General features: G+C 53.0%; 148 protein-coding genes, 1 pseudogene and 1 riboswitch. Of the genes and pseudogenes, 43 read left to right on the top strand and 106 right to left on the bottom strand.

The features are described from left to right. Nucleotides 1-156 precede the first annotated feature (156 nt). Nucleotides 157-480, top strand: a complete 324-nt coding sequence (locus M4I36_RS13885) for a hypothetical protein (RefSeq protein ID WP_258112346.1) — start codon at nt 157-159, stop codon at nt 478-480. Here M4I36_RS13885 and M4I36_RS13880 read toward each other — a convergent pair. After that, on the bottom strand, nt 472-1,485 hold the full coding sequence (locus M4I36_RS13880) for a metal-dependent hydrolase (RefSeq protein ID WP_258112345.1): 1,014 nt from the start codon (nt 1,483-1,485) through the stop codon (nt 472-474). The genes M4I36_RS13885 and M4I36_RS13880 overlap by 9 nt on opposite strands. 171 nt (nt 1,486-1,656) lie before the next feature. Here M4I36_RS13880 and proS point away from each other — a divergent pair, with 171 nt between their 5' ends. Next, nucleotides 1,657-3,108 (top strand): proline--tRNA ligase, encoded by a 1,452-nt coding sequence (proS, locus tag M4I36_RS13875; protein ID WP_258112344.1) that lies wholly within the window; start codon nt 1,657-1,659, stop codon nt 3,106-3,108. Here the strand turns inward: proS and M4I36_RS13870 are convergent. The 9 genes from M4I36_RS13870 to M4I36_RS13830 form a co-directional block, all read right to left on the bottom strand. Next, the gene (locus tag M4I36_RS13870; protein WP_258112343.1) at nt 3,105-4,190 is read right to left on the bottom strand and encodes an aromatic ring-hydroxylating oxygenase subunit alpha; all 1,086 of its coding nucleotides are present in this window, start codon (nt 4,188-4,190) and stop codon (nt 3,105-3,107) included. The two genes, proS and M4I36_RS13870, sit on opposite strands and share 4 nt — an antisense overlap. 208 nt (nt 4,191-4,398) lie before the next feature. Beyond that, the gene (locus tag M4I36_RS13865; RefSeq protein WP_258112342.1) at nt 4,399-4,662 is read right to left on the bottom strand and encodes a hypothetical protein; all 264 of its coding nucleotides are present in this window, start codon (nt 4,660-4,662) and stop codon (nt 4,399-4,401) included. Nucleotides 4,663-4,803: 141 nt separating this feature from the next. Continuing rightward, nucleotides 4,804-6,483 carry an ABC1 kinase family protein gene (locus M4I36_RS13860; protein WP_258112341.1) on the bottom strand — a complete coding sequence of 560 codons (1,680 nt, stop codon included), beginning with the start codon at nt 6,481-6,483 and terminating at the stop codon, nt 4,804-4,806. Nucleotides 6,484-6,534: 51 nt separating this feature from the next. After that, nucleotides 6,535-7,545 (bottom strand): NADP-dependent oxidoreductase, encoded by a 1,011-nt coding sequence (locus M4I36_RS13855; protein ID WP_258112340.1) that lies wholly within the window; start codon nt 7,543-7,545, stop codon nt 6,535-6,537. A 208-nt stretch (nt 7,546-7,753) separates the two neighbouring features. Continuing rightward, entirely contained in the window at nt 7,754-9,151 is a 1,398-nt protein-coding gene (locus tag M4I36_RS13850; protein WP_258112339.1) for an MFS transporter, read from the bottom strand. Between the two features lie 429 nt (nt 9,152-9,580). Then, nucleotides 9,581-10,897, bottom strand: a complete 1,317-nt coding sequence (locus M4I36_RS13845) for an MFS transporter (protein ID WP_258112338.1) — start codon at nt 10,895-10,897, stop codon at nt 9,581-9,583. 195 nt (nt 10,898-11,092) lie between these two features. Next, a complete protein-coding gene (locus tag M4I36_RS13840; RefSeq protein WP_258112354.1) occupies nt 11,093-12,127 on the bottom strand; it encodes a glycosyltransferase family 2 protein in 1,035 nt (344 codons plus the stop codon). 132 nt (nt 12,128-12,259) lie between these two features. Beyond that, complete coding sequence (locus M4I36_RS13835) at nt 12,260-13,840, bottom strand: GtrA family protein (RefSeq protein ID WP_258112337.1); 1,581 nt, start codon at nt 13,838-13,840, stop codon at nt 12,260-12,262. Nucleotides 13,841-14,045: 205 nt separating this feature from the next. Next, nucleotides 14,046-15,719 carry a sodium:solute symporter family protein gene (locus tag M4I36_RS13830; protein WP_258112336.1) on the bottom strand — a complete coding sequence of 558 codons (1,674 nt, stop codon included), beginning with the start codon at nt 15,717-15,719 and terminating at the stop codon, nt 14,046-14,048. Nucleotides 15,720-15,838: 119 nt separating this feature from the next. Here M4I36_RS13830 and M4I36_RS13825 point away from each other — a divergent pair, with 119 nt between their 5' ends. After that, nucleotides 15,839-16,060, top strand: coding sequence for a hypothetical protein (locus M4I36_RS13825; RefSeq protein ID WP_258112335.1), 222 nt, complete (start codon nt 15,839-15,841; stop codon nt 16,058-16,060). Between the two features lie 55 nt (nt 16,061-16,115). Here the strand turns inward: M4I36_RS13825 and M4I36_RS13820 are convergent, their stop codons facing one another. The 7 genes from M4I36_RS13820 to M4I36_RS13790 form a co-directional block, all read right to left on the bottom strand. Beyond that, the gene (locus M4I36_RS13820) at nt 16,116-17,324 is read right to left on the bottom strand and encodes a Ger(x)C family spore germination protein (RefSeq protein WP_258112334.1); all 1,209 of its coding nucleotides are present in this window, start codon (nt 17,322-17,324) and stop codon (nt 16,116-16,118) included. Next, complete coding sequence (locus M4I36_RS13815; RefSeq protein ID WP_258112333.1) at nt 17,321-18,454, bottom strand: GerAB/ArcD/ProY family transporter; 1,134 nt, start codon at nt 18,452-18,454, stop codon at nt 17,321-17,323. The genes M4I36_RS13820 and M4I36_RS13815 overlap by 4 nt, the downstream gene beginning before the upstream one ends. Before the next feature lie 11 nt (nt 18,455-18,465). Continuing rightward, nucleotides 18,466-20,133 (bottom strand): spore germination protein, encoded by a 1,668-nt coding sequence (locus M4I36_RS13810; protein WP_258112332.1) that lies wholly within the window; start codon nt 20,131-20,133, stop codon nt 18,466-18,468. A 637-nt stretch (nt 20,134-20,770) separates the two neighbouring features. Next, nucleotides 20,771-21,433 (bottom strand): peroxiredoxin, encoded by a 663-nt coding sequence (locus M4I36_RS13805; protein WP_258112331.1) that lies wholly within the window; start codon nt 21,431-21,433, stop codon nt 20,771-20,773. Between the two features lie 102 nt (nt 21,434-21,535). Further along, nucleotides 21,536-21,868: a thioredoxin family protein gene (locus tag M4I36_RS13800; protein WP_258112330.1), complete on the bottom strand. Its 333-nt coding sequence runs from the start codon at nt 21,866-21,868 to the stop codon at nt 21,536-21,538. A 127-nt stretch (nt 21,869-21,995) separates the two neighbouring features. Further along, nucleotides 21,996-22,892 (bottom strand): aldo/keto reductase, encoded by an 897-nt coding sequence (locus M4I36_RS13795; RefSeq protein WP_258112353.1) that lies wholly within the window; start codon nt 22,890-22,892, stop codon nt 21,996-21,998. A 365-nt stretch (nt 22,893-23,257) separates the two neighbouring features. Continuing rightward, nucleotides 23,258-24,544 carry an adenosylhomocysteinase gene (locus M4I36_RS13790; RefSeq protein WP_258112329.1) on the bottom strand — a complete coding sequence of 429 codons (1,287 nt, stop codon included), beginning with the start codon at nt 24,542-24,544 and terminating at the stop codon, nt 23,258-23,260. A 259-nt stretch (nt 24,545-24,803) separates the two neighbouring features. Here M4I36_RS13790 and M4I36_RS13785 point away from each other — a divergent pair, with 259 nt between their 5' ends. Beyond that, a complete protein-coding gene (locus tag M4I36_RS13785) occupies nt 24,804-28,232 on the top strand; it encodes a pyruvate carboxylase (RefSeq protein WP_258112328.1) in 3,429 nt (1,142 codons plus the stop codon). A 211-nt stretch (nt 28,233-28,443) separates the two neighbouring features. On the opposite strand, the gene M4I36_RS13780 is transcribed toward M4I36_RS13785, so the two are convergent. The 3 genes from M4I36_RS13780 to alr form a co-directional block, all read right to left on the bottom strand. Continuing rightward, complete coding sequence (locus M4I36_RS13780) at nt 28,444-28,794, bottom strand: type II toxin-antitoxin system PemK/MazF family toxin (protein ID WP_258112327.1); 351 nt, start codon at nt 28,792-28,794, stop codon at nt 28,444-28,446. A gap of 4 nt (nt 28,795-28,798) precedes the next feature. Continuing rightward, complete coding sequence (locus M4I36_RS13775; RefSeq protein ID WP_258112352.1) at nt 28,799-29,053, bottom strand: CopG family ribbon-helix-helix protein; 255 nt, start codon at nt 29,051-29,053, stop codon at nt 28,799-28,801. 124 nt (nt 29,054-29,177) lie between these two features. Next, a complete protein-coding gene (gene alr, locus M4I36_RS13770; RefSeq protein WP_258112326.1) occupies nt 29,178-30,410 on the bottom strand; it encodes an alanine racemase in 1,233 nt (410 codons plus the stop codon). A gap of 258 nt (nt 30,411-30,668) precedes the next feature. Here alr and M4I36_RS13765 point away from each other — a divergent pair, with 258 nt between their 5' ends. Further along, nucleotides 30,669-31,115 carry a TlpA family protein disulfide reductase gene (locus M4I36_RS13765; protein WP_258112325.1) on the top strand — a complete coding sequence of 149 codons (447 nt, stop codon included), beginning with the start codon at nt 30,669-30,671 and terminating at the stop codon, nt 31,113-31,115. Nucleotides 31,116-31,133: 18 nt separating this feature from the next. Here the strand turns inward: M4I36_RS13765 and M4I36_RS13760 are convergent, their stop codons facing one another. Continuing rightward, nucleotides 31,134-31,781 (bottom strand): response regulator transcription factor, encoded by a 648-nt coding sequence (locus tag M4I36_RS13760; protein ID WP_258112324.1) that lies wholly within the window; start codon nt 31,779-31,781, stop codon nt 31,134-31,136. Further along, nucleotides 31,756-33,216, bottom strand: coding sequence for a GAF domain-containing sensor histidine kinase (locus tag M4I36_RS13755; protein ID WP_258112323.1), 1,461 nt, complete (start codon nt 33,214-33,216; stop codon nt 31,756-31,758). The genes M4I36_RS13760 and M4I36_RS13755 overlap by 26 nt, the downstream gene beginning before the upstream one ends. A gap of 1,009 nt (nt 33,217-34,225) precedes the next feature. Between M4I36_RS13755 and M4I36_RS13750 the strand changes: the two genes are divergently transcribed. Both M4I36_RS13750 and M4I36_RS13745 read left to right on the top strand, forming a co-directional pair. Next, nucleotides 34,226-35,596 (top strand): Mu transposase C-terminal domain-containing protein, encoded by a 1,371-nt coding sequence (locus M4I36_RS13750; RefSeq protein WP_258112322.1) that lies wholly within the window; start codon nt 34,226-34,228, stop codon nt 35,594-35,596. Further along, a complete protein-coding gene (locus tag M4I36_RS13745; RefSeq protein WP_258112321.1) occupies nt 35,593-36,411 on the top strand; it encodes an ExeA family protein in 819 nt (272 codons plus the stop codon). Before M4I36_RS13750 ends, M4I36_RS13745 begins: the two co-directional genes overlap by 4 nt. Before the next feature lie 43 nt (nt 36,412-36,454). Here the strand turns inward: M4I36_RS13745 and M4I36_RS13740 are convergent, their stop codons facing one another. After that, nucleotides 36,455-36,775, bottom strand: a complete 321-nt coding sequence (locus M4I36_RS13740) for a hypothetical protein (protein WP_258112320.1) — start codon at nt 36,773-36,775, stop codon at nt 36,455-36,457. 224 nt (nt 36,776-36,999) lie between these two features. On the opposite strand from M4I36_RS13740, the gene M4I36_RS13735 reads away from it, so the two are divergent. Both M4I36_RS13735 and M4I36_RS13730 read left to right on the top strand, forming a co-directional pair. Further along, nucleotides 37,000-38,484, top strand: a complete 1,485-nt coding sequence (locus M4I36_RS13735) for an ATP-binding protein (protein WP_258112319.1) — start codon at nt 37,000-37,002, stop codon at nt 38,482-38,484. Between the two features lie 25 nt (nt 38,485-38,509). Beyond that, nucleotides 38,510-39,313, top strand: coding sequence for a glycosyltransferase family 2 protein (locus tag M4I36_RS13730; protein WP_258112318.1), 804 nt, complete (start codon nt 38,510-38,512; stop codon nt 39,311-39,313). On the opposite strand, the gene M4I36_RS13725 is transcribed toward M4I36_RS13730, so the two are convergent. From M4I36_RS13725 to acpS, 8 genes are all read right to left on the bottom strand, one after another. Then, entirely contained in the window at nt 39,292-39,489 is a 198-nt protein-coding gene (locus M4I36_RS13725; protein ID WP_258112317.1) for a hypothetical protein, read from the bottom strand. The two genes, M4I36_RS13730 and M4I36_RS13725, sit on opposite strands and share 22 nt — an antisense overlap. Before the next feature lie 20 nt (nt 39,490-39,509). Beyond that, nucleotides 39,510-39,917 carry a hypothetical protein gene (locus M4I36_RS13720; RefSeq protein ID WP_258112316.1) on the bottom strand — a complete coding sequence of 136 codons (408 nt, stop codon included), beginning with the start codon at nt 39,915-39,917 and terminating at the stop codon, nt 39,510-39,512. A 281-nt stretch (nt 39,918-40,198) separates the two neighbouring features. Continuing rightward, entirely contained in the window at nt 40,199-40,921 is a 723-nt protein-coding gene (locus M4I36_RS13715; protein WP_258112315.1) for a glycosyltransferase, read from the bottom strand. Beyond that, nucleotides 40,860-41,723 (bottom strand): glycosyltransferase family 2 protein, encoded by an 864-nt coding sequence (locus tag M4I36_RS13710; protein ID WP_258112314.1) that lies wholly within the window; start codon nt 41,721-41,723, stop codon nt 40,860-40,862. The genes M4I36_RS13715 and M4I36_RS13710 overlap by 62 nt, the downstream gene beginning before the upstream one ends. A 310-nt stretch (nt 41,724-42,033) precedes the next feature. Beyond that, nucleotides 42,034-42,243 carry a hypothetical protein gene (locus tag M4I36_RS13705; protein WP_258112313.1) on the bottom strand — a complete coding sequence of 70 codons (210 nt, stop codon included), beginning with the start codon at nt 42,241-42,243 and terminating at the stop codon, nt 42,034-42,036. Nucleotides 42,244-42,560: 317 nt separating this feature from the next. Then, entirely contained in the window at nt 42,561-43,586 is a 1,026-nt protein-coding gene (locus tag M4I36_RS13700) for an outer membrane lipoprotein-sorting protein (protein WP_258112312.1), read from the bottom strand. Nucleotides 43,587-43,632: 46 nt separating this feature from the next. Then, entirely contained in the window at nt 43,633-45,135 is a 1,503-nt protein-coding gene (locus tag M4I36_RS13695) for an NAD(P)H-hydrate dehydratase (RefSeq protein ID WP_258112311.1), read from the bottom strand. Nucleotides 45,136-45,169: 34 nt separating this feature from the next. Further along, a complete protein-coding gene (gene acpS / locus M4I36_RS13690) occupies nt 45,170-45,583 on the bottom strand; it encodes a holo-ACP synthase (protein WP_258112310.1) in 414 nt (137 codons plus the stop codon). A gap of 122 nt (nt 45,584-45,705) precedes the next feature. Here acpS and M4I36_RS13685 point away from each other — a divergent pair, with 122 nt between their 5' ends. After that, nucleotides 45,706-45,906: a hypothetical protein gene (locus M4I36_RS13685; protein ID WP_258112309.1), complete on the top strand. Its 201-nt coding sequence runs from the start codon at nt 45,706-45,708 to the stop codon at nt 45,904-45,906. Between the two features lie 89 nt (nt 45,907-45,995). Here M4I36_RS13685 and M4I36_RS13680 read toward each other — a convergent pair whose 3' ends face one another. Further along, nucleotides 45,996-46,214: a hypothetical protein gene (locus M4I36_RS13680; RefSeq protein WP_258112308.1), complete on the bottom strand. Its 219-nt coding sequence runs from the start codon at nt 46,212-46,214 to the stop codon at nt 45,996-45,998. Between the two features lie 85 nt (nt 46,215-46,299). Here M4I36_RS13680 and kynU point away from each other — a divergent pair, with 85 nt between their 5' ends. Then, nucleotides 46,300-47,580, top strand: coding sequence for a kynureninase (gene kynU, locus M4I36_RS13675; RefSeq protein WP_258112307.1), 1,281 nt, complete (start codon nt 46,300-46,302; stop codon nt 47,578-47,580). A 122-nt stretch (nt 47,581-47,702) separates the two neighbouring features. Here the strand turns inward: kynU and M4I36_RS13670 are convergent, their stop codons facing one another. Next, nucleotides 47,703-49,850 carry a prenyltransferase/squalene oxidase repeat-containing protein gene (locus M4I36_RS13670; protein ID WP_258112306.1) on the bottom strand — a complete coding sequence of 716 codons (2,148 nt, stop codon included), beginning with the start codon at nt 49,848-49,850 and terminating at the stop codon, nt 47,703-47,705. A gap of 144 nt (nt 49,851-49,994) precedes the next feature. Between M4I36_RS13670 and M4I36_RS13665 the strand changes: the two genes are divergently transcribed. The 3 genes from M4I36_RS13665 to M4I36_RS13655 all read left to right on the top strand — a co-directional run bounded on the left by M4I36_RS13665 (nt 49,995) and on the right by M4I36_RS13655 (nt 53,290). Continuing rightward, nucleotides 49,995-50,621, top strand: a complete 627-nt coding sequence (locus M4I36_RS13665; protein ID WP_258112351.1) for a PadR family transcriptional regulator — start codon at nt 49,995-49,997, stop codon at nt 50,619-50,621. 100 nt (nt 50,622-50,721) lie between these two features. Then, nucleotides 50,722-52,329 carry an MFS transporter gene (locus M4I36_RS13660; RefSeq protein WP_258112305.1) on the top strand — a complete coding sequence of 536 codons (1,608 nt, stop codon included), beginning with the start codon at nt 50,722-50,724 and terminating at the stop codon, nt 52,327-52,329. Nucleotides 52,330-52,345: 16 nt separating this feature from the next. Continuing rightward, complete coding sequence (locus tag M4I36_RS13655; RefSeq protein ID WP_258112304.1) at nt 52,346-53,290, top strand: fumarylacetoacetate hydrolase family protein; 945 nt, start codon at nt 52,346-52,348, stop codon at nt 53,288-53,290. A gap of 12 nt (nt 53,291-53,302) precedes the next feature. Here M4I36_RS13655 and M4I36_RS13650 read toward each other — a convergent pair whose 3' ends face one another. Then, nucleotides 53,303-54,067 (bottom strand): cyclase family protein, encoded by a 765-nt coding sequence (locus M4I36_RS13650; protein WP_258112303.1) that lies wholly within the window; start codon nt 54,065-54,067, stop codon nt 53,303-53,305. A gap of 217 nt (nt 54,068-54,284) precedes the next feature. On the opposite strand from M4I36_RS13650, the gene map reads away from it, so the two are divergent. After that, a complete protein-coding gene (gene map, locus M4I36_RS13645) occupies nt 54,285-55,034 on the top strand; it encodes a type I methionyl aminopeptidase (RefSeq protein ID WP_258112302.1) in 750 nt (249 codons plus the stop codon). 191 nt (nt 55,035-55,225) lie between these two features. Here map and M4I36_RS13640 read toward each other — a convergent pair whose 3' ends face one another. From M4I36_RS13640 to M4I36_RS13630, 3 genes are all read right to left on the bottom strand, one after another. Beyond that, nucleotides 55,226-56,356 carry a VIT1/CCC1 transporter family protein gene (locus tag M4I36_RS13640; protein ID WP_258112301.1) on the bottom strand — a complete coding sequence of 377 codons (1,131 nt, stop codon included), beginning with the start codon at nt 56,354-56,356 and terminating at the stop codon, nt 55,226-55,228. Between the two features lie 190 nt (nt 56,357-56,546). Continuing rightward, nucleotides 56,547-56,747, bottom strand: a complete 201-nt coding sequence (locus M4I36_RS13635; protein ID WP_258112300.1) for a CDGSH iron-sulfur domain-containing protein — start codon at nt 56,745-56,747, stop codon at nt 56,547-56,549. 81 nt (nt 56,748-56,828) lie between these two features. Beyond that, on the bottom strand, nt 56,829-57,206 hold the full coding sequence (locus M4I36_RS13630; RefSeq protein WP_258112299.1) for a toprim domain-containing protein: 378 nt from the start codon (nt 57,204-57,206) through the stop codon (nt 56,829-56,831). Between the two features lie 247 nt (nt 57,207-57,453). Here M4I36_RS13630 and M4I36_RS13625 point away from each other — a divergent pair, with 247 nt between their 5' ends. The 4 genes from M4I36_RS13625 to panC all read left to right on the top strand — a co-directional run bounded on the left by M4I36_RS13625 (nt 57,454) and on the right by panC (nt 60,971). Continuing rightward, nucleotides 57,454-57,951, top strand: coding sequence for a hypothetical protein (locus tag M4I36_RS13625; RefSeq protein ID WP_258112298.1), 498 nt, complete (start codon nt 57,454-57,456; stop codon nt 57,949-57,951). A 363-nt stretch (nt 57,952-58,314) separates the two neighbouring features. Next, on the top strand, nt 58,315-59,187 hold the full coding sequence (locus tag M4I36_RS13620; RefSeq protein WP_258112297.1) for a DUF2520 domain-containing protein: 873 nt from the start codon (nt 58,315-58,317) through the stop codon (nt 59,185-59,187). A 36-nt stretch (nt 59,188-59,223) separates the two neighbouring features. Beyond that, nucleotides 59,224-60,123, top strand: a complete 900-nt coding sequence (panB, locus tag M4I36_RS13615; protein ID WP_258112296.1) for a 3-methyl-2-oxobutanoate hydroxymethyltransferase — start codon at nt 59,224-59,226, stop codon at nt 60,121-60,123. After that, nucleotides 60,120-60,971 (top strand): pantoate--beta-alanine ligase, encoded by an 852-nt coding sequence (gene panC, locus M4I36_RS13610; RefSeq protein ID WP_258112295.1) that lies wholly within the window; start codon nt 60,120-60,122, stop codon nt 60,969-60,971. Before panB ends, panC begins: the two co-directional genes overlap by 4 nt. 128 nt (nt 60,972-61,099) lie before the next feature. On the opposite strand, the gene M4I36_RS13605 is transcribed toward panC, so the two are convergent. Beyond that, nucleotides 61,100-61,648 (bottom strand): hypothetical protein, encoded by a 549-nt coding sequence (locus M4I36_RS13605; RefSeq protein ID WP_258112294.1) that lies wholly within the window; start codon nt 61,646-61,648, stop codon nt 61,100-61,102. Nucleotides 61,649-61,731: 83 nt separating this feature from the next. Continuing rightward, nucleotides 61,732-62,478 (bottom strand): nuclease-related domain-containing protein, encoded by a 747-nt coding sequence (locus tag M4I36_RS13600; protein ID WP_258112293.1) that lies wholly within the window; start codon nt 62,476-62,478, stop codon nt 61,732-61,734. Between the two features lie 237 nt (nt 62,479-62,715). Between M4I36_RS13600 and M4I36_RS13595 the strand changes: the two genes are divergently transcribed. After that, nucleotides 62,716-63,741, top strand: coding sequence for a BMP family lipoprotein (locus tag M4I36_RS13595; protein ID WP_258112292.1), 1,026 nt, complete (start codon nt 62,716-62,718; stop codon nt 63,739-63,741). 40 nt (nt 63,742-63,781) lie between these two features. Here the strand turns inward: M4I36_RS13595 and M4I36_RS13590 are convergent, their stop codons facing one another. The 14 genes from M4I36_RS13590 to M4I36_RS13525 form a co-directional block, all read right to left on the bottom strand. Next, on the bottom strand, nt 63,782-63,988 hold the full coding sequence (locus M4I36_RS13590; RefSeq protein ID WP_258112291.1) for a hypothetical protein: 207 nt from the start codon (nt 63,986-63,988) through the stop codon (nt 63,782-63,784). After that, nucleotides 63,985-64,755 carry a COG4280 domain-containing protein gene (locus M4I36_RS13585; protein ID WP_258112290.1) on the bottom strand — a complete coding sequence of 257 codons (771 nt, stop codon included), beginning with the start codon at nt 64,753-64,755 and terminating at the stop codon, nt 63,985-63,987. The genes M4I36_RS13590 and M4I36_RS13585 overlap by 4 nt, the downstream gene beginning before the upstream one ends. Nucleotides 64,756-64,768: 13 nt before the next feature. Then, nucleotides 64,769-65,881: an ABC transporter ATP-binding protein gene (locus M4I36_RS13580; protein WP_258112289.1), complete on the bottom strand. Its 1,113-nt coding sequence runs from the start codon at nt 65,879-65,881 to the stop codon at nt 64,769-64,771. Between the two features lie 46 nt (nt 65,882-65,927). Continuing rightward, nucleotides 65,928-67,562 carry an ABC transporter permease gene (locus M4I36_RS13575; protein ID WP_258112288.1) on the bottom strand — a complete coding sequence of 545 codons (1,635 nt, stop codon included), beginning with the start codon at nt 67,560-67,562 and terminating at the stop codon, nt 65,928-65,930. A gap of 130 nt (nt 67,563-67,692) precedes the next feature. Continuing rightward, on the bottom strand, nt 67,693-68,781 hold the full coding sequence (locus M4I36_RS13570; RefSeq protein WP_258112350.1) for an ABC transporter substrate-binding protein: 1,089 nt from the start codon (nt 68,779-68,781) through the stop codon (nt 67,693-67,695). 185 nt (nt 68,782-68,966) lie between these two features. Then, entirely contained in the window at nt 68,967-70,355 is a 1,389-nt protein-coding gene (locus tag M4I36_RS13565) for a sugar phosphate nucleotidyltransferase (RefSeq protein WP_258112287.1), read from the bottom strand. Between the two features lie 179 nt (nt 70,356-70,534). Beyond that, nucleotides 70,535-72,079 (bottom strand): hypothetical protein, encoded by a 1,545-nt coding sequence (locus tag M4I36_RS13560; protein WP_258112286.1) that lies wholly within the window; start codon nt 72,077-72,079, stop codon nt 70,535-70,537. A gap of 108 nt (nt 72,080-72,187) precedes the next feature. Beyond that, nucleotides 72,188-73,318 carry a class D sortase gene (locus tag M4I36_RS13555; RefSeq protein WP_258112285.1) on the bottom strand — a complete coding sequence of 377 codons (1,131 nt, stop codon included), beginning with the start codon at nt 73,316-73,318 and terminating at the stop codon, nt 72,188-72,190. Nucleotides 73,319-73,320: 2 nt separating this feature from the next. After that, a complete protein-coding gene (locus M4I36_RS13550; RefSeq protein ID WP_258112284.1) occupies nt 73,321-74,679 on the bottom strand; it encodes a GDSL-type esterase/lipase family protein in 1,359 nt (452 codons plus the stop codon). A gap of 251 nt (nt 74,680-74,930) precedes the next feature. Then, the gene (locus M4I36_RS13545) at nt 74,931-75,920 is read right to left on the bottom strand and encodes a hypothetical protein (RefSeq protein ID WP_258112283.1); all 990 of its coding nucleotides are present in this window, start codon (nt 75,918-75,920) and stop codon (nt 74,931-74,933) included. A 29-nt stretch (nt 75,921-75,949) separates the two neighbouring features. Further along, complete coding sequence (locus M4I36_RS13540; RefSeq protein ID WP_258112282.1) at nt 75,950-77,839, bottom strand: MFS transporter; 1,890 nt, start codon at nt 77,837-77,839, stop codon at nt 75,950-75,952. A 6-nt stretch (nt 77,840-77,845) separates the two neighbouring features. Beyond that, nucleotides 77,846-78,310 carry a helix-turn-helix domain-containing protein gene (locus M4I36_RS13535; protein WP_258112281.1) on the bottom strand — a complete coding sequence of 155 codons (465 nt, stop codon included), beginning with the start codon at nt 78,308-78,310 and terminating at the stop codon, nt 77,846-77,848. Nucleotides 78,311-78,648: 338 nt separating this feature from the next. Continuing rightward, nucleotides 78,649-81,357 carry a transglycosylase domain-containing protein gene (locus M4I36_RS13530; RefSeq protein ID WP_258112280.1) on the bottom strand — a complete coding sequence of 903 codons (2,709 nt, stop codon included), beginning with the start codon at nt 81,355-81,357 and terminating at the stop codon, nt 78,649-78,651. Between the two features lie 247 nt (nt 81,358-81,604). Beyond that, nucleotides 81,605-82,804 carry a D-alanyl-D-alanine carboxypeptidase family protein gene (locus M4I36_RS13525; protein ID WP_258112279.1) on the bottom strand — a complete coding sequence of 400 codons (1,200 nt, stop codon included), beginning with the start codon at nt 82,802-82,804 and terminating at the stop codon, nt 81,605-81,607. 456 nt (nt 82,805-83,260) lie between these two features. Here M4I36_RS13525 and M4I36_RS13520 point away from each other — a divergent pair, with 456 nt between their 5' ends. After that, the gene (locus M4I36_RS13520; RefSeq protein WP_258112278.1) at nt 83,261-86,281 is read left to right on the top strand and encodes an MMPL family transporter; all 3,021 of its coding nucleotides are present in this window, start codon (nt 83,261-83,263) and stop codon (nt 86,279-86,281) included. Between the two features lie 125 nt (nt 86,282-86,406). On the opposite strand, the gene M4I36_RS13515 is transcribed toward M4I36_RS13520, so the two are convergent. Together M4I36_RS13515 and M4I36_RS13510 are read right to left on the bottom strand one after the other, a co-directional pair. Beyond that, nucleotides 86,407-88,035, bottom strand: coding sequence for a hypothetical protein (locus M4I36_RS13515; RefSeq protein ID WP_258112277.1), 1,629 nt, complete (start codon nt 88,033-88,035; stop codon nt 86,407-86,409). Continuing rightward, nucleotides 88,032-89,840 carry a DUF4855 domain-containing protein gene (locus M4I36_RS13510; protein ID WP_258112276.1) on the bottom strand — a complete coding sequence of 603 codons (1,809 nt, stop codon included), beginning with the start codon at nt 89,838-89,840 and terminating at the stop codon, nt 88,032-88,034. The genes M4I36_RS13515 and M4I36_RS13510 overlap by 4 nt, the downstream gene beginning before the upstream one ends. A 266-nt stretch (nt 89,841-90,106) precedes the next feature. On the opposite strand from M4I36_RS13510, the gene sleB reads away from it, so the two are divergent. After that, the gene (gene sleB / locus M4I36_RS13505; RefSeq protein WP_258112275.1) at nt 90,107-90,943 is read left to right on the top strand and encodes a spore cortex-lytic enzyme; all 837 of its coding nucleotides are present in this window, start codon (nt 90,107-90,109) and stop codon (nt 90,941-90,943) included. A 145-nt stretch (nt 90,944-91,088) separates the two neighbouring features. Beyond that, entirely contained in the window at nt 91,089-91,511 is a 423-nt protein-coding gene (mntR, locus tag M4I36_RS13500) for a transcriptional regulator MntR (protein ID WP_258112274.1), read from the top strand. Nucleotides 91,512-91,653: 142 nt separating this feature from the next. Here mntR and M4I36_RS13495 read toward each other — a convergent pair whose 3' ends face one another. Beyond that, nucleotides 91,654-93,042, bottom strand: coding sequence for a transglutaminase domain-containing protein (locus M4I36_RS13495; protein ID WP_258112273.1), 1,389 nt, complete (start codon nt 93,040-93,042; stop codon nt 91,654-91,656). 192 nt (nt 93,043-93,234) lie between these two features. After that, nucleotides 93,235-93,319, bottom strand: a riboswitch (cyclic di-GMP riboswitch). 282 nt (nt 93,320-93,601) lie between these two features. Between M4I36_RS13495 and M4I36_RS13490 the strand changes: the two genes are divergently transcribed. Next, complete coding sequence (locus M4I36_RS13490) at nt 93,602-94,441, top strand: hypothetical protein (protein ID WP_258112272.1); 840 nt, start codon at nt 93,602-93,604, stop codon at nt 94,439-94,441. Between the two features lie 54 nt (nt 94,442-94,495). On the opposite strand, the gene M4I36_RS13485 is transcribed toward M4I36_RS13490, so the two are convergent. The 4 genes from M4I36_RS13485 to M4I36_RS13470 all read right to left on the bottom strand — a co-directional run bounded on the left by M4I36_RS13485 (nt 94,496) and on the right by M4I36_RS13470 (nt 99,045). After that, nucleotides 94,496-95,539 carry a type I phosphomannose isomerase catalytic subunit gene (locus tag M4I36_RS13485; protein ID WP_258112271.1) on the bottom strand — a complete coding sequence of 348 codons (1,044 nt, stop codon included), beginning with the start codon at nt 95,537-95,539 and terminating at the stop codon, nt 94,496-94,498. An 81-nt stretch (nt 95,540-95,620) separates the two neighbouring features. After that, nucleotides 95,621-96,442, bottom strand: a complete 822-nt coding sequence (locus M4I36_RS13480) for a carbohydrate ABC transporter permease (protein WP_258112270.1) — start codon at nt 96,440-96,442, stop codon at nt 95,621-95,623. Next, the gene (locus M4I36_RS13475; protein WP_258112349.1) at nt 96,442-97,398 is read right to left on the bottom strand and encodes a carbohydrate ABC transporter permease; all 957 of its coding nucleotides are present in this window, start codon (nt 97,396-97,398) and stop codon (nt 96,442-96,444) included. The genes M4I36_RS13480 and M4I36_RS13475 overlap by 1 nt, the downstream gene beginning before the upstream one ends. Before the next feature lie 300 nt (nt 97,399-97,698). Then, the gene (locus tag M4I36_RS13470; RefSeq protein ID WP_258112269.1) at nt 97,699-99,045 is read right to left on the bottom strand and encodes an ABC transporter substrate-binding protein; all 1,347 of its coding nucleotides are present in this window, start codon (nt 99,043-99,045) and stop codon (nt 97,699-97,701) included. A gap of 296 nt (nt 99,046-99,341) precedes the next feature. On the opposite strand from M4I36_RS13470, the gene M4I36_RS13465 reads away from it, so the two are divergent. Then, on the top strand, nt 99,342-100,544 hold the full coding sequence (locus M4I36_RS13465; protein WP_258112268.1) for an ROK family protein: 1,203 nt from the start codon (nt 99,342-99,344) through the stop codon (nt 100,542-100,544). Here M4I36_RS13465 and M4I36_RS13460 read toward each other — a convergent pair. The 8 genes from M4I36_RS13460 to rfbC all read right to left on the bottom strand — a co-directional run bounded on the left by M4I36_RS13460 (nt 100,491) and on the right by rfbC (nt 109,104). Next, nucleotides 100,491-102,329 carry an ATP-binding protein gene (locus M4I36_RS13460; RefSeq protein ID WP_258112267.1) on the bottom strand — a complete coding sequence of 613 codons (1,839 nt, stop codon included), beginning with the start codon at nt 102,327-102,329 and terminating at the stop codon, nt 100,491-100,493. The genes M4I36_RS13465 and M4I36_RS13460 overlap by 54 nt on opposite strands. Nucleotides 102,330-102,604: 275 nt before the next feature. Beyond that, nucleotides 102,605-103,702 (bottom strand): transaldolase, encoded by a 1,098-nt coding sequence (tal, locus tag M4I36_RS13455; protein ID WP_258112266.1) that lies wholly within the window; start codon nt 103,700-103,702, stop codon nt 102,605-102,607. A gap of 55 nt (nt 103,703-103,757) precedes the next feature. Continuing rightward, entirely contained in the window at nt 103,758-104,702 is a 945-nt protein-coding gene (locus M4I36_RS13450) for an ABC transporter permease (RefSeq protein WP_258112265.1), read from the bottom strand. Continuing rightward, nucleotides 104,680-105,597 carry an ABC transporter ATP-binding protein gene (locus tag M4I36_RS13445; protein WP_374986307.1) on the bottom strand — a complete coding sequence of 306 codons (918 nt, stop codon included), beginning with the start codon at nt 105,595-105,597 and terminating at the stop codon, nt 104,680-104,682. The genes M4I36_RS13450 and M4I36_RS13445 overlap by 23 nt, the downstream gene beginning before the upstream one ends. A gap of 140 nt (nt 105,598-105,737) precedes the next feature. After that, nucleotides 105,738-106,211: a hypothetical protein gene (locus M4I36_RS13440; RefSeq protein ID WP_258112263.1), complete on the bottom strand. Its 474-nt coding sequence runs from the start codon at nt 106,209-106,211 to the stop codon at nt 105,738-105,740. Between the two features lie 241 nt (nt 106,212-106,452). Beyond that, complete coding sequence (locus M4I36_RS13435) at nt 106,453-106,926, bottom strand: glutathione peroxidase (RefSeq protein ID WP_258112262.1); 474 nt, start codon at nt 106,924-106,926, stop codon at nt 106,453-106,455. Nucleotides 106,927-107,006: 80 nt separating this feature from the next. Continuing rightward, nucleotides 107,007-108,356: a hypothetical protein gene (locus M4I36_RS13430; protein ID WP_258112261.1), complete on the bottom strand. Its 1,350-nt coding sequence runs from the start codon at nt 108,354-108,356 to the stop codon at nt 107,007-107,009. A 208-nt stretch (nt 108,357-108,564) separates the two neighbouring features. After that, a complete protein-coding gene (gene rfbC, locus M4I36_RS13425; RefSeq protein WP_258112260.1) occupies nt 108,565-109,104 on the bottom strand; it encodes a dTDP-4-dehydrorhamnose 3,5-epimerase in 540 nt (179 codons plus the stop codon). 152 nt (nt 109,105-109,256) lie between these two features. Between rfbC and M4I36_RS13420 the strand changes: the two genes are divergently transcribed. Next, on the top strand, nt 109,257-111,356 hold the full coding sequence (locus M4I36_RS13420; RefSeq protein ID WP_258112259.1) for a S9 family peptidase: 2,100 nt from the start codon (nt 109,257-109,259) through the stop codon (nt 111,354-111,356). Here the strand turns inward: M4I36_RS13420 and rfbD are convergent. From rfbD to M4I36_RS13405, 3 genes are all read right to left on the bottom strand, one after another. Beyond that, nucleotides 111,334-112,296 (bottom strand): dTDP-4-dehydrorhamnose reductase, encoded by a 963-nt coding sequence (gene rfbD / locus M4I36_RS13415; RefSeq protein ID WP_308661274.1) that lies wholly within the window; start codon nt 112,294-112,296, stop codon nt 111,334-111,336. The genes M4I36_RS13420 and rfbD overlap by 23 nt on opposite strands. Beyond that, complete coding sequence (rfbB, locus tag M4I36_RS13410) at nt 112,293-113,309, bottom strand: dTDP-glucose 4,6-dehydratase (protein ID WP_258112258.1); 1,017 nt, start codon at nt 113,307-113,309, stop codon at nt 112,293-112,295. The genes rfbD and rfbB overlap by 4 nt, the downstream gene beginning before the upstream one ends. A gap of 130 nt (nt 113,310-113,439) precedes the next feature. Next, nucleotides 113,440-114,804 carry a hypothetical protein gene (locus tag M4I36_RS13405; protein ID WP_258112257.1) on the bottom strand — a complete coding sequence of 455 codons (1,365 nt, stop codon included), beginning with the start codon at nt 114,802-114,804 and terminating at the stop codon, nt 113,440-113,442. 579 nt (nt 114,805-115,383) lie between these two features. Between M4I36_RS13405 and M4I36_RS13400 the strand changes: the two genes are divergently transcribed. The 3 genes from M4I36_RS13400 (at nt 115,384) to M4I36_RS13390 (ending at nt 118,709) form a co-directional block, all read left to right on the top strand. Next, nucleotides 115,384-115,575, top strand: a complete 192-nt coding sequence (locus M4I36_RS13400) for a hypothetical protein (protein ID WP_258112256.1) — start codon at nt 115,384-115,386, stop codon at nt 115,573-115,575. Nucleotides 115,576-115,832: 257 nt separating this feature from the next. After that, nucleotides 115,833-116,933 carry a hypothetical protein gene (locus M4I36_RS13395; protein ID WP_258112255.1) on the top strand — a complete coding sequence of 367 codons (1,101 nt, stop codon included), beginning with the start codon at nt 115,833-115,835 and terminating at the stop codon, nt 116,931-116,933. A 123-nt stretch (nt 116,934-117,056) separates the two neighbouring features. Beyond that, the gene (locus tag M4I36_RS13390; protein ID WP_258112254.1) at nt 117,057-118,709 is read left to right on the top strand and encodes an SMP-30/gluconolactonase/LRE family protein; all 1,653 of its coding nucleotides are present in this window, start codon (nt 117,057-117,059) and stop codon (nt 118,707-118,709) included. Between the two features lie 164 nt (nt 118,710-118,873). On the opposite strand, the gene M4I36_RS13385 is transcribed toward M4I36_RS13390, so the two are convergent. Then, nucleotides 118,874-120,661 (bottom strand): CalY family protein, encoded by a 1,788-nt coding sequence (locus M4I36_RS13385; protein WP_258112253.1) that lies wholly within the window; start codon nt 120,659-120,661, stop codon nt 118,874-118,876. 312 nt (nt 120,662-120,973) lie between these two features. Here M4I36_RS13385 and M4I36_RS13380 point away from each other — a divergent pair, with 312 nt between their 5' ends. Further along, nucleotides 120,974-121,885, top strand: a complete 912-nt coding sequence (locus tag M4I36_RS13380; RefSeq protein WP_258112252.1) for a gamma-glutamyl-gamma-aminobutyrate hydrolase family protein — start codon at nt 120,974-120,976, stop codon at nt 121,883-121,885. A gap of 199 nt (nt 121,886-122,084) precedes the next feature. Here the strand turns inward: M4I36_RS13380 and M4I36_RS13375 are convergent, their stop codons facing one another. From M4I36_RS13375 to M4I36_RS13345, 7 genes are all read right to left on the bottom strand, one after another. Then, entirely contained in the window at nt 122,085-122,228 is a 144-nt protein-coding gene (locus M4I36_RS13375) for a hypothetical protein (protein ID WP_258112251.1), read from the bottom strand. Nucleotides 122,229-122,451: 223 nt separating this feature from the next. Continuing rightward, on the bottom strand, nt 122,452-122,700 hold the full coding sequence (locus tag M4I36_RS13370; RefSeq protein ID WP_258112250.1) for a hypothetical protein: 249 nt from the start codon (nt 122,698-122,700) through the stop codon (nt 122,452-122,454). A gap of 42 nt (nt 122,701-122,742) precedes the next feature. Beyond that, nucleotides 122,743-123,246, bottom strand: a complete 504-nt coding sequence (locus M4I36_RS13365) for a hypothetical protein (protein WP_258112249.1) — start codon at nt 123,244-123,246, stop codon at nt 122,743-122,745. After that, a complete protein-coding gene (locus M4I36_RS13360; RefSeq protein WP_258112248.1) occupies nt 123,243-123,491 on the bottom strand; it encodes a hypothetical protein in 249 nt (82 codons plus the stop codon). Before M4I36_RS13360 ends, M4I36_RS13365 begins: the two co-directional genes overlap by 4 nt. A 179-nt stretch (nt 123,492-123,670) precedes the next feature. After that, entirely contained in the window at nt 123,671-124,867 is a 1,197-nt protein-coding gene (locus M4I36_RS13355; RefSeq protein WP_258112247.1) for a glucose-1-phosphate thymidylyltransferase, read from the bottom strand. A gap of 330 nt (nt 124,868-125,197) precedes the next feature. Next, nucleotides 125,198-125,776, bottom strand: coding sequence for a hypothetical protein (locus M4I36_RS13350; protein WP_258112246.1), 579 nt, complete (start codon nt 125,774-125,776; stop codon nt 125,198-125,200). 103 nt (nt 125,777-125,879) lie between these two features. Next, the gene (locus M4I36_RS13345) at nt 125,880-127,949 is read right to left on the bottom strand and encodes a hypothetical protein (protein ID WP_258112245.1); all 2,070 of its coding nucleotides are present in this window, start codon (nt 127,947-127,949) and stop codon (nt 125,880-125,882) included. Between the two features lie 281 nt (nt 127,950-128,230). Here M4I36_RS13345 and M4I36_RS13340 point away from each other — a divergent pair, with 281 nt between their 5' ends. Then, nucleotides 128,231-128,413 (top strand): hypothetical protein, encoded by a 183-nt coding sequence (locus M4I36_RS13340; RefSeq protein WP_258112244.1) that lies wholly within the window; start codon nt 128,231-128,233, stop codon nt 128,411-128,413. A 251-nt stretch (nt 128,414-128,664) separates the two neighbouring features. Here M4I36_RS13340 and M4I36_RS13335 read toward each other — a convergent pair whose 3' ends face one another. After that, nucleotides 128,665-129,855 (bottom strand): MFS transporter, encoded by a 1,191-nt coding sequence (locus tag M4I36_RS13335; RefSeq protein ID WP_258112243.1) that lies wholly within the window; start codon nt 129,853-129,855, stop codon nt 128,665-128,667. A 211-nt stretch (nt 129,856-130,066) separates the two neighbouring features. On the opposite strand from M4I36_RS13335, the gene M4I36_RS13330 reads away from it, so the two are divergent. Beyond that, complete coding sequence (locus M4I36_RS13330) at nt 130,067-130,222, top strand: hypothetical protein (protein WP_258112242.1); 156 nt, start codon at nt 130,067-130,069, stop codon at nt 130,220-130,222. A gap of 96 nt (nt 130,223-130,318) precedes the next feature. On the opposite strand, the gene M4I36_RS13325 is transcribed toward M4I36_RS13330, so the two are convergent. The 4 genes from M4I36_RS13325 to M4I36_RS13310 all read right to left on the bottom strand — a co-directional run bounded on the left by M4I36_RS13325 (nt 130,319) and on the right by M4I36_RS13310 (nt 134,129). Next, on the bottom strand, nt 130,319-131,662 hold the full coding sequence (locus tag M4I36_RS13325) for a glutamate-5-semialdehyde dehydrogenase (protein WP_258112241.1): 1,344 nt from the start codon (nt 131,660-131,662) through the stop codon (nt 130,319-130,321). A 123-nt stretch (nt 131,663-131,785) separates the two neighbouring features. Beyond that, a complete protein-coding gene (gene proB, locus M4I36_RS13320) occupies nt 131,786-132,943 on the bottom strand; it encodes a glutamate 5-kinase (RefSeq protein ID WP_258112240.1) in 1,158 nt (385 codons plus the stop codon). Between the two features lie 101 nt (nt 132,944-133,044). Continuing rightward, the gene (locus tag M4I36_RS13315) at nt 133,045-133,521 is read right to left on the bottom strand and encodes a flavin reductase family protein (RefSeq protein WP_308661283.1); all 477 of its coding nucleotides are present in this window, start codon (nt 133,519-133,521) and stop codon (nt 133,045-133,047) included. A gap of 29 nt (nt 133,522-133,550) precedes the next feature. Then, nucleotides 133,551-134,129 carry a thioredoxin family protein gene (locus M4I36_RS13310; protein ID WP_258112238.1) on the bottom strand — a complete coding sequence of 193 codons (579 nt, stop codon included), beginning with the start codon at nt 134,127-134,129 and terminating at the stop codon, nt 133,551-133,553. 339 nt (nt 134,130-134,468) lie between these two features. Here M4I36_RS13310 and M4I36_RS13305 point away from each other — a divergent pair, with 339 nt between their 5' ends. Beyond that, entirely contained in the window at nt 134,469-135,086 is a 618-nt protein-coding gene (locus M4I36_RS13305) for a nitroreductase family protein (RefSeq protein ID WP_258112237.1), read from the top strand. 137 nt (nt 135,087-135,223) lie between these two features. Here M4I36_RS13305 and rhaI read toward each other — a convergent pair whose 3' ends face one another. The 4 genes from rhaI to M4I36_RS13285 form a co-directional block, all read right to left on the bottom strand. Further along, complete coding sequence (gene rhaI, locus M4I36_RS13300; protein ID WP_258112236.1) at nt 135,224-136,453, bottom strand: L-rhamnose isomerase; 1,230 nt, start codon at nt 136,451-136,453, stop codon at nt 135,224-135,226. A 57-nt stretch (nt 136,454-136,510) separates the two neighbouring features. Continuing rightward, a complete protein-coding gene (locus M4I36_RS13295) occupies nt 136,511-138,562 on the bottom strand; it encodes a bifunctional aldolase/short-chain dehydrogenase (RefSeq protein ID WP_258112235.1) in 2,052 nt (683 codons plus the stop codon). Between the two features lie 22 nt (nt 138,563-138,584). Next, nucleotides 138,585-140,078 carry a rhamnulokinase gene (locus M4I36_RS13290; RefSeq protein ID WP_258112234.1) on the bottom strand — a complete coding sequence of 498 codons (1,494 nt, stop codon included), beginning with the start codon at nt 140,076-140,078 and terminating at the stop codon, nt 138,585-138,587. 125 nt (nt 140,079-140,203) lie between these two features. After that, entirely contained in the window at nt 140,204-141,703 is a 1,500-nt protein-coding gene (locus M4I36_RS13285) for an L-fucose/L-arabinose isomerase family protein (protein WP_258112233.1), read from the bottom strand. Between the two features lie 309 nt (nt 141,704-142,012). Here M4I36_RS13285 and M4I36_RS13280 point away from each other — a divergent pair, with 309 nt between their 5' ends. From M4I36_RS13280 to M4I36_RS13255, 6 genes are all read left to right on the top strand, one after another. Further along, nucleotides 142,013-143,350, top strand: coding sequence for an MFS transporter (locus M4I36_RS13280; RefSeq protein WP_258112232.1), 1,338 nt, complete (start codon nt 142,013-142,015; stop codon nt 143,348-143,350). A 12-nt stretch (nt 143,351-143,362) separates the two neighbouring features. Further along, nucleotides 143,363-143,686, top strand: coding sequence for an L-rhamnose mutarotase (locus M4I36_RS13275; RefSeq protein WP_258112231.1), 324 nt, complete (start codon nt 143,363-143,365; stop codon nt 143,684-143,686). Nucleotides 143,687-143,829: 143 nt separating this feature from the next. Then, the gene (locus M4I36_RS13270) at nt 143,830-144,588 is read left to right on the top strand and encodes a DeoR/GlpR family DNA-binding transcription regulator (RefSeq protein WP_258112230.1); all 759 of its coding nucleotides are present in this window, start codon (nt 143,830-143,832) and stop codon (nt 144,586-144,588) included. An 88-nt stretch (nt 144,589-144,676) separates the two neighbouring features. After that, nucleotides 144,677-145,393 carry a (Fe-S)-binding protein gene (locus tag M4I36_RS13265; RefSeq protein ID WP_258112229.1) on the top strand — a complete coding sequence of 239 codons (717 nt, stop codon included), beginning with the start codon at nt 144,677-144,679 and terminating at the stop codon, nt 145,391-145,393. A 14-nt stretch (nt 145,394-145,407) separates the two neighbouring features. Continuing rightward, nucleotides 145,408-146,835: a LutB/LldF family L-lactate oxidation iron-sulfur protein gene (locus M4I36_RS13260; RefSeq protein WP_258112228.1), complete on the top strand. Its 1,428-nt coding sequence runs from the start codon at nt 145,408-145,410 to the stop codon at nt 146,833-146,835. Continuing rightward, nucleotides 146,832-147,551: a LutC/YkgG family protein gene (locus tag M4I36_RS13255; protein ID WP_258112227.1), complete on the top strand. Its 720-nt coding sequence runs from the start codon at nt 146,832-146,834 to the stop codon at nt 147,549-147,551. The genes M4I36_RS13260 and M4I36_RS13255 overlap by 4 nt, the downstream gene beginning before the upstream one ends. 117 nt (nt 147,552-147,668) lie before the next feature. On the opposite strand, the gene M4I36_RS13250 is transcribed toward M4I36_RS13255, so the two are convergent. From M4I36_RS13250 to M4I36_RS13215, 8 genes are all read right to left on the bottom strand, one after another. Continuing rightward, a complete protein-coding gene (locus M4I36_RS13250; protein WP_258112226.1) occupies nt 147,669-148,442 on the bottom strand; it encodes a glucose 1-dehydrogenase in 774 nt (257 codons plus the stop codon). Nucleotides 148,443-149,137: 695 nt separating this feature from the next. Continuing rightward, complete coding sequence (locus M4I36_RS13245) at nt 149,138-152,593, bottom strand: glycosyltransferase family 2 protein (protein WP_258112347.1); 3,456 nt, start codon at nt 152,591-152,593, stop codon at nt 149,138-149,140. Between the two features lie 169 nt (nt 152,594-152,762). Further along, nucleotides 152,763-154,004 carry an ABC transporter ATP-binding protein gene (locus M4I36_RS13240; RefSeq protein WP_258112225.1) on the bottom strand — a complete coding sequence of 414 codons (1,242 nt, stop codon included), beginning with the start codon at nt 154,002-154,004 and terminating at the stop codon, nt 152,763-152,765. A 2-nt stretch (nt 154,005-154,006) separates the two neighbouring features. Then, complete coding sequence (locus M4I36_RS13235) at nt 154,007-154,783, bottom strand: ABC transporter permease (RefSeq protein ID WP_258112224.1); 777 nt, start codon at nt 154,781-154,783, stop codon at nt 154,007-154,009. 17 nt (nt 154,784-154,800) lie between these two features. Continuing rightward, nucleotides 154,801-155,862 carry a glucose-1-phosphate thymidylyltransferase gene (locus M4I36_RS13230; protein ID WP_258112223.1) on the bottom strand — a complete coding sequence of 354 codons (1,062 nt, stop codon included), beginning with the start codon at nt 155,860-155,862 and terminating at the stop codon, nt 154,801-154,803. A gap of 27 nt (nt 155,863-155,889) precedes the next feature. Beyond that, the gene (locus tag M4I36_RS13225; RefSeq protein WP_258112222.1) at nt 155,890-156,792 is read right to left on the bottom strand and encodes a glycosyltransferase family 2 protein; all 903 of its coding nucleotides are present in this window, start codon (nt 156,790-156,792) and stop codon (nt 155,890-155,892) included. A gap of 1 nt (nt 156,793) precedes the next feature. Further along, nucleotides 156,794-157,798, bottom strand: a complete 1,005-nt coding sequence (locus tag M4I36_RS13220; RefSeq protein WP_258112221.1) for a glycosyltransferase family 2 protein — start codon at nt 157,796-157,798, stop codon at nt 156,794-156,796. After that, nucleotides 157,782-159,281 (bottom strand): sugar transferase, encoded by a 1,500-nt coding sequence (locus M4I36_RS13215; protein WP_258112220.1) that lies wholly within the window; start codon nt 159,279-159,281, stop codon nt 157,782-157,784. The genes M4I36_RS13220 and M4I36_RS13215 overlap by 17 nt, the downstream gene beginning before the upstream one ends. A gap of 273 nt (nt 159,282-159,554) precedes the next feature. Here M4I36_RS13215 and M4I36_RS13210 point away from each other — a divergent pair, with 273 nt between their 5' ends. Continuing rightward, nucleotides 159,555-159,701 carry a hypothetical protein gene (locus M4I36_RS13210; RefSeq protein WP_258112219.1) on the top strand — a complete coding sequence of 49 codons (147 nt, stop codon included), beginning with the start codon at nt 159,555-159,557 and terminating at the stop codon, nt 159,699-159,701. Nucleotides 159,702-159,778: 77 nt separating this feature from the next. Next, complete coding sequence (locus M4I36_RS13205) at nt 159,779-160,378, top strand: PAS domain-containing protein (protein WP_258112218.1); 600 nt, start codon at nt 159,779-159,781, stop codon at nt 160,376-160,378. A 124-nt stretch (nt 160,379-160,502) separates the two neighbouring features. On the opposite strand, the gene M4I36_RS13200 is transcribed toward M4I36_RS13205, so the two are convergent. From M4I36_RS13200 to M4I36_RS13160, 9 genes are all read right to left on the bottom strand, one after another. Next, nucleotides 160,503-160,970, bottom strand: coding sequence for a hypothetical protein (locus tag M4I36_RS13200; RefSeq protein ID WP_258112217.1), 468 nt, complete (start codon nt 160,968-160,970; stop codon nt 160,503-160,505). Between the two features lie 153 nt (nt 160,971-161,123). Then, entirely contained in the window at nt 161,124-161,666 is a 543-nt protein-coding gene (locus M4I36_RS13195) for a chromate transporter (RefSeq protein ID WP_258112216.1), read from the bottom strand. Continuing rightward, complete coding sequence (chrB, locus tag M4I36_RS13190; RefSeq protein ID WP_374986268.1) at nt 161,663-162,400, bottom strand: chromate efflux transporter ChrB; 738 nt, start codon at nt 162,398-162,400, stop codon at nt 161,663-161,665. The genes M4I36_RS13195 and chrB overlap by 4 nt, the downstream gene beginning before the upstream one ends. Beyond that, nucleotides 162,394-164,139, bottom strand: coding sequence for a gamma-glutamyltransferase family protein (locus M4I36_RS13185; RefSeq protein WP_258112215.1), 1,746 nt, complete (start codon nt 164,137-164,139; stop codon nt 162,394-162,396). The genes chrB and M4I36_RS13185 overlap by 7 nt, the downstream gene beginning before the upstream one ends. A 32-nt stretch (nt 164,140-164,171) precedes the next feature. Next, entirely contained in the window at nt 164,172-165,062 is an 891-nt protein-coding gene (locus M4I36_RS13180) for an ABC transporter permease (RefSeq protein ID WP_258112214.1), read from the bottom strand. Continuing rightward, complete coding sequence (locus tag M4I36_RS13175; RefSeq protein WP_258112213.1) at nt 165,059-166,012, bottom strand: ABC transporter permease; 954 nt, start codon at nt 166,010-166,012, stop codon at nt 165,059-165,061. Before M4I36_RS13175 ends, M4I36_RS13180 begins: the two co-directional genes overlap by 4 nt. A gap of 23 nt (nt 166,013-166,035) precedes the next feature. Next, nucleotides 166,036-167,652: an ABC transporter substrate-binding protein gene (locus tag M4I36_RS13170; protein WP_258112212.1), complete on the bottom strand. Its 1,617-nt coding sequence runs from the start codon at nt 167,650-167,652 to the stop codon at nt 166,036-166,038. Between the two features lie 51 nt (nt 167,653-167,703). Continuing rightward, nucleotides 167,704-168,363: a GntR family transcriptional regulator gene (locus M4I36_RS13165; protein WP_258112211.1), complete on the bottom strand. Its 660-nt coding sequence runs from the start codon at nt 168,361-168,363 to the stop codon at nt 167,704-167,706. 245 nt (nt 168,364-168,608) lie between these two features. Next, nucleotides 168,609-169,076: a DUF488 domain-containing protein gene (locus tag M4I36_RS13160; RefSeq protein WP_258112210.1), complete on the bottom strand. Its 468-nt coding sequence runs from the start codon at nt 169,074-169,076 to the stop codon at nt 168,609-168,611. Between the two features lie 245 nt (nt 169,077-169,321). On the opposite strand from M4I36_RS13160, the gene M4I36_RS13155 reads away from it, so the two are divergent. Next, nucleotides 169,322-170,092 carry a class I SAM-dependent methyltransferase gene (locus M4I36_RS13155; RefSeq protein WP_258112209.1) on the top strand — a complete coding sequence of 257 codons (771 nt, stop codon included), beginning with the start codon at nt 169,322-169,324 and terminating at the stop codon, nt 170,090-170,092. 183 nt (nt 170,093-170,275) lie between these two features. Further along, nucleotides 170,276-170,740, top strand: coding sequence for a phage tail protein (locus M4I36_RS13150; protein ID WP_258112208.1), 465 nt, complete (start codon nt 170,276-170,278; stop codon nt 170,738-170,740). Between the two features lie 174 nt (nt 170,741-170,914). Here the strand turns inward: M4I36_RS13150 and M4I36_RS16735 are convergent. Beyond that, a pseudogene (locus M4I36_RS16735) lies at nt 170,915-171,181 on the bottom strand (RpnC/YadD family protein); the annotation flags it as partial.

Below are 171,181 nucleotides of genomic sequence, written 5' to 3'. Positions count from 1 at the left end.
CGCATACTACCAGAAGTCTAACGCCAAGGCTTTTCGCTCTCACCAGAAACGGCGTCTTCAAGGTTCTGCTTGATGCGATTACCTAACTGCGTTGTAGTGTTAAGCGCTATCGAAAAAGGGACGAGACCCAATCCGTCGTTTGACATGATGTGTCGCTTGGCTCGTACGTACGGTCTGTCTTTAGACTACTTCGCAGAAGACACAGCCCCTCGCACGGACCAAAAACAGGGCGAATCGACATCTCTTCATGATGTCATCGACAATGCAGAGAACAGTACCATCCAACCGGACATTCGCGCATTCTTAGTTGCCGATAACTCTGGGCCCTACCTAGCCTTAGCCAGACATCTCGCCAAGCGCCGGGCGCTCGAGAACACGACCGTTTTGTTGGAGTCTATCGCAGAGTTCTTGACGGACAGGCAATCTCAATACGCGGCATTCCCGACCTCAAACGGTCCCAATTCGCAGGCTTCAGAGTAACCGTTTCTGTATTTCCTCCAGACTGAAACCAGGATGTAGAGGCGTAGACACAGCGTGGTAACTGAGCCCATCCTCGACCAGTTGCAAATTCCCCTCATCCTCCTGCTCGCAGGTTCGGACAGTTGCCCAGATGTAAAATGGAAGTTTGAATCCAGTGCGAAAAACGCCATCGGCCAGGCACAGGCGAACACCTGTCCGAGTAGGCTCTGACCATGCCACGGGGACACGACAAAGTTGCAGAAAGGAGCGGCCTAAGTCGCTTCTCGTCAAGATGTCCATTCCGTCCGTCTGGGGTTGTGTTCGAAACGTCGCGAAAACTCGCGGCGGTGACCACCAGGACACCTCTCCGAATTGCAGGTCCTTGTTCTCCAATAGGAGGACGAATGGCTGACGCCAAGGCGCAAGCGCTGGTGGACACGCAAGCAGATGCTTGCCTAGACGAGCGTGGCGGCGAAAGTGATGCCTGACCTTCCATCGGTTTGCCACTCGTACCGCCAACCATAGTAGCGTACAAAGCGTGGCGATGTGCACATCGCTTTTAAGCGATTCACCACTCATCCACAGCAGAAGTCCGAGTGCGGTGCTACATAAAAAAATCGGATCGTACACAAACAGCACATCGAGCGCAAATCTTCGCTTGACAAAGGGCCACAGACACGCCGTGCCGTATGGCGTAAGGACATCTGTCAAGACATGGACACCCGCATTTACAAGCGCGATTGTGAACAGCAGGCCATCGTGTCCAGAGTCTGCGAATCGCCAGACCCAGGTGAGGAATACAGCCATAAGAGCGATTCCCGCCATGGAATGCGTGGCGGTTCTGTGCGTTCGAAGAAAAAGCGTGCGACTCACGAGCCTCGTGACCACATCCACATCCGGACATTCCGACGCCATCAGACTCACCCCAAGCACGGCGTGCTGCAACGATAGGGGAGCATTCTGGTCGGCGCTTAACCATATCGCATACACGCCGAACCCCAGTGCAGCGTGAGTGACATTGTCCATAATACGCCCCTTTCCAGACGGAGACCTGCACACAAAGTGGCCTCTTTTGTGACCGACAGACTTTCCATCAAGCAGTATTCCAAGTTGTCGGTATCTCACGCACAGAATGCCTGCAACTTGACTTTCATTTCCTATCGGCGCCGTGTAAGATGTCAGCAAGGAGGACGAACGATGGCAAAGGGCAACAAGGAATTCGTGAAAGAAATCACCCCTCAAGATGAGGACTTCTCTCGTTGGTACATTGATGTTATTCGCAAAGCGGACCTGATGGACTATGCACCAGTCCGTGGCTGTATTGTATTTAAGCCAGACGGCTATGAACTGTGGGAAGCGTGCCAAGAAGAACTGAATCGTCGCTTCAAAGCCACTGGCCACAGGAATGCATATTTCCCGCTATTTATTCCGGAATCGTTTTTTCAGAAAGAGAAGGAACATATCGAAGGATTTAATCCGGAACTTCCTTGGGTTACAGAAGCTGGGGGCGAAAAACTCGAAGAACGCTTGGCGGTACGTCCTACGAGTGAGACCATCATTGGTCACATGTATTCCCAATGGATTCAATCGTACCGCGATTTGCCGCTGCTGATTAACCAATGGGCCAACGTGGTACGTTGGGAAAAGAGAACTTTGCCATTTCTTCGTACGAGCGAGTTTCTCTGGCAGGAAGGGCATACGGCACACGCTACGGCCGAGGAAGCTGACGCCGAAACGAAGCGCATGCTCGATATCTACATCGACTTTGTGGAGAACTTTTTGGCAATCCCCGTCTTTCAAGGTCAAAAAACGCCGCTCGAGAAATTCGCTGGCGCCGTCAGTACTTTTTCCATTGAAGCCATGATGCGAGACGGCAAAGCACTGCAAGCGGCAACATCTCACAATTTGGGGCAAAATTTCGCCAAAGGATTCGACATTCAGTTCACAGACAAAGACAATACTCTTCAGTACGCCTATACCACGTCATGGGGACTATCCACCCGTATTCTCGGTGCCATCATCATGGTCCATGGAGACAATCGCGGTCTCGCATTGCCGCCCAAAATTGCTCCGACGCAAGTCATCATCGTTCCCATTGGGCCTCAGAAGGAGCGCGAACGCGTGGTGCAACACGCGACAGAACTGTTTGAACGGTTGCAAAAGGCGGGAATTCGCACGCGGATGGATGCTCGGGACGATGTCAGTCCGGGCTGGAAATTTAATGAATACGAGATGCGCGGCGTACCCATTCGCCTAGAAATTGGACCGCGCGACCTCGATGCAAACCAAGTGGTGTTAGCCCGCCGTGACACAGGCACTAAAGAGCCTGTCTCCATGGACACCCTGGAAGCCACGATTCCGCTCTGGCTCAATGATATTCAGAAACACATGTTCGAGACAGCAAAAAAATTCAAAGAAGACAATTCACACATTGCCGGATCCCTTCCGGAGTTAGCGGACATCATCAACAATCAGCGCGGTTTTGTGCTCGCTGGATGGTGCGGAAACGACGCTTGTGAACTCTCCATCAAGGAGCAGACTGGAGCCACAAGTCGCAACATCCCATTTCACCCACCGAGCACACAAGAATTGTGCGTGGTCTGCGGCAAACCAGCCCGCCATAGCGTTTGGTACGCAAAGTCTTATTAACTCAGGGTGTGCGAACTGGGGGCATGCGGTTCCCCTACGACTTGACCGCCCGTCTTCTCTGGCTGAGAAGAGCCGGGATGTAAGATGATTCTCGGCTCTTCGCTGGCCAGAAACTGAAACCAGCGCTGGCGAAATCGAACTTGCGGTCCATCCGCAGGCACATGCGCTTCCATCCGCAATGCTTCGGGAATGGGGCGAGGATGTTGGCTCTCCACCACGGCCTTGTCCTCCGTCAGCACCTTCAAGCTATACCGCCGAAAGATGGGATTCATAAACGGCATCTTGCGCAGAAAAGTCCTGCCAGCGTATCCGAAGATGATGGTCGTATCCGAGTCGACGGGACAAAAGGTCACATAGTTAATGAACTGACTCTTACTTGGAGTCGATGGCCGCAGTATCCACTGCTGAGGAAACTGATATTCCAGAAGGCCTCCCCCGTTGCGAATGACAATTTGATTTTGTTCCTGCACGTCAAAATCAACCAACTTAATTTCTTCGGAAAGACGCTTACCAATCGTGGACTTGTGGACAAACGCGAGATGGGCTACATCCAGGACACTTTCCACAACGCGAGTCAAGTGCGCTTTCCAAGTCTGCTCATAGGGAACCAAAACTAACTCTGGTTGCTCTAACTCCGAAAAGAGTTTGAGGTCTGGAGGCACATCAAGATCGTCCGGGTAAATCCAAATTAATCCAGCTCTCTCCTGAACAGGATAGGCACGTATCTTTGCAAACTCAGGTATTGGTCGATTGGGATGGGCTGGGATTTTCGTGCAGTGACCCTCCGCATTGAACTGCCAGCCATGATAAGCGCACTGAATGCCATCCGCTACGCACTTGCCCAATGACAAATCTGCTCCACGATGGGCACAGTACGCTTCCAACGCGTGAATCTGGCCTTTGCTGTCGCGATAGACGACCACATCTCTGCCGACGACCCGGCGCTTGACAGGTTTGTCTTTGAGTTGACTTGCCCAAGCGATTGGATACCAGCTGATGGGAAAAACAGTGTCGTCACTCGGAAACTTTTCTCTATGCGGAAACAGCGCGGAAACCGATGATGTTGGTGACAGAATAGACATCTTCAAGACTCCTCTCACACGTTTTTCAGACGAAGTGGCGTGACTTCGCCATTTTGCAGCATACCTACCTCTTAATTATACTACATAGTCAATAAAAAGTGCGCAAAAAAAAGGCATCCTCGCGAATGCCCAGACACAGGTTCCTATTGCTTTAGAATGCTGCATCACCGAGTGCTGGTCCTGTAGACAACTCAAACTGGACGGTCGTTCAAGCAGACTTTTTAAAGGATGAACGACCATTATAGCGGTCCCAAAAACGCAACATCCATCGAAATGGGAACGGGACCCAAAAGCCAGCTCGGTCCAACTGCTGCAGAAACGCGATGAACGACCCTGCCACACGGCGCTGAACTTTTAACTTTTCGGAGTTGCCGCGAAACGTCACGCGATACCCATCTTCTAACCCTTCTAGCTTCCATTCGAAGGGACCGACAGACTGTTCCGCCTGCTTCAACACACGCTCTTCTGTCATGTCAAATCGCCTCCCTCTTGACATGTTCCCTAGCTTCGAGACACTTCATACAGTGCGTACCCCGCCGAATGCACTTTGCCACGTGCCGCAATCTTTAATTCACAGACAGGGTTTGATAACGCCACTCGCGGCTTACCTGAGTTACAATCCGTTTCTGCCATAACGCAATCGTCGGCGGTCAGACAGCGTCCGCAAAAAGCGACGATGCTGCACGTGCGTAAACGCAACCATGATGAAGGCCACGAAAGCTAGTCCAGCACTGATGTATTCCGCCAAAGTGTTATGCAACCACAGACTTATCATGAACAATACCACAGAGACAAGGAAAAACATCACGCAGTATAGGCGATTTCGTGACAAATATATGCCATGGACCGTTTCTTCGTGCTGCATCTCTTCAAATGCGAGCCGTTTGACGGGTACCTCGAGAGCATCCTCGATTAATTTCGGATAGCGCAGAAGAGGAGCCCCGTATGTCAGCGCCAGCCGCCACCATGGCGTGCCGTCTGTCGAAGATGTCTGCTCATCAATCCACCCCTTCACCAAGGGCTTGCCAAGGGCCACAATATCCACGCCGGGCGAGACGATGTGCAATACACCGACAAACGTCGATAAAGCGCGACCGAGAAAAGCAAATTCCGTCGGTAATTGGATGGGTTGTCGTTTGATGACCGATTGAATGTCGATAAGAATTTCTTCGACCACGGTCTCGTCGTACTTGCCAATGCTCTGCTTTTGATACAAGTCCATTAGGTCTCGAATGGCTCTGGACAATGCCTCTCTATCCGCATGAGGCAAAAGAAAGCGCAACGCCTGCAGACTGTCGAGAATTTTGTTCATGTCGCTGAACATAATTCCTTCAATGAGGTTGCGTATGTTCTTCGCGTCATCACTGCGAAGTGAGCTAATCATCCCAAAGTCGAGGAAGACAATGGACCCATCCGGCTGCACCAAGATATTCCCTGGATGCGGGTCGGCATGAAACTTACCGCCGTAAAATATCTGCTCGGCAAACGCATGGAACAACCTTGCCGCCAAATCTTCACGGGAAATATGGTGCTTTTCCAGATAAGCGAGATCCGACACTTTATTGCCGTCCATCCACTCCATCACAAGGACGCTTCGAGTCGTGTACTCCGAAAAGTAGCGGGGAACTTTCACCATCGGATTGTCTGCATATTTCTTAAAAAAATACTCGCCGTTTTCCATTTCTTTGAGAAAATTCAACTCGTCTCGAAGAACGACGACCATCTCTCGATAAAGTGCAGACCAATCGGCCACTTGGCGAACTTTACGAAAGCGTTTCGCCAGAAAAATGACAATTCGAGTAGCCCGAAAATCGGCACGAATGATACGGTCAATTCCCGGACGCCGGACCTTGACGGCAACCTCTGTGCCATCGTGCAGCACGCCGCGATAGACCACCCCGATGGAGGCAGACGCCACCGCCTCGACAGAAATCTTGTGGAGAATTTCCCCGTAGGGAACTCGCCACTCCTTCGCCAGCACATGCTCTACTTGCTCCCAGGGAACTGGGGGGACTTGGTCTACCAAGTTATCGAGTTCATGCAAGAAGGCATCCGGCAGAAGGTCCGCTCGCGTGCTTAAAAACTGGCCAACTTTAATCAGCAAGCCTTCTAACTTCAGTGCCACACGGCGATATTCTCGAGCCTGCTTGACGAGTAGACGCTCCCACTCTTCGAGAGCAGCCGCATCGCGCGGTTCCGGATATCGCTTCGTAAACCAGTATATCTGCAGAAAAAACTTGATACTCATGGTTACAATGAGCCAGATTCGATACGCAGGAAACCGTGTCAGCATCGGTCCACATCACCGCCTTTCGGGATGTCAGGCTACGCCCATGACCGACATTCACTCCGGCATAGCAACGCGCACCAACTGCTTCCCAATGTTGTCGCCCCGGAACAGACCAAGAAAAGCTTGGGGTGCATGCTCAAGCCCATCCACAATGGTCTCTTTGTACTTCAACTTGCCTTCCTTTAGCCATCCTGCCATCTCGACTGCGGCTTTGCCGTAATCCGCATGGTAGTCGCTGACAATGAAACCTTTAAGAAGCACTCGATGAATCAGCAACTGTGACAGTAGCCTCGGACCCATTTCCACTTTCTCCGCATTGTACCCAGCAATCTGTCCGCACAAAGCGACTCTGGAGAAGTCGTTCAAGTGAAGAAACACTGCATCTGTGATGTCGCCACCCACATTGTCAAAATAGACATCGACGCCTTCCGGGCAAGCTGCAGCGACTGCCTTGCGAAGTGAATCCACCGTCTTGTAGTTGATCGTTGCGTCGAAACCCAATTCCGACTCAAGATAGCGATTTTTATCGTCCGATCCCGCTATACCAACCACTCGACAGCCTTTCAACTTGGCAATCTGCCCAACAAGACTCCCGACCGCACCCGCCGCACCGGAAACCACCACGGTCTCCCCCGCTTTGGGTCGACCGATGTCCAGCAGTCCAAAATAAGCAGTCATTCCAGGCATCCCCAAGACCCCTAAGTACGCGGTCAGCGGAGCTAGGTCTGCATTGAGCTTCGTGAGTCGTCCGGAACTAAGATTGTAATGTTGCCAACCCAACTCCCCGAGCACAAATTCACCGACATGAAACTTGTCGTTGTGCGACTCCACAACCTGCCCAACCACACCGCCCGTCAACACATCTCCAACGACAAACGGAGGGACGTACGATTTCGCGTCGCTCATTCTGCCACGCATGTACGGATCTACGGAAAGATAGAGAGTCTTGACCAACACTTCGCCCGGTCCTGGTGTTGGTACTTGCGCTTCCACCACAGAAAATGTTTCTTCGGTCGGCATACCTTTCGGGCGACTGGCAAGTCTTATCTGGACGTTGTTTGGCATGAAACGATCACTCCCTTTGACGTACTCTTATTTTACCTCTGTTCTCTAGGAGCACCAAACTGACGACGCACGGCGAGAAACTCTCATGCTATCTAAAAGAAGAAGCCCTCTTAGAGCAGAGGGCTTCTTCTGAGTCGATGTGTTGTCGAAGACTTTTAGGAAGCACTTGTACCGCACAGGTGCAGACGTAGACTTCTTGTTATTCGTCTTACGCTCCGGGTGAAATCGTCTTAGCAACGGGCGCAGTCTCAGACTGGTGGGAGATACTCTCCATCGACTTACCTGCAGGCTCCGGCAAGACAAGCGTCAACAAGACACCAGCGAGCGCGAAGACGAACGTAATGTCGAGCGTCCCTTTCAGACCCAGCGCACCGCTCAGGACCGGGAAGAGGAAGACTCCGATAAAGGCACCGATTTTGGCAAATCCTGCGGACATACCATGACCGGTCGTTCGCATCGATACCGGATAAACCTCTGCGGCCATGACGAAGGTCGTCGTATTCGGCCCAAACTCCGCGAAGAAGTAGCTGATACCGTAAAGGATGATGAAGGGAGCCAAGGAACTGGCCACGCCAGGCACGACACCAATCAACAAGAACATCAATCCCATGACGAAGAACCCTATCAGTTGAAGTCGCTTGTGTCCTATTCTATCCATGGACACAAAGGCGAGAATGTATCCCGGAACAGCCGCAATGGCAAAGATAAGAAGTGACAGGGACTCCGATTGAATCAGTGACATGTGCGGGGAGACAAGCTTCAGGATGGCATTTGTCGATATCGTGTTGCCATAGTACGCATAGTCGAACACAAACCAAGAACCAGCTGTACCCAGCAACAGGAGAAGATATCGTGGATTGCTGATAAACTGCCCAAAGGTCATGCGCTCCACGCGAGCGGAACCGACGGATGGATTGACCGCACCGTTGGAATAGTCACGAATGCTCTTGACCGCTTCTGACTCACGTCCACGCACTTGTGCTTCGTAACGCGGAGACTCTGGCAAGGTGCGGCGCAGATAGATGACGAACAAAGCAGGAATCGCTCCCAGACCCAGCATCCAGCGCCACGCCAAGTCATGTGGGACACCGGCTCCAATGAGAGCGATAGCCACCATCGGTCCTACAACCGTACCGATAGCTTGCATCGAGAATACCATACCGACCGTCTTACCACGGTCTTTTGTGTTCGAGAACTCAGACATAATGACCACACTGACCGGATAGTCTCCGCCAATACCCAGGCCCATGACCACGCGAAAGATAATCAGCCAGATGACGTTTGGGGCAAATGCGCAGAGAATCGCTCCAATTCCCATAATCAACGCTTCTAATCCATATAACTTCTTACGACCATACACATCGGCCAAACGGCCAAACACGAAAGCTCCAACAAACGTCGCGATGAGCGTCGCACTACCAACCCAACCTATTTCCGTACTTGTCAGATGCCACTGCGTCTTAATAAGTGCGAGTGCTGCGCCAATAATGAATAAGTCATACGCGTCTGTGAAAAAACCTAATCCTGCTGTAATAACTGCTCGCAAATGAAAGAGTCCGAGCGGCGCATCATTCAGCGCATCTACCACATTCCCGCTTTGGGCCATTCTTCTACCGATTCACCACGGACGAACACGCCCGCGTGAATCATCCACCTCCCCTGTCTGGTCCATACGAATGCATTTTGCAGAGTACCCTCGGCATAGCTGATATAAGGAAGCAATGATGATGAAGATCCTGACACTGCGTATCATAATGGGGAAATGTAAAGATAGCGTGAAGCTAAAGTAAATGTTTTGTGCGATTTTTAAGCACGGCGACATCCAGTTAGCTTCTCCTAATTGCGACGCTCAACAGGCTCACCGTATTAATACGAGAGATTAGAACGCATACAAAAATCGCCCCTGCTTGGGGGCGATTCTCGATAGGAATAAGGGCGACTGACTATCGATGACTTTGCACAGCGATGCAGTCGTGTACAACTCCGAGCCGTTAACAAAGGTGGATGCATCAAACAGAAAACACAGCTTTTACCGTCAATTCTCAAGGGATGCTTCTTCAATTGACACGCCTTTGCCAGTCTCAATTCCTTTTGCCAACCAGACCAAGGCTCCAATCAGGCCAATGGCCCATATGCCGATGTTTAAAATCATGTTACCTTTGAGACTTGCCGCACCGGAAATGTAGATGACCGGAATGTAGAACCCGATGGAAATGAAGCGAACGATGGCTGTGTATGTGCCTCTTCGAGCCGTCGGCCAGACTTCCCCTTTGAGCGCGTCTTCGGTGAGATATCCAATGTTGACGAAAACGTTCAACACGACCAGCAAAATCATGAAAAATGCAATGCTCTTGCTCCACGTCCCGACCGTGAAATAGATGAGCACAGTCACCAAGAATGTCCCGAGATACCCAGTCAGAAGAAGATTTTTGCGACTGAGACGGTCCGCCCAGAGTCCGAAGAATCCGGAAATGAACCCTGTTCCACCCGCGATTAAGATGATGAGTGACGTCAACTTAGGAAAGAAGTTGGGGCCAAGCGTGTACGTCATGAGACCAAAACCAGCAGAACCAGCAAACGCTGTCGTCAAAGTCACCAAAAAACGAATGGATAGAGAAACCCGCTTGCGATTGGATTGGGGTGCCGTGACCACCCGCTCCTGCACTGGCGTCAGCCGAATCATTCCTTGTTCTTCGCCATAGTATCGCACCGCCTCCGCGTGTGCTCTTTCCGTCTGTCCGCGACGGACCAACCACCTCAGCGATTCTGGTGTCCGCGTACGAGCCAAGAAGAGGACGAACAAGACAATCAAAATGGCAACGCCTACGGTTCCCTTCTGGAAAGCGTGTGACGAACTCCACGCCGATGAAACAACTCCGAGAATACCCACCAAGAAAGCTCCCAGATTGATGAAGTTAAGTTCCATCATCATGGTCTTGCCGCGATGCATCGCTGGCATCATCTCGTGTGAGGCAACCATGATGGTGTTCATCTCGCCACCAGAAGCTAGCAACAACAGTGCGAGTGAGATGAGAAGCACAAGGTAGGTCGTCGAAAAAATTAAGATGATTCCGCCGACTGCGTATAGACCCATCGTCAGGTAAAAAGTCGATTTCCGTCCGTACCGGTCTGCTATCGGGCCAAAAATGATAATTCCAATAATGAGCCAAATGGGCGCCCATGACAGCAGCAAAGAGTCAAGATACTTCGGAACATGAACCCAACCGGTAGCAATCGGAGCTATCGAAAAAATATAGTTTTCGAGCAACATTCCCAGCCCGAAAGACCAAAAGAGCCAGCCGTCCGTCCCTGTCCACTTCTCACCCTGATGGCCAACTACACCCGATGCCATACAAAAATCTCCCCTTCCCATACCCCCTATAGTTTCACAAAGCAGCTCTCACCATTCGCGCCGGTCTCTATAGACTCCAGCGTTCGGCGGGACAACCGCCCGCGAATACTGTGTATCTTATCAGACATGTGACAAAATTGGACACAAATCATGACCGTTTTGCAAACTATTTTTCTTCACAGACTAAGGGTGCATTCATAGGTCGCGTCGCCATTCCCGTACGACGTGCGTATCGGCTTGTCCTGCCAGACCTGAGCTCATCGTCGTCTCAGACGTATCCGCCTCAAAATTTTTCGTCTGCCGCACGATGTACATAGGTCGACCACGAACCTCATCGTAGATTCGCCCGATGTATTCACCTAAGATGCCCAGCATCAGCAGTTGAATACCTCCGAGAAAGAGGACCACGACCATTAAAGATGCCCAGCCGGTAATGGTATCGTGGGTAAAGAGCTTCTCAAAGAGGACGAAAAAGATACCGAGAAATCCGCAAACCGCGACCACCAAACCAGCTTGCGTCGCAAATTGTAAGGGGCGGAAAGAAAACGACGTGATGCCGTCTACCGAGAATTTGATCATCTTGCGCAGTGGATATTTTGAGTCTCCTGCGAAGCGCTCCGCGCGCTGATACGGAATACCCACTTGGCGATAGCCAATCCACGAAATCATGCCTCTCAAAAAGCGATGCCGCTCGCGAATGCGCGACAACGTCGTCGCAACGTCTCGACTCATCAAGCGAAAGTCACCTGTGTCGAGCGGGATGTCAATGTCCGTCATGCTCCTCAAGACACGATAGAACCAATGGGCTGTGACTCGCTTGAACCAGGTCTCACCTTCGCGGCGTTGGCGGATGGCATAGACCACATCATAGCCTTCCCGCCACTTATCCAAAAATTCGGCGATTAACTCAGGGGGATCTTGAAGGTCTGCATCAATCAGCACGACCACATCTCCGCGAGCATGGTCAATCCCCGCGGTCACCGCAATTTGATGCCCAAAGTTGCGGGAAAAATCGACAATTTTCACACAAGGATCGGCAGTGGCCGCTCGCTCCAAAAGGTCGAGCGTGTTGTCTGTCGACCCATCATTCACAAAGATAAGTTCATAGCGCACTTCTAAACCCGTTAGAACGTCCGTCAAACGGCGATACGTCGCTTCTATCGAACCTTCTTCGTTGAATGCCGGAACAACGACGGAAACGTAAGGATGGCGATGAGCATTGGCAGACATGGCAGACGATTCGTAGTTCGAAGCGATGGGCGAATTGGCCATCCGATTCATCGTGCTCTTGCTCCTCTCACAAAGCTTCTTTCTCGGACTTCGCAATGGTGATAGTCCCCTCGCGAAGACAGTGGGCACCTATCAGGCAATCCATATCCCTCGATAAAACACTCCACTTTTCCAGAATAAGACGACAGCGAACAACAAAGCAATGAATGCGCAGAGAGTGACCGAACGGAGAACCTTGCCGACAATTCCGAAAGCAGGAAACAACATCAAGACGTAACGCGGCAAGGAAACCAGATAATCCGGAATATTTACAGAGGGTTCACTCGAAGTGATAAATCCTACGGACAGAACATAGAGAAACCATCCGATATACGCAGCCTGGCGACGCCACAGCATGTAACCTAGAGTAAATCCGACTAGGACCACCACCGCGACAAAGGCGGCTACTTCAAACTGAATGTACTCCTGAGACATGATGGTCGTCTTCGGATGAATGAGAAATTGAACCGTCCGCTCAATGCATATCCACGGAGCAAGATAGTGGCGGTGCCAGTGATGATGTTCCGCATAGAGAAATGGAGTCCACATGCCAAACTGGCGCTTCAATCGATAGCAATATACCACCAGCGTAGCCGCAGGAATTAAAAAATAGACGGCTCGCCAGCTCAACTTTCGCCACCACGTTCTCGTCCAAAATTTCCATCCTAGTTGTTTCTTCTGCACGTAATCAAAAAAGAGTATAAAGCCCAATAGACCCCCGGTATTTCTCGTCAATGTGGCCAAAGCGGTCCAGACGTTTGCCCAAAATAAATGGCCGCGCCGTGATGTATAAACCGCCAATATGGCGAATAGTGTGAAGAGGGATTCCGTGTAAGCCGCATCAAAATAAAATGACGTAGGGTAAAACACGAATAGAAGTCCGCCAGAAATCGCAGCCTTTGCTCCGAGGGATTCGTCTATCCAGAGCAGGAAAAACCAGATGGCCAGAAAAAACGAGATAGCCGAGAGCACGATGGCAGACACGTCGTATCCAATGCCCGTTCCCTCGTGAAACCAACGAATAAACCAAGGATAGAGAGGCCAGAAAGCGGTCTCAGTCAATCGCACATAACCATGCCGAGCAATCTCTAGATACCAGCCTGCGTCCCAATGAATCATGTCAATGACGAAGACGCGGTACCAAGTCCACGCATATTTCGTGTGACTTGCACCGTGAATTTCCCCAGCAGCCACAATGACCCTCTGAGCGACAACCATGGCCAGCGCAATGAAGGCGTAGCGAACCACACGACGCCAATCCGATGGAGATGCGTCGTCAGCAGTGCGCTTTGTAAAAACGTATTTTCGATTCACATAAAAACCGACCAGCGTCGTCGGAATCAGATTCAGCGCTTGAGCCAAGTAAGGAGAGGCTATCACGTGGTGAGAAATCAAGCGCAGACAGCCCTCACTAAAAATGAGTACCCCTACGTTGATCCCGATGAATTTGACCAACTGCCAAGTGTGTTTAGCAGATGTCTGAAAAGTCCATCTGGCATTGAGGACATAGGAAGTTGCCATACCGCAAACATAGCCTGCCGCCAACGCCGCGGCAGAACCCACTCCCAAAAACACCAAAAAACTGAATACCACGTAGGACACTCCGGTATTTAAGACACCGGTGACGCAGTACTTCAGGAAGCGCCGAACACTCGTCGACCACGATTCGGTCACGCCTTACTCGCTCCTTTACCGCAAAGGAATGGGAAATACGCTTACGAGAAGCTAGTATACCGATTGTCCTACCAATTGTCGACGACAGAGTGCGACATAATCTCTCACCAGATGCAGAAGATGCCACGGTTTCCCATGGCATCTTGGGTTGAGGACCGATGGATGGTGGACATGATGCACGAAGCTGCTGCTCCGAGTCACTCGGTCATGCCAGTTGCTCTTCATCCTTACGCGCTGTGCCCGATGGCACGACCGGATCGACCATAGCCTCGACCGTCACATCGCTCATCAGTTGCATTGGGCTGCGCACATCGACAAAGGCCATCGTTGTAAAAAATGCACTGAGCGTCGCCATAAAAGCATCTGCTCCGACCAACGACGACAGCGTGGAATGGAGCAGAATGGGCACAAACCCGAGGAAGACCAGCGTCATGGCGAGCGCAAACCACCCCAACGAACGGCGCTTGCCCATTACGCTGATACATAGATTTCTCCGCTCGACTAGGAGCGTTCCTGCCATCAGTACCATCAGCGACAGTCCCGTTCCGACCCACATGGGATTCAATCCAAAGACGAACTTCGTTGCCGAGAAATCCGTCAGTGCGTTCCAGAGCAGTCCACTGCCAGCACCAGTCACCATGGATGCTACGACAACGCGCGGCCGGACCACTGGCCACAGCAGAAACGTGATGGTCGGGCCGACAATCACCGCATTGCGAAACGTCAGACCAAAAACGTGCCACCAGGCAATTTCCTCTGGTCGGAGCAATGCATAAATGACCATGAGCAGACCCTGGAGAATCAGTGAAAAGCGTGTCAACGTGCGGATCCGCTGCGCAGGCCGAGGTCGTTTCGCGGACGTTAAAAAGTCTAATCCAAACGAAGAAGCGCCAGAGAACATCAGGGGGGCACACCAGATGAGGGCCGATGCAAAGAATCCAAGCGCAACTAAGACGACCGCCCAGTCCGGCGCGATTTCCCGCAAATAAAGAGGGAAGGCCAAGAGTCCACCTTTCATGTGCGGTAAGTAGCCGCGCGCCGCCGTTCCAAACAACGTGGGGATAACCGCAAAAGGAATCAGAACCAGTGCAGACCAGTAGACCGCCTTTTGACCTACGCGAGCTTCGCGCACGGACGCAATGGTTTGAAATTCCGCCTGAGCCGAAACAGAGTTGAGCAAACTCATGACAAACCAGAGAACAATCGTGGCGGATCCGATTCCAAAAATCCCCGAGAAATGTGCAACATGCGCCACGTGCTGGGGGAGAACGGGATGGCCATTCCAACCTGCACGAAAGACAAAAAAAGTCGCCACCAGAAGTCCCACAACAAGAAGCACCAAATTCGCAATTTGGGTATAGGCAAGCGACCAGATGCCGCCAGCCCAGACGTACACAATGACGAGCACAGTCGTGGCAATCAAGACAACAGGCAAGCTCCAGCCCAATGTGGCGTGGAGAAAAGATGCAGCAGACAGTACATTTCCCATGGCGAAGATGGGAAATGTAAGTCCAATGACCAATGCCGAGACATCCCGAGCTCGCTCCCCGTACTGTCGGCCAATCAGATTGGAATTCGTCAGATATCCAATTTTGCGAAAAGGCTTTAAGAGAAAAACGGCGACGAAAACGGACATTGCAATCGTGGATGCTCCAAACCAGACGGCCGACAGTCCGTTCAGATAACCACTGTCAATCTCGACGACGAACATACTCGACCCCCACATGGCGGTCATCAGCAAAAATACGTGCCAAAAGCCGAAGCGACGGCCACCATCCAAATATTGCGACGCACTGCCCGTCTTGCGCCGAGAAATCCGTCCGAGAATTAGCAACAGACCCGTGTAGAGCGTGAGAATCCCGACCATCGCAACTCCCATTCAATAACCACCTTTTCCGATGTTAATTGTTTGTTTTATGAGTATAGACGAAATGAGGTCGCTCATCCAGTACTTTTGCACCCATTCCCTAAAACTTTTGAGAGGACGAACAGGCACTGATGGACTGGACATTGCGTCTCCTCATCTTGACTCACCTTCGAACCGATATTTTGACCTTCATCTTTACAGGGATTTTGATTCACGTCATCGACACACGGAGATACAAAGTAGTTCCGGAATATCGGAGAGAGTTTTTGCTGACAAGAATCATTGCCCGCATCTATATCATCGGCGGTAGCTGTCTGTATGCTTTCTTTCAGTTCTTGCTCTGGTTCACCTGAATCCGAGTGGGACAACCAACGTGTTATGGCCCATGGTCTGCACCCCGCAGGGCGCTCAGGTGATGCTCATCCCAGCACGGCGAATGTACAGTTGACAGTGTACGTGAATCGGAATGGTCGAGAAGACGTCATCCCATTGCTTGTGTTTGGCCACAATGCAGGTATTCCAATAATGCGGTGCATATCCGCGAACATACTCACCATATCCAAAGACGTCGGCGTGCAGAGTCTGCATCTTGTGCGCCAATTTTTCCTGATTTTCTTCGAGGTCTTTAGAAATTTCTCGCTCTACCCCGGGGATAACAGTCGTCAGCGGCTGATGCCCGGTCAATTCTTCAATGTTTCCTTCGACGTAAGAATACACGTCAATCGTTGGTTTGCCGTGAACAAAATGCAATTTGACGACAGCTTTACGGTCTACACCGCGGACAATAGCACTGCGATTTGCCTGCCCCGGCAACGGTACAGAAACGCCAAACCCGGCTTTTCGTTCGCCGGTCATCTCCATGAAGGCGGCTGTCTCGAGTGTATTCAGGGTGCCGACCATCTTTTCTCGACGAAAGATGGCGAGCCCTTTTAAGTCCAACCTCTCCTTGTCTTTGACCGCAACAAACGGCAGTACAGCGTCCTCTCCTTTCGAGGAGGAAGCTGACCAGTAGTTCCCGAGGAACATATTCGGTAGCTTTCCTAATTGCACAGCATGGTCCATCGTTCCAACCAAATACAGCGTTGGCACGCGCTCCAATTTCGACTGCAATTGCATGACCTCTTCGGCCCGGCCGTCAGAAATCATCAACCAAGCCAATCGCCGAATTTCGGCATTGCGACGAAAGAAATCCTGGATGTCATGCACTCCCGGAGACTCAGCTAAATCGCGACTGATGACGATGGCACGCAAATGTCCGAAAAATATACGGTCCGCCAATTTTTGCTGCAACACATTCACCGCATCGTCCACGGTTCGCCCGACCGCGTGAACAACCCAGATGGGTTGATCTTTGCCACCGCCTGACGTTCCTTCTCCCGGTCCAAGAGGAATTCGCCCAGGTATCGCCACTTGAGCAGCAATGTCATATCCATCGACTTCGCTCTTCGCTGCCTTCCCCGTGATAGCAGACGTGACGGGTTCTTTGGCCCGGTCGATCGACATTCCCAAAATCGTCCCTCGGTCTTCAATCTCCAATCGGTCCCAACAGCCCGTCAACTGAGGAAACACCGCACAACATACGACCGCAAAAATCCACCGCTGAAGTTTTGACTTCATGTCGACTTGGCCCTCCTTCGCTTAGAAGACGGCGCGGGATGAGCCCTGCGCAACACATGAAGGACTGCTAAGAGAAATGGATAGCCAAGACTTAAGACCAGACCAGACAAACCGACCGTTTTGATAATGCGGTAGAGATCTACAATGTTGCTCGGCTGTGCAGCAAGTTCGAAGATAATCGGAAACACAGCCAAACTGAGTGCTCGGTGGTCTTGCAGCCGAAAGACATGGCTGAGTGCGTTGATGGCAATGAAGTAGGCCGCGAAAATGGCGCAAAAGACAGCAGTCACCCAGACCGCTAGAAAGATCGGATCGAGCCGTTCAATAAATGCAGCAGGGAGTGCCGCCGTTTTTGCCAGTTCTAGCGTGGGCCAGGTGAGATTTTTGATTTCTTCGAAGCCAAAAACGGATAGCACGGCGAACATGATGATGATGTAGATAGCACCCGCAGAAAACATGCCAATGAGCGTGCTTTTCCACGCGGACTGAATTCGGTACATAAATGGTAACAGCAGACCGACTACCAAATAGTTTTGATACAGTGCCGCAACAATCAACACAGCAATCACGGCATCCCATCCACTCCCTCTGTGAAACATGCCGAGGACTGGCATGATGTTCACTAGCCGTGCGCTTTTCAAGCTGAGCACGACAATGACCAGAGCCGGAAAATAGACCAACGGCATGTAGAACGACAAAATTCTCGCGAACGATCCGATGTCATTACGAGTCGAGACCGTGGCCAACAAAACCATCACCATGATGGTGACGGTGATCGGCGTGTGCTGAAGGACGGAAGTGATGACGACCTCTCCGAACTCTCGACTCGCGAGCGCTGTAAGTTCGAGGAAATAAACACCGAGCACTGCCAGCACGATTCGATTGAAGGTGCGTCCCAGCAGATTGTCCGCATACTCAAAGAGCGTTTGTTCCGGATAGGCATTCCCGAGGTAACACAACACCAAACTGCCGAATGCCATTAGGGCAATGGCAAAGAACGCCGCCATCGGAGCACCCGTATCGACGTACTCCACGACAATCCGTGGAAACGCCAAGATGCCCACGCCAATGATGGCCGTCCCTGTGGTCAAGGTCAGTTGCAAAGAAGTGACAGACTTCGGCTTTTGCATCTACGTTTCTCCTAAGATTTTGAACGATTTTTGGAAGCCGAAACAATGCGGGCCGATGAGGAGGTGGAAGACAGCGCTCGACCTTTTTGGGTCTGAGCCGGATTTTGGTCATTCATTCGCTTCTGGTTTGCCGTATGCAGTTGGCGCGGCCGTTTCCACATCATCCAGACAGGGGCACGAAGCACCGCATCGCGCAGTCCATAACCATCCCCAGGCATGACGGGACTTAGATACGGAACCCCGAAGGATTCGAGCGAGCAGAGGTGATTCGTGATGAGGATGAGTCCTACCATCACCCCGTAAAGACCAAACAAACCAGCCAAAATCATCAGCGGAAAGCGCAGCATGCGGAGTGCGACAGCAGCATTGTAGGCGGGCGTGGCGAACGACCCAATCGTGGTCAATGCGACAATCACGACGGTGATAGGACTGACGAAACCAGCCTGCACGGCTGCTTGGCCAATGACGAGAACGCCCACAATAGACAGTGCCCCACCAATCTGCTGCGGGAGGCGGATGGTCGCCTCCCGCAAGATTTCCATAATCATCTCCAGCCCGAAAATTTCAGCGATGGCCGGAAACGGTACCCCAGCTCGTCCTCCCGCCACCGCGACTGCAAATTTTGTCGGAATCATTTCCGGGTTGAACGAGATGAGGGACACATACAAAGACGGAAAAATCAGCGAAAACAACAGCGCCAGGACGCGAATGCCGCGAATCATGCTGGCCATAAAAAACCTGGTATCATAGTCCTCCGTGGTTTGGTAAAACTGTGTGAACACTGCCGGAACAATGAGGGCAAATGGAGTACCGTCAACAAGAATGACCACTCGGCCCTCCAGCATGGCTGCCACTGCTTTGTCTGGACGCTCTGTGTTCTGTACCTGTGGAAACGGTGAGAATGGGACGTCTTCAATGAACTGTTCAAGATATCCTGCCCCGTAAAGTGCATCGACATCGACCCGTTCCAATCGCTCCTTGACCTCTTTCACCAGGTTCTCATTAGCGATTCCTTTCATGTAGCAATAGACCACATTCGTTGCGGTGACTCTGCCGATTTGAATCAGTTGCAAAGACAAATCACTCGACCTCAGTCGCTTGCGCAAAAGCGACATATTGGTACCAACGGACTCAATGAAACCTTCGCGCGAACCTTGAATGACCTGCTCTGTCTCAGGTTGAGCGATGGTTCGCTCCTTAAATGCTTGTGTACTGAGGCCGATGGCACTGTTCAAACCATCGATGAAGAGCAGAGAGTTCCCCGAGAGTAACCAGTTGGAAGCATCTAAGAAATTCTTTTTCAGCGCAATGTCCGCATACGGAATGCACTGCTGCACGACGATGTCGAGGAGACTGTCGCGACTCTGCTTGCTGCTGTCCATATCCAACATGAGCGCGTGAAGAATTTCATTCATGTCCGCTTTAGAGGACGATCCGTCCAGATAAACTAGCCCACAATGATGCTTTTGACGGCGGACTTGGATGAGGAAGCGACGCACTAGGAGGTCGGCATTGGTGCCAAGAATGCTTTCAAATGCGCCCAAATTCGTTTCTAAGTGATGGGAGAGAACACTCTTTTGTAATTGCATGGATGGAATTTTTTCTTGAAGAGCTTGCCGATTTTTGTTGGAAAGCGCCTCCCGCGGCTTTCGATACTTCAATCGCGAAAAAACATTCATAGCTGTACCACCTATTGGAATTTAATGCTAAATAGTTTTCCCAGCCATGGTCGATGTATACCTTCGCCAGGCTTTGTAAGCACTCCATTTGAAATAGAGGCGCTGCCACTGATATGCACCTACACAATTCAGGGGGCAAAAATCATCTTATAGGAGTGTTAAAGGGGGTGACATCCATGGGAGCATTTGGAGGGTATACTCGTTGGGCGGTCGTGTTCTTGATTATTTTCGTCCTGTTCTTCCTGCTCGTCCCCGCATACCAACAGGTATGCAAAGAAGTTCCTGTCTATTAATCGGACTTGACACCAGTGTTTTGTCCATCAAGGAGGTGTGTCTAGTATGAACGGCGTCTTTGGCGGATACACACAGTGGGCCGTAGTGTTCCTGATTATCTTCGTCTTGTTCTTCCTCTTTGTCCCATACGGAGCCAACTATTGAGCACCGATGGATTGACCGTGAAAAAAAACATCGAGTCGAGGGACCTGTCGTCTCCCGACTCGATGAAATTCGCGGAACTGTGCTGCTACGGTGCGAAATGCATGGACATCGACGCAGCATCCTGAACACCCGTCTCGCGCTCGCGCCTTCCGCGTAGAGACTCTTTCATTCAAATAGCAGGACGCTCTCGCGAGATTTTTCAAATTGTCTTCGTTCGCAAATACCAGCGCTTGTAATCGTATCCCTTAGCTTCTGCTTCTTCCTTGGTCTCCAGAGCAGATGCGGTGGCAGGCGGAGCGACAACCACTGGCTGTCCGGGGGTCCAGTCTGCCGGAGTGGACACTCCGTGTTTGTCAGAAGTCTGAAGCGCATCAACCACTCGCAAAATCTCACTGATATTGCGACCAACGTTCATCGGGTAATAGACCATGGCCCGCAAAATCCCTTTGTCATCGATGATGAAAACGGCTCTAACCGCAGACGTGGTCGACGCCCCGGGCTGAATCATGCCATACATGGACGAGACCTTCATATCCAAATCGGCGATGACCGGGAAGGAGATTTTCTGACCAAATACCGATTCTATGTCGTGAATCCATGCCAAGTGCGCTTGAACACCATCCACGGACAGACCGATGAGTTGCACATTTCTATCGGCGAACTCTGCTTGACGAGAGGCAAATGAACCAAACTCAGTCGAACAAACCGGAGTAAAATCGGCTGGGTGCGAGAATAGCACGACCCATTTTCCAAGAAAGTCCGTGAGCTTGATTTTACCGTGTGTAGTGATAGCTTCGAACACCGGTGCAGGTTCATTCAAACGAGCCAATGACACGGTTGGCGACTGAAGTTCCATGGACATCGTGAATCCCTCCATAACAAAGTTATACCACTGGAATAGTATATATTATTTTTCCCAAAAGTTCCTCCGTTGCACCTTCGTAAGAAAAAATCCGCCTCCGCCTTATACACCAATCTCTGTAAAAACAGCGTCTAGGAAAGTTTCAACTTGCGCCTTGCTTTTCGCATCTCTGCTAAACAAACGTGTTACGAGTTCGCCGTTTTCAAATGCCAAAAATGTAGGGATGCCGCGCACCTCATAGCGCTCAGCAATCTCGGGAACTTCTTCACAGTTCATTCTTGCCAGTTCGAATTTATCGCCGTAGCGCTTCTCCCACTCCGGAAAATACGGCTCTACACGACGGCAGTCCGGACACCATGTAGTATAACATTCGACCACCGTTCGACCCTTCTTTAGAAATTCTACAAACTCGGATTCCGTCTTGATTTCCATCATTCGTTACACAACTCCCCATTTTTTGAATGACGCAGAACTTATACCAACGTCTTGAAAGCGCCAAGTGGATGTTCCCCTAGCGTTTGAAGCACGCTCGATAACTTTTTCAGTTCTCGGGGAAAGTCTCTTAGGTCTGACCTACCCAGTCCGGCTTCGCCACAGCCAGGTACTGTTCACGAATCGCCCGATATTCCTGTTCCGACAGATTTCGTTCGTTCAGCAGCAGTGCATTTTGCTTCCAACGCCCGGGGTTAGAGGTGCCAACAATGGCCACAGACACTCCCGGACAGGACAAAGTGAAACTGAGGGCAGTCGCTACACCCTCCTCCAAATTTCCGTGGAGAAAGTCGTAATCAATTTCGCGCAGGCGTTGCCAGTATACGTGATGATAAGAATTGCTCGGGAGCTCCTTGCTCTTCCATGCCGCATTGGCGATGGGGCGCTTTGCGATAACGCCCATTTGCCGCTCTACTGCCGCTGGCAGCACGTCCTCCAAAACACGCTGGTCAGCGATATTGATGGACGTCTGCAAGGCGTCAAACACACCCATTTCTACGGCTTGCAAGGCGGTATCATGATCACCACTGTATCCAATGAAACGCACCTTGCCTGCCTCTTTCGCCCGGATTAACTCTTCTACCACAGACCCGTCTGCCAAAACTTGCGAAGAGCAGGTATGGAGTTGCATTAAATCAATGTAATCCGTCCGCAGTCTGTGCAGACTACGGTCAATGCTGTCACGAATGGTTTCGCGTGTCCAATCCGCTGAAGGCAGGCCGCTGGCATGGCCACATTTGCTGAACAGATACAACTGTGAGCGGTGGTGTCTTACGGCAGCTCCAATCTTCTCCTCACTGTCCACGTAGCAGGCCGCAGTGTCAACCACGTTGAGGCCTTCATCCATAGCTGCACCGAGCAGTTTATCAACGGTCGCCGAAGACGTGTGCTCGTAACCAATTTCGCTACCACCAAAACCTAAGACCGAGACTTCCATGCCTGTCTTGCCAAACAGTCGGCGCTCCATCATCCGTCCACTCCTCCCGCTTACTGGCACTTCGGCAAGTAAGCCAAAACACAGCATTACAGCACGCACTCAGCTAAGGCCAAGAACGAACGGAGCATCGCAGTGTGCCTGAGCCGTCCTTCTACCAGTCCAAGCAACCAACCAGAGCTTGCTTCGTCCCCATGTTCCGTTACTCCGGTCATGAACCGCCAAGCTCACTCCACCTCCCATTATATAATTAGAGTAACTATCATTCAATAAGAGTTGCATGGAAGTTCATCACGGCATGTCCTATGGCATCTGTACAAGCACTGCGCGAGGCTCGCTAACCATGCCTCATCACGACATTCACAGACCGATGACCAACTCGCTGGTGCGAATCCACATTATTCCCAGCTGGCTTGATAGAGCTTCTGTTCGGGAGTCAACGTATCGATAGCAGTTCCCCACGCAGCTAAACGCATGCTTGCCACCCGGGTATCCAGGTCTAGCGGAATGCTGTGCAGGCCTGGAGCGGGACGATTCGTGATGACGTGGTGAAGTCCGAGCAACTGAAGCGAAAACGTCATGTCCATGACTTCCACTGGATGCCCGTCCGCACAGATGAGATTGACCAAACGCCCTTCTGCCAACAAATATAACGTTCTGCCGTCTCGTAACCGATATGCCTCTACATTCGGGCGAACAATTTCTACGCGCTCCGCTAATTTCGCAAGATCGGGCTTACAAATCTCCACATCGAAGTGACCTGCATTCGCGAGCACTGCTCCGTCTTTCATCACCTCGAAAGCTTCCCCAGCAATGACATCCCGATTTCCTGTAACGGTTATGAAAAAGTCTCCAAGTCGTGCTGCCTCGACGATAGGCATCACCTCAAAGCCGTCCATGATGGCTTCAATCGCTCGAATCGGCTGAACTTCTGTAACAATGACGCGTGCACCCAGGCCTTTAGCTCGCATCGCAACTCCTTTCCCGACAAAACCATAGCCAACCACCACGGCGACACTGCCTGCAATGGACAGGTTGGTCGCGCGAATCACACCTTCCCAAGCCGACTGTCCGGTGCCATAGCGGTTATCAAACAAATGTTTGCAGTAGGCGTCATTGACGGCCATCATCGGGTATGCCAAAGTCCCTTCAGACACCATCGCCTTCAAGCGCACAATCCCCGTGGTCGTCTCTTCACAACCACCCACTATCTCGGCCAACTGCTCCGGATAATGGCGATGCAACACCGTCGTCAAATCCGCGCCATCGTCAATGATGGCCTGTGGATGCTTGGCTATCAAGCGATGCAAATGGTCCGTAAACTCTGCAGGCGTGACTCCTCTTTCAGCAAAGGCGGTAATTCCGCGCTCGACCAAAGCGGCTACCACATCATCCTGTGTCGAAAGCGGATTGCTTGCGACGATGGTAACCTCGGCACCGCCAGCCTGCACCGCGAGCGCAAGGCATGCGGTCTTTGCTTCAATGTGCAGGCAAACACCAATGCGCATGCCTTGAAACGGCAAGTCACGCTCCATGTCTGACATGAGTTGACGAAGAATTGGCATGTGCAAAAACGCCCATTCAATCTTCTGATGGCCGAGCGGTGCCAACCCTATGTCGCGAATGCGCGACTCGCCGAGTGCGTTAGTCAACGTACTAAGTTCTTCTGCGTCCTTGGAATTCATCAAAAAACCTCCACCTATATGATGTGACCGACAACACCACACCCCGCCTCAGTCGAAGCAGGGCGACAAACGGTTTCCAGCGAAAGTACCGAACGTCCCCAACAACACTCGGAAACTAACTGTGTTATAGTATAACTTGCAATCACTCAACACCTGTATCACTGATAGATTCTGACATTTTCATCAGCCTGCGCTCAGACTATTCGCTCACTCCCTCTCAAATGGACATTGGAGGACGAGCAACCCCGGGGTGACCAGCATGCATGCGTTCAAAAAAGTCCTGGTTGCGAACCGCAGCGAAATCGCGATTCGCATCTGTAGAGCCTGCACCGAACTCGGAATTCACACGGTCGCCGTGTATACCGAGGAAGACCAACTCTCTCTGCACCGCTACAAAGCTGATGAAGCTTATCTCATCGGCCAAGGAAAGGGTCCCGTCGAAGCATACTTAGATGTTGACAGCCTCATTCGCGTGGCTCTGGACACGGACTGCGACGCCATTCATCCAGGCTACGGCTTTCTCTCCGAAAGCGAGGACTTAGCACGCGCCTGTGTCCAGTCCGGACTGACTTTCATCGGTCCAAAAGCGCACCATCTGCAGATGTTTGGCGACAAAGTCGCAGCACGTCAGGTCGCCACCGCAGCTGGCGTACCCGTTGTGCCCGGTACTTCGCATCCGGTCGATCTCGCTGAAGCAGAAATCTTCTGTCGAGACATTGGCTATCCGGTGATGTTGAAGGCTGTCAGTGGCGGAGGTGGTCGCGGCATGCGCCTCGTCCACAACCCTGAGGAACTCACCGAAGCCTACGCCCGCGCAGCATCCGAAGCAAAAAGCGCATTCGGGTCTTCAGACGTCTACGTTGAGAAGTACGTGGAAAACCCGAAACACATTGAGGTACAGATTCTCGCCGACCAGCATGGTAACCTCGTCCACCTCTACGAGCGTGACTGCTCCATCCAGCGGCGCCACCAAAAGGTTGTTGAAATTGCTCCTGCCCGCCTTTCCCGAGACGTGTCCGATGCCATCTGCAACGCTGCCGTTCAGTTGATGACACATGCCCAATACCAAAATGCAGGTACCGTCGAGTTTTTGTTACAACCAGATGGCACTTTCTATTTTATCGAAGTTAACCCGAGAATTCAGGTCGAACATACCATAACAGAACTTATTACAGGAATCGATCTCGTTCAAGCCCAAATCCGCATCGCCGAGGGTCATCCGCTCAACTCGCCGGAAATCGGCATTTCGGGCCAAGACAGCATTCAGATTCGCGGCGCGGCCATCCAGTGTCGAGTCACCACAGAAGACCCGTTGAACGGTTTTTTGCCGGACACTGGACGCATAGCGACCTATCGGTCCGCAGCTGGATTTGGCATCCGTTTGGATACGGGCAACGGCTATACTGGCGCCCGGGTACTTCCTCATTATGATTCTCTGCTCGTCAAAGTCTCGGCATTTGCACTCACCTTTGAACAGGCCGCACGAAAAATGTTTCGTGCCCTTCAAGAGTTTCGCATTCGCGGCGTCAAGACCAACATTCCATTTCTCGCGAACGTCGTGCGTCACCCCGTCTTTCTTGCCGGCGAGTGCAGCGTGCATTTCATCGACAGCCATGCCGAACTGTTCTCCTTTCCGCTTCGCCAAGACCGCGCCACTAAGATGCTCTCATACATTTCCGAGGTCACAGTCAATGGCCCCGATGGCGTCGGACCAGAGGCGAAGCCAGACATGGACAGTGCGGAGATTCCGAGCGTGCAGGACCGGAACGATATGACCAGCGGATCGCGCTATGAATGGCAACGACTTGGTACCGAGGCATTTCTTTCGAGCATTCAGGCAGACGGTCGCCTGTGGTTGACCGACACGACGTTTCGAGATGCCCATCAGTCTCTGCTCGCGACACGAGTCCGCACACGCGACTTGCTGACAATTGCCCCATCGACTCGGGACATCGGTCGAAACCTTTTCTCGATGGAAGTCTGGGGCGGCGCGACTTTTGATGCGAGTATGCGGTTTTTGAAGGAAGATCCGTGGGAGCGACTGGCCGCCCTGCGCGAAGCCATTCCGAACATACTGTTTCAGATGCTGTTGCGCGGAGCCAATGCCGTCGGTTACAAAAACTATCCAGACAATGCGGTGCGGGCGTTCACCCGCCAAGCGGCAGAGCTTGGGATGGACGTCTTTCGCATTTTTGACAGCTTGAACTGGCTGCCGAACATGGTCGTCGCGCTCGACGAAGTCCGTCAATGTGGCAAAATTGCCGAAGCTGCCATCTGCTATACGGGAGACATTCTCGACACGGCGCGAACGAAGTACAATCTGACGTATTACGTCGAATTGGCGAAAGAACTGGAACGCGCGGGCGCCCATCTACTCGCCATCAAAGATATGGCTGGATTGCTCAAGCCGATGGCGGCAGTGCGACTTGTGCATGCACTCAAAGAAGCCGTGTCTCTGCCGATTCACCTGCACACACACGACACGAGTGGTAACGGTATTGCCACTTTGCTGATGGCAGCGGAGGCGGGCGTTGACATCGTGGATGTGGCCATCTCCTCGGTTGCCGGAAACACATCCCAGCCGAGTTGGAATGCCTTGGTGGCGGCGCTTAGCGGATCGACCAGAGGGGTTCTCGACTCGCTGGAGGAATTGCAACAATTGTCCAACTACTGGGAAGGCGTTCGGCGATATTACCACAAATATGAGTCCGGATTAATCACGCCCTCGGCGGAGGTTTACGAGCACGAGATGCCGGGTGGACAATATACAAACTTGCGCGAGCAAGCGACGGCGCTTGGGCTGCGAAGCCGGTTTGCGGAGGTCAAAGCGGCCTACCGGGCGGTGAATCGTCTCTTAGGAGACATCGTCAAAGTGACTCCTTCTTCAAAAATGGTGGGCGACTTCGCTATCTTCATGGTACAAAACGGACTCGATGAGAACAATTTAATGGAACGCGCCGAATCCCTTGACTTCCCAGCGTCTGTAGTCGACTTTTTTGAAGGTAAAATGGGGCAGCCCTATGGCGGTTTTCCAAACGACCTGCAGCAAGCTGTCTTACGCGGCCGGGCGCCTCTGACGGGCCGTCCTGGGGAAAGTCTGGACAGCGTGGACTTTGCCCAGGAAGCCAAGACATTGAAAGAGCACATTGGACGCGCGCCGAGCGAATGCGAGGTGCTCTCCTATGTGATGTATCCGCAGGTGACGCTCGACTTCCTCAGACATCGTGGCCAATTTGGAGATTTGTCTACGCTCGATACGTTGACTTTCTTTTACGGGATGAAACCTGGCGAAGAGATACATGTCTCCATAGAGCAGGGGAAGACGCTCATTGTGAAACTATTGTCCGTGGGTGAAATGGATGCGTCCGGATACCGAACCGTCTTTTATGAGTTAAATGGCCAGCCGCGCGACATCCGCGTTCTCGACCGCACGGTACCAGAAAGCGCACAGGCTCGACTGAAGGTGAGCGGATTGCCGGGAGAAGTTGGCGCAAGCATGCCGGGCACTGTGGTCTCTGTCCTCGTCCAGCCAGGCGATGTGGTGGAGCGCGGACAAATTGTGTTGATTACGGAAGCGATGAAGATGGAAGTGCAACTAGGAGCGACGAAGTCCGGCACGGTGGCCGAGTTGCACTGCAAAGCCGGAGACACGGTGGAACCTCAGGACTTATTGTTGACCATCGTTTGATAGTCTCACTTCCCTAGAAGGGGATTCGACGGACCGCTCACCCATGCTTTTCAGCAAGGAACAAGAAGACTCAAAGAAGGAGCCCACCCTGAGACGTGAGGCTCCTTCTGCACATAGACCCGTGGATAAGTGGCGATGGTAATCCATGGTCACACTTTCAACATGTCACGCAACTCCGCTACGCACTGACTGCGGTGTCGGCTCAGAAGCTTTAAAAATCCACCAGTCCGAGAGATATTAAAAGACCTTCATGAACGCGTTTCATCATCTTTTCGTCTAAATGAGTAATTCGGTCGGTAAGCCGCTGCTTGTCAATCGTGCGAACCTGCTCTAAGAGGATGACCGAATCTCTGTCGAGACCATATGGCTCGGCTGGCAACTCTACGTGCGTAGGCAGTTTTGCTTTCTGAATTTGCGCCGTGATGGCAGCGACAATGACGGTGGGACTAAACCGATTGCCGATATCATTTTGAATTATTAAAACCGGTCGGAAACCGCCTTGCTCAGACCCGACGACCGGCGACAAATCGGCAAAAAAAATGTCCCCTCGCTTCACATTCACGCTGTCACACCCCGCTAACCAGACGCTCCACTGTTCCTCCCGCCTCCTGCTCCAACGGGAACGCTTCTGACGCAATACGCAAGTTCAATCGCGCCATCTCCTGATACCCTTGCTGCATCATTGTACGTATTTCGAGCTTGTGCTGTTCCTGAACATAAAAATTTAGTGCTTCGCGGACTACTTCACTCCGGCTTTCCCGCTCCCGTTCTGCCACACCGTCCACTTCCTCCAAAAGTTGCTCTGGAACATAGACTACCATGCGCTTCTTGTCGGACACGCGCGGCACCTCCACAACACTCCCTGACCAAGTATGCCTCCCCCATTATAACGATTGTAGAGGTTCATTACCAACTACAAAATGGCCATAACGAGTCTGTACTTCCCTATGAGAAACGGCGCTCCGGAGTCAGAGGCACGTAAAAACGCACCACTCGGGGAGATACGGCACAGAGAAGTTCGTAGGAAATAGTGCCCGCCAGTTTGGCCACGCGGTCCAAGGACACCTCTCCAATCCGATCCGTTCTGCAAAACGTCTGCACAATCCACTCGGCGCGCTGTGCTTCTTTGCACTTGGCAATGTTGCCGCCGTCCCATGAAGACGGCGAGTACCTTCCAAACAGCGTCACGACGTCTCCCACCTCTACCCCTTCAACATCTGTGACGTCGATCATCAGTTGGTCCATGCACACCCGGCCGACGACGGGCACCTCTACGCCTTTGACGGCGGTAATGCCCGAGTTCGAGAGAGAGCGAAAATATCCATCCGCGTAGCCAATCGGCACAGTGGCCACACGCATCCTGCGCGGTGCGACAAACGTGGCACCGTAGCTCACCGTTTCTCCAGCATCCAATGTGGCAACGCGCGTAATGACGCTGTACAAATGCATCACCGGGCGAAGCGGCAATTGGAGTGGCCACTCTGAGTTGGGGGAATAGCCGTAGGCGCCAATTCCAATTCGCACCATTTGGTATCGCCAGTCGGAATGATAGAGCGCTCCGGCCGTATTGCTCGCATGGACAATGGGCACCTGGATGCCAGCTTCCGTCAACGACGCCAAGGCGTGCTCAAAGCGCGCAATTTGACCCTGCGCGTGGCGACCATCCGGGTCATCCGCAGATGCCAAGTGAGTGTACACCCCGACCAATCGAAGGTCCGGTCGAGCGACGACCGCCTTTGCGGTTGCAATCAACTCTTCGGCCGTGCGCAGGCCAAGGCGCCCCATTCCTGTGTCTAACTTGAGATGCACGACGAGAGGCTTCGGCATGGTTGGAAGGTTTTCTATTTCTTCTGGCGAACCACTCAGGGTGACAGCGATGTCGGCCATGGAAGCTGCTACCGCACCATCGGCGTTGATAGCTCCGAGAACCAACAGGGAAAGAGGCGACTTGGCGCGGCGGATTTCCAACGCCTCCTCTACAGATGCCAAGCCAAGAGCTTCTGCACCTCCATGCACAACAGCGCGGGCCACTGGCACAGCTCCATGGCCGTAGCCATTGGCTTTCGCCGCTACCAAAACCGCTACATCGGGACCCAGTGCATCGCGAATGGTGGCCACGTTGCTTGCAAGCCTTGGCAAATCGACGACTGCAAACGTATAGCGATACAGTTTGATCACCCCTTCGACTCGTTCGAACTGTCGAAAGTATAATATGAATAAGCCTGCTTCGACACCAGGGTTGTTTCGATTCTACAGGAGGTGTGCGTTACGAAAAAGTCTAACCTTGCGAAATTCGCCGCGCTGACCGTTGCCACTCTCTGCTTATGGGTGACAGGGTGCGGAACGTCCACCCCAACGCCAAATCCAGTCTCCCCCAGCCACATTGCGAAAACAGCCCATTTCGTGAGTCTCTTGACAGAGGATAAAGTTCACCCCATGTCTGCCTTCAACGCTGGTCCCGTGACCCATCCCAACGCCGAGGAACACATTCGCGTAGAAACGACCGCCGGAACATGGGTGACTCTCAATGCAAAAAATCATCCCGTTTTGTTTGCCGCCTATTGGTGCCCACATTGCCAGCGGACATTGGTCCTTCTTCAGAAGCACATAGCCGACACACCCGGCTGGCCTACCGTCGTCTACGTGGGCTATCCAGATGGATTCCCTCTGAAAACAGCGGTACGCATTGAGCATGAGGAAAAGAAAGCGTTCCACTTGACCTACACCCATGTTTATTATTTGATTGGATCCGCTGACCAAACCTACATCCACGGCTTCCCTTATCTCGTCTTCAACCGTCGAGGAACACTGCTTTCTCTGTTCGGCGAACACACTTTTCCTGTGTGGAAAAAAGCCCTGGACGACGCGGCGAAAAATCGATGAAAAAGTCACTCAATTTTCTTAACGCGCGTTGTCTGTGGACTCTGGAACCAATCCCAAACGAATTGCCGAAAGAATGGCCTGCGACCGGCTGCGGACGTTGAGTTTGCGAAAAATATTGCTGACGTGAAGTTTCACGGTTGTTTCAGAAATATAGAGCAGGGAAGCAATCTCGCGATTCGAAAGTCCTTCGATGAGACGGGACAAGACTTCTAATTCTCTGTGAGACAATCGTTCGGGAGCAGGTGCCCTCTGTGCCTCGCAAAATTTTTCCGACAAATTAGCATGCAAAACGGTACTTCCGCCCACTGCCACATCGCGAATGGCCGCAACGACTTGCGTCACTGGAGCATCCTTCAAGAGATACCCCCGAGCACCGGCGCGAATAGCGCGAAACAAATATTCATCTTCGTGATACATCGTCAACATCAAGACGTTGACTGTCGGACAGAGTTCGGTAATTCGCTGGGTCACTTCTATCCCATTCATCCCCGGAACATTGATGTCCATGAGGACCACGTCCGGTTGCTCGCGAAGCACCATTTCAAGCGCACTGAGCCCATCGCCACATTCACCAACCACCTCCAGCTCGCTGTCTGCCTGCAGTAAAGCAGAGAGTCCCTGGCGTAAAATAGCGTGATCGTCACAGAGAAGCAACCGTATCGTCATATCTGTTGTCCTCCTTTATCCACGGTAATTCTGCCAAGATGGTGGTTCCCTGACCAACCTTGGTGAGAAATTCAAGAGTTCCTCCAAGAGACGCAGCAATAGTGTGGACATTCTCTATGCCGAATGATTTATCCGACGCCGAGCGCAACGCCATTTGTCCAAATTCGAATCCTACTCCGTCGTCTCGAATGGACAATGACAAGCCCTCTTCCGTCTGAGTCAGTTCTACGATGAGCATGGAAGCCTGCGCGTGCTTGACGACGTTACGCACACCCTCTAATACGATTTCGTAGACTGCTCGAGCAACTTGCGGGTCACATTCTTGATCGATTTTCGCATAGAAAGAGACATTCAAATTTGAACCAACTGTCACATCATCCATCAGAGCCTCCAACGCGCGAACTAGCCCTACTTCTTCATACGGATGAGGGCGCAAGGAGTAGATGGACTCTCTGACGGTCGTCGTGATGCTGGCCAAAGTGTTGCGTAAATTTTGAAGAGATTGCTGCAGCGGGGTGTCCGCCAGCCGCTTCATCATCTCGACCTGCAAAATGGCAGCAGCTAAATCTTGGGCGAGACCGTCATGAATCTCTCGTGCCATGCGATTGCGCTCCTCTAGAAGCAATCTTCTGTCGCGCTCTTGACGAAATAAGGCATTTTTCATCGCGGCACCAGCATGGGAAGTGAAAATCGACATGAGCCTTTCATCTTGATGATGAAACCCCCATGTATTGGTCTTACCAAGTGACAACACCCCGACAACTTGCGTGTCTACAATAATGGGCGATACAAATAGAGAAGCAACCTCCGCATTCACCTCTAAAGGGCAAAAACGGTCATCGCGATGGACATCGTGAGAAATTATGCAACGTTGCTCTTCGACAGCTACATTCACCAAACCTTTACCAGGCGGCAAAACTACCCGTCGACCCTCTCTAAACCCCTCTAGTTTCCCGCCATCGATACACTGATAGATGGTGCCCCATGGACTGTGAAACAGCCGCTTAGCCGCCGTGACTATCTGCTCTAGAACCATATCGAGTTCCTGCATCTGATTGAGCGTCTGAGAGACGGCGAAAACGGACTCAAGCCCGGATTTGGCTTGCATAAGACGGACGATGAGACTGGAAACGATAGAGATTGCAGGCAACGGGAGAAAGAAAAAGAATGTCCCTAAACTTCCGGAACTCGTGTTGTTCGGATTGCGCGCCAGCCAAAGCATCGTCCCGTCATAGATTAGGGCAATCAAGACATCGACACCCATAGCGCGAAAACTTGCCATCAGGCTCTTTGTCCATCGCGCACTAGGTCTCCAAATCGCCAGAATGACAAAGTTTAAAAACGATGAATACACCACCAGAGAAACAAGCAATTCCACAAATAATTGTTCAAAAGGACGGTTCGACCAAATCAAGCTTTGGCGAACTGATATCATCGACCACCCCGCCAGATATATGGCAATACATCGTGTGGACACATTATAGAGAACGGTTTCATAAGGTTTGCGACGAACCAGTTGCACCGCTAGTAAGAAGAGGACATCGCATACTGTAGCTGCTCACACTGTTTGTCGGTGGATGGGCGGTTTTTTATTATCCGTTTTGACGAAGGATTTTGTCAATGATTGTCGTATGCAGATCATAGTTGAAACGACAACCATATGCGGGAGGGTTACGGCATAAAAGAAGAGAGACCTCAAGGTTTGCCGCCTAGTCTCTCTTCTTCCCACAAGGTCGTGCTTACGCACGCCTTAATATGCCTACATAATACATGGAACTGTTCCCAAATGTCCATTCCTACCTGGAGTTTTGTGAGCATCCGGATCTATCAAAAATACGTCCACAGGCGTGTACAGGTTGTGGGAGGCCGCATCCCTTAAGCAAGCACGACCGGTTCGAACGGGATGTATGCTGTGGCCAGCATAGATACCACATTACCTTGTTCCGGTTCAGGTGTGAAGCCTGCGGTAAAACCGTCACCGTATATCCACCTTTCATTGGGCGTTACCAGCGCTGTATATGGGATCTGCAAGAAGATGTATTGCTTGAACATGAAAATGGGAAATCGTTGGAGCAGGCGGGAGAAGCTGTCCCCTACCCCTCTGGGCCTGTTTCCTCCAAAACCGTTTGGCGATGGTATAAACGGTGGAAGGCGTGGATGGATTCGATGGAGTCCGGATTCTGGCAGTGTGTCCTCGTCGCCAAACCCACCTTGGAGATACCGCGTGGAAGAGACCGTCCTGCGAAGCCGATCGCGCTTTGGAAACACATCTGGCGCGAATCCTTGCCAATGGGAGTGAGCGTTGGACTATTTCAGGGTCTATTCCGTCTACGTCACTCAAGCGAACATTTTGCAAACTGAAATTCCCCACAAAATGTGTCTATGGAGCCTTCCCCCGATTCCTATGAAAATGGGTTCATAGCCCAAAAAAGAGGAGGAGCCCGATGACACAGGGGTCAAGAGAACAAATCGCCAGCTTTCGGTACAGCCTTATCGCTCCCGTGGTGAGTCGGCAGACACCGCTGACGCCAGGAGAGCTTGGGGCATTTCTGCGTGAGGTGAGCTCACGGGAGTACGATATTCCTGGCAGCACAAGCCGGCGTGTAAGTGTACGAAGTCTGGAGCGTTATCTCGCACAGTACCGAAAGGGTGGCTACGAGGCATTAATACCCAAGGTACGTCATGACACGGGCAACATGCGTTTACCCGAAACAGTCTTTTTGAGGGCTGCAGAACTACGGGCTGAGCGCCCAGAACGTAGCGTTGAGCAGATCATCCTGCTGCTCGAAGCGGAAGGTGTGGCTGAACCCGAAACTGTTGCGGTGAGCACGCTGGCTAGGCATCTTCGTCAGGCCGGACTGAGTCGCCGAGAGTTATTGATTACACCACAGAACAAAGGGACATTTCGCCGATTTGAAGCCGAGGACGTGCACGTGATGTGGCAGGCGGATTTTCAGCACACGCTATACTTACCCGACCCAGACAACCTTGGTAAACGGAAAAAGGCGATTCTATTCGCAATTTTGGATGATCATAGCCGCTTGATTGTCCACGGACAGTTCTACTGGGATGAGAAGATGCCTCGGATGGAGGACAGTCTCAAGAAGGCAATCCTACGCCACGGTCTTCCCGAGCAGCTGTATGTGGACAATGGTGCTGTTTTTGCCTCTGACCACCTGAAACGTATTTGTGGCCGTGTGGGGATTCATCTGTCCCACAGTACCGTTCGTCGACCGGCTGGACGTGGGAAAATTGAGAGGCTATTTCGTTTCATTGACACGAGTTTTGTTCCTGAAGCGTACCAAGCCATTGATTCAGGCTATATAGAGACTTTGGACGACCTAAACGATGCCTTCCAGACCTGGGTCAACGGTTATTACCATGAACGCAAGCATGGCAGCACTGGAATGTCTCCTAAGCAACGGGCCACACAAACCGCACGCAGGCCACGGAGAATATCCGAACAAGAGTTGCATGAAATCTTCTACTGGCAGGAGGAGCGAAAAGCCGATAAGGCAGGATGCGTTTCGCTTCAGGGGAATCTGTTTCAGGTGGACGACGAGCTGGCCAACAAGAAGATACAGCTGCGTTATGATCCATTTGACCTTACCACAATACAGGTCTGGTACAGCGAGACACGGTACGCGGATGCCACGCCCGTAGATCTCACCCGTCGCTATGACCGCCGGGTACAACATGAGACAGAGACTAGTGCACCACCGGCACCAGGAATCTCAATGTTTGAAGCGCTCAAGCAGAAACAAAAGGCCAAGGCTGAAGGACTCAGTTTTGCCGAAAGTGGTGACGTACAATGACACCAATGGAGCGATGGAATTGGCAGTCCATCCCGTTCCGACGGGATGCCACGGGCGAAGCACTCTATGATTCTGCAGCACACCGGGAAGCGATCGCTCGTCTCATGTACGTTGTGGAAAACCAGGCCTTTGGGCTGCTGACTGGTGAGGTAGGCAGTGGCAAAACGACGCTCATTCGCAGGCTCATCACTGGACTGGATGAAATGAAATACTTGCCGATTTACCTGTGCCAGTTGGGACTGAAACCCAAAGACTTCTACGGTGAATTACTGAGCCATCTCGGTGAAACGATGCCGTTTGGATTAAGCAAGGCAAGAAAGTTGTGGAGTGACCGCCTCCAAAGCCAAGGCGAACCGTCTGGGCGACGGTGGGTTGTGGTGATTGATGAAGCGCAAGACATGGCTGAGGAAATGATTCAGGAGCTTCGATTCGTGCGCAACCAGCACATGGACTCAACCTCTCCGTTTCCGCTGATTCTAGTTGGACAACCGGAGATTCGGAGAAACCTACGCTTGAAGAAATATGAGGCCATTTCTCAGCGGATTGACATGGCCTACCACTTGACAGGCATGACTCGAGAGGAAACAGCTCAGTACATTCGACACCAAATGAAGCAAACTGGGACCAACATACCCGTTTTCACGGATGGAGCCATCCAGATGATTTACACTGCCAGCCGAGGTACCCCGCGTGTGGTAAACCAAATGTGTACACAGGCGTTGTATGATGCGGCGGCTCGAGACAGCGAAGCGATTGATGAGGGGCACGCTCAGAGGGTTCTCACAGACCAAGAGTGGCAACGCGGGACAGCTTAACATTGATTGACGGACGAACAACCCGTACCATGGCAGATTGACGTTACAGCCGCTCCGCCACTGGCGGTGAACCAATCACCGACAAACAGTGTGAGCGGCTACAGCATACGACAGTCACTTGAAAACCAAAAACCAGAAAGAACCCAAACAAGAGGGGAAAGGCCAACGAATAATGGACTCGACCAAAATTTATCGTGAAGTACTCCAGAGCGACTAGAAGAATGGACAGCAGGACCAACGACTTGACATGAGAAAGGCTCGCCCCGCGTAAGGCCAAGATAAAGCACATCAGGCCGAGCAACCCAAACCCATGAGTCATCCAGTTTCGGGCCTGAAAGTTCTGAATTCCCCGCAACCAACTCACCCATCTTCCCTCGCTGTTCCAATTAAAGTATCAGCTCAATCTAAAAAAAATTTTCACTTCCAAGGCAATATTTTTAATAGCGCAGGTGATTCATTGTCTATATTTTATCAAAGTTGCACAGTAGAGATGACATATTTCAATATTTACTTATAATTAACTTTGGACAATCCGCCAAGATACGACAAATTTCAGCAAAGACCATGCCACACAAGACAAGCTCAGATATGACACAATGGCGAGGACGCGTGATTTCGTTGGCCGATGACACCTGGAACTACCGAGATGAACATTTCATCAAATTGTTGATTGAGCAAAACCCTGACGGCATCTGTTCCATCGATTCCACAGGTCTGCTCATTCGTACCAATCCTGCACTGTGCACGTTGACCGGGCGAACACAGCAGGAACTCATAGGCACGCATTGCTTTAGCTTCATTGCCCCAGAGAATTTACGCAATGTCTGGAAGGCGATTGAGGACGTGATGGACGGACAAAAGACGACCACCGTGTCGACTTTTGTCCGTCACAAGTCCGGGAGTAAATTCAAAGCGACCGTGTCTATCTCGCCTCTCTGTTCGCAAAGTGGCGTTATTGGCTGCTATTTAGTCATGAAAGACTGTTCAAAAGAACAAGACACCGAAGAACTGCTACAGACAACGCAAAAAATCCTCGTCTATGCGCAACAAATCGCCCATCTGGGCAGTTGGGAACTGAATCCGCGAACACAGATCGCCATTTGTTCAGAGGAGATCTTCCGGATTTTTGGGCTTCCCTACACTGGATATCTGCCGATTATAAAAATTTTAGATCATATACATCCCGATGACCGCGAGCCAATGGAGCAACAGATGATCGACCTGTTGCACGGCCAGCCGTACGACGTAGAGTGTCGCATTGTTCGTCCGAGTGGAGAAATACGGCACATTCACGCCAGGCGCCAGACGATGAGCGAAGGAAAACACAAACGGATTGTCGGCACCATTCAGGACATGACGGACAACAAGCGCGTTCAGGAAGCCTTGATGCAAAGTGAAAAGCTGGCCCTGGTCGGACAATTGGCGGCAGGCATCGCTCACGAGATTCGCAATCCACTGACCTCGTTAAAAGGATTCCTGAATTTTATGGCGAAAGGTCATTTTGAAGACCATTACATGGACATCATGCAGAGCGAGTTGACGCGCATTGAGGCGGTCACGAGTGAACTACTCGTGCTCGCACGTCCACATCCTGTGCAGTTTCAAACGATTGACCTATACGAGCACTTGAGCAAAGTCGTAGAACTGCTGCAGCCGCAATCCATGATGAGAGATGTCTCCGTCGTGTTGCAGGAATGCGACCAGCAGGTCCACGTAGAATGCGACCCTTCGCAGTTGCAGCAAGTACTCATCAATGTGGTCAAGAATGCCATAGAAGCTTCCGCGTCTGGGTACCAAGTGCGGCTGTCGATAGACACTTCCCACACAGAGCACGTATCGGTACGCATTGCAGATACCGGGCAAGGTATTCCAGCGGAGCATTTGAACAAGCTGGGTACCCCATTTTTCACCACGAAGGACAAAGGAACTGGTCTGGGACTGATGGTGAGCAAGAAAATCATTCAAAGTCACGGAGGTGACTTGACCGTGGCGAGCGAACTGAATAAAGGTACGGTAGTCACCCTGACGCTGCCGCGACGGCAGCACAGTCCAGGCCCGCGAAGCGTAGAATAACTCATCCCTGTGGAGAGCGGGGAGGATGGCGAGACACAGATGTCCTGAAGAGCGGGAGATGTCGCGAACCATGGCGAAGACAACGGTGACCATCGCTCTTTGTGTGCACAACGAGGCTTCTCGCATACAAACAGCATTGACTTCCCTTGTGCGCCAAACCGACGAAAATTGGGAGTGTGTGGTGGTCGATGACGGATCGACCGACGGCACATCAAACCTCGTCGACCAACTGAAGGAACCGAGAATTCGAGTCGAACGGTGGTCGACGAATGTGGGCAAGGCGTTCGCACTCCAACGCGCGGCGGAACTAGCCCGAGGTGACTATTTTTTGGAATTGGATGGGGACGACTGGCTGGCAGAGAATGCGGTCGAAGAATTTCGCCAAGCCGGAAGCGACCTTCATGAGGAGGTAGGATTGCTGACCTCGCGCTACCACCTCTGGCGACTGTCTCGCCGCGGACATCTCAATTATCGCGGAGTCCATGAGCACACGCCCATTCACTTGGATGAAGACTTTGCTCGCGTGCCCATGCCGCGCTGTTTTCGCATCTCAGCCATTCGCTGCCTGGGAGGCTGGCATTGGCCAGGAGAACCCCCGTCGGCCAAGCCTCTCTTTGAAGATGTGACCATGACTGCACGACTGCTCCGCCACTACCAAATTGCTATGCTCCCGACCGCACTCTACCATCGCGTACTCCGAGCCGACAGCGTCAGTCAATCTCACCGCCACCGATACTCGGAGTGGTTTCGGGCAGCGCAATCCAGTGCTTCCGAAGATCTCTGCGTGCCCGCTTACGAACCACTGCCTTACGCCGGGATGCGCACGTAGTCTATGCTGGAGTCCTGAATGTCGACGAAGACGTTTGGTCCGTACGTCACAGGCGGTTCTTCTACTCGAAGCGCTAAATCCGTCACGTGGACGAGTGTCCCTTCATACGTTGTAGAGCCAACGACGACTTCCACTGTGTCGCCGAGAAAACTTTTTAAAAATGTGGTGAAATCCAAGGTATTTTCCCCTTTCTCGTTCAGTTGGTCTGCACGGACTGAATTTTGCTGTACGGAATGACCAGTATATCGCCACTCGACTCGGTCAACTCGACGGCATTCGTCCCGACCGCAGTCACGGTCCCCGTCAAACTCCCAGCCGCTGTGGTCACGGTCACGCTCGTTCCTGCGCGTGCTCCGAAGTAGGCTTGCAGTCCTTTGTTGTTTGGCATTCCAGAGGAAATCTCGACTTGCAATTTGTTCACCCGTAGGAGCAACAGACTGATTTGTACTCCGAGAACTCGGAAGTCCTTTCGAACTTCCTCCCCAAGCTCATGCGTTCGCATCTCCAACGTGTGAAGTCTCTGCGATTGACTGTGCAGCTCATGGCTCAGCGCATGCACTTGCTTTCGAAGTCGATGAATTTTGTCAAGGAGTCTTCCCCGCACCACAACGCAGTGGTGTCCTTTCGAATGGCGCCGTAGCGGTCGACACGAGCGGTGTTTCACTCCCCGTATTGATCTTTCTTCCAGAGTTACGATGGTCATCTTCGAGACGAACCCCTCTCTCCCTAAGAATGAAAATCCATTCCAACTTATGAGAGCGGCGTTCTAAAAAATCGGGTATTCATCTATCTTCATCAATAAATAGTGCAATCACCCAATTGTCTGTATTTTTCCTGATTGTCGTCGACGGAGGGACCGGAAACACGATTCTGATGCGTGCCATGTCACTCTTGCCAACACTCCAATTGCGGATTTTGGTCCAACATCGAATCGTAGTGATGACGCGGACAAAATTCCGAATCAGGGTCCCGAGTAATGTAGAATTGGTACTTTGCCAACGTTTCTTCAGAACTCCCCGCGTAGCCATAGTGTTTGATGCGAAGGTCAGAAGTTCGGCCCGGAAAATCTGAAACGAGATTGTTGGGCAAGCTCCCTCCATGCAATGCCTGGTCGTTCCAGCGGTACACGGCTCCCCTCATGTATCGAAAGAGACGAGGACCATATTGCGTAGGAGCCCACAGCTTGTCGATTCGATAGTGCGTCTGTGAGTGCCAGAAATGGTAGAATCGAAACGCGTACCAATCCCACTGAGTCTGATTGATAAGCGAACGGACTTCCTGTTTAAATCGTCTTTCAAACATTTCATCTGCATCCAACGCCAAAATCCAATCTGGTTCTGTTGCCACGGTCGCCGCAAAAAGGCGCTGCTTGAGCGCTCCTTCGTGTACGCCGTATAACGAGTCTTCCGCACGTTGCAACGACACGACTTTTGGATAGGTTGAGACAAGGTCGTAGGTGTCGTCGGTCGAAGCGTCATCGAGCACGACCAATTCATCCACGTATTCGGACAAGTCGTTTAGCACACTCTGCAAATAGCGGTTTGCTTCATTTCTCACTTGCATCATGGCTGTGAGCTTGTTCCCGTGGGCCTTTCGAACGAGTGCCATGCCCTTCCTCTCCTCTGCTGAAATTAGGGAATTCGGCGGACAAGCGGTGGTTTCCATTCGTTCCGTCCCTGCCCTCCAACCACTTAGAGCGAAAATATCTCTGACTCTCTTCAAACCACGCCCGCAGTTGCGAGTGATTTTGAGAACTTCCACCGCCGATGTGGATGAGAATACTGTCTGGGCAGTAGACCACTCGATATCCTTTCTGCCAGGCGCGAACGGAGTAGTCTGTTTCCTCAAAGTAGAAAAAATAATTTTCGTCAAAGTAACCGATATCATCGAGCAGCGCCCGACGGATGAGATACGCCGCGCCACAAACCGACAGACAGTCCTCCGGTTTGTCGTATTTGCCAGGCATATTCGGTTCCAGCCAACCTCTTGGTTCGTGCGATTCCAGCGTTCCGACAATACCTGCCCCGTTGATGCGTCCATGCCCGTCAATCAACTTTGGTCCAACCACGGCGATGCGCTTGTCGCTCTCCATACAGGCGATGAGTGGCTCCAGCCAATGTCGCGTCACTCGCACATCGCTGTTGAGGAGCAGGATGAACGGCGAAGAGGAAGCGCGAATCCCCTGATTGCAAGCCGCCGCATAGCCACAATTGTGCGCATTGACGAGAACATCGAGGTGGGGCCAGCACAGACTGCGCACGGCGCTCACAGACGCGTCCTGACTCCCGTTATCGACCACAACAATGCGGTGAGCTATCGGCGTATAACGGTGAATGCGTTTGAGGCAATCCAGCAGGAGCCGACAGGTGTTGAAACTGACGACCACGATGTCAACGCATGTTTCACCCAACTTGTTTTCTTCCCCCTGTCATTCGTCTCTTGTCATCGAAGGTTCGCGAAGCGGCACTGTCAAATTTTACGCAGGCGCTCTCAAGAGCGCACCCGACAAGTGCGGCATGACGACACCCTATCTTGAAAAATAGGCATGACGACAGACACTGCGCGGATAGGTTGGAAGAGACAAACCGAATCTTAAAAAATTGGCTCCCAACGGCAGCGGCAGATACATTTAAATTGAAGATTCGGACATATTAAAGCTCAATAAAAAGCACCCCCATGCCTTTGATGAATCAGCACGGAGGTGAGTTGTTTGCAAGCCATTAGTGCCCGTACGAATGCATCGGCCCTGAGCCACTTGCGCGCTTGCTAGAGGAAGCTGTGTGAGCTGTGTGTGCCTCCAAAAAGCTCTCCGCCCGCTCATCCTCATGCTTCTCATACGACGAAACTTGCCGAATGAGGCGGTCGAAATTGAACGTTATCATAATGACGGCAACTGCCAAACCGATATACCAAGCGATGTAAATATACATCGTAATGACCTCCTTTAGGATGCGAAGAGCGTTATGCTCCGACGCTGACTATGAATGATTCTTTATACGAATATTGTACGGCGCACTTCGCTTCAAGGGAGGCCTTTCGGACGCTCAGGCATGAGCAAACGGTGAAGGATAAAAGAACGTTCTGTGACCGTTATCCAAGCATACGAAGATTTCTGAAAGGTTCCATTTGGCAGAACAAAAGTGAGCAGAACAAAAGCCGCTCCTTTGGGAGCGGCTTTTGCAGCGCTACGCTGAGTCGAATGATAAAAGGCGGCTGACTAGGTGCTAGCATAGGAACTCTGCACCCACTATTTGCCCACTTGATAGAATGTCGACATGGCCACATCCTCCATCTCATCCATGGACAAAGTACTGGAGGTCAGCGAAAACTCAACCCCATCTTTGGTCCAAAGTAGTTGATGGGCCGTTCCACCATCCACATACACCGCAGGAACTCCATAAAGATTCAACAGTTCTCCGTCCGGAATGCCAGAGACCCCAGACGTCGGACGCCATTCTTCGAGCGTAAACGGATGATTCCCGGTGAATCTCAAAATGGTGTCCGTTTCGCTCGTCTGCCACATGTCCGCCAATTTGTCCCCAAACTCTGCCGTCGGTTCAATATAGCCAAAGGGGCTGGTGGATGCGAGCGAATCTGGATTACCTTCAGCCATCGTAGTCTTCACAGTGCCATTATTCGCGACAATCGACTGCGGATTAAAGTCACTTGTAGAAAATTTGACACCTGTCTGAAACGACGTGTACTTCAAGGTGACAACTGGTTTTAACTGCTTATCTAACAAAGTGACCATCTGCGGCTTGAGTGTCTTCGCCTCCAGTTGGATGCGCTCACGGGCGACGACATCGCTCGCCGGCGTTACCGGAAGTTCAAAGTTATACTGCCCAGAAGAGCGGCTAAATTGCACGTCTTTCCCATCAATAATCTGCTGCAGCAACTGGTTGTACAGATAAATGTGTCCTTGGTTCTGAGCCCATGACCCATTGAACCGAAAAACTTTTCCCAAGGACGGGGAGACGATGAACATGCCTTGGTCATTGTGCACAATGATTTGATGCACCTGTTTATTTGCGTCGCCCAAGGCGATGCGATACACATCCGGTGACTCATACCACGTTTCCACCGTATAGGTTTGCGATCCGTTATCCATCTGCACCGTCATGGTCGCGGTACTCTTGTAGTTTGACTGGTCGAGCGTTTTCACATGAGTCTCCAGCTTGTTGGCCACGCTCTTCTCGCCCATGGGCGTCCCACAGCCTACCACCAAACCTCCCATGACGAGTATTGCGCTGACCGCCACTATCCACTTTCGCATGTGCCACCTCGCCTTTCCCTGACAAGCACACGCTTTTCAACACACTCTATTTCCCGAATGGGTCTGACGAACTCCCGGAAACATCCGTCGTGGCTTCGCGGAGCGCTGCAGGCAATCGCTGAATGACGTCAGAGGCCATGACCGCCGCTTGACCATACGCATGTCCGGCCAATTCTCCAGCACGTCCATGCATCCAGACTCCCATTTGCGCCGCCTCATACCCATCCAACCCCTGCGCCATCAACCCAGCCACAACTCCCGCCAAGACATCGCCAGTGCCTGCCACCGCAAGCGATGCATCTCCCGTCTCGCAGACCGACAGTCTCCCGTCGGGGTGCGCCACGAGGCTCCGATAGCCTTTCAGAATGACGGTGCACTCGGTGGCCTCTGCAAGTCGCCGCACAGCCGTTGGTCGATCTCGCTGAATGTCCGCGACCGTCTTTCCCAACAATCGGCCGCATTCCTTCGGATGCGGCGTGAGCACCACGTCCGGAGACAAGCGGACAGACGCACCAACATCCGTCCGAATCGCTCGGAGTCCGTCCGCATCAACCACGCCGCGACCCGTGCGCGTGAGAACCTGGTTCAGAGATTCGGCAGGAAACCCGCCTCCGAGGCCCGGTCCGAGCACAGGCACCGCGAATTCGTGCCAAGCAGACAAGAAGTCGGACGCCTGCACCGTGACGGCCAGAAAGTCTGGCGGAATGAGACGCTGCATAGGTACAGTCGACACGAGTGTGACCCGCCCAGCTCCGCTACGAGCAGCCCCGCCCGCCGCCAGCAAGGCAGCTCCCTCCATCTCGCCAACCGCAATCTGCACACTCCCAGAATGGCCTTTGTGTGCATCGCGTCGGCGGTCGACCGCCTGGCGCCAAGATTCTCCCGGACGAATCCAGTGGGCAACGGGGCCGTGCGCCAAGGAGTGTGCAGGCACCGGAATGCCAATATCGGCCACCACGACTTGCCCTGCAAACAAGGCGCCAGGCGTCACTGCGGTGCCGATTTTTTCCGCCCCCACGGCCACCGTCCAGTCTGCGCGAACGGCAAGTTCATCTGCGTCACCTGTGGTCGGATGCACACCTGTCGGGACATCGACCGATACCACCGTGCCGGAGGCTTCACGGAGCGCGCCCAAGAGGTCGGCGAAACGTCCTGTGGCAGGCCGAGACAGCCCCGTGCCGAGCAGCGCATCGACGTAGACATCTGCATCTGGCAGCGGCTGCCCCTCACGATAGACGTCGCACCGGACGCCCCTCGCCAGCGCTTCAAGGGCAGCGTGCTTGGCGCCTTTTTGCAACTCTTCGACTGGCACCAGAGCGAAAACGTGGACCGCATAACCATAGTGCGCCAACCACTTTGCCGCCGCATACCCGTCTCCACCATTGTTTCCCTTCCCCGCCAAGACGACCACAGACTGTGGTTGGAGCGAGCGGACGAGGTCTGCGACCGATTTTCCAGCGTGATCCAACAAAACTATTTCGGGTGTTTCGAGTGTGTTCATTGCGTGCGTGTCGAACTCTCTCATTTGTTCGCTCGTGACCAGATACACCAGGTACCCTCCTCGAGGATTAGTTCATAGATATTCAGCCCGTCCATGCATTATTCGATGGTGGCTCAGACAGGCGTGGACGCTCGACCAATGCAAACGCAATAGCCATGCCTTCCGCGTGCGAAATCGTCACATGAACCGTATCATGTGGCTCCAAATGCGCTGGAGGTCTGCCTAGAAACCGAACCGAGAGACCCGCAGCACCCACCTGAATATCGACCGACGCTGGTTGAAGCCGGGCTAAGCCGCAGCCAATCGCTTTCGCCACTGCCTCCTTAGCCGCGAATCGACCGGCCAAAAATTCCGCTTGCCGAGCCGAGGACATAGTGACGAACAACTGAAACTCGTTTGGCGACAACAGACGGCGCGAAATCGCCTCGCCACGACGCTCGAGAACGCCTGCTATTCTCGTCACCCCGGCCAGGTCTACGCCAACTCCAACGACCATGCTTCGCCCACCTCCGTTTTCATGGCTTTTCTATCTGCGACCGTTTACAATGGATGGAGGCCTGTTCGAAGCGACATCGGCATAAAAAAAGAACCTGCACAACGAAAGGACGAAGCACCTTCATGCACACGCTTCTTCATGATGGAATCGAACTCATCTTTTCAGTCGTCATTGCAGTACTGTTCATCATCGCAGTGGAAATTCGCCCAGGTGGACACAAGCTCTCCACCCGCAAACGCATTGGGCTTTTCATCGTGGGCCTAGTCATCGCTGCAGTGTTTATTTCCACCCAAAAATACTACGAGGTACCGACGGCGTTGTAATCGACGGCATTGTCTCGCAATGTGCACACAATGCCGTCCAGAGCTTGGACGGGCTATCGTCAACCGTTCATGGCGTGGCACATCGCCGACTAGTCGTCCCAATCGTCCTCGCGCTCTCTTTCTTGATAGAACCAAAACTGCGTATAGTGTTCCATAATGTACTTCTGTCGATTCTTGGGGTCCGTGATGGGATTATTCCGCTCATTGGGTGGGGATACATACCCACAGCTCGGGCATGTCCAAGACGCGTCATACGGCAACGCCGACAGTTCCGAAAAATTGCATTTTGGACAAATTTCCTTGGACATGGACTGGCCCCCTGCACACTGCTGTATCGTGACATTACCATTACTCGTAATGTAGCATAGTTGAGAGCCAAATGGAGAGATGACTGTGACAACTTTTTCTTATACAGCGGAAGAAGCGCACCAGTTAGACGCAGCGGATCCGCTTGCAAACTTTGTCGACCGCTTCTATCGCCGCGAAAACATACAGTACATGGACGGAAATTCGCTCGGACTCCTGTCCAAAGATGCGGAGGCCGCAACGATTGAAGCGCTTGAGCAGTGGAAGCACTATGCCGTCGATGGGTGGGGGCACCCGGACACGGACTGGCTACACATGCCCGAGCGACTCGGGGCCATGACGGCTGAGCTCATCGGGGCAAAGCCCGAAGAATGCGTCGTCACTGGCCAAACCACGGTCAACTTGCACGCCCTCTTAGCCACCTTCTATCCGCGCGAAGGTCGTCCCCGCCTTTTGGCAGATACAGCAAATTTCCCGTCCGACTTGTACGCATTGGCGAATCACGTCACTTTACACTCTGCCAATCCCGATGGTCTGAGTCTGATTTCACCGAGATCGGACGGATGGATCTATGAGGAAGACGTGATGGAGCGACTGAGCGAAGACGTCAGCCTACTGTTGTTGCCTTCCGTCTGGTATCAGTCCGGTCAACTCGCAAGCATCCCGCGCCTCACGGAGGCCGCTCACGCCAAGGGCATTCTCGTGTGTTTTGATTTAGCTCACTCCATCGGCGTGGTGCCTCATCATCTGCACGAGGACGGCGTGGATTTGGCTGTTTGGTGCAATTATAAATATCTCAACGGAGGGCCAGGAACCATCGGCGGGCTGTTCGTGCACGAGCGGCATCACGGAACCGCCCCTTTGCTTTCAGGTTGGTTTGGCAGCGACAAGGCGCGTCAGTTTGAGATGTCCATCCCCATGGTTCCAGCCCATTCTGCGAGTGCGTGGCAGATTTCCACACCATCCATCATCGCAGCGGCCGCTGTACAGGCAGGGCTCTCGTTGACCTTGGAGGCGGGGTTGTCGCAACTGCGTGCCAAATCACTGCAACTCACGGACTACCTGATGACACTGCTCGACGAGAAAATCATTCGCACGACTGGTGAAGGGCAGTTGGGTACCCCCCGCCAACCCAGTCGCCGCGGGGGCCATGTGGCCTTCTATCACCCCGAAGCCGCCGCACTGTCCCGCGCTTTGCGGGCAAACCAAGTCATTCCAGACTATCGTCCACCGAACACACTCCGCTTTGCGCCAGTCCCTATGTACACCCGCTTTATCGATGTCTGGAAAACCGTTGACACACTCTATCGACTCCTGTCCACCCGGGCTTATGAGTCCTTTCGGGACAGCAACGACCTCGTCTCGTAGCTCGTTCCCTTGGAACAGAGGCAGTGGGGGCGGACAACTCCGCCCCATTCCCCCCACTAAGCCGCTCTCAACCTCCGTAGACGTACTGCCACATTCTCATTTGATGCGCCGGGCTGTGCGGATTAATCCGCTGCGCCACAAGCCACTGCACGGCTCCGTCCCGCTCCGCAGGCGTGATCGGCACGTTCAATGCGTAGCTCATGTGGTCGACAAGTGCTGCAGCTCCCTCTGGCGTGGCCAAGTCGGCCTGCGAGTAGCAGCGAAGAATCCGATGGGTTCTGCGCCAGTACATGGGATTGGCAATCCTTGAGCGAAAGGCTGCAAATAAGCGCGGATGCACCATGTTGTTCACCTCCCTTCACAGAACCTGCATGACCACTCTCCACCATTTCCGCGAATCTCGACAGAGCGATTAGCGGCCATACTTCGCGGTAGATGTGATAGCGAATGTGAAGAGCGCCTGCGAAGGCCGATCCGGTTGGATAATCTTCCTCCCACTGCCCATGGTGCTCATGCTTCAACAGCCATAACACACAGCGCTCGGCCGAGCGCTGCGCAGCCCGCCGCAGTGCCTCATCCAAATCCCCTGTGGCGAGTGCCACCAACGTGTCGAGCGCCCAAGCGGTCTGCGTCGGCAAACTGTGGCCGAGCGGCACGTAATGACCGAGACATTCGCTGGCAGCAGACTCGCCAAATCCACCGTCCTCACGCTGGACAGACATCAGCCAATCCAAAGCAACCTGCAAAGACGCTCGCACGCCTGCCTGATGCGTCTGACTTACCAACGCCCGGACGGCGCACCACGTGCCGTACACATAAGCGGTCCCCCAGCGCCCATACCAGCTGCCGTCCGCCTCCTGATGCCGCAACAACCATCGGCACCCGCGCGCCACCACCGGATGTGCAGATGGCAAACTCTGCGACCGCGCGAGAAATTCTAAGACTCGACCCGTGACGTCTGCAGTCGACGGATCGGCCATAGCCCGTTTCATGTCATTGGCAGGAATCCACTCCAAATAACTCTTTCCGGCGTTCTTGACAAAAGCAGACCACCCACCGTCCTTGTTTTGCCGGTCCAGCAAAAACTGGACGCCTCTGCTCCAGGCCGCAGCATGTGATGTGCGCACGGGCATCAGGGCCGTCAGTGCGGCGACCGTGTCATCCGTGTCCGGATGGCGCGTGTTGTTGCTCGAAAAAGCCCATCCGCCGCCGTATTCCATTCGGTGCTGATGCGTCAGCAGATAAGCGACTCCGCGGTCAATGGCTCGTGCATGGGTCTTCTCGTGTGCCCACAGACTCTTTTCCTGAAGTGCTTGCAGCGCGAGTGACGTGTTCCAGACATGCGCATTGCACGTCTGCTGATGCTTTCCGAATTCACCTGCAATGAACAGGCAGTTTTTGCGAATGCTGCATAGTTCCTGCGACACATCACAGGTGTCTGGATGGACCCATGCCCGTTTCGCCAACAACCAAAGAAACGTCGACGAGTGATAGCCGGCAAGCGTTCCATCGTCTTCCTGATGTTGCTGAATCATCTGGCGGCAACGTTCGCTCGCTCGCCGTCGAACGAGTAAGCGTCGAGCATTCGTGGTTCTCGCATCCTTGTCCCCGGTCCATGATGAGCCACGTCGACTGATTCGTGAATGCATGTCTAGGTTAGTCAACACGGGTGCCTTCGCATAGGGAGACACGTAGCGTAGGTGACCGAGAAGAAGCATCGGCACGATGTGCAACTGCGTAAAGATGGTCAACTGCTCCAGACGAATGGGAGACCCGCGCCGGAGCAACATGCTGTACCAACGAGCAGAAGGTAGTTCTCTCCAAAGTATTTCGCCACCGACTGCGAGCCAGGTCTTGGTTAAATTGCGACACTTGCGAAGTCCGCCCCGCTCTCGAATGAACTTCTCGGCACGGCACTTGGCAAGTTCCGAACCGACTGGCCATGCCCGCCAAAGAGTCAAGGCGTAGTAGCACTCCACGGTGGTGGACAAGTCCCCACCGTCGCCCGGATAGACGCTCCAGCCCCCATGTTCTTCTTGCATGGCTTGGAGGCGGACCAAAAGAGGTCGCACCCAATCCCATGCCTGTTCCCCGAGCAGATAAAGTCCAATCGCAGTTTGCGCATCCGGCATGACACCCGTATCGAATGCGTGTTGCCAACTTCCATCCTGTGCTTGACTAGCAACCAGCCGTTCTAGGCCATCCTCTAAGACACCACCAAGGCTCTCGAACGCCTCCCCACCACTCCCTACGTTGTTGTTCCAATCCATCTTGGTCCACACCTCGCTGGCTTGGAATGCCCTGCAATTCTCTACCAGAGTATTCAAGAGACCGAGTCTGCCCTGTCGGCGGTTGTCACGTCATGACACCTCGCACCCACAAAAAAGCGGCAGTCACGAGTTGTCCATCCCTTGATGCCACCGCACGCTTTTGATACATTTGTATCGCATCGCTATATCGAATCGATATACACAATAGCTTTTGACAAGGGAGGAACCACTCTGTACGAACTGTTTGTCTTAGGGGAATTGATGGATAGGCCTATGCACGGATACATGCTGAGCGAAATACTCACGCATTCCTTAGGACCTCTGCGCTCGGTGAGCTATGGCACGCTCTACCCAATGATGCGCCGGATGGAATTGGATGGGCTGATTGCCCCGTATACGTCAGATGTCGAAGACGACAGCTTGCGAAAGAAAAAGCAATACACCATTACGGCCAAAGGGCGGGCGGATTTTTTACGCCGAATGCTCCAACCGCTCCCCACGTCTTCCGAGGCCTTGGCCCTCTTTCACTTCAAACTCGTCAACTTGCACCACTTGAAAGAGACAGACATCCGAACCATATGGCTCGATTACCAGCGCCATTTGCTCGAACAAATTCGCGAATACGGAGACAACATCGAGCGCATTCAACAACACGAGCATTTAAGTACCATCGAGCAACAGGACATTCTGCGCGCTATCGATCACACGCTGCATCTTCTTCAATCCGACTTGGTATGGGTTAATATTCAACTAAAAGATATTCCTGGATGAAACAGGCGCGAAGCGCCCACACATCAAGAACATCGACACGAGAAGTCCCTGTGTGAAGGCTCCGCAGGTTGGATGTCCACAACGTAAAGGAGGCTCTTTCATGGCCACGGCACTGTCCCAAGGTCGACAACCCCACAAATGGTGGGCACTTCTTGCAGTCAGTTTTGGACTGTTCATGTCTCTGCTCGACGTCACCATTGTCAATGTGGCGTTACCCACCATTCGCCTCGACACTCACGCCAATTTTTCCGACTTAGAGTGGGTGATTAATGGATACGCTCTCGTCTTTGCCGTTGTTCTCGTCACTGCGGGACGACTTGGAGACATTTTTGGACGCAAGAAAGTGTTCATCGCCGGGTTAGCCGTGTTTTCGACCGGATCGCTCTTATCGTCGCTGTCCCCACAAATTGCCCATATCGGCTTAGCCCCCATTCTCGTGCTCAACTTGGCGCGCGGCATTCAGGGACTTGGTGCTTCCGCCATGACTCCTCTGTCGGCGGCCATCATTGCAGTCATTTTTCACGGACGGGAACGGGGAACCGCATTTGGCATCTGGGGAGCCGTCGCTGGCCTGGCAACGGCCATCGGTCCCCTCGTCGGCGGAGTTCTCGTAGAGAAGGTAAGTTGGCAATCGATTTTTTACCTCAATGTCCCCATTGGCGTGGCTGCGATTCTCATCACCCTCTGGGCTGTGCCCGAATCGCGCGACGAACATTCCTCGCGGCGCATTGACATTTACGGTCTGGTCACACTGACCGTCACGATGTTTTGCTTGGTGCTCGCACTCATCCAAGGCAGCAGCAAGGGATTTGGCTCCACGTACATTCTCGTGCTCTTCGGCATCGCAGCGGTGGGCCTCCTCGCTTTCATCTTCGGCGAACTGCGTCTTAAAGACCCGATGGTAGACTTGCGACTCTTCGCCATCCGAAGTTTTACTGGAGCGACGGTCGCGGCTTTCTGTCTCAGCGCAGGTCTCTATTCGCTGTTTTTCTACCTATCACTGTATCTGCAGAACTACATGGGTTATAGTGCTCTCTCGGCTGGACTTCGCTTTATGCCGCTCAGTGCCATGGTGCTCGTGGGCGCTCCCATTGCCGGCCGTTTTAGCGATCGCGTTGGGCCAAAGTGGATACTTGCCGTGGGTATGCTGCTCGTGACCGTCGGCGTACTCTTGATGGCCCGTGTCAGTGGTGTCCATGTCAATCCGTACTGGGCGATTCTATTCCCGGCGGCCATCGTGGCCGGCATTGGCAACGGCATGGTCAACCCCCCGCTCACCAGTGTAGCTCTCGGAGCCGTCGAGCCGCGGAGGTCTGGCATGGCTTCTGGGGTCAACAACGTCTGCCGCCAAATTGGCACAGCCTTCGGCATTGCGTTTCTCGGGGCCGTCCTCGACAACCGTTACCTGCATCAGTTGCAGGCAAAAATCCTGTCCATCCGCATCCCTCACGTCACGCAGTCAGTACTGCATCAAGTCTCGCGAGGCGTCAGCAAAGCTGGTATCATTGCTGGTAGTGAAGGATTTCGCGGCTCTGGAGAAGCGGCTAAGTACGGTCACTCTGCGTTGCTCACCGACGTTTCTCAGTATGCGCGTGCCTCGTTTTTACACGCATTTGGAATTTCCATATGGGTTGCCGGAGCCCTACTAGCCATCGGATTTCTGTGCACCCTCTTCTTCGTGAACAACGACCGACCTCGGTCTGCCTGACGAAAGGAGCACTCCTATGAAATTTGTCACATTTCAAACCCCGACTGCTGGCGAGCGGTCGGGGTGGATCAATGGTTCGTTGGTGATGGACATGGCGGCCATCTCGGGCGGTAAGTTGCCAAACAACCTGTTGGATTTTCTCGAAGATTCCCACAAACATCTGGACTTGGCGCGCCAGTTGGACGAATCGCTCACCGTTGAAAGTTTGATTGGTGCGAAGGGGATATATGCCTTGTCAGACGTACAACTGCTTGCTCCCTTGCCGCGTCCAAAGAGCTTCCGCGACTTCTTTGCCTTTGAAAAACACGTGTTGGATGCTAGGCGGCGGGCCGGACTAGACATGGTCCCACAGTGGTACGACCTACCTGCATTTTATTTCTCCAATCACCAATCCATCGTGGGCCCCGATGCAACCATCACCAAACCTCGACATGCCAACTGGCTGGACTATGAGTTGGAACTGGCTGCCGTCGTCGGTCGGAAGGTGCAAAACATCTCTGCCCGTGAGGCAGAAGGCTCTATCTTCGGCTACGTGATATTAAATGACTGGAGTGCTCGAGACCTGCAACTAGCCGAGAGCCCGATTGGACTCGGACCCGCCAAAGGCAAAGATTTCGCGACTTCGATGGGACCGTACATTGCCACTCCAGATGAATTAGACGCCTACCGCGATGGCGACCGATACCACTTGGAGATGACCGCCACCGTGAATGGGCGACTACTTTCCCACGGTAATGCGCACGACATGCACTACACGTTCGGCGAGATGCTGGAGCGTGCGGCGGACGAAGTCACGGTCTATCCAGGCGACTTGATTGGGTCTGGAACGGTTGGCACTGGCTGCCTACTTGAACTCGGTCCCGAAGTGCATCGTTGGCTGGAACCCGGCGATGTGGTGGAACTGGAAATCACCGGCCTTGGGAAACTCCGCAATTCGATTGTCGCATCCAGTGCGATGTGACCGCATCAATCCTCAGTCTTCTTCAACAATGGCAACTGGTCTCACCCAAGAGGCGCTGGCTCGGGCAAGCTTCACTGGAAATGCAACCACAGTAAAGCCTGTGGGTGACGGAATTTTGTCCAAGTTGGCCAGCTTCTCTATTTGACAGTACTCAAGTTCTTTACCCACATAGTGGGCTGCCCAGATGACATCTGGATTGCCTGTGGCGCGAAACTGTTCGCCCTGCACATGAAAAGGGACATCCCATCCATACGCATCCGTTCCCATCACCTTAATTCCGCATTCAATCAAATAGCGCGTTGCGTCCGCACTCATCCCCGGGTGCGCATCCATAAACCCTGGCTCAAACAAGAGTTTGTCACAGCCCGTGCGAACGAGGACGATTTCTCCCGGGTGTAACGTGTGAGAAATCCGGGCGAGCGCAGTCTCGACTTCGTCCCGGGAGATTTCCTCGCCAGCACGCTTATGGGTAAAATCAAGCAGCACGCCCGGCCCATAAAACCATTCCAGCGGCAATTCATCGACCGTTTTGGCGGGTTTGCCCGCCGTCGTGTCCCAGTAATGGTAGGGTGCATCGACATGTGTTCCGGTATGGGTCGTAAGAGTCACTTCTTCTGCCGCCCACGCTTTGCCATCAGGCCAATCCGACTCCTGAATGCCAAACGCCCGCGCAGCCAGTGGCAAACTGTCGCGATGATTCTGATACTCGATATGCGGCGGAAAGGGTTCCTTGGCATCGTTGTCGAGCGGGACACTCAAATCGATGAAACGTCGCATGCAATCTCCTCCTCGTATCCTACCGGTCCATGGCACCCAGGCCTCGGTCTCTCCCACTCAGTCTATCGGACCACAAGCATTCCTGACAAATGGTACACCTCGCAAAACGGCCATCGTTTGCGCCGAACTACTAGAATATCTCTGGCCCATCCCGTTGTTGAACCAACGCGACTTTATGCTAAAGTAAGAAAGACAGAGATTGTGGGAGGATTTGTGATTGATTATCGCGAAAAGTCGTCATGAAATTCAATTGATGCGAGAAGCGGGGCAGGTTGTTGCCAGCTGTCATGAGGCACTGCGTAGCTTTATCCGCGAAGGCGTTACGACCATGCAAATCGACCGATTTGTGGAAGACTTCTTGACGAAGCATGGCATGATTCCGGCACAGAAGGGATACAAAGGCTATCCCTATGCAGCGTGCACGTCCGTGAACGATGTGGTCTGTCATGGCTTCCCCAGTGATTACCGGCTGCGCTCAGGGGACATCATCACCGTCGACATGGTCGCCCTCCATAAAGGACTTCATGCGGATTCTGCCTGGAGTTATGGCATTGGTGAACTGAGCGAGACCGCTTCGCGACTCATGCAGGTGACCGAACAGTCGCTCTACATCGGCATTGAACAGGCCGTCCTGGACAACCACATTTCGGACATCGGCCATGCCATCCAGACTTTTGTCGAAGGGCAAGGCTTTTCGGTAGTGCGCGACTTTATCGGTCATGGTATCGGCCGCCAAATGCATGAGAGTCCCGAAGTATTGCATTTTGGACCGCCACACAAAGGACCGAAAATCAAAAAAGGAATGGCGTTTACGATTGAGCCGATGGTCAATACCGGATCGTACGAGTGCACCGTGGACGACGACGGCTGGACCGCAAGAACGGCGGATGGCGGACTATCCATTCAATACGAGCACACGCTCGTGGTCACCGAGAATGGGCCGGACATTCTGACAAAGCTGGCCTAGGTCGCACGCTCGTGCTGGGGCACTACGGGCGAATGCGGAGGAACAGGCCGCACTTGGGCTCAGACTGCAGGGCACCTCTGCCCAAGATGCATAAAAACTTGCCTGCATGGAATGCAGGCAAGTCACCAACGCGTGTGGGTACCATCCCTTTCAGGGCCAAGGGATGCGTCGAAGTTGGGTCACACAGCACATCAATGCACGAGAAGAATCCTTCCGATTTCACCTAAAGCATAGGACACGCCACCGACGATAACGCCGACCAAGGTCATTTCTAAGCCACTCACCCACCAGGAACGCACCGTGATGCGACTCTTTAAGGCGCCTACCACGAAATGTGCCAAGATGGAGATGGCGGCCGCCACAATCAAGGCGATGGCGCCTTGCATGAAGAAAAACGGAATGAGCGGAATGACCGCGCCAACGAGCGTCGATGCCGCGCCAAAGATAGCCGACTGCCAGGGATTCGATGCGCTCGTCTCATGGATGCCCAGTTCCTCTTGGGCCATGGTCTTCATGAACACGTCCGGATCGCTCGAAATTTGACTGGCAATGCGTTCGGCTTCCGCTGCCTCAAAGCCTTTTAACTCGTACAACAACGCCAGTTCTTCTCGCTCATGGTCTGGATTTTCGAGAATCTCGCGACGCTCGGAAGCCAGTTCAGACTCCATCAGTTCATTTTCTGACTTTGCGGCCAAATATGCGCCAGCTCCCATGGACAAAGTGGACGCCAGAGCACCAAACATGCCAGAAATGAGAATTTCCGTATTTTGATTTGTGTATCCAGCCACACCTGCGATGATTCCGAAAATGGCTCCGAGACCGTCATTGACCCCATAAATGGCGTCCCCGACCCAGCCCCCGCTCTCCCTTTTGTGCCAGCGCTCGTCGCCCCAGATGCGTTTCAGTTTTTTCCCTGGTGACGCAGGCGCCTGAAATAAGTCGTCGAGTGAGTGGTGTTGTTTCTCATCCTCGTCAATGATGTCGAGGATACTGAGAATATCCGGTTGGTCCAATACATTTCTCTGCGACTGGTACCACGCATCATTTCCTTGTTCCACTGCTTCAATTTGTTGCATCAACTCGACCACGTCTCCGGTCGGAGCCGCAGGCATGGGGACGCTCTCCGGCTGTACCTCAACACCATACTCCGCCAGCTTGTCCACCCACAATTGTGCATGCTTGTATTCCACTTCGGCAAGACGCTTTAATATCTCTTTCCGTCGTGCGTCCTTCTCTTTTTCCGCAGACACTTGATAGAGATGCGCAGCCTTCATTTCCCGACGCCAGTTCTCCATCAGGGTCTTCTGCAGATACTTGTCCAAGAAGACACCTCCCTAATTCGAGCAACAGTGTACCACATGGGAGGCAGTCCAAACATCGATTTCTCGACTTTTGTGCCGCAAATACAGACAAAAAAGGCACTCCACCGAGGAGTGCCGATGTCGTGCTCAGAGGAGTCGATACGACGCTGTTCACAAGGCACGCGCCGCTGTGAACGTCTATCTGCAAAATTTAAGCTCGAGAGACATCTTGAAAGCCAATTTCGCGATGCGTGCCGTCACAAAATGGCTTGTTCTTCGAATGGCCGCAGCGGCACAGTGAAAAGGATTCCTTCACCTCGAAATGATTGCCTTCAGCATCCTCGAGAATGACAGGACCCTTGACACGGAGCGACCCGTTATCATTGACTTTGATGATAGTTGGCTCTGACATGACAAACCTCCTCACTTCAACTAGGAACCTATGCACTCGACATGTTGCACCCGGTTCATTCGACGCGAGTAGGAAACTCCGTCAAATGTCCCGACGAAAGCATACACCATCGGGTTCTGCCACTGCAAAGTGAGCTTCAGCGAGAATTTTTAGCAAATATTCGAGCGGCGTGCGCGCGACTTCTCGATACATTCTGCGCGTATACAGATGGCGGGCATTCGGCAATTCCCGCCGCAGTTGCTGACGCAACTTGTCGCCGGGGGCATCGGCATCGACTAAGATATAGACATCCTCCTGTTGTAGCGGGACAATCTCCTCCTCTAATTTTTCGTAGGACAGGGTTCCTCGTGTACAGAGAATCCGCACGCGCTCCCGGAGAAGCTGTTGAATGCGTTGGCAGTCCGTCTTTCCTTCGACGATAATGACCTTTTCTCCGACAGGTGCGCTTGGTCGAGTCATTCCAGCATCCACCTTTCCTACATCGGGACGTGCTTAAAGCCCACTTTGCTCCGGACCACAGCGCGTGTCCGTCCATATATAGTATGCCACGATGTTTTGTATCTGTAGAGTCGCTTGTACGCGTCTCTGGCCACCCAATGGTCAAAAACTACCGTTTCTCCTCATCGCATGGGCCATCACCTCTTCATCTGCGCTGAAGAAGCCGTGACACCGACAACATAGAGTATGGAGAAAGGAGGCGAACTCAGTGGCTTCTTCGAAAAGTCATCGGCAACCAACAGGTACACACGCTCGGTCTACCAAGCGCGTCGCTCCAAAGTCCACACGGAGCGGGCCCGTTCGTGGGAAATCGCGAGTAAACGCTGGAGCATCGACTCAGCCCGTCGATGCAGAGCTTTGCTTTCTGCCCCTCTTTTTGCTGCCCATGCTCGGCGCATGGGGCGGGACTCGCGGGGCAAAGCGCATGATGGGCGGAAACACGGGACGTGGATTTGGAGGATTGGGCGGCTTCGGAGGATTTGGCGGAGGGAATCGACAGCCATCCGGGACTGGAAATGCTAACTCATTCCCTTTTGGAGGCGGATTTCCGTTTGGAGGCGGCTCTCCTTTCGGCGGTGGATTCCCGTTTGGGAACATGGGGCAGCAGCAACAGGCAAGAGGCGGATCGAACAGAGGTTTTGGCGGATTTTGGTCACCCAAAGCATGGACTGGCGGTGGAATGGGGGGCTTCCCTTTTTGGTTTTGAGAGCATTCCATGGTCCGTCTCGCTCGGTCACTCCTCCCCACGAAAAAGAGAGCGACGCATTCGTCGCTCTCTTTTCTTCTGCTGTCTGGACTCAGGCAACTGGCGTGGTCGTGCAGGTGGTGGTATAACCCGGGACGAGCAGGAAGAAGAGCACGAAGATGATGAGAAACACCACTGCCCAGCGAGTATATCCGCCGAATACTCCGTACATATGCAATCCCTCCTAGATGAGATATTGGTGCGGGGCACGTTGTAATAAATGCAATGGAGCCTGCGATTGGCAAGGATAGGCGTCTAGATTTGCCCAATTTGGTACACTGATTTCAAGCATGCTGACATGCCAACAGAGAGGGGGACATTGCTGTGCGATGGCTGATGATGGGTTGCGGAAAGGCGTCCACTGCGCTGTCACAACTTCTCCTCGCGGTCAATGAAGACATTGTAGGGGCGGTGACGCCTCGGCCCCACGCGAACGCTGGACAGAGATATCGCCAGCGGTTTCAGACTCCGGTGATGGATTTGGACGAAGCTCGTCAGAGCTCCCTCTGGGGGCACATCGACATCATCGCCGTCTGCACACCAGACGATAGAATTGCACAGACAGCGCATCTGCTCAGTCAATGCCAATCTTCGGCCACGATGGCTATTCATCTGTCGGGAAGTCTCGACCATCATGCACTCGATGCCTTGAGAGACGTGGGTGTGTCGACAGCTAGTATGCACCCGCTCGCGGCCCTCACCGAGTCTTTGCCGGACGACTGGGCCAAAGGAATTTATTTTGGCTTGGAAGGCGACGAGAGGGCCGTAGCAACCTGCTGCGAATTCGTGCGGCGATGGAATGGAGAGGTATTACTTCTGAACGCGAGTGACAAGGCGAAGTACCACGCTGCCGCAGTGCTCGCCTCGAACGCGCTGGTTGCTCTGGCGGACGTAGCGGCCCGACTCATGCCTGGCGACGCCGGCATCCACCCCCTGTTGCCCCTGATGCAAACCTCTCTCGACAACATAGCGCGACTCGGCATTAACAAAGCGTTGACCGGACCCGTGAGTCGGGGTGACACAGCCACGATTTCGAGACACTTAGATGCTCTTGCTTTTGATCCCGTTTTGCTGCAACTATACCGGGATTTGACAACCGTCATGGCACAAGTAGCAGACTCGGTCGATGGCGAGCATCCGGCGCGACGGCAGCAAATTGCGGAACTGTTTGCAACTCGAGGGTGGACAACCTCATAATAAGGCTATTTACGGCACAGAAAGGGGGCTCCAGAGATGAGCCAAATCACCACGAAGACGTTGCTGCAGATGAAGGCGCGCGGTCAAAAAATCGCCATGGTCACCGCCTACGATTACCCAACCGCAGAGAGAATGGATGCGGCTGGTATGCATGTATTGCTCATCGGGGACTCCCTCGGAATGGTCGTACAAGGTCATAGCACGACCATTCCAGTCACGGTCGACGACATGATTTACCACACAAAAATGGTTGCTCGCGCAGCCAAACAGAGTATGGTCGTTACGGATATGCCATTTTTGACACAGAGCATCAGTCCGGAAGATGCTCTCCGTCATGCTGGTCGCATTCTTCAGGAGGGTGGCGCACAGGCGGTCAAACTCGAAGGCGGCCGAGAGGTCGCGAAGACTGTGGCCCGCTTGGTCTCCGCGGGCATTCCTGTGATGGGTCACATCGGTCTCACTCCACAGTCTGTGCATGCCTTTGGAGGATTTCACGTTCAGGGAAGGACGAAACAAGAAGCGCTGCGCTTGCTGGACGACGCTTTGGCGCTGGAAGCTGCAGGAGCATTCTCGGTCGTCCTAGAAGTAGTTCCGGGTGAAGTCGCGAAAGTCGTCAGCGACAGCTTGAGCATACCTACCATCGGCATTGGCGCTGGCGCCGACTGTGACGGTCAGGTGCTCGTCTTTCACGATATGGTGGGATACACGGCTGGCTACATTCCAAAACACAACAAGCGCTACGCACAGGTCGGTCGTACTATCGAAGAAGCGGCCAAAACATATATCGAAGAAGTGCAGTCTGGGCTGTTTCCGGGCACGGAGCAGACGATTCATCTCCGGGAGGACGAGCGCGAGATACTCCTCAGTTTAGAGGCAGCACGGCTCGGGCGAATCCGTCAGAATGAACCAGACACCGTGGAGGAACCGAAGAAATGAACATTGTATCGACCATTGCAGAGGTGCGGGCCGAAGTAACTCAACAACGAGCACTAGGTCAGCGAATTGGGTTCATTCCCACGATGGGTTACTTACATGAAGGCCACCAGAGTCTGGTCAAGGCAGCGAAACGTGCGAATACGTTTGCGGTCTGCAGCATTTTTGTCAACCCTACGCAGTTTGCTCCCGGCGAAGACTTTGACAGCTATCCGAGAGATGCAGCGCGCGACCAGGAACTGCTCGAATCCGCTGGCTGTGACCTACTGTTTCGGCCTACAGTGGAAGAGATGTACCCCCGACCCACGGTGACTTATGTAACGCTAGACACACTGTCCACGCGGCTCTGTGGCAAGAGTCGACCCACGCACTTCCGGGGGGTTGCGACCGTCGTCGCAAAACTGCTTCACATCGTGCAGCCCGATGAGGTCTTTTTTGGTCAAAAGGATGGACAACAGCTACTCGTTATTCGGCGGATGGTAGACGATTTGAATTTCCCTGTCCAAGTCACGAGCGTTCCAACGTTTCGTGAAGCCGATGGACTTGCGAAAAGCTCCCGAAATATTTACTTAACCCCGGATGAGCGCCAACGCGCCTCCATTCTCTATCGCGCCTTGACCGCCGCAAAGCAAGTCGTAGATGCTGGTGAGCGAGATGGGCAACGCGTGCGCCAACATCTGCTCGCCACGCTGTCGTCCGAGCCGGACTTCTGCGTAGATTACGCAGAAGTGGTTGACGCGTCAACTTTGGAACCCCTCGAAACGATTCGTGGCGATGTGATGATGGCCGTCGCGGTCTACGTAGGTAAGGCAAGATTGATTGACAACTTTCAATTTCATGTGTCTGGATAATCTGCCATTGACATCGATGCCTTGTCGTTTCATCGAAGTGCACCACAGGCATGTCGAGTTCGGATGCCATGGCCCAAAACGTGGCCAACCCATCGAGAACGTGTGCAAAGGAGTACCGAGTTTAAACTTCAGGAGATTGGCTTCAAGCTCTGGACAAACGAACGAATATCGGACAGCGACCAAGGAGACGATGTTTCGCGCGGTATGACCATTAAGTACATGCCATTTTGCAGAAGGATGGTCAACGCGTGACGAGCAGGCGCATTTTTCTGCTGAAATGTATCCCACCGCACATCTGACGCCACGGCCTGAAGTCCTGCGAGTGGCAAAGACTCCTCACTATTGGGGTCCTCCAGCACCAAGGCGTGTCGCGACTCGTACAGCACCTGCTTTTCGTACTCGAGAATTAACACGCCGCCCTTGTCCGCACGCACCGACTCCAACTCGGTCAGCCCAGGCAAGCCATTTGGCACATACGCTTCTGTCAGTCCCGCGCGAGTCAAAGCACTCTGAACCGCCGTTCCAGTCGTGGCGCGCACCGTTGGCGCCACTGCGACGGCTAAGGCAACGAGCATGAATGGCCCGATGGCTACCCGCACCCACCCATCTCGCCTTGGCATGCGACTTACAGAACGGCCACCGACCGCACAGGACCGAGTCGTTCGCTGAAAAACCACTGTTCACCGCATCCTTTCAACGTCGAGCATTTTCGCAAGGATGCCCCACCTGTCGGCCGTTTATGCACAGCGCTTCGGGTGAGCTACATCAGACAGTCAGACAGCACCTCCCCAATTCTTTCACGTATCTCCTTGGAGAGCGGTCTGCGATTCGATGCTAGGATGAAGTCCATCAATTTTTCTGTTCCCTCGTCTCCGGCAGAAAAAACCGGGATTTTTGAGAAGCCGGTCATTTCAACGTCCGTATCGGGATGGACAAAGTAAACAATGCCTTGAACCCAAACGTGAATCTGCTCTTCTTTCAAGCGCTCGGCGAGACGATACACGTGCGTCCCTACCTGCTTCACTGGAGAATACATCTGCTTTTCATACACATGACCACTTTCGGTCGTCTTAAACTGCGTCCAATCCGCATCATCTGCGTTTCCCACAACTCGCCCGTAGACATTTTTCGTTTCAACGACGAAAACACCGGTTGGACCGACGACAACGTGATCGACTTGGCTTATCTTTCCATCCGACTCAATTTCCAAATCAGAGTATATAACATACTCTCCGGGGAGATTGGAGAAAGCCTCCTCCGCTTCTTTCTCTCCCGCCAGCCCCACGCCGAGTACTTCCAGCTCACGACTCGTGCGCCTCATGACCATTGCCGAGACACTGACGATCAATAAGCCGAACAGCGAATACATCGGCTTCGTGAACGCTGGTCCAGCGAGAAACAGTAAAATCCCTCCAACCATCCACCAACGGGCAGACCGCTTCCGTCGCCGCCACCGCTCGAGATGGACTTCCAGATGATTCTTTTCCCCAGTGACCACTTCCGCCATACGAATTCTCCTCAACCTGTTGGTTTGTCTGATAGATAGTGTTGCCCAATAGGCATCGACCTACACCAAATACTCGCGATTTTCTCTCCCATACCATTCATGTGACTGAGACGACCACGCATGAGACAGCGGTCTTCGTGGCATCTTAGCAAAAACGCGGGGAGTTCTCCACGCAATAAAAAGTGGCACGCAATAAAAAGTGGACTGAGGAAATTCGCCAAGTCGGGGGAATGCGATATGAGGAACGTCTGGTCTGTCACCGGGACGGTGGCCATCGTCTGTGCAAGTGTGACTGGCTGTACCGTTCCACGCCAAGATCAGCGCGATGGAACCGCCATGTGGTCGAACACCGAGGCGAGCTACGCCATTCCGTTTCAAGTAGGGGTTGTCACGGATACACGCGGCTTAAACGACATCGGCACGCACGACGACTCAGTCGCTGGATTGCAGCGGTCAGAGCTCGCCTTTGACTGCACCGGCGGAGTGATTCAATCGCATACAACGGCCGATTATGTGCCTAATGTCAACGCCTATGCTAAACAAGGATATCAGTTAATTGTGGCAGACGGCAAATCCCTGCAGCCAGCTGTGGCAACCATCAGTCGCAAGCATCCGCGAACCAATTTCTTAATTCTTGGAGCGGAAGCAACGGCGAGCAAAAACGTTGCAGGTGCTGTCTTCAAAACCGAAGAAGGGGCTTATGCGCTGGGATATTTGGCGGGACTGCTCGAGCGCGAGAAGGCGCTTCCTGGACTTAGAGACAAGTCTGGTCGTTCGGTGGTTCTCTTGGAAGACATCCATAGCCCCAACGAAATGCGCGAAGTTCGGGCATTTGCAACCGGACTACATGCCTCTGATGCAGCACTGAAGGCGCGCGTGATTTCGTTGCCGCCCATGTTCGGGACGGCAACGATTGAAAAAGCCAGTCTCGGCGCGATTCAGACTGGAGCCGACATACTCTACGGTCCGAGTAGCAGCGAGACCATGCCCATGATAGACGCCGCCAAAGGGCACCAAGTTTATCTCATGACCGGGAGTCGAGATTCCCTTAAATTAGACCCAAAACAGGTCCTTGGTAGTGCTATGCCAGCAACGGGAGTCGCCGTCTACAATACCGTAAAAGCTGTCGATGCCAACGAATTTCGCCACACGACCACCGTTTACACACTTAAGAATCACGGAATCGATCTGCACATCAGTTCCATCTGTCCACTCGCCGCGAGGTTACAGATGGATCACCTGATTGCCGACATGAGTCGCTGACCAAGATGCCTATACCGCCGACCGATGTCTGCGTTGTTTGTCATTTAGTCTTGTTCCGCTTCAGTCTCCACTGGTGGGCGACAGATACCCACAGTGCAACAATCAATCCGAGCCAAATGACGCCCGCCCCCAACAGGTGGAGATGGGCAGAACTAACGATGGCCGCGACAATCAGAGCCACCAGCAGAATGGACGCCAAGCGGCCATCATCAACGAGGAGCCCCCATAGGGTACGAAGCACTTTCATCGTCCATGCACCTCCACGGAGTGATCGTCAATGTTAGCCTGAGAAGACGCCACCACGCGCTTCGCACGCGCAACCAACAGCAAGGAAACAAGGACCAAAGTGGCCACGAGATAGACAACAGACAATTCTCCTTGTGGCCAGGTAACGCGAAAACTCTCCCCTAACCAGAAAGACCCAAACGCAGTGAGCATTACACCCACAACAAATTTCATCGTGTTTTCTGGAATCGTGGAAAGTGGGCGACGAGCTGCCACCCCCAACAAAACGACCACCACCGTGGCAATCAAGGCACCGAGAATGGCAGAAGACATCGAGTGTGACGAGAGTCCAAACGTCAAAACAATGAAAATAGCCTCCAGGCCTTCCAAGAACGTTCCGCCAAACGTGGTTGCAAACGCAAATCGGTCGAACGATCCGCCGGATTTCCCCGCAGCTTTCTGCCGTTCTAACTCCTTCTGATAGCTCTCTGCTTCGTTGTGCAATGCTTTCAAACCTGCGTAGCGGAGAATCGCTTTGCGCAACCATCGAATTCCAAACAGAAGCATGAATAGGCCGATGATCATTTGCAGCCAAAGAATGTGCATAACGGATACCAGGGGTGCACCTATGATACCAACCAACACAGCCAGCAGAACAACTGCTGCCAACGCTCCCAAGAGAGCGCTCTTAAAGCCTCGAACCGCACCGACTGCTAAAACAATCGTCAGCGCCTCAATAAACTCGACTCCTGTCCCAAGTAACGTCGATCCCAATGCAAATCCATTCATATTTTTCCCTGACTCACCCACCTAAGTGCGTAAGTTTCGCGGTTTCGCCTCCTTCTACGAGTCTTCCGCTTTCAGCCGGAACGTGTAAAAATAACTGAGTTCCAATGGCAAATTCATCGGCGCTCCACACCTCCACGGTCTGCGGAAGCTGCCTCGTCGCGTCTTTCACCTGAACCCGATATTGCCAAGTGAACCCATGATACGCCCTCGCTTGTATGATGCACGGCAAGGATGAGTGCAAAGAGGAAGGTGTCGCTTCGTAGGACAAACGCAATGATGACGGGCGAAACAGAACCATGGGTTGTTGCATGTGAGCAGGACTCCCGTGAACGCGAAGAGTGGCACCGCTCCATTGTATCATACTGAAATTCTCCGCACTTTCGCGAAATTCCGCCTCAATGACGTTGGCTGCTCCCATAAAATGCGCAGCAAACACCGTTTGTGGATTGTCAAACAGCTCTTGTGGAGTTCCCACTTGTTCGACGATTCCATCGTGAAGGAGAACGATTTGGTCCGCCATACTCAGAGCTTCCATCTGATCATGCGTGACGTAAACCGTCGTAATCTTGGCTGATTTAATAATGCTGAGCAAGTCCCAACGCATTTGCTCTCGCAGTTTCGCGTCCAGAGACGATAAGGGTTCATCCATCAGCAACACGCTTGGATTCGGCGCCAAAGCGCGGGCAATCGCAATGCGCTGTTTTTGCCCACCCGACAACTGATGTGGATATGCATTCACATAGCCTTCCATCTGCACCGTTGCAAGCACTTCCTGAACTCGAACAGCAATCTCTGGCGCTCGTCGGCGCTTGACTTTTAGCCCAAATGCCACATTCTCATAGACTGTCAAATGAGGCCATAACGCGAAATCTTGGAACACCATTCCGACATTTCGTTTTTCCGGAGCCAACGTCACGCCTTCGTCCGACCACGTCTGGCCACCCACGACAATTTCCCCTCCATCAATATCGAGGAAGCCCGCTAAAGCGTTCAGCAGAGTCGTTTTTCCACATCCTGAGGGTCCCAGAAGGGCGGTGAATTGACCTTTTGGAATGGACAAGTCAATGCCCTGTAAGACTTTTTTCCCGTTAAACTCTTTGCAAACATCTTTCAATTCAATCTCCACGATAACACCTCCGAAACCGCACTAAGGCGTAAGCATGACGTCAACTTCACGGAGTTGGAGAAGTGACCGCCTTCACTTCGCTCGGTGCCTTTTGTCTTCGTCGCCGAGAAGCCGTCTGAAGTTCTCCGCCGACTAATCGCGATTCCAACAGACGACCGAGACCATAAAGCACAAACACAATGACCATGCCGATGACTGTCAATGCTGAACCTCGCGCGTACTCAAATGCATTGAAAGTCTTTTGAATCGTCTCCGGAAATGGCGGATATCCAGCCGGATAGAGCAACGAGGATGCCGGTAACTCAAACATCGTACCTGTGAGCGTCATGAAAAACGTCGCGACCGCTGTAGCGCGCACGAGCGGCAACACGACTCGCCGCAAAACTGTCCATTGCTTCGCTCCCAGACTGGCAGCCGCCGTAAGCAAGTTTGGTGACATTTGATTCATTGCCCCAAGTTGGAGTCGAATTGCGTACGGTAGCGACCCTGCCAAATAGGCCATTCCGAGACAGATGGGCGTGCCGTAGATGACTAAGTGCAGCGGAATGAGCCAAACCGCATTGTAAGCAAAGATGAATCCCGCAGCCAGCACAATGCCCGGCACAGCGATGGTCGCAATCATGATATTGTTGACCAGACGCGTGGCCACGGTTTTTTTGAAAATCATAGTAAACGCCAGGTACAAGCCAAAAACCATGGTCAACGAAGCGGAAATAGCGGCGTAAATCATGGTTCTGCGCAGAGACCCGAGTCCGCCGCTGCTCAGTTCCAAGGCTTGATGATAGTGATGCAACGTAAAGTTGTGGAACGCTAGACTGGATGCGGAATCCTTCAGTAGAGACTCGAGGACCGTAGACCCGAGAGGCAGTATCAGTGCAAAAAAGAGAATGACCAAAGACACAGCAGTAGCACTCGTGAATCGATGAGACCCATGCGTAGCCGCAGCTCTGGAGTGAGTCGAAATGGTCGAATAGGACCGACCTCTCATCCACCTCATTTGTAACCAAAACGCAATGGCCATGACCACAATGAGGATGAGTGACAGTCCCGCTGCAGAAGGATAATCTACAGGAGCTTCATTTAAAGACGCATAAATTTGATAGGTGATGAGCGGAATATGCGTCTGCGGAGTGATAGCCGCAGCAAATCCAAAGTCTCCAAACCCTTCAGCAAATGCGATGGAAGCTCCCGCCAAAAGAGCGGGCGTCATCAACGGCAAGGTAATTTTACGAAACAAATAAGTTCGCTTGGCCCCGAGCAGTCGTCCTGCTTGCTCAAACTCTTTGCCAATGTTGCGAATCGACTGCGACATCGCGAAATAGACAAACGGAATGTATCGAAGCGACATCACGATAACCAAACCAACTCTTGAGAAGAACCAATGAGACCAACCATTTGGGAGATGAAACAGCTCGGCGGCAATGCCACCGTCTTGCATGAGACTGACCCAACCTTGGGCAATGACATAAGATGGAGCAAAGAAGACAATCCAGACTCCAGTGTCAATGGTCAGGCGCCACCCTCGATGCGCGCGCACGGCACCGAAGGCACAAACTGTGCCGAGCGCGGTTGCAAAAATTGCCGAGACGAGACCTAACACAAGCGAATTCAAGACCGCTTCGAGATTAAGCGGATTGGCGAAAACTTGCCTCAGCGGACTAAGAGATGGAATCAAGCTCATATGGACCCCAAACAAATTTGGAAGAACTGTCTGAGCCAATAGGGTCAAGAGTGGGTAAAGAATCAGAATAAAGAAAAGGAGAAGGCTGGGGGCCGCACCCAGCCAATCTCGAATGTGTCGTACCGAATGTTTACTGTGTGATATTGTCATGGAACCACTGTTGAATAGACGCTTCGTTGTTTGCGGCCTTTATGTCATTCACGCGGACCCAGTTAATCCCAGACTGCTGACGCGCAGGATTTGGGGTTTCGCCTTGGATGACAGGATTAAAGTAGCTATCCCCACCGCCATTTTTCGGATTTAGCATAACCTTTTGTCCCGCCGGAGAGAGCACAAATTCAATAAATTTTTTGGCATTTGCCATGTCCGGCGCGTTTTTGTCAATCGACAGAACGTCAGGAAGGGTAAATACGCCACCCGACGGATAAACAATCTGAATCGGTTCACCCTTCGCTTTGGCCGAAATCATCGCCGAGTCTTGAATCATGATGGCTTTGACCTGTCCTTTGAGCAGGGCCTTTAAAGTGACTCCATTTGTCGGAAACACGTGCAAGCCATTCTTCTTTAAATTTGTAAAGTACTGTTCAGCACCGTTGGTGCCCTTGAGCTGCATCATTCCTGCGACAAAAGGAAAAGTTGGGCCTGAAATAGCGGGGTCGTTCATCGCAATGGCGTTTTTCCAATAGGGCTTCAACAAATCGCTCCAATGGGTCGGATAGTCCGCCGCTGGAACTAATTTTGTGTTGACGCCGATAGCAGCGGCGGCCGTTACACCACCTGGGTAGTACGATTTATCGGCCGGAATAAGCGACTGTCCGAGTGTATCGTAATTGCTCACGTCGTCAGGCGTCCAATTTTGCAACAGCATGCCTTGATTATCCAATGCTTGCATCGTCGATGCACCATCAAACCACGCCACATCCCAATGAGGATTCGACTTTTCTGCCTCCATCTTGGCCACGATGGTACCAGTCGAGTTGTTGACTAACTTGACTTGAATTCCGGTCGCCGCCTGGAACGCTTTTGCGACAGCGGCATCATATCCTTGAGCGGAGTAAAGCACGAGTTGACCCTTATTGCCGCCGGTCGCAGTGCTTGCCGGTTTGGAACCGGTACCCGCCGCGTTCGCGGAGGACGCGTTGTTCCCAGTGCCACAGCCCGCAACGGCACCAATACACAGGCACGCCAAGCTCCCAGCCAATGCCGATTTTCTCCACATCTTCTTCAAAATAAACACTCCCCTGCGATGGTCAACTGAGCATGTTTGCCAAAGCGTTACGGCACATTTGCGTCAAAAGAAGACTAGCACGGAAGTGTAAAGCAACTGTAAACATACGGTGTAAAATCCGTAAACATTTCAATAAGAAACATGAAAAAATCTTATATTTCACTAAATCGATGGAATTAGTGTTGCCACACTGCGCTTCGCTGTCGACCCAAAGAGCATGCGTTTTCGACTTCTTCCCAGGTAGAGTATCGCCTCAAAATGTCTTCTTCTATTAACTCGCTACCACGCTGCACTTCAACCAGCTTCAGCTCTTGAAACGCACGAATCGCATGCCACTGTTCCGCATAAATGCGCACGACATCTCCAGCCGCAATGGGAAAGATACGCGTGTCCAGCGCAACTTCTCCAACACCCGCCAAAATCGTCCAAGTCTCCGTGCGCTTAAAGTGCTTTTGATAGGAGATGTTGCTTCCGGGCTTGATTTCAATCCACTTTGTCAACACTTCTGCATCTTCCAACTTTTGATAGTCCAGCACACGATACGAGCCCCATCTTCTTTCTTCGTACATGGGGCGATTGGCGAACGGTTTGATGGCATCTTTGAGATGTGCGGACATCTCTTTATCCGTAACCAAAATCCCGTCTGGTGTGGCTACGACGACAGCTCGCTGCAAGCCAATCGCCACCACCGGGATGCCGAGTTCATTGATGACATGCGTTCCGTCGCAGGCGGTGGCGTTCCCGAGCCCCGCAACGGTATGGCCCATCTCTTCCGTCAGCGTCGACCATGTGCCGAGGTCTTTCCATGTGCCAGTATAGGGGATGACGACGACTGAAGCCGCACTCTCGACCACTTCATAGTCAAACGAGCGCATGGGCAATGTCTCGAAGCCATCGCGAAATTCCGCAAAAGTGGACGGCAGACCGCGCAGTTCTAAAAGCGACCGCAAATAACCGGCGCGAAAAGCGAAGACACCACAGTTCCAAAGCGCACCCTCCCGAATCAACTCCGCTGCGAGCGATTCTGGCGGCTTTTCTACGAATCGATGGACTTGGTGCCACCGCACACCGTCTGAACTCGGGTGCACTGAAATATACCCAAACTTGCTGGTCGGTTCCGATGGCGTCACGCCCATCAAAGCCAAATTTGCTCCCGATTCAGAGAGTACACCTTCGAGCTTGGCGATGGTCTCAAAATAGTGGTCATCGACGAAGTGGTCAACTGGCACAACCGCAACCACCTCACTCGTCGATACAGTCTCTACGTCCAACAGATACAGTGTTGCGAGAGCGATGGCGGGGAACGTGTCCCTGCGCATCGGCTCCTCAATGAATGGAACTTCGCCAATTTGATGCAACACGGTCTCCCATTGTGGTTTAGACGCACAGACATAGGCCGAACCGTCGAGTCCCACGTCTTGCAATTGCCCCCACACTCTTTGCAACATCGATATATTCGTATCCTGCGGTCCGCGCAGAACCTTTAAAAATTGCTTGGAACGTGCATCATTCGACATGGGCCACAACCGCTTACCTGAGCCGCCCGACAGCAAAATCAATTTCACCGACTGGAACCACCCTTCTCCTCGACACTTGCATAGGCTATACCTTCCGTCAAGACCTGCAGCGGATGCCACCTTACTTTGCTCACCATTTGATCTGAGTTCTCATCAAAGTTCACGCACCTATGCGAATTCGCCAGTGAGAAATGAATATCCTGCCGAGCCCCGCAGGAAGTGAAGGGTCATGGAACTCTCGGCAAAGTCCTTGAAGCATCTTTGACATATGGACGATACCAGCGCACACCTATACTAGGAGATATTCCGTCGGATGGATTTCGAACAATCATCTGCGGCAAAATCGTGCGCCCGTTACAGAGAATTGAAGTTCGGTCGGGATGGGCAGTGTAAAATGTGAGTCCACGCAGATCCGTGAGACAGGGAACGTGTTTGCCGAAGACCGGATCGTCCAGGCTATCGATGTTGATGGTCGTCTGTCCGGCCTGCTCTGTGACCGTGTATCGTATGGACTGGTGCGCTCTGTTGTAGGCGAGCAACCGACTGGTACGGGCAACGAGAATTTTTCCCTGCGCCTGCCAATTGGCGAGCGTGCGCAAGCTCTGGACAGCATCCGGAGGAAGACACGGCTTTGCGGAGTCTGAGGCGAGATGCTGCGCGACAACCACGTACCCGTTCATTTGAACGAGGTGGCGCAAATGGGGTATCGACAACTGAGCATCCAAATCTTTGACAGACCAGAGCCAATGAACTGCGCCATCTTTGGTCACACCATCATTCGTGTACCGCGAAAATCCGTACATTTTTTGCCCGTCTGGAAGGGTCACGACCGAGAGGACACTTTTTGCTCCAAACTGCTGGCTGTGAAAATCGGACCACATGTAACGGACTCCGAATTCGCGGGTAATGTCCGTGTGATAATACGGGGAATTCGTCACTGCTCCCTGTTGATAATGAAAAAAAGGCCGCAAGTGACGGGAACCGAAATTATCCACATTCGCCGTGTTCCCATGGTCAATCCACACTGAAACGAACGGCGCATGCCGCGACTGCCAGACGTTGTGCGCCACCTTTGCAAAACGGCGGTGAAAGCGCGTATCGTGACCGGACTGCGTAGAAAAGTCTCCATAGGAATGCATACTGTCCATCCAACCTACTCGTAAAAAATGGTCAATCGCGTCGGCGGCATACGGCGTTCCTGTGGTACCACGAAAATAGGCAAGTTGCTGAGTCAGCGGGATGTTGCCGACATCAATGACGGATCGGTCGTTGGATCCGTTGTAGAAAAAAAAGGAATCCGCCACATCCAGGCCAAGTCCGTGTCCATACGGCGTATTGGCCGTCGTATTGAGAAAGCGGTGTATTTCGTTGAATTTGCGAAGGGTTTGATGGTCTGCATCCGAACAGATAGCCAACATCGCACGATACGGATAAGGGAAGGGCCGAAGTTGAACGGGCACTGCGGGCGACAGGCGAAGACCGTATGTCACAGCGGACTTATGCGCCACAGCGGGTTTCTGCGCCGGGAAAGACTCGCGTTCCACAGCGTCGCGCTCACCGTTCGGCTGGCCCGTGGAGGAACCGATAGAACCGAGAGCACACGTGACAGGTCTGGAGATCCACGAAGAAGGATAATCCGTCGTTGGCATCGAGCAAAGCCACACAGACATGGCACCGCTAGATACAAGCAAGACCCGCATGGCCTGCGGGGGCAGGCGCCTTCGTTGTCCGCGCCGTCCTGGACTCCCTGCTCTCCCTCGTCGCGAAAACATCGCTCTCACCTCCACAGAATGGCACCGCCACGCGGCCACGGCAACAACCTTTTGCAGTGGGCGTGGCGGTTTCATGGCTAGTGGAAGTGTCCCCGGACACGTTGCTGTTCATTCTGGAAGAAATGTGCACTTCGTGATGTCTAAGTAGCGCCCATCCAGCACATGGGCGACGATGCGAATTTCTGTTTTGGACGATCCCGATTGAACAACGGCCACTCCTTCTGCCGATTTTAGAGTATTTCCATCGACGTGTAAGACGATGTCGTAACTGGAAGCATAAGATACGCTGGACAGCGATTTTCCATAGAGTGGATTGTGAGCTATCTCAAACTGCTCCCATGTCCATTTGCTGGAGTGGACAGTCCCTTTCAAAATGGCGTACAAATCGGAGAGGTTGGTCCGCGCCGATGTGTGAACGACCGCCAAAAACAGCTCCGTCATGGCATTGACAGCCGACAGCGGCGCATTGCTCTCTTGAAACGACTCGTTGGGATGTCCGCTATACGTCAACGTTCCCATGGGTAACGGATTGTTTTGCAACAAAACTGGCCCGTGGAGCAGAGACTTAGGAAGTTCGGCCTGATAAGTTGCGCCTCCGCTGGCTACCAATGGCTCGGTGTGGTCGACGGTATCGACTAACTTCGCAAAGACAAGATACCGAGTTGGCGTCAAATAAAGAGCATTGAGTGGATAGCACGCCTCTAAAATCAAACTGGGCCGAAGCGTGTTTGGCACCGTCTGACCCACGTGTACGACTTCACTTCGCTCGACATGATAGGTATAAGACGCCTTCGGAGTTTCGACGATGACCGTCTGCCCTTTCGTCAACTCATTAATGTGCCGAAACCAAGTCGCATTGTGCGCTGCAATGACGGTCGCCCCTGGCTGCCCTGGCATGGCGCTGGTCTTTAAATGTCCAGCGCCCACATTCAACACTGTGGACGACGTCCCCTGCAAAATCGGCGCTTTGACGTGCAGACTGGGGATATCAATCATTCCGAGTAGAGGTGCGTCCGGCGTACCGCCGAGGGCCTCTGTCAGCGCGGTGGCCACCGATTGAATCGGTGCCAACGCTTGCCGACCAGGTCCTCCGCCGTTCACCTCTCGCTCTGCGCGCTTGAGCAACGTTTCTCCTACGACATGAGACCGCATGTAAAAAAGCGGGATACGCACACCAACGGCAATGCCTGCTGCCAGCAAGACGACTCCTGTGCCGACCAGCCAAAAACGAGACTTCATGGTTACACTCGCCGTTTACGAGCGAGACCGAGGAACGTTGCGCCAAGAGCCAGCAGCAGTAACGCAAGACCGCCTTCCATGAAGATAGGTTTTCCGGTCACAGGCTTGGTGGCACCAGGAACTGCAGCAACCGTCGGGCCAACCACGACGTAATCGCCAGGCATACTGGAAACAATCGTTGCCTTGCCAGTCGTCACCGACGCATTCACCTTAGTTGCCCCAGAAGCACTCAGAACATACACTTCGTCGCCTGGTTGTATGGACGAGTTTTCTAAGGTCAACTGATAAGGTTTTGTCAGTTTGACACTCGCCTCAAAGTTGACAGCGAAGTCGCTGACTATCTTCGTCTGCTTAGGGGCCACACTCGCTAAAGCAGACGGAATTTCACTCGAAAACAGGAAAGTGCTCGATTTTGTGAGGTCATGACTGGGGAAAGACATCGAATAGCCGACCGATGTGCGAGCCGCACCGAGAATCCCACTCATCGTACCGCCAGCCTGTCCTACATATCCCACTTCCGTCGCCTGTGCTACATCGTGAGACTTTGGCAACGGCTGCTTGTCCGCCGCAAGTGCCGCCTCGCCAACACTCGCCAATACTTGCTGACCGAGAACCGTTGGATGAATATCGTCACGATAGAGGTCTACGTAGGTCTCTTGGTGAGAGGCGAACGCTGAGTGCGCATGAGCGATATAGACATTGGGGAAGGCCTTGCCAACCGATTCAATAACCCCGTCCACTACCGTCTGAATTTGATTGGTGACATCGTGTACACCAATGCCGCTCGGGAATGGATTGTAGAGCGTATACAGAACAATTGGCGCAGAGGTCTCTTTGCGCAACGTTTCCAAGGTCACGACTAAATTGTCTTTAAACCTAGCAATGACAGCTGCCAATGCCTGCTCATCGGCGGACGTCAAAGTGACTCCATAAGTACTTTCGATGGTGGTTGGATTCAATAGGCCTAAGTGGCTCGCGAAATGCAGCAAGTCATTGCTTCCAATGTCCAGCGTGATGAGGCTGGCACCGGAGACCGCCCGTTCGAAGTTCGGAGTTGTGACGTTTGCCACCAAGTCCGTCGAGGTCCAACCCGGACTCCCAAAATTCGTGACAGACAGGTGATATTTCTTGCCCATCAAGGCTGGGAATGCATCAGCCGATGGAATCGTGTTCTGATGCGTGTCGCTCAAATTAAACCCAAATGTAATCGAGTCACCCAAAGCAACCAACTGACCGTTCGTTTTCACAGCCGAAACCGGCATTGTAGCTGCACGTGCTGGCGGCGCTGCTGCCACGGCAAGCATCCCAGTGGCACATGCAGCACCCACCAAACCGCCTATCTTCTTTTTCAATCCGCCCATACCATCGTCCCTTCCCCTCAAATCCGCGAGTGCGATTACACATTGTCCTGAGTATTCACGATACACGGATTACCAAGTTCTGAGTCTCATCATATACCAAAACAGAATCAGGAGGGAAGGTAGAAGTCACGGCGATAGAAACATTTACGCAGAAAGGCGCCGCCGATACGATGGTCGACGGCACCCGTCAGACAAGAGCCATAGCTTCGCTTGCTTCCACGTTGACGACGCAACGATCCACGGCAACTAGGTTAGCGGCTATGCACGGCAGCCTCCATACGCGAGACGGAAAGCGACTCGCGTAACCAGTCGGCCGACTCCTCTTCCAAATCCGCAAACACGGCCAAGGTAACTCCGTCTTCCATCGGATAAAAGCGAATTTGCCCCTGCTCGCTGTAGACAAACGACTTGTGAATATGCATTCCACCAATTTGCGTGCGCAGTTCCTCAAGAACTTGTTGATAAGCCCGCAGAGAAGCCAGTAGTTGAGTGTCGTAATCGCGGTCCGACGCAATATCTGCGTCTCCTTGAAACGCTATCCACCCTAAGACGCGCGAGTCCTCTGTGAGTTGATGAAAGCGGCGAATCCACAAATCTGACAGGGCAACGCCTGACGACGGCGAGACGACTCGAAACGGATAGCGGCTGGTACTGACACGTTTCATCGATGGATTCCCCGAAAACGACTTAGGCTCGCTGGAAGAAGTGGTGGTTTGGGCCGATGCCGTTTCGGTTTCCTTTTCCACGGCCACGTCACTACTGTCAGACTCCGACTGGACGTCCGCAAGCAAGAGTTGAAGAAGTCCGCGAAACTCCTCCTCTTCTGAGTCCACCGCTCCCTCCGCCGTTTTTGCCGGTGGTCGATAGGTCAATAAGTCGGATAACACGGCTTCCGTCTTCTCCCGCAACGTGGGCTCACGGTGCTGAGTCTCCACTGGACTTGGCGCAGTTTCGACTTCCGCAACGGATTGACCGAGCATCTGCCGCAGAACTCGCTCCATCGCAACGTCTAAGGTCTCCGGAGCAGGTTTCTTTGTGGTCGATATAGGTGCAGAAGCCGCTGCTTTGGCAGAAGGGGACTGCGATTTCTGCGCATTTTTCTCATCAACAGAAACGGCACTGGCACTCGCACGCACGGGCCCCTCGCTTTTTTGACCAACCTGCTTCTGCCCATTCGTTGTTTCTTCTGTTGCGTCCCCCAAGTCTTTTAACACGTCTTTCAGAAGTTCTTCTAGTTCCATTCTGATGTCCCCTCTCCGCAGCGCGTCGTTTAAGTGTCCAGTGTGGCGGAACGTCTCGTTTCCGCAACTGCCTCCAGCAATTGCAAAGCTCTCCTTGCTTTCTCTTGTTCTTCTGGCGTTGCATTGGCACGAAGTCCGTTGCGCGCCTTGTATAGAGCAGCCACGCCGAGTTTTTCAATCCGTTTCAAGTCAATCGAGCTACCCGTGCTCGCAGCTTCCTTCATGTCTTCATAGACATAGTTTTTACCGCGGAAGAGTGATGCAATCGCAGCCAAGACTGCTAAGCCAGCAGAAATCCAAAATGCGAGCGCCAAACCGTGATGGAACGGACCGCCAATCAAATTCGGGAAGAAATGCTCGCTGACGATAGTGGTCCGATTGGCGACCGACAAATGTTGCAAGACGGACGCTGGCAACAAGCTCTGCAGCGGATTATACCCTAGCAAAGCGGCGAACAGAGACGATGTCGGCGGTAGCTTAGAAATTTGTTGCGCGAACGCAAGAGGTACGCCGTGGCTGGTCAAGCCTTTGAGATACGCATTCGGGAGACGGCTTGCCAAACCTGCAATAACGATACTGAAAAACAGCCCCATGCTCATCAACTGTCCGGCATTCATAAACGTCGCTCGCATACCGGAAGCTACACCACGATACTTTGGCGCTACCGAGTTCATAATGGCTGCACTGTTCGGCGACGAGAAGATACCCATACCAACACCGATGATGAACAGGTATGTGGCAAACGACCAATAGTGAAAATCAAAACTGAGCGTGTTCATGAGCGCAAAGCCAACTGCCGTGATGCCCATGCCTCCAAATGTGTACCATCTCGCTCCACCTTTGTCGGATAAAAATCCGCTCAATGGCCCGGCGACTAAAAATCCAACCATTTGGGGCAACGTGTCGATGCCTGCTCGCAATGGTGTGTTTGCAAACGACACATTGTGTAGAGGTAGCCAAATGCCCTGCAACCAAATGATAATCATGAAGGACAGTCCACCGCGTGCTAGAGCGCCGAAAAGAGACGCGATGTTTCCAAGTGTAAACGGTCGACTTTTAAACAACTGCAAATGAAAGAGCGGCTGCTCTACGTTCATTTCCACGAAGACAAAGACCACGAGGCAAACCACGCCGAGTCCAAGCGCCGTGATAACCCACGGATTTTCCCAGCCCATGGAGTGAGTCTGATAAGGCATAATACCGTACGTCAAGCCCAACATAATGCCTAGAATGCCCGCTCCCAGGAAGATGTTGCCCCAAACATCGAGTTTGGCCTTGACTTTTACTCCTACCTCTTTTAGCGCAATGTAAGCCCAAATGGTTCCAAACAGACCCACAGGAACGTTGACCAAGAAAATCCAGCGCCATTCACCCGTACTGGCAATCAGACCGCCGACCACCAGACCAATAACGCCTCCGCCAATAGCGGCAATTTGGTTCAATCCTAGCGCCAAACCACGTTGATTGTGCGGAAAGGCATCTGTCAAAATGGCCGCACTGTTGGCGAACAAGAAAGCACCACCGATACCTTGCACCAATCGAAATATAATCAATTCAATCTCCGCATCCAAACCTTTGCTCCACGTGATGGCACAAAGCACAGAACCAACCGTGAAAATGAGGAAGCCGAGATTGTACAGACGCACTCGCCCGAACATGTCTGATAATCGTCCGAAGGTCACAAGAAACACGGTTGTCGCTACGTTAAAGCCGAGAAGTACCCAGAGTAAGAGTGACGTTTGATTCCCAACCAGTGGATTGACGTGAATGCCTTTGAAAATGACGGGTAATGCGATGATCAAAATGGTGCCGTTGATGGCAGCCATCAAAATGCCTAGCGTCGTGTTGGACAGCGCGATCCACTTATATGCATCGCTGCGTCCAGACTTCGATGCTGGCTGTACGGCGTTCGATGCCATACATTGTCACTTCCCTTCGTTTGTCGTAACAGCCTGTGACTCCAGTCGTTCGAGCAGAGTCTCAGTTCGGTTCAATCTCTCTTGATAGCGCTGCTGCATCGACTTCAAGTTCTCCAGCTTGCCGTCAATCTGACTCAGCAATCCTTGCAGCGACCGTTTTGCGTCCTCTAACTGACGCAGACGCACGTCGACCGATACGTCGCGATTATTCAGCGAAGCACGAATCCCGTCTAGTGACGTCTCGACATCGAGCAAATGGCGGATTTCACTGAGCGAATAGCCCAAGTTTTCCTTGAGGCGCATGATGTGTTCCAATTTGCGTACGACTTTCTCATCGTACAGTCGATGGCCGCCCGCAGTTCGGCACGTGGGCTCAATGAGGCCCATCTCCTCGTAGTAATGGAGGGTTCGAGCCGTGATGCCCAGGTGCTGAGCGACCGCTTCCACGGTTAACTCCTCGTTTGGAATCATCACTTCATCTCCCTCGCCGTCATCCACAGTCTCACCATAAGCGTGTCCTAATCACTTGAGGTCCATCAATCTTCAACAGACAATGCCCTCCTTTCGGCAGATTCAAGCGCCGAATATTTCGGTTGACGTACTATATAATAACCACTCATAAACCTAACGTCAACGTAAGGAAGCGTTTGCGATGTTGAAAATCGACAAATTTATGTCGGACTGCGACTTCAGACATAAATCAGCTCCGACTGGCGGCTGATAGCACGAGAAGAGGGGTTCACCCGCCGAGTGCGGATGAACCCCTCTTTTTGTTTTAAATCCGCCGTGGAACGGTATGCCGTCACGAACTACGGATTGGCGGAAGGACTTTGCGGAGCTCCTGCTGGAGGATTTTGTGGATCTCCCGCCGGCGGAGCCGGATTCCCGGAACCACTGCTCTGACCACCGCCTGTCGGATTTGCCGCGCCCGAAGGCGCCGTACCTGCAGAATTGCCAGACCCACCGGATGCCGCACTAGTACCACTGCTGCCCCCTGTTGCCCCTGCAGGGTTACCGGACGCACCAGAACCAGTCGTTCCGCCGGCACCAGAGTTTGGCAGAGTACTGAGAGGAATCGTAATGGTGACTGTCAGCGGTTGACCGACTGCCAGTTGAGAACTCGTATCCACTGCCTGGACCTCATAAGTGTACGTTGCGCCTGGTTGCGTGACCGGATCGGCAAAAGTGGTACTCGACGTTTTTCCGATAAACTGAAATCCACTTGAAGCATTGGCTCCGGCCGTGACGTTCCCAGTGCCGCCATTCGTTGCACCAGCAGAAGAGGATGTGGTTTGATTGCTCCCTCCATTGCCAGCCGTATTGCTTCCGCTGCCGCCGTTCGCTGCACCAGCAGTTCCAGTGGCGCCATCGGAGCTACCACCAGGACTCGCCGCAGGAAGCGAGACCAGCTCGCGAGAAATCTGATAGTCCACCGTGCCCGCAGCTTTCGACTTCCAATTCAATTCCACTTGATGCGTTGCCATATTCCACGATGCCTGCAAATTAGAAATGGGCTGCGTCAACACTTGCGCTGCCGACCCTAAGCCATTGGCGTATGGATAAGGGCCCACACTAAACTGCTCAGGCGTCTGGTTGGCCACAGCATTTGCGACCACGTCACGCCACAATTCTGCCGCGTTACCCGATGGGTCGAGCGTCACCCAAGACATGTGGTGCTCTGGCGTGGTGACATCGTAGCCGATGTAAATGGAACCCACCATCGTCGGCGTATAGGCGTCAAACCACCCTGTACGCACCCAGTTTGGATGATTGCCAACCAATCCCGGCGAATACTGGACCGTACCGGTCTTACCCGCCACACCCCACCCGTCGATGCGCGCCAGCTGACCTGTGCCAAACTCGACCACATCCTCCATCAGGCGCGTCATGTCTCGTGCTGTCTTCTGCGTCATAATCTGCTTCGCCGCAACCGGGTCCCGGTAGATGACTTGCCCTTTTGCATTGACGATCTCGTTGATGAGATGTGCCTGCATCTGCACTCCGTTATCGTCAAACGGCTCGTACGCTTGCGCCATAATCATCGGGCTGACATCGAGATTTCCGCCAATGGCGATGCCCAACTGGTGTTGTGCCGTAGGTGAAATGGGGATGCCGTCCGATTCCGCAAACTGGACTCCATTTTGAATCCCCAGTTGTTGCAACAACCACACCGATGCGACGTTTTGTGACCACTGCAACCCGTATTGCAAAGTAATCTTTCCAGGCGCCGTGGGGTCCCATCCTTCAGGTTCATATCCACCCCCGAAGTTATGGGGCGTATTGTCGAGGATGGACGTGTAAGTCCACTTGCCGCTCTGCAAGGCAGGTGCATACTCCATGATGGGTTTTATAGAAGAACCCGGTGATGATGTCGAATAGACCCGGTCAATTCCGAGCTTCGTATAGTCTTGCTTACGGCTTCCAGCCGCACCGAGAATCCCACCCGTTTTTGGGTCGAGAAAGAGAGCTCCCCCCTCAACCACAGTCCCTTTGGTCGGTCCAGGCCAGTCGCTGTCGTATTGGCTTGTGAAAAAAACTTTGTGCAACGCCGACTGCACGCTCGGATCTACCGTCGTATAGACCTTGAGCCCACCTTGCATTAATTCGGCGGGAGAAATCCCATGACGTGTAGCCCAATCCAGCAAAAAATTCGTGAACAGTGGGTGAGCACCAAAGGCATTCTCGCCCATAGAATGAGCGGATACTCCGAGCGGCTTCTTCATCAACTGCAGCGCCTCAGATTGCGGGATATATCCGTAGGTGGCCAAGTTCTGCAGGACGACATTTCGGCGTAAGAGCGCAGCATGCGGATGCAGCAGTGGGTCGTAAGCCGAAGGAGCTTGTGGCAGTCCCGCCAAAAGCGCCGCCTGGTCCCAAGACAAATGTGGGTGCTTGCGCAGGTCGATGCCAAAGTATAGCTTTGCAGCCTGCTCAACCCCAGTGGCGTTGGACCCGAGATACACTCGGTTAAAATACATGTCGAGAATTTCTTGCTTCGTATAGTGACGGGACAACTGCACTCCGAGCACAACTTGTTTTACTTTATAAGTGACGGTTTTGTTGTCCGTCAAATAGACCATTTTCGCGACCTGTTCCTGAATGGTACTCGCGCCTTGCGTCGCATTGCCGGTCCACAAGTCGATAAACGCCGCCCGCAAGATGGAACGAAAATCAATGCTTGACGGAGAAGTCCAAAACGTGTGGTCTTCCGTCGCGACGAGCGCATCCGACAGTTGAACCGGAATGTCCGAGTATGGAATGGAAGAAGAGCCCCCTCCAAGAGTGAGGTACTTCTGATTGTCGCCGTCATACACGACGGTAGGGCTATTGAAATCGTTGATTTTCGTCTGATTGAACGGGGTGAATTGCACCAGTAGAAAGAAACCAACGGTAAAGAGAATGACGACGACCAACAGTAAAATGAGCAATCCAACCACAGATTTCCCCACTGAAAATCCGCGCTTCTTCGCCTTAACCGAACTTTTCCCAGATGACGAAGCAGGGGTCTTAGAACGCAAACGGCACCCTCCTCTTTCTTGCGGCCAACGAGTCGAGTCTACCTATGGTCGTGGTCCGCTGAAGCACAGTCTATCAGAAGTTGAGACAATGCAACATACACAAAAGGAGCGAAAACACAACACTTGTCAAACAAATAGTACGGAATGCGGGACCCTGTTGCGACCGTGCACTCGAAATAAACGCGACAATGAAAAAAAGTCCGCGCAACATCCATGCGCGGACCATTCTCTGACGAACCGACACGCTTTAGACCCGCTTCAATCTCCACAAGTACGTCGGACCAGGAATCTTCGCCGAAGAAACGAGTGGTAGCGTCTTTTTTTGGTCTCCCAACTGTACGGTCAACGTTCCTACCTCCGTGCCATTCGCCAAACGACTTCCTGAAATTTTTTCAAGTTTGACGGTTCTCTGCACTTGTAATCCAGGCCAACCAATCATGTGGACCGACTTCGGCGTATCGACTGTCAAAGGAGTCGACTGCCACGGAGCTGAGACTTTCACCGCTGGTACACCGGAAGACAAGACTTTAACATTCCGCAAAATTCCCTGAGCCTGCTCAGAAAGAGAAATACCTTCATCCAAAGCCGTGGTTATGGGTGAAATCCCTTCTTGACCTAAGACAGCTCCAATCAAATAAATTTTCTTGCCGTCAATGTGCTTCTCCGAAGCAAACACAAAGCAACCGCCTGCCTGCGTGGTGCTGCCCGTCTTACCGGCGATAATGCCGCCTTGACCAATCTTCCAATTGACGTTGTAAATCGTACCAGCCACCGGCACAGTGGCTTGAGCCTTACTGGTGATGTCGCGGAATGTCCGAATTTTGACCACTTTCGCGAACAGCTTCAACAGGTCCACTGCTGTGCTGGCACTGCCAGGGTTATAACCACTAGCGTCCACGTAGTGCGTATGCTTCATGCCAAGCTTGACCGCTTCAGCGTTCATTTCGCGAACAAATGCTGCTTGACTGCCTGCATCCCAATGTGCGAGAAGATTGGCGAGATTGTTCCCCGATGGCAACAAGAGTCCTTCAAGCACCTGTCGTTCTGTAATTTTTTCACCGACGGCAACCTTCACAACCGACTCCCCGAGCGAGACATCTTTCTCATACACCGCCACATCGTGCGGAGTAATCGTAAACGTCGGACCCGGCTCGCCCACTCCCAAAGGATGCTTTTTCAGCGTCAAGTAAGCCGTCATCAACTTGGTGACACTGGCAATCGGCAACGGTGTATTGGAACCATAATGGCCAATATTGCCAATTCCCACTGCAGCCAAGGCTGCTTCTCCTTGTGCGGGCCAATGAATGACTGGCTTTGGTCCAGGGACCGTTGCGGTTGGCGCAAGGACAGACTCTGCCTTCAATTTCGGTATGGGGCGGACAAATTGTATAACTGGGATGGCAATTACGATAATAACGATGAGCAACACAATCCAACGAGTACGCACAGTGTACCTCCTAAAATATGAATATCAAGAATGGCCTTGCTTTGCCAATGGTTTCGGACGGCGGCAGCCCAAAACCACAGCACTTCTGGAAAGGTAGGTACCGACAGAGTTTGACAAAATACGCTCATGCCTGTAGCAACTTGCCTTTCAATCTTTTACTTCAATCGTCGACTGCACAGGTCCCAGTCAGTCTTCCATGTCCACCACTGTTCCTCATTATACTGGAGATAGCCCAACGTGCCAGAACCAAATTTATGACGATTAGTCGACAAGATTGACGACTCGTCATTTGAGCGCTTTAATCTACTTGTTAGTCTAATTTCATCTTGGTACGATTTCTTGGCCAAGAAACACAGAATTGGTATCTCTCTTACGCCGATGAACCGCGAATTCTCCAGAGCACGAAGGCTATGGACACAGCGACAGTATGGCGCAACGCGAAAAGGAGGTTTCTGCATGGGTTCCCATTACGCCCGCTTCATTGTACGCTTCCGCTGGCTCATTTTAGCCTTTTGGCTCGCTGTGACGGCCGCAGGTCTGTTATTTCTCCCCAGTCTCAGCAGCGTCGTCTTGCAAAAGCAGACAAACTATTTGCCAAGTTCTTCTCCAGTCATGGAAGCCAGTCAGTTAGCAGACAGAGTGAACCCAGGAAAAAGTGGTCACAGTTCGGCCGTTATTGCCATTCATCACAGTGGTGGCCTGACCCCTGCCGACAAAGCCTACTTCACCGCACGCATGAACCGACTTTCCAACAGTCTCGGCAACTATGGTATCGTCCGCGTGGTAGACGCCGCAAACACACCGTACGACCGAAGTTCATTCATCAGCAAAGATGAGACCACCGAAATTGCGGTCGTGGACTTTCCCCATGGCGATGTATCCACGCAGACGGACACCGCGCTCGCCAATATTAAAGAAGCCTTCCCTAAAGCAGAAGTTCCCAGTGGCGCACAGATTTACTTTACAGGGGACGTCCCCATTCAGTACGACGACGCCACCATTTCTCAACAAGGTGTGGAGAAAACTGCCGGAGTCACGGTAGCACTCGTCCTCATTATCCTGCTCATTGTGTTTCGCTCGTTACTGGCACCGCTCGTCACGCTCCTCACGATTGGAGTATCCTTTTTGCTCAGTTCATCAATCGTCGCTTGGCTAGTACAATATCACAGTTTCCCGGTTTCTTCGTTTACACAGACTTTTCTCATTGCCATCCTCTTTGGCGCTGGCACAGATTACTCCATCATTTTGCTCAATCGATTCCGCGAAGAATTGACCAACGATCACGAGACGGCGGCCGATGCACTCGCTGTCACACTACAATCTGTTTTTCGAACCGTCCTCTTTAGCGCACTCACAGTTCTGGTCTCTTTTTCCGTACTTGGTCTCGCGAAATTTGGACTGTACCGGTCTGCGGTCGGTGTCTCCGTCGGCGTGTTTATTGCATTGCTCGCCATCTTGTCCTTCACACCGGCCCTGATGAGCGTCTTTGGGCGCAGTCTCTTTTGGCCGCGTCGGCCGATGCCTGGCTCCACCCACCCACCCTCTCGTATTTGGGGTGCCACAGGCAGACTATCCACGCGCAGGCCATGGTGGGTCATCTTAGTTCTCATCGTCGTTCTCGCACCCATTGCGTCCTTGTTTACGGATCATCGGACCTTCAATCCGATGAACGACATCCCCAATGCCCCCTCTGTCAAAGGATTTCACGTAGTGGCAAAGGCATTCGGACCAGGACATGTGTTGCCCACAACATTTGTCCTCAGGACCAACCAAGATTTTCGAACGCCGAAAGGACTGGCTTCTATTCAAGCGGTCAGCAGCGCCTTGTCTGCTCAGCCTGGTGTGACCTCCGTCAGCAGTGCGACTCAGCCCACCGGCAAGCCAATCCGCGAGTTTACATTAGCGCATCAAAACCAGCTAGCCGCCAACGGGTTGGATAAGGTCGCAAAGGGCCTGCACAAGCTGTCGTCAGGCCTCAGCTCAGCGGACCGTAACATAGCCCGAGGAGACAGCGGCTTGCACCAACTCTCGGCTGGCAGTCAACAGGTCGCCACGGGAGCCACTGCCCTCAGCGGCGGTCTTGAAAAAGCAGCAGCCGGCGCAAGCCAACTGGCGAATGGCGGACAACATCTGGCGGCAAGCACAAGGCGCCTTGCCAGTGGAGCAAAGTCCACGGCCGCTGGCAGTTCGCAGGTCGCCACGGCGACTCAAGCGCTGGCCAACGCGATTGCAGAATGGTCAGCCACTCATCCTGGAGATGTCGGGAACCCAACGTGGCAACAAATCGAGAAGCTCGCTGCCGTTGCTAAGCAGGGAAGTACCGAAGTAGCCAGCGGATTGGCCAGCCTATCCAACGGTACGAACCAACTTGCAGACGGAACGGAGGCTCTCGCAGGGAATGCTTCTGCACTCGCAGGCGGACTTCGTCAACTGCACTCCGGGGCGAACCACCTCACCACCGGTACACAGCAGGTGGCCCTGGGCATTCGCCAGTTTACCCGTGGTCTGACTCCACTGTCGTCCGGATTTCGCAGCGCCGATACAGGCCTAGCTCAATTGGACAGCGGCGTCACGCAAATTTCTACAGAGCTCCACAATTCAAGTCATGCCGCCATCGATGGTAATCCTGGATTTTACTTGCCAGCATCCACATTAGAGCACAATGTCAGTTTGAAGAAGGCAATGAATGCTTACATTTCTCCCGGAGGTCACGTAGCAACTTTGACTGTCACCTTGAATGATGACCCGTATTCGCTACAGGCCATGAGCCGCGTTGAGGCCCTTCAACGGGTTGCAGAAACCGCGTTGACCGATAGTCCGATGCACGGTGGAGAAGTGTATCCCGGAGGTCCAACGGCCGTGCAAAACGCGCTCAACAAGGTGTCGACGGCGGATTTTAACCGGACCGTTCTGCTCATCTCCAGTTGCGTCTTTTTGCTCTTAATTTTGATGTTGCGTTCAATTATTGCGCCTATCTACATCATGGCTTCTCTGATTGGAACGTACTTAGTGACCATGGGCATAGTTCAGGTGCTGACCATCCACGTTTTGCACCAACCCGGCTTATCTTGGCCAGTGCCGTTTTTCGTCTTCCTTCTTCTCGTGGCTCTTGGAGTGGACTATTCCATGTTCCTGATGTCGCGATTCGACGAAGAGCTTCACCACGGTCTGACCACTCGCCAAGCCATGCGCGAAGCCATGCTTCGCATGGGTGGCGTGGTCTTCTCCGCCGCCATTATCATGGCAGGTACGTTCGGCAGCCTAACTGTGGCCGGCGTCACGTCACTCGAGGAAATTGGCATTGCCATCGTCATCGGATTGCTCATATACGCCACGGTTCTGCTCGGTTTCTTTGTGCCTGCCGCAGCTTCCGTGATAGGAGCAGGCCACTTCTGGCCATTTGCCCGGCGAGAGACAGACAGCGACGGAGACCCAGGCGCAGAAACACCGCGCAAACCCATCCACTCCCAAACGTAACGGGACCACTGCAAGCAACTGCAAAGGGTACGCGCCGCGCACCTCCGCTCGATGCATCGACGGAGGTGCACACTTGGAAGTTGGGTAAAGACAACAGCGGGATCGACAAAAGAGGAGACAACAGGTTAAAGCGACCGCCGATGGACTACCAATTGACCGGCAGAGTCTATGCGAAGTGAAACGTCACCTAAAGTGGTCGATCCCGCTAGACTCGGCAACAACTGGTTATAACTGACGGTTAATTCACTGCTGATGGGTAGTCTGAGTGTGAGGCCTGTCCCACTCCCAGCAGGCAGCACGCGGAGCGTATCGACCCGATTGGCTTCATGATAGGTTTCGCCTCCGTCCGTGCTATACTTCATACCTTCGCCAGCGAGAACGGCAAACTCTCCCTCAGACAGGGGAGCTGGTATCGATACCGTCCATGTGGTCGCCCCCGCCGGGACCGTGACTTGGATGCCATCATAGAAATGATACGTGTCGTCGATAGCCGTCTGCACCGCTTGATTCGACGTGAAAAATGGCTCTCCGTTCAACGAGTCTCCCGCAAATGTGGCGATAGCTTCATTCTCCGGTGGATAGACGACCTGGTAGAGGTCGGTACTGCCAGACTGCGCAAATCCAGCTTGCTCGTTCGCGAGGTTGACCATCATCATCTGGAGATTACTCGGTGTGATATCGGAAGAGGCTTCTAGACCTGGCGGATTGAATCCAATGATATTAGCCCAGGCAACAGGATTTCCTCCCGGTTGAAAAGCGGGATCAGACAACCCAAGGAAGCTCCAGTACATGTGGTCTGCCATCGAAACCGTCACGGGTGTATAGGCTCCTGACATGGTACTGGATGGCGGGGTCCAAATGCCGAGTTCAATCGCCTTATTCATGGCTGGATAGAACGGAGAAGTGGTCGGCAAATCGATATAGGGACTCTTTCCCGTTGAATCTCCGGCGACTCCGTCTGCTTGAAGTAGACTTGAGACAAACGTCTGTACGGAAACCTCGTTCGATGGCAGAGTGGGTGGCACAAAAGCAGGCTGGGCGCTGCTTCCACTCGAACTGCTTCCCGAGGGCTGCTTGCCTCCTGTATGTTGGGAAGATCCGGTGCGCGAACCTGGATTTTTCGCCGTAGGTTTCAAGGTCCAAGTATCGCCCGACCAAGTCGATTCAATTCCGAGTGCTTTTAACGCTTGCATCACGTACCAAATCGGCATGTAGGTTGTGGCCTCGTGACGAGAAACCATACCCACAATGCCCGTGAGTCGCTCCACCACATGCTTGTCGACGACAATCGACATGCTCCCTTTCGCTGTGGAAGACTTAGAAATCGCCTTTGGCAACTTGTAACTCGGAACGAGCATCCACGTTTTTCCGTTCCATGTGCTTTTAATCCCGATGGTTTTTAGAGACTGCATCACGTACCAAATCGGCATGTACGTCGTCCCATCTTGTGCAAACGCTCGCGGACTCTCCACCACTTTTCCGGCAATGCGAATACGCGTGCCGTACGTCGATTTCTTGACTGCAACATACTGCTTGACCTGAATCGAAATGTCTCTTTGGCTTGACTTCTTCGCATGGAGAGACGATGCTTTTCCACTCGTCAAAGCGGGACTCTGGCCGGAGGACGTCGCGGCCAGCGCGGCCGGTGCGGGGACCAACAAGAATGACAAGATGGCTGCCACAGCGGCTTTCCGCGTTGCACCTAAGCGACGATGAAGAGTCTGTGTTTTTGCGTCTGTATTCCGCTTGTTCAATCAATCACACCGCCAATCTTTGCATAATTCCCAGAGACAAAATCATAAGTGTAGTCATACAGCGCTCGCGTGAACGGATTTTGCGAATAGGCTGCATGAACGAGAAAGTCGGTGCCATCGTAAAACGCGTGTGACACCCCGACGGCATAGCCACTTTGTGCAAACTGCTCCAACTGATGAACATAGAGAGTCTCCCCATTGGCATCCAAGGTGGTCCATTCCAATTCGAGGCCCATGCCACAGTTGGTGGCCACCTGCTCGGCCGAGGTCAATCGGCTCGAGAAAGCGGCACTACCCAGCTCCTCATAGTTCGGCTGGAGCCAAGCTGCTGTAAAACCAAGCTTATTCCAACGCTCCCATCCATCTGCAGAATAAAACGGGATCCAAAAAAGCGGCATCTGCTTTGTGGTTGCGAGACTTTTCGTATAGGCAATGAGCCGCTGTTCTCCAACAGCTTTGGGCGGTGCGTCTTCTCTCTCCCAATAAAATCCTGAGAGTTGCAAGTTAGAGTAGTTTCCAGACTCGTACCCACTCCACAGCTTGTTGAACAGCCATTGAATCGCGGCTTCGCGCGACTGAACTGCAAAGGGATGCTGTGGACTGGGCACAAACGAGAGATTCTGGCCAGACACGGTTCCGAATGTGCCATCTCCATACTGAGGCATGGGGATGGTCAAAACCACCTTCTCCTTGACGCCGGGCGTTCCTAGTGCTTTATTGTCTGCCGCTACGGCTGCATTCAGATTTGCCAATTCTCCTGTTGGGGAAAATAGCGTTTGGCAATACTGTTCCCATCCAGCCTTCGTATCCGGAGTGGATGAATCGGCCAAGAACAGGATGGTATCGAAGAATCGGCCGACCATTTGTCCGCTCGAGTTTTCGTATGCGACGAGCGGTTTAAAGTCGTGCTCCGTGTACTCGCGCGTATCGGGTGACGCATTGACCAAAAGCATGTTGGCTATTCCTAAAGAGCGTGTGTTGAGTGGAGTCAAGGCGTGTGTAAACTTTGCCACATGTGGTGCGACTGTTGGATACTGTTGACCCGTATTGGCGGACGATTCAACCACGGGTTTTCCATTGACCTCAACATCCCGAGCAAAGACCCACACGCCAACGGGGAAATAAATACGAAAGTGTTGCCCGACGGTTGGAGCGATATGGAGAGTAAATCTCTGCGTGGTATCCCCTAGGTCCATCCGTGAAAAATTGTTCTCGACAGCGCCAAGCAGGTGCCATTCTCCGTTTTGCCGCACTTGAAATTGGACGGTTGCTGGATAACTGATACCGAGTTGTAGATTCTGGCGCAAATCGATAGAGAGAGAAGTGACCGTAGACGGTTGCGGCAGAGTCACGTCAATGTCACGACCACCTTGATGGCTGAATCCACGCCAAGCGTTTCCAGAAACCAAATTCCCTTGATAATCGAATTCCTGGCTTTCGAATTTTTCATCTCGAATTCCGGTGACATGCACCTCAAGGCTCGCGTTCGTCGCCAGATTCTGCACCGGCGCCGTCGCCGCAGAGGTGGAAGTAGAGGCCGATGCAGACGAGGCGGCATTCGCAGAAGTATTCGCCACACCAGACGTTAGCGTACTCGTTGTACCTTCGGTGGCATTGGTACCTGAATGTGTTCCGCCACTCGTCTCACTGACCGCCGCCGAGGTGCCGTTTTGTGTACTGGCTTGTAGACTGCTGCTCGATCCGGTAGCTGCATAAGCTGGTCCGGCGGCGAAGGCCACGGCAGACGCGACACTTCCGACAAAAAGCGACATGTGCTTGGCATTGAACAATTTCCGTTTCTTCATATGTACCTCCTGAAGTGTACCTGGGCTCTACCTCATGAACCAATCTCGACAACGAGTCTGTGTCATGACTCCATGTTATAGAAAGTTCGCCAGAAAAGGATCTATTCTGTGGGCCTCGGAAAAACACCGACATAACTTAGACACAATTCCCCGAGATGTCAGCACCGTCCTCGTTGAATAAGGTTGGCAAGCGCTGCAGACAGTAAGAGAGACCACGAGTGGGACAATCGTGCATCTCACATTCGAATGGGAGGGGAATTACCGAAGTGGGCTCAAAGCATTCGCACTTTAAGAAACGGACGATGTCCACCCTGGCGGTTTTGACCGCCTTTCTATACGCCGTCTTCTCTACTCCCTCTGCATCTGCCTTTTCATCGCGAAACTTGTCCTACGGCTGTGTAGGATACAGCGTGTATGAACTGGAGAATCGACTTAAGTTTTTGGGTTACTATCATGGTCCCATTAATGGAATATTCACATGGACTGTCTACTGGGCAGTTCGAGACTTTCAATATGCATTTGGCATGACCCCCACTGGATATGTCAATTTACCGACCAAACAGCAACTAGTCCGTGCGACGCAAGCGTGGCACTACGTGGGGCCGTTGCCGAACGGATTAGAAGAGACGGCAAACGGTCAGATTGTACCTGACTCGACGACAGGCACAGCCATCCATGCAAGTGCCGCCGCGACGGCCGCACCGTCCTCAACCAGTGTCATTCCCTATGCACCTGTGAATGGCATCTCTCCGGCCGACATCAGCTTGATGGCTCACGTCGTTTATGCCGAAGCTCGGGGGGAACCCCTGAGTGGCCAAGTTGGAGTAGCCGACGTGATATTGAATCGCTTGAAGGAGCCAAACAAATTTCCAAACTCCATACCCGGCATCATCTATCAGCCAGGAGCATTTCAATCGGTTTCAAACGGAACCATTAATGAGCAACCCAACACCGAAGCCATGGAAGCGGTGCTCGATGCCATTCACGGATGGGACCCTGTGGGTAATGCTTTGTATTACTTCAATCCCGCTACCTCGACTTCCTCCTGGATATGGAGCAAGCCAGAAATCACTCAAATTGGCAACCAAATCTTCTCTCAATGACGGCAATCCCCACACGCTTGAGTCGAGCTTTCGCTATAATAGGAGAAACCACATTCGCCAGCCCCCTCGTTCTGTCAATGCGCAGAACTACTGCACGGACGTAGGCGACGGATGGGATTGACTTGCTTGCGGAGGGGGAAGTTTGTTGAGCACCACGCCCAGCCAAGAAGACTACATTGAAACCATATGGATTTTAATTCAAGACAAAGGATATGCGCGCGTGACAGACATTGCTGACCGGCTTGGAATCAACAATGCATCTGTGTCAAAAATGATACAAAAACTGGACGAAGACGGCTTGCTGGTCTACGAACGCTACCGAGGTCTGAATTTGACAGAAGAAGGGTACTCTCTAGGACTCCAACTTTCGGAACGGCATAGGACCTTAGAGGAATTTTTACGGTCGATGGGGATGACCAACTCTCACGAAATCAACAAGACCGTGGAAGGCATTGAGCACTACTTTTCCGCAGACGCTCTCGAACGAATTGAGAACCTGATGTCATTTATTGCCGAGAATCCGGAATGGTGGGATAAATTCAGCCACTGGTCGAACGGAAAAAAATAGATTCCGTCCGACCTGTGTGCAACCGATAGTCTTCGACCTACCTGCACAGAACATCAACTAAACCAAGAAAAAATCTCTATTGTTGATGCTGTCGGTCCATATACCGCATACCGCATACTGCTCCTCCCCCTCGATAGACGGCTTATTGGTCCGTCCCAACCAACGTAGTGTCTGCGGCATGAGAAGTCTGCAATCCCACTGTGTTCCCGAGATACTCATTCGTCAACAGAGCATTGACTCCTTGGTTTGGGCTATCCCATGTTGGGTCCATGGGTGTCCATACCCCGTTTACGTACGCTTGAAGCCACTCATGGTCGACCGTGGGATTCGAGAGTGGTGCGCGGCCGAGCACCGTCTCAGCAGGAATACCAACGGACTTCATCATCGTGGCGGCCAACTCTGCAATTTCCTCACAAACACCGGTACCACTCGCAAATGCCGTGGAGACATCCGCAAAGACATACTTACCGGACTTATACATACTCCAGTTATAATCCACTTTTTCACTCGCATAATTGGCGATGGCCGCCGCTGCCGTTGGCAATGAAGGAGAATTCTCATACAGTATTTTAGCCATTTCAAGAGCAGTGGGAGATTCATTGCCGTCCATGAACGCGGAGTCCAACAGAGCCCTCCTCACCAAATCTGTTGGTTCCCCGTTGACGGTGACCGTGTAAGAGTCATCCCAGCGATAGCTACCATCCCGATTCAATTGAGTGAAGAAATCCGGTATATACGAAACATCGACAGGTCCAGTAAATGGCGACCGAATCAGCGCCGAAAAACTGCCGCTGGTGACTGGTAGACGATAATTCCAGAGCAAACCAGACTGCTCCGAACTAAGTTGTACGACGACACTTGTTTCACCATTCGCGGCCGTACCCTGAACGGGTATCCAGTCTGAGGTGGGTAGCGGATTAAATTGTTGAAATTGAATACCACTCGTTGAGGACGACCCAGTGGACACAGGAACATTCGCAACTGGGAATGGCCGAATACCTGATGCTCCGTCAGACACAGGAGGAGACTTTGCATTATCTCGAAGACTACTCAAACCAACAATTAATACAAGGGGTACACTGTAATGACCATCACTTTCCGCTTGCACGGTATAAACACCGGGTTTCGTTGCGACAAACGTGCCCATTTGCACGCGATGATGGTTGTAGGACCAAATTTCATCCGCGGCCCCCGGCTCGACGGATGCGTCCGGGCTATTGACGAGCCAATGGACATCCCCAACGGCAGATGCAAATTGATAAGCCATCAGAGAAACTGCGCTCCCTGGCTGGATGTTTAAAAGAGGCGTCGATGCAGTCGTTCCAAAGGGCGAACTACTAGCTTCTAAATAGAAGGAATTCGTTTCGCGGCTCCACCACGCACTATCGTTTGTCGCTTGATTCGGAAGCGTAGCGGAAGTTAAGGACGGACTATTTCCAGGCGACGTATCTGCAAATACAGTGGGACTCAGATATCCCATCGCCACAAAAGCGGACACAAGGCAAAACACCGAACGATGCCATTTCCCCATATTCCTCTTCCTCCAGATGCAAAGCCACTTACACCGCGAGGGCCCGGACGACTGCGCGCTGTTACGCAGGGGGGTGCGCCGCCGCCCGGTAGGGTGGTCTTACTGCGGTGCCGAGCTCTGGCAACCAGAGAAGGGGTGTGCTGAGAATAAAAGAAACAATCCCCCTCAGGAAGATTGCTTCTCCAAAGCAACCATGGCAACCCGGCTGTCATCGACTTTCGTCCTTAGACCCGTGGCTTTGCGTCCCAGCATTTCTACTGGTTTGCCCTGAGCATCGTTGGTGGTATGCGGTTGTTGCCTATATCATAGCTAGTCCACATTCTGATGTAAATACTTGAAACCACTTGTCGAAAAATGTTTTTCAATCTGTCTTCAAGGTTTGTAGTGTAGAGTCAAGGCATGGAACAGCCCTAACCCCCAATTGCGGCCACGTGTGGCCGCTCTTTTTTTCCCGAAATCCCGCGAGATGCTGTCTTGGTAATGGTCGAAATCGCGCATATGTGGTAGGATTTTTGAGAGAATCGAGCCATTTCACGAAATGAACAAAGAGGTGCAGGACGTGAGGAAGTCAAGCGATGACCGTAGAACCCTTCGTGAATGGGAGCAAGCGTATGGTCTGTACATCCTCGACATGGACGGATTTGATACATCCGATTCTGAATTGTACCATCGCACCTGGACTCGCGCAGAGTTTGAACACGGCTTAGCCGAGTGTACGGTCATTCGAAAATCGCCGCTCACTCTGGCCGGAACTGACACATCCAGTTTCTCAGCAAAAAGGAGAACCGAACCTCGCTTTCGCTCTTCGGACGGAGCGCTAGAGCAGCGCCAAGAAGAAATCGCGGCAAGTAGCGACCACAATCCCTCGTCGAATCGTTCAAATCAAAATCGCCACAGACGGCAACAGCAATTTCAACGAAAAACCCGAAGAATTAAGTGGCATTTATTCATTTGTTTCCCTCTTATTGTCTTAGCCGTTTGGCTCCTGTCGAAACTCTATCGTACGCTCTCGAAACGCATCGTCATACGTTGGTATTGGCCCGCGGTTCTCCTCTTGCTCGACGCCGCCGTCGTAAGTTTAGACACGATTGGTCCAGTGTTTGTTGGTCCACTTTATGTGTGGTATGTCGTCCTCAGTTGGCTTGCCTACGGCTTGGGAGAAATAAAACAATTTGCACTGTCTATGTTTCATCAGCAACCGATGAGTGGGCACGGCTTGCATGTACCCGTTGCTACACCGTTTTTATCGAATGTTTTAGTCCATGGGAATCCGCTATCGGACTACTTTACCTTCTCCGCCGCGTTAGCCTCTGCATTCGTCTGGGGCTCAGCACTGGTGAGTACCTTTGCCTTGCTGCGGCCACCAACTGCTCGGAGGTTACCTCCGGTGGGTGATTAAGGAAAATCCCTGAGAATCCATGACGCCATGCCAGCACCACCCCGGACATGCGGTTCATCCGTGCTGGGTCGTCGGGTAGGTAGCCAACACGAATTGAGCGTGCGACGGTGTCTGCAAATGGTAGCTGGACATCGTCGCCGGGACCAACACCGTGTCTCCAGGCACTAAATCGAGTACGCGCTCCTCTGCCGAGAAGTCCTCTGCGTCCAGACTGTTAGCCGTCAAGCGACAGGCCCCCTCTGCGAGTATCAGAATTTCCGGAGATGTCCCGCCCTCCCGCAGCCGTTTCCACCCAGCCTCGCGCAGAGACAGCGTATCCAAACAAAAATGCTCTCCATCAACTTTTCGCTCATGGACCACGCCCGGCCCGCTATAGATAACGCGCGCTCCATCCCGTTGCCAAGCGGCGGCATGGTCCGAATTCACATCATTCCCATCGTTTTCAGGGAAACGGAGTACCGCCAACGCATCGTCCACATGCAAATCTCTAGAATTCCCATGTTCGTCCACGCGATTCCAGTCATACACTCGATAAGTGACATCAGAACTCTGTTGAACTTCAATCACTTGAGTTCCTTCCAGCAAAGCGTGCAATGTGCCAGATGGCACATAAATGACATCTCCCGAATGGATATTCAAAAACTCCAGCCCATCTTCTAGGCGTCCCTCTCGAATGGCTTGGCGAAACACATCCGGATTCGCAAACCGATGCCCAACATTGACCTTAGCCCCTGGCAACGCTCGAAGAACATACCAGGCTTCCGTCTTTCCGTTATCTCCTCCGTGCATTGAGGCATAATCATCGCCTGGGTGAACCTGTACGGAAAGATTGGACTCGGCTTCGAGGAATTTCACCATCAAAGGAAAGTGTTTAGCTCTAGTTCGACCCAAGTAGTCTTCCGGATGGTCTTGCACAATTTCTGTCAAAGTTCGCCCGAGCAGGCGACCGTTGCGCACCGTGGAACTTCCTGCAGGATGATCCGCCAACGTCCAATACTCTCCTATCGGTCGGTCAGTCTCCACACCAAACATGGTTTTCAGTTGATGTCCGCCCCAAATCCGCTCTTTAACCACGGGCTGAAACACGACTGGATACATTTTCGCCACCCTTTCAAAGGAAAAAGCCCAGAGCTGTCCTGGGCCGATCACGATGTCAACAAGGACTACCTTGTTTTTACTTTAACCTTTGACAGAACCTGCAAGCAAGCCGCGAACAAAGTATTTTCCCAATAGGATGTATACGACGAGCGTGGGAATCGAAGCTATGAGAGCGCTCGCCATCAACTCATTGAACGGAACCGTCTGACTGCCAGCAATGTTGACCAAAGCCACCGTCACCGGTTGATTCGGTGGATTGGTCACCGCGACCGCGAACAAAAAATTGTTCCATACTTGCGTGAATTCCCAAATTCCAGCCACAACAAATCCAGAAATCGACAGCGGCAAAATGATGAATCGGAAAATACCCCAGTAACCTGTTCCGTCGATTTGCGCCGATTCAATGATGTCGTGCGGAATGGAGGCATAAAAGTTGCGGAATATGAGCGTACATATCGGAATCCCATAGACGGTGTGGATTAAAATCAGACCTGGGATGGTGTTGTACAAACCAATCGTGTTCAAAACCCGAAGCAGTGGAATCAACACGCTCTGATAGGGAATGAACATCCCAAACAAAATCAGAAAGAATACCACGTTGGCGCCCTTGAACTTCCACTTTGAAAGGGCATAGCCATTGACCGAACCAAACGCAGAAGCCAAAATGGTCGCAGAAATGGCGAGATAGAAGCTGTTGCCGAAATTGGGAGCTAACTGATGCCAAGCAGCACCGATTGCCGAGATGCTCCACAAATGTGGCAGCCACCACATCTGGGACAGACTGACTTCTGCATCATTTTTGAAGCTGGTGACCAACACCACATAGACTGGCATAAGGTAAAACAAGGCAATAACAGTGAGAACGACATACAGGAGGTATTTATTAAAACGGCGCATTGCCATTACGCTTCCTCCCCCTGTTTCAATGTGGAAATGAGATATGGAATGATAAAAATAGCAATCAGAATGAGCATAACTATGGCAATCGCGGCGCCCTCTGCAAACTGATTCCCTTGATAGGTGGTATCGAACATGTTCATACTCGGCATATCCGTGACAAAGTCTTGACCGGGACCCGTCATTGCGTAGATGAGACCAAACACTTTGAGAGAGGCGGCGGTCAAAATGATGATGATGGTCGTCGTGGTTCCTTTCAACTGCGGTAACACGACAGACCAAAAGGTCCGCCACGGACCAGCTCCATCAATTCTTGCTGCTTCTTTCAACTCCTCAGGTATGCCGCGCAATCCGGCTAGATAGACCGCCATGGCGAAGCCAGACATCTGCCACACGGCAGCAATCAAGACGGCCAGCAATGCGAGGGGCAGTGCAATCTCAATTTGGCCGAGAGGGGTACCAGGCAAAATGCGCGTGCTCAGGAACCATTCAGGAAGATGATTCAGTCCGAGTGATTTCAGAATTAAATTGACACCCGTCGTGGGATTGAGCAACCAAGACCAGACAACACCGGTCGCCACAGACGAAATAGCCATGGGAAACAAATAGAGACTGCGAAAGAGCGACTCCGCTCGGATTTTCTGGTCGATTAACAGCGCGAGAGCAATTCCGATAACAAGGCAAAGAGCAATGAAGAGAGCAGTAAACACGACCATGTTGCGAAGGTCTGACTGAAATCGAAAAGTGCTGAAAATAATTTTAAAATTACGCAGTCCAACTGAAGCAAAGTCTGGAATGATACTGTTCCAAGCAGTCGTGGAGACCCACCCTGTCCAGCCAATAAATCCGTAGACAAAGACACCCAGGAGGATGAGGGACGGCACCAAAGTCAATATTGCAGAAGTCTTGTCCCAGGAAAACTTTTTTCGTTTTCTGCGCAGAACTGGGTCACGTCCTGGCATATCCAGCGTTTGGCTCACCCGAATTCACCAGCCTATTCTAAAATCTATCCACTCTATTCGACTACATATGCATATTTGGCAATGAAATGCCTTGTCTCTTCATCGCTCTGTCTCTGTCTGACGTAACACGATATGACGTAACACGATATGACGTAACACGATACGCCTGGAAAAAGGCGCAGAGGTGCGACTGACCACGCAGCACGCCCAAGGTGACAAGAGGCGTAGCTTGTAAAGAATAAACGCACCCCGTCTGCAAACAGCACAGACGGGGAGACAAAATTCTCACCCAGAGCTAAATCAACTGCTGAGCGGATTGGCCTGAGCCGCGCTCTGCACAGATTGTAGGAACTGAGTTGTATTGTGACTCGTTAAGAACACTTCCATCGCGTTTTCAAAGGAAGTAGTAAATCCTGGATTGACAGCACCCTGACCGAGTACCAACACCAGCTTGTCTTTCTGGAACGATTTCATAGCTGCCTGCGAGTAAGCATCGTAGTCCTTAGGATTCGCATCCAACCGTGGCGAGAATGTGCCCTTCAGAGGATTAAATACTTTCTGGCCAGCGTTGGAACCAAGCACCTTCAGGAAGTTTGTCGCAACAGCTTTTTGTGATGCGCTGAGCTTCGACGGCAATCCGAACACGTCCGACACGACGCCAAAGCTTCCAGCGGTGCCAGGAGTCGGCGCCCAACCAAAATCTTTACCTGGTGTCAAGTGCAAGTCCGTGGTGAAATAACCTTGAGCCCAGTCTCCCATGATGTTCATGGCTGCCTTGCCTTGTGCCACCATCTGGTCCGCTTCAGCCCAATGCAAAGCTGAATAGTCGCTGTTGGCGTACTTCATCATCTTGGTAAATGTATTTGCGGCTTTGACAACGCCCGGGCTGGTCCAAGACTCTTGTCCATTCAGCAACTTGTCATATTCGGTCGGTCCAACGGTTCCCAGCAGGACGTCACTAAACATGAGCGTTGTTTCCCAATTCCCATGGTTGGCCACGGCCAGCGGCGTAATGCCGTGTGCCTTCAGCACTTTTGCATCGCTGAAGAACTGACTGAATGTGGTGGGAGCTGTTAAATTGTACTTCTTGAAAATGGCTGGGTTGTACCAAAGCACATTGGCGCGCTGCATATCGACAGGAACGGCATAAATTTTACCGTTGACGGTCAAGAGGTTCAACAGAGACTTCGGATAATCGTTGTACCAACCCTGCGACTTGTAAAGACTGTTGAGTGGCGACATATCTCCTGCCTGTATCCAGGACAGTAGCGAGCCGTGTCCCGCATGTACTTGGAAAGTGCCCGGTGGCTTGTTGTTGGTCATGCGCGTTGCCAATACAGCATGCGCGTTCGAGCCCGCTCCACCGGCGACCGCCTCGTTGATGACCGTAACGTTCGGATACTGTTTTTTGTACACGTCAACCAGTGCCTTCAAGGCTTTTGAAGACGACACACCCGTCCACCAAGAGAAAATTTCCAGTTTGCCGCTCGTTCCGCTCGCTGCGGTCGACGTGGTGTTTCCAGTGCTGCTGGTATTGCTGGTGCTGCTGCTGTTGGTGGTTGTATTCGAAGTTCCGCAACCGGTGACCAACGCTGCCAACGTAAGCACACCAAACGCAGTAACGCCGACTTTTTTGATACGTTTCACACTGACCCCTCCTACAGGTTTCCCCTAATCAAGTGCATTGTGCGGTAAATCCACAAAGACTATTCACGAAATGCTCCAGAGGTTTTTTGAAAGCGTTCCCACTTGCAAGTAAAATGACTCGATGGTTTGGAAAGACAACGAAATATCCTCTATCCATCGTTTGCAAGGGCTTTCACATTCAACGATACCCCGCATTTCACTGAACTTGGTTTGTATGATAAACTATCTACGGCAACTTTTCAATTACATTTCAATCTTGTGACGAAAAATTTTCGATGCCTTGTGAGGTGAACATAGTGGCCACTTCTATCGACGGATCGATGATGAGACGATTGAATAAGACCGCCGTCTTTCGCACCATATATGAGGGTTCTCCTATTTCGCGTGCGGAGATAGCGTCGTCTCTCGGGATGAACAAGGCAACCGCATCCTCCTTGGTCGATGAACTCATTGCCGAACACTTTGTCATGGAGCTGGGTTATGGCGAGTCGCGAGGCGGGCGCAAACCGATGATGCTGGACTTGAACAAGACCTCTGGCTATAGCATTGGCATCGACGTTCAAATTACTCATATTACTGCTGCGCTGTACGATTTAAGCGGCACGATTCTTCATCTCCATCGAGACGCTCTCTACGTCCGCCCAGACGCATCTGCAAAAGAGATGCTTGTGCAACAGCTAGAATCCGTCATCCGCCGGACGATGGCCTTAGCGCCGCCTAGCGCACATGGGATTATCGGAGTGGGCATTGCCTTTCCGGGAATGGTCAACTCCAGCACTGGACAAATTCATTATTTGCCGAATTTGGAAGTGCATGATTGGAGTGTCCATCGAGATTTAGTGGCCCGCTTGCAAATACCCATTTTTGTCGACAACGACGCGAATTGCGGCGCATTGGCGGAGCGACAACAGCGCGGTCTAAAGCAGTTAGCTTTTATCAATGCTGGCATCGGCATTGGAGTGGGAATTATCGCTAACGGAGAATTGTATCGAGGTCAGGATGGCATCTCTGGAGAATTTGGCCACACCACGATTGCCGCCATGGGCTTGCGCTGTTCGTGCGGCTCTTACGGATGTTGGGAACAATACGCTTCCGAACGAGCGTTACTGCGTTATTTAGAAGAAGGCGGAACATGTCACATTCCTCCCTTCCCAAGCGCCAACTTTTTAGAAGAGTGCGTCCTTCGTGCGGATGCAGGAGACCCTCACTACATTCGCGCGTTTCAGACCGTCGGCCAGCACATCGGTTACGGATTGTCCAATGTGATCAACGGACTCAATCCAGGGTACGTCATTGTCGGCGGAAACTTGGCGTCGGCCGCCCGGCACATCATGAACGAAGTCGAGAATGTCGTAAGCTATCGCGCCGTCTCTGTCAATCGAAACGTCCAGATTGTCATTGCAGACCCAAGTACCGTGGTCTCGGGAGCAGCGAGTCTCGTCATTTCATCCATGTTGCTCGTGGACGTAGACAGCCTCGCTGACATTCGCAGCGTGTAGTGGTTCGCCTTGATTCACGGACCCCTCACTTTTGGACTGATTCAGGTACTCGGAAAGCCCGCTCGTTGGCAATCGAATGGTAACTTTTGTTCCTTGTCCCAGCTGGCTCTCAATATCCAAGCTGCCGTTATGTTCCTCAATCAGCTTTGTTGAGAGCAATAGACCAAACCCAATCCCTCGCTCCGCGTTGACATAATGGGGTTCACCGAGATACCGAAGTCGCTCCTCGTCCATTCCTTTGCCCGTGTCCTCAATAGTCAACTGTATGACTCTCTCGGGGACAAGCCACTCCAGACGAATGTTCAACTGACCGCCAAATGGCATGGCATCCAGTGCGTTTTGGAGAATACTTTCAAGAGCTCGCTTGAGATGCAGGCGATGGCCGAATAAAATTGGAGACGAACTCGGCAACACGACGGTCACCAACACTTCTTGGCGTTGGCATGACTCGTCCAATTCATCGATGATTTGGCTTATCAAGTCATTCACATCTACGTCGGAAACATCTTCGGCTCGCGGTGACTGTGTCACGCTGAGATACGTGCCAATGATATGCTCAATGTGAAGGATTTCCGCCTGCATAATCTCCCAGTACTGCGGGGTATCGGCAAAGCGCTCCTTAGACAGCTGCAGAAAGCCTTTAATCGTAGTGACGGGATTGCGAATCTCGTGGGCAACCCCGGCCGCCATGTGACCAATGACCGCCAATTTCTCCGACTTTCGAAACTGTTCAAAGCTCCGATTTCGGTCTGTCACATCTCTCGCCACCAAAACAAAGCCCGTAAACTGACGCGACCCATCCAATACGGGACTAACCTCACATTCGAAGTCCAAGTTGTGCTCTGGGCCAATTCGATAAACGTCAATCCTCTGCGGCTCCAATGTAGCTCCACAGACATCGAGGGCGTGTTGGAACCGCCGCCGGCGCTCTTCGTCCACAAATTCCAACCAGTAGCGGCCCATGCTCTTCGCATTCTCCGCTCCAAACACGCGCTCGACCGAAGGCGAGAGGTAGCGAATACGTCGTTCCCGGGTCAGCAAGACGATTAAGTCCTGCGTATTCGCGGCAATCATTTGATAAATCTCTTCTGCGCGAACACGCGATTCGTAGAGACTTTCAAGACGGTAGACAATCGCAGAAAGAAGAAGAAAAGGGATGGCCAACCAAACGAGATCGGACAGCGTCTGCGAATCTTTATATATGTTGTCTACGCGCCAGAGTATGAAGAAGTTGAGCAGATTCGGCCAAACTTGATTGGAACCGAGCAAGGAAGGGAGTTTCGACCAATGCAGTTTTCCCGAAAATTGCTGACGCCGAGACACATAGCGAGTCTGAAGCAGCCACTGAACAGCCTCAACGACCACGAGTGCAGCAGCGTAGCGCAGAGGATTTGGCGCATGCGCAAGGAGCCGATGGAAGACGAAGAACGCCGCCGCAAACCCGACGAGAAAGCGGATGTACTTGGTGAATAGACGCCGAAGAGTAAGCGGCATGGCTGACTCGATACTCTCAATCTGTGAGCCTACGTAAATGCCCGGAATGAGGAGGAGCGCAAGCAACCACAGGGAAGAGTTGGCCATAAGTAGGATGTAGCAGACAAGCGGACCTGGATAAATATATCCTTGCCGGAACCGAAGCGGAAACATGCACAGTAATAACGCCGTCAAGAGCAAAATGGCATCGACCGACACAACCGACTCGGGTAGCCCGTAACTGAGTCCGAGCAAGGCAAGCCCGCCAAGAACAGCCAACGCAATGCGAATGCGAAGGGAAGTGATGCGCATGATGAGTCCTTCTCTTTCTTTGGATGTAGGTGAGGCGAAGAGGGGTCTTGGATGTGAGAAAAACTTGAGAATCGCGTCAACCGATAGTTTCATCATAACATGTATGAGCTTTAATGTTTAGTAAAATATGGCTTCCATCATGATTTTTTTACAAGAAATGCGCGGCTGTTTTCAAATTCGACAATTTCTTCTGTTTGAATTGCAGCAGAGATCAGTCTGATAATTCAGACTGATCTCATAGATTCCAGACATTGACTGTGCACCTGCCGTACGTCTTAATTCGATGCCGGTCTCCCTGCCAGGCGTTCCGTCAAAGCACCCATTAATTGGTCAAATGACTTCCGAAATCCTTGTAAACCTTCGTCCAGCAACTGTTCAGAAACTTGTTCCATAGAAATTCCCGCAGACTCCAATTCCGCGATAGCGGCCCGACACGAAGGCACATCGACATCGACGCTACGTTCGAACTCAGAGGCCTGTTCGATGTGCGTGAGCGTCGCAGGAGGGACTGTATTGACCGTGTGCGGTCCGACCAACGTCTGTACGTACAAGAGCACTGGGTAAGCCGGATTTTTCGTACTCGTAGATGCCCAGAGCGGTCGCTGGACCCGTGCTCCCGAGGTAGCGAGAGATTGCCAGCGGTCAGATTCTGACACTGTTTTAAAATGAGCGTAGGCGAGTTTGGCGTTGGCCACCGCAGCCTTACCAGCCAACTCAGTAGGTAATTTTTTGTTGCTCACTTCTTTGTCCACCAGCGTGTCCACGCGGCTGACAAAGAAACTCGCGACAGACGCTACGTCGAGCGACAGTCCTTGCTTTTGGCGTGACTCAAGCCCGGCAATGTAGGCTTCGAGCACGCGGCCATACTGCGTTAGGCCAAAGATCAGTGTGACGTTGACAGGTACGCCCTCGGCAATAAGCCGCTCCACTGCTTCAATACCCGCATGGGTTGCTGGCACTTTAATCATGACATTGTCCCGACCGACCGCTTGTCGCAAACGATGGGCTTCACGAACTGTTCCATCTGCGTCTTCCGCCAACGCAGGGGACACCTCGATGCTCACATAGCCATCTATCCCACGAGACGATTGATAGACTGGAGCAAGTAGATCTGCGACAGCCCGAATGTCGTGAAACACCAAGTGATCATAAAGCTCGTCCACCGTCATGCGTTGTGATACCGCTTCTGCAATGGCTTGGTCATAGCTCGATGACCCTAAAATCGCTTTTTCAAAAATCGTCGGGTTGGACGTGACACCGCGCACTCCATTGGCAATAAGGCGCGCCATTTCCCCAGACTCCAGCAGACCACGTTCGACGTTGTCATACCAGATACTTTGGCCCAGCGTATGTAGTTGTTCCAGCGCATTCATCGTTTATCCCTCCCGCTTCACCGTACACCTCTCTGCGGTCCGATGCAACGCACCATTAGACCGCCACATCCCGCTTGACAAAAAACAGCCACGACAGAAAGTTCAATACCACAAAGTACGCAACCAGCATGAAAACCGAAAACTCCAGGGTCATTCCTTTGACAATCGGTCCATTCTGCATGTATTGGCTCAAGTTCATGTTGGTGAAGAGAATGTACTTCACAAAATGATAGCGACTGAGAGCCGCCACCAGTGTGTTCCCCACAAACACCACCAAAACCGAAATGGTGATGGCAATCGCACTGCTGCGAAAAATCGTCGAAATCATGAACGCAATGGTCACCGTCATGACCATCGTGACCAAGTCAAAACCATACTGCACAAGCAGGTACAGAAACGAAGGTATGCGTTCGAGCGTAGCGTGATCGTTCACATAAATGACGGGCGCATTCGCCCCGTGAAAGCCAAAGAGTACCCCTCCGATGAGAAGGGAAATGGCCAGCGTAAACGCCAGCAGAAACAGTCCGAACAAGAGAGCTGCCCCATATTTCGCAAACAAAATCCGAGTTCGAGAAACAGGTTGCGTCAGCAGCATCTTAATCGTTCCGCCAGCAAATTCACTCGCGACAATATCACCAGCGATGACGAGAATGAATACGGTCGACACCGAGACAATGTTTTCTGCGGTGCGGGCAAACGCCCACCCAGTCTCCCGGCCAGGCTCCAAATTGTGGGCAATATAGTACTGGTTGACGGCGATTTGCGACTTGAGCTGTTCCAGCACATCGCGCGGCATGTGCGCCCCATCCTCTGCTATCTCTTTCTTCAAAGAAGCATCGGTGGTCTGAAGAGACGCTTTCCAATTGGCCGAAACAGGACTAGGATGCGCCGCCAAGACCCAACCCGTCAGTCCAATAGCGACTAAGACTAGAGCAGCGAGCACCCACGTACGCACGCGCGAGTAGATTTTTAGATTCTCATTGGCGAGGAGAGGATACAATCGGACCACCTCCCGTCAATTCGAGGAATGTCTCTTCCAGTGACCGAGTAACACTCCGAATCCCGAAAATCGCCACGTGTTCAGCGGTTAAATGAGCGACCGCCTGGGGAATGTCGGAGCGGGCTAAAGTGGCTTCGACGAATCCGTCGGCAGCACCGCCTGGCTTCGCTTTGCAATCCGGAAAATGCGCGACCAGCACACGCACAGCCGCCGGAACGTCGTTCACTTCGAACACCGTCCACGGACTTGTCTCGGACTGCTCGTCCACCCCCGCTCGGTCGCCAAGCGCACGCACATCCACCAACTTCCCCGCCTGAATGATGGCTACGCGGTCACACATGAGCTCCATCTCCGACAACAAGTGGCTCGACACCACCACCGCCAAACCTTCTTCGCGGGCGAGAGTACGAAGATGGTCACGGAGTTCGCGAATGCCGGCGGGATCGAGCCCATTCGTGGGTTCGTCCAAGATTAAAACATCCGGCTTGCGCAACAGCGCTTGTGCTAGGCCAAGGCGCTGCCGCATTCCCAAAGAATAGGTGCGCACCTTTTCCTGGATTCGCTGTTCGAGCCCGACTAAGCGGACCACTTGGTCGATCCGCTCGTTCGTCACGCCGGGTGACATGCGCGCAAAGTGCCGAAGATTTTGATATCCCGTCAAATACTTGTACATCTCCGGATTTTCGACGATGGCGCCTACGTGCAACATAGCCTCCGCGAAGTGAGTCGATACATCGATTCCTGCGATGAGCACCTCCCCCTTCGTCGGTGAGGTTAGACCGACCATCATGCGAATCGTGGTGGTCTTGCCAGCTCCATTGGGACCTAAAAATCCGAATACTTCCCCGCGCGGAATGTCTAAAGAGAGTTGGTCGACAATCGTCTTGCGACCCATGACTTTCGTCAAATGGCGAATTTGAACGGCAATCGGGGATGTTGAAACAGGTGTCTGCTGTTCTTGGTCCGCTGTGGTGATGGACATTGCTCAGCCTCTTCCTTGAACGTGATGCGATTCGCACGGACGCGGCGAACTCGCTACGATTTTTTTGTGGACCGCGAGCTTTGCGACGACGAAGTGGAGACACGCTTCTTCGAGCTGGTTGCGACTTTGCCGCTGCTTGCAGAAGGCTTGGCGCCCACTTTCGACGCAGTCGTTCGGCCCGACCTAGCTCTTTGTTTCCCCTGAGACTTTCCGGGAGCAGACGCGTTGCCGACTTTTCTTTGCCCGGAGCGGTGCAAAGCAGCCCTTGTGCCCGAGCTGTTCGAACGCGGCATAGCGACGATACCCGCGAGAATAAGAAACAGTCCAATGACCAGCCAGTACCAATCCATGTGGATTTCGTACACAACGATCATCGCCCCACCGAGCAAATAGCTGGCGAGGCCGAGACGCCGCTCCCGCATTCTGTTCCGAAAATAGTACATTCCAAAGAGTAGCCACACGATGCCGCCGACAAACAGGCCGATTCTGTGAACACCTGCCGTCGGATAGAGCAGAAAGTGAATCAAATGCTCCCCTCCAGTCTCAGTCTCTCATCGCCGCTCATATAGCCACAAATTTGCCTGGACAGGTGGCACCCTGTCCCCTGATGGCCGGTGGCGACCGCTTTGTTCGGGAAGGCCTTCGAGAATAACCTCGGAACAATCCGTTCTGCGAACAAGAAGTCTGGAGGGTCTACTGCTCATTATTCACAGCAGACCCTCCATCGAAGCTTCCATCAAACCCATACGGCAACCTCGCTATCAACAGTTACAGTAGGCTCTCGATATCGCGTTGGAGTGCATCAGGTTTTGTCGTTGGGGCATAGCGCTTAACGACTTCGCCTTTGCGGTTGACGAGAAATTTAGTGAAATTCCATTTGACAGAACCGCCGAGTACGCCGCGCTTCTGATTGGTCAGATATTGAAACAGTGGATGCGCCGTGGGTCCTTTGACGTCAATCTTCGCGTAGACCGGATATGTTGCACCATAGTTCACTTGGCAGAAAGACGCTACTTCTTCATTCCCGAGCGGCTCCTGTCCAGCAAACTGATTGCACGGGAACGCGAGTACTGAAAACCCGCGCTCTTGATACTTATCGTGTAAGGCTTGCAGACCTGCAAGCTGAGGTGTGAATCCTCACTTACTAGCAGTGTTGACAATGAGAAGGACCTGTCCATCGTACTTTTGCAGAGATTCCGTCTCACCCGATGTCTTGGCGACTTCGTATGAATAGACGCTCACGTTCTAACCTCCATTCCGTCAAACAAGTTCCGTCAAACAAAATCTACCGGGCATCTTGAATGTCCAGTAAAAGTATACCATTAATTCATGCTACCTGTGCCATACGTCGTCCCCGTCGTGGTAGTTGTCCCTGTCGACGGCAGTCCCGTAGGTGCCGTGACGGGAACGTTCGCATAAGCATAGGTCAAGGAAATATTGTCTTTCTCCGTCAAACTCTGCAGCTTCTCCGCAACGACGGGGGCCAGGCTCCCAAAGTCTTTCGCATCGATGGTCAAATCGACATGAGCCGTCTCGGCATGGAGGCGCGGCTCCCCTCCAATATTCTCCACCGTCATCGTCGTGCTTGCATGAATCTCATGAAGCAACACGCCAAGTACGGAAGCAAGTTCTTTGGGGGACACGGAAGACGAAGGCATGGACGACTGGAGCGAACTCTCCAACTCTTCAATGTAGTTCGTCAAACCTTTGGAATTGAGCGCAGCATGATAAACAGTCGCTTTTCCTGACGTCGATACCGTGATGTCGCGAAGCAGTGACAAAGAAAGCGGCACACTCGACGCAGGAGATTGCAGCAGTTGACTCAATGATGCATTGAGCGGAACCGTCTGCCACTTACCACTCTGTCCTGGCCCCACCAGTTTCATGTACAGATGAGAGCCAATCACGTACTGCTCTGCGGTGATGGTCATCGCTTTACCACTCGCCATCAGTGAAGAAGACGTCATCGTTTCGGTCATCCGCTCTGCACGCATGCCGTCCACTATGCCGACCTCACCCATCAGCGATTCGACCATGTGCATCACCAACGGCACTTGAACCGCGTGCGTCGACAGCTTTGCCGAACCCCCAGCGGCGCGAACTACGGACAATGTGAGATTGGATGTGCCACTCATCTGATACGCAGGCGATTTCACTGTGTTTGTCATCGCCTGTCCTAGCGCCGCAACCTTCGGACCTACGGCGCTCCACTCGCCAGACTTCCAGTTGGAAGTCAAACCAATCGCCTGCGCAACTTTTCCGATGTCCGCTACCGATACGTAGAGTGTCGGTTTGTGCGAGAACGGATCGACATGGACAGAACCTGGCATGTATCCGATGGACGATCCGTTGACGACCACATCAACTGCGCCTGATTTCGCAAGTCCGGCATCTGTGCTGACCTTGCCAGTGGTAGTGATATCCCACGAGCCTTTGTTCCACTGAGAAACAAAACCAGCATCGTGAAGGGCTTCAATCGCATACCAAACGGGCATGGCTGGCTTGCCATCGACCATCACGTCGCGCGGAAACACCACCTTCCAGCCATTGACCATGGCCACATGCGAAACACTGGCGGACGATTTAGCCGGAGTAGCCGCCATGACGGTCGGAACGCTCATGCCGAGCGTCATGGCTACGGCTGCACCTGCTGCAAACACTGCCTTCTTCATTTAATTTGCCTCCTCTGATTGGGGTGTTCTTAATAGAGATGATAGCAAAGCAGCGCGACATGCGCTTCGTAAAGTTTTTCAAGCAAGGTATTTATAGGAAGTTGTTTCTGCGGAAGCGAGGGCATAAGCGCAGCACTTGGGCCAAACGGCGACACCCTATGAGACCATATCCACCGATTTCACCCCTGAAAACTGGACGACTGATGAATCATAATTCAGCCTTAGCTAACACAGGGTGACGTTGGTCTTTCTCCGACAAAACAGGGTCTGAAAATGGCCAAATAATGCCGAGCGCTTCATCATTCCAAAGAATGCCGCGGTCGTGAATGGGCGAATAGTACTGGTCTACTTTGTACTGAACTTCTGTATCTGGAACCACCGTGCAAAATCCATGGGCAAACCCGCGCGGAACCCACAACTGCCGATAATTTGCAGCCGTCAGCAAAAATCCGGCCCACTGCCCAAACGTCGGCGACTGCTTTCGAATGTCCACGACCACGTCATAGACCGCTCCAGCCGTCACGCGCACCAATTTTCCCTGAGCGTACGGAGACAATTGATAGTGCAGTCCGCGAAGCGTTCCAGGTTGCGCGGAAAACGAGTGGTTGTCTTGAACAAACTCATTGGAAATGCCAATTTTTCGCCATTCGTCGGCATGGTAACTCTCCAAAAAGAACCCACGATGGTCCCCGTGTACCTCCGGCTCCAGCAACATAACACCGTCGAATTTCTGATTGACGACTTTCAACGAAGGTCCTCCTTTATGCTCTCTTAATCAGGATTCTCGACGGCCCGTTTGTTTCCTGCCGAAACCCGCTCCTTCGAGACGCGAAAGAGACAAAAATAAGGTACACTGAAAGGGTGGTATTCCACTCGCACGATACATAGGAGGCATGACTGTTGACAACCAATCCTCAGACCGGACTGCTGACTCCTCCCGTAGCCAAACGCACCCCTCACCCCCACACGCTTCACGGAGACGTCCGCGAGGACGACTATTATTGGCTGAAGGACCGGAACAATGCAGAGGTTATCGCTTATCTCGAAGCAGAGAATCAATACTACGAGCAGCAAATGCAGACACGCGCTACCTTGACCGAAACACTCTATCAAGACATGTTTTTGCGAACGCCTGCAGCCGAGACAGACGTTGCCGCTCAGGACGGAGAGTATTACTACTACTCCCGCACCGAAGAGGGGAAGCAGTATACCATCTACGCACGCAAACGCGCGTCCAACCGAGAACAGCTAGAACAGGCTTCAGAAGAAGTCACACTGGACTTAAACACGCTGGTATCCGAAGACGGCTATCTGAGCGTGACGCTCCTGCGCTATTCTCCAGACGCGAAACAATTGGCATATCTCGAAAATCGCGACGGAACGGATCGCTATACTGCCAAAGTGAAAGACTTGCAGAGTGGGCAACTGCTCGAAGACTCCATACCCAATGTTTTTTTGCACGGCAGCTTGGAGTGGGATGCAACGGGTCAACATCTATTCTATGTGACGGTCGATGAGAGTCAGCGGCCGTATCGGCTGTGGCGCCATCGACTTGGCAGTTCCTGTGCAGAGGACGCGCTCGTCTATGAAGAGTCGGACACCACGTATTCGATTGAGTTTTACAAATCGAGATCCGGCCAATATCTCCTAATACAAAGCAACAACAAAGCGACGAATGAGACTCGCTTTCTGCGGACAGACCATCCGCTCGGGGAGTGGACGGTTTTCAGTGCGCGGCGCACGGGCGTTCTGTATGAGGTGGAACATTGGGAAGACCAGTTTGTTGTACTGACCAACGAAAAAGCCACCAACTTTCGACTGCTCGCATGTCCGGTGAGTCATCCGTCGCTGACTGCTGCGACCGAACTGTTTCCTTATGATGAGAAGCGCTATTTGCAAGGTGTCCTTCCTTTTGCGAGCGGGCTTATCGTGATTGGCCGGGAGATGGGCTTGACCCAGGTCTGGAGGTACCAAGACGGACGGCTGACACAGATGGAATGGGACGAACCTCTGTACACAGTACGTGCCCATGGAAATCTCAGCTACGAGACAGACGAGGTATTGCTGCAGTACGAATCGCTGCTCACCCCGCGCACAACCTATTCGATACAGTGGTCGCGTCCATCGGCGACGGAGCGAACCGTACTGCACCAGACCCCCGTACCCGGCGGCGAATACAAGCCGACCGATTTTCGCCAAGAGCGGCAATACGCCACAGCAGAAGACGGCACGAAAGTTCCACTCGCCGTGGTTTACCACAAAGACGCGCTTCAAAACGGCCCCGCGCCGCTCATTCTCTACGGCTACGGGTCGTACGGTGCGAATATGGACCCAACCTTTTCTTCGACCCGGCTTCCCCTGCTCGAACGCGGCGTTATTTATGTGATTGCGCAGATACGCGGCGGATCGGAAATGGGATACTCATGGTATTTGGATGGAAAATTCTTGACAAAGCGAAATACGTTCACCGATTTCATCGCGGCAGCCAAACATTTGATTGAACACCACTACACCACGCCGAAGCAGCTTGGCATCAACGGAGGAAGTGCTGGCGGACTACTGATGGGTGCCGTCTTGAACATGGCCCCAGAGTTGTTTGGTGCGGCCGTAGCGGACGTGCCCTTTGTCGATGTGGTGACCACCATGGTCGACGAAACACTGCCCCTGACCACACTCGAGTGGGATGAATGGGGGAACCCGAACGACGCGGAGTTTTATGCCTACATGAAGTCGTACAGCCCATACGACAATGTGGCTGCACGCGACTACCCGCCGCTCCTTGTGACCGCCGGTCTAAACGACCCACGCGTCTCATACTGGGAGCCGGCGAAGTGGGTGGCCCGCCTGCGTGAGAAGAAAACAGACTCCCATGAGCTGTTGCTTAAGACGCACATGGGAGCTGGCCACTTTGGTTCGTCCGGGCGCTATCAGCGGTTGCGCGAGTTGGCCGCGCGCTACGCGTTTTTGCTCGACCACCTTATGCCAAACCAAGCGGACTGACTTGTTCAAACCAATCACGGAGCCCTTCGCGCCATGTGGGCAACGGCGAAAATCCGTTGGCCATCATGGCCATTGGGGAGAGTGCGGAATACCTCGGTCGGGGTGCTGGCCGAGGAAACTCTTCCGTGGTGCACGGTTCGACAGTCACATCCAACTTCGCCATCTCGAAAATAGCAGCGGCAAAATCGTACCACGTGCATACGCCCTGGTTGGTCGCATGGTAGACCCCGTACAATTCCGTGCCGATAAGTTGGAGCAGAAAGGCCGCCAAGTGACCCGTGTAGGTCGGGCTGCCAAACTGGTCGGCCACCACGCGCAACGGCCTGTGTGCATCCTCTCCCGCGTCTCTCTTCTCTTTGGCCTCCTGCCCCAAGCGCAGCATCGTTCGCACAAAGTTGCTACCCACCAAGCCGTATACCCACGATGTGCGCACAACAAACGCGCGGCGCGTGCAGGCGAGAACGAGTTCTTCTCCCGCACGCTTGGACTGCCCGTAGACCGTTCGCGGCTGCGGACTGGCGTGTTCCGGGTAAGGCTCCCCCGCGTCTCCGGCGAAGACGTAATCCGTGCTCAGATAGCACATTTTAGCGGACAACTCTTCTGCCACCACCGCCAAATTGCGGCTACCATAGGCATTGACGCGGAACGCTTCGGTCGCGTTGGACTCAGCGAGATCGACCTGCGTATACGCCCCCGCATGAATGACAGCATCCGGACGAAAACTGCCGAGAACCTCGCGTACGTCTGAGAAGTTCGTGAAGTCGAGCTTGGTTCGATCCGTCGCCAGCACGGTATGACCGGCGGCCACGGCGAGCAACTTGAGGTGATGGCCGAGTTGTCCGCTGGCACCTGTGATGAGCAGTCGCAACGGTTTCCCTTCGGGGCGGACAGGTACAACACTGTGTGACGTTCCATCAGTGCCATCAGTGGCAGTAGTCATGGCGCCTCCCCCTCGCTTTCCGAGAGCTTCGACTCCACCGCACGACACCACTCCCGGTGATTGAGATACCAGTGAATGGTCTCGTGAATTCCGGTGTCAAACGTATAGGCGGGCTTCCAGCCTAATTCTCGCTCTATCTTCGCCGGGTCGATGGCGTAGCGACGGTCGTGGCCGAGGCGGTCGGTGACAAACTCAATCAAGGACTCTGGTTTGCCGAGTTCCTGCAAAATCGTCCGGACAATCTCCAGATTCGTCCGCTCGTTGTGCCCGCCAATATTGTAGACTTCGCCAGGCTGACCGCGGTGAAGGACGAGGGCGACAGCGCGTGCGTGGTCAGATACATGGAGCCAGTCGCGGACATTTAAGCCATCTCCATAGACAGGCAGCGGCTGGTCCGCGAGAGCCTGAAGAATCATTCGCGGGATGAGTTTCTCCGGAAACTGGTACGGTCCGTAGTTGTTGGAACAGCGCGTGATGTTCACTGGAAGTCCATACGTCTCGTAGTAAGCGCGAACGAGCAAATCCGACCCAGCTTTACTGGCCGAATAAGGACTGTTTGGCGCGAGCGGCGTTTCCTCGGTAAAGTAGCCTGTAGCTCCAAGCGACCCATAGACTTCGTCCGTCGACACATGCACAAACTTTTGTACCCCATGGCGACGCGCCGCATCCAACAGAATTTGCGTACCAAGTACGTTAGTCCGCACGAATGCGTCCGGTTGCACAATGCTGCGGTCAACATGCGACTCTGCCGCAAAATGCACGACCGCGTCAATGCCTCGCGCGAAGATTCGGTCCATGGCAACGCCGTCACAGATATCGGCTTGCTCAAATTCATAGCGAGAAGCCATACCCGACCCAGTCGTTGTGCTGGTGATTTCTTGCAAATTGTCGAGATGGCCCGCATAGGTCAACGCATCCACATTGAGCACGCTGTGCTCTTTAAAAGCATTCAAATAGTAGAGTATAAAATTACTACCGATAAAGCCGGCACCGCCAGTTACGAGCACGCGCACACAGGTTTCTCCTTCCCTCATGTCCCTCATCTCATCGTCAGCCCATCCACTGCCAGGCATGTGCGAATAGACATACAATGGGAGCGCATCACCATGCGCTCCCACGTCAAGCCAAAGTAGTTTCGGATGCTCAGTTCATCCCTGCCAGCCAGAGTAAATTCATGCCACCAGTAATGCGCGACGAGTTGGTCGGTTGCGTAACCACCACTCGGACCGGCAACATCTTGGCCCCTTTTGGCACCTGAACCGTGGACATCGCCATCCCTTTGGAGTTCGTGGTCAACGTGGTCATCTTACCACTCATCATCGAATTCATGGAACTCGTCGAAGACATGCTGGAGCCGTTCATCGTGCCCATGCCCATGCTAGACTTACCCATCATCATCGATCCGATAGCGACATGTGCACCCTTGACTGGACCCGAGGGACTCTCCACTTCGATGGTATAGTTGATTTTCGAAGAAGAATCCACCGTGGTGGCGAATGGCCAAACCTTGACGTAGTCTCCGATAGGAGCCGTTGGCTTAGAGGTCGTGGACGTCCACCAAGCATCCAATGCACCCATCGCTTTCATCGCCGTGGGATTGTACGTACTGAGATTGCCAATTTGAACCCCGACCATATCCATCGAATCAGCTGGCTCTCCATAGAGCACGAGCGTGGCTTGACCCTTGGCATTGGTCATTTTACTCAGGCTGGCGACGTACGCAGAGGCCCCTTTGCTACCGGACTCATACCAGTCTTTGGGTGGAATCCCACTCAGCGGCTTCATCGGCCCAATAAAGACATGGACAGGCTCGTTAGCAGCTGGCTTGCCATTGGCTGTGAGCGCAGTGAGGACAAAGGTCGCCTCATCCGATTTCGACATCGCACCTGGCGCCCCCTGCAAGGTCTGACCCGTTTTGTTCGCATCAATCGTTGCCACAGTTGCCAAGGTTGTGCTGGTCGAAGTGGTGGTGCTTGTTGTCGTAGACTTTTCCATCGTCTTCAGCCACCACATGCCATTTTTCATACCATTGTCCACGCCGATTGCCGCCAAAACCTGCGTCACAACCGACTGTGGGAGGAAAGTGGTCATGTGGCCGGAGAATGGATCTTTCGCGACCGTCGACTCAACCATACCAATCGACTTCCCGTTGATATAAATTTCTGCTTTCCCGGAAGAAGAAGACAGCATGACCGGACGGATCGTCATCGACTTCGGTGTGGTAATTTTCCATGCCATGCCATTCCAACTGCTCATGATACCCGCCTGATGAAGCGCTCGCATCACATACCAGAGCGGCAACTTGGTCATGCCTGACTTCATCCAGACTGGCATGGATTCGACCACCTTCCCATTCACCCCGACAGATGTCACCATGTAGGGAGACATCGAAGTGGACGAGGAGTTGGTCGCAGCAAATGCAGTCGCCGGTGTGAACGCGCCGACCATCATCATCGCCAGTGCACCAGCACCGACTTTTTTCCACGGAGACTTCCAGTTCATCGCCATCTACTGTTTCCTCCTTCTCATTTTCATAGATTGTACCTTTACTAATAGATTGTACCTTCTCCGACGGCTCAAACGAATACATGACCCATAAATGGGAGAATGATACCGTTAGGACTGCGAGGACTGTTCGCCGTAGACCAGCAACGGAAACAGCCACACACTATGTAAACTCTCACATGCTGTACCTACTATGGTATAGACTCCGCACTGTCAAAGCAAGCCAGCGCGGAGCCCATTCTGTGCATTTTCTCCATGCGCTCCGTATACGTTTGCAAAATCGAAGCTGGAATGACAAAGAAGCCTTCCGTTTCGCGGAGGCGCGTGCTCTTTTCTCGTCATGGCTCGCATGGAGGTCAGAGTTTTATCCACGGCATCCATCGATGATCTCCATTGAAATTTCATTTCCGTTCATCAATTGCCAGTACCAACGGTGGATTTCCGGTGCTATGATGGGGATGTTTCGGACGCAGTCGACAGATGTCTCCGGGATGGAAGCGCGAATGGAGCACCTCCATTCAGGCCGTTTCACCTGAGGAGCCACCTGCAACCAGGAGGCGACATTCCCCGCGAGGGAACATCATGAACGAGAAAGAGGATACAGATATGTATCAAGACACCCAAAACGCCGAAAACCAGGTCGACGTCAACGTCGAGAGACCTCTTCCCAAAACCGAAGATGGAGATGCAAGCAAGGCGATGATTCGCTTTGGCGTCGTTTTCGTCATTGTGGTAGGCGTGATACTGCTCGTCTTGGGAATTCTCAACGTATGACTGCGGCGGGGTCTGTGGCCAGCGCTTGACAGATCCCGCATGCGCCACAGCATCCCACTTTCACTTCTCCCCACGCACGTGATACGTCTCACAACACCGCCCACGCTTGCCATGCGCGGCTCGTTGCGTTCGCCGTCGTCCAGAGAGACAATAGAAGCGAGTTAGCAACAACCCAGCATCTAAATTGCACAAAAGTATCGACATCAAGAACGCCGCAGAATACTGACGTGTCATTCCAACGCAAGGAGGTCTGCTCTTTGCAGCCCAAAAGCCACCTGGGTCGCATGGCGTTCGTCTGTGTTCTCGCAACCCTGCCAGCAGCCGTCACGCTCGCTGTCGCGACCAACACCGCCTCTGCAGCCAAAATCACGATAACCCCTTCGCTTCGCCCGATACCCGTTCGCATCGCCCTCAACGGCCGCGTTGTCGAACGCGTCGAGGGCAGGATTGGCAAGGACCCCTGGTCGCACCATTTCACGAGTTGGATCCCGCTCTTCTCGGTCGACTCGCTTCTCCACCGCGCTGGTTGGAGTGCCGCGTGGAACGGGCAGACGCATACTTGGGGCATTGGGCCGCCGCAAGGTCTGGGACTCGGCAGTGTGCCGCTTAGCAGTCTCGCCGCAGCAGAGTCTACTAGTAAGTCGCGCATGGCCATTCGCTACGACGGTGTCACGGTCTACTACGCGCCGCGTATCGTCTCACCCAACATCGGTTTTGGTGGCGCCGAAACGACCTTCATGCCAACCTACTACCTTCAACAAGCATTGGCTCGCACCCGCGGGCTGTCCTGTTCGTGGAATGGCAATGACAACACCCTTTGGTTGAATGTTCCTGTTCACTCAAACGGTCTAACCTACGATGTCTATCACAATCAGCTCTATAACTACACCGTGCAGTACCCTGCCACCTGGTTGGAAGGACCAGGCGCGACAAATGGCGGCGGTCGGATGTTTGCACCGAATCGGTCCGCACTAGAGGTACCAGACCTGGGGATTTCGAACGAGTCTGACCTGGCCACTCCAAGCCTAGTGGCAAGTGGAAATTCGAACGACACCATCGGAATTGGGCAAGGAATTTCTTTCATTGAAATGGCAGAGGAGATACAGGCATTTAATCGGTCGTTGCGAACAAAACCGGGCTATCGGTACATTCACACGAGAATCGCCGATAGAAAATATGTCGTGACGACTTCGGAGCGCGAAATCAAGCACACTGCCTTGAGATATGTTCTTCAATACACCACCCTCTCTTGGAACGAATCCTTGACCTTCACCGTGCCGCTTCGGCTCGCGAAGCGCGATGCGAGCATCTGGCAGCACATCGAAGCCACTTTTGTGTTCGGGAATGAACTCAACTGACGAGCAAGCCCATGTTCCCCATAACAGCCGCGACGCACGCTTTGGAAACTCCGAAAACCGTCTGCCCACTTAGTGCGTTTTCTAGAGTGATAGAGAAAACAACATATCTCGGGAGTGGTTGGGTTGAGTAGAGCACGCAAATGGACGTCCATCGCCGTCGCCGCCGCATCTGTGGCTGGCATCAGCACACAAGTCGCACTAGCGTCGACGAACTCCGGTAGCAGTATGCAAAACAGCGGAACTGCTTCGACAAGTCAATCCAGCAGCACGTCGACTGCCTCGGGGATGTCTGCTCATTCGATGGCGATGATGGCCCTGCACCCGGTTGGGGACATAGCCAACTTGAACGTGAACAAAGTCCTCTCGAGTACGGTGTCTGCCAACGGAGACAACAATCCGTATGCGGTGACGGTGAACATGGTCAAAGGTTCCAAGTTCTTCGGACAAGTGTTCGTCTCCGACTTTTCGAACAAGGCCGGGGTGAATGGAGCGGGATCGACCATTGTTCGCATTGTCAATGGCAAACCGGTGCCTTTCACAACGACAGCTATGGGACCCGCTGCAATGGCCTTCTCGCCCCTCGGACCACTCTGGATTGCCAACTTTGGCAAGGACGGCACCGATGGAAACGTGCAGGTTACCAAGCCAAACGGAGCCTCGTTTGGGTCGGCCGGAACGATTGTCAACAGCGCCGTCAAGGGCCCCTGGGGGCAGGCATTTGCTGCGCCGTACGCCACGTCGAGCGGGGTCAAAGTTCCACCCACTTTCTTCGTCACAGGGGCCGAAAACGGCACGGTAGCTGCGATGTACGGATTCTCCCCGCCGCATTTTGACACAACGACCAAATTCCTCGTCATTGGTAGCGGACTGCCGACCATGGGTACCAACGCCAACAACATCCAAGGCCCGCAGGGCATGGCGTGGGACGCTATGTCGCACACACTGTACGTGGCGGATACGGCGGACAATGCCATTTACGCTTATCAGTGGTACGGAGCCAATACGCCGAACCAAGGTAAAGGTCAACTGGTCTATCAAGGGGGGGCTCTGAAACAGCCCGCAGGATTGACGGTCGATCCGGTCAACGGCAACCTCCTAGTGGTCAACCAGGGGAACAATCATCTCGTGCAACTTCGCGTCGACTGGTCTGGAAACAAGCCGTCAGCCCATGTGGTGGGGCAGGTAGTGCTCGATAAGACCCCCGTCAATCCGAAGACTGGCGCGGGTTCTGCCCTGTTTGGCGTGACGGCGACAACCGACTCGGCTGGAAACCTGGTGGTGTACTACACGGACGACAACACGAACACGGTGAACGAACTCAGCTACCAGCCAACCTATGGCGCTTGGCAGAAGAAGACAGGTGGTTTTTTGTACGCGGGCGGCTTGCCTATCTCAGGATTTCCCTACTGGACGGCGACGGATAGTCTGACCCATCAAATGAAATCCGTGGTTCCGCTGTATTACATCCAGCAGGCTCTCAAACAACTGGGCATCCACAGCATGTGGAACGGCATGGCGCTCAATTTGACCATTCCGGGCAACATGACGATGGCGTCGAGCAGCAATATGCCGATGTCCACTGGCAGTTCGATGGCGATGGTCCAGGTGAATGGAAAGACGGTCGCCTCCGTTCCCAAGCTGGTCGCAACCGATTGGTACAGTGGTAAGAACACCACTTACGTAGCTTTTAACCAACTCCAACAAGTCATGGCTGACTTGCACATCAATTTGCAGTGGAACGGCAGTTCTCTAATGCTGACGCTCCAAAAGGCGTAATAGCCGGAAGCAGGAACGGTCTGCCGGATGACTTCAAGGACGCTCGACAAAAGGAGCAAGTGCCAAGATAACTGGCACTTGCTCCTTTTTCGTGCAGCTCTCCTTCTTTTCGAGAGGCAACGTTGACACTCTAAACGATGCCAATCAAGCGCAGAACACTAGGCCTAGTTCTGGCCGCCCGGCAAGTAGTTATCAAGATCGGAAAGCGGCAGATACGTTACATTCCCCGTGAAAATATGGTATTGAGTAGACTGAGGATTTTCTATCCCTAGGTGATACGGGCTTCCCGGCTGGATGAAGAATTCTCCAGAGCCATACAATGGCGACGTATCTTTCACCGAGGTGGACGGAGTAAACTCCACCACGGTATTGGTCCATTTTTCGACGTTTACGCCAATGTAATTTGGCAAATCATTCCGGTCGTAGTCAATTTTACCGTTATTTGAATCCCCCATCATCCAACCGTAACCCGATTCGTTCCAGTAAGACGGCAAATCTTGAAACCCAAGATGATATCCGTCACCGCTGTAGAGAGCGTGGGTCCCAAACCCACTACCGAGGACGAGGATGGTCGGATCATTCTCGTTGTTAAAGAAGTATACTCCCGACACGGTAGGCTGGTTCACATGCGCTATGGCACCGGCAAGCGTACCCGTCGCGCCATCTCCGGAAGCGGTAAAGGTCACATTCCCCGACGTATCGGGTGCCGTCCACAGGAACTGAAAATCCCCATTGGGATTGGACGTCACTTGAGACGAAGTCGGACTTCCTACCGACGCATCGATATGAATCTGCTGACCACCGACTCCCTGGCCTGCATCGGTCAAAATTCCCTGAATTTCATACGATTTCCCCTGCTGATACCCACCTTGCGGAACGGCACTAGTGAACGTCAACTTCGGCGTGGTAGCCGGAGGCGGCGTTGGAGTTGGTAAATTGTTGTTCGGACTGTTGATATCCACGGGACTTTCGTGACCACCGTGATTGTTTTCATACTGTGCGGCATCAAAGGAAACTTGCAGTTTCCCCCACGCATCTTGGTAATCATTGCTGGCCTTGAGTGGCAGCTGTCCGCTGTAGGTCACCACCAAGTACTGGCCGGGTGCAAGGACAATACCTTTGATTTTTGAGTTTCCGTTCACGTCAATACCGGGCGTATTCGTTCCAGCATTCCACAATGTCGAAGTGCCTGGCGCATAGGCCCCGAGCGTCCCTCCGCTCCACGTTGTGGTCGATTTACCACTCGGATGACCAGAAGCTCCATACGTCGCATCTTGGTAATAACTAAACGTAACCGCAGGCGTATTCGGTACGACATGCGTTGGCGCAACCCCGCCCGTAATGGTCAGCTCGCCGTTCGCATCCTCCGTTACAACGGGCTGCGACTGGCTTGAGTAGATGGCATAGTTTACGTTGTAAAAGGCTGGGTGATTGTCTGTTTCATACTTCACATTGTTTCCTGTCGCTGCATAGTCGTAAGACAGCCACCCGTCTCCGTCATGAGCTTTTGAGGCGGTCATCAGGTCAGGATGCCAGTAGCCGCTATAAGTACTGGTCGCAGTCGAAGCGACTGGAGAAAGCTTCTCCAAAGCCGCACTGGACGACCCATGCGCCTGCTGAAAGGTCCCGTTATTCAATCCATCGTTCAAGAAAATTGGGCCCTTCGCCATGGTATCGACGTCAATAATTTCATTGACCGTTCCGGTGTTGCGAATAACGGCCGATCCGGTGGCGTAATCCCCTGGTACCATGTTGTAATACTCAATGGGATGATTGTCCGAAAAAGTCGCAAACCCTGGGTGATTTATCGCAATATCGACCACACCCGACGCAAACGACTGCGTCTTTGACGCTGCGTGCGCTGTGAACAGCGCAAAGCTCCCTGCGCCCATCATGGCAATGCCAGCCATCGCTGTCATTCCTGCCATACCTAACTTTGACGTTACCTTCACCTTTACCCCTCCATGAGTCTTGAGATTTTGAATTCGCTTCGAGAACAAGTCCGCAGAGCAGCGCTCCCAATGGAGCGAACTATCGTCTGCACTTCACGGAAGATCTCGATTTCTATATCTCGTCTACTACTCAGCTCTTTGTTCTTATAATAGAACAAATATAAAAGAATGGTCAATAGTGTACTTTTTAATGAACAGATCCTTGCATGCATTCTCCGAACTGCCCAGACAGTAGCAATACGCCTGCGCCTTGCCACAACTCTTCCCTAGGCCGCAAGGTCGACAGCCAGGTGCTGAAAGGGCAAGCAGTCTTTGCTTCTGCTCGCAGTTCGCGTTATTGTGGAAGACGTCGAGCCGTATTCCGCATGGCTCTCACCTCTGTCGCGCACCTTTGCAAAGAAGGCAGAGTGCGTGCGAGGACAGCGGGATCGACCCAACAACGGAAGACCTACATTCGCGCTCGCGAAGGAGATGGATACATTGAAACCACTCATCGCTATCACTGGAACTCGCAGGCTTCTAGACATGAAATTGCCGGGACCACAACTTTTGACCGTCTCGCTGACGGACGACTACGCCCATGGTGTGGAGCATGCTGGCGGGCTCCCGTTGGTCATACCTTTTCTCGAGGATGCAGCCACCGTGCACGCGATTGCGGAGCGGGTCGATGGACTGTTATTGAGCGGTGGGGAAGATGTCGATCCCGCTTTGTACAACGACCAACCTCGTCTCGGCCTGGGGAATGTCATGCCGCATCGTGACTGGCTGGAGCTAGAACTGATTCGAGCCATGCGCGCGCAAAACAAACCCATACTCGGCATTTGTCGTGGCATGCAGGTGTTGAATGCAGCGCTCGGCGGTACCTTGTATCAAGACCTGCCAAGGGAATGGCGCGGTAAAATTCAACACTCTCAGCAGGCACCAAGAGCACACGCTTCGCACAGCGTTCGAGTTGAGCCGGGGAGTCGAATGGCGAGCTTGCTGGGGGCAACGGAAGTGCGAACAAACTCTTTCCACCATCAGGCGGTCAAAGTCCTCGCCGACGGCCTGGTGCCTGTGGCATGGGATGAAGAGGGCTTAATCGAGGGGGCGGAGATGCCGGGAGACGACGAATTTGTTGTCGCCATCCAATGTCATCCGGAGAACTTGTGGAGAACCCAGCCGGAGTTCGTTGGCCTGTTTCGTGGTCTCGTCGAGGCCAGCACCAAGCGAGTCTTGGCCTAGGTCACCTGGCAAAACTGGAGCGAAGAGGTAAGAGTAAGCCTGTCGAAGCGAGTAGCCCGAGGAGGCTCTCGCTTCGCAGTCTTTTAGCTGCATGCCATTCGAGCATGATATGGTCGCCATTGCAAATTACGAATAAGGAAGGCACCGAGGAAGGCCATGACGCTTCCTTTGTAGCCCTTGCCACTTTGTTCTGTGGCCGTTAGATGTTTGCGTCTGCGGCAGGCTTGAAGTCTTGGTCATTGATGACTCCATCAAAATATTCCAGTCCATCCGCAAGCCAACTGCCCGTAATGTCCACGTTGAATACGCCGTAGTTTCCGGCATTCGCTGCATTGTACTTCATATTCGCATCCCATCCGCTGGAATTGAATTGCCCGACGACTACTCCGAGTGAATTCTGCTGCGGCGTACTCGCATTGATTGCTCCAATCATCGCAAATACAGGAATTGGAATCCCTCCTCACTGTGAATGGCCTATTGTATTCGCTGAAGGATTGTTCTGGTGTGCCGGATACGCCCGAGTGGGGTGACCGATTGCACCACGGGCCGCTTCTCATCGCTTCGTCCTATACGTTGACACCCATCATCGGCTTAAAATCTTGATCATTGATCCACGAGTCAAAAATCTCCATATTGTCCCACACATAGGATTGTTGATAAAGTACGGTGTTGAAAAAGCCGTATAACGCTCCATGCCCCAGATTTTGTTTTTCGTTCGCGTCCCACCCCCCGCAGTTGATTTCGCCGATAAAAACTCCGCAATTTTGTTGAGGGCTATTGACATTGACGGCACCAATACAAATGACTGTTGGCACGAAATTCCCCCATTCCACTGAAACCCCATCGCAAACGCGGCTTTAGGAGCGGCGCATCGACAGTTTCACGTCCCCATCTTGAATGGGCGTGTCTATGAAATCGGGATCGTACACGTAATTAAAATTCTTCATCTCAATATTCTGATGACCATCCGTGCTTCCCTGGGCACTGTTCTCTTTCGAGTGACCGTCTATTCCCGTAATCGCAACGTCTCCCACAAACACCCCGGAATTTTGAGAAATGGTCGCCACGTTAATGCTGTCAAATGCCACCTGAGAAATCTTTGGCGCAGGTGTTTGGTAAACCTCTTGGTATATTTTCACGTCTCTGTCGTCAATCGGCGTGTCAATCCAGTCGCCATCGTAGACGATGCTGACATTCCCGTGAACCAAGTTTTTGGACTCAATCGAACCAAAGCCGCTGTTGGATTTGGAGTGACTGCTCACTCCCATCACCACGTTTTTTTCGGAAATGTAGACCCCTGAGTTGTCAGAGATGGATCCAACATAGACATAAATCGGCCTCTTCAAAATGGTGTCGCTCATAGATTCTTGCCCCAAACCGGTTTGAAGTCGCTGTCCGCAATGGCGCTGTCTACAAATTCTTGCCCGTCCATCGTCACATTGACGGTCGCGGCTTCAAAGTTAGAGAATCCGTGAATGGCAGCATGGCCGTAGTTCGACTTACTATTCGCATCCCATCCAGGAATGGTCACCTCTCCAACAAAGGCACCCGCGTTTTGGGACGGTGCGTTGATGTTGATGGTGCGAAATGTGATGAAGCACGGCACGGAATCATCCATCCTTTCCGACCAGACATCGGCAGGGCCACTCCCACTGCGACACGAGCGACCACCCGCAGAGTGGCGAGAGACCCCTCCTCCGAAGAAATGATGGTCTCGCCAGAAGGTATGTTTCCACCGTCTTGTCTTAGTCCTCGACCGTCTAAGCGCCCGTGAACCAACTTCTATCAAAGTTCACAGCGACTATCGTCTCCCACGATGAGACGCATTCCTTTGGGTCTTGCGGATGCCGCCGTTATCTTGGCCCGCTTGCCAATCAGACAACCGTCCAAACGGCTGATGTCTTCCACAATGCTCCCCGCGAGTACAATGCTATTTTCAATTTCAGTGCGCCGCACCGTGACACCACCCTGAATGGACGTATAGGGTCCAACGTAGGCGTCCTCAATCCGCGCACCTTCTCCAATGACCACGGGGCCACGGATGACGCTTCGGATAAGTTGTGCCGTAGGGTGCACGAACGCTCTGCCAAAGACACGGGATGACGCCAAGGAAGGTCTGCGCTCGGCATCTCGCATCGGTTGCGATGGGGACTTCGGCGAGATGCCTCCCGCACCTATGGCCAGATTCTCTGCATGCCCTCTATCCGGCATTGCACCGGACCTTCCGCTGACCATGCCGTCCAAAACGAGCCGATTCGCATCCAGAACGTCCTCCGGCTTTCCCGTGTCTTTCCACCAGCCGGAAACTTCACGCCACGCAACGTCGTGACCATGGTCTAACAACCATTGAATGGCATCGGTTATTTCTAACTCTCCGCGAAGCGAAGGTTGAATTGCGCGTACCGCCGCAAAGATGGCTGGTCGAAACAAGTACGCTCCGACCAATGCAAAATGACTACGGGGTTGCGCTGGTTTTTCAACAAGACGAGCCACACGCCCGTTCTCCAGTTCGGCCACACCAAAGTACTGAGGCTCCTCGACGCGACTCAGTAAAATGGAGGCCGACAGTGGTCGCGAATGCCCAGCCTTCATGACCCCTGCAGCATCGACTTGTGTGCTAAAATCTCGAACGAATTCTCCAACTCCGTCTCGCAGTAAATTGTCCCCAAGAAACATCAAAAAATCGTCTTTCCCCAAATACTCCTCAGCCATTTGAACCGCGTGTGCCAGACCCAAGGGCTGCTCCTGACGAAGATAGGTGACGCGAATGCCGAAGTCGACTCCGTCCCCAACAGCAGTCATCACTTCATCCGCGGTATCACCGACGACCACCACAACGTCGACTATCCCTGCCTCAGCGATAGATTCCAGAGCATAAAACAAAATTGGCTTATTGCCTACCGGAATGAGCTGCTTTGCTGACGTATGAGTGAGTGGCCTCAAACGGGACCCCGTTCCGCCAGCCAAAACCAACGCTTTCATTGCCCAACCTCCCAGCTTCCCATGGTCCCTTCGTCACAGAATTGACCGACGCTGAGCCAAAGTGCATAGACTGGACATCGGTGCTGCCATCGCAGAGTCCAGTCCATCGACCATCAGCAGGCCTTACACGTCAACAAATGCAACACCGTCCACACTGGTCACGGTCATTTTTGCCCTACAAAAAACAGGGTGTGGATTCGCTTAGCAAATCCACACCCTGCATCTGATGAGGTATTGTGCGAGAGCCTGTCGCACTGCTTCCCTCTCCCGCCAACTCGTGACATATTTCGATTCTAAGGTTGAACTCCGTGGCAGCAACCGTCTATCTGATTACTGCAAGGGTTGATTTTGCGAAAATCCTTGTCCTTGATTTGAATTCGAAGACGTGGATTGGCCTTGACCTTGACCGGAATTGGACGGCATCTGTTGAAGCTGTTGCTGAGACTGGTTTATCAGTTGATTCATCTGTCCGAGCACCTGATTGGTTTGCAACAGCTGCTGAGCCTGATTCAATTGTTGCATGGCCTGTTGGATAGACTGTTGGAGTTTTTGCTGCGACTGCTGTTGCTGCTGCGCCGCCTGTTGCTGAAATTGTTGCATCTGCTGCATCAACTGCTGCTGACCCTGATTTTGTTGGGATGAAGCACTGGACTGCGCGTTGGCACCACCGTGCCCCGCAGAGTTAGAGCCGGAACCCACCTGGTTGGTAAGTCCACCACTACCCGTCGTACCAGTGCCCGTGGTCGACACGGATGACCCGCTCGATGCACCCTGTGACGGAGTGTTCAATTGTCCGAGTGTCTGTTGCATCTGTGTCAACTGGCTCTGTAGAGAGTGAATTTCTTCGCCAAGCTCCATCCTCAATGCAGATTGGATGCCTCGTAGTTCTTTGCGCAACTCCTGATCCAACGTCATTTCCCCTTCACATGAAATTGTGGGACAGGCGTATTATTGCGGAGAGACCTCCGTTTTATGATGACGTTCAAAATTTGGACAAAACACCTTCTTCGCTCTAGCATTGCAAGACCTGGGCCAGAGCAGACAGGGCATGGTCGAGCCTGCGATAGTAAGTCGCTCGCCCCACATTCAAGCTGTGGGTGATGGATACAATATTAGGCCTCCCATGTAGGTACGTTTTTTCTAAAACCCATTGAAACTCTTCCGTCAGTGGCGGTCGCGGCGGACTCTCCAGCAGCGCTTCTCGCAACTCAGTTTGCAATTGTCGGCCAGACCGCCCCAACTTTTTCGCTATCTCAGACTCATCTAACTTTTGGATGCTGTGAATGTTTTTTAGACATTTTCGAACGGCCTCTTTGGATAAGACCAAAGCTGACTTTCGAGACGAAACACCGTCTGCCGATGAATTTAAGAGCAATGGAATGAGCCACTTTGCCATCGATTCTTTGCGAAAATCCAAAGCATAGACGCGGACCAACGAGGAGTTGCCTGCCCTCGAGGGCAATCGGTGATACCCCAGTTGAGAGTAGAACACGTCGACTTGAGGAGAAGTATTCAACAGGAGGCAACGCTGCCCCTGTGCAAGTTCTGACCAGCCAGTGACTTTCAGGGCAAGAAGAAGATCGAAAAAAGTATATTCTTCAGTCTCTGCCTCCGGCGCAACGCAGCTGAGAAGACTGAGCGTGGTGTCTGACTCTCCATGTGGCGTCTGTTGATAGACTTCCCATTCATCTGCGAGCCTGTCCTGCAACTCTTCTGTAATCAGAGATGGTAGATGTGCCAGGCTCATCGCGTCCATGGGGAGCAGCGTGGCAAAGGCAATAGGACGCCCATCACTGCGATGAATAACCCGCAAACTCTCCGGAAAAATATACAGGATATCGTCGAGGAGAGCATGAACATCTATCAGACGACTGTCCACGATACCTGCAGAAATACCGCTATCGAGAAGGTGATGTAATGACAGAACATCACTCTCTCGGACCGGTTCACAACGCGGCAAACTCCGCGCCGAGAGTTTCATAGGAAACGCCGTCTCCGGAAACTCTAGAACGGGAGCTACAAAGGTACAAAGCGTGACGAGATTGTGCGATAAATCGTAGGCGACACTGTCCGTTGAGTTTTCAAGTTTTGCTCCCAAAATGTGCACGGTCCGTTCAAACATCGCGGCGAACTGTTGCGGATTTCGAAGCTTCAAATCGCTCAGCAAGTACGTCCGCGCGACATCATGAAGCACAAGACCTTTGTCGGTGAGACGAATAAAAGAGAGCCTACTGAGTTCGCGAAAGTTTTTCGCCGAAACGCTCTCTCCAAGGACTTCTTCAAGAACATCTTGTGTCCCGGTCCTGAGAAACGCCAAACACTCGACCCATCGATTTAAGTGAGGCGCTATTCCCCGCAATAAATCTGCCGACACTTGAAGCGGTATAGAGTCCGCCTCCGATTCTCGGAGCGGGTAATAGAGCGCAGATTGCACGGCCAAGGCGAGCGCCAGCGGATAACCGGATGTCTCGCGGCTGAGGCGGTCTTGAACCAGGCGATTTTCAATGCCGGCAGCTTGAATAAAGGTCACTGCCTGCCTCCAGGAGAAGTTTCCTAATATCAACTTGCGCGTTCTGTGCAGCAATCCTCGGTCTATCTTCCAACCTATGGACAACTCTGTTCGGGAGGCCAACACCATCAACACATCGTCACTGGGCAGATTTGCAATCAGTTCACGACGAAGAAACGACTCTAGAAAGAGCATCTCATCGAAGTGGTCAAAGAGGAGGATGGTTTTTTGTCCCTTCAGAACCTCGACAAAAATCTGTATCTTTTCCTGCACACTTAAAAATAAAGACGGAAATTTCACTCCTAATAATTCGCAGAGATAATTCATTAGTTCATTGGCACCTGACAAGCCGGTATACCCGTCAAGACAAGCTACCGAAACACCATAATCACGCGCCTTTTTCTCAATTTGATGCAAGAAAGATGTTTTCCCAATCCCACCTATCCCTTGAACGGACCAGACCAACGTCGGTGACGGAGATTCGTTCGCCAGCCATGCCTCAAAATCGCGCAATTCCTCCGTCCGCTCCACGACATATGCACAGGCACTATCAAAAACTCTCTGAAAACTCATATTTTATTACCGCCACCCGACAAAGAGTCAACACACACCCTGAGAACGTCACCAATTCTGCGAATTAGTATCCACTCATCACGAGTTCTGTCCAAAATTCCGCGATTCTCCTCCACAATCTGTCCCAACAGAGAAAATCGACTGCGCATACATTATATCAGTGATTCCGCGAGAGACGCCATCAGATACGCGAAGTCACACAAGTGGATGAACGAGGCGAAAAACGTAGAAGCATTCGGCCGCGTGCACAACTTGTTCCTGAATGAAGGAGGTGAGACATCATGTGTTGCCCAACCATTCTCTACACGATTGGCGTTGGAACACCGGTTCACGTCTACTTTGACTCCCAAAAAGACGTGGCTGCAACGTTCCTCGGACTCAACAACGGCACCGCAGTATTTCTGATTGCTGGTGCAGTCACCTATGTCCCGTGCAACAAATTGCAGGCTGTGACTCTGGGTTAAGCGAGGCCGTGACAACCACCAGAGACATGCAGTGCCAAAAGCATCTTGCGGTGCTTAAGCAGAACAAGAGCTCAAAGTGTGAGTGTCCAATGCTTCCACGACTCATGAATTCCGTGAAAGACCTTCGTACAGCCACCTACTCAGCCAAAAGAGCCAAGAGGGCATACTTGCCTCTCTTGGCTCTTTTTCCACTGCATAAAAGCCAGTTGTCACCTCGTAACACCATGACTTTTCATGATAGGGAACTCTTGTCACGAAGCCTCCATCATCGACTTCGGCATCACGATGGCAATAACCGTTGCCACCGCCCCGAGCACGGCAATGACATCAAGAGTCGAGGTTAGGCCAAAATGAGAGACCAACGGGGTGACAGCAAGCATCAAAAGTGCACCGATGCCGTTCGCCAAGCCGAGGGCAATCCCGGACCCGAGCGCCCGATTTTCAGGAAACATGTCTTGACCGATAAGCAGAGTGATGGGTAAGGAAGAGAACAAAATAATACCCACAAGTCCAGCCACGACCCACAGCCAAAATCCACTGGCCATCGTCATGACAGGGATGAGAAGCGCCGTCACAATACTGGACAATATCAGGGGCATTTTACGCCCGAATCGGTCCGCCACGTGACCTCCTGCCATATTTCCGACAATACCGACAACCAATGTGGTTGTAATGATGGAAGCCCCCGCAAGCAAGCTGCCCCCGCGCTCATGCCACAACAGAGGGATGAACGTGACCACTCCGTACATCATGACGGAGCGCAGACTGGTGAAACTGATGAGATACGCCATACCGCGTGCATGACTTCTCCAGTGAATCTTTGGCCGGTCTGCGGTTTTCGGGGGTAAACTGGGTGATTTGCGAAATAAGAATGGCACGCTGATCAGAGCCGGAACGGCTGTCAGCCACAGGTTGTGCAGTCCAATGGAGACAACAATCCAGCTTGTTAAAAAAGGAAATAGTCCACGGCCAAGCTCTCCACCGACTAGAAAGAAAGACATTCCCGTCCCCTGACGGCCAGCTTTTGATGCGTTACGGGCAAGGGTCAAAGCCTGCGGATGAAACATCGAGTTGCCGACACCAATCATCAGCAGGAAGAGAATGAGCAACCACAGCGAGTGAGTAAACGCCAAGAGTCCGCCACCCACCGCGCTACCCAGGAGCCCGAGGATAAAAATAGACTTTCCACCAAAGCGGTCCGACATAATACCGGTGAACGGCTGCAGGGTCTGACCAATGAGAAGTGCCGTCATCAAGACGCCCGCCCAAGCCACGGGTTCATGAAGGCTGATTAATATCGCTGGAAGAACGCCCGGCAAGTAATTGGCCGACCCGTCATTAAGAAAGTGCGCCCAACTCAACAGTACCAGACCCGAGGAGCCCTGTTGATTTCTGGACTTCTCAGTCGCCATTGGTGTATCGACTGCGATATCGTTTGGCATGGTGACTGCCCTCCTCGAATTTCTATTCTGTCGCCATTTCGCACCGTGAAGCGAAAAGCTTACTGTACTTTACAGTGTGCTTGACAATCTGTCAATAAGAATTTCACACGTGTCCTTCATGCGTGAACCGGACCCATCGCATCATAGGTATGCCCCCAGAGGAGAAGTGACATTCTACGTATCATTCGGACGCGAAGGGGAGTGAGCGGACATGGGCAACAGCAAAACCTTTAATTATCCCAAGACGAATTCCACGCAAACGAGTTCCCAGGCTGGGCACAGTTCACGCGTTGCCAAGCGAAAGCCACAGCCATACGCCAAGCAGAATGTCCAACAAGAGGGCGTGGATGAATCTCCACGTCCATAACACCCAATCATCTTCCCTCTGCGTGGGCGGACTGATTTCGCCCGCCAGCGGGACTACTTGGTTTGCAACTCGAAGATCTCGTCTTCCGTGAGCCAGTCACACTCTCACTTGGCCGGTTCCGCGCACGCGATACTGATAACTGGTCAGTTGCTCCATGCCCATTGGCCCACGGGCATGCAATTTTTGCGTAGATATACCAATTTCCGCACCAAAACCGAACTCAAAACCATCCGTGAATCGAGTCGATGCATTGTGATAGACGACGGCGGCATCCACATGCGACAAAAAGTACTCCGCCGTCTTCTCGTTCTCCGTGACAATCGCCTCCGAATGCTGAGTCCCGTAACGCTCAATGTGACTTAGCGCGGCCCGCACGTCGTCGACCACCTTGACCGCTAAGGTGAGACCAAGAAACTCGGTTTCATAGTCACTTTCCGTGGCAGCACAAATCCGCGGTTGACGGACAGCCTCCATGGGCCCATCCGCTGCGGCGCACCCGGACCCCTCATCGCTCGCGGCAATGGCCAGGGTCTGCTCGCAGCCACGCACCTCCACGCCTGTCGCCGCTAATCCCCGCAGTGCCATCGGCAACCACTTTTGCGCGATGGCCGCATCCACCAACAACGTCTCTGCCGCATTGCACACCGAAGGACGCGAGGTCTTCGCATTCAGCAGAATCGACAGCGCCATGTCTGGGTTTGCATCGCGATCGACATAAATGTGGCAGTTCCCTACGCCCGTTTCGATGACCGGAACCGTCGCTGTGTCCACCACATGGCGGATGAGTCCCGCACCACCTCGCGGAATGGCAAGCTGCACCAAGCCGCGGGCACGAAGAAGAACGTCGACACTATGCCTTTCTACACTCTCCACAAGTTGCACGACATCCTCGCTCACCGGACTGCGACGAAGTCCGGCATGAAGCGCCGCCACAATCGCCCGATTGGAACCGAGCGCTTCACTGCCTCCCCGCAGCACAACCGCATTCCCCGTCTTGATGGCCAGTCCGCTTGCATCGACCGTCACGTTCGGCCGGGATTCATAAATGATTGCCAGCACGCCGATAGGCACTCGACATCTCTCCAGTCGAAGCCCATTTTGCAGCGTGCGTTGCTCCAGTATGTCTCCGATTGGGCAGGGCAACTGAGACACTTGGTGAAGCCCCTCCACCATCGCCTCCACGCGGCCTTCACTGAGTTGTAGTCGATCCGCCCGCTCAGGCGAACTGCCCCCACGAAGGGCAGCCTCCACATCGCGTTCGTTCGCAGCCAGAATCGCCCTGCGCTCGTCCCAGAGCGCATCCGCCATCCAGCGGAGCGCTTCATCCTTGTCTTCTGCGGACTGTGCGGCGAGTTTCGCTGCCGCTTGCCTCGCCAGGCGCGCCTTGCCTAACACATACGCTTCCAGGCCGTCTTTCAGGTCCTCCCTGTGCGCCATCATCGTCCGCCTCTCTCTGGTGATTCAATTGAATATTTCGTTAAATTTGATAGAACTCGGTTGTAGGTTGAAGTCTTTAGGTAGTCTGTAGGTTGAAGAGCCGTCGCCGAAACACCCCGCAATCCTTCAACGGTACAGCGACAAATCATTGCGATGCACCACTTCCTCGAGCCCTCTCAGCCAGTCCACAGCCGTCCCGGTCATTGGATTCGCCACGTCACTTTTTACGCCATCCCGGTTTGGATCCCGCCACTCTCGGCGCCGGTCGAGCAGCAGAGACAGGTCACGGCTCGAAAAATTCGTAATTCCTCGACCCAGCAGGCGCCCCTCAGCTTCGCACAAATCCACCGTGTCCCCCTCGGCAAAGTCACCCTCGACCGCCGTGACACCCGGTAGCAGCAAACTGCTGCGGTGGCCGATGGCTTGTGAGGCACCGGGATCGACAAAGATTTTTCCCGTAGCCTTCGCCCCAAAGGCGAGCCACGACTTCTTCGCAGCAAGCGATTTGGGAGCTGCATGAAACAGCGTGCCGACGGACTCACCACCAAGTGCGCGGCAGAGGACATCGTCCGTATGACTTGCGGCAATGAACACGTTCGCCCCCGCCTGAGTTGCGATTTTCGCGGCCGCCAGCTTAGTGCGCATCCCACCCGTGCCAACGGACGAAGTAGGTTGACCAGCCATGCGCTCCATCTCTTCAGTAATCTCCCATACCTCTGAGATGCGCTTTGCACCTGTGTCTCGTTGCGGATTGGCCGTATAGAGACCATCGATGTCGGTCAACAGAAGCAGCCAGTCCGCTCCGACCGTCAACGCCACCAGACTGGCGAGGGCGTCATTGTCGCCAAAGCGAATTTCATCGACCGCGACCGTGTCGTTCTCATTCACAATCGGCAAAATACCGTGGTGCAGCAAAGTCGACATCGTGTTTCGAATGTTGAGAAATCGCTTGCGGTCTTCAATGTCCGTGCGCGTCAGAAGAATCTGTCCAACAAGAATGCCGTGTTTCGCAAACAGGCGCTCATACGCGCTCATCAACAGTCCTTGACCGACTGCAGAGGCAGCCTGTTTTTCCGGCAGCGTATAACGCCCGCGCATCCAACCGAGCTTCCCAATGCCTGCGGCAATCGCGCCTGAGGACACCAGCACCAACTGGCGCACCCCACTCGCGTGCAGATGCGCCATCTGGTCCACCAAGTTTTCCATCTTGGCATTCGAAATTTTGCCCGTGGCGTCGGTTAAGCTGCTCGATCCGATTTTGACAACCACCCGCTCTGCACCCATCTGCTTGCGCCTTCCATCCTCTCTCATCCATCACCAGCTGCCAGCTGCGGCCACCCATCAGTCCGGCCAGTCTCGCATCATGAGCCCACAGCTATGCGCATTCAACCGCCGTAAAACAGCCCCGTCTCAGCAAGCGTCAGCGGCTGACCTTCTCGATGCACACCCGCATCGATGACTTCGCCAAGGATAAGAGCGTGATCGCCCCGGTCTATGACGTCCGTCACTTGACACTCAAACCAGGACAGCGCGTCCCGCAAAATGGGGCTACCCGTGGTGGATGTGTAGAATTCCACATCGCCAAACTTGTTCCCCACACGCGAGACGGGCTTGAAGAACGCGAAAGCCAAGTCTTTCTGGCCAGACTCGAGGACATTCACGGAAAAGACCTTGCTGTCCCGAATGCCTTCAAAGGAAGTCGTATCTTTTTTCACTCCAATGGCCACGAGGGGTGGCGTGAACGACGCCTGCGTCACCCAGTTGCCGGTAAACGCATTGACATCGTCTCCCACCTTCGTTCCAATCACGTAGAGCCCGTATGTAATCCCCCGCAAGGCAGTTTTCTTTGCTTGTGCATCCATCGCCATGCTTCAACACTCCTTCTCCAGTTTTAAACGGTCAACAAAGCTGCCATGGTCTCGCGAAGTTCTTCCACAATCCATCGCTGATACTCCGTTCCATCCCCGTAGCGCCGCATGATTTCGGCGCGCGTCGCCTTCATCGCCTCGTCATATTCGGCACTGCCTCGCTCCAGTCCGCGCTGCTTGAATTCGACCATCGGCTCTTGCACGTAGGCTGACCGTGGTCCCCACTGCGCACGCACATCGCCCGCAGAGTCGATGAGAAGTACGACAGGTATGGAGCGGCCACCCATGACTAAAAATTGGTCGATCACGTTGAAATGTTCTTCCATGGGCAACATTCGTGTCTCTATGCCCGCAGTCTTCATCACATTCAGCACGACCGGTACGTTACGAACCACATCTCCGCACCAGTCTGCAGCGATAATCAGACAGCGAAGTGGCTCTGCCTGGCCTGCGAAGGAGCGAAAAAACGATTCGTCCGCAGCATTTTTCCATGCAAAGCGCTCGCCCCACTCTTCGAATTTTTCGCGATTTTTGGTCATAGAGGCGACAAAAGCTTGCGGTGTGATTCCGTCAGCAAAGGCTGACTGTACATTTTTGGCCACGTGCGCGCACCTCCTTTTTCAGCAGATTGCGAGAAACGACGTTACGCAGCGGCATGAGAGATGAATTCACCATGCTTAGCACCCTCCGACTCGGTAGCTCCAGCCGGTGGGAAAGCCGCCTTAACCTTGGCTCAGATATCTACGTCTCAATTATACGCCACAGATGCACACCGATGGAACAACCTGTTCATGCTCCCCTGGGTCAGGCGGCGACAATCCCCTAGGAATACCACTCAGGAGGACGAGCATATTAGGCAAAGCGTTTGCCATAAGGCAATCCATGTTGTATGATAAATAAGTGCGTTGCATCTTAAAAATAAGTTATTAAGGAGAGTTTATATGCCGAATACTCGTACAACCACCGACTTCTGGACAGCCCTGCGGGAGCGCCGCTCGCACTATAGCTTGACAAAACAATCTCCGATTGCCGACGAAGACTTGCAGCAAATGCTCGAGGAGATTGTCCTTCACACTCCGTCCGCTTTTAATTCGCAAACCACGCGCATCGTACTGTTGCTCGGCAAACAACACGAAGAACTGTGGGACATAACCACCGACGTGTTGAAGGCAGTCGTTCCGGCAGACCAGTTCGAACCGACCCAAGCAAAAATGAACGGCTTCAAAAACGCGTACGGTACCGTTTTGTTCTTTGAAGACGAATCCATCGTGGAAGACCTTCAGAAAAAGTTCGCCTTGTACCAAGACCGCTTTCCGGTGTGGGCACAACATACGAGTGCCATGCACCAACTGATGGTGTGGATGGCTCTTGAAAGCGAAGGCCTCGGAGCCAGCTTGCAACACTACAATCCACTCATTGACGAAAGAGTGAAGGCTGAATGGAAACTTCCTGCACACTGGCAATTGATTGCCCAAATGCCGTTTGGCGTTCCTAGCGGCCAGCCGCAAGAGAAACAGTTTCAGCCCATCGAACAGCGCGTAAAAGTGTTTAAGGGCTGAGCGCGAGAGGCATGGGGATGGGGATGGCGCAAAACAGCTCATCCCCAATCACGCAAATTGTCAAGACCATCGCGCCTTTCTCTCAGCACAGGCACGGCTCACCTTCAGGCACGGCTGGCTCACCTTCAGGCTGCCGTTTACCAGCTACTGCCGCCTATTCCGCGCGCGGCAATTTTGTCGGCATAGCCACTTTGCGTGTACGCCTGCATCGGATCCGCTGGGAGACCGCGTTCTTCGCGCATGGCCATGAGGAGCGGCGTGACATCGATTTCATAGGCACTGCGGAGTTCCTGCTCAGCACCGAGCACGTCGTTGGACTCCTGCAATTTTTGAACCTCTCCGTGACGAATCAGCAGCGCTTTCGCGTATTGCGTCTGAATGTTGGTGACCGACCGGATCATCGCTGGAATTTTGGGCTCAATCGCATGGCTCTGGTCAATCATGTAGGCAATGTTTTCGGCCGTCTGGCGAACTTCTTGTCGGGCGTCCTGTGCAGCATCGAGAATTTGGTAGAAGATGAGGAAGAGCTCGTACGGGTTGATCGATCCGACGATTAAATCATCATCCGCATATTTTCGACTGTTAAAATGGAAGCCACCCAGCTTCGCCTCGTCCAAGAGATACGCCACAAGGTGCTCCACGTTGGTACCCTGCGCATGATGCCCGGTGTCTACCAACACCTCGGCTTTCGGACCAAGTTTGGTGGCTGCCTGAAAGGCCATTCCCCAATCGGCGAGATCTGTATGATAAAAGCCGGGCTCGAAGAATTTGTACTCAATCAACATTTTCATGCCAGGTTGAAGCGCCTCATAGGTTTCCTCGAGCGCTTCGTGCATCCAGCGCTTGCGGTCGCGAAGATGGCCCTGCCCCGGATAATTGGTGCCGTCGGCGAACCACAAGCTGAGCAGGTTCGACTGAACCTTCCCCATGATGTCCACGCATTCCAAGAGGTGCTCCACGGCTTTTTTGCGAACGGACGCATTGGCATTCGTGACACTCCCGAGCATGTAGTCGTCATCTTGAAATAAGTTGGGATTCACTGCACCAATGCGTAAACCGAGGGAACTGGCGTGTGCGGCCAGCTTGCCGTAGTCGTCCACTTTGTCCCAAGGAATATGGATGGCGACCGACGGGCAGGCGCCTGTGAGTCGGTGGACTTCAGCCGCATCGTCCAGCTTCTCAAACGGATTGCGCGGCACGCCAACCTTTTTGAAAACTTGAAACCGAGTCCCAGAGTCTCCATAACCCCAGGACGGTGTCTCTATGCAAAGCGCAGACAACTTCTGCTTGACAGAAGCGACCGAGATTCCACGGTCTTCCTGCTGCTCTTCAAACAGAGCGTACGCCCTGTCACTCCACCGATTCATGCGCATTCAGCCACCTTTCCAAAATCACTCGGCACCACTACAAAACGACGGACTGCGTCACCGCGGAAAGGCCGCAGACACTCCGCCATCCACCGTGAGCATGCATCCCGTCGTCTTGTCGGAGCGCTTCGATGCAAAGAAGAGAATGCCTTCCGCAATGTCCTCCGTGGAAATATTCACATGCAGCAAAGTCCTCTTGCGGTAGTGCTCCTCGAGTTCGTCCGGGTGGATGCCGTAGGCTCTCGCCCGCTCTTCGCGCCACGCGGAATTCCAGATGTTCGACCCTTGCAGGACCGCATCTGGGAGAACTGAGTTGACGCGAATCCCAAACGGACCACCCTCGACTGCCAGGCACCGAGCTAAATGCTCTTCCATCGCTTTCGTCGCACTGTACGCAGCAGCATCTTTCCCCGCATAGATAGCATTCTTTGAGGTCACAAAGACAATGGATCCCCCACGGCCCTGTGCCACCAGGATGCGAAAAGCTTCGCGCGTGGTCAGAAAGTAGCCCGTGCCGAGAACACTGACATTCCGGTTCCAGTCTCGAAGCGTCGTCTCCACAAACGGAGCAGAACTGGCCAGTCCAGCGTTCGAGACAAAGAGGTCAATCCCGCCATAATCACGCACAGCTTGCTGAAACGACGCGACGACCTTGGCTTCGTCGGTCACGTCAACGGCAACTCCGACGGCTGTACCTTCGCCAAACTTCGCGTTCAAGTCGTCCGCTAGGCTCTTTGCCGCGTCTTCCGCCAAATCTGCCACGACAATATGGGCACCCTCCATTGCCATTCTCCGCGCCGTCGCACTGCCGATACCTCCGGCGCCGCCTGTGATATACGCTACTTTTCGAGCCAACTCTTTCTCAGCAGGCGCTAACGACAACTTGTAAAGCTCCAGTGGCCAATATTCGACATCAAACGATTCCTTTTCATCGAGAGAGACGAACTGTCCAAGGGCGGTGGCGCCCTTCATGACGGCCACGGCACGGCGATATAAGCCTACCGCCACATTGGCCATTTTTTTACTCTTCCCAGTGCCAATTACGCCGAGGCCGGGAATCAGAATCACGCGCGGAAACGGGTCGTGCATCGGCACGTCGAAATCCACGTGGCGCTCATAGTACGCGGCATAATCTTCTCGGTATTGTTGGAGGCCCGCTTGCAACGCTTCCTTTAACTGCGCCGCGTCTTGGTGCTCGGGGTTCCAATTGATGTAGAGCGGAGTCCGTTTGGTGTGCACAAGATGGTCGGGGCAGGCCGCGCCAACCTGGGACAGCGTGGCACAGTCGCGACTATTCACAAACTGGAGAAAATCTTCGCCCGCATCATAGGTCAAGATGGCCCCATGATACTCCGAAACAACACCACGAATCATCGGTAGAACGTCCACCACCAAAGCATCGCGCGTCGGTTGAGAGAGAGGAGCGTAGCGGGATCCACCAAAGACGTGTTCTCCTCGCTCATGCTTTTGAATGAACGCTGCCGCTTCTTGCACAATGCGAAGGGTGTTCGCGTAACATTCGTCGGACGTGTCACCCCAAGTGATGAGTCCGTGTTTCTCCATCAGAACCAGTTCGCACTGGGGATTATCTCGCACAGCCTCGCCAATGAGCTTGGACAGTGCAAACCCCGGTCGGATGTACGGCACCCAGACGGCCCGGTCTCCAAAAATCTCTTTGGCAATCGACCGTCCTCGGTCAGTGCAACAGAGAGAGATGATGCTGTCCGGATGCGTATGGTCAATGTGACGATGCGGGATGAACGCATGAAGAAGCGTCTCGATGGAGGAGCGGGGATGCTTGCTCTGAACCATGCAATGGGAGAGATACTCGACCATCTCCTCATCAGAGAGAGACTCCCTATCCATGAGCGGAAGAATCTCTTCTAAGCGAAGGGCCGTGAAACTTTTGTCGGTTGCTTCGGCAAGGTCCGATCCGCTGCCTTTCACCCACAAGATATCCACTTCGCGGCCGAGGTGGTCGACCGTCGTCGACTTGACGGAGGTATTGCCTCCGCCCCAATTGCAAACGCTTCGGTCGGCTCCAATTCGATTGGAACGCGCAACCAATTCTTGTAATGCGGAAGTCTCCACCATCATACTCATGTTCATCCACTCCTCTTGTTCATAAAAATCAAATCATCGTACTGCATTCCATCTGATGCTGACCGATGGTTTGAAAGCGCTGAAACGCGGCATCCCATGCGTCCGCATCGTGCGGAAGATAGGTTACGGTGTGAACGGACCGCAATATCAACTGCGACAACTCTTCGGTGGAGGCAACTTGCCCGAGCGCCAGCAGTTGCACGGCCGCATTGCCCATAGCGCTCGCCTCCACCGGACCGGCAACGACGGGACGTTTCGTCGCATTGGCCGTCCACTGACAGAGCAACCGATTTTTCACGCCGCCGCCGACGATGTGAAGGACGTCATAGCGCTTTCCAGTGACACTCTCTAGTTCTTCGAGAACCTGTCGATATCTCAGCGCTAGCGATTCCAGAATGGAACGAACTAATGCGCCCGTATCGTCCGGGGCATGTTGCCCCGTTTCCCGACATATCGCACGAATGGTTTCCGGCATATGAGACGGTTGCAACAACCGAGTATCGTCCGGGTGAAACAGACAGGTCAGCGCAGGAGCAGATTGCGCCAGGTCTAACAGAGTCTCGGTTTGAGCAACTTCCCCGTCCGACTGCAAAGCCCGCTGTGTCTCCTGCAAGAGCCAGAGACCCATGACGTTTTTCAACAGCCGATAATTCCCGAGACCACCTTCGTTTGTCAAGTTGAACTTTTGCGTCCGTGGATGAATGACGGGCTCTTCCACCAACGTCCCCATCAAAGACCATGTACCCGAACTGATGTAAACAAAGTGCGGACTCTTTGCAGGCACCGAGAGCACGGCTGCCGCTGTGTCATGCGAGGCGGTGTGAATCACGCTTGTGTCCCGCAAAGACGGGAACGTCTGCAGCAATTCTTCGTCACGCACTCGAGAGAGGCGGGTGGCAGGTTGGACAACTTGCGGAAAGATGTGACTCGGCATGCCCAACTTCTCGAGCAGTTCCACGTCCCATCGACCACTAGGTTGTAGAAATTGCGTGGTGGTTGCATTGGTGAACTCTGCAGCGTGTTCCCCGCAGAGAAAGAAATTGAGCAAATCAGGTACCATCAAGAAAGTGTTGGCGTTTTTTAATAGTGAAGTATCTTCTGTGTGCAAACTGTACAGTTGGTAGAGCGAATTGATAGGATTGATTTGAATACCCGAGCGCCGGAACAGTTCGTCTCGCCCCACGCGCTCGACGACTTGGTTCATCGCCAAAAGGTTGCGAGGGTCGCGGTAATGGCGCGGCAAATCCAACAGATGATTCGACGCGTCCAGCAGTGCGAAGTCTACTGCCCAACTGTCCATGGCGAGTGACGCAATGCTCCGTTCGTCCCGAGCTACCGACTGAATGCCCCACTTCATTTCTTGATACAGAGAATAGATGTTCCAATAGATGCGATGCCCTAGTCTCAGAGGATGGTTGGGAAATCGGCGAACTTCATGCAGTGTCACAGAATGCCCATCGAACGCGGCATGCATGACTCTTCCGGAGGAGGCACCTAAATCCACAGCGAGCAAGTTCAACATCTCGTGTCACCTCCTTCGACAAAAACATCACAGGCTAAATTATACACTTCTGTTGTATTCGCTCTACATATGTCTGTTTTTATGTCCGTTTCTTTCTTGCGTTTTACCGTCGCCATCTTTAAAAATTAGAGTACAACGGTTGGACAACCCAACAAATCCCCGACTTTTTTGAATAGGGCTGCATTGTGTCCAATGGACATGGCAAAATGATGTGTAGGTCCTTCTGCAAACCAACGTTCCATATAGATGTCTGGATGTTCTCGGAAGCGCACCGCAGTCTGCGTATTTCCAATATGCATGATGGAACCGTCCGTTGCCTCTCCCTCGCCGATAATCAACTTCAGGTCTCCGTTGCGAGTCTGTGTGATCTGTAGGGTCGTAATGGGGCCTTCCTGTATTTTCGCCTCGACGGAAATACCCGTGCCTTGTTTCCCATGGTAAAGGCTCATTCCGCGGAGAATGGGTTTTCCTCGGGCAATACCTACATGAAACGGGCCATCATGCCCAAGAAGAATTGTCTGATTCTCGTAATCCACCACGACAATCTCTGAAAAACTGCCGCCCGCACCCAAAATGTCGCAGATTTTCATCGCAATCGCAGTCTTCAAGTCTCCTTCTCCGGCGCAAGGAATGCCGCGCGCCGTGAGCAGAGAATGGCCCAAAATAAACCCTGCTTGAAGCGCCTCGTAGTCACTACCCGTAGTTCCGTGATAATAGTACGCGAGCGCGTCGAGGTTGCGGGAGACGACTAGCTTTTCCTGAGCCACAGCAATTTTAGCCGACCATCGCAATTGTTCTGCGCTGGGCTTTTTGGCAATTGGGTCAACAGGTACCTCTTCACTGATTTCAAACAGTTCTTGTGTTTCCTCCAATTTCAAGCGCACTTCTGTGTCAGTTACCGTTCTTAGCAATTCGTTCAAATCACACATTTCCAAGATTTCAACGTGAATGCCGAGTTTTGCTTGAATCAACGTGAAGTCACTATACATATCCAGCATCCCGTTGTAGGTGTTGCCGAGAAAGCCGAAGTTTCCACGCCTGAAATTGCGAACTACCGAAGCAGCCTTTATCCACTCGCGGATTTGTAGCCACGCGCTCTGCGCCTCCGGCCTCCGGCGTGTCACCTCATTCGTTAAGGAGATGTCCGGTGTATCGTCCATACCAAGCAGTCCATTAACCACTCGAAACGGAATATTTGCGCGATGAAACGCATATGAAATTTCGGGTACTGGACATGCACCGCAGTGAGCTAACCACTCTCCAGTTGTCGTCTGACGGTAATTCACTTGAGGTGTAGGTTGCAGATTTAACACCACAACTGGTTTCGGACAGATTTGGTGAATGGGCAGTACTATGGAACTCGTCGCATAGGTTGCAGAGTGGCAAAAAACAATATCGACATCCTGAGCGTTGAACCACTCCCCTGCTTCACGAGCCTTTTCCGGCGAGTCTATTAGCCCGAAGTTATAGACGTCTGCCGCAGAACCCATCTCCTGTTCAATAAAGCGACCATATCCGACTAGGCGTTCACGCAACCCGTCAAACTGGTTCCAGTAGGTTCTCAGTCCAATGCTGTATAAACCAACTCGGGCCCTACTCGTTGGCTTAACTGGACTCCGCGTCATCTACTCACCCCACTCTCACAAATCACGGTTCAGGATATCCGCTTACTTTCTTCGTTTTGGCCAACTTTTAGGATTTACTGAACTCAACGCCATAGCAAGAATATATTCCGACTAATTCACAAAATCAACGAGTAAACAGCTATAAAAAGAAAATCACAGGTAAATTCACTTTTGATATAGACACAATTGTTGTTTTGTCATAATATTTCTCCATGTAAGCCCTTACGTCAACACACCCGTCAAAGAAAGGAGGACTGTCGATTAAACGGAATTGAGATGAAATAACACAACATTCAGGGAGGTATAGATATGGCATTGTCAGGAATTGAGCCAACCGGGCCGAGTATTGACGACGTCCGACTGTCGAAAACACATTGGAAATGGACCATCCTTTCTGGGATGGGCGACTTTCTCGACGCTGGATCTATCGTGGCGGGCGGCGTCGCTCTCGTCACATGGGTACACATATTTCACATGAATACCTCCATTACCGGGCTCATTTCCGCGTTTAGCTCCAACGGTATTTCGACTGCGGTTGGTGCCATTGTTGCTGGGTTTCTTGGCGACAAACTTGGAAGAAAGTTCATATACAACGTTGACCTTTTGCTCTATATGATTGGTGCACTGGTCATCATTTTCTCGGTCAACGCGCCAATGCTTATTATTGGATACATGGTACTAGGCTTTGCCGTGGGGGCTGACGTACCCACTTCGTGGTCTCTCATTGCCGAATTTGCACCCAAAAAGAGTCGCGGGCGACTGATGGGTATAACAAATATCTTCTGGTATATCGGCCCCATCGTCATGCTCTTTCTCGCGTTGGCATTTACTCATATGGGCGTTTTGGGAATGCGCCTACTGTTCGTTGTGCTGTTATTAGCTGCATTGATTACTTATCTTTTTCGCAGAAGCATGGTCGAATCACCACGTTGGTCGGCATTGCACGGAAAAGCCGAGGAAGTCAAGAAAATGGAAGAGCAAGTTGGGGCAGGTTCTGCACCCACGCAGAATTCGGAGAATAGCGCAAAATTAAGGGACTTGTTCCACGGAAAAAACCTCAGAAGATTCCTGTTTCTGATGCCGATTTATGTGTTTTGGGGTATCCCGGCAGGGACCTACGGATTTTTCTTCCCTTACATCTTCAAAACCGTGGGAGCCACGAGTGCAACCACTTCAGACCTCATGGAAATACTCTACTTCGCACTTGCAATTATCAGTGTCCTGTTCATCTTCATGCCACTGAACGACAAAGTTGACCGACGCATCTTATATGCAATTAGCGCTTTTCTCTGTGGGTTGGCCTTCTTGATTCCTATTTTCGCTCCCATTTCCAACCCATACGTTGCATTTGCTAATGTGGTCTTATTCGGATTGGGCCAAGGGATTGGTTTGTGGCCGCTACAACGCATCTGGTCCGTCGAACTTTTCCCGACAGAAATCAGAAACACTTCTCAGGGGATTCTGTGGGGAGTCATGCGCGTCGTTCTCGGTCTTTGGAGCCTGTGGACCCCCATCATCCTGGGAGCTATTGGCGGCTTCAAAGCGGTGGCCCTGTTGATGGTGATTTTGTTCGCGTATAACTTTGTCGTAGGCGGTCTCTTTGGCCCGAGAACGGGCGGAAAATCACTCGAGGAAATTAACGTCTAGGAGGAACTCTCCGTGAAACGGATTGGATTTAAGCTGAGAATTCGCCCAGGTGCAGAAGCGGAGTATAAGGAACGGCACAAGGCCGTGCATCCCGAATTACTTTCCGCCTTCGAAGATTACGGCATCCAAAGCTACAGCATATTCATGGATGGAACCACTCTCTTTGGCTATATCGAGGCGGATGACACCGAAGCCGCTCTCCGTGCACTCGATGAAAATTTAGCCAATCGTAGGTGGCAACAGTATATGTCCGATATACTATTAGCAGACGAACGCGGAGTGACACTCTGTCCCTTAGAGGAAGTCTTCTATTTTCACCCAACACAACGGGCATGAACATCATGGACTAGCAAGTTTGTCCCGAACCGCCGCGTGATGGTTGTCCCCACACATGGCGGTTTGATTCTTGACGGACGGATGTCTACCGCGTATTGATAGATATTGAGAAAGGTTTCACTGCTAAAGGACGGGATGTGTGGATGCTTCCAGCCGAACGACACAAGGCAATATTACAACTCATCAACACCAAGGGAAGCATGCGTGTCAAAGAGCTCAGCCAACTCTTTGATGTGACCGAGGAAACGGTGCGGCGCGACCTGGACAATCTAGAAGGCGATGGGAAAATTCGCAGAAGTCATGGCGGAGCCGTGCGCATTGAGGAAGACCATAGCGAAATTCCTTATCTGCAACGCGAGTCGGAACACATTTCAGAAAAAGAGGCTATCGCTTTAGAAGCGGTGCGGCACATTGCGCCAGGGGACCGCATTGTCCTAGACGCCAGCACCACCGCTTGGCATGTGGCGTTGGTATTGCCCAACATTCCGCTCACAGTTTTGACCAACTCGCTGCGAGTGTCCATGGAGTTGGCGAGTCGCGACAAGTTGGAAGTTATCTCAACGGGTGGCATTGTGCGGGCAAGCTCGCTGTCTTACGTTGGCCCACTGGCCGAAGAGACGTTGAATCAATTTCACGTCAACAAGGCGTTCTTGTCCTGCAAAGGATTTCATACCGAATACGGTGTGAGCGAATCGAATGCCTTGCAGGCGCTGGTCAAACGAAAAATGATGGACATCTCGGACAAACTCTATTTATTAGCGGACCACAGCAAGATGCAAGTGCGCGATTTTACCAGCGTGGCCTCGCTCGATGAGGTGGACGCCTTAATTACCGATGCAGGGGCCAATCCGGGCCATTTGGAGAGCATTCGCAAGTTCAACATTGAGATTATCCAGGCGTAACAGAAACTCGAAAGGCGTCAACAGACGCCGAATCGTGCACAGCCATCGAAAGGTGGCCCTTCCTCACCCCCCCAAGGAGGACGTCACTATGAAAGTCGCCTTATTCGTCACATGCCTCGTCGATGTGTTTCAGCCGAGCGTGGGCCGGGCAACGGTAGAGTTGCTGGAGCGGCTCGGGTGCGAGGTCGAATTTCCCGCCTCCCAAGTTTGCTGCGGTCAACCCGCATTCAACAGCGGCTACGTCAGCGAAGCAAAGGAAGCCGCCAAGCAGATGATTCGCGCGTTTGCGGGATATGAGTTCGTCGTCACCCCGTCCGGCTCGTGCTGCACTATGTTTAAAGAATACCCACATCTGTTTGCAGGGGACGAAGAGTGGGAGCGGGCAGCGCAAGAACTCGCCGCACACACCTATGAACTCACTCAATTTATTGTCGAACAGCTCGGCATCACCGACGTTCAAGCGACTTTGCCAGGAACCGCAACGTACCACACCTCGTGTCACATGATGCGACTGCTCGGCGTGCGCGAAGCGCCGTTCCAATTGTTATCGAACGTGCGCGGCCTCAACGTCATCCCACTCCCGCATGCAGAAAACTGCTGCGGTTTCGGCGGAACGTTCGCCGTCAAGATGGCGCGCATCTCCGAACAGATGGTGGATGAGAAAGTAGATGCCGTGGTCCAGACCGGATCCGACTATTTAATCGGCGGAGACTGCGGCTGCCTGATGAACATCCGTGGACGGATGGAGCGATTGGGGCACCAAGTCAAAGTCCTCCACATTGCCGAGGTTCTCAACAGCAAATAAGGAGCGCGGACGTCATGCCGATGAAAACGAGTCAAGACAAGTTTAAGACGCGAGTCGAAGACGGCATTCACGATGCTGTCATGAGAGGCAACGTGAGTGCGGCGCAAGAGCGGCTGCAGAGCAGAAAAGCCATGGCCGAAGAAGAATTAGGCGAGTGGCAAAAATGGCGTGAGCTCGCGGAGCACATCCGTCAACACACGCTGGAGAACTTAGATTACTACTTAGAACAATTGAGTGACAACGTGGCCAGGCGCGGCGGGCATGTCTATTTTGCGAGCACGAAAGAAGAGGCCACGCGCTACATCCAAGAAGTGGCGCGGCAGAAGCAGGCAAAAACCATTGTCAAGTCTAAATCGATGGTGACGGAAGAAATCCACTTGAATTCGGCGCTCGAGAGCATCGGCTGCGACGTGATTGAGAGTGACCTTGGAGAGTACATTCTGCAGGTGGACGACCATGACCCTCCGTCCCACATTGTAGCTCCGGCGCTTCACAAAAATCGGTCGCAAATTCGCGACGTATTTCGAGACAAGTTTGGCTACAAAGGGTCTGACCAGCCAACAGAGATGACGAACTATGTGCGCGGCATCTTGCGCGAAAAATTTTTGCAGGCAGACATAGGCATTACGGGTTGCAACTTTGCCGTCGCGAATACCGGCCAAGTGTGCCTCGTGACAAACGAAGGCAACGCAGACCTGACGATGGCCCTGCCCAACACACACATCGTGGTGATGGGCATGGAACGGTTGGTGCCCACGATGGAGGAACTCGACGTGTTGGTGGGGCTCTTGTGCCGAAGCGCGGTCGGCCAGCGACTCACCAGCTACGTCACCGTGGCAGGCCCGAGCCAGGACAGAGACGGCGATGGCCCAGAGGAATTTCATCTAGTGGTCGTGGACAACGGGAGAGCCGACATTTTGGCCTCCGAATTTCGATCCGTCCTCCAATGCATCCGCTGCGCAGCCTGCGTCAACGTCTGCCCCGTGTATCGGCATGTGGGAGGGCATTCTTACGGATCGATTTATTCCGGTCCGATTGGCGCTGTCCTTTCGCCCCTCCTCGGTGGCTATGACGACTTCAAGGAACTCCCATATGCTTCGAGCCTCTGCGCCGCCTGCACGGATGCCTGTCCCGTCAAAATTCCACTGCACCAGTTACTGCTTAAGCATCGGCAGGTCATCGTGGAGAAGGAAGGACGTGCGCCGTTCACGGAAAAACTGGCGATGAAGATGTTCGCCATGGGCGCATCCTCTGCGGCCGCCTATCGCATGGGCTCCAAATTGGCCCCGACCGCCCTGCGCCCATACACCAAAGACGACCACATCTCGAAAGGACTCGGCCCGCTCAAACACTGGACCGCTGTGCGCGAGTTTCCCGCTCCTAGCAAGGAGCGTTTCCGGGACTGGTTTGAGAAGCGCGCCAAAGAGGAGGACGGACGATGAGCGGGGACATCGAGAACAGAGACCGCTTCTTAAACCATGTGGCAGCCAAGCTGGGGCGAGAGCGGCGCTCGGCGGGTGTGACTCGGCCCACGTGGAAGCACAGCGTTCACGACTTAGTCCAGGCTGGCCAGAACCATCCCTCCGCAGAGGAACTTCTCGCCGTCTTCAAGGAACAATGCGAACGCATCCACACCACGGTCATCGAGACCTCGCGCGACCAACTGTCCGCCGTCCTTCGCCAAGTCGTGGCAGCGCATGGCGGTGGTCCTGTGCTCACGTCTGCCCATCCGCGCTTTGCAGAGCTCGGCCTGTTGCCGCTGCTGGAAGAGGCCTGGCCGCGGGAAGGCGTGGCCGTCTCCGTCTGGTCCGAAACCTCGAAGCGCGACAACATCGCCCATGCAGCCGCGGCCAATTTTGCCGTCGTCGTGTGCGATTACGCCCTCGCCGAGTCAGGCACCGTGGTCCTCACCACGCGCCCCGGACAAGGGCGCTCCATCCACTACCTGCCCACAAACGCCTTGGTCATCGTTCCCAAAGAGACACTCTTCCCGCGCATGACAGAGGCCGTGGAAGCCCTAGAACACGCCGTCGAGAGCGGCAGCGATGTCCCGGCAAGCATTCATTTCATCACCGGCCCGAGCAACTCGGCGGACATTGAAATGGACTTAGTGGTCGGCGTTCACGGCCCACTGCAAGCGTTCTATGTGGTCTGTTGAGAGGCTGTTGCCCGTGGCACCCATCCGTCTCCACTGCTCGTCACAAGTCTTCTGGCACGTGCAGAATGCATCGGGTCGATCCCGCTTGCAACCTTCTCCACCGCTCTCGCCAGTGGTTCACTCGTAAATCATCTTGACCGTCATGCCGCCATCGATGACGAAATTCTGCCCGGTCACAAACCCGGCTTCCGCACTCGCCAAAAACACGCAGGCCGCCGCGATATCTTCCGGTACACCCACACGCCCGACCGGATGTTGCGCCTTATCTGCCTCGCTGTGATTCGGTACAGACCGACGCGACACCTTCTGCCACTCACCCGTCTCAATCCAACCTGGGCTGATGGCATTCACACGCACATCCGGGCCTAAACTGACGGCCAGCGCGTGCGTCAAGGCCAGCAAACCACCCTTAGACGCAGCATACGGCTCCGTGTTGGCTTCCGACATCAACGCGCGCGTGGACGCGATGTTGACCACCACCCCGCCACCCTCTCGCCGCAGCAACTCTTCCCCGTAGCGCACAAACAAATACGGCGCCCGCAAGTTGACGGCCAAAACCCTGTCCCAAACCTCCGTGGGCCGCTCGGCCATAGGTCTCGTGTCTCCAACCCCGGCATTGTTAACGAGTACATCCAGCCGACCGAAGTCCCGCCGGAGCGCAGTCATAGCCGCGGCGATCTCGCTCTCATTCGCCACATCCACGCAGCGTGTCCAGAGCTTGCCCAGTTCGCCAAGGTCGCGATATTCCGCCTCGAGCTCAGCCAGCGCCTCTCCGTCTCGATCGACAGCTGCAACGTGAGCACCTTTGCCGAGGAACGCTGCGACAATCGCTTTGCCAATGCCTTGTGCCCCGCCTGTCACGAGGACGACTTGAGGGAATGTGTTTGTCATGGAATCGGGCCTCCCGTTTAAACATGCACTATAAATGAGGTTCTCGGCACCAGTGTCGCGGAAAGATGGTAATCTCTTAATCGCCGTGACGCCCAGTCTCAACTACATGAAAGCTTCAAGCTATACAGTATGGGCCGAGTATCTTTTGGAATTTAGCTCTTAAACCCCGAGGTCACGTTGGAGAGACTCCTTGCTGGGTAGCATACTAGACGAAGTGAGAGAATGAGAAGAATGTACGACAGAATTTTCAGCACTGTTTAGGCAGCAGATCATCCGTGAGTGTCAGAAGACTGGGGTTTGTCGCTAGTCATCAGAAAACGTGACCTCAATGCAAAAGTGGTCCAACGCTTGTCTATTTCAAAATAGAAGTACACGGTTTTGCAACGTAAAAGTGCAGATGCTATCACATGAACGGATTCTGCCGAGAACCACCAACACGAACGTGCACATTAAATATTTCCACAGGATAACGGAAGATAACTGTTTGTCACAGCACGGATTAAAACGTGTGTATAGGCCTGAAGCGATCGTCGGGTTTATAGCCTACTGCAACAACCACCAGCTTTATTTTAACCCGCCTGCGTCCAGCCAGTCTTGTTTCACCAGAAACATCTTGGACCAGAATTGAAGCCCAAGTTAAATGTGAACGTTTGAGATAACGATAGCAACCAGATGCTCCATCCAGCTGACAGGTGTCAATCCACTTCGTTTGCCACAACTGACGTTGCAGATTGGAACTCGTCCCTGTATCTTGACAGCAATTCCTGTGTCTTAACATGTCCGTCCTCTGCGTACGCTGCCCACGCAAGAATTTTCCGCGGAAAACTAGCATCAAGAGTAAATGCTTTTTGGAGATCAAATCTAGCACAATAAACAGTCCATAAATCGGATGCAATCTCTTCCGCTCGTGTCTTGTCCAAGCCTGATGAGAGCATAAGCTCCGCAAGCCTTCTCTTCCAAGCTACCGGAGAGCCGTCCGGACTTCCTTGTGTCGTCGCCGTTCTAGAGAGATCGGGACACATATCTTCTCTGACTAAAGACAGATGTCGATTATAAAATGGGTCGTCCCGAATTTTGGTGAACCAGCGGTCCTGCATCAACGCTATTTCGTGGAAGTCCACCTCCTTTGACCGGGAGGCGGATTCGTGATGATGTAACTCCGCGTAAGGAGTGAAGACGCAAAAATAACCTAATGCGCCAATTCTCAGGCACAGATCCACATCGTTGAACGATACCGCCAAATCCTCGTCGAAGCCACCTGTTTCCTCAAAGACCTTTCGCGGAACCATCATGCATGCACCTGTAACCGCTGAAAAATCCCTGATGTCAGCCAACATACCAAAATATCCCGGCGTTTTTGGGTGAGCTCCGCAGTATATATGGTTGGCTACCCCACCAATTCCCAAAACGACGCCAGCGTGCTGTATCCGACCATCGGGGTAGAGTAACTTTGCCCCAACAACCCCCACCGATCGTCTCATGGCATGCTGCAGCATCTCCTCAATCCAACCGGGGGAAATGACTTCTATATCGTTGTTCAGGAATAACAGATATTCGCCATTCGCCTCTGAAACAGCCATATTATTAAGCCTAGAGTAGTTGAATGGAATCTCATAGCGAAATACCTTGGCGAAGCCGCTAGCATTCAGTTTCGATAAATTCGACAAGGACTCCTGTTCAACACTTCCGTTGTCCACCACAATGATTTCAATGTTGCTATAAGTGCTTTTCTTAAGGCTATCCAGGCATTGCTTTGTAAGACGCCATTGGTCTTTCATCGGTATAATGATGGATACAAGGGGCATCGAATGGAGATGGCGTTTGGCATAGTAATGACCGGGGTATGGTCCGTCCAACACCTCGCCAAATTCGCCGCGGCGCTCTAGGGCCGCCAAAACAGCAGCTTTCCCTGCTTCGTGGGCATACGATTTAAACCCCGCTGAAACTGACGTTGAGCCCTCTACCAGTCGCCAATGGTAGAGCACCTGAGGGATATGACGGATCTCCTTCGCTACCTCACTCGCTCGAAGAAGCAGGTCGTGATCTTGCGATCCATCAAATTCTGAGCGGAAGTGCCCTACCCTCTCGAGTAATTCGCGATTGTAGGCAGTGATGTGATTGATGTAGTTATTGGACAGCAAATAATCTGGAGAAAAGTCAGGCTTAAAGAATGGCTGCGTATACGTCCCATCAAAATCCAATTTATCCTCATCGGAGTATAGAATGTCGAATGGGCCATCGTCCACCCACGAACGGACGATTTCATAAAGGGCATTCGGTGCAAAAACATCATCGTGATCCAAGAAGGTGATGACGTCGCCTCGCGCGTTTTCCATCGCAACATTCGAGTTTCCGCTAATACCGCGATTTTTTTCGTTTAGATGCACGTGTATTCTATCGTCAACCTGACAGAGAGAACCGAGCTTCTCCCTAGTTTCCAAGTTTGAAGAGCAGTCATCTGAGATAAGTATTTCGAAATGCGGGTACGGTTGCCTAAGAATTGAGTTAATCGCCTCATCGAGCCACTCGGGTTTGGAGTTATATGTCGGTATAATCACCGAGATTAAGGGTGCATTTTCCCATAAATTCATAGCCTCGACAATTTCGTGAGCCGACGTGAGAAACACCCGTTCGTTCTCGTGTTGCCAAAAGTTGTAATCTTGTTCAGCGAGTTGAGCTGCTCCGGCCATCTTCTGTCGGACCGTCTGAGCGGTTGCTCGGATGCCCTCTTTTCGCGCCTTAGTGTATATCTTCTTTGCCAAGGTTCGCGGATTTCTCGATTGATTCCTCACCGTGCGAAGCACCTCGAGAGCCCGCCAGCCTTTCGTCCCTTTGAGCCTCTTAAGTTCTTCATTGAGGCTTTCACTCGTCTTCTCAATTGATTCTTTGGTGCGCCGCATTTCCTCATAACTCATGGTTAGCACTTTTAATTCCGTCCGCAATAATCCTAACTCTTGGTCAATTTCTGCTGCACGTTGAGCTTCTAGACTGAGCTCTTCAATTTTTTTGCGGAAATTTTCGAGTGAAGCGCAGGCACTCTCCAACTCGGCTTTCATAGCATTGAAGTTGTCTGATAGAACTCCGTTATCCGTTTGAAAGTCGCGGAGTGCTGTCAGTAGGCCCTCCGTTATGTCATTTTCGGTTTTCTTGACATAGCGAAAAATGACGTCTACCTCATCTCCTTCGGACAGTTCCTCATCTACAAAAGAGACCCGCCCATCGTCGCTGACGAGCAAGACCTTATTATTTTGTATTACAACTGCGTCCTCAAAGCGAGCACCCGGACTGCCTGCCCGAAGCGTCGTGTCCACCCCCGATTGTCTGCGAATGTGCACCGACAAATCGTCTATCTCTGCAGGTACATTGATTGGGTCAACGCGCAGTCCCTGGACAGAATAAGGAGCAATGGCAGTCCAGGAAACGGACGCTTGTCCTTTATTTTCTTCTTCGACGGGTAATATGAATCGCTCCGAACGGACTTCATCAAATTCGCCATCTCTACCAAAGTAGAGTTGAACATATGGCAGATTCCCTTCGTCCTTGTCACGAGTGACCAACGGTGCCTCTTGGACAATCCTCCCCAGATGACTAAAAATTTGGACCAAGCTATGCGCTGACGCCTCTGAGCACAGCGCCTTGAATGCCTCGGGTACCTCGGTCCCGACCAAGACTATGCCTAGCCCATTAGAATTCTTCAGCTCCGAAGTAGCGTAGGTTTCAGACAACTCCTCTAGTAGTTTTCCAACGCCGAAGTCGCTGCGCTTGACCTGGGTGTCGTGAAGGAGTATCACGCCTGATGGCGACATTTTAGGCAACCACGTCATGAAATCTTCTTTCACGGCATCATAAGTGTGGAGGCCATCGATGTGCAGTAGGTCTATGGACGAGTCGACGAAATGAGACGCCGCTTGGTTGAACGTCATCTTCATATATGTGGAGAACGTCGCATAATTTTCATCGTGGTGCTCTCTAAATTCTGAAAACACCTTTTCCCCATATATCCCTGCTTGAGGATCTCCGTTCCAAGTGTCTACCGCATAGCAGCGTGTCATGTTTAGGCTGAACTCCTTGACAGCTTGGCAAAATGCGAAGTATGAGTCCCCTTTATGGGTTCCGAGCTCCACGAATACTCTAGGTCTCAAAATGTCCATAGCCACGAACGCGAAGGGTGTCAACCCATGCCAAGAACTCACCTTGGAACGGTATTGTGGGAAATGTGCACTTTCCAACCATCTTAGAATTTGCGTGTCCATTAGAATCGCTACCCCCTTTGTCTCACCAAACAGGTACGCGCCACGCCCAGCCGCTAGTGTCCCCGGTTTATATCTTCCACACGCGCAGCAGGCTGACATATCCGTGCGCCTTCTCTTCTCCGATGACGCTCACCTTGGCTTTCGCCTCTGGTACGTCCAATGGCTCGCCGTCGTCCGTCCACAGTTCCAAGGCAACGTTGTATTCTCCTGGCATTAGAGTCACGTTTGGAAAATCGACACTAAATGCCCTCTCGAGTCCTTCAGACAGCACGACTGTCTTGTTCTCGTCTTGAAAAAGTTCGGCTTCCAACAGGTTGACTCCATCTTCAGAAGAAACGCGAATTCTGGGCGTCACAGCTTTAAAATCCTTCATGGGTAGGATGTTGACGTTCAAGGAGAGTCTCCCTCCTACTTCTACCATACCCTCCCCCAGACCCGAGGTCGCCTTTAAGGCAATTTGAGCGCAATCGGTGCCGGGATTCGTTTCACTGACAGCCTCGTGTGCTTTAGCGTTCTCGTGACTCGCCTTATTCCTGTCGAAACTCATCACTGAGCCACCCTCATGTGAGCGAACGAATGTCTCCGATAGATACCCCCGCACCACTTCCTTTGGGGAACCATAGGAGCGCACCCTCGAGCTGTCGAGCCAAACCGCTGTGTCGCAAAAACGTTCCACTGTACCAGAATCGTGAGTGACGATAACGATTGTCTTGTTCGCTTGCTGCAGTTCCTTTAATCGAGACATACACTTTGCCTGAAATGGTGCGTCGCCAACCGCAAGAATCTCGTCAATGAGCAGTATGTCTGGATCAACTGCGGTTGCTATAGAAAAGGCTAGGCGCATGTACATACCCGAAGAATATCCGCGTATGGGCTCTCGAATGAAGTCGCCGAGCTCCGAAAAGTCCACAATGGCGTCGAGCTTTCGGTTCAACTCCTTCTTCGATAAGCCCATTAAGGAACCATTCAGGAAGACGTTCTCCAATCCAGTGAAATCCGGATGAAAGCCAGCACCGAGTTCCAGAAGACTGGAAACGCGGCCATTCACTTCGATGGTGCCCTTATCTGGATAGAGGATTCGCGACATCAACTTCAGTAACGTGCTTTTGCCGGAGCCATTGACCCCAATGAGCCCCACGGTGGCACCCCTAGGAATATCCACTGAAACGTTGTCGAGCGCCACGAAGTCTTTGAACTTCGCTCGCCCTGCGTAAATGAACTTGTCTTTTAATGTTCGGTTCCTTTCGCCATGAATGCGAAAGGCTTTAGTGACATTTTGTGCCCTCACGGCATAGGAAGACATAACCATGCTCAGACCTCCTCTGCAAACCGTCGACTGAGCCTGTCAAAGACCTTCCAGCCCAAGTACAAGACCACTAGGCTAACTACAACCCCATAGAGAAACATTTTCCACCGAAGTGGATCGTGATAATAGAGTGCATCCTGAAAAGAGACAACAAAATCGGTAACAGGATTTATCTTGAAGAACTCAGCATATTTGTGAGGTATCATCTTTAGGGAATAGACAACCGGGGTCACGTAAAACCACGCCATCAAAAAAATCCCAAGGACGTGTTCTACATCTCGCAAAAAAACGTTCACCGCGGAGAAAAACAAAGCAAAACCCGCTGTGGCGATACACTCCACGACTAAAATGAGCGGTACGAACAGCCAGGTCCAGGAAGGATAGAGACCGGAAATGATGAGAAAGGGAATCAAAATAGCTAAGGAAAAAATGTAATTGATTGCGCTGGACACAACGATGGCAAGAGGGAGTATCTCTCTAGGGAAATATATTTTTTTAACCATAGAACCCTGTCGATTTACGACCCCTACTGCAGATTGCACCGACATGCCAAACAAGTTCCAAGCCAGAAGCCCAATGAACATGAACGCTGGGTAGTGCGGTATGGTGACTCGCATGATGGTTGAGAAAACAACCGAGTAAACAACCAGCATGAGCAGCGGGTTCAAAAAGGTCCATAAAAATCCGAGCACAGAGCCTTTATAGCGTGTCCGAAGATCCGATGTCACCATGCCCCAAAACATCGTCCTGTATTCATAGACTTCTTTTATCCTGGAAAACATGGTATCCCCCACAACTCCTAAATATCCACCTTGCTATTGTCCCCGATGACGAAATTGTGAGCTCGGGGCTTATTGTTCGCCTTTCGGATATGAACGTTTCTGCCGATGAGACTGAAATCAATACGAGCGGAAATGCCGTCAACCACTGTTTCCTCAAGCAGGATGCTATGCTCTATTTCGCTGTCTGTAACTTTCACACCGGACGAGATAGCAGTGAACGGCCCGATGTATGAGTTGTGAATGTGGCTTCCGGCTCCAATGACAAGAGGTCCGCGAAGGACACTGTTGGTTACGATTGCGCCAGCCTCGACAACCACACGGCCAATGACCTGCGTATCTGCCGAAACTTCTCCGTCAATGCGGTGCTCGATAGACTCTAGCATCATGCGGTTCGCTTCCAACACGTCCTCAGGTTTACCAGTATCCTTCCACCAGCCATCGATGACGTGAGCGTCGACCACTTTTTGAGTGTCTACCAAAAACTGAATGGCATCGGTGATTTCTAGTTCGTTGCGCCAAGACGGTTGAATCGAATTGACAGCTTCGAATATGGATGGGCCAAATAAGTAGACTCCAACCAACGCCAAATTACTCGGTGGCACTTTCGGCTTTTCAATCAGCCGGATGACTCGGCCCCCCTGCAGTTCGGCTACTCCAAACCTTTCTGGCTCGTTTACTCGGCTCAGCAGAATGAGGGTATTCGGCTTGTCTCTCTCAAACTGCTGTACAAATTCGGTCACGCCATCGCGCACCAAATTATCACCGAGAAACATCAAAAAGTCGTCCGTTCCGACAAATTCCTCAGATATTTTCACGGCGTGTGCCAAGCCGAGCGGTGCCTCCTGGGGAATATACGTTACCTTGGCACCCCATCTACTTCCGTCTCCAACCGCTGCCATGACTTCGTCGCGAGTCTCTCCCACAATGATACCAATATCTCGTATACCAGAAGCGATAATAGCCTCGATCGCGTAAAACAGAATTGGTTTATTGGCAACTGGAATCAATTGTTTAGCACTTGTGTAGGTGAGTGGACGCAGGCGAGACCCTGTCCCACCGCTCAGTATCAATGCTTTCATCGTGCAACTCCTCGCTCAGGATGTACACTATTGTGCCAATCGTTCCTCCGCAGGAACGCCGATAGTACTATTGCTTTTCCGAACATGCACTTGGCAAAGCAATCTCGTTGCAAATTTCACTATCCACGCACCAAGTATGCTGTTGGGATGAGTCTTTCGGTAGTAGATATCCATCGCTTCGTAGAATGCCTTGAGACTCTGACTCGACTTCTTTCCGCCGTTTCCACCTTTCAAGTGGACTGCATTCGCTGTTCCTTCGTACCAGAGCAGATAACCGAAGTCTTGAATTCGCTGGCACAGCGCAATGTCCTCGCCATACATGAAATAGTCTTCGTCCAAACCGCCGACGTTTTGGTAAAGGTCGCGCTGCATCAAGAGAAACGCCCCGCAAAGACAACCAACTGCGTAACTCCCTCGGTCTGGTAAGTGGGTCAGGTTATACCCGGCAAACCATGGCGATTTGGGAAAGACGTGAGCGAGCCGAGTAAAGCGTGTGAAAGAGTTCCATAGTGTCGGTAGGGAGCGCCGACAAGCTTTATCCAGACTACCATTTGGAAGCTCCAGTCGACAACCCACGGCGCCTAAGTCGTCTCGTTGCTGCAAAACCGAAAGAGATCTTTGCACAGTTTCTGGCTCGACGAACACGTCTGGATTGAGCAGGAGAAGAAATTCACCTGCTGCCAGCTCCGCCCCACGATTGTTTGCATGCGCGTAACCGCGATTTTCCGCGAGCCTCTGCACTTTGATGCTCTGAAAACGAGATTCATAAGACGAGAGAATCCGCTTTGTTTTCTCCCAACTGGGCTCAGCGGACGCATTGTCTATTACAATCAGTTCCATTCGATGCGCACTGGTACAGGAGGCCAGATGTTCGACACATGGTTCCAGAACCCCATGAGATTGGTAGGTCACCAAGACCACTGAAATCATCTCAGGCACCTCCCCAGCGCGGCCTGACATCCCGGTACGCCGCACGCTTCTGGAGACTTATTCGCCAGTGCTGCCGAATGAGTTTTCTCGCCATTTTCGCTGCCTCCGGCGCACGCAGTCGAATCATCAACCAGCGAACACATTCAACCAAGATAGAGACAAACGTGTGCGGCGCAATCGGTGCATACGACACGACCATACTCACTTGATTGGCGAAAGAATGTGCCACCGCCTTTGGAGACGGAGGCTGCCCTCGCCTCCACCCACGGCGATGCCACGCCAGCGCCTTCGGTTGGTAAAAAAACGTCCAACCCTTGAGGTTAGCGCGCCAAGCGAGATCGACATCTTCCTTATAGAGAAAAAAAGACTCATCGAGAAATTGGCCGTTCCACTCCACGTCCCGGAGCATCTGCGTGGAGTACAGAGCGGCAGCGCCGCAAACCCCCCAGACGGTGCAAGCCTCGGCATACTCGTCCCCATCCGGCTGTTTCGAGCCGCGATCCACCACGTGATAAAAGGCGCCTTCTTCGAGACCAGCACTGTCGAGAATCGGCCCTGCGGATGACGTTGTCATCCCTGCGGCTTGGCTTGGTTCCTCCTGCCGCAACAGCTTTCCAGTCCACCCGCCAATTCGCCTCGAGTGAACGGGGCCACTTTCACTTTCCATCAATTCTGCCACGTAACTGGGACTCAAAATGACATCTGGATTGACCGTCAATACGGCATGGCACCCGTCACTAAGAGCCATTCTAAATCCTAGGTTGTGGGCGAAAGCGTATCCTTTGTTTTCAGGGAGAGAGATGACCTCAATGCGGTCGCTCATTTCGCGACAAACTTCGAAAGAGTTGTCTGAAGAAGCGTTGTCGATAACGAGAATGCGATGCAAAGGGTATGTCTGTTGCAAGATGGACTGGAGTACCTCGCGGAGTTTTTCTCCACTATTGTAGGAGACCACTTGGACTTGAACGCGCTGCGTGCCCGTAACAACGTCAATAAGCATTTTCATCCACAAACCCCTTTGCCAGAGTCCGAGCGAAGATGCGCGCGTCCAGGGACCACGACCAATTCTCGATGTAGTCAATATCAAATTTGATGCGCTCGGCGATAGACGTGTCCCCCCGCCAGCCATGCACTTGCGCCCAGCCCGTGATGCCCGGCCGCACGCGATGCTTGACCATGTATTTAGGCACCTCATCTTTGAAGATGTCCACAAATTGCGGGCGCTCCGGGCGCGGCCCAATGACGCTCATGTCACCGATGAAGACATTCCAAAACTGCGGCAACTCATCCAGACTGGTCCGGCGAAGAAAGCGACCGATGCGCGTGCGCCGTGGGTCATCCGGTCTGGTCCAGCCTAGACCTGCTGGCACCGCAGGAGGGAGCGCCTCGGCAGGAGAAGATGGGTTCAATCCGCCCTTGGTCTCGGTCAGAACGGTTGCGGCTGGCGGGATTTCAGCGGTCTGCTCCACGTACATGGTGCGAAACTTGTACATGGTGAACGCCCGCCGATTCTTGCCAATCCGCTCCTGCCGAAAGAAAATGGGTCCGCGCGACGACGCTTTGACGGCGACGGCGATAGCCAGGTAGAGCGGAGACAAGAAGAGGAGCACGAGTGCCGAAAAGACGACATCAAACACGCGTTTGAGGGTGGCGTTGACGGCGTCATCCAGAGGCACGTAGCGCGTATCGATGAGTGGCATGCCAGCAAACGTTTCAAAGCGCGGACGAGCCGGAAGCATGTCAAAATAATCCGGAACAATGAGCGACTGTACGCCATGCGCCTCGCACGTCCCCAGCACATGCGGCAAAACCATCGAGTCCGAGCGAGGGAGAGAGATAAGAACGTGATCGACCAATTGATTGGAGAGAACCTGGTCCAACTCGCCAATACGACTCAGCAAAGGCATGCTTGCCGTCAGGGACTCCACCGTCTCCTCCGTTGCATCCTCTGGTAGCACGCAACCGAGCACGTGATAGCCGAACCACGGATGTTCTTCCAAACTTCGCACAAACCGCTGCACGGCAGAGGACCACCCGACCACGACGACAAACTTCTTATTAAATCCGCGCGTGCGGAGCATACGCAAAGTACCGCGAATGGCCATATGCTCGGCGTATACAAGCAGTGCATAAATGACGGCGAAAAGCACCAAAACTGAACGCGGGAACTGGGCTAGGTGGAGGAAATAGAGCAAGCTCATGACCAGCAAGAGACCTACGACCAAGCTGCGGACGATGGCCGAAGTTTCTTGCAGAAAGCCTCGGGAGCGCATGGGTTTATACATGCCAGCTACCCAGTTGGCCACAAGGAAGAGCGGCACACTGATGAGAATGGCGGGCATGTAAACGCGAAGCGGGCTGTTGCCGCCGTAAGGAAGCCAGCCTGAGTCGAACTTCAGCCACCAGGCAACCAGAAAAGACACGACCACGATGCATGCATCGAACACCTGGAACAAGCGATTCCAGAACACTTGATACGTGCGAAACACGGTTTTCCCTCCTGCGCCAGCCCTCTGCCTCGTTGGAAACATCTCGTTGCATCATGTCTATGTCTGATAGTCATTCGTCTCATAGGAATTCAGATAGTCTTAGTATAGCGAAAGCTCCCGCAAGTTTGAAGTGAAATGTGTTCCTCAAGCGAAAGAATTTGAAGAATTGACCAAAATCCGGAGGACAAGGAGGGGCAAAGTGCCCATTGGTTCAACCGTGAGATCCGACCACATGACAAACTTCGCCATTCGGTCGCACGGGAGCGCCTTTCGATGCTGACGGTGAGTCTGCCGGACTGCTGGCACACCAAGCGGGCGAAACCTGGATGTCGCAACTTTTCGCCTGCGCTGACCATGAGCGAGCGTGTCAACGGGTGCCAAGGTCTGTCGATGCATGGTAGTGGACATCAGTGGACATGAAGCGAAAATTTCGATACATTAGATTCGCCACAGATTCGCCACGTTTCGACAACAACAGACAGGAGCCGAATTCAACGTTGAGAGTAATCCTCGTATCCAAGAAGGCTCGCGAACGATTGATGTCACTCGCCATGCAGAGACAGGCTCGTCTCGATTTTAATCCCAATGCTTTGATTCTGCATGACCGGACGACCGTCCTATACTTAAATCATGCCGCAGCTCATCTTTTAGGATATGAATGCTGGAACGAAGCACAATCTCTCTTATTAACGGACGTGCTCAACCTTGAGGACAGTCTGTCGATTGCTTCGTTTGTGGAGCAGCTTGAAAAGAAGGGCGATACTGTACAAGAACTGGTTCTGCCGTTTCGGACCAGAAACGGATATGTCTTTGAAGCCGCTGTGAAAGCTCGCGCGACGGAGTTCCTCGGCCATAAAGTTGTCTTAGCTACCATCAAGCCACTGGGTAACATCCCCGACGTCGCGGCAGAAGAGCGTTTCGACGAGAGAAAAGTGACCGCGAAAGACCGTTTGCGCGACGGCATTCTCAACCCTTTGACCACACTCCAAGGATTTTTGGAATTGCGTTATCGCGGAGAAATCGACGAGTTACCCGTGACGCTTCTGCTCCGGGAGATTGAAAATATCCAGAAATTCATTGAGGGCCTGCGCGAATAGACGAGAAAAACAGGTCAAGAGCGAGGCATCCGCAAACTTGGAAAGCCTCGCTCCTTTCTGCTCCGTCTTCAAATGGAATGTGCAGACATGCGAAGCCCGGACAGGCCAATAGGGTACAGATGGTCTAGCTGTCCATGCCGTCGGTCGACCCCGCACTCTTCTTCGAGCGCCGCTTAGCTAGCCGTTTGCGCTTGCCAATTTTCATCTTGGCTTCTCGCTCGATGCTCGTGTGTTTCGTAATCATGTCCGGAGTCAACTTGCCTTGCGCCGTGAACATGCTGAAATCAAACGGCGTTTTCAGTTCATCCTTCGGCACTTGCATTTCATCCGCGAGCAAATCTTTGTCAAGGACTTCCCGCTCTACGTAGCGAGGACTGAGCACCGCATATTCCCCGCTAGGCAACGAGACCGTGATTTCTTCCTCGCCACTCTTCGCGAAGAGTTCGGCCAACTCCTCATATATCAACTTATTTTCTTCGTTGCGCTCCTTGGCAATCTCTTTGTTCTGAAAGTAGCGAAGCACTTTTTCTTCGAGCTTCAAGCGCACCACGTCTGCCTCTTCTTGCTGCACGTCCTGTTCCGTCATTGCCACGTTTCTCCGTCACCTCAAGCATGCATAGTCTGGGATGCCACCCCGAAAGGTTGTCCGATGGTCAGTGTACACCAATGCGGCACGCGACCCAAGAGTGTGATGCGTCAAGAAAGCAGCGCCAAAGGCGCTGTCAACGTCATCCGCACTATCCTTTCATCCGCCGAGATGCGGTAAAATGAGGCCTCCGTAGAGAAACGCGCCCGCAATGACGAACGCTGGGTGAATTTTGAGAAAGCGAATGAGCACGAGTGCGACCGCCGCAATGATGAGCGATTGAATCCAGCCAATGCCGCGCGCGCCATCCTGTAGGATGCTGAACGTGAGCACCGCCATCAGGACGGCAATCACGGGCTGGATGAATTTCGTCATGCCTTGAACCGCTGCCGATTTACGAAACTTCTGCAGGAATTTCATAAGCGCAATGAGCATCAGCGCTGACGGTACCACCGTGCCAATGAGTGCCGCGAGCGCGCCAATGGGTCCGGCTTTGCTATAGGCGATGGCCGTGGCAATTTTCGTGGCGACAGGTCCGGGCAAGGAATTGGCAACCGCGAGCACGTTCGCAAACTGGCTCGCCGTCAACCAGTGATAGTGAGTGACCGCCTGCGCTTCCATGAGCGGAATGGTGGAGGGGCCACCACCGTAGCCGAGCAAATTGGCAATGAAGAACCCAAGAAACAGCGAAAAAATCATCATGGCGCCCGGCCTCCGTCTCCGTTATCGGCGTGATTGGGCCGCTGGTCGTCTCCGTCACCTGGGGCCGATCCGTTGCCTCGACCGCCTGAACCACCTGGCCCCGGGTCAGCTGAGTTGCCGGGTCCGCCTGGGCCGCCTCCGCGGGCGGCGCGTTTCCACCAACGCACCACCCGGAAGTGAAAGAGGCCGTAGACGAGGAAAGCGAGCACCACCACGGCATCCGGCGCTTTAAGCAGAACGAGCAGCGCAAAGGCAACGGCCCATGTGACCATCGCCAGAACCCAGCCAAGCCCTTGCTTCGTCCGAGCGGCAAACTCGTAGGCGAGGAGGCCGAGGAGGACGACGATGACCGGATCGACCGCGTGAACCATCGACTGAGCGACGGGTGAATCGCGGTAGCGGTAGAGAATCCCAAACAGCACCACCACGAGCACGGTGGACGGGAGAATGTGCGACAGCACCGCCACCAGCGCGCCAAGGGTGCCCTTCAGTCGGTACCCCATGTACGCGGCCATCTTGGTGGCAATGGGGCCTGGCAGGGTGTTGGCGAGGGCCAGAATTTCGCCAAACTCATCGTTGTCCATCCATCGGTAACGAACGACGGCCTCATGCCGAAACAGGGTCATGATGGCCGGACCGCCACCATAGCCAACGAGCCCCGTGCGGAACATGGCGGTGATGATTTCGCGGTACGAGCCCCCTCCGGAACTCGGCCCGGCTTCGTTCTTCACCATGCGCTGATGCTCCCATCCGTTCTCGGCTCCGTGCCCCCCGCATAGACCCCGTTATCGAGCCGCCAAAGGACTTGCCCGCGCCCGTAACTGCCGCCGCTGTGGGTGACGGTGATGTCGTGGCCGCGGCTTTGCAGTTGGTCGATGAGATGGGCTGGGATGCCGCGCTCGACGTGAACGCGATTGCCTTCCATCCACTGCCACCTGGGGGCGTCTAGTGCAGCCTGCGGGTTGTCGTGAAAGTCGAGCAGATGCTGCATCACCTGAAGGTGCCCTTGCGGCTGCATGAACCCGCCCATCACGCCAAACGGGCCAATCGGATGCCCGTCTCTCGTTAAAAATCCGGGAATGATGGTATGGTACGTGCGTTTCCCGGGGGCGATCGCGTTGATATGGCCCGCCTCCAACGAAAACGTGTGACCGCGATTTTGGAGGGCGATGCCCGTCCCTGGTACGACGATGCCGCTGCCAAAACCCATGTAGTTGCTCTGGATGAACGAAACCATGTTGCCCTCGCCGTCGGCCGTCGCGAGATAGACGGTTCCGCCGGCATCCGGGGTGAGATTGGGGTCGGTTGCACGGGGCGCAATCTGCGCTCGCAGTTCGGCGAGGTAACTGGGACGGAGCAAGTCCTGTGCTGTCACCTGCATAGCACGGGCATCCGTCACCTCTGCCTTGGCGACGGCAAAGGCGCGCTTGATGGCCTCGATGGAGAGGTGCAGAAAGTCGGCCGATTCGCGGGCGGGAAATGTGTCCCCTGCGAGCATGCCGAGCGCCATGAGCGCCACAATGCCCTGACCGTTCGGAGGAATCTCCCAGACATCATAGCCCCGGTAACGGACCGAAATCGGGTCGACCCATTCCGGGTGGAATGCAGCGAGATCGTCCTCCGTTAAAAAGCCCCCGGTGGCCGCGGCATGCTCCGCCATGATGCGCGCGAGGCGGCCGCGATAAAACGACTCGGCGCCGGTCTCGGCAATATCTTCAAGGGTCTCTGCGTGATGCACCGACGACCACATCTGACCTGGGCCTGGAGCCGCTGCAGCTTGTTGGGCCGGGCTGACGGAGGCCGAGTGGCCAGAATTAGCGGCGGCCGAGTGGCCGGAGCTGGAGAGCGGCGCGAAGGTGTCCAGCCAAGGCTGGAACAACTCGCGCGGCTGCAACGCGGCATAGCGACGCGCGGCGGCTTGCCACCCCCGCCCGGTGACCGGCGCGAGCGGATGGCCGTAGCGGGCGAGTTCGATGGCGGGCGCGAGCACTTGCTTGAGCGGCAGGCGACCGAAGCGGCGCGACAACTCTGCCCATGCGGCTGGGGTGCCGGGTACGGTGACGGGGAGCCAGCCGAACGCAGGCATCGCCGTATGCCCGAGGGCGCGCACCTTCTCGAGCGACAGCGCCATCGGCGCGGGACCGGACGCATTCAAGCCGTGCAGGCGGCCGCCCGTCCAGACGAGCGCAAAGGCATCGCTGCCGATGCCGTTGGCGGTCGGCTCGACGACGGTCAGCGCGGCGGCGGTGGCGATGGCTGCGTCAATGGCGTTGCCGCCCGCTTTGAGGATGCCAAGCCCCGCGTCTGCCGCGAGCGGGTGCGAGGTGGCGACCATGCCGCGCTGTGCAAAGACCACGCTGCGGCGGGAAGGGTGCGGGTGAAGAGCGGGATCGAACGGAAGATGGGGCGGCGCAGATGCACCGCCGGGCTGGAATGCACCGCCGGGCTGAGACGAGGGCTGGGTAGACGGCATAGGAAACGCCTCCTTGTCGACGGGAATGGTGTTCAGGCGCGGTTTTTCCGCGGATCAAAGCGGATTTGGAGGCCGTCGCCGAGCAGATTAAAGCCGAGGACGGCGATGGCGATGGCAATCCCCGGAACAATGGCCATCCACGGCGCCTGTGTCATGTAGCCTTGGGCGGTGTGCAACATCGACCCCCAACTGGGCGTGGGCGGCTGTGCTCCGAGGCCTAGGTACGACAGACTGGCTTCTGCCACAATGCCGGACGCTACCCCGAGCGTGACTTGTACGATGAGCGGCGTCAGAGTGTTCGGGAAGATGTGCCGAAACATGAGTCGAACGTCACTGGCGCCTACCATCCGCGCGGCTTGCACGTACTCTTTCTGCCTCTCGGCCATGACCTGCGCGCGAACCGTGCGGATGAAGACGGGCAGATATCCGACCGCAATGGCTATTGTAACATTGCGAATACCGGGTCCGAGCACAGCGGCCAGTACCAGAGCCAAAATGAGGAACGGGAACGCCTGAATGGCATCGACCACGCGCATGACCAGCCATTCATCGACCACCCCGCGATAGAAACCGGAGACGAGACCAATCGGGACGCCTACGATGGTAGCCAAGGCGACGGAGCCAATGGCCACTTCCATCGAGGTGCGAGCCCCATAGAAGATGCGAGTGAGGATGTCTCGACCGAGATCGTCCGTACCAAGCCAGTGCGCAGCGCTCGGGGGTTGGAGAATGGCGGTGTAGTCGAGCTTGACGGGCGAATACGGGGAGATGAGCGGCGCGAACACGGCGATAAAGAGAACGGCAAAGACGATGGCTGCCCCCAGCCACAGCGAGACGTTTTTGCGCACGCTCCGCCAGCGGACGCGGCGGGGTGTTTCCGTTGCGGTAGCAGAGGCTACCACTTCGAGCGGAGACATCGTCATGTTGCCCTACCCCCCAGTTGTATCCGCGGATCCGCCAAACTGTACAACACATCGACCGCCACATTGACGAGTACGACTGCGACCGCGGCGACTAACGCGGTGCCTTGGACGGTTGTGTAGTCGCGGCTGAACACGCTCTGCACGAGCAAACTGCCGAGACCCGGCAGAGAGAAGATGGTTTCGGTAATCACGAGTCCGCCGAGCAAGCCGGCCACTTGCAGCCCACCCATGGTAATAACCGGGATGAGCGCGTTCTTCAGTGCATGATGCATGATGATCCGGTACCCGGACATACCTTTTGCGCGCGCGGTCCGGATGAAGTCTTGGTCGAGTACGTCCAACAGGGACGCGCGCAGCATGCGCAGCAACACGGCGGCTTCACGGATGCCTGTGGCCACCGCGGGCAGAACCATGACGGACAGGTTCTTAAGTGGACTGACCCAGAGCGGCGCGTACCCGGACGATGGGAAGAGGTGAATCCTTACGGTGAACAGTAGCAAAAATAGAATTCCCACCCAAAACGGCGGTACGGCGATGCCAATCGTAGCGCTAAACATGGCCACTGCGTCCTGCCACTTTCCACGAAACACGGCCGCCATGATGCCTAACGGGAACGCGATGACCAGCGCTACAAACAGGGTCAAAAACGCGAGTTCCACGGTGACTGGGAGCCTTTGTGCAATAATTTGGTTGACGGGTTGACCATCGAGCAGCGACTTGCCTAGGTTGCCGTGAAGCACCTTGCCGAGCCAGTCCGCGTACTGAACTGGCATCGGCTTGTTCAATCCGAGTTGCACGGTGAGCGCACGAATGGAAGATGGGGTGGCGTCTTGGCCAAGAATCACCTGTGCTGGATTCCCCGGTATGAGGTGGATGAGTAAAAACACCATGACCGTGACGAGAAAGAGCACAGGAACGGTCGTCAGAATGCGCCTCAATACGTAGGTCACGGAGTTCCCTCCCAGTCAGTCCATCAGGAAAGTGACAGATTCTTTAAGCGCAACACTCCATCTGCGTAGGCTTGGAAGCCCTGAAGTTGTTTGCTATAAGCGTAAATATTATCAGGATGGTCCAGATAGACATAGGGTGCTTGCTGATGAATGATGTTCATCGCCTGTTTGTAGAGGACTTTGCGAGCAGACATGCTGGACGTCTCGCGCGCTTTGTTCAGGAGCGCATCTACCTGTATGTTGGAATAGCCCGAATCGTTGAGCGATCCGTTCGTGTACAGGAACGCATAAATATCCTGGTCGGGGTCTAATCGTCCTGACCACCCGAGGAGCGAGGCTTGAAAATTGTGATTGTCTGCATTGCCAAGCAGCGTGCCAAACTCGAGTTGTTCAATGTTCATTTTGATTCCATATTGGCTGAGCATGCTCTGAAGGATGGTCGCCATCTGTTCGTCGACCGAGTCATTCGGCGACTGCATGGTGAAGGAAAATCCATTCGGGTCTCCCGCTTTTGCGAGCAGCGACTTAATGGTTGCGGGATTTGGCGTTGGCGGCGCATCTTCACTGGCTGAGTAGACGGGTGAAGCGGGCGAGAATGGGCTATAGCCGGGAACAGCCGACCCTTTCAACATGGCATTGACCAGCGTCGTCCGGTTGATGGCGAGATTGACTGCTTCGCGCAAATCTACGTTGTTAAACGGTGCCGTTTGACAGTTTAAGTAGAACCCGCCGTAACCAAGCCCCGGCGTATTCGACACGACATATTGTGAATTTTGCTCCATGGAACTCAACTGCTGTGGTGGAACAGTGTCAACAATTTGCACGGCTCCGCTCTGCAGATTGGCCAATTCCACGTTCGGATCGGTAAAAATACGATAAACAACCTTCTTCAATGCCGGCTCACCGTTCCAATAGTGAGGATTGCGCACCAAAATCAAATTGTCCCCTTTGATGCGGCTCTTGAACATAAACGGGCCGCTGCCCACCGGGTCATTGACAAAGTTGCTCCCTTCTTTTTGCACGGCAGTTGGCGACACCATCATCCCGGCACGTCCGGCAAGGACGGCAATCAACGGGCTGAACGGCTTCTTGAGATGTAGCACGACGGTCGTGTCATTCGGTGTATCAATGGAGGAGATGTCAATGAGTGAACTTCGACGCGGCGACGATTTGGCCATATCTCGAACTAAGTTGAACTTCACGGCCGCCGCATTGAACGGAGTCCCATCCTGAAACTGAATGTTCTTGTGCAGCGTGAGCGTGTAGGTCAGACCATTCGGCGAAACTACATACGACTTCACCAAATCTGGCGTGACCGTTTTCTGTGGCGTGAGTTGAAAGAGCGTGTCATAGATGTTCATCATAATCTGGCGATCCACCAATGCGCTCGAGGTAGATGGGTCGAGGCTTGGCGGGTCTGCGCTCAGTCCGACATAGAGTACGCTGGTCGATCCGCCCGTGCTCGCCCCACTTGCATTCGTGCTCGCATTCGCTGTCGTATTCGTTGCGTTGGCCGTTGCGTTGGCCGTTGCGTTGGCCGTCCCATTGCTCGAAGACGCAGTCCCACTGGTTCCACACGCGGTCACGAGTCCCGCAGCCGCCAAAATCGACACGGCACCAAGCCATTTTCTTTTGCCCACAACACGTCCTCCTTCATTTCGCGCCTGTGTAATGATGCACCAAACCATCGACTACTCTCGCATGGCCTCTTCCAGATAAGCTGCGTCCAATATGCGCAGGTCTTGCATGACGTGCTTCGACATCTCCCTGCGAGCCTTCTCTCCATCCCGCGCTTTCAACGCTTCAAAGATGGCCCGATGTTCCTCCAGGAGGTTCGTTTGTTGCTGAATGATTTGAAAAACGAGCAGGCAATAATACTGCATGAGCGCCGAGATGTCTTCGAGTGTGTGGCGTATTCTCTCATTTCGCGCTGCCGTCCAGACCAACTGGTGAAACTCCGTGTTGAGCGCCACAACCTCTGTTCTATCGGTTCTCGTTAACACTTCCTCAGTCTTCTCTAAGTTCGCCGCGACTTTGTCGGAGTCTACATCCGTCCATCGCTCCGCAGCTAGACCTGCGGCAAAGGGTTCAATCGACAGACGCATTTCATAAATCTCGGCAAAATCTCGATACGACGGTTCAAACACGCGAACGGCTCCATTGTCAGCCAAAACTAACTGCTCCATCTGCAACATCCGCAGCGCCTCTCGGACTGGACTGCGACTTGTTTGCAATTGTTCCGCCAAACGCGACTCTATCAGGCGCTCTCCCGGAGCGATATGTCCTGCCAAAATCTCGTTTTTTAAGTGCCGATGAACCTGCGCGGACAACACGTCGGCCCGCGAAAGCACAGGTTTCCTGCCCAGAACCATCACCCCCGTGTCGATTGGTGCGCTTTGCAGCTCGATTGTTGCTCACCGTGCAGAAGGTTGTCGAACAGGCGGCAGATTCGGCCAGTCGCTCCAGCATGTCTCCACTTGGTCGACGGTCGACCGTCGACCCCGCACGGATTGTGCTTGAATTTTAGTCTGACTATTTTGTGTAGTCAATTAGTTTTGTGAGCTATTGCAAAATTTATTTGGCCATCTAGGCACGTTTACAGATGGCGCACAACCACCTGACCCCGCACCGATTGCAGATATTCTGCGAGCACACGGCGGTGGCAGTGATGGGGTTTATCTTCGCTACAAAGGAGGCAAATGGCGGATTCCGCTTGAAGAACCGGTTCAACGAATCGCTCGACTTGTCGCTCTACCAACAAATGACGGTATGCACTGGCGTATTCTTCCCAAGTGCAATGACGTCGCTGCCATGCATGCAACAACTCTTCTGTTGGAGCCAGTTGAATGTCATGCGTATAGGAAATTTGGTGAACTTCGAGGATATATTCGAGATCGGACCTCTTCGCAAAACCCGACAACTGAGACGTATTGTGCAGGCGCGTGTCGAGGACGTGCGAAACGTCCGCAGCGCGAAGACGGCTGATGAAGTCGCGCAGCGATTTGCGGGTAAAACCGATAGTCGCTATCGTCACCGACTGCAACTGGTCCATGTTTTTGTCCAATCCGGCATTCCCCTTCCGCTGTCTCACCGCACTCCACGGAATTTAGTGCGCAGCAAACTTTAGTGCGCAGCAAAATTTAGTTCGCGGCAGAATTTAGTTCGCGAAGGTCCTCCCTGCGTCCTGCCCAAGGTCGTAAAAAATCATAGGCACGCATGGCCTCTTTGGAAATTCTAGTGCCCGAGCAGTATCATAGAGCCATAAGACTCTTCATCGGTCGAAACATGACAAGCCAAGGAGATGAGCGGATGACTGGAGAAGAAACTGGTCGGTTTGGGCAGACGCCAAACGATGTCTCTATGATGGCAGAGGGACTGAAGCGTTCTAGCGAAAGGATGGATGTCACAAAGTCACCCATCTATGAGGAAGTGATGGCCTACATAGGAGACGAACGAACCGTTCTCGACATCGGTGCTGGCGTCGGGAGATTTACTGGCCCACTTGCCAAAGCAGGGTGTCATGTGACGGCCATTGAACCCTCCGACGAAATGCTTCCTCATCTCCAGGAGACGGTGACTAAGCAGGGCGTGGCCGACCGAGTAACTTTTATTCACGGCGCATGGCCACTTGATGAACCTATCCATGCCGAGATTGCGCTGGCCGCATATGTCATCCAGTTTTCTAATAGTATTGCCGAATTTGCCTTGGCCATGAAGAGAGCAGCGACCAGGCGATGCATCCTCGCAGTCCATGTAGATCCATTGATGGGGTTTATGGAGCCGCTGTGGACGATGTTTCGGCCAAATGAACCCGCTCCACACATGCTGAATTTTGCAGACATTTATCCACAACTTCTCGCAGCAGATGTCGTCGCGGACGTACGCATTTTCTCGGAATCTCTCGGACCGAGATGGTCGAATCCGATGGACGCCGCACCCATGATTGCGAGAAGACTCGGAATTCTGGACAATCCCACATCGATGGAGCGTCTAAAAGAAGTGCTACAAGACCGACAAGAACAGTTTACGCAACCTAGAGACCACCGCGCCGCAGTGATTTCTTTTGCTTCGCACCCGTAAACGGACGTTTGGCGGGCCTAAGAGGCTCTTGAAAATGTTTAGGAATATGTGAAACCATCTTATTGAAGCAGTCCTTCAAAAGAGTTTCGGGAACAGTTCATGTATGGAATCAATCTGAAACGTCCCAGACCCATCGTGTGAAGAAAGATTGATCTGGGGCGAGACACAAGAGGGGTCGTGAAAGTGCCCTATATTGTCGACTTTAAAAGCGTATCCACATATGGACTAGAGTCTTCCCCCGTCGCAGAGAAGCTTGCAGGGTTACGCGCTAATGAGGCTCGTTATTTCATGAACAAGTACAAACATGAGTTTCAGGTTCTTCCCGCTGGCGAGAGCCAAGACACAGTGGGTTATGTAAACCGCATTTTAAAAGAAGAACGAAACCTGCAGTTTGAGGCTAAGCCTTTGCAGACGTCGCAATTTCAAATAGAAAATGTCAAATGGGCGTACGTCTTTTATGAAGATGGTCTTGCGGTCAACGTCTTATATACGATAGATGACCCGAAGAAGCGAGCTGTTGGTCTAAAGTTGTCTGAAGGCATGGAGGTACCGAAGGAATTGGAAGGAAAGTTTAAATTTGCTCGACAAAAGTCCAAACTAGCCGGAACGATACGTGGCTCGTTTTTTGTGATTAAGGGACAATATTAGAACACCCATGAGCGTGACTGTGGACGAACCCAGCTGGATTAGGATAGGTATAGGTTATGTGACAGCGGATGGAATCGATGCCTTTACTGACAGGATGGACCACTTGAACCGACACCCAGCCAACGGCACAAAAAACCGCCGAAGGCCTTGTGGCCCTTAGCGGTTTCGCTCGATTCAATGAACGAGTTTGTCTTGGATAGCTTTCGCTTCGGCTGGGCTCAGCCCGGTCATGTCCACGACGTCTGCGAGGCTAGCCCCTTTTCGGAACATCCTCTCGGCTACCGTGGCCAGTCCTTCTTGACGGCCTTCCTGCAGTCCTTCCTGAAGTCCTTTCTGCCGTCCTTCCTGAAGTCCTTTCTGCAATCCTTCCTGCAGTCCTTTCTGCAATCCTTCCTGAAGCCCTTCTTGATACAGTTCTTCCGCGATTTTCGACACGAGTCT

Origin of the sequence: Alicyclobacillus sp. SP_1 (genome assembly GCF_024706985.1) — a bacterium.
Taxonomy (GTDB): domain Bacteria; phylum Bacillota; class Bacilli; order Alicyclobacillales; family Alicyclobacillaceae; genus Alicyclobacillus_I.
Note: the sequence above shows the minus strand (reverse complement) of the source record. Positions and strands in the feature narration are given on the sequence as shown.

Excerpts from the sequence above, each read along its gene's own strand:
- M4I36_RS13185 (WP_258112215.1), bottom strand. The coding sequence starts at position 164,139 with ATGCCGTCTACCCAGCCCTCGTCTCAGCCCGGCGGTGCATTCCAGCCC.
- M4I36_RS13670 (WP_258112306.1), bottom strand. The coding sequence starts at position 49,850 with ATGGATTGGAACAACAACGTAGGGAGTGGTGGGGAGGCGTTCGAGAGC.
- M4I36_RS13375 (WP_258112251.1), bottom strand. The coding sequence starts at position 122,228 with ATGAAGTACAATGCAGCGAATGCCGGAAACTACGGCGTATTCAACGTG.
- M4I36_RS13540 (WP_258112282.1), bottom strand. The coding sequence starts at position 77,839 with ATGGCATCGAACGCCGTACAGCCAGCATCGAAGTCTGGACGCAGCGAT.
- M4I36_RS13700 (WP_258112312.1), bottom strand. The coding sequence starts at position 43,586 with ATGCGAAAGTGGATAGTGGCGGTCAGCGCAATACTCGTCATGGGAGGT.
- M4I36_RS13630 (WP_258112299.1), bottom strand. The coding sequence starts at position 57,206 with ATGACTCGACCAAGCGCACCTGTCGGAGAAAAGGTCATTATCGTCGAA.
- M4I36_RS13180 (WP_258112214.1), bottom strand. The coding sequence starts at position 165,062 with ATGACGATGTCTCCGCTCGAAGTGGTAGCCTCTGCTACCGCAACGGAA.
- M4I36_RS13235 (WP_258112224.1), bottom strand. The coding sequence starts at position 154,783 with ATGTTTTCCAGGATAAAAGAAGTCTATGAATACAGGACGATGTTTTGG.
- M4I36_RS13830 (WP_258112336.1), bottom strand. The coding sequence starts at position 15,719 with ATGGGAGTTGCGATGGTCGGGATTCTCACGCTCTACACGGGTCTGTTG.
- M4I36_RS13230 (WP_258112223.1), bottom strand. The coding sequence starts at position 155,862 with ATGAAAGCATTGATACTGAGCGGTGGGACAGGGTCTCGCCTGCGTCCA.
- panB (WP_258112296.1), top strand. The coding sequence starts at position 59,224 with ATGAGCCAAATCACCACGAAGACGTTGCTGCAGATGAAGGCGCGCGGT.
- M4I36_RS13220 (WP_258112221.1), bottom strand. The coding sequence starts at position 157,798 with ATGAAAATGCTTATTGACGTTGTTACGGGCACGCAGCGCGTTCAAGTC.
- M4I36_RS13260 (WP_258112228.1), top strand. The coding sequence starts at position 145,408 with ATGCCGATGAAAACGAGTCAAGACAAGTTTAAGACGCGAGTCGAAGAC.
- M4I36_RS13745 (WP_258112321.1), top strand. The coding sequence starts at position 35,593 with ATGACACCAATGGAGCGATGGAATTGGCAGTCCATCCCGTTCCGACGG.
- M4I36_RS13550 (WP_258112284.1), bottom strand. The coding sequence starts at position 74,679 with ATGGGCGGATTGAAAAAGAAGATAGGCGGTTTGGTGGGTGCTGCATGT.
- M4I36_RS13335 (WP_258112243.1), bottom strand. The coding sequence starts at position 129,855 with ATGCCAAACGATATCGCAGTCGATACACCAATGGCGACTGAGAAGTCC.
- M4I36_RS13865 (WP_258112342.1), bottom strand. The coding sequence starts at position 4,662 with ATGACAGAAGAGCGTGTGTTGAAGCAGGCGGAACAGTCTGTCGGTCCC.
- M4I36_RS13555 (WP_258112285.1), bottom strand. The coding sequence starts at position 73,318 with ATGAAGTCTCGTTTTTGGCTGGTCGGCACAGGAGTCGTCTTGCTGGCA.
- M4I36_RS13730 (WP_258112318.1), top strand. The coding sequence starts at position 38,510 with ATGGCGAGACACAGATGTCCTGAAGAGCGGGAGATGTCGCGAACCATG.
- M4I36_RS13575 (WP_258112288.1), bottom strand. The coding sequence starts at position 67,562 with ATGAGCTTGATTCCATCTCTTAGTCCGCTGAGGCAAGTTTTCGCCAAT.
- M4I36_RS13340 (WP_258112244.1), top strand. The coding sequence starts at position 128,231 with ATGTGTTGCCCAACCATTCTCTACACGATTGGCGTTGGAACACCGGTT.
- M4I36_RS13255 (WP_258112227.1), top strand. The coding sequence starts at position 146,832 with ATGAGCGGGGACATCGAGAACAGAGACCGCTTCTTAAACCATGTGGCA.
- M4I36_RS13855 (WP_258112340.1), bottom strand. The coding sequence starts at position 7,545 with ATGCCAAACAACGTCCAGATAAGACTTGCCAGTCGCCCGAAAGGTATG.
- M4I36_RS13280 (WP_258112232.1), top strand. The coding sequence starts at position 142,013 with ATGGCATTGTCAGGAATTGAGCCAACCGGGCCGAGTATTGACGACGTC.
- M4I36_RS13265 (WP_258112229.1), top strand. The coding sequence starts at position 144,677 with ATGAAAGTCGCCTTATTCGTCACATGCCTCGTCGATGTGTTTCAGCCG.
- M4I36_RS13445 (WP_374986307.1), bottom strand. The coding sequence starts at position 105,597 with ATGGGTCGCAAGACGATTGTCGACCAACTCTCTTTAGACATTCCGCGC.
- M4I36_RS13195 (WP_258112216.1), bottom strand. The coding sequence starts at position 161,666 with ATGATGATTTTTTCGCTGTTTCTTGGGTTCTTCATTGCCAATTTGCTC.
- M4I36_RS13635 (WP_258112300.1), bottom strand. The coding sequence starts at position 56,747 with ATGTCAGAGCCAACTATCATCAAAGTCAATGATAACGGGTCGCTCCGT.
- M4I36_RS13735 (WP_258112319.1), top strand. The coding sequence starts at position 37,000 with ATGACACAATGGCGAGGACGCGTGATTTCGTTGGCCGATGACACCTGG.
- M4I36_RS13810 (WP_258112332.1), bottom strand. The coding sequence starts at position 20,133 with ATGAATGTTTTTTCGCGATTGAAGTATCGAAAGCCGCGGGAGGCGCTT.
- M4I36_RS13345 (WP_258112245.1), bottom strand. The coding sequence starts at position 127,949 with ATGAGTTTTCAGAGAGTTTTTGATAGTGCCTGTGCATATGTCGTGGAG.
- M4I36_RS13795 (WP_258112353.1), bottom strand. The coding sequence starts at position 22,892 with ATGGAGCGCCGACTGTTTGGCAAGACAGGCATGGAAGTCTCGGTCTTA.
- M4I36_RS13365 (WP_258112249.1), bottom strand. The coding sequence starts at position 123,246 with ATGAGCGACACCATTTTGAAGAGGCCGATTTATGTCTATGTTGGATCC.
- M4I36_RS13305 (WP_258112237.1), top strand. The coding sequence starts at position 134,469 with ATGCCGAATACTCGTACAACCACCGACTTCTGGACAGCCCTGCGGGAG.
- M4I36_RS13240 (WP_258112225.1), bottom strand. The coding sequence starts at position 154,004 with ATGGTTATGTCTTCCTATGCCGTGAGGGCACAAAATGTCACTAAAGCC.
- M4I36_RS13840 (WP_258112354.1), bottom strand. The coding sequence starts at position 12,127 with ATGTCTGCCAATGCTCATCGCCATCCTTACGTTTCCGTCGTTGTTCCG.
- M4I36_RS13760 (WP_258112324.1), bottom strand. The coding sequence starts at position 31,781 with ATGACGATACGGTTGCTTCTCTGTGACGATCACGCTATTTTACGCCAG.
- M4I36_RS13155 (WP_258112209.1), top strand. The coding sequence starts at position 169,322 with ATGACTGGAGAAGAAACTGGTCGGTTTGGGCAGACGCCAAACGATGTC.
- M4I36_RS13285 (WP_258112233.1), bottom strand. The coding sequence starts at position 141,703 with ATGACGCGGAGTCCAGTTAAGCCAACGAGTAGGGCCCGAGTTGGTTTA.
- M4I36_RS13845 (WP_258112338.1), bottom strand. The coding sequence starts at position 10,897 with ATGGCATCGGGTGTAGTTGGCCATCAGGGTGAGAAGTGGACAGGGACG.
- M4I36_RS13755 (WP_258112323.1), bottom strand. The coding sequence starts at position 33,216 with ATGATATCAGTTCGCCAAAGCTTGATTTGGTCGAACCGTCCTTTTGAA.
- M4I36_RS13355 (WP_258112247.1), bottom strand. The coding sequence starts at position 124,867 with ATGAAAGCGTTGGTTTTGGCTGGCGGAACGGGGTCCCGTTTGAGGCCA.
- M4I36_RS13820 (WP_258112334.1), bottom strand. The coding sequence starts at position 17,324 with ATGAAGTCAAAACTTCAGCGGTGGATTTTTGCGGTCGTATGTTGTGCG.
- acpS (WP_258112310.1), bottom strand. The coding sequence starts at position 45,583 with ATGGTCGTTGGAGTTGGCGTAGACCTGGCCGGGGTGACGAGAATAGCA.
- rfbD (WP_308661274.1), bottom strand. The coding sequence starts at position 112,296 with ATGACTACTGCCACTGATGGCACTGATGGAACGTCACACAGTGTTGTA.
- M4I36_RS13850 (WP_258112339.1), bottom strand. The coding sequence starts at position 9,151 with ATGGCCCAAAGCGGGAATGTGGTAGATGCGCTGAATGATGCGCCGCTC.
- M4I36_RS13825 (WP_258112335.1), top strand. The coding sequence starts at position 15,839 with ATGGACTGGACATTGCGTCTCCTCATCTTGACTCACCTTCGAACCGAT.
- M4I36_RS13660 (WP_258112305.1), top strand. The coding sequence starts at position 50,722 with ATGGCCACGGCACTGTCCCAAGGTCGACAACCCCACAAATGGTGGGCA.
- M4I36_RS13800 (WP_258112330.1), bottom strand. The coding sequence starts at position 21,868 with ATGATGGAAATCAAGACGGAATCCGAGTTTGTAGAATTTCTAAAGAAG.
- M4I36_RS13295 (WP_258112235.1), bottom strand. The coding sequence starts at position 138,562 with ATGAACATGAGTATGATGGTGGAGACTTCCGCATTACAAGAATTGGTT.
- M4I36_RS13880 (WP_258112345.1), bottom strand. The coding sequence starts at position 1,485 with ATGGACAATGTCACTCACGCTGCACTGGGGTTCGGCGTGTATGCGATA.
- M4I36_RS13775 (WP_258112352.1), bottom strand. The coding sequence starts at position 29,053 with ATGGTAGTCTATGTTCCAGAGCAACTTTTGGAGGAAGTGGACGGTGTG.
- M4I36_RS13595 (WP_258112292.1), top strand. The coding sequence starts at position 62,716 with ATGAGGAACGTCTGGTCTGTCACCGGGACGGTGGCCATCGTCTGTGCA.
- M4I36_RS13535 (WP_258112281.1), bottom strand. The coding sequence starts at position 78,310 with ATGATTCCAAACGAGGAGTTAACCGTGGAAGCGGTCGCTCAGCACCTG.
- M4I36_RS13600 (WP_258112293.1), bottom strand. The coding sequence starts at position 62,478 with ATGGCGGAAGTGGTCACTGGGGAAAAGAATCATCTGGAAGTCCATCTC.
- M4I36_RS13510 (WP_258112276.1), bottom strand. The coding sequence starts at position 89,840 with ATGAAGAAACGGAAATTGTTCAATGCCAAGCACATGTCGCTTTTTGTC.
- proB (WP_258112240.1), bottom strand. The coding sequence starts at position 132,943 with ATGGGTGCAGAGCGGGTGGTTGTCAAAATCGGATCGAGCAGCTTAACC.
- M4I36_RS13680 (WP_258112308.1), bottom strand. The coding sequence starts at position 46,214 with ATGTCCAAGGAAATTTGTCCAAAATGCAATTTTTCGGAACTGTCGGCG.
- M4I36_RS13805 (WP_258112331.1), bottom strand. The coding sequence starts at position 21,433 with ATGTCCATGGAACTTCAGTCGCCAACCGTGTCATTGGCTCGTTTGAAT.
- M4I36_RS13655 (WP_258112304.1), top strand. The coding sequence starts at position 52,346 with ATGAAATTTGTCACATTTCAAACCCCGACTGCTGGCGAGCGGTCGGGG.
- M4I36_RS13245 (WP_258112347.1), bottom strand. The coding sequence starts at position 152,593 with ATGGACATTTTGAGACCTAGAGTATTCGTGGAGCTCGGAACCCATAAA.
- M4I36_RS13480 (WP_258112270.1), bottom strand. The coding sequence starts at position 96,442 with ATGGCAATGCGCCGTTTTAATAAATACCTCCTGTATGTCGTTCTCACT.
- proS (WP_258112344.1), top strand. The coding sequence starts at position 1,657 with ATGGCAAAGGGCAACAAGGAATTCGTGAAAGAAATCACCCCTCAAGAT.
- M4I36_RS13560 (WP_258112286.1), bottom strand. The coding sequence starts at position 72,079 with ATGTTTTCGCGACGAGGGAGAGCAGGGAGTCCAGGACGGCGCGGACAA.
- M4I36_RS13790 (WP_258112329.1), bottom strand. The coding sequence starts at position 24,544 with ATGAATTCCAAGGACGCAGAAGAACTTAGTACGTTGACTAACGCACTC.
- M4I36_RS13570 (WP_258112350.1), bottom strand. The coding sequence starts at position 68,781 with ATGTGGAGAAAATCGGCATTGGCTGGGAGCTTGGCGTGCCTGTGTATT.
- M4I36_RS13585 (WP_258112290.1), bottom strand. The coding sequence starts at position 64,755 with ATGAATGGATTTGCATTGGGATCGACGTTACTTGGGACAGGAGTCGAG.
- M4I36_RS13250 (WP_258112226.1), bottom strand. The coding sequence starts at position 148,442 with ATGACAAACACATTCCCTCAAGTCGTCCTCGTGACAGGCGGGGCACAA.
- M4I36_RS13520 (WP_258112278.1), top strand. The coding sequence starts at position 83,261 with ATGGGTTCCCATTACGCCCGCTTCATTGTACGCTTCCGCTGGCTCATT.
- M4I36_RS13665 (WP_258112351.1), top strand. The coding sequence starts at position 49,995 with ATGCCACCGCACGCTTTTGATACATTTGTATCGCATCGCTATATCGAA.
- M4I36_RS13650 (WP_258112303.1), bottom strand. The coding sequence starts at position 54,067 with ATGCGACGTTTCATCGATTTGAGTGTCCCGCTCGACAACGATGCCAAG.
- M4I36_RS13485 (WP_258112271.1), bottom strand. The coding sequence starts at position 95,539 with ATGTATCCAGTCGTGTTTCAGCCCGTGGTTAAAGAGCGGATTTGGGGC.
- M4I36_RS13870 (WP_258112343.1), bottom strand. The coding sequence starts at position 4,190 with ATGTCTATTCTGTCACCAACATCATCGGTTTCCGCGCTGTTTCCGCAT.
- M4I36_RS13765 (WP_258112325.1), top strand. The coding sequence starts at position 30,669 with ATGTCTGCCTTCAACGCTGGTCCCGTGACCCATCCCAACGCCGAGGAA.
- M4I36_RS13225 (WP_258112222.1), bottom strand. The coding sequence starts at position 156,792 with ATGATTTCAGTGGTCTTGGTGACCTACCAATCTCATGGGGTTCTGGAA.
- chrB (WP_374986268.1), bottom strand. The coding sequence starts at position 162,400 with ATGGTGAAGAACGAAGCCGGGCCGAGTTCCGGAGGGGGCTCGTACCGC.
- M4I36_RS13315 (WP_308661283.1), bottom strand. The coding sequence starts at position 133,521 with ATGGATGCACAAGCAAAGAAAACTGCCTTGCGGGGGATTACATACGGG.
- M4I36_RS13860 (WP_258112341.1), bottom strand. The coding sequence starts at position 6,483 with ATGCTGACACGGTTTCCTGCGTATCGAATCTGGCTCATTGTAACCATG.
- M4I36_RS13495 (WP_258112273.1), bottom strand. The coding sequence starts at position 93,042 with ATGGGGAAATGGCATCGTTCGGTGTTTTGCCTTGTGTCCGCTTTTGTG.
- rhaI (WP_258112236.1), bottom strand. The coding sequence starts at position 136,453 with ATGAATCGGTGGAGTGACAGGGCGTACGCTCTGTTTGAAGAGCAGCAG.
- M4I36_RS13400 (WP_258112256.1), top strand. The coding sequence starts at position 115,384 with ATGAACGAGAAAGAGGATACAGATATGTATCAAGACACCCAAAACGCC.
- M4I36_RS13715 (WP_258112315.1), bottom strand. The coding sequence starts at position 40,921 with ATGGCACTCGTTCGAAAGGCCCACGGGAACAAGCTCACAGCCATGATG.
- M4I36_RS13705 (WP_258112313.1), bottom strand. The coding sequence starts at position 42,243 with ATGTATATTTACATCGCTTGGTATATCGGTTTGGCAGTTGCCGTCATT.
- M4I36_RS13685 (WP_258112309.1), top strand. The coding sequence starts at position 45,706 with ATGCACACGCTTCTTCATGATGGAATCGAACTCATCTTTTCAGTCGTC.
- M4I36_RS13475 (WP_258112349.1), bottom strand. The coding sequence starts at position 97,398 with ATGCCAGGACGTGACCCAGTTCTGCGCAGAAAACGAAAAAAGTTTTCC.
- M4I36_RS13330 (WP_258112242.1), top strand. The coding sequence starts at position 130,067 with ATGGGCAACAGCAAAACCTTTAATTATCCCAAGACGAATTCCACGCAA.
- M4I36_RS13785 (WP_258112328.1), top strand. The coding sequence starts at position 24,804 with ATGCATGCGTTCAAAAAAGTCCTGGTTGCGAACCGCAGCGAAATCGCG.
- tal (WP_258112266.1), bottom strand. The coding sequence starts at position 103,702 with ATGAATGCGCTGGAACAACTACATACGCTGGGCCAAAGTATCTGGTAT.
- M4I36_RS13750 (WP_258112322.1), top strand. The coding sequence starts at position 34,226 with ATGACACAGGGGTCAAGAGAACAAATCGCCAGCTTTCGGTACAGCCTT.
- M4I36_RS13460 (WP_258112267.1), bottom strand. The coding sequence starts at position 102,329 with ATGCGCATCACTTCCCTTCGCATTCGCATTGCGTTGGCTGTTCTTGGC.
- M4I36_RS13290 (WP_258112234.1), bottom strand. The coding sequence starts at position 140,078 with ATGTTGAACTTGCTCGCTGTGGATTTAGGTGCCTCCTCCGGAAGAGTC.
- M4I36_RS13545 (WP_258112283.1), bottom strand. The coding sequence starts at position 75,920 with ATGGAACTAGAAGAACTTCTGAAAGACGTGTTAAAAGACTTGGGGGAC.
- M4I36_RS13430 (WP_258112261.1), bottom strand. The coding sequence starts at position 108,356 with ATGAAGAAGGCAGTGTTTGCAGCAGGTGCAGCCGTAGCCATGACGCTC.
- M4I36_RS13210 (WP_258112219.1), top strand. The coding sequence starts at position 159,555 with ATGCTGACGGTGAGTCTGCCGGACTGCTGGCACACCAAGCGGGCGAAA.
- panC (WP_258112295.1), top strand. The coding sequence starts at position 60,120 with ATGAACATTGTATCGACCATTGCAGAGGTGCGGGCCGAAGTAACTCAA.
- M4I36_RS13815 (WP_258112333.1), bottom strand. The coding sequence starts at position 18,454 with ATGCAAAAGCCGAAGTCTGTCACTTCTTTGCAACTGACCTTGACCACA.
- M4I36_RS13325 (WP_258112241.1), bottom strand. The coding sequence starts at position 131,662 with ATGATGGCGCACAGGGAGGACCTGAAAGACGGCCTGGAAGCGTATGTG.
- M4I36_RS13590 (WP_258112291.1), bottom strand. The coding sequence starts at position 63,988 with ATGAAAGTGCTTCGTACCCTATGGGGGCTCCTCGTTGATGATGGCCGC.
- M4I36_RS13270 (WP_258112230.1), top strand. The coding sequence starts at position 143,830 with ATGCTTCCAGCCGAACGACACAAGGCAATATTACAACTCATCAACACC.
- M4I36_RS13405 (WP_258112257.1), bottom strand. The coding sequence starts at position 114,804 with ATGGCGATGAACTGGAAGTCTCCGTGGAAAAAAGTCGGTGCTGGTGCA.